The organism is Flavobacterium cupriresistens, assembly GCF_020911925.1.
Lineage (GTDB): Bacteria > Bacteroidota > Bacteroidia > Flavobacteriales > Flavobacteriaceae > Flavobacterium > Flavobacterium cupriresistens.
The window spans coordinates 1,152,275-1,382,960 of the sequence record NZ_CP087134.1 but is presented as its reverse complement, the minus strand read 5'-3'; the positions used below and the strand labels follow the sequence as shown (position 1 = coordinate 1,382,960).

Genomic DNA, 230,686 nt, shown 5'->3' with positions numbered 1-230,686 from the left:
CGGTTACTTAAAAATTAAACCTGTTCAAAAATACTTTTAAACTGATATAAAATTCTTTCCAGTAATCGCAAATCTTCCGTCACGATTTCGGCACTTCCTTTCATCTCTTGCTGAAACAGGATTTTCTTTTTATAAGACGTTACCAATCCGTTTGGCAAGGCAACATCCAGTAATAAATTTCCATCTTTATCGGGAACCAACGAAATGTTCTGAATTGTACCATATAAAACTCCAAATTCTCTGTCGGGAAAATTGGATAGTCTTATATTCACTCTTTGTCCCACTTTTATTTTCCCGGAATTTAAAGCGGGCGCTTTAACTTTTCCGACAAAACCATTTCTTGCATCCGGAATTATCGAAAAAACGTTATCTCCGGCATTAATCGTTTGATTTTCTGTCCAAACCTGTAAAAAAGTAACAACACCACTAACTGAGGATTTCAATGTATAATTAAGCTCCCAGTCTTTTATCACTTTTTTGAGCTGATAAAAAGATTGCGCCATATTGCGTCCCAGGTTAACTTCTTCTTTAGTGCTGTTTATGTGCGAACTTTGACTTGATTTTGTATTATCAATAAGTGAGGACCTCAATTGCGAAATCGACGATAATAAGCTCCTGTAATTCTTTTGTGCCTGAAGATAATTCAGCTTTTTAGCCTCCATTTCCTGAGTCGAAACTATTCCTTTATTAAACAAAGTTTCAAAACGAGCCACTTCGTTCTTCTGGAGTTGCAATTCGCTTTCATTGATTGCTTTTTGCTGCTGCAAAATATCCAATCGTTCTTTTATTTGAATGTTCTCTGATGTTTGCGCTCTGCTTTCTACTTCAAAAGGTTGCAAATCTTTGTTTAATTCCTGCGCCTGATAGTCTTTTTGAAAAACAGCATAAGCACTTTCAATTTCTCCTAATTGGGTATTTTTCAACAATGCAAAAGGAAAATCTTTTTTGGATTCATTGATATTGTAATGATCAACAATATCCTTCAATAAAAAAACATCTTCATAATTCGCGGTATTTTCAATAACTGCCAAAGTGGTGTTTTTTTGTATGACGGCTTTATCTTTAACCAATATCGCTTCTATTCGTCCGGAAGTTTTAGAAACTATTTTTTCGGGTGGAATATTCGTTGTGATCACAATTTCGGTATTGACAACATCCGGATATTTGATAAACCAGGACACAAAAAACAGCATCACAATTATGGTAAATATCAGTACTGTTCCCCAACGTATCATCCAATGAGGTACTTTGGTGAGTATGTCCTGAACTTCTTCACTTCTTAATTCGAATGTACTATTATCTTCTGCCATGATTAGTTTCCTAATTGTAATTGATTTCTAACCAATTCAAAATAATTCCCCTTTTGTTCTACTAAAGCCGAATGACTTCCTATTTCAATAATGCGCCCTTTGTCTAAAACCACGATCTGATCCGCATTCATTACCGTACTCAGACGATGTGCAATTACCACTACGGTTTTATCTTTGAAGAAAATATCCAATTTTCGCATAATTTCCTTTTCATTATTAGCATCTAAAGCCGAAGTGGCTTCATCAAAAAACAAGATTTCCGGGTTTTTGTATACTGCCCTGGCAATAAGCAATCGTTGTTTCTGACCTGTACTCATACCTAAACCTTCAGAGCCAATTTTAGTATTAAAACCCAGCGGCAAGCCACTAACATACTCTTTTATATTGGCAACATCGGCGGCATAAACCAATCGTTCTTTATTTACCTTGTCAACACCAATGGCAATATTGTTGGCGATGGTATCACTAAAAATAAAACCTTCCTGCATAACCGCACCAATATTGGCTCTCCATGCTTTTTGTGACACATTTTTTAACTGTGCAGAACCAATATGAATCTCACCTTTCTCCGGCTCATAAAATTTAAGCAGTAATTTCATCAGAGTCGTTTTCCCGCTTCCACTAACACCAACTATTGCCGTAACCTTATTTGCGGGAATTATCAGGCTTAAATCATCTAAAACAGGGATATCAGAGCCTAAGTAACGATAGGATAGGTTTTTTATCTCTATATCAGCGTCAAAAGGAACTTCACTGGTTTGGTGTACTTCTTGTTGTGTTTCGTCTTCTTTTTCATGAATTTCAGATAGTCTTGCTAATGAAATCTTGGCATCCTGAAGCTCTCGAACAAACTCTATAAGTTGTGTAATTGGTCCATTTAAACTCCCTACAATGGAGCTAATCGCCAACATCATACCGAGTGTAATGGAACCATCAATAACTAATTTGGCCGACAAAAAGATGATAAAAATATTTTTTAATTCATTGATCACTGAGGAACCGATCGTTTGTGTTTGCTCCAGGACCAGTCCTTTTATTGAAACTCTAAACAACCTTGCCTGCACATATTCCCAGCCCCAACGCTTCTGTTTTTCGGCATTGTGAAGCTTAATCTCCTGCATACCGTTGATCAGCTCCATCACTTTACTTTGCTCTTGGGAAACCTCTGCAAAACGCTTATAATCTAAAACTTCTCTTCGTTTTAAAAACAACGTGATCCACACAAAGTAAAGAACACTTCCTGCGAAGAACACAAAAAATATTTTGAGATTAAAATAAGCCAAAACGCCGCCCATCACAAACATATTGATTATGGAGAATAAAACGTTTAAGGAGGATGTAGTCAGGATACGCTCAATTCTTCTATGATCGTTTATACGCTGCATGATATCTCCCGTCATTCGCACATCAAAAAACGAAATAGGCAGATTCATTAATTTAATAAAGAAATCAGAGATGAGCGAAATGTTTATCCGCGTTGAAAGATGAAGTAATATCCAACTCCGAATAAGTTCTAAACCTGTTCTTCCGGCAAAAAGAAACAATTGCGCAAACAGAATCAGGTATATAAAATTAATATTCTGGTTTTGAATCCCGATATCAACGATACTCTGGGTTAAAAAAGGAAAAATCAACTGCAGCAAACTACTGGCTAATAACCCTATACTTAATTGAACTAGAAAGGTTTTGTATCTTAAAACATACTGGGACAACAATCCGAATCCGATGCCTTTATGATCTTCCTTGTCAAAATCGGTCTGAAAGAATTTTGGAGTAGCTTCGATCAACAAGGCAATTCCTTCCTGAGTTGATTCATCGGCATTGTTTCCGATCCAAAATTTAATAAAATCTTCTTTAGTGTATTCAATTAAACCAAAAGCCGGATCTGAGATATAGTAAGTGCCTCTTTTAATTTTATAAAGCACAACATAATGATTCTGATTCCAGTGTAAAACACAAGGTAATGGAGCTTCTTCTAAGCGCTCCGGACTTAACTTAACTCCTAAAGTTCTGAAACCAATTTTCTCTGCTGCATCGCTCAAAAAAAGCAAATTACTTCCTTCACGAGTTGTTTCACTATGCTCCCTCAACTCCTGAATATGGATTGTCTTGCCGTAGTGCTTTGCGATAATCTTTAAACATGTGGGGCCACAATCCTTAAAATCAGCTTGTTTATAATTGGTGAATTTTTTCAATTTACTTTTGATTTATACAAATCTACATTATTTAAAAAAAACAGAGAGGAAAAAATTTCCTCTCTGTTAAAATTATTCAAAACTGTTATATTTATATTACAATAAATGATTATTCTACAATTGTCATTTCGTAACATATTTGTCCCATATTTCTATTAAAGTAAAGCTCCGCACTTGTATCGTTTGTTACTTTCTTTTTTCAATATTTGAACTTCTTTCAGACCTTTTGGATCCTATATTTTTTCCATCTTTAAAATAATGTTGTCCATAGCAAAAAGTGCTTACACTTTAATTTAGAATCAACATCAATTTCTCTAGGAGATGGCACCGGTTAGCTCTAACCAAATAAAACCAACTCAGTGACCAATTTTCCTGAGAATCCCAACACCAATCATCAATGTGGGGATGTTTGCCCAATGTTCCACGATCGGGCGCCTACAAATTCAAAAAAAACATGACTAAATTTTAAATAAGGCTTTATATTCGATATTTTTAAAAACTTAGAAAACTTGCCAATAAAAACCAAGAGTATCTCACTGCTTGTTTTTAGTCTGCTATTCTAATTCTCCAAGTAACTTTATAACTTTAAAATTTTCTTTATCACTAAAGAGGTAATCGTATTCTATAATTCCGGTTTTGGATTAAGTGGAAACTTGCAGTTTCCTGTACTTCCTTCCGATATTCCGGGAATTGAACCGTTTGGACAATATGAAAAACAATAGGCATTTACCTGTTGTCCTCCAACATAACAAAAACATTTGCAATTTGCCGGTTGAACCGGTTGTCCACCCATAATATTTTTCAACTCATTAACTTGCAGTTTTTCTGCACCTTCAAGATTTAAAATTGCTTTTAACATAATTAAGTTTTATTGGGTTACTACTTTGTGGTTATTTATTAAAAGATTTTTCTTTTAACAACTAGATACGTTTGCAAAGAGACGAATCATAGTCACAATAAGATCCTTTTGGACACTTACCGTTCTGATCACAAGCTAATCCTCCTTTAATACCTTTTTTCTCATTTTTAGTAAGCTCTTGAGCTCCTTCTAATTGTAGAATGTTTTTTAACATGATTATTTGGTTTTTTTGTTATTGTTTCAATTCATTTAGAAATTTGTATCTCTCTTTCCTCAAATGATTTTTGTCTTAGGCTATTTTTTCTAAAACTTCAATCTCTTTCTCTTCCACAAAATCATTTAAAAAGTATTTCAGTTCATTTAATTCATACTCGTTAGGAAATATTTTCTCATTGACAATTTTAACCGGTGTATAATTAAAATTATTTTTAGAACACCAATCGTACTGTTTTTGTATCTCCTGATTTATTATTAATCCTACGGGCTCTGCATTCCATTTTTTCAACCACTTTTTGAGACCCATTTTTTTAATATGCCAATCTGAAATGGCTTCTACCGTTTTCCCGGGTGTTGATCTGTTTATAGTCAGCAATCTTTCTACAACAATCTTATACGGGTTATCTACATTATCAGGGTTAACATTAAATAATACATTTAAAAATATTTTCTCCGGAAATCTTAAAACCAGATCAAATGCATCCTGAAATGATTTATGGCAATGTCCACAACTTGGACTAATTATAATCGCTAATTTTATTGCTGCATTTCTATTTCCAAAATTCAATCCTCTTAAATCCTCAAAATCTGACGTGTAAGGTACTTTTTGCGATAAGAAATTTAATAATGAAAAATTTCTCTTAAATTTCTTCAACTCTTTTAAATCCGAATTAACATTCAACATGTTTTTAATGATTGGTTTTAAAGCCAACCAAAAGGCTCCTAAGAACCCCAATGAGAACACAAAAGGAAAAACACTGTCAATACTAAAACTTAGTGTGAAAAAATCTGACGCAAACCAAATAATACTTTGCACTAAAATCAGAAATGAAACTGACAGACACATTACACACCACTTTTGAATCTCAAATTTCTGTATCCAAATTGATGTTACCACCACCGGAATAGCCAATAAGCTTAAAAATCCGATAAAGATTGACGAATCTGAAGGCTCTATCAAAATCGCTAAAAAGCTTGCACCAAAAAACATCAAAGGCAAATCTGAGAAACTAACCCATTTTCTACCTGAACCGTCAAAATTAAGAACAGAGTTACAAGACGTATTTGGAGTCAGGTTACAAAACTTTGAAATGATACTGCTTTTCAAACCTAATTTCTCCTGTACTATAAAAACACTAACTATTAATCCTAAAAGCGATGTAATTAAAAACAGGCTACTGAATAAATTATAGGCGTTGTAAAAAAATGACAATCCAACTAAGAGAAATAATGGAACATAATACTTTAAAGTTTTATACTCATCTCTGAAACTATCTCTTCCAACTACATTATTTGGCTCAATTGCTACAATAACTCCATTCCAATCTAAAAGAAAGCTATCGTACGATATTTTTTGACTTCCTTTTTTAATTGTGTTGATGCGAACAAAGTCTTTTGCTCTTTCAACCAAAATAAGCTCCTCTTTAAAATAAGCTAAAAAATTAGAAGGCAAATTTTCAATCTGCTCTTTCGAAACTCTTACGGCAGCATTCTCTACTGACAACAAATCCAACGAATCTGTTATCGCAAACAAGCTTGGATAATTTGGATGAGAAAGAAACAAATCTTTGAACTCATTTTTCACTTCCGAGTACTTGTTAATTAGAAGAAATTTCTGAACCAGTTTTAACATCTTTTCGTGTCGTTTAAATCATAACTACGATGCAAATATTGTGGTTTTTATTTTAAAAAAATGCCTTTATGTATACTTTTTATTAATAATAGCACATACAATTTATAAATTATACCAGTACGAATGCACTATTCAATATGTTGATATATAAATAGTTACATAAAAACAAGTCTCTCAAAAACCTCAAAAAGGCTATTCTCGATTAAGGGTTTTGCTTTTTGCCTAGTTTTGAAAAAGTTAAACGCTAACACAATAAAACATGACAAAAAAAAAGGCAACAATCAAAGATTTTCAAGTAGAAAAATTACCTGAAAATCATCAAAAAAAAGTACTTGGAGGAGCATCTCTGGAGGAAGACAAAGACCCAATTCGGGGTGGTGGAGGTAACGCCGGAAACGGCTAAAAAATTCTTAAAAATAAAATTATACAAATTCTAAATACTCAAGTTATGAAAACTAAAATAGTAAAATTAGAAGATTTTGAAACAGCAAAATTATCCAAAAAACAACAAAAAATGATTCATGGCGGAGATGCGCCGATAGATGGAAAAGATCCGATAAAAGGTGGTGGTAATACAGGAGGAAATGGATAAAAAACTACAAAAAAAATTGACACTAAAAATATAAATCATTAATTTACAACATCATGAAAACTAAAAAGATAAAATTCGAAGATTTTAAAGCAGATAAATTATCTAAAAAACAACAAAAAGCGGTCCGTGGCGGGGATGGTCCAATAGATGTAAAAGATCCTATAAAAGGCGGTGGAAATACAGGTGGAAACGGATAACTAACTATAAAAAATTAACTCAAACAAACCAATAATTTAGAAAACCATGAAAATTAGAACATTTAACCTTGAAGACTTTGGAACAGAAAAATTACCTAAAAATCAACTAAAAACAGTTCGAGGCGGAGACGAGTGGGTCGACGGAAAAGATCCTATAAGAGGTACTGGTCACACCGGTAGCACAGGCGGTAACGGGTAACTCCCTAAAACTGTATTACTTAATACAAATTCTTCATTAAATATTATTCGCAAACTGAGCTGGAGACACTCCAGTTCTTTTGCGAAATGATTTCGCAAAGGATACTGCATTCTTAAATCCGACGCTTTCAGCAATGGCCTGAGTAGAATATTTCCGATACATGTGATTGGTAATCATTTGATTGATTACATAATTGATTTTTAACTCATTAGAATATTCTCCAAAAGATTTACCAAATCGCTTGTTTACGATATAGGACAGATAAGTGGTATTTGTTTTTATCTTTTTTGCAACATAAGACAACGTAAAATCGGCATTCAGATACTCTAATTTATTTTCTAAAGCCAGCAGTTTTTCGACAATTTTATTCTCTTTATCCTCGTCGATACTCAGATTGACGTTTTCTTTCTTAATAAGCGGATCCTCTTCCTGATCGATCAGTACGGTTTCGGTTTCGGAATTCTCTTTTTTCTCCAGATTGGCTTTAAATTCTTCAATCAGGGCATTCATTTTCTTATGGGCCTTGTTTTTATCTCTTATGTTTTTTATCAGTAAGAAAACAATTCCAACGACAAGTAAAACATAGAACACCTTTAATGCTTTATTAAAGAAAACTTCAAATTCGTATTTTTTCTGAATGGTAACCATCTCCTCACTCAAATCTCCGACTCCCAGTTTATAATTAACTTCCAGGGCTTCATTATTTAGTTTGGCTTCCGTTTTTTCATAATTATCCAAATAGTTTTTTGAATATTTAAAAGCCAATTCGGGTTCCTTAAATATATTATAGATTTTTGCCTGATAATAATTTGACTTTAAAAAACTTTCATCTTTTGAATTGTCTATTAAGGAGACTGAATCTACTTTTTTAAAGAAAACTAAGGCTTTGTCGTACTTTTTTACTTCATAATATAAATTACCCAAATTATAGTTGGCTACTTTAAATTCTGATTTGTAATTGTTCTGTTTCGCAAAAAATATAATATCATAGTAAGCTTTTTCTGCATTCTTAAAATCATTCTTCATGTAATAAACATTTCCCAGACTGATCTTAGCCCCAATATTATTAATTGGAAAGTCATGAGAAAAAGATACTGTTTTTTTGTAAAAGTATGCGGCAGAATCCAGCAGAAACAACTTTGTACGATTTTTCATGTACCAGCCTTCATACGATCCTGCTAAATGAAGATTGTTATTACTCTTTATAATATTGTATTGCTCTTTGGAATAATAACTTTCATTTTTGTCTATAAAGTCATTAAGATACCTTAAGTTTTTTATGGCCAACTGATAGTTACCAACTTCCTCATTAATAATAGCGATATTACTTTTAAACTTTATTATCTGGATAATATCACCTAATTGTATCGAAAGTTTTATTCCGGTCTGATAGTTTTCAAGAGCCTCTCCAAAATTACCTCTTTTCCATTCGATTAGTCCGCCGTAATTATAGAGGTACGATTTAAGTTGCGTTTTATCTCTTGAATCCGGCATTTTATTCAAATAATTAAATGCCAGTACATACTTTTCTTTTGATTTTACCGTTTCAGATTTTAATTGAAACAAATACGCCAATGCACCATTTGCAAAAGCCAAATGTTTGTCATTATTAGATTTGAGCATCTCATAGGCGTACGTAATCGCCAGGTCTCTGTCTGTATTCCCGCTTATTCGTATTTTATCCTGTAAAAGTAAATATTCCTGCTCCGATAATTCTTTCTTTTGCAGGGCAAAAGTAATATTCAGAACAAAAAGAAGTAAAAAAGAGATGATCAGCCTCATTTAAATTGAATTTGAAACTCAAAATTAGTTTATAAATAACCAATAAACTAGTATTAGTTTCTCTTATTCTTATTTTTTTTTATTCAACGATATAAAAATATAACAAATTAACTGTATTTTGTTATATTTTTATTGCGTAAATTTGTTTTGTAAAACTAACAAAAAATGAAACCAGACTTATTTCAGGCCCCGGATTATTACAATCTTGACGATTTATTGACAGACGAACACAAATTGGTTCGCGACTCAGCACGAGCATGGGTAAAAAGAGAAGTTTCTCCTATTATAGAAGAATACGCTCAAAAAGCAGAATTTCCAAAACAGATTATCAAAGGTCTTGGAGAAATTGGTGGTTTTGGTCCTTACATTCCGGTAGAATATGGCGGAGCAGGATTAGACCAGATTTCTTATGGCTTGATCATGCAAGAAATCGAACGCGGTGACTCCGGTGTACGATCGACTTCTTCTGTTCAATCCTCTTTGGTAATGTACCCAATCTGGAAATATGGTAATGAAGAGCAAAGAGTGAAATACCTTCCAAAATTAGCGACCGGTGAATTCATAGGTTGTTTTGGTCTAACAGAACCTGATCATGGTTCGGATCCGGGAAGTATGATTACCAATTTTAAGGATATGGGAGATCATTATCTTTTAAATGGTGCCAAAATGTGGATTTCAAACGCCCCTTTTGCAGATATTGCTGTAGTTTGGGCTAAAAATGAAGAGGGAAGAATTCACGGTTTAATTGTAGAGCGTGGAATGGAAGGTTTTTCTACTCCTGAAACCCATAATAAATGGTCACTTCGTGCGTCATCAACCGGAGAATTAATCTTTGATAATGTAAAAGTTCCAAAAGAAAACCTTCTACCAAATAAATCAGGTTTAGGTGCGCCTCTAGGATGTTTAGATTCAGCCAGATACGGAATTGCCTGGGGAGCTATCGGAGCTGCGATGGATTGTTACGATACGGCTTTACGTTATGCCAAAGAAAGAATTCAATTTGGAAAACCAATTGCAGGAACTCAATTACAGCAAAAGAAATTAGCCGAAATGATTACCGAAATCACAAAAGCGCAATTGTTAACCTGGCGTTTAGGTGTTTTGAGAAATGAAGGAAAGGCAACAACCTCTCAAATCTCGATGGCAAAAAGAAACAATGTAGACATGGCCATTCATATTGCACGTGAAGCCAGACAAATGTTAGGCGGAATGGGAATCACCGGCGAATATTCGATTATGCGCCATATGATGAACCTGGAAAGTGTCATTACTTACGAAGGAACGCATGATATTCATTTACTGATTACAGGAATGGATGTAACTGGAATTCCAGCGTTTAAATCGTAAATAACTATTAAAATATACACAAAATCAATATTAAAAGCTTCTTCTTACCAAGAAGCTTTTTATCTTTGTACCAAAATTTAATGAAATGAACATTGAAACTATAAACAATAGCATTCAACCTCAAAAAGACAAGCTTTTACAACATTCTTTGTACAATAAAATCCAGAATATTGATGATCTTCATAGCTTTCTGGAAAACCATGTTTTTGCTGTTTGGGATTTTATGTCATTGTTAAAAGCACTACAAACGAAACTTACCTGCACTACAACACCTTGGTTTGCAACAAAAAACCCTGAGACAAGATATTTAATCAACGAAATTGTTCTGGCAGAAGAAACTGATTTAACTCTTGACGGAAGAAGACAAAGCCATTACGAAATGTATCTGGAAGCTATGGAAGACTGTGGCGCTGATACAACCGGAATTAATGCTTTTTTATCTGAAGTACATTCACTTCATAACATCTTTGTTGCTATCAAACAAAGTTCTTTACCTATTGAAGTAAAAGCGTTTCTAGATTTTACTTTCAGGGTAATTGAACAAGGAAAACCACACGAAATCGCTGCTGCCTTTACCTTTGGAAGAGAAGATTTAATTCCGGGTATGTTTACCGAAATTCTGAAAAACTTTCAAAAGAACTTGCCTGAAATCAATTTAAGCAAACTGCTTTATTATTTTGAAAGACATATCGAACTTGATGCTGATGAACATGGACCAATGGCGATGCAAATGATTACTGATTTATGTGGTGACGATGCACAAAAATGGAAAGAAGTTGAAGAAGTTTCTATTTTAGCACTAGAAAAAAGAATCGGTCTTTGGAATGCAATCGAAGAAGAAATTGTCATGAAAGCAGAAATGGTGTAAAAACCAAAGCCCCCTATTTAACGTAACTATTTGTTTAGAATGACCTAAATTTAATTTAGCTAAATTATGACAACAGCGTTCAAACAAATAGTTATTGTTTTTCTTTCCATTTTCCTTATTAGTTGCAGTTCTGATGAAGGCGCTACAGAGAATACTATCGTGCCTCCCACAAAGCCTGTTCCAAATGCAATAAAGTATTTAGCTTTAGGAGATAGCTATACAATAGGTCAGAGTGTATGTGAAACCTGCAATTTTCCCACACAACTTCAGGCAACCTTGCGAGCCATTTATCCACAAAGCAGTACCGCATTAAAAATAATTGCCACAACAGGCTGGACAACCTCAAATTTACTTTCGGCAATAAACGTAGAGAATCCAGAGCCAAATTATGATTTTGTCACTTTACTAATTGGTGTAAACAACCAATATCAAGGAAAAAGTTTTTCGATCTATGAAAAAGAATTCCCCGAATTAGTTACCAAAGCAATCACTCTGGCGAAAGGTGATAAAAAAAATGTCATTGTAATTTCGATTCCCGATTATGCCTATACTCGTTTTGGGCAAATTCAAATGGGAGGTCAGGGTGAAATAATAAGCTCAGAAATAGACCAATACAATAACTTTGCAGAGAATTATTGCAAAAATAACGATATTGTCTTCGTATCCATAACAGATATTACAAGACAGGGACTCCAGAACACCTCCTTAGTCGCCTCAGACGGCCTACATCCATCGGAGAGCGCTTATAAGTTATTCAATGAAAGAATACTACCTAAAATAATAATAACGCTTCAGGATTGATATTTTAACATAACTATCTCTTTATCATCGCCATAACATACTCATCAGAAAAGAAAAAATGGCACCAAGCAAAAACCATAGTAATTTCGAAACCCGATTGTCGCGTATAATTTCGATTTTATTCACATCTTTCATAATACAATTTTAATTGACAAAGCTAAAATGCAATCAAAAAACAGAAAGTCTATAAAGGCCATTAATATACCAGATTAAGACAAATATCAATTCATAAAGAGAAACCCTCAAAAGAATATATTTTCTTCAAGAACTACTACAAAATCAGAAAAAACTCGAAAAATATATTTAATTTTACTTCATTCTGCTACCGTCAACACAGGTTAAAAGAACAATAAACGATGCAAGTTGTACCTCCAAAAGAATTATCACCTTATATAAAACATTATCTTTTTTTAGAAAGAAAAGGCAATGACATTCAAAAACTTCGCTTATTTTCTGATGGTAATACCGGTATCGTATTCTCGTTGAAAAGCAAACTTATATCGGGATTTGATAATTACAAAACACAAAGTTATCTACCCACTTCTTTTTTATATGGACAGCTAAACAATTTTAAAGATGTTTATTCCGGCAGTGAAATGTCGATTGTAATTGTAGTTTTTCAACCAAACGGCTTACATCAGCTTCTGGGAGTTGACAGCGGCGAATTTCGTGATTCCATTATCACGGTTGATGCTATATTTGGTCAAATGGGCAGGGATCTCGAGGAAAAATTAACCACATTATTAACAATTCCGGATCGCTTACAACTCCTGAATCATTTTTTTAAAACGCTTGAAGCGAAAAAACCACAGACAAACCAATTAATAGCGGATGCCTCTTTAGCTTTTATCATCAAAAATAAAGGACAGTTTTCTCTAAAACAATTAGTTGCTTACACCGGTTACACGGAAAGACATATTGAAAGAAAATTTACGGAAGGTGTTGGATTAAATCCAAAAAAGTTTGGCAATATTATAAAACTGCATCATTTTCTGAAACTTCTTAAAAACAAAACGGAAAACACCTCCCTTACATCAATTTCTTATGAAACAGGATTTTCCGATCAATCACATCTCATAAAAGAATTTAAGAAGCATACGGGTATGACACCCAGTGAGTATCTGCTTAATACGGGGAAACTGACGAACAATTTTATCGAAACTTTTCCAAAGAATGCGCTTTAAATGTCGGTTTTATACAATTTATCGATTCACGCTACTCTTACTTTTGGGCTATTCTTAAATAGTCCATCAAATGAAAAATCTAAAAATAGCCACTGTACAGTTTGAAAACAAGAGCGGTGACAAAAACTACAATTTAACTGTAATTGAACAACTTACAAAAAAAGCTTCAGCAGAAGGTTGCGATGTGATTGCATTTCACGAATGTTCTATTACCGGATATACTTTCGCCAGACATTTATCGAAAGAGCAATTGCTTGAAGTCGCAGAAATAATTCCAACCGGGGGTAGTATTTTAAAACTTATCGAAATAGCCAAAACGTATAACATTGTTATACTGGCAGGCCTTTTTGAAAAAGACGAAAATGACGCTTTATTTAAAGCTTATGTCTGCGTCGATAAAAATGGTTTAGTCGCCAAATACCGCAAACTTCACCCTTTTATAAACCCCTATCTCACTCCCGGAAACGAATATTGCATCTTTGAAATCAAGGGATGGAAATGTGGCATCTTAATTTGTTATGACAATAACATTATCGAAAATGTACGGGCAACAACGCTATTGGGGGCTCAAATTATTTTTATGCCTCATGTCACCATGTGCACCCCTTCTACCCGACCTGGCGCCGGTTTTGTCGCTCCCGAGCTCTGGAAAAATCGCGAAAACGACCCGACTTCTTTACGAATAGAATTTGACGGAATGAAAGGCCGAGACTGGTTAATGAAATGGCTGCCGGCAAGAGCCTACGATAATGCCATATACGCAGTTTTCTCCAACCCAATTGGTATGGATGATGATCAATTGAAGAATGGTTGTTCTATGATCATTGATCCTTTTGGGGATATCATCTCCGAATGCCGTTCTTTTGAAGACTCCTTTGCAACTGCACTCATTACCCCTGAAAAATGCATTCAAGCAGGAGGGAATCGCTACCTAAAAGCCCGAAGACCTGATTTATATCGAGATATTATTGGCCAGGACCACCAATCCGAACAAAATGTAGCATGGCTAACTACAGCAAATAAGAAAAGTTAAAACTAAAAATTTCAAAGTCTTTCACCTCCCAAAAATCTATCTTTGATAGAGATTAATTTACAGCATAAACACAATAATGGAATTTCTTAAAACTACAAACAAAGATATCGATGCCGTTTTCGATATCTATAATGAGGCAACCTCTTACCAAAAAACGGTCAACATAAAAAGCTGGAGAGGCTTTGAAAAATCACTAATAGAAACTGAAATTAAAGAAGACCGGCATTTTATAATAAAAGAAGATGATGAAATAGCTTGCACTTTTGTTCTTACTTTTAATGACTTAATCATATGGAAAGAAGCCGCTGCAGATCCTGCGGTATACATTCATCGTATTGCTACGAATCCAAAATTCCGAGGTCGTTCTTATGTTAAAAAAATCATAGAATGGGTAAAAATATATGCCGTTCAAAATGATAAAACCTATATCAGACTTGACACGCACAGCGGAAATGAAAGAATAAATAAGTATTACACAAGTTGTGGTTTTGACTACAAAGGCATCAGTACTATCGAATGGACATCAGAACTACCGGAACATTACAAGGAAGGCTCTTTTAGTTTGTTTGAAATTAAACTTTAAGAAATGCTTTAAAAGAATAGAAAGCCCCTTACGATAACTTCGCAGGGGTTTGTTCTGTTTATAAATCCTCTGCGGAGCTTTATTTTATGATTTTCAAAATCAAAGAAACTTTATAAAGATAAATTTACAACGCTCTTACCCTTTCTTAGATTTCCATATAAATCCATCGAGAATATAATGTGTAAATTGTGGAACGCTCAGCAATGGCACTGCCAAAAATTCCCACCCTGAAAAATTTATTACTTCAAAAGAAATATTTTCATTCCAAACAAAAACTTCCCAAAGAAATTCTTCTGCAAAAGCAATACATAATAAGATTATTGCATAAATAAAAATGCCTTTGTACTTTTTCAAATGACGTAGTTTCCCTAACTCCGAATCTGTTTTACCATCGATTTCTCTAAAATAAACCAGCGCCATATAAGGGATTCCATGAGAAATAACATTCAGCAATGTAAAAATCAAATCATCATTAAAATAAACAATTCCGAAGTACCAGGAAAGTGCTGTGCCTAAAATAATACTGTTTTTAGGGATATTAAAAAATCTCGTTTTTATACTACTACTGTGAAGTATATAAATTAGATAAATTGATAGAATTGCAATGTAAATCCAAAATGCAATTGTTAGAATCGTTTGGTTATGGAAACGAAAAAATTCGTTTTCGACGAACCAGTTGAACTTTCGCGGAGACGACAAAAACCAATACAACATCGGATATCCGGTTGAGGAATAAATCGTGAGATTGTCTATCCAAACCGACAATTTTGCTTTGTTTTCATTTCGCGCATACAATCTCATAAAACCATATTGCTGTCTGATAAAATGATAAACAGCCACATAAGCCAGAAAAGACCAAAACACAATTCCTCCAAAAGCAAAGAGAATAAATCCAATAGAAAAACAAATTACGGGTAAAATCGTCAGCAGTTTTTTTCTTTTTTCGAACTCGTCTTTTACAAAATAGGTTTTAAATAAAGTAGCATAAACATGCGCAACATCAATAAAGACAATTAAAAAAAGCCAGGTATAAAATGAATACTGTTCTTCGATCTTACTGATAAAATCCTGAAACAGAAAAATGATGGCCAACACAAAAAAGGACGGGCCAATTATAAAAAGAAAATCTGTTTTAGCTTTATGAATCCAGGGTTGTCTCATCTAAAATCTGATTTACGGTATTAATTCCGCAGTGAAAAGCTTCTTCAAAAATAGAAATTCCAGACAAATCGGTATGGGCAAAAAACACCCGATTCTCTATATTTTTTTTAGCTTGTTTTTTGGCCTCTCCAAATATAAAACCCGGAACCGGACTTATCATACCGTGTCCCAATACAAAAACCTCCATTTCTTCTGTAACATTTTCAATATCCGGATGTGCAATTTTCAGGTCATCAAACACCATTTGTTTCCAATGTTCCGTTTTCTTTTTATAAATTTCTTTTCTCGTCTTTTTAAGATCCGCACTTGAGAAACTATAATAATAGGTAATCACTTTTTTAGTCTGAACCTGATTTAAAGACTGATGTTGATCGTATACATATCCCAATCCTTTTGATCCGTAAATCACATTATCCCAAGATAGCGGAAAGCTGAAATTATCCTCCAAATCAGAAACTACAAGTGTTGCGAGAAGCCAGGGTGTATAATGAAAATGTTTTGTAAACTCCTTTCTGTCTTTTAGAATATATTGATTCACAAATTGAGGCGTTGCCATTATCACTTTATCAGCAACAATGGTAACAGTAGCTTTTTTATGGTCATCAAATGTTTTAACGATAACTTTATTATTCTCGATTTTAAGTTCGTAAACCAAATGATTTTTAAGTGCTTTATCTTTAGAATACTTCTTTAAATGACTTGCTAATCTGGCATTGCCCTCGGGCCAGGTTAATACACTATCTCTTTTATCTGATGTCACGTCTTGCTTTCTACCGGCAAAATAATGAATTCCTGCCCAGGCCGAAACGTATTCTATTCCCAATCCAAAATCGTCTTTACAACAATAATCGATATACTTAAATAAAGGTTCTGATTTGAAATTGTTTTTTTCAAACCACTCTTTCATCGTTATTTTATCTAAAGCTCTGGTATTTTCATCTGCAGAAGAAAGGTGAAGCGGAATATCAAACAAGTACTTCCCGTCTGCTCCTTTTTTTGTTCTAAAAGTATCCATCTGTTCAAAAAAAACTTTCAATTCTGCGTCTTCTGCCGGAGAATTTCCTTCTTTTGGAACTACACCTTCCTGCCAATTATTTTTATAAAACAATCTCTCATCTGGTGTAAAAGTAAGTTGCAACTCATCAAAAACAGGAAGTCCATTTGAATCGTAACCTTGGATTATTTTTTCTTCTTCCAGAAAATTCAATAGTTCTTTGTCCTTAAAGTTAGGCAAGGGCAGATAATGTGCCCCAAGTGGAAATTTAGAATGTTGATTCTCGCCATTTGAAGAATTTCCGCCTAAGTGCCCTTCCAATTCCACAAGAATAAAATCAGAAATGCCTCTTTTTGTCAATTGACGTGCCGCGCTTAAACCAGAAATCCCGCCTCCAACAATAAGATAAGGTGTTTGAATCTGAGAAGATGATTCAGGAAAATCTTTGATCCACAATCGATGTCCCAAAAGATGTTTGGTTCCTGACAAACGAATCATGAAAACGGCAATTTTATCCGTACAAAACTGCAAAAACGGAACAAGAAGCAGAGAAGCCGTAATTCCTTTTACAAAACTTCGTCTGGAACTACTATAATTTTCCCCATTCTTCATCAAAATAGCGCACTAAAATTTGGTTATCTAAACGATTGATCTCAATTTCATTTGAAATCATATCTTTAGTAAAGTAATTAAATCGGTCAAACTGATAATTATAAAACTTCAGTCCCGATGCTTTTCTGTTTACCGTATTAAAAGTGGTGTTAAAACCATTTATTGCAATGGTAAACCCCCATTCTCCAAACGACGGAACATACGCATGATAAGCATCTGTCTGAGGGAAAACAGCCATTACTGTTTTATTGATACACCAAAATGATTTTGGTGCAAAATAAGGCGAAGTTGTTTGTACCACTATCGCAGCATCCGGTTGGAGAATACTTTGAATGGTCTGATAAAAGTTTAATGAATATAACTTCCCCAGACTGTAATTAGACGGATCAGGAAAATCGATAATTGCAACATCATATTTTACTTTTGAACTTTTTGCCCAAATATAAGCATCCGTATTGATTACAGTAACTTTCGGATTGTTTAACGAATTCTGATTCAGATCTGTCAATACTTTATTGGTTTTAAACAATTTAGTCATTCCCTCATCTAAATCAACCAAAGTAATTGTTTTTACGTTTTTGTATTTCAGAATTTCACGCACTGCCAGACCGTCTCCCCCACCTAATACCAAAACATGATCTGCCTTTTTGGCAATTGACATTACGGGATGTACGAGTGCTTCGTGGTAACGATATTCATCAGCAGAACTAAACTGTAAGTTATTATTAAGATACAACCTGTAATCACTCTTATTGTGCGTCAGGACAATCCGTTGATAAGGAGTTGAATTGGTATAAATGATATTTTCTCCGTACAATTTCCCTTCTGAATACGACAGGATATTCTCTGAAAATATAAAAACAGTCAATAATACCAAGAACGAAAAAATAGCTTTTGCTTTTAAAAAATAGCTCTTTTTTAATTCCGATTCTAAAACAAAACACAGTGCGATTGCAATACTGACATTAATCATTCCAAAAAACAAGGAAGTCCCCATAATTCCTAACTTCGGAACTAAAATTAAAGGAAAAAGAATAGATGCTAATAAAGCTCCTATGTAATCAAAAGTAAAAACATTCGAGACCAAATCTTTAAACTCGACTTTATCTTTTAGTATGTTCATCAGTAACGGAATTTCCAGTCCGACTAAAAAACCGGTTACAAAAACAAGCAGGTATAAAATGAATTGAAAGGAAGCTACACTTTCAAACAGTAAAAACAAGACAACCGAACTCAATCCTCCAATTAACCCCACTAATATTTCGATTTCGACGAAAGTATTCAGTAGGTTTTTATTGAAAAACTTAGAAAAAAAAGAGCCTATACCCATCGAAAACAGATATACACCAATGATAAATGAAAATTGCTTTACAGAATCGCCTAATAAATAACTTGCTAGTGTTCCTGCAACAAGTTCGTAAACAAGTCCACAGGTTGCAATTATAAAAACGGCAAAAAGAAGCAAAAATTCAAACTTGATAAACTTTTTACCCATGTATTGCGGCACTAATAATCATTGAAATCCCAATGATAAATGATGCAAGCACAATTGCAACAGCAACATTGTTTTTTTCAACGACTTCTTTCCATGTATTTTCCGGAGTAATTTTCTCGATTATAAAATAGGCGGCTAACAAAATAATGATTCCTAAAAACGAAAAAAGAATCGAATTGATGATGGGTTGGTAGTGTATTAAATCCATAGTTTAAAGACTTATTTATGATAAAAACGGTTTATTGAACTTCTATTTCCTGACGAACTGTAACTTTCTGTTGATTCGCAATCACAGATTCGGTTTCCCGAATACGCAAAATGCAAATAGACCCCAAAGCAAAGCAATCCTATAGCTATTGCTACTAAATTATTTTTTATAAAATCAAATGTATTTTTCATATTGTTTATTCGCTATAAGGGGAATAACTACTGTCTGCCCATCTTCTTTTTTCAAAATTAAATCTGGCAAACCCGATAATAACAAGAATAACAATCATAAAGATAATAACCAGCCAGACATTTCGATTTGAAGGCTCGTTCCAGACTACTTTAAACTTCATCACATTATTACGAACATCCTCGGGTGCTTTCTGAGGTTTAATCAAAAGGTGGTATTTCCCTCCTTTTACCCCGCAGATATTAAATTCTTCGGATTGCTTACCTTCTGTCCAACTTGAACCGTCTTCATAACCGGAATAATATTCGATATCTTTATTGGCATGAGTTTCTTCATTTGTTTTTTCATCGACCAGAGCAATATCAACATTCGCCCAGGAATTATCAACCTCGGTGGAAACCCAAATAGTCAATGGAGCAGAACCTCCTTTTAACTCAAACGAGTCGCTTAGAAGTTCTTTGTTATTATAACGATCAAAAGTGATCTCTTTAGAAAATACGTTTTGTTCTATCTGATCTTTATAAATATACCAGTTTGAGGAAATAATCAATAAAGCAAAAAGACAAAATATAATAGCTGTATTACTCAAGTTAAAGTAAAAAGGCTGCACCACATTTACACCGGTCTGATATCTTAATAAACTGCTAGGAAATGCTTTCCTAATCTCATCTTTACTAATATACTCCCCTAAATAAGTGGTTTCAACGTTATCCATTTTTTCAATAGAAACCATAAATGGAGGTCTGATATACTCCACCATATGAATCCAGGTATTAGGCAATGAAAAATCGAAAAAACCCTGAGCTGTTTCAATTGCGGCATCACAATATTCGTACAGATTAAAATTATCTTCTTTATATTCCAACGAACGTGGATGCTTCTTTACATCATATTTATCCTCAATTTCCTTTAAAAATATCCAATGACCGTTTACTTCAGAGAGGTAAACAAATTCATTTGTTGCATTGGTTAGAATATACTCTCGCCATAAATGTACTCGACCTACTACTTTGACCATCATACCTGTAACAGTATATTCTTTTCCTTTCAGAAATCCTTTATTTCCGACAGCAAAAGCAAAACCATCTTTGTTAGGCTTATACTTAGATTTTCGTTTAAATTGTCCGTCATCCTGTTTTACATACAAACTACAGCATGCCGGGCAGACAAAATTAACCACTTCAAAACCAACCTCTAATTCGGTAACGGTATTACAATCGTAACAAGGAACTTTCATATATTAACGATTAATTTCAAAATCTTTTATAATTGTTCCTTCAAAATAGGCAACATAATCTGCCATAACATCTTTTACCTTTTGTGAATTATCCTGCAGGTAATTACACAAATAAACATCAAGGGTTAACTGATTGTACTCCGGCCAGGTATGTATACAAATATGAGATTCTTTTAAACAAAATGAAATCGTAAAACTGTCGTTTTCGAAATTGTGAACAACAACGCCTACTTTTTCCAAGGAATATTTTTCTAAAATCAAATGGGTAGCAGCAACAAAACCATTACTATCAGTAAGTTTATGAGTTTCATCAACATGTAAAGTAACCAGTTTATGCAATCCTGGCGAATAAGGAGGTAAATCCATTAAAGTTATTTAGGTAACAAAAGTGGGCAAATATATACTATTTTATCTAATAATTTTAACTTAAAAAAGACTAAAAATTATTCATCACCAGCTGTTTTCGGGCACAATCCTGATTACTGAAACTATCTGCTTATTTCAAAAAGTTGCTTCTATCCCATTAACCACTATATCTCTTGCGGCATTAGAACAAATAAGAATAGAAATTCATTAAACAAAAAGCCCTGAAACTGCAATCATTTAATTTCTTTTGAATAGGCACTCTTATAATTAACAAGCTGATCGCATAAAAAAAATTTTATTCTCAAATCATCCTTACTGTTTACAATTTCCTGAACCTCTTTCTGGTCCACAAGGAAATAACAAAACTTAGACAATTCCTCTTCCGGAATTTTTAAAGTTCTTAAAATATACTCTCGATGATTATCGTTAAAAAACTTAATGTTTGTTTCCTTACTTTCAATCAAAATCAAATTTTTCAATTTCTTAGTTCTACCATTAATTGCATTAAGTATAGGATCCACTTCCATTGACCCCGCCAAAAGCCCCAATAAGTGTATGGGTTTAAAATCACCGGCAGTATACAGTTGTCGTTCAACCTGAGTTTTTCTTTTTATCGCTTTGGGTATGATCCCTAACGAAACAGCATTGATTTCATTGTTTTTATCTATTGTGACCTCTTTTAGTTGATATGCTCTTTTGTTCATTTGAACCTTCACTTCCGACATTAAAATATCCTCAGCTTTAACTGAAAGCCTCAAAACCTCTAAATCAATTGAAGAGAATAAAAGGATATCCCCTTCTCTAACTTTGATTAAAAAAGCCCCAAATTTGTCTGTAACTCCTGAATTCACATCAAACTTATCCGACGAAGACTCATTTATAACATTGACATTACCATACGGAATACCATCTACAACGACAAACCCTTTTACTACTATTCTCTGCTGAGAAAAACCATATGATGAAAGCAATAAAAAAGCGATTACCAGTATTCTCATACGTGTTTGTTATCTAAATTTTAGGAACCTAATTTAAAATAGGCCGATTTGAGTACCCAAAACTAAAAACAAATCTTCACCCAAATTTAAATTTAACTTATTTTTCTGACAAGAAGCTTCCCTCTACTTTATTTTGGATCAAAAGTTCGTGGTATTCTATTGTTTTTGCAGTTCTATTTAGGAAAACAGATTTTTTTTGAAGCAAATATCTCATTTTAAAAACCCCCTTGGTTTACTAAATAAAAGCTAGGTTCAAAACTTCTAAAATTATTATCTGTAGAATTTTTTAAGCTGCCAACATTCCGCAAGGGATGCAAAGATAAGTTTAAAATGAACTTACATCACTTATATGGTTTAAAAAAGCTAACAACCAAAAAATTATATAAAACAAAAAACCCTATCCGATTTGGATAGGGTTTTTAAAAGAAAGGCGACGACATACTCTCCCACATAACTGCAGTACCATCTGCGCAGGCGGGCTTAACTACTCTGTTCGGGATGGGAAGAGGTGAGCCCCGCCGCAATAACCACCTTAAGGTCGTTGTTACTTGAGGTAACGTACAATTAATTAAAAATTTAATATTAATAATTAAATAATTGCAACAATATCTTAACATACTGAGATAAAGAAAGTATTTTATTTTAGAAAGTTTCTTCCCCACACCAAAGTGTGGGGAAAAGGGTGTACATAAGCTTACGGATTATTAGTACTACTCGACTATGACATTACTGCCTTTACATCTATAGCCTATCAACGTGGTCATCTTCCACGATCCTTAAAAGAAATCTCATCTTGTGGTGGGTTTCGCGCTTATATGCTTTCAGCGCTTATCCCTTCCAAACGTAGCTACTCTGCGGTGCCCCTGGCGGGACAACAGATACACTAGAGGTTTGTCCAATTCGGTCCTCTCGTACTAGAATCAGATCCACTCAAATTTCTAACGCCCACAGTAGATAGAGACCGAACTGTCTCACGACGTTCTGAACCCAGCTCGCGTGCCACTTTAATGGGCGAACAGCCCAACCCTTGGGACCTTCTCCAGCCCCAGGATGTGACGAGCCGACATCGAGGTGCCAAACCCCCCCGTCGATATGAGCTCTTGGGGGAGATCAGCCTGTTATCCCCGGCGTACCTTTTATCCTTTGAGCGATGGCCCTTCCATGCGGAACCACCGGATCACTATGCTCTACTTTCGTACCTGATCGACCTGTATGTCTCTCAGTCAAGCTCCCTTATGCCATTGCACTCTACGCACGGTTACCAAGCGTACTGAGGGAACCTTTAGAAGCCTCCGTTACTCTTTTGGAGGCGACCACCCCAGTCAAACTACCCACCAAGCAATGTCCCCCACAACGCGGGGTTAGGCCTCAGATAAACAAAGGGTTGTATTTCAACAATGACTCCACAACGCCTAGCGACGCCACTTCACAGTCTCCAACCTATCCTACACATCATTTATCCAAGGTCAATACTAAGCTATAGTAAAGGTGCACAGGGTCTTTTCGTCCCACTGCGGGTAAACGGCATCTTCACCGTTACTACAATTTCACCGAGCTCATGGCTGAGACAGTGTCCAGATCGTTACACCATTCGTGCAGGTCGGAACTTACCCGACAAGGAATTTCGCTACCTTAGGACCGTTATAGTTACGGCCGCCGTTTACTGGGGCTTCAATTCAATGCTTCTCCGAAGATAACATCTCCTCTTAACCTTCCAGCACCGGGCAGGTGTCAGGCCCTATACTTCATCTTACGATTTTGCAGAGCCCTGTGTTTTTGATAAACAGTCGCCTGGACCTCTTCACTGCGGCCAGCTTGCGCTGGCGACCTTTCTCCCGAAGTTACAGGTCTATTTTGCCTAATTCCTTAGCCATGAATCTCTCGAGCACCTTAGGATTCTCTCCTCAACTACCTGTGTCGGTTTACGGTACTGGTACTAATTACCTGAAGTTTAGAGGTTTTTCTTGGAAGCCCTTAGGCGCACTATCTCTTTGTCCGAAGACTCCGAGTACTATCGTATTTCCCCAAGCCGCGTGGATTTGCCTGCGCAGCTTATAGGTAGGTACTTCAACGAACTATTCCGTCAGTTCGCGGCGCTTTCATCACTCCGTCACCCCATCACAGTAATTAGTAGTACGGGAATATTAACCCGTTAGCCATCGACTGTCCCTTTCGGGTTCGCCTTAGGACCAGACTAACCCACAGCTGATTAGCATAGCTGTGGAAACCTTAGTTTTTCGGTGTGCGGGTTTCTCGCCCGCATTATCGTTACTTATGCCTACATTTTCTTTTCTAACCAGTCCAGCATACCTTACGATACACCTTCAACCCTGTTAGAATGCTCCCCTACCACTTACAGTAAACTGTAAATCCATAGCTTCGGTAATATGCTTATGCCCGATTATTATCCATGCTCGTCCGCTCGACTAGTGAGCTGTTACGCACTCTTTAAATGAATGGCTGCTTCCAAGCCAACATCCTAGCTGTCTGGGCAGACAAACCTCGTTCTTTCAACTTAGCATATATTTGGGGACCTTAGCTGATGGTCTGGGTTCTTTCCCTCTCGGACTTGGACCTTAGCACCCAAGCCCTCACTGTTATCAATCATTATATAGCATTCGGAGTTTGTCAGGAATTGGTAGGCGGTGAAGCCCCCGCATCCAATCAGTAGCTCTACCTCTATATAACTAAAATAACGCTGCACCTAAATGCATTTCGGGGAGTACGAGCTATTTCCGAGTTTGATTGGCCTTTCACCCCTACCCACAGGTCATCCGAAGACTTTTCAACGTCAACCGGTTCGGACCTCCACACTGTGTTACCAGCGCTTCATCCTGCCCATGGGTAGATCACACGGTTTCGCGTCTAACACTACTGACTAAAGCGCCCTATTCAGACTCGCTTTCGCTACGGATCCGTGGCTTAACCACTTATCCTTGCCAGCAACGTTAACTCGTAGGCTCATTATGCAAAAGGCACGCCGTCACCCCACGAAAGGGCTCCGACCGCTTGTAAGCGTATGGTTTCAGGATCTATTTCACTCCGTTATTCACGGTTCTTTTCACCTTTCCCTCACGGTACTGGTTCACTATCGGTCTCTCAGGAGTATTTAGCCTTAGCGGATGGTCCCGCCAAATTCAGACAGGGTTTCACGTGCCCCGCCCTACTCAGGATACCACTATCTATTACACTTGTTACCTATACGAGGCTATCACTCTCTATGGCATAACTTTCCAGTCACTTCTAGTTCCTTGTGCATAAAATGTCGTGGTCCTACAACCCCAATCTTGCCGTAACAACATTGGTTTGGGCTAATCCGCGTTCGCTCGCCACTACTTACGGAATCACTTTTGTTTTCTTCTCCTCCGCCTACTTAGATGTTTCAGTTCAGCGGGTTTGCCCACCTATCGGTGTACTATGTCTTCAACATAGTGGGTTGCCCCATTCAGGTATCTACGGATCAATCGGTGTGTGCCCGTCCCCGTAGCTTTTCGCAGCTTATCACGCCTTTCATCGCCTCTGAGAGCCAAGGCATCCCCCATACGCCCTTATTTTGCTTATTGTACCAATCATAAAATCAATTATGACCGTTTTTTTTTGTCTTTTATTATCCGTATTACTACCAATAACAAAAAACGCTTTCTACTTTTTATTATTTCTTATCTCAATATGTCAATGAACTTTTATTTACTACTTTTATAGTAAATCAGTGGAGAATAACGGAGTCGAACCGTTGACCTCCTGCGTGCAAGGCAGGCGCTCTAGCCAGCTGAGCTAATCCCCCATTTTGCAATCTTAGATTGTAGAATTCAGATTTTAGATTTCTTAATTCTTCTCTAATTTCTTTGGTGAATTCCAACTTCTAGAATTTCCTTTTTTTAAGCTTTTCAGTCTTTTTAAGTTACTTTTAATTATAAATTTTTGATTTTTAATTAATTCTCTTTAAAAAGTAGTCCCGGGCAGACTCGAACTGCCGACCCCTACATTATCAGTGTAGTACTCTAACCAGCTGAGCTACGAGACTCTGTTTTACTTAAATTTATTATTTGAACTAACAGCAAGAGTAATAAAATTTCATGATTCAGAAACATTTAGATCTGCATCTTTTTTCCTAACCGTGCAATTGCTTGCTAACACTTAGGCTCTAGAAAGGAGGTGTTCCAGCCGCACCTTCCGGTACGGCTACCTTGTTACGACTTAGCCCTAGTTACCAGTTTTACCCTAGGCAGCTCCTTGCGGTCACCGACTTCAGGCACCCCCAGCTTCCATGGCTTGACGGGCGGTGTGTACAAGGCCCGGGAACGTATTCACCGGATCATGGCTGATATCCGATTACTAGCGATTCCAGCTTCACGGAGTCGAGTTGCAGACTCCGATCCGAACTGTGACCGGTTTTGTAGATTCGCTCCTGGTCGCCCAGTGGCTGCTCTCTGTACCGGCCATTGTAGCACGTGTGTAGCCCAAGGCGTAAGGGCCGTGATGATTTGACGTCATCCCCACCTTCCTCACAGTTTGCACTGGCAGTCTTGTTAGAGTTCCCGACATGACTCGCTGGCAACTAACAACAGGGGTTGCGCTCGTTATAGGACTTAACCTGACACCTCACGGCACGAGCTGACGACAACCATGCAGCACCTTGTAAATTGTCTTGCGAAAAGTCTGTTTCCAAACCGGTCAATCTACATTTAAGCCTTGGTAAGGTTCCTCGCGTATCATCGAATTAAACCACATGCTCCACCGCTTGTGCGGGCCCCCGTCAATTCCTTTGAGTTTCATTCTTGCGAACGTACTCCCCAGGTGGGATACTTATCACTTTCGCTTAGCCACTGAACTTGCGCCCAACAGCTAGTATCCATCGTTTACGGCGTGGACTACCAGGGTATCTAATCCTGTTCGCTACCCACGCTTTCGTCCATCAGCGTCAATATATTAGTAGTAACCTGCCTTCGCAATTGGTATTCCATGTAATCTCTAAGCATTTCACCGCTACACTACATATTCTAGTTACTTCCTAATAATTCAAGTCTAGCAGTATCAATGGCCGTTCCACCGTTGAGCGATGGGCTTTCACCACTGACTTACCAAACCGCCTACGGACCCTTTAAACCCAATGATTCCGGATAACGCTTGGATCCTCCGTATTACCGCGGCTGCTGGCACGGAGTTAGCCGATCCTTATTCTTACAGTACCGTCAAGCTGGTTCACGAACCAGTGTTTCTTCCTGTACAAAAGCAGTTTACAATCCATAGGACCGTCATCCTGCACGCGGCATGGCTGGATCAGGCTTGCGCCCATTGTCCAATATTCCTCACTGCTGCCTCCCGTAGGAGTCTGGTCCGTGTCTCAGTACCAGTGTGGGGGATCTCCCTCTCAGGACCCCTACCCATCGTAGCCTTGGTAAGCCGTTACCTTACCAACTAGCTAATGGGACGCATGCTCATCTTTTACCGTTGTGACTTTAATAATTAAATGATGCCATTCAATTATACTATGAGGTATTAATCCAAATTTCTCTGGGCTATCCCTCTGTAAAAGGTAGATTGCATACGCGTTACGCACCCGTGCGCCGGTCTCAAGCTCCGAAGAACTCTACCCCTCGACTTGCATGTGTTAAGCCTGCCGCTAGCGTTCATCCTGAGCCAGGATCAAACTCTTCATCGTATATTTTTTATATTATATTGCGATGCGTTCTCTAGTGTTTCTTTTCGAATCTATCGATTCCATTACTCTTATTCTTTTGTTTTAACATCTCTGTTAAAACGGCTGTCAATTCAATATGTCTACGAACGTGTGTTTCTGTGTTTCGCTTGTTTCTCAAAGCGGCTGCAAAACTACATCTTTATTTTTAACTGGCAAGACTTTTTTGAAGTTTTTTTTTAGAAACTTTTCGTTTCCAATTTTCTTCTTTTCTCAACCAATCTCTCAATGAACTTGCGTGTTTTGCGGGGTGCAAAGGTAAGCAGCGTTTTCAAATCTCACAAGCTTTTTTGAATCTTTTTTTTATTTTGTTTTCTCAAACTTTTCTAAAAAATTAATCCTCTTTTCTTGTCAGTCTATCAGGGAACGTCTGCGTCGTTGCGGGTGCAAAAGTAGTCCCTTTATTCGCATTCACAAGCTTTTTACTTTGCTTTTTTTGCCTTTTTTTGAATCTTTTTCTTAACTTACTGGTAATGGTGTTTTTACAAAACTTAGGCTTTTATGGTTTTTAGGAATTTTCTTTCAAGTTGTGATTTTGTCTTGTTGCTGCTCTTTTGGAAGGGCTGATTTTACTGGGGTTTTGTTCTTTTGAGGGTTTAGATCCTCGGAGTTATTCTTGCTTCTCGGGCTCTCTCTTTACTCTGGATAGTCTCGCAAAGACGCAAAGGCGCCAAGTTTCTTCTTTTTTTGATGTTGGAGCTTGTGGGCTTAGAATAATAAACCCGACAGGTTTTGAAAACCTGTCGGGTTGGGGGTGTATTATTAAGGATATGATTGCTCCTATTATATTATAGTATCTGATTTAGGGAATCTATAACTTCTTTTGTACGCTGGGTGCTTTTTAATTTAATCTGATGGTTAAATATAGGAACACCAAGCTTGAATGTTTATCTTCTAAGCTGGAAGCTGATCTTATCAACTTTCTCCATATACATTATATAGAACAACTGTCATTCCTTACCTTATTATATATCGTTTCTAATAAACAAACCCGACAGGTTTTAAAAACCTGTCGGGTTGGGGTGTACTATATAAAGAAAATCGGTCGAAACGAATGGATTTCACCGAAGAAATCTTGACTACAATAATAAGAAGGAATCAACAACACCAAAAAAGATAGCATAATTACGGATCAAGACATATTGTTGTGGGGAAATATTAAAAATTAGATATTTGTATTTTGAAATTATATATAAATGCAAGATTCTTTTATCGACATCCTTAAGTTGTTATTACCTGAGATAATAGTAGACTATTTTGAACTTACTTCTTATAAAAAGGGAGATGAAATACTTCACTTGTATTTAAAAGAGATTAATTCGACCCCAAAAGAATACAGAGAGTCAAAATTAAGTTCAAAAGGATTCTTCGAAGAGATAACAGTTCAGGATTTCCCTATCCGTGGACATCAGGTATATCTTCATATAACCCGCAGAAGATGGCTAAATGAAGATAGTGGAAAGATCGTTTTCAGAGATTGGAATTTAGTAGCAGACGGAACTCGTGTAACACAGGAGTTTGCGTCTTTTTTAAAAGAGATCAATAGATTCCAGTCCAAATGATTGCAATACCATTGCTTCTTTTTATGGGGTTTCGGGTAGAAATTTACAATATCAATACAAAGATTTCTTAAGTGATTTCAAAGTTTGGGATCAAATATCACACGCTAAAAAGTGGCTTCTCTTTCCACAAAATATTGGAAAGCGTTTATCCATAGATGAAACCTCTCTCTCCAATGGTGAACTCTATACTATTTTAACCAACAAATCCGGTAAAGGTAGAAAAGGCACTATAATAGCAATGATTGCAGGAACTAAAGCAGAAACAGTTATTGGTGTTATTGAAAAAATCGCTCTTAAACAGCGAAATGTAGTCAAGGAAATCACTCGGGATATGGCTGGTAATATGGGATTAATTGCTAAAAGATGTTTTCCTAATGCTACTCGCGTTACAGACCGATTCCACGTTCAAAAATTAGCGTCAGAGGCTTTACAGGAAATCAGGATTAAGCATCGTTGGGAAGCCATCGATCAGGAAAATGATGCTATTGAGAAAGCCAAAAAGTTAAAAGTAAATTTCGAAGCTATAATACTTTCAAATGGAGATACCCTTAAGCAATTACTAGCTAGAAGCCGCTATTTCTTGTACAAAACCAAATCGAAATGGACTCAAAATCAAGCAGAACGTGCTGTATTACTATTTGAATTATATCCTCATATTCAAAAAGGATATAATCTAACTCAGGAGCTTCGAAATATCTTCGAGAACACAAAAGATAAAATCATAGGCTTTGCTAAACTAGCCAAATGGCACGAAAAAGTAAATCAATCCGGGTTTAAGTCTTTTGGCACAATCTCTCGCACAATCATGAGTCATTATCAAACCATATTGAACTATTTTGACAACAGAAGCACCAACGCTTCGGCAGAATCTTTCAATGCGAAAATAAAAGCATTTAGATCAAAATTCAGAGGTGTTAGAAATATAGAATACTTCCTTTTTAGACTCACTAATATTTATGCATAATTTTTACCACTCCACAGGTTTTAGTGTTGATCCATAAACACACTAACTAACAAAGCAGTATCATTTATTCTCTACCTTCAGAAAAAGTGGAATAAACGAAAAAACCGCAATCTCATCATAACATGAAATTGCGGTTTTAATTTTGCAGAGAGGATGGGATTCGAACCCACGATACAGTTACCCATATACTAGCTTTCCAGGCTAGCTCCTTCAACCACTCGGACACCTCTCTATTTTCGGTTTGCAAATAACATAAAAAAAAGTGACTTACAAAAGTAAAATCCAACATTCCTTTTAAATACTTTTTCTAAACTCCTCCATAAACAATTTTACGGCCTTTTTCTGGTATCCTCCCATCGTCAACATAAAGGAATCTCTTTTAGTCGGAACTCCGGTAATCACAATAGATTTCAGATTATCCCAGCCTTTCAGCGCTTTTTCAGCAACTATAGTCGCCCAATCGCTGTTTTCTACCATTTGCAACAAAGCATGAATAGAATTTAATTCGATCGCAATTTTGGGTTTCATATTGTGTTTGAGAAACAACCCTTCTACAAATTCTCTCGAATTTGAACCTTTTCCCGGCAAAATAAGTGGAATCTCTTCTATTTTCTTGAAAGCAATCTTTTCTAAAATCGCCAAAGGATGTGATTTTGAAACCACCATCACCATCTGAGAAGTAAACAAAGGCACTTTCTGAATTGGAAGTCCAATTTCATGAGACGAAATAACCAAAACCAAATCTAATTCATTCTTCATTAGTTTCTGCTCTAAAGCTTCGGTTGTTCCGTATTCTACCACAATTTTCAAATTCTGATATCTTTTTGCAAACGAATTGATCACCGGTAAAATCAAAAGCCCAAAGATATAGGTCACACCAAGTCGTAACTCCCCACCAATCATATCGTTTAAATCATCGATTGCCTGCTTACCATTTTGCACATTTTCTATAACCTGTTTGGCATGAATCAGAAAAACAGATCCGGCTTCGGTGAGTTGTACTTTTTTCCCAATTCTGACAAACAAAGGCATTCCGAGTTCTTCTTCGAGTTTTTTTATTTGCTGTGATAATCCGGATTGTGTTACATAACAAAGCTCCGCTGCTTTTGTAAAATGTAATACCTCAGCTGTTTTTATAAAATAGTGTAGTTGATAGATTTCCATATTGATAAGTTTTACTACTTATTATCAGTAAAATTATTAATTTTTCTAATGAAATCATAATTCCGAACTTTGTAAAAAAACAAAAGGCATCATGTTTAAGGCGTTAAAATCAAAAAACTTCAAATTATTCTTTTACGGTCAGTCGGTTTCGGTTATTGGTACCTGGATGCAAAAAACTGCCGTAAGCTGGATGGTTTATAGCATAACAGGATCTGTATTTTTACTTGGACTGGCGACTTTTTTAAGTATGATCCCATCTTTATTTTTAGCACCTCTGGTCGGAAGTATTATTGGCCGTTACGACAGACATCGTTGTATGATGGTATTACAATCTTTGGCAATGCTACAGGCAGGCGCATTGGCACTCCTTATTTATCTGAAAATATACAACATTAACTTTATACTAGCGCTGAGTCTTATACAAGGTATTATCAATGCTTTTGATATGACTTGTCGACAAACTATGATGATTGATATTGTAAACGACAAAGAGGATTTACCAAATGCAGTAGCGCTAAATTCAACTCTAAACAACTTCGCGAGAATTGCAGGCCCCGCTCTTGCCGGAATTATTTTGCATCAATATGGCGAAGACATTTGTTTTATGGGAAACTTTCTAAGTTATATTCCGGTTCTAATTTCTTTGATGTTGATGAAAATCACACCCCATATCAAAGCGGAGAACAAACTCAAAATGTTGGATGATTTCATGGAAGGCCTGGATTATGTGAAAAAAGAAACCGAAATGGCCCGAATGTTACTTATGCTTATGTGCAGTAGTTTGTTTGTAATTTCTTTTAATACGCTTATGCCTGTTTTTGCTAAAGATATTTTTAATGGAAATGCCCAAACCTTTAGCTGGTTTGAAAGTGCCGCCGGTATCGGTTCTGTTTTAGCTGCCATCTACCTTGCCAACTTAAAAACATCCAAAAACATGAATAAAATAATGATTGCATCGAGTTTACTGCTCGGTTTCAGTGTCATTATTCTAGCGATTTCGGGCAGTCTGACTGTTGCTCTTATTTGTATGACCTTGAGTGGTATTGGAATGATGGGACAAACCTCATCGATAAACATTTATATTCAGACACAAAGTGCTGTAAACATGCGTTCGAGAAGTATTAGTTATTATATGATGGCTTATCAGGGAATGATTCCTGTGGGAAGTTTGATTATTGGGTACATTTCTCATTCGCTAGGTGTACGAGCGACAGTGGCTATTCAGGGGGTAATCTGTCTTATCTCTGTGCTTGTTTATGTGTATTACAAAAATCACAAAACTGCAGAGGAATTGGAGACTTGCCCTGTTCAATACAGAAATACTGATAATTTAAAATCCAATAATTAAAATCCAAATTCCAAACTTGTGAGCTTTGAACCATATAAGTAATATAAGTTCATTTTAGACTTGGTTTCTTGGGAGCTGGTATTTTTTTTTAACATACTAGCAGCAACTTAAAAGTATACTAAGAGTTGTTCTCTTTAAGCCCAAAAATATATTTTATAATTATATGGAAAAGCTTGTATTCCATAAACCATCCAAATCAAACTGGAAAAATTTATGCCTGGAAGCAAAAGTAAAACTCTAATAATTAAAATTCTAAACTTGTGAGCTTTGAACCATATAAGTGATATAAGTTCATTTTAGATTTGGTTTCTTGATGGCTGGTATTTTTTAGCATCGTTAAAAGTATATTGAGAGTTGCTTCCCCTACATGCAAAAACATATTGCATAATTATATGGAAAAGTATGTCTTCAATGATACCTCTAAATCAACCTGGGAAAATTTACGTTTATCTGCTAAAAACAAAATTCCAAAATTAAGAAATCAATTTTCTCAATTTTGGAATTTGGAATTTTAAATATTGGAATTTAATTATTTACAGCGAAGTTTCTCCGCGCAAAGCGGTTTCGAATATTGTTTTGAAGTTTTCTGCTTTGATTTTATGACCTAACAGATACATTAGTTTTGTAATTGCGGCTTCGGTTGTAATGTCTTTTCCTGAAATTACGCCTAATTCTTTTAGAGCTGTACTGGTTTCGTATTGCCCCATGTTCACACTTCCTCCCGAACATTGTGTAACATTTACAATATGCAAGCCGGATTGAATTGCTTTTTTTATCAAACTCAAAAACCAATCTTCGGTTGGAGCATTTCCGGAACCGTATGTTTCCAAAACAATTCCCTTTAAACCGGGAGTTGCCAGAATCGAACCTAAAACGGCTTCGCTCATTCCGGGAAACATTTTTACAATTGCTACATGATTGTCCAGATTCTTATGGACAATTAAGTCTGCGGCCGTTTTTATAGGCAGAAATAAATGTTCGTTTAATTTCAAATGTACACCTGACTCTACTAATTCAGGATAATTAGGTGCGGTAAAGGCTTTAAAATGTTCTGCATTTACTTTTGAAGTTCGATTGCCACGGTATAATTTATATTCAAAATACAAACAAACCTCGTGAATCACGGGTTTGCCGTTTTCCTGAAGTGAAGCAATCTGAATAGCAGTAATCAGATTTTCTTTAGCATCGGTGCGCAAATCTCCAATTGGCAATTGTGATCCGGTAAACACTACAGGTTTAGCTAAATTCTCAAGCATAAAACTCAATGCTGAAGCAGAATACGACATTGTATCTGAACCATGTAACACTACAAACCCATCAAAAGGGATATAGTTCTCCTCGATAATTGTGGCAATTTTGGTCCACATTTCGGGATTCATATTGGAAGAGTCAATCGGGTTTTCAAATGAAACCGTTTCGATTTCACAATCCAATTGTTTTAACTCCGGAATTTTTTGTAATAATTTACTAAAGTTGAAAGCTTTGAGCGCTCCTGTCTCAAAATCTTTGCTCATACCGATAGTTCCTCCGGTATAAATTAAAAGTATTTTAGCTTTAGATGACATCCTGATATTTTAATTTACTAACCACCGGATTGGCGTACATAGCCAAAAATCCTTGTCTTGTAACCGGATTATCGCTACCAATTCTCATTTCTAAACGACGTTCAAAAAGGGATTTCTCGCTCTCTTTGTACTTGTGTGAGAATTTATCTGTCTCGTTCAAAATATCGTAAGCGATAAAATTGGTCGGCCATAATTGATAGTTTTTCAAAACAGAATCATCAATTACTTGTGCCAAAGCCTGAATTTGTTTGTTGGCATTATCATTCTCCGCTGCAATCTGATCAATTTCTGTATCTAAAACGTCTCCAACAGAAATATGTATTCTTTTCTTAGTTCCCATGATACCACTTAAAATGGTCATGAAATCTTCGTTTTTCTCTTTAATATAAACTTCGTTGTTTGCTTCTGCCATTAATTGTGGCATTTTCAAAACATCTGTCGGATCGTACTCGTATGAAATGGAAACCGGAACTATTTTTATCTTTTTGAAATAATCCATTAGATTAGCCTCATCAGAACCCATCCCAATCATTTTAAGTACTCCCGGATTGGTCTCGTCATTTCCGTCTTTGGTACGTCCTTCTCTTTGCGCAATCCAAACTGAACGATTTTCGCGAAGCAGTAATTGTCCCATATACTCAGACAATAACTTAGAACTCTGTAGCATTTCTCTTGGTGTTAAACCTCTCAGAACTAAAAAGTTTCTATTCAGTTTTGCCAATGTGCTTAAAAATGCTTTTTTAACTAAATTATCTCCAATAGCAGATGCCGTCATCACCAAACCGTGTTCGAATAAACAAACATTCAGCAAAGTGGTATCTAACAAAATATCACGGTGATTGGAGACAAATAAATAGGAAGTGTTTTTTTCTAATTTCTCAAAGCCTGAAGTTGTAAGTCCTTCTGAACTTCTTTCCAGTACTTTCTGAATCGTATGATAAATAAAATTACATTGAAAATCACGAATCGAATGTGTTTTTCTCAATTGATCTTTCCAAACTTCGTCTTCTAACTCCGGAAAAGTAAAATTCATCATGGCTTTCATCATCGGATGATTAGCAACACCATGAAGTGCTTCATTTATTTCTGAATCATAAAAAGGTCGAATGGCATCAAATCTCTGCATTATAAATATCTATTTTAATGCGCAAAAGAACAAAAAAAAAATCAAAGTATTGTAAGTTGTGGGTTAAATACCAAAAACGTCCTTTGAATTTTGTGTTGTAATTGCCGCTATTTCTGCTTCAGAAACGTTATAAATATCTGCTAATTTTGCTACTACATTAATAACATAACTACTTTCATTTCTCTTTCCACGGTACGGAATTGGCGCCAAATAGGGCGAATCGGTTTCGAGAACAATATGTCTTAAATCGATTTGATTTAAAAACTGATCAATTTTTCCGTTTTTAAAAGTTACTACACCCCCGATTCCGAGCTTCATATTGTAGGATATTGCCTGTAAAGCCTGTTCCTGTGTTCCGGTAAAACAGTGAAAAATTCCAAATAAATCGGCTGATTTCTCTTCTTCGAGAATTTCAAAGATCTCATCAAACGCTTCACGGCAATGAATTACGATTGGTAATTTATATTGTTTTGCTAACTGAATTTGCTTTCTAAAGGCGAATTGCTGCTCTTTAAGATGTGTTTTATCCCAATACAAATCGATTCCAATTTCACCAACGGCGTAGAACTGTCTCTTTGTCAATTCGGTTTCTACGTGTTTCAATTCGTCCAGATAATTGTCTTTCACGTAAGTGGGATGTAACCCCATCATCAAAAATACATTTTCGGGATAATTTTGCTCCAAGTCGTACATCGATTGTGTTGCTGCAGCATCAATTGCAGGAATAAAAAAACGTGTTACTCCGGCGTTTATGGCGCGTTGTATCATTTCGTCACGATCCTGATCGAACTCTTCTGAATATAAATGGGTGTGCGTATCGGTAATAATTACTGTTGAATTCAAATGTATCAATTTAAAAAAGCCAAAATTACGACAATATTGTGCACTTTCCCAATTTGATTGTACTCACAAGTATTACGTTAAAAATGGGACGCGGATTAAACGGGTTCACTGACGTGAAGACGCGGATTAAAACTGATTCTTTTTTTCTTTGTGCTAACGGATCTTTGTATCGTGAACTTTATTCTGTGTGTAACTTTTACATTATCTGCTACTCAAAAATTATTGGTTAAGCTTTCGGAAGGGTTATTAATATCGAAAAAAGGCACTGTTATTTACCTGATTCTGCAAATAGTAACGCACGGTCTAATACCTCATCTTTTCCTTCCTGGATTCCTTTTATGGTTGGTTTAACTTCTATATCCGGAACAATACCGATTCTTTGTGTTTCGCGTCTGTCCGGATAAAACACTCCAATTCCGGAAAATAGTGTATGAAATCCTTCGAAATCAAATTCAGAGACGTTGCCATCTGCGCCCGCGGTTTGGCTTCCGATGATGGTCGTATTTCCGGCGGTTTGAAAACACATTGCTGTCCATTCCGATTGGCTTACCGATTTCTCGTTGAGCAGTACAATTACCTTTCCTTTATAATGATCCTTATTTTCAAAACCAATTGAGGTTCCTCCACTCCATACAAACTTTCCCGGATAACTTAAATCGGGACGGGTGTAGATTGCAAATTCTTTTTCCTGAGAGTTTATAAACCTTCCTATTTCCTGATAAGTACCATTCGGATAGTTTCTCATGTCAAAAACGATCGCCTTAGTTCCTTTTAAAGCCTCTATCATGTCCGGAATATTTCTGTCTTTTAGCACTCCCATATTGACATAACCGATGTTATTCTCTAAAAGCTTAAACTTTTCTTTCTTTTTTTGGGCTCCTTTTTTGAACTCGTTTCGGTGAGAATCATGATAATTAAACCAGGTCATTGTTTTTGTACTGTACTGACCGTCTTTTAAAAACTCTACTTTGACTGTATCTGAATTACTTAACAAAATTATCTTGACCAGTTTATCCAGATACGAAGCTTCATTTGATGCGCAAATCATGTCTTTATTTTCTAAAATAAGTTCTTTTATTGTTTTATCATTTATTTTAGTAATTACATCACCGATTTTTATATCGTATGCCTGTGCCAGACTGTCGCCCAAAATTTCTGTAACCACCATTTTCTCCTCAATTATCTTCCCATCAGCAGGAAAATATCTCTTTATCTTAGTAGTTGATGCCGTAGTAGGATATATGAAAAACTCTACATGACTATCATCAAGTTTAGACACTAATTTCTTCATTGCGCCATAAAAAGCATCAGCATTTTCAGATTTAATAACAAGGGGGATTGTTTTTTCTAAAGTTGTATCCCACTTCTGATCCATTTGGTATTTATCGGGAAAAAAATATTCAATTAAATTCCAGTACATAAACAGCAGTCGAAGTTTTGAATTTTGATCCTTAAAGTCCGGATTTTTATAACTTTCATTTTTCAAAGCAACATTTCCAACATGCTCCTCACCTTCTATATAAAAGAGCGTTCCTTGAAATCTGTTTTCTTCTATAAATTTTAATTTCTTCGAAAGCCTTTTCGAGAAGTTTTTATTTTTGTTAATCCACGATAAATCAAAGTTTTTATCAAAGTAGTCTGTATCTTTTGATACTACAATTGGCGCAATTGCTTTTACCTCGCCTAAAGCATCAATCCAATTTTCCAACACCAATGAAAACTCTTCTTTTGTCTGTGCTTTATCAATTTTTGGCAAAATTTCCAACAACTGCTGATCCCAGTTGAAATCTCCGTTGGCTACCTTTGGATGATAGTATTTCAGAAATCCCCAGACTTTGCAAGTGGCGGTAAGTTTTTCGGTTTCGGTAATTTTGGAATTTCCCAACATGATTTGTGAAAACACAAGAAGAAGTAACAGGATAACCTTTTTCATTCGGTTTAAAATTTGGTTGTTTTTTGGTTGGCCGAATGTAAATAATAAATTTTAAAAAAGAGGAATTTTAGGACGAAATAAAGAGTCGCAGTTTTCAGTCTCAGTCCCAGTCTCGGCATGCCGAATAACTGAAAACTGAGACTGAAAACTGAGACTGAGACTGAAAACTACTATCTCAAATCCCTCAGTAGAATCTGGACTTCAACATAATCTTCATAATCCTGAGGAATGGTGCGCAGGATCTCTTTACAACCGATATAGTCTTTTTGTTTCAATTTAGACAAAGCGAGATTCCAGGTTGCTTTGTATTTGTATGCCGAGGTTCCGGATCTTAGCTCTTCGAAGGTGGTTTCCGCTTTTTTATATTGATTGTCTTCTAATAAGGAAATTCCATAAAAATATTGAACTTCGGGTGTTTTTGATTCCTTTAGAGCCGTTTCAAAATGTGGGATTGCAGCTTTATAGTTATGAGCATTAAAAGTTATTTCTGCTTGTTTTAAAGCTGTATTTACATCCCCTCTTTCCGTAAAATAAGCCTGTTCGTGCTCGCTATACTCTTCGTAAATCGGTTTTTGAGTATAATTAAAAAAGAACAATCCTACCAAAAGTACTACAGAGGCCGCAACTGCATAGTTCCAAGGTTTCAGGGCAATTACTTTTGATTTATTTTTATTGAAATGGTTGTCCGAAATCTTCATCAGATTTTCTTTAAACGCCTCTCTTGCTGCTGCAATTCCGAATTTATTTTCTAATTGCTGCTGCGCTATTTGGAAAGCCTCAAACTCCGCAGAAAATTCCTGATCTTCGGATAATTGTTTTTCAAAATTCGCTTTTTCATCAACAGTCAGTTCGCCTTGAAGGTATTGGTCAAATAATATGTAGCGTTCTTCGTTCATGACTAGTTATTTTTTAGAGATTTAAAGTTTTTATTTTCCTGAATCCACTGTGTTAACTGGCCAATGCATAATGATTTCTTTTTACGGACATACCCGTAAGTAACATTAAGCTTTTCGGCAACTTCTTCCATCGTTTTTAGGGTAAAACTCAACTTTAATACTTCCTGACACTTGTCTCCTAATTTTTGGAACATGGCATCAAAAAGTTGTTGTTTTTCATCAAATTCTTTGGTTTGCTCTACCAATTCATGAGCAGATTCACTTATAGATCCCGCATCTTCATTAATTGTTACCCCCTTATTGGCAGTTTTTTTTAATTCGTTTAGCCATTTTCTTTTACACAACAAGAAAAAGTAGGCATCAAACGGACAGGTTAGCTGTAGTGTATTGGCTTTGGCCTGATTAAAAAGCAGTATCATTATTTCCTGAACAATATCTTGTGCCTGATCCTGATTACCGGAATTGTTCCTAATATAGAAAACAACTTTCGGAACATACTTTTTATAAATCTCCTGAATTATAGTCGAATTATTAGCAGCAAGCCCTTCAATATATTTTTGGTCGGAATGAATTTTAGTTTTGGCCATAAAACAACTTTTTAATTCGCTAATGTAAAAAGAATCTTAAAATAAATTTCAAAAACAGGGGTAACAATTACAAAATCAAATTGATATAACAGCACAAGAATCTTTTTAAACAATTCAAAAAATGAAGTGACATGGAAAGTTATCAACTTATAAACGAAAAAAATCTGGATCAGTTTCACAAAATGCTTACCGCTAAAAAACGAAATGGTTTTGTCATTATCGAGCATAACGAAAAATTACCTTATGCTGTTTTATCCAAAGAAAAAAAAGAAATCAATCATCCTTTCCATCTGTTTCTTACGGTCCTTACTATGGGGCTTTGGTCAATAGTGTGGTTGTACTTTGTTATTTCATTTTCAAAAAAGAAAGACATACTGGTCGCATTGGATGAAGACGGGAATGTTTTTGAAGAAAAATGCCTTTCGAAATAATTTATTAAAAAGAGGGGTAACAAATTCTCCATGCCATTGATCTACTAGTATAAATCGAAATAAAGTAAAAACTGAGGGTAACAATTTCCCTTTCGTAAACATCTATTCACAAATAACTATTAAAACTAAACATCATGAAAACAAATTTTAAAACAATCGGACTTTTATTATTCGCTATAACGACATTAGTAAGCTGCGATAACAGCGACAACAACGATGGCGACAACAATGTGATTCTGCCTGCAACTCCTGCAGCCTTCAAAAGTATCAGAGAACAAGGAGTCAAAAAAAACACACAAAACTTCACCATCACAGCCGCAAGTGGTGTGGTAACCTTTACTTCTGCCAAAGGTGTGAAAGTAAGCATCAACGGAGATTGTTTAATGAAAAACGGAACTCCCGTGACCGGAACCGTTGACATTGAATACGTCGAACTTTTTGACAAAGGAAACATGCTCGTGACCAACAAACCTACCATGGGACTTACAACAGACGGAAAGAAAAACTTATTGATTTCGGGAGGTGAATTTTTCATTAAGGCTACACAAGGGGGTGTTGCACTTCAAACCTCTTGTTCTATGAGTATGATCATTCCGGCAGCTTTAACGGATGGCGTAGACAATGCAATGACCTTATGGACAGGAAGAATTGACGAAGCAGGAGAATTGGTTTGGAAACAAGCTAAAGATGGTGAAGGTCAAAATGGTGGCGGTGTAAAAGGAGAAGCATCAAACTACTATGTTACTTTTGGAAACTTTGGATGGACAAACGTGGACCGTTTTTACAGTGATCCTCGACCAAAAACAAGCCTTCTTGTAGATGCACCTGAAGGGTATGACAACAACAACAGTGCTGTTTATTTGTCTTATGACGGCGAAGGAACAAATGCATTGGCCAAACTGGATACCTATACAACAGCCGGATTGTTTAGTGAACACTACGGACAAATTCCAATTGGATTGGCTTGTCATGTGATTTTTGTAACGGAAGATAATGGTCAATGGCGCTACGCAATAAAAGGGGTAACCGTAGCTGCCGGCGATATTTATAGCTTCACACTTGCCGAAACAACAGTCGGCACCGAAGCGCAACTGGTAGCAGCAATTAATGCTATTCAGTAACTTACTAAATACTTTTTGAGAAAAAGTGGTGATTAGCTCATCACTTTTTTTTACATTTAATCTGTTTTACAATTATTTCTGATGTGCTACAGAAGCTAATCCTGTCCCCAACAGCTATCTGAACAGTGTCTTTCCGCCATCTGCAACGATGGACAGAAAAGGACGCTGCATACCTCAGAGATAAAAAACCTCCTCGATATGAAAAAGCTTTTATGTTATTTAATTTTTCTTTCCTCTGTAATGGCGTTGGCACAAACTAAGGTAAAAGACACCATAACCCGAAGAGCAACTATTATTTACAATCAGAACGGGAATCAGGTTACTTTCAAACCTGAGACGCCACCTTTAATTCCAATTGCAGGTGCTCCAAAACCAAGTTATTCCTATCTATGGGAACTGGGAGACGGACATTACAGCAAAGAGGCCGAGCCTAAACATGTCTATAAAAACAAGGGCAATTACACCACAAGACTAGCCGTAACCAACAATTACGACAACGGAAAACCTCCGGCAACACGTCCTAAAAAAGTTGCTGTAAATGACATTACAGATTCTAATTATAAAGACATTGCTTCTATTGCAGATCAGAACGGCTTTGCAATCTTAAAAAACTGTGATCCTATTCCGGAACAGGAAATGGTAGTTGTAGTGAGTTATCAAAATCTGGAAAATTATGTTTCGAGTGGAAAGCTTTATTTATTCTACAATGAAAAACAATTCAAAAACAACAATTTCGAATTAGTAGATTTCAGGACTCATGCCAACGAACGTGAAGTAAAAGAAAACGTGGTGGCTTCGGTGAATGATCTTGAGGATACCAAATCGTATTTGGCTTCTGCCGAAAGCATTTCAAGAATCAAAAAATATAAAAATACCACAACCGAAGAAGATCTTGACGCCTCCTTGTCAGACGCCCATAAAACCTATCATAATGTTTCGGTATTAGAATTTGATGATGCCAATCCGGGCGAAACCCGCAATCTTTTTTATACGTTCAAAACGACTCCCGAAATGATTAAAGATACCAGCGCAACTGTTACGATGCGTGGCATCTTTGTTCCTAACCGAAGTTATAAAAACCATAAAATAAAGAACCTTGAGATGGAAATTGTCACTTCTCACGACCCAAACAAAATGGGATCTAACGGAAGTTTTATGAACTATCGATTCGTGCGTTTTAAACGGGTAAATTTCAAAACCCGTTTTCAAAACAACGGAGAAGGTCCTGCCAGAATGATTCGCCTTGAAACTGATATTCCAGATATGTTTGACAAAAAGACTTTCAAAATCGAAAGCATGTATCCTGAATGTCCGATTTGCCCGAAAGACGAAGTTCCGACAGTAAGCTGTCTCGATACGATTATCAAACAAAAACAGATCTTTTTTACGTTCAAAAACATCTATCTACCGGGAAGTGAACAGAAAAATGTACACGAAAAAGACAGTACAAAAGGCTTTGTGAAATATTCTATGAAATTTAATAAAGACTTTCACAAAGTAAAAACCAGAACCCGTACTGCGATCATTTTCGACAAAAATGAACCTATCATTACCAACTACGCCACTACCCGATTTTTACCCGGAATCTCTATTGGCGCAAAAGCGGGTTACAATCTATATCCGGATTTAGACAACTCGACGAGTTATTTTGTTGGTGCCACTATTTCTCCTTTTAAGTCGTATCGCTTTTACTGGCAGGTGGAATGGCTCAATAGTATCAATAAATATGACAGTGCCGCAAATGTAATTGACGGTATTGTTATAAGTCCCAATGGTCTAAAACAGCGTCAACGAACTACTACAAGCACTGAAAATAAAAGTGTCAATTGGGAAGTCCCGATCCTGATTCGGTACAATATCAATAACTACATTGGTGTTGGTGCGGGTTTACAAGCCAATTTCAATATTTCTGACGAACGAAATCAGACTATAAAAATTGAAACTTTTGAAGGAGATTCCGAAAAATTTGTAATAAACACCAAAACAGATTCGAATTCGGTTAAAAATTCTTTTGCTGATTTTAAAACCGGTTTGTTATTCGACTTAACAATCGGAGCGGCCCGAATTGGTCCAAGTCTGGGGGCACGGTATGTAATCAACTTTGAGCAGAATTTTAATTATTTTCAGTTTTATGGAATTTGGAAGTTTTAGCGGTTTTTTTTTAAACCATATAAGTGATGTAAGTTCATATTATACTGGCTTGAATATTGTTGCGCTTAACTTTTTCGCAGCAAACTTTAAATGAACTCACATCACTTATATGGTTTAACTCCTCCACCAACAAACTTCAAATGACCTCACATAACTTATATGGTTTAATTATTCCCGCCAACAATATTTAAATGAACTTACATCACTTATATGGTTTAACTCCCCCACCAACAAACTTTAAATGAACTCATATCACTTATATGGTTTAACTCCTCCGCCAACAAACTTCAAATGAACTCACATCACTTATATGGTTTAACTCTTCCCACCAACAAACTTTAAATGAACTCACATCACTTATATGGTTTAATTTTCCTTTTCCTAAGTCTGACCGTTTCTGGGCAAAGTCAGGAAGATAAAATATACCATGTTGTGGATGCTTTCGTGGGTAATCCAAGTCCCGAGAGGCTGCAAAACCTTGATAAAGCAGAAGCTGATTTCTGGAAAAATTCAAGACCAAAATCTAAGGCAGAATTACTAGCCTTGGTGGTTTTAAACTGCAATAAAGCCTATTATGAAAATCAGTTTGGGCAGTCGGAAAAGGCGATCAAAAGTTATGAAAAGGCCTGGCAAATCTATCAGAAGAACAAACTCAAAAACTACGATATTGTGGAGTTTTGTTTAAAATCTTTGGGCAATTTGTACACGATTTTGGGCGACTATGACAATGCTGAAAACACCATTAAACAATATTATTTTATTGCCAATCTGGAGAAAAACGAGCCTCAGAAAATAGCAGCGATTCTTAATTTATCTAACGTTTATCAAAGTTCGGGTAAAATTTCTCTAGCCATTGAACTGTTACAAAACACTTTGAAAACAGAGAAATTATCCAATTCTCAAAAAGGGATTCTACTGAATAATCTGGGGAATAATTATTTGTTAAGTTCCACAACTAATTTAATGCGTCCTGAAATTCATCAGCATGCTAAAAAGGCATTTGAATTGGCTGTTAACTATTTAAAAAACGAAAAAGAGCAATCCGAAACTTTATCGAATTGTTATCGGAATCTGGCAACACTAAATCGGCAGCGAGGAGATTTTAAAATTGCGAATTCCTATTTAGAAAAAGCCGAAAAACTGTTTTTAGAAACCAAAAATCAACAACCCAGAAAACTTGCAAAACTATACTACGAGAAGGCTTTATTATTATTTGACGAACACAAATACGATGAAAGTACGAAACTGATTTCGGCTATTTTTAAAATTTTAGTTCCCAATTACAATTCAAAAAACAGTCTTCCGGATCAAAATCAAGTGTATGCGGAAACGGTTTTAATTGATGCGCTTGATCTACAGGCGGAAATTTTCCAATTCAAGCAACCAAAAGAAGCAATACGAGCTTTTGAAATTTCATTTTATATCGAAAATTTAGTCATGAATTCTTTGGTTTATGAAAACTCAAAAATCATTACACAACTACGATCCCGAAACCGGACTGAAAAATGTATTGCTATCTATAGCGATTTATATCAAAAAGAAGGCAAAATTGAATATATTGAAAACGCCTTTCAATTGTCTGAAAAAACCAAATCAGGCATTTTAAAAAGTTTTCGTTCTAACATTAAAAACGCTTCCGCAGCAGAAAAACATTATTTGTACAAACTTCAAAACTTAAACAATTCCATTTTAAAAGAACAGCAGAAAGGAAACTTGGCAACGCTTTCAGAGCTAAACCGTCTTATAAAAAAGCAAAACGAAATCATGCTTTTACTCAAAAAAACGGAGTCTAAAAACGGAAACTATATTCCTGAAACCTGCAATTTAAAAGCCTTATTTTCAAAACTGGAAAAGGATAAAGCCATGATGATTTGCTATTTTATGGGATTTGAAAATCAATATTATTTTACTTTACAAAACAATCAGATTCGTTTAGATCGGCTTAATACGACGCATGTATCAATTCCTAAAATTGTTCAGTTTATTGATTATTTCAATTCAGCCGATGCGATTACGAATGCTATTTCCGACTACAATACATACAGCAAACAGGTTTATGATATTTTAAAACTACCTAAAAAATCTGTTTATCCCAGCCTTATCATAGTGCCGGATGGGATTCTGAATTTTCTACCATTTGAAGCTTTAATTACAAAGGAATCCAAAACGACCAATTTTGCAAAAATGGATTTTTTCCTGAATGATTTTAATATTGGGTATACGAATTCGGCTTCCTTTTACCTCAACTCCATTCCCTATTCAAATGCTAAAAAAACGGTTTTGGGCATTTTTCCGATCTTCGAAAAAACCAATTTCGCTTTGACTTTTTCTAAAAACGAATTGCAGTCGATAAAGAAAAATTTTGGAGGTCAGTATTTTGAAAACAGCAACGCCACCTTTTCTAATTTCAAAAATAATGCGGCGAATTATGCTATTTTACATTTAAGTACACATGCTTCTTCGGGCGATTTGGAAACACCGGCAAGCATCAAATTTTATGATCAGGAAATCTTGTATTCAGAATTATACAACCTCAACATCAATCCGGATCTGGTAGTTCTCAGTGCTTGTGAAACCGGGATAGGAAAACTGTACAAAGCCGAAGGTGCTATGAGTATTGCAAGAGGATTTCAGTTTGCGGGGGCCAAAAACTTATTGTTTTCGTTGTGGAAGGTCAACGATTTTACGACTTCTGTTTTTATGGATGATTTTTATACCAACCTCAAAAACAAACAATCTTATGTTGAAGCAAATGCCAATGCAAAAAGAGATTTTTTAAAGGATCCCAACATCCCAAATGCCAAAAAATCACCTTATTATTGGAGCGCTTTTGTTTATTACGGAACTATTTCACAACCCGAAAAATCTTCCAATTATATCGTCTATAGCATTAGTTTATTGGCTGCAATTGGTTTATTTTTGATTTTCAATCCTTATCGAAAATGGAAGATCTTCAGAAAGTCCTTAAAAAAGCAAAGTATCGAAAAATAAAGTTCAAAATTACCAAAACACAGCATTTGTCTATTAAAGCCAAAATCAATGGAGTTTCGGGAAGTTTTATTCTGGACACCGGAGCTTCTAATTCCTGTATTGGATTTGAAAGCATCGAGTACTTCGAATTATCGGCAAAAAAATCCAAAACTAAAGCTTCAGGAGCTGGAGGAACGGGCATGGAAACGCAACTTTCTTCTCACAATCGTTTACAACTTGGGAGTTGGAAAGATACTGATTTCAGTTTGGTGATTTTTGATCTTTCGCATGTAAACGAAGCTTTACGCGCCTACAAAACAAAACCTGTTCATGGCATTATTGGCGCCGATGTTTTACTTAAAGGAAAAGCCATTATTGATTATTACAATCATTACGTATACCTGCAATAAAAAAGAGGCTAGTTTTACAACTGCCTCTTTTTCTTACCAATTAATCCTAATACTAAGAGTTTGCCGATGGATTAGGGACAATACATCCCGCCCAATTGAAGGCTCCGTTGGTGATATTAGCATAAGTCACATAGAAGAAACCACTACGGCCCCATCCTGCTCCCCAAGAGTTTTGTACTTTAAAAAGTCCCGTAGCGTCATCATATCCTACTATACATACACAGTGTCCACCTTGTCTGCTTCCGTATAGACTAGACCAAACGTGGTTGTTGTTACGAATGTCATAAAAACTTTGATTTACATCAAAACATACTGCAACAGCGTAATTTTGGTTTAGGTAATATTTGATATCTGCAACACTTTTTGGGTTCACACTAAACCATCCACCAGTTTTTCTACCTGCTGCCCAAGTTTTTTGTTGTGATGATGGTTGTGTATTACAACCTCCGGCAATGTAAGGCATTTGAGCTTCTGAACATTCTCCTTGATTTTTGATTAAGTTCATCGCATCATTTGGATAAGATCCTGCTCCACAATTCCCTAATTTTATCTGATTGTATACGTATGCGGCACTTCTTGAAGCTCCACTCCAATTACTTTGGTGTATAGTATTGTTAAGATATCTGGCAATACTGTGAGCAGCATAACCAACTCCCCAGCCTACGCAAGATCCTTCGCTTCCCTGATCTCCAACCGGAGGTGTTGGCAAGTTTTTTACTGCTGCCACTTTAGCCGTTAAAGACATTTTCTGAGCACTGGTTGTTAAGTCTGGTCTAAATTGGGCAATTTTGGAACGGTATTCTTCCGGAGAGGTAAACTGAATACTCTTTAAATAAGTGTCCGGCATTTGAGCCAATCCATATCTTCCTTTATCTAAAAGATTAACATGTCCGTCCATTAATTTTTCCTGAGTATCGATTTCTTGCTGATCATTTCCTTTTTCACAAGAATAAAAAGCAAGCAATGCTAAAAATAAGAGTGCAATTTTTCTAATTGAAAATTTAATTTGAGGTTTTTTCATAATTCTTTGTTTTTAATTGTTAATTATTAAGTCGGTTAAATTATTTAACAAATTTATCAGTAGTTTTGGCATAACATTAACAATAAGAATACCACAACTGTAACTTATCTTAAACATAACTATGTAACCGTGTATTCATTAATAAGAATTGTATTTAATTACCGTGAAAAAGAACGTCAATTATTAAAAAAATTCGCCCATGGAAATCATAATAGAAAAATTAATAAAAGGCATACAGTCGCATCCAGTTATACAGAACAGCACTTTGTCCGGGGTTAAAGAGTGGAAGAGAGCACATTATATTATACTGTCGGAAATTATTTCTGATGGTTTAGAAAAATCAGAGTTCATGCAAGGCTCTAAAAAAAATGAGCTGGGTTGTTCTATTTCGAGTATGACCTTGCAAAGGATTTTCAAAAATGACTCTTCAAAAACTAAAAGCTCTGATTTGCGTTTTTTAAAGAGTTTAGACAAACTGGCTATTTTTATTGGTTATCCTTCTTTAAACAGTTTTCTAAACGATGAAGCAATAGATGCCAACAAATTATTGGAGTTTGAAAATAAAACAGAATCGGCTTCTTTTTTTGAAAAATTGATTATCGATTATTGTCACGAAGAATTCAACTCTTTAAAAAAATTGCCACAAATCTGTCACGAAGGCTTATCTGATTTTGTGTTTCCGGAAGGCCCCTTCTCCAAACGAATTAAAGATCTTTTCGAAAATTATTCCCAATTAAACTACCACCTCAACTGCATAAACAACCGATCTAATTTTGAAATTTTTGATTTTAAAGTATCCAGCATAACCGACACCATTGCCATTATCACGGCAAAAGAGTTCTGGAATCTGGAATGGAAGGATGAAAACGACGCCATTTCAATTGTTTTAAATAAAGTAAACCGACAAACGTATTTTATAAAAAAGAGAGACGGGATTTGGAAAATCTGGGACAACTACAATCCTGATTACAATGAATTATCAACAAGGATAAACTCAGCGATAGAGATTCAACATCTTAAGAAAACGCTTATTCCTTAAAAGAGCTATGCGGTTCAGTCCGAAATTGGTTTCTTAAAAATTCTTTATTTTAAAAAAAATGGCTGTAGCATATTCTAACCCATATATATGATTAGAATAACGCTAAATCTATTTTTATACTATATTTGTTAAAGTTCTATTTAACAAACCGATACGTATGAAAAAAAAACTACTCTATTTTATTCTTTTATTAGTTACCAATCTGTTTTATGCTCAAGTCAACCCTATTGAGCACTGTTACGACGATACTTATTTCGATTTAACCGTCAACAATTCTCTTTTACTGGGCAATTTAAATCCAGCCGAAACTACCCTAACTTATCATGTTAGTCTGCAGGAGGCGAATATGAATGTAAATCCAATTTTGCAAGTAACCCAATTTAAAAGTACGGAGCCGTCTAGAACTATTTATGCGCGAATTGATAATAAGGGAACGGTCACGACAAATTATTTCAATCTGATCCTAAATCCAAGATTGAATACCGTTGGAGTAACCGCGCAATCCCGTTGTTACGGAGCAAATGACGGTTTTATCCTTATGCAATCTACAGGAGGAAAAGCTCCTTATGTTTACCGTTCTGTAAATAACGGTGCTAATAATGGGCCTTACCAGACCAGTCCTTATTTCTACAATCTTGTATCGGGAGTTTACACTATAGAAGCCCGCGATCAAATTGGATGTATTTCCACAACCTTTTTAGTCATTACCGAACCCAATCCATTAACAGCCGATGTGTTGGTTGATGCTAATAACATACGTATTACTGCAGCAGGAGGAACCGGATCTTATGAATATGCCGTCTCAACTATTGACAATGTATTGGTGGTGCCTTACCAGGCTAGCAATCTCTTTTCTGATCTGGCTACAGGGACGTATACCATATATGTTAAAGATACAAACGGCTGCATCGTTTCTAAAACAAATGTAAATGTAGCCCCAAGAAACACACTTTCTGCCATTGCTTCGGTAACTGCAATAACTTGTAATAATCCTACAGCAACAATAGCCGTAGAGGCAACAGGAGGTTCAGCTACTTATCGATATTCGATAAATAATGGCCCTTCTACGACTTCAAATTTATTTACAGATTTGACAGCCGGAACTTACACTATAATCGTGACAGACAGTCAAGGTGCTACAACCTCTCTAACCAAGGTAATAAGTGCCGTAAATCCTCCCGAAGCTACTTTGGTTGTTGGAAATGTAAGCTGTTTTGGAGTTCAAAATGGCTATATAAAGGTAGAGAAAGTAAAGCCCTCCGATTATTCTTATAGCTTAAATGGAGGTCCATATAGAGATGGCAATTCCGACAACAATTCTTATTTTAACAATTTAGGTCCCGGTAATTACACTATAAATGTTAGAGACAATGCTACCGGATGTATAAAAGCGCTAACGGCAGAAATTACGCAACCCAATCAATTAACGGCCGATGCAATGGTTGATGCCAATAACATACGTATTACTGCAGCAGGAGGAACCCCAACTTATGAATATGCGCTCTCAGGTATTAACAATTTATGGATCCCTTATCAGTCTGGTGATCTATTCCCTAATCTGGCTGAAGGGACATATACCGCATATGCTAAAGACGCAAACGGCTGTATCGTTTCTAAAACAGGTATAAATGTAGCCCCAAGAAATACACTTTCTGCCGTTGCTACCACAACCCTTGTAACTTGTAGTAATCCTACAGCAACAATTACGGTAACGGCTACAGGAGGTACAGGTTCGTATAAATATTTGCTAAACAACGAACCTCTTACTACCTCAAATGTATTTCCTGGTTTAGCTCCCGGCACTTATTATATAACCGTTCGGGATATACAAGATGCAACAGTAACTTTAATTGTAGAAGTAAAAAAAGCAGTTACTCCTAAAGCTGTTTTAGAGATTGTAACTAATGTAACTTGCTTTGGAGAACAAAATGGTGCTATAAAGGTACAAACAGCAGGAGATGGAGGTTATACGTATAGCGTAAATGGGGGTGTCAATATTATTGGAACTGGCAATAACCCAATTCTTTTGAAAAATTTAGCTGCCGGCACTTACAACATAACGGTTAAGGATAATATTACCGGATGTGTCTCATCGGTAGCTGCAATAATTACGCAACCCTCTTTATTAACCGCAACTGTAGAGGCAAATCCACAAATTTTGACTATTACTACTAGCGGAGGTTCGGGACAATATGTTTTTTCATTAGATGGGAGTGCATTTCAATCCAGTCCTTATTTTACAAATATATCTTATGGGTATCATTCTGTACATATAAAGGATAGCAACGGATGTTATTTTATTAAAGACATAGCCGTAAATCCACCGGCACCACTTGTAAATGGAAAAAACGCCATTGTTTTCGAATTTAAAGCCGGACAAACTTTGGCTGACATTGTTGTTGAGGGTCAAAACATTACCTGGTACAGCAACAAAAGTTCCTCAACAGGTAAAAAGGCCGAAACCAGTTTACCCCTAACAACCGTTTTAGTCAATGGTATAATCTATTATGCTTCACAAACTATAAACGGGATTGAAAGTACAGAACGTCTTGCAGTAACAGCAAAATCTGATGGAGCACTTTCTACTCCTGATTTTGAGTTAGGGTATTTCAAATTTTCGCCTAATCCGGTCAAACACATTCTGACCCTTGACAATAAGGAGAGCATCGATGAAATTGAAATTTTCTCTACTTCAGGTGCCTCTGTTTTATTCAAAAAAATAAATACAACTCACTCTGAAATTGATTTGTCAAGTCTTTCAACAGGCATTTATATTTTAAAAGTAAAAGCTAACGGAAAAGTAAAAGCCATAAAATTCGTAAAGGAATAATGGATCAAGGCTAAAAGTTGTGGAGCAGTAAATTTTGCCACGAATTTCACCAATTGGCACGAATTATTTTTTTGCCACTGATTAAAAGAATTTACACAGATTTTATAAATCATTTTAATCCTTTAATCTGTGGCTATTTTTAAAATTTCCCTTCAAGAACAATATACTTAAATACCCTAAAAATAAAGCTGACAGGTTTCAAAAACCTGTCAGCTTTACTTCATAATCTTCCGACAACAATAAAAAAAGAGCCTTCATTTTGAATAATGAAGGCTCTTTTTATTTCTAGTTTATTCTTTTATTGAAATCGTTTCAGTGGCGGGTATATTTTCTGTCGCCGGTCTAGTTTCTGCTTTTGAAACGGCATGTTTTTTTAATGAAAAATAGGCTACGATCGTACTCAGTAACATTAAAGCACCACCCAGAATAAAGGGAGCTCCCGCGAATTTAAAAGGAGCATCGTCATGTGTAAAAAAGTAAAAAGTGTTCGCCATCATTGGAGGTCCAATAATCGATGAAGCGCTCATCAAACTCGTTAACGTTCCTTGTATCTCTCCTTGTTCACTTGGTAATACTTTACTGGACACCACAGATTGTAATGCTGGTCCGGCAATTCCACCAAGGCAATACGGAATTAAAAACACAAACATCATCCAGCTTTCTGTAGCAAATGCAAACAATAACATCCCGACCGTGTATAAGGCTAAACCGATATAGATACTTTTTTCGTTTCCTATTTTTGGATTGATCCATCGTACCAATCCTCCTTGTACCACTCCTACGAGTAAACCAATTATTCCCAATGAAATTCCGATCATGCGCTCATCCCAATTAAATCGATAGATCGTAAAGAAACTCCAGTTACTTTGTACGGCATGAGAACCTACATACAACAAAAATATCGCGGAGATAAGTCCAATTAAGGTTGGATGTTTTCTTAAACCTAAAATAGCACCAACCGGATTCGCCCGTTTCCAGTCGAAAGCTCTGCGGTTTTCTTTCTTTAAAGATTCCGGCAAGATGAAAAAGCCGTATAAAAAGTTCACCATACACAAAACGGCAGCCGCATAAAAAGGAACTCTGGAACCATATTGTCCTAACAATCCTCCTATAACAGGACCAATGATGAATCCTAAACCAAAAGCAGCTCCGATCAGTCCGAAGTTTTTAGCTCTGTTTTCGGGAGTACTCACATCGGCAATATAAGCCGAAGCCGTTGTAATACTCGCTCCGGTGATTCCGGCAATGATACGTCCGACAAATAACCATATGATTGTAGGCGAAAAAGCCAGCAAAAGATAATCTAACGAGAATCCAAAAAGAGAAATTAAGAGAATCGGTCTACGTCCGTATTTATCACTCAAATTACCAATTACGGGAGCAAACACAAACTGGGTTATGGCATAGGCAAAAGTCAACCAGCCTCCCACTTTTGCGGCCTCACTAATATCACCATGTATCAATTCTTCAATCAATTTCGGAATTACCGGTATAATAATCCCCCATCCGGTAATATCAATTAACATGGTTATGAAAATAAAACCAATAGCCGCAGATTTATTTTTTTGTAACATAGCTGTTTTTTAGTAAGGTGATACAAATAAACAAAAAAAGGAAGGGCTTTTTTTGTAAAATTCCAACTTATTTGATGGTGATAAAAAATTCCAAATTCCAATTAAAGAAGTCCTGGATCATTTTGTTCCGAAACTCCTAACTTGGAATTTGAGATTTAAATATTGGAATTTAACCCTTAGTGTACTGGTTTTCATAAAAGCCTCTCCTCTTAGCCTCCGAATGTCTCTCGCAAAGTCGCAAAGCCGCAAAGTTTTTTTCTCCCCAAGTGTCAGGCTGAGCGAAGTCGAAGCCCCCCTTTTTTTCAAACTCCAACCTTATTTAATTCAATAAAAAATCCCAAATTCCAATTAAGGAACTTGGGATCTTTCTATTACGAAACTCCTAATTTGGAATTTGGAATTTAAAATATTGGAATTTAACCCTTAGTATGTGGTTTTCCATAAAAGTAGCCTCCGAATGTCTCTCGCAAAGTCGCAAAGCCGCCAAGTTTTCCCTCCCCAAATGTCAGGCTGAGCGAAGTCGAAGCCCCTTTTTCTCAAATTCCAACTTATTTAATTCAATAAAAAATCCCAAATTCCAATTAAGGAATTTGGGATCTTTCTATTACGAAACTCCTAATTTGGAATTTGGAATTTAAAATATTGGAATTTACCCCTTAATGTGTGGTTTCCCATAAAAGTCTCTCCTCTTGGCCTGAGAATGTCTCCCACAAAGTCACAGAATCGTCAAGTTTTTTTTCTCCCCAAGTGTCAGGCTGAGCGAAGTCGAAGCCCCCCTTTTTTATCAAATTCCAACTTATTTAATTCAATAAAAAATCCCAAATTCCAATTAAGGAACTTGGGATCTTTCTATTACGAAACTCCTAATTTGGAATTTGGAATTTAAAATATTGGAATTTAAATTCTTAGTGCGTGTGTTTCGGGTTAAAACCATCTTCACTTACTTCTGTTGGCACATAATCCGCTACCATTTCAGCTTCGTAGTCGATTTTTTCACCTTTAGAGAATTTATGAATGATTTTCTCCATGATGTTATAGATTACTGGAACTACAATCAAGGTTAAGAATAACGAAGAAATCAATCCTCCGATAATTACCCAAGCCAATCCGTTTTTCCACTCTGCTCCTGCTCCTGATGCTAATGCAATTGGGAACATACCAAATACCATCGCAATTGTCGTCATCAAAATCGGACGTAAACGAGCGTGGTTTGCTTGGATTAAAGCGGTTCTGATCGATTCTCCGGCAGCTCTTCGCTGATTCGTATAATCGACAAGCATGATCGCATTCTTACACACCAGACCAATCAACATGATGATACCTAAAATCGTAAAGATGTTTAATGAATTGTTGGTTAAAGCCAACGCTAACATCGCACCAATAAACGAAAGCGGGATCGCAAACAATACCACAAACGGGTGAACAAAACTATCATAAAGTGCCACCATTACCAGGTAAACTAATATAATAGCTGCTAGTAAAGCGATTCCTAAGGTACCAAAACCTTCACTTTGGTTTTCCTGATCACCTCCCCAGATGTAGTTTACACCGGTTGGTTTTTTAAGTTTATCCAGTTTGGCTTGCCATTGCGTAACAATTGTTCCGGAAGGAACTCCAACGTTTTGTCCTTTTACCGTTACAGAAGCAGATTTGTCTCTACGCTCTAACTGGCTAGGTCCTGAACCTTCTGTAATAGAAGCAAACTGAGATAATTTAATTTGCTGTCCGGCTGAATTAATAAAAATCAAGTTACTAACATCTTTAATACTTTTTCTGTCAAAAGCATTGTATCTGATGTTGATATCGTATTCGTATTCACCAGCTCTGTATTTACCATCTGTGTTTCCACTAAAAGCCGTTTGCATCGTTAGACCAACCGTTTGAAGTGTTAATCCTAAGGCAGCCATTTTATCACGATCCACCTTAACGTTGATTTCAGGATTTCCGTCCTCAACCGTTAATTTAATCTCTGTTGTTCCAGGAATAGTACGTAACTCAGCTTCCGCTAATTTAGCAAAGGCCATCGCACTTTCAGTTGATGGACCTGTTACGATCAATCCTAAAGTAGCATCCTCAGCAGTACCTAAGATACCAACCGGAACTGTTTTTACTTTTGCTCCAACTAATACTTTCTCCAGTTTACGCTTCATTTTAGCAGCATAAACGTTGGCATCGTCAGTTCGATCTTTTTGTTCGATCATCTTAACGTCAATCTCCGCTTTGTATGCTGTAGCTTGCGATGCTCCAAAACCTTCACTGGTTTGTCCTACCGTTGTAATCTGACTGTGTACGTATTCTTGTCCTTTTAAGTATGCTTCCGCTTTTTGAGTCATGAAGTTGGTTTGCTCTAACGAAGCGTCTTTCGGCATTTCGATTTGAACTAAGAACTCCCCACTATCAGAAGAAGCAAAGAACTCTCCACCGATGAATCCACCGCCCATTAATCCAACTGTTGAAGCAAAGAACAATACAATTACTACAGCAAAAGTTTTAATATAGTGATCCAAACACCAGGTCAATAATTCAGAAACCCAGTTGGTAAAACGTGTTAAATAGCTTTCGAAACCAAGAATAATTCTTCCAAATAAATTCTTTCCTTCAATATGTTCTAATTTACCATAACGAGATGATAACCAAGGAATAATTGTAAATGAAGCTAAAAGTGACAGTAAAGTTGAAATAATTACGGTAACACAAAATTGTGTAATAATATTAGATACTAAACCAGAACTCATCGCGATCGGCAAGAATACCACCACAATTACCAATGTAATCGAAGTTACTGTTCCACCGATTTCAGCAGTTCCATCGTACGAAGCACGAATTCTGCTTTTACCCATCTCCATATGCCTGTAAATATTCTCGAGGACCACAATCGCATCATCGACCAGAATACCAACAACAAGAGACAATCCTAATAAACTCATTAAGTTTAACGTATATCCCATTAAATAAATACCAATAAAAGTGGCAATCAAAGAGGCCGGAATAGACACCATTACAATCAACGAGTTTCTAATACTGTGCAAGAAGAACAACATTACAAACGCAACCAAAACAACCGCAATTAATAAATCGTGTACAACAGAATCTGCTGCTTCTAATGTAAAAATAGTACTGTCTTTTGCTACTTCCAATTTTAACTGATTGCTTTTGTAATCATTTTCAAGAGTTGCAATCGTTTTCAATAATTGCTCACTTACCGCTACCGCATTGGCATCTGACTGTTTTACAATTTGCAAAACAATCGCACTTTTTTGATCTACACGAGATATTTTCTCTGCAATTTTTTGAGTATCCTGTACATCTGCAATATCACTTAAACGAATTTGAATTCCGTTTTGAGAAGACACTACCAAGTTTCTTAATTCTTCAACACTTTTATATTTACCCGCTAAACGAATTAATATTTTCTGATCACGAGTTTGAATATTTCCTGTAGGGAAATCCAAATTCGAAGTCAAAATATTCTGTTGTACTTGTGGAATCGAAAGTCCGTAACCCTGCATTTTTAAGGCATCAAGGTTCACCTGAATCTCACGCTCAGAACCACCAATGATACTTACCTGCGCTACCCCTTGTACACGAGATAAAATAGGTGCAATTTTTTTATCAATTAAGTCGTAAAACTCTGCCTCATCCATTTTACCATTAGCTCCAAGCGTCATGATTGGTAAATCACTCAGCGAGAATTTGGTCAGCGCCGGTGTTTTAACATCTTCCGGTAAATCACTTATGATGGCATTAATTTTTCGCTGTGCATCATTCATCGAAAAATCGACTTTTGCATTAGAGGTCAGCGTAATCGACACGATGGACAAACTCTCGTAAGATTTCGAGTCAATCTTCTTGACATTTTCTAAGGATGCGATCGCATCTTCTATTTTCTTGGTTACGGTATTCTCTACCTCACTCGGAGAAGCTCCGGGATAAATAGTAGAAATCGTAATCACATTTTGTTCAAATTTCGGGATCAGTTCATAACCCAACTGGCTATAGCTGAACAATCCACCAAGTGTCAGAATCGTAAACAATACAATTACTAACGACGGACGTTTTATCGATATTTCGGCTAATTTCATTTGTTTTGTTTTTGGCTGTAGGCTTTAGGCTGTACGCTTTAGGCAATAAGCTTAATACTTACTGCTTATTGCCTAAAGCTTAAAAGCGTCCAATTATTTAATAATTTCTACTGTATTTCCGTCTTGTAAGTTAATTTGACCTGTAGTAATTACAGTTTCACCGTCAGACAATCCGTTGATAATTTCTACCTGATCACCCAAAATTCTTCCAGCCGTAACTTTTCTTAATTTTGCAATACCATTATGTGCTACAAAAATCTCATTACTGCTCACACTTCCAACAAATGCATTTCTAGGTACAACCATTAAGTGTTGTTTTTGTTGTTTGGATGCAAAATTTGCTGTTCCGTACATACCTGCTTTTAGATCGTTGTTCGAGTTGTTTGCGATTTCAATTTCAACAGGGAAGTTTAAAGAAGCATCTGCTTTTGCAGCAACAAAAGTAATTTTTCCTGAAAACGTTTTATCCGGATAAACACTGGCTGTTACGTTTACATTGTCTCCATTTTTCAAACTTGCTACTTGGTTTTCGTTTACCGTAACTGTTAATTTTAATTTAGAAACATTTACGATATCAAACAATGCTGTTGCCGGCATACCTGCTAAGATCGAACCCGGTTCAATATATTTTTTATTGATAAATCCGTTAATCGGAGCTTTTACTCTCGTATCACCCACATTAATTTTAGCTTCTGTATAATTAGAGTGTGCATTGGTTAAAGCCAATTTTGCCTGATCCAATTGTTGTTTTGTAACACCACCGGTTTTAAATGCATTTTCGTATCTGCTGTAATCTGATTTTGCATTTAAATAAGCTGCTTCAGCCGTTTGTGCATTTACATTGATTACATCTCCTCTTACCGTTAGTAAAGTTTGACCTACTCTTACGTAGTCTCCTTCTTTAGCCAAAACACTGATTACTTTTCCTGATTTTTCAGCAGAGAAAGTCAATTCCTGAGTTGGTTGGAAGTTTCCGTTTGCCACGAAATCCAACGAAACTTCTTCTGTTTTTACAGGAGTTACTTTTACTGAAACCGCTGCATTTTTCTCTGCAACAATGTCTGTTTTAGCTTTATTCTCCTTCTTATTATTATTTAAGACAAATCCAATCAGAGCTAATGCTGCAATTATGATTACGATAGTTATAATAGTTTTTTTCATTTGTGTATAGTTATTTAATAAGAGATTTAAGTTCGCCTTTTGATTTGATTAATGCTACTTCGGCAACTTTGTAATTTAAAACTGCTCTGGTATAATTGTTTTGTGCTTCCAGTGATGCATTTTCAGCATCTAACAAATCGGTCAATGATGCCAATCCCTGAAGGTAATTGTTTTTTGTATTGCTCAAGATCTCACTTGCCAATCGCATATTTTCTTTCTGATTTTCGATTGTTACAAGGTTATTCTCAATTTGAGTTTTTGCGTTTCTGTAATCTAAGTCAAGAGAAAGACGTGTGTCTTTAATATCTTCCTGAAGTGATCTGATGTCTACATCTGCCTTTCTTACTTTAGCACGGGTACCGAATCCTGTAAAAATCGGCACTTTTAAATTCACTCCGATTGCTGAGTAATCAGACCAGTATACTCCATCTCTAGGTTTTGCAAAAAGAGGCATTTCCGGACCCTGACCAATAAAATTATAGCCTGCAACTAAAGAAAGTGTCGGATAGTATTCTGCCATAACCGCTTTCTTTTGAAAGGTTAACAATTCTTCTTGTTTTTTCAAAAGCAAATATTCTGTTCTGTTGGCCATATTTGGCTCTTCTGTCAAAGCGTGAATCGTAACTTCGAATTGTTCTTGTGGAATTTCGATTTGAGTTTCGATAGGCATTCCCATATAAAACTTCAATGCGTTTTCCTGTAACTGAACCTGATTTAAGATTTGCTGACGTTCTGTACTAATGTTTGACATTTTTACAATAATCCTGTCTAAATCAATTTTTTTAGCAAGACCGTTATCAAACTGACCTTTAACAATGTCACGTACTTTAGTCGTATTTACATAGTTACTGTCCAGTAAAACCAATCTTTCACGTTGTACATAAACAGAATAATAATTGTTAGCTACTCTTTCAATTACCTGCTCTTCTGTCAATTGATCGTTGATCTGATAAAATTCACGAGTAGATTTTGCTGCTCTCAATCCTGTAAAAACAGATTGATCAAATAAAGCCTGAGTCAAAGAAATTCCGGCTCCTGAAGTCCATTTTTGACCAAAAGTCGCTTGAATAGTCGTTCCCGGCTGTCCAAATCCTGCTCCGTCGATCACACTTGTTTGTAAGACTGGGTTATAAGTTAAGTTTCCATTTCCTGTAATCTGAGGCAAGGCTCTGGAACGTACTTCCTGAATTTGATATTCACTTTTTTCAACCTCTAATTTAGACTTTTTAGCATCGGCTTTATTCTCAAGCGCGTAGGTAATAGCCTCTTTTAAGGTTAGTGTTTTGACTTGTGCGTTGACACTTAAGCCAATGGAACACAAAAATATAAGAATGATTCTTTTCATAGATTGATGATTAAGTAGTAAATTTTTTAAGTTGTTTTTCTAATTCGACAATGCCTTCTGCTGTTGCCATGGCTCTGGTGTGATATTCCAAAGCTTCTAATTCTATGCTTTGTGCCTCTTTTTCTGAGACTGTATTTTCGTTGATATGAAAAATCAAAATGTAATAGAATTTCACATATACCTCAACATTTAAATCTGCTCTGTATAAATTCTGCTCGATTCCTTTTGCAATATTATCTCTGAACCATTGACTGCACAAATCAATTTCCTGACTCATTATATTATGGTATATTTCCGGATAATGTTTTTTTAACTGATAAATAGGGGAAGAATCAATATTGTTCTTAAACATCTCACAAAACATTTCTCTGATTTCAAAATTCTCATGAATTGCATTGTGGTTTTTTGCTACTATAGAATCAATAATCTGATGTACTTGTGTATGAACCAATGAAGTACTCTCTTCTATTAAAACCTCTTTATTACAGAAATACTTGTAGATCGTTTTTTTAGAAATACACATTTCCCCTGCAATATCATCCATAGTAACGCTTTTAAAACCTAGTTTTAAAAATAATTCACTTGCTTTTGATATGATTTTCTCTTTCATTTTAATTTTCAAATTGTACTACAAATATAATTTGGAAACTTTTATTACGAAAATAGTTTCCAATAAATTTGTAATAATTTTACATTAATTTGTTCACTATATAACAGTTATATACTAAATTCTAAATTGGCAATAAGCTTCATATCTTTTCCCAATGCCAAACCTCCGTTATGGTTAAACGAATTATAATCTAACCCAAAATCCTGGCGTTTGATGTTTCCGGTAATTTCAAAAGCGACTTTTTGTTTACCATCATAAGAATTAACTCCAATAAACTCAGCATCAAGCTCTACCACTTTCGTTACATCTTTTATTGTCAGATCTCCTTTGAAAAAATTAATATTATTACTCACTCTCTGAAAAGAGGTCGATTTAAAACTAATAATTGGATGTTCGTTTACGTTAAACAAATCATTCAACTGTAAATGGGTGTCCATTTGCTGGAAACTATCATTTCGGTTGTTTATATCCAGAAAAAACTCAACAGAAGCATCTTCAATTTCATTGTTTTTAAAATCTACATAACCGTCAAATTTGTTTGTAGTTCCTCCTAAGTAAGCAATTATCGAATGTCTCATTTTTATTAAAACATCTGATTGACTAGAATCTATGGTCCATGTTGTTTTCATAAATACCTGATTTTACTGTGTTAACACATTACTCGAACTCTTACGTGGAAACTTTTATAGTTTCCTGAGTTTCCGTATCTGCGGTGCAAATATAAACAGGAAACTTTAAACACCAACAAAGTTTCCGAGTTTTTTTATATTTTTTTTTGATGTATTGTGCATTACCTGCTCCAAACGCTGTTTTTAATGCATAATTCCTTTTAAAATTTAAGAACTAATTATTCATAATTGAATTGTATCTTTGGACTTCGTAAATCAGAATTTCATTTTATGCACGATATTAGTCAGTACCAGGATTTCTTTATTAGTTATTTAAACAAACAAAGCATCAATAAAGAACCCAAAGATCTTTATGAACCCATTGAATATATTTTAGGTCTTGGCGGAAAACGTATGCGTCCTGTACTTACCTTAATGGCGGCAGAAGTTTTTGATGCCGATTACAAAACAGCACTTCCGGCTGCTATGGCTGTTGAAGTTTTTCATAACTTTTCACTGGTTCATGATGACATTATGGATGACGCTCCTTTGCGAAGAGGAAAAGAAACGGTACATGAAAAGTGGAATCTGAATACCGGAATTCTATCGGGAGATGCCATGTTAATTCTGGCGTATCAGTACTTTGAACAATACGAACCGACTATTTTCAGAGACCTGGCAAAATTGTTCAGCAAAACCGCTCTTGAAGTTTGCGAAGGACAACAATGGGATGTTGATTTTGAAAACAGAACCAATGTAACCATTCCGGAATACCTTAAAATGATTGAATATAAAACAGCTGTTTTGGTAGCCGCTGCCATGAAAATGGGGGCAATTGTAGCCAAAACTTCTGAACAAGAGGCAGATTTAATCTATGATTTCGGACTTAACTTAGGACTGGCCTTTCAACTTCAGGATGATTTTCTGGATGCTTTCGGAGACCCGGAAACTTTTGGAAAACAAGTTGGAGGTGATATCATAGAAAATAAAAAAACCTATTTATACTTAAAAGCAATAGAATTCTCCTCAAAGGAAAGGGCTTTGCAACTGCAAAATTTGTTCGGCTTACAACTTGACGACAATACGGCTAAAATTGAAACAGCAAAGGCCATTTTTAACGAATCGGGTGCTTCAAAAGCAACACAGGAAGCGATAGAAATGTATACTTTTAAAGCTTTTGAAACTTTAGAAAAAATAAATATCAGCGCAGAAAAGAAAAACATCTTAAAAACCTTTGGCGAAAATTTAATGGGCAGAAAAGTGTAGCTTTTAAACGTAAAAGCTGTTTTTTCAATACAACGATCTGATGGACAAAATAGAAGCGGTTATTATTAATTCCGAAAGAAATGATGCAAAACTGCAATTCCTTTTTGCAATAGGTTTTCCGTTTTTTACTGTTCTGGCATTAGGGATCGATTCTGTCTTTTTTACCGAGCATTATTTTGATGGCAGACAGCTGACCAACGTATTGTGTATCCTTTATTTTGCGGGTTTTTATTTTACATCAAACTCCTATTTAAGAAAATTGATGCTCGTAATGCTTGGGCTTTCTTATATCGGTGAGCTACTTTTCTGTAGCCTGTTAGGAATGTACTCGTACAGAACTCCGGCAATTCCTTTATACGTTCCTTTTGGACATGCTATTGTTTACGTTTCGGGTTATGTTTTTGCCAATACCGAATGGTCCATTTCTAAAGAACTTTATTTAAGAAAATATTTCCTCTCCTTTTTTGCTCTTTTATTTTTAAGTGTTGCTTTATTTTTAAAGGACTATTTTTCGTTGCTTCTCGGCATTCTGTTTTTTGTACTTTTGAAGAGAAAACGCTGGCAGAATCTTTACTGTTTTATAGCCTTTTGTGTTATATTTATAGAGCTGGTAGGCACTTATTTTAAATGTTGGACTTGGGTCCCGAATGTGTTTGGAGTTATCCCAACTTCAAATCCGCCAATGGGAGCCGTTTTTGTCTATGCGGGCGGAGATGTGCTGCTGGCGAAGATTGTAGGTGTTTGGGAAAATAAAAAGAAAACTGTATGAATTTCATCGCTCCAAAATCAACTGAGCTATTACTCCAGCAAGCCCAAACCGAGGCTTTGTACCTAAAATTAATTGAACAGATTAATAAGGATTTTAATTTAGCCAACGAAGGAATCGATTTTCCGTTAAGTATTTCTCCTGATGAAATAAAAATTCAGCTGCACGAAAAAATCTACCGTATGATTCAGTACAAATTTGCCGAATATTTGAATCTGCTGTATATTATCGATGTGTCTGAAACCGAAATAAAAAAACTTGACGGATCGGATTTGGTACTCCTGGCCGAACAAGTTTCTTTTCTAATTTTAAAAAGGGAATGGCAAAAGGTTTGGTTTAGAAACAACTATTAAACCTCCGCTTCTTCTTCGATTTCGTTGTATTCGTAGATTACCTTTCCAAATTTATCCGATTCCGTGTTAAACGACTTTAAAATAAAATCAGACAACGAATCTTCTTCTGTGAAAACGGAATCAACTAATAGTTTTTTTGTTTCATAAAATTCCAAACCGGAAACTAAATCCTGAGTTGTACCCAGACAATTGCCTATAAAACTGATATTTCGCATCATTAAATTGGCGATCAATAGGGTTAAATTGGTTGGTTTAACCTCTTTTAATTTACCTATCGATTGATTAAAAATACCGCAAGTCAAGTAACGGGCATTAATATTTAACTGAGGTAATAAAAGTTCTAAATACGTGTCTGAAAAAGAGTCCAGCACCACATCTATCAACAGTGTATTGGGAATGTTTTTTTCTTTTACTGCGAAAATATCTTTTATAAACGGAAAATGTTCACGTACTAACGCTATATTTTTTCCGGAATAGGATAAGCCGTAAACATTACAGTCCATATTCCAAAGCGCGTTTAATAAAAAATAAGAGGTGTTTGACGTTACCGAGGTTACGAGTACGTTATCTCCTTTTTTAATATTAGCTTTTCGAATCATGGCATTAGCCGTTTGTGTTCCGATTCCTAAAGCTCCGGCCTCAACGCCTGTGAGATAAGAAGGTACTTTTACCAATTTCCCATAGTGATAAATTTCATGTTCTTTACTTGAATGATTGGACGGAATTCCGGGCATTGCTCCGTTTTCTGCCTCCGGATAGAAGCAGTTTCCGATTACCAAATCTCCAACAGTCAAACTCGTAACATTTTTACCAATTGCGATTACATGCCCTGCAAAATCTGACCCGATCGGGTAAAAAGTATCGATAGTAGCCCCTTTTAATCGCTGCCAGGCATTTTCTACAATGCCTAAATCTCTGTAATTTAAGGAAAAACTAACTTTTTTCACCAATACAAAATTGGCATTTTGATCTGATTCGGCATCAAAATCGGGGAAATTTCCTTCGACAAACGCCAAAGGAATTTCCACATTATCAATACGAAGTAAGTGTTTGTTATGGTCTTCAATCTTATCAAATAAGGAAGAAGTTACTACTGCCAGTGCTCTCATATTTTTAAGATATTAATTCTGTTACTTCTTTCGTTTTCTCGTTTTTACCGGTATGAAGCTGTTTGCTGTAATATTTATATAAAAAGTCGTAAACAACCATTTCATGAATTCTGTGTTTTGTTAAAAAGATTCGGTTGCAAATCATATGAACATAACTTAACATTATATTATCCAGATGAGTTGGTAAACGGTGCTCTTTGTCTATCGCTTTTATTGCTTTTACAGGCGATACATTTTTCTCGGAACGCTCCTCCAGAATCTCAATCAAAGGCGCATACATTTCATCCATAACAGCCGGGTTTAAGAAAGATTCTATATCAAATTCATACTTTACAAACATTTCATTAATTTGTTTGTTAAGACGGCCTGAGCGGTTAAATTCTTTTCCAAAACCGGTTTTAGCTACATTAAACAATTTGATTTTCCCCTCCAGTTTTACATCAAAATCATTTAAAAAGTGGTCTATTGACAATAAAGCAAACATCCATCTTATTTTTTCTCCGGAATCTCCTTCAATCATATCGGTGAATTTTAACGTACAGGCGCTGTCATTAAAAAACAAAGATTCCGTTTCTTCGATAGCCTCATAACCGTAGCGTTGTAACTCTCTCAGATAATTATCGGTTTGTGTTTTCCAGATAATTCTTGTTTTTTCAAGAGGTTCAATATGTTGTCTTATCGTTTGAATGCAATCGGTAAATAAATTGCTGTTTTTTAATAAAACACGGAATCTGATGTGGTGTCCCTGTACATCGTAGTATCGGATAAAAAACCACTTCTCAATTAAATCTTTTGATTGTAATTCTTCAATAATAGGATTGATCGCTCTGTTTAAGAGTTCTTCACCGGCTCTTTCTCCACAATAAAATTTATAGTAAAGCCATTTTTCGCCTATCGAAAATGAAGTCGCTACACCCTCTTGATTTTCTTTTGAAACAAATTGGTTTGCAATAGAAGTTTCTTCTTTTTTGGCAATATTTTTATGAGCGGTAAAGATGATTTCATTGCAATAATTTCCTGTAATGGTATCTTCTGCAAATAAAAATTCTTTTAATTGAATGAAAGTCTCCCCTTTCAACATGTAGTAAAAAACATTACAGCTCAAATCATTATTGAAATTAATCAACACTTCATTGTCTCCCTGAGAAACATAGATCAAATCAGGAATGTTTCTTTTTTCTCTAAAATCGCGAATAAATTCAACCGTTTTAGACTCCCCAACTGCCAGTATACTTTCAATTTCACTTTTAGTAATATTCCAGGTTGCTCTGCTTAAAATGGTGTCTTTGTAATTTACTCTTGGCAGAAAATCAAACTCATTTTGTAAGGCTCCCCAGCCAAAACCAAAGCCGAAAGAGTTTTGATTCTGTAGATCACACAAGAAATGATAAATTGGTAAGGCATTCGAAGCAAAATTATGAGCATTACTCAATCTCGGAATTATTTCTTTATTCAGTCTTTTTGAACGCAAAACAATTTTTCCTCCTTTTACGGAAACATACAGGTCTTCAATCTTAATCTGGTGATCGCTGTCTACCGAAGCATTTCCTAAATACGGAATTTCATATGCTCTCTGAAAGTTTCGATACAGAATGTTTCCTGTTCTTGCTTGTGGTAAATGCACGATTTCTGCTACAATTTTATCAGAATACAACTCATTTTCTATAGTTGTAACTTCATTACATAAATCCAGAATCTTGGTATCTAAATGGCTGAATCTGCCAATTAACCCATTTGCAGACGGTCCACTTGCCGTTTTTAGATTGATTTTTTCAACTCCATTTTCATGAAATACATTTACAAATGCCGAAAAACTATCCGGGTATAAAGATTCATTTTCTTCAAATTTGTTGATTTCCTCATCTAACAAATCAATTGATTGCAAATTGTTTTTTGTCGCGTGGATTAGCTTTTTTAACAGAAATGTTTTTTTAGCATCCATCGAGATCTGATTGACACCCGATTGACCTGAATTGATTAATAAATCTTCCACTAAAGGCGATTTTGCTCCTGATATTTTTCCGTACCCAATCCCGATATCCGGATCCAGAACACTTACCAAAGGTTGCTCATACTCTTCAAATCGCTCCAGGAATTTTTTTCTGAATTCTTTTAAATGGCCGTTTTCTGAACTCGATTGCAGTTTGTTTAAAACACTTAACGCCGGGCGCAGATTCTTAAGGGTTTTAAAACTAATAGAACCATTCTCGATTTTTCTGAAACTGTCTACCTGAAATAATTTTGAAATATCTACATGTTCTAATTCTTCATTTACCAACTCATGAATCTCTGTATATAAAGCAGGATCGTTACTGCTATTGGTATCGAGGAAATTGATTTTGGCTTTTAAATTAGTAATCAGTTCTTTGATCACACCTGCTTCATAAAAGTCAAATCGCTCTTCAGAGAGTACACGTAACAATCGCTCAAAATAGTCTTCTCCGGTAATGGTGAATTCCAGTTCGGTTACGATAAACTGACTTTTAATAAGTGTGTCTATAAATTCATTGGCATCTTTCAAAGAAATCTCATCAGAAACAAGTAATTCGGCCAGTTCACTAACTAAAACTCCATTTTTTGCTTTTTCGAATATTAACTCTAAGTACTCGCTTATTTCAACTTCAGAAATTTTATGAAACCTTACATTGTCTTTAAAATAATACTCAACATAACGGTATTTATCAAAAACCGTATAAATCGAATTGTTACTGTAAAATTTTAAAACGGCTCTGATCGCATCATTGTTTACAATAACCGGCAGAAAGCTTCCCAAGAAATACATATCAAATTTGGTAAATCTTCCAAATGTACTTGCTGCAATATTAAGATTGGTTTCTGCACTCAAATCTACCGCTGCCACTGTAGAAAACATTCCAAAGGGCGTGCTTCTGTTCGACAATCGGGAAGCATATTTGTATAAAGATCCTTTTAAGCTTTTAAGTTCTTCTTCTGTTTGAAAAGCTTCGCCTTTTTCCCACAAAAGAAGTGCTTTGTAAATGTTTGGTGAACCTATAAATAAAGCTTCTCTATTTTCTTTTTTAGAAAAAATTGCTGTAATTTTTTCCCAGGTAAGATCCGTTTGTTTTTCCTCAATTGGAGTTCTTACAATAGCCGTTTTTGTAAAAGAGTAATTTTTCATTTTTGTTAAATTTCCTTATTAAACAATTATATTATTCCACATTTTATAATAGTATTCTTTTTTATTCAGAAGCTCTTCATGTGAGCCTGATTCAACGATTTCTCCTTTTTTAAAGGCATAAATAACGTCTGCTTTTTTAATCGACTGCAGTTTATGTGCGATCACAATAATGGTTTTGCCTTGTGCGCTCAATTCTTCGATTAAATTTTTAATCACCATTTCAGATTCAGAATCCAGTGCCGAAGTGGCTTCATCAAGAATAAGTACTTCCGGATCTTTGTAAAGCGCTCTTGCAAAAGCTATTCTTTGTCGCTCTCCTCCGGATAGATTTGCACCAAACTCTCCCAGATAAGTATTAAAACCGTTTGGTAAAGATTCAATGAAATCATAAGCACCAACCTTTTTACTTACTTCAATAATTTTCTCCATGTCCGGATTTGATTCTCCAATTGAAATATTAAAAGCAATCGTTCCGTCAAAAAGCTCCACATTTTGAGGCACAGTGGTAATGAGTGCGTTAATGCTTCGTTTGGAGATGTAATTTAAATCATATTCTCCAATTAATATTTTCCCTTCTTTTGGACTATAAATATTCTGAATCAGTGACGCAATAGTACTTTTCCCGCTTCCGCTTTCTCCAACCAATGCTGTAAACTGACCTTTTTTAATCGTAAGATTCAAATCTTTAAAGATATAACGTCCTAGTTCATAAGAGAAATCAAGATTCTTAAATTTTATATCATCAAAATTATTTTTTGTTAAATTCACCTTAGATTCCATTTCTTCACGATCAAGATCCATGATACCAAACAAGCGGTCTGAGGCAATCATGGCATTCTGAATGGCCTGATTGGTTCCGATTAACTGTGATGCAGGTCCCGTAAAATAACCTATTATAGAATAAAACGAGAACAACTCACCTGGAGTAATGTCTCCATCAATAGCGTAATATGTCCCTACCCATAAAAGGATAATTGTAAATAGTCGCGAGATAAAATCGGTAGAAGTTCTTGCGAAAATTCCATTCATTCCCGATTTGTAAATACTCTTTAGCAAATCAACAAACTTAAGTTCTGTTCTTGTTTTAGAAAAATCCTCTAAAGACAAACGTTTTACAGTACCGATGTTTTTTATTGACTCTACCAACTGCGATTCCAAAAGCGCATTTTTCTCCATTATTTCCCGCTCTGCTTTTTTATTTAACTTATTTGTGATTAAATAAATAACAATATAAAACGGAATGATTAACGAAATAATTAAAGCCAATTTCCAATAGAACGAAAACATAAAAATAAACGAAAAGAATACGATTAGTACATTTACCGAAATACTCAAAGCGGTTTCATTTATTAAAGCGCGTATTTTTACAGCATCCCCTATTCTTGACATGATTTCACCAATTCGCATGGTATCAAAAAACTTTTGAGGCATTGTAAAAAGGTGCTTGTAATACCCGAGAATAAGTCTGGAGTCGATTTGCTGACTTGTTTTTAAAATAAAGACATCTTTTAAAACGCTATATAAAATTTGAAGCAGCAAACAACCAATAACAATAATACTCATTAGATTCAGCAAGCTTTTATTGCCGCTCACAAGTACAAAATCGGTAATCTTACCAACATATATTGATACCGAAAAACCTAGCAAAGTATAGAGAACGGCACCGATAATAGCCTGCAATAAAATGTATTTATGAGGTTTCAGTAAAAATAATATTCTTCTGAAATTGGATACTTTTTCATTTTTTTCTTTAAAAATATCATCATCAGGAACTAATATCAAAGCATAACCTGTAAAGATCTTTTCAAAATCGGCAAATGGTTTCTTTTCCAGTTTCCCGCTAGACGGATCCATTACCTGGATATAATTTTTGGTTACTTTGTAGGCAACAACATAATGAGGAAACTCATGTCCGTCTTTTTTTATCAAAACATGCAAAATCGCCGGTAAAGGCACGTCTTTTAATCCTTCAAATTCCACTTTTACTCCTTTGGCTAGAAAGCCTAATTTTACCGCGGCCTCTCTTAAACCTAATAGTGTTGTCCCTTTTTGGGTTGTACTTGCATATTGTCTAATTCTTGAAATAGGCAAACTTAAATTATAGAATTCTGAAATTGAAGCTAAACAAGCTGCACCACAATCTGAAAAATCATGTTGTTTTATTTCTATTTTACTCATTTTTGCTATTGTAAGGATTAAACCAATCTTCTACTTTGTCAAATAATAATTGAAATGCTGTTCTTTTAGTCAAGAAAAAACGACTTGTTAAACTCATTCCTTTTTTTAGATTTCCCTGAGCCCCGTTTTTTAAGGTTAAACTATCGGTTTGCAGGTTGCTTTTTATTTTATAGTACGGTTCATTATTAACGATAAGTACATCTTTACTTATTTCGAAAATGCGTCCTCTGGCAAATCCCCATTGATTGGAATTAAAGGCATCTATTTGATAAATAGCATCACCGCCTTCTTTTAAATACCCAATTTCAGATGGGTTTACGTAGGTTTCTACAATAATACTTTTATCAGGAGAAATTTCTACAATTGGATTCCCGGCCGCAATTCCGCTTCCTTTATGAAAACCTTGCATATTGACCAATTCGCCGTCAATGGGAGCAATGATGATATAATTATTCTCTTCTTCTTTAAGCTGTTTCTGATTCGAATGAATACTTTTATTATCCTGGCTTAACTGCGTGTATTCTTTTTGCCAGGACAACTCTGTTTGTTTGATCAGATTAATTCGGTCATTCTTGATTTTATCCAGTTCTAATTGTGCTTTTTCGAATTCTGATTTTGATATGACTTCTTTTCTGTAAAGATGCTCTTTTCGGTCGAAGTCGGCTTGCGTATTTTTAACAATAACATCAAGGTTATACAATTCCTGCTGGTGTTTTAAAAGCTCTCTTTTATACTGATCCGATTGTACTTGGTTGTAATTTCGGTGAATTAAATTCTTTAGGTCATTCAGGTAAACAGAATTTTCTGAGCTCTGAATCGTATTTAAGTTTTCTCTTTCTTTTAATATGTTATGATCTATGATCAGTAACGTATCTCCTTTTTTGATTTTCTTGTTTTCCTCAACATTAAAAAACGATATTTTACCGCTTATAGGAGAATAAAGAGTCAGTTTCTTTTCCTGTGGAATTATAGTTCCTCTACTCGTCGTATAAATGTCTATATATATAAAAGGAAGCGAGATAAAAGCAATTAAAAGGGCCATAAACGTAATCACAAATAAACGTGATGTTTTCTTATTATGTTTAATAATATGACTTTCAACTGTGTTGTTTAAAATCTCTTCTGGGAAAATTTCTTTATCGTTCATCGGTATCGGTATTAATTACAGGACAAATGAACCTAATATTTAAGGAAGAAAAAAATGAAAAATACCCATTTTTATAAAAAATAGCATTCTTTTTTAATCACAAACACCTTATTATCAGTACTATATTACGAGATTAGAATGATTTAATGCCGAATCTGTTTGTGGTCTGTTTTTAGGATTAAAAAGCATAAAAAAAAGCATTATCAGTAAAACTGATAATGCTTTTTTAAGGGGAACATGTTCGAAATTATATTAAATGTATCGTTATAACAATACTACACGGAATACAAAAAGCTGAGCTTCCACCATCAACAGGATGTATTTTACCGACATTTAATTTCGTAACAGCTATTTTATTTAAATACAGCTTGTTTGTTCACGTTTTGTTTTTTCACCAATAATTAATCTAAGGCTTTGGCCAGTAAAAAGCTGATTACCAAAAGACAGGTTGGGCTTGTTCCGCCGTCAACGTCATACATTTGGTTGTCGTTTAATTCTGCAACAGCTACTTTATTGAAAGCTAACTTGTTGATTGTGTTTTTGTTTTTCATAAGAGGATTAGTCTAAGGCTTTAGCTAATAAAAAGCTGATTACTAAAAGACAGGTTGGGCTTGTTCCGCCGTCAACGTCATACATTTGGTTGTCGTTTAATTCTGCAACAGCTACTTTATTGAAAGCTAACTTGTTGATTGTGTTTTTGTTTTTCATAAGAGGATTAGTCTAGGGCTTTTGCCAATAAATAACTGATTACTAAAAGACAGGTTGGGCTTGTGCCACCGTCAACGTCATACATTTGGTTGTCGTTTAATTCTGCAACAGCTACTTTATTGAAAGCTAACTTGTTGATTGTGTTTTGTTTTTTCATAAGAGAATTAGTCTAGGGCTTTAGCCAATAAATAACTGATTACTAAAAGACAGGTTGGGCTTGTGCCACCGTCAACGTCATACATTTGATTGTCGTTTAATTCTGCAACAGCTACTTTATTGAAAGCTAACTTGTTGATTGTGTTTTTGTTTTTCATAAGAGAATTAGTCTAAGGCTTTTGCCAATAAAAAGCTGATTACTAAAAGACATGTTGGGCTTGTGCCACCGTCAACGTCATACATTTGGTTGTCGTTTAATTCTGCAACAGCTACTTTATTGAAAGCTAACTTGTTGATTGTGTTTTTGTTTTTCATAAGAGGATTAGTCTAGGGCTTTAGCCAATAAATAACTGATTACTAAAAGACATGTTGGGCTTGTGCCACCGTCAACGTCATACATTTGGTTGTCGTTTAATTCTGCAACAGCTACTTTATTGAAAGCTAACTTGTTGATTGTGTTTTGTTTTTTCATAAGAGAATTAGTCTAAGGCTTTTGCTAATAAAAAGCTGATTACTAAAAGACATGTTGGGCTTGTGCCACCGTCAACGTCATACATTTGGTTGTCGTTTAATTCTGCAACAGCTACTTTATTGAAAGCTAACTTGTTGATTGTGTTTTTGTTTTTCATAAGAGAATTAGTCTAGGGCTTTTGCCAATAAATAACTGATTACTAAAAGACATGTTGGGCTTGTGCCACCGTCAACGTCATACATTTGGTTGTCGTTTAATTCTGCAACAGCTACTTTATTGAAAGCTAACTTGTTGATTGTGTTTTTGTTTTTCATAAGAGGATTAGTCTAGGGCTTTGGCCAATAAATAACTGATTACTAAAAGACATGTTGGGCTTGTGCCACCGTCAACGTCATACATTTGGTTGTCGTTTAATTCTGCAACAGCTACTTTATTGAAAGCTAACTTGTTGATTGTGTTTTTGTTTTTCATAAGAGAATTAGTCTAGGGCTTTTGCTAATAAAAAGCTGATTACTAAAAGACATGTTGGGCTTGTTCCACCGTCAACGTCATACATTTGGTTGTCGTTTAATTCTGCAACAGCTACTTTATTGAAAGCTAACTTGTTGATTGTGTTTTGTTTTTTCATAAGAGAATTAGTCTAAGGCTTTGGCTAATAAATAACTGATTACTAAAAGACATGTTGGGCTTGTTCCACCGTCAACGTCATACATTTGGTTGTCGTTTAATTCTGCAACAGCTACTTTATTGAAAGCTAACTTGTTGATTGTGTTTTGGTTTTTCATAAGAGGATTAGTCTAGGGCTTTGGCCAATAGATAACTGATTACTAAAAGACATGTTGGGCTTGTGCCACCGTCAACGTCATACATTTGGTTGTCGTTTAATTCTGCAACAGCTACTTTATTGAAAGCTAACTTGTTGATTGTGTTTTGGTTTTTCATAAGAGGATTAGTCTAGGGCTTTGGCCAATAAATAACTGATTACTAAAAGACATGTTGGGCTTGTGCCACCGTCAACGTCATACATTTGGTTGTCGTTTAATTCTGCAACAGCTACTTTATTGAAAGCTAACTTGTTGATTGTGTTTTTGTTTTTCATAAGAGAATTAGTCTAGGGCTTTTGCTAATAAAAAGCTGATTACTAAAAGACATGTTGGGCTTGTTCCACCGTCAACGTCATACATTTGGTTGTCGTTTAATTCTGCAACAGCTACTTTATTGAAAGCTAACTTGTTGATTGTGTTTTTGTTTTTCATAAGAGAATTAATCTAAGGCTTTTGCCAATAAATAACTGATTACTAAAAGACATGTTGGGCTTGTTCCGCCGTCAACGTCATACATTTGGTTGTCGTTTAATTCTGCAACAGCTACTTTATTGAAAGCTAACTTGTTGATTGTGTTTTTGTTTTTCATAAGAGAATTAGTCTAAGGCTTTAGCCAATAAATAACTGATTACTAAAAGACAGGTTGGGCTTGTGCCACCGTCAACGTCATACATTTGGTTGTCGTTTAATTCTGCAACAGCTACTTTATTGAAAGCTAACTTGTTGATTGTGTTTTTGTTTTTCATAAGAGGATTAGTCTAGGGCTTTTGCCAATAAATAACTGATTACTAAAAGACAGGTTGGGCTTGTGCCACCGTCAACGTCATACATTTGGTTGTCGTTTAATTCTGCAACAGCAACTTTATTGAAAGCTAACTTGTTGATTGTGTTTTTGTTTTTCATAAGAGAATTAGTCTAGGGCTTTAGCTAATAAAAAGCTGATTACTAAAAGACAGGTTGGGCTTGTTCCACCGTCAACGTCATACATTTGGTTGTCGTTTAATTCTGCAACAGCTACTTTATTAAAAGCTAACTTGTTGATTGTGTTTTGTTTTTTCATAAGAGGATTAGTCTAGGGCTTTAGCCAATAAATAACTGATTACTAAAAGACAGGTTGGGCTTGTTCCACCGTCAACGTCATACATTTGGTTGTCGTTTAATTCTGCAACAGCTACTTTATTGAAAGCTAACTTGTTGATTGTGTTTTGTTTTTTCATAAGAGAATTAGTCTAGGGCTTTGGCCAATAAATAACTGATTACTAAAAGACATGTTGGGCTTGTTCCACCGTCAACGTCATACATTTGGTTGTCGTTTAATTCTGCAACAGCTACTTTATTAAAAGCTAACTTGTTGATTGTGTTTTTGTTTTTCATAAGAGGATTAGTCTAGGGCTTTGGCCAATAAATAACTGATTACTAAAAGACATGTTGGGCTTGTTCCACCGTCAACGTCATACATTTGGTTGTCGTTTAATTCTGCAACAGCTACTTTATTAAAAGCTAACTTGTTGATTGTGTTTTTGTTTTTCATAAGAGGATTAGTCTAGGGCTTTAGCCAATAAATAACTGATTACTAAAAGACATGTTGGGCTTGTGCCACCGTCAACGTCATACATTTGGTTGTCGTTTAATTCTGCAACAGCTACTTTATTGAAAGCTAACTTGTTGATTGTGTTTTTGTTTTTCATAAGAGAATTAGTCTAGGGCTTTTGCTAATAAAAAGCTGATTACTAAAAGACAGGTTGGGCTTGTGCCACCGTCAACGTCATACATTTGGTTGTCGTTTAATTCTGCAACAGCTACTTTATTGAAAGCTAACTTGTTGATTGTGTTTTTGTTTTTCATAAGAGAATTAGTCTAGGGCTTTAGCCAATAAATAACTGATTACTAAAAGACAGGTTGGGCTTGTTCCACCGTCAACGTCATACATTTGGTTGTCGTTTAATTCTGCAACAGCTACTTTATTGAAAGCTAACTTGTTGATTGTGTTTTTGTTTTTCATAAGAGAATTAGTCTAAGGCTTTAGCCAATAAATAACTGATTACTAAAAGACATGTTGGGCTTGTTCCACCGTCAACGTCATACATTTGGTTGTCGTTTAATTCTGCAACAGCAACTTTATTGAAAGCTAACTTGTTGATTGTGTTTTTGTTTTTCATAAGAGAATTAGTCTAGGGCTTTGGCCAATAAATAACTGATTACTAAAAGACATGTTGGGCTTGTTCCACCGTCAACGTCATACATTTGGTTGTCGTTTAATTCTGCAACAGCTACTTTATTGAAAGCTAACTTGTTGATTGTGTTTTTGTTTTTCATACTACACAAAAGTGATTACGATAGTTGGTAAAATTGAAACACGACTTCCGCCTCCGTCTACTTCTTGTAATTGATTGTCGTTTAATTCTGTAACAGCTACTTTATTGAAAGCAAGCTTGTTGGTTGTGTTTTGGTTTTTCATGTTTTTGATTAGATTAAGGTTGCGACGATAATAGTTGGATAGAAAATTGTAAAAGTGCTTGCACCTCCATTTACGTCTTGCAATTGGGTTTCATTTAATTCTGTAACAGCTGTTTTATTGAAAGCAAGCTTGTTCGTTGGATTCTGTTTTTTCATCTTTATAATAGTTTTAGGTTGTTAATTAATCTTGTACAAGTGTGATAAATACAAGGCTCGTGCCTCCTACAAATGTTATGGAGGTACCCCCATTGATCTCCGTTAATTGATTCTCATTCAATTCTGCAACAGCTACTTTATTGAAAGCAAGCTTGTTGGTTGGGTTTTGTTTTTTCATCTTTTTAAGAATTTTAGATTATTAATTAATTTTGCATAAGCGTTATAAATATGAGACTTGTACCACCTACAGTGAACACTGAAGTTCCCCCATTGATCGCTGTTAATTGTTTCTCATTCAATTCTGCAACAGCCACTTTATTGAAAGCAAGCTTGTTCGTTGGATTCTGCTTTTTCATTTTTATACTTTTTTAGATTGTTGATTAATTTTTACAAGCTTAGTTACCTGGTGACTTACACCAGTTACAGTCATCGTTGAATTTCCCCGTTAACCTCCGGAAATTCTCCAGTTTTCAGCTCTGTAACTACCTAACATTCAAAGCGAACTTGTTAGAAGCGTTTTGCTTCTTCATTCGAATTGTTATACGTTCTGTACATCTGGAGGAAGAATAAGTCCTGTCAGCGTTATACTGCCGTTTGTAGTACTCGTCCCGCCATTTACATTTGTTAATTGATTCTCATTCAATTCTGCAACAGCCACTTTGTTGAAAGCAAGCTTATTCGTTGGATTCTGCTTTTTCATTTTTATACTTTTTTAGAGTGTTGATTAATTTTTATAAGCTTAGTTACCTGGTGACTTGCACCCGTTATCGTGGGAGCTTCTCTGCCGATCTCTGCCGATCTCTGCCAATTGTCCGACAATCGATTCTGCAACACCTACTTTTTTAAAGACTAGCTTATTAGTAATTTCTGTTTTTTAGTCTATTTGAATTAGAGTCATCGTTACTAACATCATACTGTGAATAGACATTAAAGTACCTCCATTCACCTCTTGCAATTGAGTATCATTTAATTCTGCAACAGCTACTTTATTAAAAGCAAGCTTGTTCGTTGGGTTTTGTTTTTTCATTTTTATACTTTTTTAGATTGTTAATTTTTTTTTATAATCATAGTTATCAGGTGACTTACAGCCGCTTCAGATAGGGTTGAAGTTTCTCCTTTAACCTCCGGTAATTGTTCGGTTTTCAATTCTGTAACAGCCACTTTATTAAAGACTGGCTTATTATTCCATTACAGTCTGCGTTATTAGTATCGTAATGTTGAAAGAAATGTAAGTTCCTCCATTCACGTCCTGTAATTGATTCTCATTCAATTCTGCAACAGCCACTTTATTGAAAGCAAGCTTGTTCGTTGGATTCTGTTTTTTCATTTTACACCAAAGTCAACATTATCATTGTGTAAACGACGCTAGGAAGATGAGTACCACCATTTACTTCTTGTAATTGCTTTTCATTCAATTCTGCAACAGCTATTTTATTAAAAGCCAGCTTGTTGGTTGGGTTTTGTTTTTTCATCTTTAAATGTTTATTAAGATTGATTAGACTAAGTCATCAGGAAAAAAAGTTATTATTATTGTAGGTAGTGTTGTAACTCCGCCTTTCACGTCCAATAATTGAGTGTCATTCAGTTCTGCAACAGCCAGTTTGGTAAAAACAAGCTTGTTCGTTGGGTTTTGTTTTTTCATCTTTAAATGTTTATTAAGATTGATTAGACTAAGTCATCAGGAAAAAAAGTTATTATTATTGTAGGTAGTGGTGTAACTCCGCCTTTCACGTCCACTAATTGACTGTCATTCAGTTCTGCAACAGCCAGTTTGGTAAAGACAAGCTTGTTGGTTGGGTTTTGTTTTTTCATCTTTAAATATTTTGAGTTATTAATTACATTAAATCCTGGGTTACTTTAAGACAACAGCAGCCGGTACAAGAATCTCCTCCTCCAAATATGGATGTCCCTCCGTGTATTTCTATAAGTAAAAAATCATTCAATTCCGCAACAGCCATTTTACTAAAAATCAGCTTGTTGTTTGGGTTTTGCTTTTTCATAATTGAACTACAGTCTTAATTATTAATATGGTAGAGGTGAAAGAAATTAAAGTACCTCCATTTACCTCTTGTAAATGAGTATCATTCAGTTCTGCAACAGCTACTTTATTAAAAGCCAGCTTGTTCGTTGGATTTTGTTTTTTCATCTTTAATAGAAATTATATCTGTTAGTAAATTTTATTGAATAAGAAGTACTGTTTGAGCACAAACACAACCGGTACAATTACCTCCACCGCCATCTATTGAGGTTCCACCATTAATTTCCTGCAATTGGTTTTCATTTAATTCTATAACAACTACTTTATTAAAAGCCAGTTTGCTGTTTGGGTTTTGTTTTTTCATGTTGATTTATTTTGTTGTTGTTGTTGTTGTTGTTTTAAATTGATACTTACAATAAATGCTCAGCACTAAAACCGGTTGCCTTTTTTAAACAGATTCTGTTTGTTTTTGAGCATACCTGTGCCACATGTTAATAGCCGCCAAATGAATAGCCTGATACTAACGAGCCCTGGGTTATGACCATCCTTGTCAAAAAAATCAGCAATTGCTTAAGATCTCTTTAATCAAGGATGCCATAGTTTGAAAATGGAATACCATTAATCATTTGAGTTAGATGGATTATTCTAATCCATTAATCTCATTGTAGCCAAATAAGTGTTGGGTGTAAGAAGTACTTTAGAAAGTGTAAAAAACGAAGTAATAAGATGTTTTTTACTTTTGCAGAAGCAATTTACAGTTAACCTATAAGCCATTACGTTTTGTTAAATTTTATTATAAAATAGAGTCTCCACACCCTGTTTATTTTATAATATACTGATCCATTCTTTATACAACCATTAACCAGGTGCCATATCCGGTAACAATAATAAATGTTCTTATTAAAGTATCTGTGCCTCCGTTGATATCGTTCAACTGATCGTCGTTCAATTCTGTAATAACCACCTTATTGAAGGTCAGTTTATTGTTTAGTTTTTGCTTTTTCATTGGATCAATCAATTACATTTGTTGCAATACAGTAATACTAGTCTGACCACAGCAGCATCCGCTACAAGTCTCTCCTCCAAGGATTGTTGAACCACCATTGATTTCGATAAGGGAATTATCGTTTAATTCTGTAACATCTGCTCTTTTAAAATACAGTTTGTTGTTTAGGTTTATGTTTTTCATTAGAATTGATTTTTAATGATTGTTATTTTTGTTAAGATAGGATCACAAATACAGCCCGAATTTGGGTTCGTATCGGTATCTTGTCCCGTTATTACGCCACCGTTAACACTTCTTAATTGTTGAGCGTTTAATTCTGTAACATCTGATTTTTTAAAATACAGTTTGTTCGTTAGGTTTACGTTTTTCATTAGAATTGATAGGGTTTAATAACGGTTAGTTTTGTTAAGATAGGATCACAGATACAGCCCGAATTTGGGTTGGTATCGGTATCTTGTCCCGTTATTACACCGCCATTCACATTTCTTAATTGTTGAACGTTTAATTCTGTAACATCCGATTTTTTAAAATACAGTTTGTTCGTTAGGTTTGCGTTTTTCATTAGAATTGATTTTTAATAACCGTTAATTTTGTCAAAATAGGATCACAGATACAACCGGAACCAGGTTTGGTATCAAGATCAAGGTCATCTTTTACGCCACCGTTCACACTTCTTAATTGTTGAACGTTTAATTCTGTAACATTAGCTTTGTTGAAAGCCAATTTGGTTTGGTTTTGCTTTTTCATTTTTGTTAAGATTTAATAATTAATAGTCTTTTTAAAATCACTGATTAAAATAAAGGCACATCGAATTGTCCAAAAAATTACAGCTCGCTTTACGGAACAACAAGAATTTCGATATCAGTTATTGCAACCTGAATTCCTGATTGTATCCTAAATAGGCAATCGTAAATTAGTCCGGAAAAAATTCTGGCTTATTTAAAAAGTTTTGAAATTCGTTTTTTTAATTTAAAGAATAACGATTTGGATGGTTTACCATCATCATTATCTTCAATCTTGAAAATTGAATTTTTGCTGAGCCGTTTTTCGCTCGGTCGATTACTGTTAGTCATAATTTTTTTTTTAAGCTAACAAGTATGCAGTGTAGAAGTACTTTTAGAAATAGTGAAAAAAAGTTTTAATTAAAGACACTTTTTTTCTACTTTTGTAGAAGTAATTTCTGGCAACTTGTTAGGTATTACGTTTTTGTTAAAACACCTTATAAAACAGAGTCTCCACACTCTGTTTTATTTTTTTGGTTTGAAGTGGCTACTCATTTTCATTTTCGCCACCCTTCAAAACCAAAGTAGAAGTTAATCTGATATTCGGATTAATTCTGAGACAAAGTAAAATCTTTTTTTCCTGTAAAAAAAATCAAAAACCCCCATATTTATAAAATAAGGGGGTTCTTTTTTTGTTGTAATTTATTGCTTTTCAGGAACTTACAAGCGATCTACTTGTTTTCACTTTCTTTCATCTGATTTATCTTTTTTATATAAATAGAGGGGCTAATTCCGGTTGCAACCTTAAAATATTTAGTAAAAGACTCCGGACTTTTATACCCAATTTCTTCCGCAATTGCATTAATTGAATACGATCTTAGCTTAGCATTATTCTTTAATTCAATAATAATATAGTTAATCCTTAACTCATTTACATACGAACTGAAGTTTTTGTCCAATTCACTATTGACAATTTTAGACAAATAAGCGGTGTTTGTCTTTAATCGTTTCGCAACATTATGCAGAGTAAAGTCTTGTCTCAGGAACAATCTCTTCTCTTCGAGTTTAATTAGCTTATCTAAAATTTCTACTCTTGTTTCATCTTTGATAATAAAATTACTTCCCGTTGGTTCTTCTATGTCAGAGCCATTGTGGTCTGCGATGGATTCATCCTCTGCTATTAAATCATCATTAGAAGTAGTATTTATAGTAACAATGTTGCTTGGAATGAATTCTGTTTCAGATTCTTCTTCTAAAAGATCCGGCTCTGTGATTTCATCATCACCTGCCAAAGTGTGTTTTTGCTGGCTTTCATCAGCCGTTTTTGGATTTTGATGCTCGAAGTCTTTGATTTTGAGTAGTAACTCCTCAAATTTGACTTGATTTTGTATGCCCTCTTTTCTTCGTTTCATATAATAACCAATAAACAGAAGAATTAAAAAGGTTGTTGAACCAAGCAGTATCCATTTTTGATGCTCTTGTGTTTTCTCTCTCTCTTTACTTTCTGAGATGTCTATTTTATGCAAATGATCGACAGCTTCAATTCTTTTTTCCCCTATTTTCTTCGACTTTTCAATAAACTGACCATAATAATAATTGGATTCTGAAAAATTTTCGATGAATTTATAGTTCTCTGCCAATAAGTAATATATTTCAGACAGGTTTTCTGTGGGTATTTTTGATGTTTGCTCCGTACTAAGAATCGATTTTAAGAGCATTATCGCTTTATCGTAATCTTTCTGAAGCGAATACAATTTAGAGATCCTGATATTTGTTTCTGTAATCAAATTATTGCTCTCAATTTTCTGAGCAATATTTAGGGCCTTATCGAAGGTTAATTTAGCATTTACAAAGTCCTTTTTATCGATGTAAATTAAGCCCAATTGGGACAAAAAGTGGATTTCATGCTCTTTTAGATGGTTTTTTTGCGATTCCTGAATACCACTTTTTATAAAAACATAGGCGGAGTCCTGCTTATTTAAATTAATATACGTTTTTACTAAACCCAGTTTTATATCTAGTTTACTTACGTTACTAAAACCTTCCTTGTTTAAATTTTCTTTATATATTTTTAAAGCCTCCTGATACCTTTCTAATTCATACGCAATGCTGCCTCTTTTTATCGAAATGTAATTGTAAGCCCCGACATCATTGAGTTTTTTAGATAAAGTAACACATTCTTCATAAAGAGTTAAAGCTTCCTGGAAATCAAATTCATTAAATAAATAGTTCGCTTTATTGATTTTGAAAACCATTTCCAGCTTTTCGTTATCAATGGCACCAGCTTTCTGAATTGCTTTGTCAAAATAATAAAAAGCGCTGTCTTTTTGAGTTAAAGCGCCACTTAAGTCGGCCAGGAAACAATACGATTTTGCCTCTTCAACCACTAAATCATTGGTTTTAGCGTACTTTAATAACTTATGGCAGTAGTATTTTGCTTTACTCGGATTATTGTACAAAAGGCTTTTAACCGAATCTTTATAAGTTTCAATTTTATTTTGGGAAAAGGTAAAATTGACTATAAATAATAAAATTAAGACAAGCATCTTATTTAGTCTATTCATATTCATTTATTTTAAAGTAAAGCATTAATAATCAATCAATTACAGTTGTGTGATTATAGGCTATTTTTATAAATCTGGGGATTTATGACTTTTTTCAGTGGCTTTTTTGAGATAATTTCACAATCAATTCAAAAACCAATTTAAAAACCAAAGATTATGAAAAAATTTAACTTAAAAAAATTAGCATTAAAAAAAACTAGTATTATAGAACTAAGCTCAGAAGAGGCTAGATTAATTATAGGTGGTAACAGTACAGAAAATGTAGTGCCTGCTCCAAACCAAACAGATCCAAGAAGTATGTATTCCATGTTTTGTGGTTAAGATACAGCAACCAAACAAAAAGAGCGACTCGATGGAGTCGCTCTTTTTGTTTACAGTAATACTTATTCCTTTTCTAAGATTTCATTTCAGATTCCTCCTGTTTCTTACTTTCGATTGAATCAACCCTTTTACAGGCGTAATGCTGGATCAAATTCTTAAACAGCATACTTTGCACCTAAAACTAAGAATATCAGCGTTTAAAGACCTTAATTGCTTTAAATTAAAAATAAACTCGCACAAAGGGCATAAAGCCGGATCCATACAAACTTCTATCCGGATCGTACAAAACATCGTAGCGTGCACCAATGGTTACGCTTCCCGTTCTGTAACCTGCACCGAGATATAAAGCAGTATTCCAATAATTATCGGAATAAGATGGTCTGAAATTATTCGATTTATAATCTGTGTTTACTCTTACCTGTTCTAATTCTGCCGATAACTGAATTTCCGGAATCGGATTCACCAAACCCACAAGGCTTCCGCCATAAACAAAAGACTCATAATAGTTTTTTGAATACAAGTAGCCAAACTGCAGTCCTACACCCACAGAAACAATTGGATTAACATTATAAATGGCACTTGGCATAACCGAAATATCTGTATATCCGGAACCAATTCCAAGACCGACACCACCACCAAACTGAACTTTATCCCAAAAGACACTACTATTGTCTATAACATAATTTGGCCGCTGCTGCGCAATTGTAAGATTTGAAAATAAGAACATCAAAATCACAAAAATTGATTTGAAAACGATTGAAAAATGATTTTTCCTCATAGCTTGGTCCATTTTTAACAAATTTTTACGTAAAAGTACGCAAAAAAAGAATCTAAATAAATGCGATTGTTGTACTTTTGCCATTCTATTTAACAAAAAGTATATTCACTAATATTATGGATAGGTTTTCATTTTTAAATGCAGCGCATACAGAGTTTTTCGCACAACTATATGATCAATATTTAGTAAATCCAGACAGCGTTGAGCCAAGCTGGAGAAGCTTCTTTCAAGGTTTTGACTTTGGAATGACAACTTATAATGACGAAAATCCTGTTCAACAAATCGTTGAATTCGCTGCGAACAACACCGATTACAGTCAGATTTCTGAAAAATTACAAAAAGAATTTAACGTATTAAAATTAATTGACGGATACCGCACTCGTGGCCATTTGTTTACCAAAACAAATCCGGTTCGTGACCGTAGAGTTTCTTCTCCTTCTTTAGATATCGAAAATTTTGGATTATCAACTGCTGATTTATCTCTAGTTTTTGATGCTGCAAAAGTTATCGGAGTAGCTCCGTGTTCTTTACAAGACATTATTACACGTCTTCAGTCTATTTACTGCCAACACATTGGTATTGAATACATGTATATCAGAAATCCTAATGTTGTAAAATGGATTCAGGACAAATTGGCTGTAAATGTCAATCAGCCGAGTTTTTCAGGTGATGAAAAGAAAATCATATTAGAAAAATTAAACGAAGCCGTTTCTTTCGAGAACTTTTTACATACAAAATATGTAGGTCAAAAAAGATTCTCATTGGAAGGTGGAGAAACTATTATTCCTGCACTTGATGCTTTAATCGAAAAAGCAGCTGAAAAAGGAGTTGAACAATTCGTAATGGGAATGGCTCACCGTGGTCGTTTGAACGTTTTGGCCAACATCTTCGGAAAATCAACTCAGGATATCTTTGGTGAATTTGATGGTAAAGATTACGATCAGGAATATTTTGACGGTGACGTAAAATACCACTTAGGTCTTACTGCCGATAAGAAAACAAGATCTGGAAAAAACATCAACATCAATTTAGCACCAAACCCTTCTCACTTAGAGACTGTTGGAGCTGTAATTGAAGGAATTACCAGAGCAAAACAAGATAAATATTACGCAGACGATTTCTCAAAAGTACTTCCTATTGCCGTTCACGGTGATGCTGCAATTGCAGGTCAGGGAATTTTGTATGAAATTATTCAAATGGCACAACTTGACGGTTACAAAACCGGAGGAACAATCCATATCGTAATCAACAATCAGGTTGGATTTACAACCAACTATTTAGACGCGCGTTCTTCTACTTATTGTACAGATGTTGCTAAAGTAACTCTTTCACCTGTATTACACGTAAATGCTGACGATGCTGAAGCGGTTGTACATGCGGTATCTTTTGCTTTAGACTACAGAATGCAATTCGGACGTGACGTATTTATTGACTTATTAGGATATAGAAAATACGGACATAACGAAGGTGACGAACCTCGTTTTACACAACCGGTTTTATATAAAATCATCGCTAAACATAAAAATCCAAGAGATATTTATGCAGAAAAATTATTGTCTGACGGCGTAATTGATGCTACTTATGTGAATGGTTTAGAAAAAGAATACAAATCAGACATGGAGGAGAATTTAGAAGCTTCCCGTAAAAAAGATTTGACCATTATCACACCATTCATGAAAAACGAATGGGAAGGATTTGTTCAGGTAACTGACACACAAATGCTTCAAAAAGTTGATACTACTTTTGATAAAAAAGGATTGGATTCTATCATCAATACCATCTCGACCTTACCATCAGATAAAAAGTTTATCAATAAAATATCAAAAATTGTAGCCGACAGAAAAACCGGATACGATAACAATACCCTAGACTGGGGAACTGCAGAAGCATTAGCTTACGGTTCACTTCTAACAGAAGGTTTTGATGTTAGAATTTCAGGACAGGATGTGGAGCGTGGTACATTCTCTCACCGTCATGCCGTTGTTAAGGTAGAAGATTCAGAAGAAGAAGTAATTCTTTTGGATGCTATCGAAAACAAAAAAGGAAAATTCGGAGTATTCAATTCCCTTTTATCTGAATACGGAGTTCTAGGTTTTGATTACGGATATGCATTGGCAAATCCAAAAGCATTAACGATCTGGGAAGCACAATTTGGAGATTTCTCTAACGGTGCTCAAATCATGATCGACCAATACATCTCTTGTGGTGAAGACAAATGGAACAACCAAAACGGTATTGTTTTATTATTGCCACACGGATACGAAGGACAAGGTGCTGAGCACTCTTCTGCAAGAATGGAACGTTACTTACAATTATGTGCGAGACACAATATGTATGTAGCAGATTGTACAACACCAGCCAACTTCTTCCACTTGTTGAGAAGACAAATGAAAACGAATTTCCGTAAACCATTGGTGGTTTTCTCTCCAAAAAGTTTATTACGTGACCCAAGATGTGTGTCTACAGTAGAAGACTTAGCTAGCGGAAGTTTCCAGGAAACAATTGATGATACAACTGTAAACAAAAAAGAAGTGAAAACTTTGGTTTTCTGTACCGGTAAATTCTACTATGATATTGTTGCCGAAAGAGAAAACAACGGAAGAAATGACGTTGCAGTAGTTCGTATCGAGCAATTGTTCCCTTTCCCGGCAGATCAAATCAAAGAAATCATCGCACAATATCCAAATGCTGATGATTATGTTTGGGCACAGGAAGAGCCTAAAAACATGGGAGCTTACAGCTTTATGCTGATGAATTTTGATCTTGTAAAATGGAGATTGGCTTCGTTAAAAGCTTACGCTGCACCGGCATCAGGAAGTTACACACGTGCAAAACGTCGCCATGCAGATGCGATCAGAATGGTATTTGATAAAAATTTATTTAGATAATTAAAAATAATTGTTTCAAGTTTAAAGTTTCAGGTTCAGTAAGACATTTGAAACTTTAAACAAATTAAACTTTAAACAAAGAAATAAGATGATTTTAGAAATGAAAGTCCCATCACCAGGGGAATCAATTAAAGAAGTTGAAATTGCAACTTGGTTAGTAAAAGACGGTGATTATGTAGAGAAAGATCAGGCTATTGCCGAAGTTGATTCAGACAAAGCAACTCTTGAATTACCAGCTGAAGCAAGCGGAATAATTACGTTAAAAGCAGAAGAAGGTGATGCAGTAGCGGTAGGAGCTGTTGTTTGTTTAATTGATACAGGCGCAGCAAAACCGGCAGGTGACGCTCCGGCTGCACCGGCAGCTGAAGCTCCAAAAGCAGAGGCTCCTAAAACAGAAGTAAAAGCAGAAGTAAAAGCAGAAGCTCCAAAAGCAGCACCTGCTCCAACAACTTATGCTTCAGGAACTCCATCTCCGGCAGCAAGAAAAATATTAGACGAAAAAAATATCGCTCCGGCAGCAGTTTCAGGAACTGGTAAAGACGGAAGAATCACTAAAGAAGATGCTTTAAACGCAGTACCTTCTATGGGAACTCCAACAGGAGGAAGCCGTGGAACTGAGCGTACCAAATTATCAATGTTACGTCGTAAAGTAGCGGAGAGATTAGTAGCGGCTAAAAACGAAACAGCAATGTTAACTACTTTCAATGAAGTTAACATGACACCAATTAACTTAATCCGTAACGAGTACAAAGATGCTTTCAAAGCAAAACATGGTGGTCTTGGTTTAGGTTTCATGTCATTCTTTACAAAAGCAGTTACAAGAGCTTTACAATTGTATCCTGATGTAAACTCAATGATGGACGGTGATTATAAAATCGCTTACGATTTCTGTGATATCTCTATCGCAGTTTCAGGACCAAAAGGTTTAATGGTTCCTGTTGTTCGCAATGCTGAAAACTTAACTTTCCGTGGAATCGAAGCGGACATCAAAAGATTAGCACTTAGAGCTCGTGACGGTCAAATTACTGTTGACGATATGACTGGTGGTACTTTTACGATTACTAATGGTGGTGTTTTTGGAAGTATGTTGAGTACTCCAATTATCAACCCTCCTCAATCAGGAATCTTAGGAATGCACAATATTATTGAACGTCCGATTGCTGTAAACGGTAAAGTAGAGATTCACCCAATGATGTATGTTGCTCTTTCTTATGACCACAGAATTATCGACGGTCGTGAGTCTGTTGGTTTCTTGGTTGCTGTGAAAGAAGCTTTAGAAAATCCGGTAGAATTATTAATGAATGGCGATGCTAAACGTGCTTTAGAATTGTAATTCAATTAATTTCATAAATACAAAAAGAAGCTGTCTCAATACTAGAGGCAGCTTTTTTTGCAGTTTGTTTTTTTAGGAGCAATTTTGTAAATTTAATCAGTGATTAATAGCTGATTAAAGATGAGATTTAAACATTATGACCAACAGCAAACGATACTTTTACCTTATTCGTTTGACGATTTAATTCCAGAGAAACATCCTGTTCGAATAGTGGATCAGGTTGTGGAATCAATTAACATCCAGCCTCTTTTAAAAGCCTACAGCAAAGAAGGCAATCCAGGTTATCATCCAAAGATGCTTCTCAAAGTGATGTTGTATGCCTATATGACCAATGTATACTCTTCTCGAAAGATAGAACTGGCACTTCGCGAGAATATTAATTTTATGTGGCTAACTTCGATGACTATTGTAGATCACAATACTATTAACCGTTTTAGAAGTGATAAGCTTAAAGAGAATTTTAAAGAGATCTTCAAACAGGTCGTTTTGATGTTAGCATCAGAAGGACTCATCAATCTAAAACAAATCTATACAGACGGAACAAAGATAGAAGCTCAGGCCGGCAGGTACACTTTTGTCTGGGGCAACAGTATCAAAACCAACAAAGCCAAAATGCTGACTCAGCTGGAAGAATTATGGAACTATGCCCAAAGTATTGATAATGAAGACGGCCCCAACCCGGAACCAACTGAGTTCAAGGAAATCAGCAAAGAAGTAATCGAGAAAACTGTAGCTGAAATAGATGCCAAACTCTCTGGCAATGGAAAGGCTAGCTCCAAAGCAAAAGCCAAATTGCGTTATATTAAAAATAATTTTACTGCTAACTTAGAAAAATATGAAAAGCAGCAAGCTATTCTAGGAGAAAGAAACAGTTACAGCAAAACCGATACCCAGGCTACTTTTATGCGTATGAAAGAAGACCATATGTTAAACGGACAGCTCAAGCCAGCTTATAATACTCAGATATCTACACAAAACCAGATCATCGTTCACTATACCATCCATCAAAATCCAACCGATACCAAAACACTCAAGCCCCACTTGGAAAATTTGGAGCAGACCTTCGGCAAAAAAGTGTTTAAAAAGATACAAGAGATCACTACAGACGCAGGTTATGGAAGTGAAGAAAACTACGATTATCTGGAGAAAAAAAAGCTAACGGCTTTTGTGAAATATAATACTTTTGAAAAAGAACAGGATCAAAACTACCAAAAGAAACACAAGACTTTTAGCAAGGAGAATCTATATTACAATCAGGAAGAAGACTATTATATATGTCCAATGGGACAGAAAATGCATAAAACCCATGAGAATGAGAAAAAAACGGCAGCGGGATATACTCAGACCTTATCCCATTATCAAGCCAAAAACTGTGAAGGCTGTCTCTTGCGAGGACAATGTTTTAAAGCCAAAGGCAACAGAAGCATAGAGCGAAACCACAACCTTGAAAGGCATAAACAACAAGCAAGAGAATTACTGCTCAGCGAAATAGGGATACAAAGAAGAAAACAACGCTCTGCCGATGTAGAGCCTGTATTTGCTCAACTCAAACATAATAATGGATTTAGACGATTTTCTTTAAAAGGACTTCAAAAAGTTGAATTAGAGTTCGGATTAATGGCTTTAGGTCACAACTTAAGAAAGAAAATTGCAGCATAAGGGCAATTTTTTTCTGTACTCAGAATTAAGACAATAAATATCAAAATATTATCCAATAAAAAAACCGTCTCAAATTTGTATTGAGACGGCTTCTTTTTTTTTATTCCCCAGAAACAAACACCGATTAATCTGATATTTTTTTAATCAAACAGAAATTTTACACTTTAAAAAATAATTTATTTAGAATAAGTAAAAATAATTTGGCTTATTGGAATTCTGCACCTAAATTTGCGCTACTGAAAATAATTCCAAACAAAACATGAAAATTAAATTTATAAAATCATGATAACAATAGCCAGCCTTTTCGTTTTTATCTCTTTTTATATGTTTTATTATACCTCCAAGAGAGCGGCGCTGTCGTACAATTACAGCTTCGAAAAATGGATGAACAATAATCCGAAACAAACCAAAATTACCGGATTAGTTTTCCTTCTTTCCGCCTATACTTTATGGTTATTTACCAAAGCATTATGCTCCGGAACTTTATTATTTCTTATTCAGTTAATGACAATTGGAAGTTTAATAATTATACTGTCCCCTCTAAAAATTATAAACAGTAAAACGATTGCTGTCCTTTTTATTCTAACAGGAGTTATAGAATTTTATTACTATTAAATTATGCCCGCAAATCCTAAATACCTGACGCAGTCCAAGTGGCAGCGTTTCCTAAAAATAACAGCTGCTATACTTGGCGGCTATTTCGTTTCTGTAAGTTTCCATTTAGCCTTAGCTTCTTGGTTAGATCGTACCAATGTCGTCATAACAATGGCTTTTTCAGGATTTATCCTTTGGGTAGTCTTAATGATTTTGGCTTTTTTAGCAAAAAGCGCATGGAAAATATGGGGAATCTATATACTGCTGACTTTGCTGTTTCTCGGTATTATGTATCTCGGACAAACCTATAACCCTATTACCCAATAATTCATGAATAACAGGAACTATAACATTTATTTTCACACGCATACCGTAAGTGGTATTGTAATAAGCGTGGTGTTGTTTGTCATTTTCTTTGCAGGATCTTTTTCTTTCTTTAAAAGTGAAATCAACAACTGGGAACGCGGAGAAACTGTTGCAATCCATAAGAAAGAACAGATTAACTACGATACTACTTTCGACTCAATAAATAAAAACTACACTTTAGCTGGAAGAGACGTTTCACTTTCCGTATCTCCCCACGAAAGACGTGTTTTCATTCGCATGGAAGGCACTAAAGATACCGTAGCAGCCAATAAATTAAAAGACACTCTGGAAGTCGCTAAATTAAAATCCGGCCACTACTTTTACTTAAATACTAAAAACTTCAAAGCTCAGACTTACGATGAATCATATTCAATAGGAGAATTTTTGTATCGTCTTCATTTTCTGGCCCAGGTTCCTTATCCTGTTGGTTATTATCTTTCGGGTTTTGTAGCACTGTTTTTTTTATTTGCTATTATTACCGGAGTTTTATTACACTGGAACAAAATTGTTTCCAACTTCTACATTTTCCGTCCAAAAGAAAAATTAAAAACATTATGGACAGATGCGCACACCGCATTAGGAATGATTGGTTTGCCTTTTCAATTTGTATACGCAGTTACAGGAGCTTTTTTTATGATCAAACTACTAATTGTAGCACCAAGCGTAATGGCTTTATACAAGGGCGATCAGAACAAACTGTACAGTGATTTAGAATATAACAATCCGGAATTTAAATTTGAGAATAAGAAACTGGCAACGCCTTTTAGCATCAACGAGTTTGTAGAAAAAACCAAAAGCAGCTGGAAAGATTTTGAAATCACCGAGGTACAAATTCAAAACTATGGCGATACCAACATGCACATAATCGTTGATGGAAAAATACCTCATGACAAAAAATTCACCGCATTCGGAAAAATAATCTACAAAGTTGCTGACGGTAAAATCATAGCCAAAAAGAATCCTGAAACGGACAACAAATATCTAGATGGTGTAAAAAACGTTTTGTACAGAGTGCACTTTGGGGATTACGGCGGATATGCGCTTAAAATAATCAGTTTTGTACTCGGTATTATTACTTGTTTTGTTATTATATCGGGAGTTATGATTTGGCTGGTTGCCAGAGACAAAAAAAATATGCCCGAGAAAAAACGTCGTTTTAACAACTCGGTTGTACGCATTTATTTAGCAGTTTGCCTAAGCATGTATCCTGTTACTGCCTTCATTTTTATTGCTAATAAAGTATTTTATCCCCTAAGTCGAGCTAATATTTACAGCGTATATTTTATCACCTGGTTACTATTGACGATCTTTTTCCTGCTCAAAAAAGACATTAATTTCACCAACAAATGGTGTCTGATTTCCGGAAGTATTTTAGGCTTTTTAATTCCGATTGCTAATGGAATTTGCACCGGAAACTGGTTTTGGAAAACGTTTGTCAACGATCAGATTCAGATTTTCTTTATTGATATTTTCTGGATTGTTTTAGCAGCGATTACACTTTATGTTTCTTTTAAATTAAAAAAGGTAAAGAGCGAATAAATCGTCCAACGACTCTAAAAAAATAACCCGCTGGGCGCAATCATTTTTAACAAATAGAAACATAGTTCAGAAAAGATGTTTCACTTAAAACAAATTACAGAATACTATGTTTCTATGTATTAAATAACATTTTACCGAATTACCCCAACGGTCTAAAATAAACGCCTAAAATTTGTGAATTGCACATTAAGAATTACTTTTGCCTTTTGCAACTAATTCTTAAAGAGAAATCAAGTATTTCGCAATTCATCAAATGGGATTTACAAAACAAATACGTTTTATACACAAATGGCTCGGACTAATTTCCGGGCTTATTGTTTTTATTGTCAGTGTTACCGGTTGCATATTTTGTTTTCATGACGAAATCAAAGATATTACCCGAAAAGAATGGCGTATTGTTGAACCGCAGAACAAACCATTTCTTTTGCCATCTGTTTTACAGGAAAAAGCGAAGCTAATCGCCCCTAAAAACAAAGTATCCATGGTTTCTTATTACGGTAAAAACCGATCAGCAATTGCCTACACCTTTACCGATACCGAAAACGAATACCTGTATTTCAACCCTTACACCGGTAAATATTTAAAAACAGAAAATCCCAAAACAGACTTTTTTATAATCGTCGAATACATTCATTTGTATCTTCTTTTACCCGATTATATCGGAAAACATATTATTGGCGGTGCCACGATCATCTTTATACTGTTAGTCATTTCAGGGTTAATTCAATGGTGGCCCAAAAGAAAAAGTGATATCAAAAGAAGTTTTACCGTAAAGTGGTCTGCCAAATGGCGTCGTGTCAACTATGACTGGCACAATACTTCCGGATTTTATATTTCAATTATTGCAGTGATCATAGCTATTACCGGATTAACTTTTACCTATGAATGGGTTGGCGACGGTATTTACAAAACGTTCAATTTTGGTGGAGACAAAGCTTTAGAAACAAAAGCCCCGACAATTGACACCACAAAATTTAAGCAAAACAATCTACTCGCCGTAGACAACGCTTTTGTCGAAACGATGCGACTACAGCCAAAAGCCGAAATGTTTTATGTTATGTTTCCACAAAACAAAGGAGATATTATAAACACAGGAGCTTATCCACATACTTTGCGATTCGATCATCAGAGTAATTATTATTTTCATCCAAGTGACGGAAAACTAATTCAAAGCGATCCGTATGATAAAAAAAGTCTCGGTTTACAAGTGGTCGAAATGAATTACGGCATACACACCGGACAAATTTTAGATCTACCCGGAAAAATCATTGCTTTTACTGTTAGCTTAATTGCAGCGGCTTTGCCGGTTACCGGTTTTATAATTTGGTTTGGAAGAAGAAAAAAAGCTAAAAAAACTAAGATCTAATAAAGAGTTTGTGGTAAAAGGGAATAGCGTTTTTAAAACATATAAGTAATGTAAGTTCATTTAAGAAATGCGCTTAATTTTAAAGTTTTATCTTTTTAAATGACCTAAAAACTTTGCGACTTCGCGACTTTGCGAGAGATATTCCCAAGGTCCAGGTGACAAAGATTAACAAAAACACTTTGCGTCGATGTCAACCTAAGCGAAGTCGAGGGCTAGTTGAATTAAGAGGGGCTTCGACTTCGCTCAGCCTGACATTTAAAAATAAAAAAAAAAGCCGTCTCGAAATTGAAACGGCCTTTCTAAAATATTCGAAATCTTCTTAATTTCTATTTGCTAAAGCATTTTTTTGCAAGTTTTTAACGGAACTCACTTTGCTGTTTTCATACGCCACTTCACAAAGATTATTCTCATTGAAGAAAATCCATTTTCCGGTTTTTACTCCATCAGTATACTCTCCAACTGCTTTTTTATTACCTTTTTCGTCATAGGATACCCAAACTCCATCTAACTTACCATCCTTAAAGAAACCCTCTTGTTGTACATTACCATTTTCATAGTAATAAGTAGCTTTTACTTTGTTTCCAACAGCTTCTAATTCTGGTTTTACCTCTTGTGCAACTAAAATTCCAGAGAACAATATTGCAACTAAAATTACACACTTTTTCATATCTAGTAGGTATTAATGTTATCAAATCTTTACCAAATATAGTTAATTGTTTACATTAAAAAAACTTTTACTTAACAATTTGGTAACATTGGATAAAAACTTAACATTGGAAATCAGCGTGTAACAAAAAAACCAGCGCTCACGCACTGGTTTTACTGGTATTTCAGTCGAAGACTTGATTTACTATAACGTTATAAATTTTGCAAAGAAATTAGTTCAATAAAGCATCTAATTGCTTTTGAAGCTCTGGAGAAGAGGGTCTTTCTGCATTGGGCTCCAATATATTACCTTTTGGATCAATAAGAATAAACCTTGGAATTCCTGTTACATTATAACTCGTTACAAACGCAGAATTCCATTCATTATCAGAAAACAACTGAATACCTCCCAACTGTTTATCCGTTACAAATTTCTGCCATTTATCATGATCTTTTACAGCATCAACAGAAACACTCACAAACTCAATGTTCTTTCCATGATACTTCTCTTCAATCTTCTGCAAAAATGGAATCTCAGCCCTACATGGTCCACACCAGGTTGCCCAAAGATCTATATAAACATATTTTCCTTTCAAATCAGAGAGTTTTGTTTTACCTCCTTTGTGGTTTTCATAATCAAAATCGGCAGAAACAGCACCTTTTAACTTTTTCATATCAGCCTCACTTTTATACTGCTGAGCGGCATATTCATGAAATTTTTCAACTGATTTTTTCAAACCTGTTTTAAATTCAGGATCAAAATCTCCTTTCTCGATATTGTCTAAGTCTGTCTTTTTCTTTTCTTGCAATAAGGACGCAAATTCTGCAGCCTCTTTAGCGAAAGCTTCGTTTTCAAATTTCTCGTCTCTTAAAGCTTGTTGTGCCAGAAAATTACTTTCATTAGTTCCTTTTCCTTTATAAACAATAGTTTCATCAAATTCTTTGGCATTCATTGTCAGATTTACTTCAGAACCCGGTTTCAAAAACAAACTCGAAGATTCAACACCGTCAGAAAAACGATAAAATCCCTTTGGAGCAGTAAAAGAAGCAACAAAAATTTCTTTCTTGTTAATCGGAATAACTTGTTTGAAATTGTTCGCCCCTTTAATAACTAATGTATCACTATTTCTATTTGTAATTTTAGCCGTAAATTTAACTTGACTTTTGGTCTGACCTATACCATTCAAAGCGGTAAGAACCAATAAACCGGTAACAAAAAGTTTTTTCATAAATATTTAAAGTTAGTTTTTAGTATACCAAATCTAAAGAATTTACTTATCTAAAATTTATCAATTAACAAAATATTTCAAATTTATAAGCAGCAAGTTATCACTTTACTATATTAATTTGAATTTTGTGTTTACTTTTGCAATCTAAAATTTTGATCATGTATAGAAGTCATAATTGTGGCGAGTTAAACGCCTCAAATATTAATACGGAAGTTACACTAGCGGGTTGGGTTCAAAAATCACGCGATAAAGGGTTTATGAACTGGGTTGATTTACGCGACCGTTATGGAATTACACAACTTATTTTCGACGAAGTTCGTACCGACAAAACGGTTTTTGAACTGGCAAAAACACTTGGAAGAGAATTTGTAATTCAGGTAAAAGGAACTGTTATTGAGCGTGAAGCCAAAAACAAAAACATTCCAACCGGTGATATCGAAATTTTAGTTACTGAACTAACGATCTTAAACGCTGCTTTAACGCCTCCATTTACAATTGAAGATGAGACGGATGGTGGAGAAGACATCAGAATGAAATACCGTTACTTAGACATCAGAAGAAATCCTGTAAAAAACAGTTTATTATTCCGTCACAAAGTAGCGATGGAAGTTCGTAAATATTTATCTGATTTGGATTTCTGTGAAGTGGAGACACCTTACTTAATCAAATCAACTCCGGAAGGCGCGAGAGATTTCGTTGTACCAAGTCGTATGAACGAAGGACAATTTTATGCCTTACCACAATCTCCACAAACTTTCAAGCAATTGTTGATGGTTGGAGGAATGGACAAATACTTCCAAATCGTAAAATGTTTCCGTGACGAAGATTTACGTGCAGACCGTCAGCCTGAGTTTACTCAAATTGACTGCGAAATGGCATTTGTAGAACAAGAAGACATTTTGAATGTTTTTGAAGGATTGACAAGACATTTACTAAAAGAAATCAAAGGTGTTGAAGTAGCTAAATTCCCAAGAATTACCTACGACTATGCCATGAAAACATACGGAAATGACAAACCGGACATTCGTTTCGGAATGGAGTTTGGCGAATTGAACGAATTTGCACAGCACAAAGATTTCCCTGTATTTAATGCAGCCGAGTTGGTTGTAGGTATTGCAGTTCCGGGAGCAGGAAATTATACACGTAAAGAAATTGACGCCTTAATTGACTGGGTTAAACGTCCGCAAGTTGGAGCTTCAGGAATGGTGTACGCCAAATGCAATGACGATGGAACTTACAAATCATCTGTAGATAAATTTTACGATCAGGATGATTTAGGACAATGGGCAAAAATCACAGGCGCAAAACCTGGCGATATGATTTTTGTACTTTCAGGTCCGGCTAACAAAACACGCGCGCAGCTTTCTGCTCTTCGTATGGAATTAGCCACTCGTTTAGGATTGCGTAAACCGGAAGAATTTGCTCCGCTTTGGGTAGTAGATTTTCCTTTATTGGAATTAGACGAAGAAAGCGGTCGTTACCACGCGATGCACCATCCATTTACCTCTCCAAAACCGGAAGACATGCAATTGCTGGAAACCGAACCGGGAAAAGTTCGCGCAAACGCCTACGATATGGTTTTAAACGGAAACGAAATTGGAGGAGGTTCTATTCGTATACACGATAAGGCTACACAACAATTAATGTTTAAATATTTAGGTTTTACAGAAGAAGAAGCGAAAGCACAATTTGGTTTCTTAATGGACGCTTTCCAATTTGGAGCGCCACCTCATGGAGGATTAGCTTTTGGACTGGATCGTTTGGTTGCTATTTTAGGTGGTCAGGAAACCATTAGAGACTTTATTGCATTCCCTAAAAACAATTCCGGACGTGACGTAATGATCGATGCACCGGCTACAATTGATGATGCACAATTAAAAGAATTACACATTAAGGTCGATTTGGTATAAATTTTAGGTAAAACTGATAGAAGTAGCTGAACTGGGAAAAACACAGTTAAAAAGTAAAACAATACGTACATAAACTGTTTTTCGACGAAAATAAGATTTTTAATAAAGTAAAAAAGCTCCTACTTTTTAACATATCCTTAAGAATTTTAGTTTTAAGTTACGACATATCAAACAAGACACTAAATAAATAGCAAAAACACTGTAAATCAATAATTTTTACAAAAAATTAACAGCATACTGTCTTTTATATGAATATATATATTACATTTGCTTCATTATAAATTATTATTACAATTACAATGCGTACAGGTACAGTAAAATTTTTCAATGAATCTAAAGGTTATGGATTCATTACAGACGAAGAAACAGGAAAGGATATCTTCGTTCACGCTTCAGGAATTAACGCGGAAGAATTACGCGAAGGTGACCGTGTTAGCTACGAAGAAGAAGAAGGAAGAAAAGGGAAAGTTGCTGCTAAAGTAGCAGTAATCTAAGAAAAATATAGCAATTTATTTTTTTTGCCTCTGAATGGTTTAAAGAAACGTTTCGATTCATTTCGAGACGTTTTTTTTTGCTCAAATCTTAAAAAAATATTAAAATTTCGGAAAGTTATTTATAATGAATAAAAATTAGACGAAATCACTCGCTGCACCCCTACTTAAATCCTTTTTTAGCTTGTGATTTACAGAGTTCGGAACTATCTTTGTGGCTTATTTTTTAAGTAAAAATCCCTAAGTTTATGCAATCTGATCAATACAGCTATCTTCCTATTTTAATGCAGCTAATCCTTGCTGTTGGTTTTGTAGTAGGAACTATCATCGTTTCCGGAAAATTAGGCCCAAAAAGAACCTCTGACATAAAAGATAAAAATTTCGAATGTGGAGTTGAATCTGTTGGTAATGCCCGTATTCCATTCTCTGTAAAATATTTCTTAGTTGCCATCTTATTTGTTTTGTTCGACGTAGAGGTAATTTTCCTTTATCCTTGGGCAGTAAACTTCAAAGAACTTGGAATAGAAGGAATGTTAAAAATGATCATTTTCATGTCTTTGCTTTTAGTTGGTTTTTTCTACATCATCAAAAAGAAAGCGTTAGAATGGGAATAAGAGGAATTTTTGATTTCAGATCTTAGATTTTAGATTTGAAAAAAAATCCCAAAATAAAATATTGACTTTTTAAAATATTGATTTCGATTTTCACGATTCGAAAGAATCTAAAATCAGAAATCTAAAATCTAAAATCTAAAATAAAATGAGCGATTCAAAAGTAAATATGGTTGCACCGCCAGAAGGAGTTGTAGGAGAAGGTTTCTTCGCTACAAAACTAAATGATGTTGTAGGTTTGGCAAGAGCCAATTCTTTATGGCCACTTCCTTTCGCGACTTCTTGCTGTGGTATCGAATTTATGGCGACAATGGCTTCACATTACGATTTAGCACGATTTGGTTCTGAGCGTGTGAGTTTCTCTCCTCGTCAAGCAGATATGTTATTAGTAATGGGAACTATTTCTAAAAAAATGGGTCCTATTTTAAGACAGGTTTACGAACAAATGGCGGAACCTCGTTGGGTAATTGCTGTTGGAGCTTGTGCTTCATCCGGAGGAATCTTTGATACTTATTCTGTTTTACAAGGAATTGACAAAATAATTCCGGTTGACGTTTACGTACCGGGTTGTCCTCCAAGACCGGAACAAATTGTAGATGGAGTTATGAGACTTCAAGATTTGGTAAAATCAGAATCTGTAAGACGCAGAAGTTCTCCTGAATACCAAGAATTATTAGCTTCATATAACATTTCATAAGATGGCTTTAGACAATACCCTGATCCAAGATAAACTTACAGAAACATTTGATTCAAGTGTTTTTAACTTCCGAGAAGAAAGAGATGTTTTTACTTTAGAAACTTCAGCTGATAAAATTACAGCGTTGATTTTATTTCTTAAAAATGATCAAGATTTACGTTTTCATTTTTTAACTGACTTATGTGGTGTTCATTATCCGGATAACGAAGTTGAAAGTCAATTTGCAATCGTATATCATCTGCATAACTGGTACGAAAACAAACGTATCAGAATCAAAGTTTTCATCAACGGTGAAAAACCGGAGATCAAAACGATTTCAAACATCTTTTTAAGTTCAAACTGGATGGAAAGAGAAACATACGATTTCTACGGTGTTAACTTTATTGGTCATCCTCAATTGAAACGTATTTTGAATATGGATGAAATGATCTCTTTTCCAATGCGAAAAGAATTCCCAATGGAAGACAGCGGAAGAACTGATAAAGACGACAGATTCTTTGGAAGAACAACAACAAATTGCTAAAAAATAAATAATTCAACATTATAAAATGTCAGAACTATTATTACCACCAGAGCATCGATATGCTAAAATAATTAAAGAGAAACTAAACGAAGACGGAAGCGAGCTTTCTGTACTGAATTTAGGTCCAACTCACCCAGCTACACACGGTATTTTTCAAAATATCTTATTGATGGATGGTGAAAGAATTTTGGAGGCTGAACCTACAATTGGTTACATCCACAGAGCATTCGAAAAAATTGCCGAAAATCGTCCTTTTTATCAAATTACACCGCTTACAGACCGTATGAACTATTGCTCCTCTCCTATCAACAATATGGGATGGTGGATGACTTTAGAAAAATTATTAAATATTGAAGTTCCTAAAAGAGCACAATATTTAAGAGTTATCATTATGGAGTTGGCTCGTATTACAGATCACTTAATCTGTAACTCGATCTTAGGGGTTGACACTGGTGCTTATACCGGTTTCTTATATGTTTTCCAATTTAGAGAAAAAGTTTACGAAATCTACGAAGAAATTTGTGGGGCTCGTTTAACAACTAATATGGGAAGAATTGGTGGATTCGAAAGAGATTGGTCACCGGAAGCTTTCCGCAAACTTGACGTATTTTTAGAAGAATTCCCAGTTGCCTGGAAAGAATTCGAAAACTTATTCGAAAGAAACAGAATTTTTATTGACAGAACTGTAAACGTAGGTGCCATTAGCGCTGAACAAGCAATGGCTTACGGATTTACAGGTCCAAACTTACGTGCTGCCGGTATTGATTACGATGTTCGTGTAGCACACCCTTATTCTTCTTATGAAGATTTTGACTTCATTGTTCCTGTTGGAAAATCAGGTGACACTTACGATCGTTTCTGCGTTCGTAATGCCGAAGTTTGGGAAAGTTTAAGCATTATCCGTCAGGCTTTAGATAAAATGCCAGCCGGAAATGAATATCATGCCGAAGTTCCGGATTATTACCTTCCTCCAAAAGAAGATGTTTACACTTCTATGGAATCTTTAATTTATCACTTTAAGATTGTAATGGGAGAAGTTCCTGTACCGGTTGCAGAAATTTACCACCCGGTTGAAGGCGGAAACGGAGAACTAGGATTTTACTTAGTGACAGACGGAAGCAGAACACCATACAGATTGCATTTCAGAAGACCTTGTTTTATTTATTACCAAGCGTATCCGGAAATGATTAAAGGTGCTTTATTATCGGATGCGATTGTAATCTTATCCAGTTTAAATGTAATTGCCGGAGAATTAGACGCGTAAAGATATTGTAGATTTTAGAGGGTAGATTGCAGATTGAAAAATCTAAAATCAGAAATCTAGAATCAAAAATTTAAAAGATTGCAGAATATAGATAGTGGACAAAGATTTGAAAAAATCTAAAATCTAAAATCTAAAATCTAAAATAAAAAATGGAACGTAAACATTACAAACAAGAAATAAATATGACTGAGGCATTGATGAATCGCATCAATGAATTGATCAGTCATTATCCGGAAGACAAAAGAAAATCAGCTTTATTGCCTGTTTTGCACGAAGTACAAGATGCGCATGACAACTGGTTGAGTACTGAGTTGCAGGATAAAGTTGCTGAAATTTTGCACATAAAACCAATTGAGGTTTACGAAGTGGTTACTTTTTATACCATGTACAACCAAAAACCAATTGGAAAATATATGTTCGAGTTCTGCCAGACTTCTTGTTGTTGTTTGAATGGTGCCGAAAATTTAATGGACTATACGTCTGAGAAATTGGGTATCAAAATGGGAGAAACAACTCCAGACGGTATGTTTACCATTGCCGGTGTAGAATGTTTGGGTGCTTGCGGATACGCTCCGATGATGCAGTTAGGTGATTTCTACAAAGAAAAATTGACAGAAGAAAAAATCGATCAGTTAATCGCTGATTGTAGAGATGATAAAATAATATTACACGATAAATAAGATGTCACAGAAAATATTATTAGATAAAATCAACGTACCGGGAATTAAAACCTACGAAGTATACCGCCAAAACGGAGGTTATGCTTCTGTAGAAAAAGCATTAAAAACACTTACTCCGGACGAAGTTGTTGAAGAAGTAAAAAAATCTGGATTACGTGGTCGTGGTGGAGCTGGTTTCCCTGCGGGAATGAAATGGAGTTTTATTGATAAAAAATCAGGAAAACCAAGACATTTAGTTTGTAACGCCGACGAATCTGAGCCGGGAACTTTCAAAGATCGTTTTTTGATGGAATACATTCCTCACTTATTGATCGAAGGAATGATTACTTCAAGTTTTGCCTTAGGCGCTAACCTTTCGTATATCTACATTCGTGGAGAATATATGTGGGTTTACAAAATCTTAGAAAGAGCAATCGCCGAAGCAAAAGCTGCCGGTTGGTTAGGAAAAAATATATTAGGTACAGGTTACGATTTAGAGTTATACGTTCACTGTGGAGCCGGTGCTTACATCTGCGGAGAAGAAACTGCATTGATTGAATCATTGGAAGGTAAAAGAGGAAATCCTCGTATCAAACCACCGTTCCCGGCAGTTTCGGGACTTTGGGCTAATCCAACAGTAGTAAACAACGTAGAAACTATCGCAACTGTGCCATGGATCATCAACAACTCTGGAGATGATTATGCAAAAATTGGAATTGGTCGTTCTACCGGAACTAAATTAATTTCTGCTTCAGGTCACATCAAAAACCCTGGAGTTTACGAAATTGAATTGGGTTTAAGTGTTGACGAATTCATGAATTCTGACGAGTATTTAGGCGGAATGTCTTCGAGCAGACCTTTGAAAGCGTTTGTTCCCGGAGGTTCTTCTGTGCCTATTTTACCAGCTGAATTAATTTTCAAAACAGCAAATGGTGAAGACCGATTAATGACTTACGAATCTTTAAGTGATGGTGGTTTTGCTACCGGATCTATGTTAGGTTCAGGAGGATTTATCGTTTATAATGACACAGCCTGTGTGGTTAGAAACACTTGGAATTTTGCTCGTTTCTACCACCACGAATCTTGCGGACAATGTACCCCTTGTCGTGAAGGAACAGGATGGTTGGAAAAAATCTTATGGAGAATCGAAAACGGTCAAGGCCGTGAAGAGGATATCGAATTGTTATGGAGTATTCAAAGTAAAATCGAAGGAAATACTATTTGTCCATTAGGTGACGCCGCTTCTTGGCCTGTAGCAGCAGCGATTCGTCACTTTAGAGATGAATTTGAATACCACGTTCGTTTCCCCGAAAAAATAAAACACAGAGAGCATTTTGTTGCTGAACCTTTCTCGCAAGTGAAACATTTAGTAGGAAAACAAACAGTTTAAAAAAGTTTCAAGTTTCATGTTATTTCAGTTTCAACCACAACACCTGAAACTTTAAACCTGAAACTAAAAAAAACAAAAAAGAAATGAAAGTAACCATAGACGGTCAAAGTATAGACGTAGAACCAGGAACAACGATCCTGCAGGCTGCACGTATGATTGGTGGAGATTTAGTACCGCCAGCCATGTGCTATTACTCAAAATTAAAAGGCAGCGGCGGTAAATGTCGTTGTTGTTTAGTTGAAGTTGCCAAAGGAAGCGAGGCTGACCCAAGACCAATGCCAAAATTAATGGCTTCTTGTGTAACAGGATGTATGGACGGTATGGAAGTAAACAGTAAATCTTCTGACAGAGTAACGGAAGCCCGTAAATCTGTAACAGAATTTTTATTGATCAATCACCCATTAGACTGTCCGGTTTGTGATCAGGCTGGTGAGTGCGATTTACAAAATTTAAGTTTCGAACACGGAAATCCAAAATCCCGTTTTATCGAAGAAAAAAGAACATTTGAACCGGAAGATATCGGTCCAAATATTCAACTGCATATGAACCGTTGTATTTTATGTCAAAGATGTGTGCAAGTAGCAGATCAATTGACAGACAACAGAGTTCACGGAGTATTAGATCGTGGTGATCACGCTAATATTTCTACCGGAATCTCCAAAGCAATCGACAATGAATTCTCCGGAAACATGATCGACGTTTGTCCGGTTGGAGCTTTAACAGACAAAACTTTCCGTTTCAAATCAAGAGTTTGGTTCAACAAACCTTACAATGCACACAGAGAATGTACTACTCCGGGATGTTGTGGTAAGACAACTGTTTGGATGTTTGGAGGAGAGATTCAACGTGTTACAGGTCGTAAAGACGAGTACCATGAAGTAGAAGAATTTATCTGCAACAGCTGTCGTTTTGATCACAAAGATGTAAACGACTGGGTTATTGAAGGACCAAGAGAATTTGAAAAAGATTCTGTTATCAATCAAAATAACTATACTCAAAAATTAGAGAAAGTAGAAATCGCTACGGAGAAGAACATTCTTTTAGGAAGAGATGAAGACCGTAAAAAAATTAGTATGGCTGAAATTCCATTAACCACTAACAATAAAAATTCTTAAAATGGTGGATAGTGCATTTATAATAGAAAAAAGTGTTGTTATTGTGGTAGTTTTTGCCATAACAATGATTATGGCCATGTATTCTACCTGGGCAGAACGTAAAGTTGCTGCTTTCTTGCAAGACCGTGTAGGACCTAACCGTGCAGGTTGGGGAGGTTTATTACAACCACTTGCCGATGGTATGAAATTGTTCTCTAAAGAAGAATTTGAACCTAACACTCCAAACAAATTTTTATTCGTTGTAGGTCCGGCAATTGCCATGAGTACTGCTTTAATGACCAGTGCTGTAATTCCGTGGGGGGATCGATTACATGTTTTCGGACGTGATGTTCTCCTGCAAGCTACGGACATTAATATCGGTTTATTGTATTTCTTCGGAGTTGTTTCTGTTGGAGTTTACGGTATCATGATTGGTGGATGGGCTTCTAACAATAAATTCTCTTTGATGGGAGCTGTTCGTGCAGCCTCTCAAATGGTTTCTTATGAAGTTGCCATGGGATTATCCATGATTGCTTTGTTGATGATGACCGGAACTTTAAGCTTAAAAGAAATTTCTGAGCAACAAGCCGGAATGAACTGGAATGTTTTTTATCAGCCCTTATCTTTCTTAATTTTCTTAATCTGTGCTTTTGCTGAAACCAACAGAACTCCTTTTGACTTGGCAGAATGTGAATCTGAGTTAATTGGCGGTTACCACACTGAATATTCGTCTATGAAAATGGGATTCTACTTATTTGCTGAATATGCGAATATGTTTATCTCTGCTACGATTATATCCGTTTTATTCTTTGGAGGTTACAACTATCCGGGAATGCAATGGATGGTAGATAATGTAGGTATCAATACCGCAAACATTTTAGGAATCGCAGTATTGTTTGCTAAAATCTGTTTCTGGATCTTTTTCTATATGTGGGTTCGTTGGACAATACCAAGATTCAGATACGATCAGTTGATGAATTTAGGATGGAAGATTTTAATTCCGCTTTCCATTATCAACATCATGATTACGGGTGCTGTTATTTTAAGAAGTGAAATTGCAACCTTTTTAGGATTCTAATAAATAGTAAGACGCCACTTTTGTGGTAGCTTATCAGAAAAATAAAAAAATGAGTGATGAATTAATGATTACCGAAGAATTCATAATGAGTAAAATTTTACTCATAAGAGGTCAGAAAGTAATGCTTGATTCAGAGTTAGCGACACTTTACGGAGTAGAAACGAAACAGCTCAAAAGACAAGTCCGTAGAAATATGGAACGTTTTCCCGAAGATTTCATGTTTGAACTGACTGAAATTGAGAATGAAATTTTGAGGAGCCAATTTGGCACCTCAAATAGAGGAGGAAACCGATATATTCCTTTGGTATTTACAGAACAAGGTGTTGCCATGTTATCCAGTGTTCTAAATAGTGCGACTGCGATTAAAGTTAATATTCAGATTATACGTGTTTTTACAAAAATACGGCAATCAATTTCAGATACTTTAGACATGAAGTTAGAAATTGAAGAGATAAAAAAGAAATTATCCAATCAGAATAAAAATATCGAGTTAGTCTTTTCCTATTTAGATGAATTAATGGACAAACAGGAAAACAAAGTTGAACGAACTAAAATTGGTTATAAAAAATAAATTTCATTAACATACAAAATGATCTGGCCTGATAAAAGCAGCATACTTTTACTCATCACAACGAATAAAAGATAAAGTGAATAACAGGATTAGCTCTAAATAAAAATTAAAAATGTCAATAGAAACTATATCATTATCGGGTAGAAAAAAGATGGTCTCTAACAAAGAGATGACCTTTTGGGAACGATTGTATCTTGTAGCGATTGTAAAAGGATTATTCATTACGCTTAAACACTTATTCAGAAAAAAAGTGACGATTCACTATCCTGAACAAGTACGTGAAATGAGCCCGGTTTATCGTGGTCAGCATATGTTGAAACGCGACGAGCAAGGTCGTGAAAACTGTACTGCCTGTGGACTATGTGCTTTATCCTGCCCAGCAGAAGCGATCACAATGAAAGCTGCTGAGCGTAAAGCGGATGAAAAACACTTGTACAGAGAAGAAAAATATGCTTCGATTTACGAAATCAATATGCTTCGTTGTATTTTTTGCGGTTTGTGTGAAGAAGCTTGTCCAAAAGATGCTATTTACTTAACGACTTCTAAGGTTTTGGTTCCTGCAAGTTACGAAAGAGAAGATTTCATTTTTGGAAAAGACAAATTAGTAATGCCTTTAGAAATGGCGATGAAAAACACTCAACTTAAAAACGCCAACTAATGATACATATTCCTGATTTTGCCCACGCAACTACTATACAAGTTATATTTTGTTTCCTGGCGTTTATCACAGTAATTACTGCATTCTTAACTATTTTTAGCAGAAACCCGATTCACAGTGCCATTTATTTGGTTATTTGTTTCTTCTCGATTGCAGGTCACTATTTATTGCTTAACTCTCAATTTTTGGCTATCGTACATATTATAGTCTACTCGGGAGCGATTATGATTCTGTTCCTGTTTACCATCATGTTGATGAACCTGAACGAACAAAAAGAAGTCCACCGACCAAGAATTACACGTTTAGGTGCTATTGTTTCTTTTTGTTTGATTTGTATTGTTTTGATCGCAATCTTTATCAACTCGAAACCAATTATGGGGGATTACGACTCAACCGGTGAAGATTTTCAATCTATCAAAGTATTGGGTAAAATATTACTGAACGAATATATGGTTCCGTTTGAATTTGCATCGATTCTACTTTTAGTAGCGATGATTGGAACTGTATTATTGTCTAAAAAAGAAAAACTAAATAAATAATGGGTAATATATTAAATCAAATAGGTATTGAAAACTACATCTTTTTAAGTGTTGTACTTTTCTGTATTGGTATTTTTGGTGTATTGTACAGACGAAATGCTATTATCGTTTTCATGTCTATCGAAATCATGTTGAATGCAGTTAACCTTTTATTTGTTGCTTTTTCAACCTATCATCAAGATGCACAAGGACAAGTTTTTGTCTTCTTTTCGATGGCTGTTGCTGCAGCGGAAGTTGCAGTAGGATTGGCTATTTTAGTTTCGATCTTTAGAAATTTAGGTTCGATTAGTATCGATAATTTAAAAAATTTAAAAGGATAAATGGAAATGAATACCAATTTAGCTTTAGTTTTAGTATTAGCTCCTTTCTTAGGATTTTTAATCAATGTTTTCTTTGGAAAAAGCTTAGGCAAAACCGTTTCCGGTATTATCGGAACAGCTGCTGTTGTAGTTTCGTTTGCTGTGACCTTATTCTTTTTTAATCAGATTACCCAAAATCAACAACCCATTCAGGTCACTTTATTTGACTGGATTCAGATTAGTAATCTACACATCAATCTTGGATTTTTATTAGATCAATTATCATTGCTTTGGTTGCTTTTTGTAACCGGAATCGGGTCATTGATTCATTTATATTCGATCAGCTACATGCATGATGACGAAAACATACACAAGTTTTTCTCTTACTTAAACTTGTTCGTATTCTTCATGATAACGCTTGTAATTGGTAGTAACTTATTGGTTTTATTTATTGGTTGGGAAGGTGTTGGACTTTGTTCGTACTTATTAATTGGATTCTGGCATAAAAACCAGGATTACAATGATGCGGCAAAAAAAGCTTTCATTATGAACAGAATTGGAGATTTAGGTCTTTTGATCGGAATGTTCATTATTGGTTCTATGTTCTCTACTTTAGATTACGCTACTTTAAAAACAGCAATTGCCGGAGCTACTAACTTAAATATTCCATTGCTTTCATTAGCGGCTTTGTGTTTATTTATCGGTGCTTGTGGTAAATCTGCACAAATCCCGTTATACACTTGGTTACCGGATGCAATGGCAGGACCAACTCCTGTTTCTGCATTGATTCACGCTGCAACGATGGTTACAGCCGGTATCTTTATGGTAACAAGATTAAATTTTGTTTTTGATTTAGCACCGGACGTTCAAAGTATCATTGCGGTTATTGGAGCAATCACTTCCTTAGTTGCTGCAACAATTGGTTTGGTTCAGACTGATATCAAAAAAGTATTGGCTTACTCTACCGTTTCTCAATTAGGTTTAATGTTTTTAGCCTTAGGATTCGGTGCTTACGAAGTAGCTGTTTTTCACGTAATCACACACGCTTTCTTCAAAGCTTGTTTATTCTTAGGATCAGGTTCTGTAATTCACGGATTACACGGAGAGCAGGATATGCGTAAAATGGGTGGTTTGCGTAAAGCAATGCCAATTACATTCTGGACGATGTTGATTTCATCATTGGCCATTTCCGGTATACCTCCTCTTTCTGGTTTCTTCTCGAAAGACGAAATCTTACTAACGGCTTTCCATCACAACATTCCACTTTATGTTGTTGGATCTATAGCTTCTATAATGACTGCTTTTTATATGTTCAGATTAATGTTTTTAACTTTCTTCAAAGACTTTAGAGGAACTGAAGAACAAAAACATCATTTACATGAAAGTGACGGTTTAATTACTTTCCCTCTAATCATTTTAGCCATTTTAGCGACTTTTGGAGGATTAATCAGTTTACCGGGTCACAGTTGGTTGAACGAATATATGGCTCCTTTATTTACAAAAGTAGCGGGTGAAGAGCACCATTTAGGCACAACCGAATATATTTTGATGGGAGTTGCAGTTCTGGGAGGATTCCTTGGAATCTTAATTGCTTACATCAAATATTTCAAACAAGATAATGTTCCTGAAGCAGACGAAAACATTACAGGTTTAACTAAAGTATTATACAACAAATATTATGTAGACGAAATTTACGATGTTGTATTTGTTCGCACTATAAATGCATTATCAAGATTCTTTAGAGATTATATCGAAACCGGTTTAACAACAGTTGTTTTCGGATTTGGTAAAATCACCAACGAATTAGCTTTTCAAGGTAAAAAATTACAAAGTGGAAGTATCGGATTATATCTTTTTGCTTTTGTTTTGGGTCTTTGCGCCATTGTTTCGTATATATTTTTAGCTCAATAATTTAATAACTATGAACGTTTCTATTCTATTAATTATCCTTTTAATCGGTGCATTTGCCACTTATTTTGTTGGTGACAAACTAGCTTCAAAAGTAGCCTTGTTCTTTAGCTTAGCTGCTTTAGGATGTTCTTTAGTGTTGTTAAATCATTTTTGTGCAGGCGAAAATATTAGCTTAATCAACGCTTGGATCACAGAACCAAAAATTTCATTTGCCTTAAATGCGGATGGATTGGCTCTGGCAATGGTTTTACTGACTTTGTCTTTAACCCCAATCATTATATTCTCTTCTTTCGGGAATGACTATAAAAATGCAAAAGGTTTTTACGCTTTAATTTTATTTATGGCCTTTGCAATGACAGGAACTTTTCTTGCTGCAGATGGACTTTTATATTATATTTTTTGGGAATTATCTCTTATTCCAATTTACTTTATTGCTCTTATTTGGGGTAATGGTGACGCAGATGAGCGCAGAAAAGCAGTGGTGAAATTCTTTATTTACACCCTTGCCGGTTCGTTGTTTATGTTAGTTGCCTTTATTTATTTATCGCAAAAAGCAAATGGAAGTTTCCTTATCGAAGATTTCTACAAATTAAACTTATCTGCTACAGAGCAACTTTGGATCTTCTTGGCTTTCTTCTTAGCATACGCTATCAAGATTCCAATAATTCCATTCCACACTTGGCAGGCAAATGTGTACCAAAAAGCACCAACAGTTGGAACTATGCTTTTATCCGGTATCATGCTAAAAATGGGATTGTACAGTGTTATCCGTTGGCAATTGCCAATTGCACCACTTGCTGCAAAAGAATACATGAACATCTTTATCGTATTAGGAATTGCCGGTGTAATCTACGGATCTATTGTAGCTTTAAGACAAAAAGACTTAAAGAAATTATTAGCTTATTCTTCTTTGGCACACGTTGGATTAATTGCTGCAGGATCGTATACCTTAACTATTGATGGTTTACGCGGAGCTGTTTTGCAAATGATCGCTCACGGTTTTGTTGTGGTTGGATTATTCTACGCTGCTGAAATAATTTTCAGAAGATACGAAACAAGAAATATTGCAGAGATGGGCGGAATCCGTACACAATCTCCGAAATTTACCTCTATGTTTTTAATCTTACTATTGGCTTCGGTTGCGTTGCCGGGTACTTTTAACTTCGTTGGAGAGTTTACTGTTTTGTACAGTCTTTCTCAAGTAAATGTTTGGTTTGCCGTTTTAGGTGGAACAACCATTATATTGGGAGCGTATTATATGCTTAAAATGTTTCAGAATGTAATGTTGGGAGAAACCAATTCAAAAACATTCAAAGATGTTACTCTTAATGAAGGAATTTCATTAGTTGTAATCATAGCTGTATTATTGTTCTTCGGATTTTATCCAAAACCAATTACTGATTTGATTACACCAAGTTTAGAGACCATACTGAGCGTTATCAACAAGAACTAATATTTTAAATAAAAATAAATTAGGGTAGTATCAGCATTCGATATCCTAAATCAAAAAAGCAAAAATGAATACATTAATAGCAATTACAGGGTTGGGTATTTTCTGCCTATTATTTGAAATTCTTAATTTCAGAAAAGCCATTGTTCCATTTACCATTCTTGGACTTTTGGCTGTTTTGGCACTTAATTTTTCAGAATTCGGATCAACAGAAAGTTATTACAATAATATGATTACAGTGAGTAAATTCTCTACTTCGTTTTCATCATTGTTTATTGTTTTAACCATTTTCCTTGTCGCTTTAAGTCACAATTTTTACGAAAATCATCCAACAAAAATCTCTGATTTTATTGCTATAAAAATATTTTTATTGGCCGGTGGTGTAGCAATGGTTTCTTTTGGAAACTTAGCTATGTTCTTCCTTGGAATTGAAATCTTATCCATCGCTTTATACATCCTTGCTGCAAGCGAACGTTTGAATTTAAAAAGTAACGAAGCGGGAATGAAATACTTCTTAATGGGTTCATTCGCATCAGGAATTATTTTATTCGGAATCTGTTTGATTTACGGAGCAATGGGAAGTTTTGACGTTGCCGAAATACACGACAGCTCTTTATCTGCCGAATTACCAATCTGGTTCCCAATCGGAATGGTTTTGATGGTAATTGGAATGTTGTTTAAAATAGCAGCTGTACCTTTTCATTTCTGGGCTCCTGACGTTTACGAAGGTTCTCCGGCTTTAACAACCGCTTTAATGAGTACTTTGGCAAAGGTCATTGCTGTTGCTACTTTATACAAATTAATCAGCGCTTTAAACCTGATCCCATCACTTGACAATCAAGATCTTTTACCAACCTTTGAAACTATTGTAGTCGTTATATCAATGGCTTCTATGACTGTGGGTAATATCATGGCATTGCGTCAGGTAAATGTAAAACGTATGTTGGCTTTCTCTGGTATTTCGCATGCCGGATTTATGTTGATGACTTTATTAACGATTGCTACTTCTGCAGGCGTTTTATTATACTACACAGCAGCTTATGCTTTAGCAGGAATCGCTGCTTTCAGTGTTATTTTATACGTTTGTAAAAATCAGGATAATGAAGACATTACAAACTTCCACGGTTTAGGAAAAACAAATCCGTTATTGGCTGCTATCCTTACAGGTTCTTTATTATCAATGGCAGGGATTCCGATTTTCTCAGGATTTTTCGCTAAGCTATTTTTATTCAATCAAACTATTCAGTCAGGTCATATTGCTTTGGTAATTGTTGCCGTTATAAATTCAATTATCAGTGTTGGTTATTATTTCAAACTAATTTTAGCCATGTACTCAAAAGAACCAAATGAAGAGCGTACCGGAAAACCATTCCTTATTTATGCGGTTGCGATCGTTTCGATCACTTTAAACATCGTTTTAGGTTTATTCCCATCTTTAGTTTTAGATTTATTGAAATAAAAAAATCAGTCCAAATACAGACCAATCCATCAAGATTATTTTTTGATGGATTTTTTGTTTTAAGGCCACTTCTGCCACAGAAAAATTCATGTTAAAAATTTAACGGAAACAAGTTCTCCTCAAAAAAACTCCCTATATTTGAAGTCAATTAAATGCAATAAAACATGAACTTCAACTCAAATAATCCATTTTTAAGCAACAAGCGTTTTTCATCAAATGCTGTTTCAAAAGCTGAAGGAGTAAATCAGGCACAAATCATTGACTACAATCAGGATATGACTTTGTCAGGTACAATTAATAAGACAGCTATTTTATTTCTAATATTATGCGGAGCCGCTATGGTAACCTGGTGGATGGCTTTTAACGGAATGAACGCGATGTTACCTACTATTGGAGGTGCAATTGTTGCCCTTATTTTAGTAGTAGTTTCAGCATTCAAACCACAAGCCTCTCCTTATTTAGCCCCTGGTTATGCCCTTTTTGAAGGTCTTTTTATCGGAGGAATCTCTGCTATTTTTGAAGCAATGTATCCTGGAATTGTAATTAATGCTGTTGGTGCTACATTAGTCACCTTTTTAGTATGTCTGGGTTTATATAAATTTAAAATCGTCAAAGTAACAGAGCAATTTAAATCAGTAGTTATCGCTGCAACATTAGCCATTGCAACTTACTATTTAATTTCATGGGTGGTCTCTATGTTTACAAGCTTCACTCCTGTACACCAAGGAAATTCTATGATGAGCATCGGAATTAGTGTTTTTGTAATCATCATCGCTGCTTTAAATCTTTTCTTAGATTTTGACTTAATCGAAAAAGGAGTTGAGCAAAAAATGCCAAAATTTATGGAATGGTACGGCGCTATGGGATTAATGATCACATTGGTTTGGTTGTATGTTGAATTCTTAAGATTACTAACAAAAATGTCCAGTAAAAACTAATTTACTTACCTAACATATAAAAAGGCCTTTTTGAGTTTTCAAAAAGGCCTTTTTTTTGCTCCCTTCTCAATTTTATAAAATCCATTTGTACCGCATGTTTTCTTCTGTCTTTAAACCGATACCAGTACGAACATCCCACCCAAAACTATAAACCTGAGTTCGATTATTAAGTCCCAGATTTTTTAAATATTTTAGCTCTCTTGCAAGGACTTTTCAATTGGCATGCCTTCACAAGCGAGACATTTGTGACATCGATCATTTTAAGTCCGTTATCCACCCTCTTCTCCTTCAAAAACGAAAAATCACATTCGTAAAATTGAAAAAGACAGTCCTATATAACCTAAACGAAATCAATAGGCTAGCGATTGATCGGCATTTCATCACCTATTTCTTAGCCAAGATTTCATCAATTCGACTCAGATTATAGCTATTTAGTCCATTTCAGATTTACAATTAGTACGTTTTTTCTTATTTTTAAAAATACCTAGCTGTCTAGTAGAAATGACACAAAATCGTGCCGTTTTTTTCAAAAAGCATTTTCACTAAAGAATAAAAAAGTAGTAAAAATAATACTTCAGCGTACATTCAAACCAACATGTAATAAATTACAATTAATGCAATTTATTACATATTACTCATTTAAAACAGTAATTCTTTTAATTATTTTCTTTTTTTAAGCAAAATTATTTTGAATATCAAAATTTTATATATTTTTGTGTAATCGATTACAATTAAAATTCTAACCGATACTAGAAACCACATTTTACTATTTACTAACTATTAAATAAACCATTATGAAAAAAAACCTACTATTTCTGGCCGTCTTTTTTGCAACAATTCAGACTTGGGCTCAACAAGTTCAAATTATCGAATCATCCGGATGGCTCGAATCTGCTTTTGTAAAATGGCAACCTGTTAGCAATGCCCAAAGCTACAATGTCTACTACAGCGGTCAAGGAATCACCGATCAGAAAATCGACGATCAGCTTATTAGAAGTTATGGCAGTTATTTCCGTGCTGACGTTCCCGGACTTAAAGCAGGATCATACACCTTGAAAGTAAAACCTGTAATTTCCGGAGTTGAAGGAACTGGTAGTACAACAGCCAGTTTAACAGTACTTGCTCAAGACCGAAATGGATTTGCTTTCGACAGCGGAAGAGTTCCCGGAGGCTATAAAATTGATGGAACTCCAAAAGATAATGCTGTCATCGTTTATATCACACAGAACACAAAAAATACCGTTTCTATGAACATCACGGGAGCCAGTACCAATCCTTGTGTTGGGTTGCAAAATATATTGTACGCCATAAAAAAAGGACAAGATACACGTCCCTTTATCTTTCGACTGATCGGAAACATTACCGATATGACTGTAATGGAAGGAGGCGATGTGGTAATCGAAAACGCTAATAATGCCTCTAGTTATCTAACTTTTGAAGGTGTTGGAACAGATGCTGTTGCTAATGGATGGGGAGTTCGTCTAAAAGCGGCTTCGAACATTGAAGTCAACAATCTGGGCTTTATGAATTGCAACAGCACAGCCGGAGACAACGTTGGAATGCAGCAAGATAATGACCACATTTGGGTGCACAATTGTGACTTGTTTTACGGAAATGCGGGCAGCGATGCTGATCAGATAAAAGGCGATGGAGCTTTAGACAATAAAACATCAACCTATATTACGCTATCCTACAATCACTTTTGGGACAATGGAAAAGCAAGTTTATTAGGATTAAGCGAAGGAACCACAGCTGGTCTGTACATCACTTACCATCACAACTGGTTTGACCACTCTGATTCCCGTCATCCACGTGTTCGCTATTATTCAGCCCACATTTACAACAATTATTTTGATGGGGTTGCCAAGTATGGATCGGGCTCTACTTTAGGCTCTTCTTTATTTGTAGAAGGCAATTATTTCAGAAACAGTAAACATCCCATGTTAACTTCCCTTCAAGGTACCGATATTTGGGACGAAGCCAATCAGGTCAACAATGCCGGAACAATGGGAACGTTCTCTGGTGAAGCCGGGGGTTCTATTAAAGCATTCAACAATACTTTTGATGCGGATAATGCCACTAACAATATGCGTTTTGTTGCTTATGGCGATACAAATCCATTATACAATATTTCAGGAAAAATCAGTTCTACAACAGATTTTGATGCTTTTGTTGCGACAACAAGAGCACAAACAGTAAGCAGTAGCGTAGTTTCTAAGTCAGGCGGAAATACGTACAACAACTTTGATACTAATGCTGCTTTTTATGTGAAGAACCTGGCAATAGACCAACCAGCAACCGCAAGAACAAAAACGGTTCAGTACGCAGGTCGTATTTCCGGTGGAGATTTAAAATGGACATTCAACAATGCAACTGATGATACCTCTTCTCTAGTCATCACAGCATTAAAATCTGCTCTTACAAATTACACCGGTTCTTTAGTTGCTGTGCAGGGAGAAGGAACTCCACCAGCCGGATCACAAACACTAACCTCAACTGCAAATAACAATCAAACAGTAACAACTGGTGCAGCAATTGCATCAATTGTATTCACTTGGGGCGGAACTGCAACAGACGCCACTGTGACTGGTTTACCGGCTTCCGGAATTAGTTTTGTGAAAAACACCGCCGCAAAAACCATAACGATTACAGGAACTCCAACTGCGACACTATCCTACTCTATTGCAACAACGGGGACTTCAGGTTCTCCGGTAACGGGATCCGGAACAATTACGGTAAGTACGGGTGGAAGTACCGGAAATGAAATCCATAATTTTACAACCTCCGGAAAAACAAGTTCATTTTATACCATCATCGGAAACATGAATTCAACTTCCGGATCTGTAATTTATAATGGACTAACGCTAACAGGACGCTTAAAAATTGAATCCAGCACTTCAATAGCCTATACCACAACAAGTCCTTCTACTCTGACTTTAGTATTTGATTCGAATTTCACAGGAACAGTGAAGATAAACAATGTATCCTACACTGCAACTGCAGGAATCGTTACTACTACAATTCCAGCAGGGGCTATAACCATAAGCAAAGGATCAGTAGCTAATTTATATTATATCAGCACCACTTATAACGGTGGTACACTAAAAATGGTGAAAAACACTAAAACTTCTACTGAAGAACAGAACTTAAACATAGAGCACACAAAAGTAGTTTTATATCCAAACCCTGTATCCTCTACGTTGTACTTATCAAATGAAAACGTAGAAAAAGTTTTGATTTATAATATGGCAGGAGTTCTAATAAGCACCACCGGAAAAGAGACCGAAAGTATTGACATGAGCCATCTCGTGCCCGGAACTTATCTGGCCAAAATACATACGTCGACTGGTATATTTAATCAAACGATTCTAAAAAAATAAATACTAAACGTATATTTTTCAGAACAAACAAGAAGCTGTCTCACCATTGAGACGGCTTTTTTTTGACTGAAGAAAAACTCAAAATTATCTAACACAAAGTTTTAGTGAATCCGCTGCGTACTTAAACCATATGAGTACTATAAGATCATATAAGGATATCGCTTAAATATACCCTTTTGTAATATGATCAAGCGTATTACAAACCTTGAACATTTTTAAAAAACTTACTACAAACCAATAGCACACCTTAGCTTTACTATCACAAATAAAACATATCGGCAAAACCTGAAACTTGAAACCTGAAACAAAAGAAATAAAAGAAACAAAAAAACCGTCTCAACTTAACGAGACGGTTTTTCTAACACTATATGAGATAAATGATCTTACAAATCAAATTTTATTCCCTGAGCTAATGGAAGGCTCGTTGTATAATTGATTGTATTGGTTTGACGTCTCATGTAAATTTTCCAGGCATCAGATCCTGATTCACGTCCGCCTCCGGTTTCTTTTTCTCCACCAAAAGCACCTCCGATTTCAGCTCCTGAAGTTCCGATGTTTACATTGGCAATACCACAGTCAGAACCTACTACAGATAAAAATCTTTCGGCTTCACGTAAATTATTAGTCATAATGGCTGAGGACAATCCTTGAGCTACTCCGTTTTGAAGATCAATTGCATTGTCTACTTCTCCCGAGTATTTTACCAGATATAAAACCGGAGCAAATGTTTCGTGTTGTACTATTTCAAATGAATTTTGTGCCTCGGCAATAGCAGGTTTTACATAACAACCGCTTTCGTAACCTTCTCCCGAAAGTACACCACCTTCTACCAAAACAGTACCGCCTTCGGCAACTACTTTATTCAAAGCCTTTGCATACATTTCAACAGCATGTGTGTCGATTAGTGGACCAACGTGATTGTTTTCGTCAAGTGGATTCCCGATACGTAATTGTTTGTAAGCAGCAACTAACGCATCTCTAACTTTATCGTAAATACTTTCGTGAATAATCAATCTTCTGGTTGATGTACAACGTTGTCCTGCTGTACCAACTGCACCAAAAACGGCACCTATAACAGTCATCTTGATATCAGCATCCGGAGTTACAATAATTGCATTGTTTCCTCCTAATTCCAATAATGATTTTCCTAAACGTCCGGCAACGGTTTGTGCTACGATTTTTCCCATTCTGGTTGAACCTGTAGCAGAAATTAAAGGAATACGTGTATCAGAAGTTAGTAATTCTCCAATTTTATAATCACCGTTGATCAGGCATGAAATTCCTTCCGGTAAATTATTTTCTTTGATAACCTGTGCCATAATGTTTTGACAAGCGATACCACAAAGAGGTGTTTTTTCTGAAGGTTTCCAAACGCAAACATCACCGGAGATCCAAGCCAGAGCTGTATTCCATGCCCAAACGGCAACCGGAAAGTTAAAGGCTGAAATAATACCGACAACTCCTAACGAATGATATTGTTCGTACATACGGTGTCCCGGTCTTTCAGAATGCATAGTCAATCCGTGAAGCTGACGTGATAATCCCACTGCAAAATCACAGATGTCGATCATTTCCTGTACCTCCCCATAACCTTCTTGAAGTGATTTACCCATCTCATAAGAAACCAATTTACCAAGAGCTTCCTTATTCGCACGCAATTTTTCTCCAAACTGACGCACAATCTCGCCACGTTGTGGAGCCGGAATTAATTTAAAAGTCTTGAAGGCTGTTGTTGCAGCTTGCATTACTTTTTCGTAATCTGCAGGCGTTGACATTTTTACTGAAGCAATTAACTTTCCGTCCACCGGAGAATAACTTTCTAAAATCTCTCCTGATGAAAAGTTTTGTAAACCTGTCGATGTTCCTTCATTTATCGCTTTGATGCCCAATTTTTCCAGAGCTTCATTCATTCCAAATTGTGATGCTATTGTTGTCATTGTAACTTTTTTAGTTAAAATTGTTATATTTTTATGTAAAGATATTATTTCGAGTTGAATTTTTATTCAATTCAATTGTTAAAATGAAAGTAAATTTAGGGTTAATTACGATCAATAACAGAAATACAAAGCAATTTATTCCTTATAATTCATGAAATTTGCAACAATAAAATTATTCTACTTATGAGATTTCTTCATCCGCTTTATATTTTCCTCATTTTAATTTCTACCAGTGCATTTTCTCAGAAGGAGCAAAAACCTTCTTTTCAAATTGTGCCTTTAGGAGTAAAAGGTGGTATTGACGAAAAAAACCTTTCTGCCTATTTATTGGCGCCAGCAAGCACAAACGATTTTATCTGTCTGGATGCCGGAACGATAAATGCCGGAATTGAGAAGGCAATTGAAAAGAAAACGTTTAAAATTTCGACTAGCGAAGTATTGCGAAAATACATCAAAGGATATCTTATTTCTCATGCACATTTGGATCATGTCTCGGGTTTAATCATCAATTCACCTGCGGATTCCTCTAAAACGGTTTACGCAACAAAAAAATGCATGGAAATGATGGAAAATCATTATTTCAACGACCAGACCTGGGCAAATTTTGGGGATGAAGGTCCCGGATTTCCTTTAAAAAAATACCACTTTCAAACTTTATCAATTGGCGAGGAAACACCACTTACCAATACCTCAATGACGGTAAAAACTTTTCCGTTAAGTCATGTTAATCCTTTTGAAAGCACTGCCTTTTTAATCAAAAATGAAGACCACTATGCTTTATATTTAGGAGATACCGGACCGGATGCTGTCGAAAAAAGCAATAATTTACATGATTTATGGACAGCTATAGCGCCATTAGTCAAAAACAAACAACTAAAAGGTATTCTCATTGAAGTTTCTTTTCCGAATGAACAACCGGACCAATTTTTATTTGGACATCTGACCCCGAATCATTTGATGAAAGAACTTCATCTACTAGAAGAATTATCCGGAAAAGGTACCTTGAAAGGTTTTAAAATTATCATTACCCATTTAAAACCACCGACAAAGAATATTACTAAAATTAAAGAACAACTTAAAATTCAGAATGATTTAGGTCTTCAACTTATTTATCCGGAGCAAGGGAAAAAGATTATTTTGTAAGTTTATTTTTATAAATTAGCCAAATAAATTATTCTCAATGAAAATTATTTGGTCTGAAAAAGCAAAATACAGCTTTCATAGTATTCGAAATTATATTGAGATATGCTGGTCTCCTTTGATTGCAAAAAAATTCACCAATGATGTTTTGCGTGTAAACAACTTACTAGAAAAAAATCCTCACTTAGGAAAGTACAGAGCAGATTTAGAATGTCGCGAAATAGTAATTTCCAAACAAGTTACTTTGTATTATGAAATACAAGAAGGTTATATTCAATTAATTACCTTTTGGAATAATCGTCAACAGCCGATAGAAATTCTGGATTTGTAGGTTTAAATTAATTTTTTACTTCTCAATTCTTCCAACATTTCTTCATGTGTTATAAAGTTTCCATTCTTTAAATCACGCTTCCCTTGTTCTATGTCAGCTATTAATTCTAACCTAAAATTTTCCTCTGGCGAAAGAATCTTTGCTATCGATAACATTTCATCCGGGGTAAACGTCTGCGTTTTTAATTTTCGATAAAATGTTGGGCTAGGAATACCAATCTGTTCAATAACATAATTCTTTTTGAAGGGAGAATTATTCAATACATCTTCCAGATTAGCAACGATGCTTTTATATGTGATAATTTCTTGTATCATTTTTGATTGTTTAGTATCTCATTTTATAATGTAAATATACTCAAAAATAATACACTGTATCATAAACCCAACAGGTTTTTTAAACCTGTTAGGTTAAAGTAAATTTATTTTTTAGCTATAAATCTGGGATCGGACTCCATTACAGTCCCACATTTATCGCAGGTTCTTAATGATTCTGAATTATAAAAATGCTCAAAATGAGGCAGGAAATCTTTCTCTATATTATGCAATTCAAAATGTACTTCATACAATTTATGATTGCAGTTATCACAATGCCAAAGCAAACCGTCTGTATACCCTTTTCCGGCACGTTTGCGCTCGATCACCAGACCTATAGAACCTTCTGAACGAACAGGAGAATGCGGAATCTTTGCGGGATGCAGATACATATCACCGGCATTCAAAACCATTTCTTTGCGCTCGCCATCTTCCTGAATCACCACTTTTATACTGCCTTCCAGCTGGTAAAAAAGTTCTTCCGTTTCATTGTAATGATAATCTTTTCGGGCATTTGGCCCTGCAACAACCATAACGATATAATCACCGGAATCAACATAAAGATTTTTGTTTCCAACTGGTGGTTTCAATAATTGACGATTTTCTTCAATCCATTTTGTGAGGTTGAAAGGTTTTGCTATTGCCATTTTTTTGAGGTACTAAGTTTCTAAGATGCTAAGTTAGGGAAAAGTTTTCAGTTCGCGGTGCCGGTAGAGATGGACAGCAGTCCATCTCTACTGTCCATCTCTACTGTCCACCACTACCTCGAATTTATCTCTTTAATCAAATAAATATAAACCGGAAAATGATCACTAAAACCTACCTCTCTCAAGGAATGCCGCAATGGATATCCTTTATATTTTCCCGAGCTTTGAACGATATACGACCTTCTAAAAATACCTGCTTTCCAGAATTTAAAAGAGGAGAAATCAGGCCGTATCAAAGGTTCTGAAATTATAATCTGATCGAAAATATCCCAAGAGTCTCTGAAGGCAAGTGTGCCCATCCCTTTATTAAACATTTCTTCAAATGGGTTAAAGACTCCAAATTCAGGAACCTCCCCTTTTTTTGCCTTTGCACCCAAGGCAACTTTTATGCTTTTGTTGTATGGCCCATCGTTAAAATCCCCCATTGTTATAATCTTGGCATTTGGGTTTATTTGCTGTAGTGAATCGATAATTTTCCGATTAAGTCTTCCGGCTGCTTCCCTATATTTACCGGAAACTTCTTCTCCACCCCAACGGGATGGCCAATGATTGACAATAATACTTACTTCTTCCTGTTCTAAAAATCCTGTAACTAAAAGCTGGTCTCTTGTAAAAACACGATTGTTGCCGACTGTTGTGTTTATTTCTTCTTCTGACTCCTTATTCTCTTCTTTTTTCTCAGCAGTACTATCCCCATAGATATACAACGGAATACTGGAAAATGAAGTTGGTCTGAAATACTTCTTCTGAAACAATAAAGCAACATCGATTCCGCGTCTGTCCGGCGAATCAAAATGAATGATTCCGTAATCATACTGTTGTAATTTTGATTCCTTTATTAAATCCTCCAGAACTCCCCTGTTTTCAATTTCAGCCGCTCCTATTAAGGTTGGCGCATTTGTATTCTCCGGTGTTCCGATTTCAGATAAAACCCTCGCCAGATTTTTTAGCTTTTGGCGGTACTTTTCATTTGTCCAATTTTGAATTCCGTTTGGAGTCCACTCATCATCATTTCTTTCCAAATCATTTATCGTATCGAAAAGATTTTCCAAATTATAAAAAGCTACCGTATGGATCCTATACTTTTTAGATTGACCGAATAACGTAAGGATACAGAAAAAAAGAATCAAAAAAGATTTACCCATTATTATTTATATACTTTTTCAGAACTTCAAAACTACAAAATAAAATCATTATTTGTGAGTAATTTCTTGTATTTATGTTTTCTAAAATACTTATATTTGTCAATCGCATTAATACACCAAGCAAAGTAAACTATGAACTTAAAGAGCTTTCAATACACAAAGAGGCGTTTTGTTATTTGTAAAATCGTAATTCTTACTTTTGCTTTACAATCATTCACCTGTCAATCCCAACAAAACATGATCACACCACCTTATCTACAAAAAGGAGATACCATAGCTATTCTGGCAACTGCCCGAAAAAACATAGATGACAATCTTAAACCTACTATAGATTTATTACATAGTTGGGGTTTAGAGGCTGTAATAGGAAGTACCATTGGTCTTGATGTCAATCAATTGGCCGGAACTGATGAGCAACGTGCTGCCGATTTTCAAAAACAATTGGACAATCCTAACATTAAGGCAATCTGGTGCGTTCGTGGTGGATATGGAACTGTCAGAATGATTGATCTTTTAGATTTTACCAAATTCAAACAACACCCCAAATGGATTGTTGGTTTTAGCGACGTTACGGTCTTACACAATCATTTGAATACAATGGGATATAAATCGATTCACGGCGTGATGCCTGTAACTATTCCGCGTGCTACTCCTGATGCGATTAGTTCAATGAAATCAGCTTTGTTTGGTGAACCTCTTTCCTATACTGTTGCTCCTGATGTAATGAATCGTTTCGGAAAAGCAACAGGAGAATTAGTAGGCGGCAATCTCTCTATTCTATACAGTTTATTAGGTTCACAATCTGCTATAGACTGCAAAGACAAAATTTTGTTTATTGAAGACTTAGACGAATATCTTTATCATATCGATCGCATGATGATGAACCTAAGACGCAACGGTTGTATTGAAAACCTGAAAGGAATTATTGTTGGAGCCATGACCAAAATGAAAGACAATGAAGTTCCATGGGGGAAAAATGCCTTAGAAATAGTAGATGATGTTACTAAAAAATACAATATCCCGGTAATTTTTAATTTCCCGGCCGGTCATATTCGCGACAATAGGGCTTTGATTATGGGAAGTACCATAACAATTGATGTCAATGCGTCCGGAAGTACTGTTGTTTTTGACAAATAAGTTAGACAAACACGTATCGGTGTCAAACCAGCAAAGTTTAAACCATATAAGTGATGTAAGTTCATTTAACTAAACTTATATTTTCTCACCTTACTTACATGGTTTAAAAAACAAGAGATAGAATGATGTCAATGCGTCCGGAAGTACTGTGGTTTTTAACAAATAAGTTTCATAAACATAGCACTGTGTAAAACTAGCAAAGTTTAAAACATATAAGTAATGTAAGTGCATTTAAGCTAAACTTATATTTTCTTACATTACTTATATGGTTTAAAAAAAACAAGAGATTCAAAAATGGCAAAACACAACGAACTTGGAAAAAAAGGGGAAGAACTTGCCGTAGCGTTTCTCTTGGAAAACGGCTATGAAATCCTCGACCGAAATTGGACATTTCAAAAGGCCGAAATAGATATAATTGCTCAAAAAGAAAACATTTTAGCCATAATTGAAGTCAAAACAAGATCGAGTATAGATTTTGGTTTACCGCAAGAATTTGTCAAACCAAAAAAAGTTCAGCTGCTCGTAAAAGCAGTAAATGCCTACATAAACGATAGGGAAATAGATTTTGAAGTTCGTTTTGACATCATCGCAATCCATAAAAAAGGGGAATCATTTGCAATTGAACATCTTACAGACGCTTTTTATCATTTTTAACATAATTTTTACTTGTTATAATTGTAACAAATTGTTTTTTTATTTATATTTGCGCAGATTTATAACACCACAATTAACTAAACCAACCCAATTAAGTTACCCAAAAACAATTAAAAAATTATGAAAACCGTTTCTTCAATTGTCGAAAATTACATTAAAACAAAACCTTTTTTATTGAACGCTTTATCGCTGGGAATTATTAATCTTACTTCGCTTTCACGGAATATCATGACCGAGTTGGAGAGTGAGTTTGGCAAGGAAGTAAAACAAGGCGCTGTTGTAATGTCACTTAAACGACTTACCGAAGAATTAGATTTTAAACTGAATCATAAAATCAACAAAGTCATCAAGAATATTGGCGAAATTACAGTTCGTTCCGAATTAACGGACTATACTTTTGCAGCCTCAGAAACTGTTTTAAACAAACAAGCGGATCTGATTTCTGATATTAATGTGTTGTCTGATATTTTTTATACTTCATCTCGTGGTGTAAACGAAACTAATATTGTAGTAAGCAGCAGTGTTAATCATTTGGTTGAAAAACACTTCATACGTGAAAAGCTGATTCAGAAATTAGATAATTTAGCTTCAATTACAGTAAAGCTTCCTAAAGAAAATATTGTTGTTCCAGGTATTTATTACTTTATTTTTCAACGCTTGGCTTGGGAAGGAATCATCATTAATGAGGTAATCTCAACTTCAAATGAATTTACTATTTTAGTTGGAGAAGATCAGGTTGATGTTGCTTTTAAAGTAATTAAAGATCTTAAAAATTAATCCCATAGAATCTCCGATTCTTTTTATACATCCTTTTATCTTTCCATCTAAACGAAAGATAAAAGGATTTTTTTATTCCCAAACAGTACTACAAAGCCCGTATTTTAAAGAACTCTAATAAGAATATTCTCAAAAACCTACTTTGTAATTGTTAATTTTTAGAAACACAATTCCTAAACTCATCGATCAAAAAACGGGTTTGCCCTTAGTTTTAGCGACACTCCATACAAAAACATTAAAAAAAAGAAGAATTATATTTTTTTACGCACAATTTTTTAAGAATAATATTTTTATATATTTGTTAATGCGTTAACAGAATTAATTATTCAAAAACTACAACGAAAAAAAATGTTCGTTTTTGAATAGCAGTATAAAGAAGATTTTTTTAAGAACCGGAAATCGTACGAATATCAGGATTACCCTATTCAGAAACCCGGTATCGCTATAAATACAATCAGAAGTCAAACAGACAAAGTAGTATACTTCAGGCTTCTGATCAAACTGTCTAGACCAAAAAACCACTTTTAACCAATCAAATCACTCTTTTCGGGGTGATTTTTTTTCGCTACTGATAACTTGGTGCTTTGAATAAAATTTGTGCCAATTCGTGGAATTCGTGGCAAAATTTTTCTCACCACGAATCTCACAAATTAGCACGAATTAACTTGATGCTTTGAATAAAATTTGTGGCAACTCGTGGAATTCGTGGCAAACTTTACTCTTCAAGCAATTCCATTAATTCCAAAGCCCTTTTGGTGGATTTTACATTTTCAAAAGTCAATAAAAGTCTTAAGCCGTTGGGAGTTTGCTTTTCTTTCATTTGGCAAAGATTACTATGTGTTTGCACAAATTTTATAACCTTATGAAAACGTTTGGATTGATAATAATCGGACTGTTGGTCTGAAACAAAATAACCAATCATTTTGCCTTTTTTCATGACCAGTTTCTCTATACCTACACTTGTGGCGATCCATTTAATGCGAATACTATTCATCAATGCATTGGCACGCGGAGGCATAGGTCCGAAACGGTCAATTAATTTATTTTGAAAGACAACCAGTTCTGCTTCATTTTTCACAGCACCAAGCTCGTTATACAAACTCAAGCGCTCTGTAACATTATTAATATATTCATCCGAGAACAACAACTCAAAATCGGTATCAATCTGTAAATCTTTTACATATTCCTTAGTTTCGATATCATTTTCTTCCGGATACAAATCTTTGAATTCGTTTTCTTTTAATTCTTCAATGGCTTCGTTCATGATTTTCTGATAAGTATCGAAACCAATTTCATTGATAAAACCACTTTGTTCCCCACCTAATAAATCTCCCGCACCTCGAATTTCAAGATCTTTCATGGCAATATTAAATCCACTTCCAAGTTCACTAAACTGCTCTAGCGCCTGAATACGTTTACGGGCATCATCCGTCATTGACGAATAAGGCGGACAGATGAAATAACAAAATGCTTTTTTATTGCTTCGTCCTACTCTACCGCGCATTTGATGCAAATCCGACAATCCGAAGTTGTTGGCATTATTGATGAAGATTGTATTGGCATTTGGTACATCTAAACCGCTTTCAATGATTGTAGTTGCTACCAAAACATCAAAATCTCCATTCATAAAACCTAACATCAATTCTTCGAGTTTTGCCCCTTCCATTTGTCCGTGACCGATTCCGACTCTGGCATTTGGAACCAAACGCTGAATCATTCCGGCAACTTCTTTAATGTTTTCGATTCTGTTGTTGATGAAGAAAACCTGTCCGTTTCGCTGAATTTCATACGAAATTGCATCACGAATAATTTCTTCATTAAAACCAACCACATTAGTTTCAATCGGATAACGATTGGGCGGCGGTGTTGTGATTACTGACAAATCACGTGCTGCCATTAACGAAAACTGCAATGTTCTCGGAATTGGCGTTGCTGTTAATGTCAATGTATCTACGTTTGCCGCTATCGTTTTGAGCTTGTCTTTTACGTTAACTCCAAATTTCTGTTCCTCATCTACAATCAATAAACCGAGATCTTTAAATACCACATTTTTGTTGACCAGCTGATGTGTTCCGATTACAATATCCAATTTCCCTTCGGCTAATTGTTTTAAGGTTTCTGCCTTTTGTTTGGCAGTTCTGAATCGGTTTAAATAACCAACAGAAACCGGCATGTCTTTTAGTCGCTCTGTAAAAGTACGATAATGCTGGTACGCCAAAATAGTGGTCGGAACCAGTATAGCGACTTGTTTACTATTGTCAACGGCTTTAAAAGCAGCACGAATCGCTACCTCCGTTTTACCGAAACCAACGTCACCACAAACCAATCGGTCCATCGGTCTGTCGCTTTCCATATCGGCTTTTACCTCTGCTGTTGATTTGGTTTGATCGGGTGTGTCTTCGTAGATAAAAGAACTCTCTAATTCGTTTTGCAGATAACTGTCGGGCGCAAACTGAAATCCTTTTTCCAAACGTCGTTTTGCATACAACTGGATTAAGTTGAATGCTATATGTTTGACGCGCGCCTTGGTTTTTTGTTTTAAAATCTTCCAGGCGTTCGATCCTAATTTATAAATCTTAGGTGGCGTCCCGTCTTTTCCGTTGTATTTTGAAATTTTGTGAAGTGAATGTATGCTGACATACACTATATCATTATCGGCGTAAACCAACTTTATGGCTTCCTGCGTTTTGCCTTCTACCTGAATTTTCTGTAAACCACCAAACTTTCCAATTCCGTGATCGATATGTGTAACGTAATCTCCAACAGAAAGTGCTGTAAGTTCCTTTAGCGTGATATTCTGCTTCTTAGAATAGCCGTTTTTGATATTGAATTTATGATAACGCTCAAAAATCTGATGGTCTGTATAGGCCGTAATCTGATTCTCTTCGTCAATAAATCCTTGATATAATGGCAGTACAATGGTATGATATTGTTTTCTGATGTTCTCCGAATTAGCCTCATCTAAGGTTTCAAAAATATCATGGAAACGTTTGGCCTGCGTTTCATTTGAACAGAATAAATAATTTTTATATCCGTTAAAATGATTGTCGCTCAGATTATTCAACAACAAATCAAACTGTTTGTTGAAAGAAGGCTGCGGCTGTATATGAAATTCGAAACTCTTTGTGGTTTTGAAAACAGGTTTTGAAGCCAATTCTACAATTGAGAAATCTAAAGCTCTTTTTATAAATGCAGACTGGTTTAAGAACAGTTGTTCGGGAGTCGCATGTTTTATTTCTCCGGACAGTTTTTCGAAAGCTTCTTCTGCCCTGGCAAATTGTTTGTCTAACTGAGAAAAAAGTCCTTCTGTATTCTGAATAAAAAGTACCGTTTTTTCTGCAATATAATCCAGGAAACTTTCTCGATTCTCCTGAAAAATCTTGTTTTCCACATTCGGAATAATCGTGATTTTTTTATGGGTTTCAACCGACAACTGTGTTTCCACATCGAAACTTCGAATACTGTCTACTTCATTCCCGAAAAACTCAATGCGATAGGGGTGATCGTTCGAAAAGGAGAATACATCAACAATTCCTCCACGAACCGAAAATTCACCGGGCTCGGTAATAAAATCGACTCTTTTAAATTCGTATTCAAACAAAACTTCGTTAATAAAATCTATAGAAATTTTATCATTCAAAGCGACTTTGAGTGTGTTTTTATCCAGTTCTCTTCTGGTTACTACTTTTTCAAAAAGAGCTTCGGGATAAGTCACAATTACCGCCGGTTTTTTACGCGAATTAATTCGGTTTAAAACCTCAGCACGCAATAAAACATTGGCATTATCGGTCTCTTCAATCTGATAGGGACGACGAAACGAACCGGGATAGAACAAAACATCCTGTTCGCCAATCATTTGTTCTAAATCGTTCAGATAATATGCCGCTTCTTCTTTGTTGTCTAAAACAATCAAAAAAGGCAATTCTGTTTTCTTAAAAACACTTCGGACTACAAATGAAACTGCCGATCCCAGCAATCCGCTCAGATGCATTTTTACTTGATTTTGCTCTAGTAATTGTGTGGCAATCTGCTGACTTTTAGGCAAATTGTCATACGTAGTATATAAGGCGTTTTTACTCAACTTTAGGTAAATTTGGATCTATAATTGCGTTCGGGATAGCACGTGTTGTGTCTAACATTTTCAGAAAATCGGCTTCTCCTTCTTCTTTTGGAATCTTAGCTTTTTCAACAACTTTATCCATTTGTCGCTCTAACGAGACCAACTCTTTATTGATATCCCCAATTAGAAACGTCACTTTATCATCCGGAATCGTGCTCAGGTGAATGTACAAATCCATCATTTTGATTTTAGTGATCAAAATTGAAATTCTGCTTTTTATCTGAGGTTGATTAAATTGTGCGGGAATATTATTGTTTAAAAGCATTGCTTTCTTAGCTATCGCTTCTGATTTTTTCTGAAACGCTCCAATTGTCTTCCTTGGTTTTTCTCCGATTTCCTTTAAAAAGTCACGCCACTCAGTCCACACAACTCTATTTTGTTCAGAGACTTCGTTGATGGGTTCATCTATAAAAGTCCAGCCTTTATTGATGTTATTGAATATGGCTTCCTTTTTTTTAGCTTCTTTTTCATAGGCTGCACGACGTTTTTCATCTTCACCCTGACATGAATTCAGTACAAAAATCAAAAGTAGAAAAAGAGATATTTTATATTTCATTTGGTAAAACATTAAGCTACAAAGTTACAAAGTAAATTTACAATTACGAACTCTGTTTTTCGTCTCAAATCATATAAAATTGCGCGCTTTTTTTGCCACGAATTTCACGAATTGGCACGAATTATTTTTTTTTGCCACAGATTTCACTGATTAAATGGATTATTTCTGAATCGAAATGAAAAACGCAAGTGAAAAATCATTCTAATCCTTTTAATCTGTGGCTAACCAAATCCCAATCTATATAGGTCACTGAGCTTTTTTGCCACAGATTTCACTGATTAAACGGATTACTTTAAAGAAAAACACACAAGTAAAAATCATTCTAATCCTTTTAATCTGCGGCTAACCTGGTCCCAACCAATATAGGGCACTGGGCTTTTTTGCCACAGATTTCACTGATTAAACGGATTTCTTTAAAGAAAAATACACAAGTAAAAAATCATTCTAGGCTTTTTAATCTGTGGCGATTTTCTTCTCGTCAATACCTTTTTTACGGAGAATAACCCAACAAAGAAACTTCGTTATTGTTAAATTTATAATTTGCATTGTCAAAAAACATATTTATTTGCGAAAACGTTATATTTGTATCTCTAAAAAAATCAACACATGAATCCAAAAATCTTGATCATTGGCGCTTGCGGTCAAATTGGGACTGAACTGACTCAAAAATTACGTAAATTGTATGGAACAGAAAATGTAATTGCTTCTGACATCCGGAAATTAAATACTGATGTTGTTAATTCAGGGCCTTTTGAAGTGGTCAATGCTTTAGATTTTAATCAAATTGAACATTTGGTTGAGTTGCATAAAATTACCGATGTTTATTTAATGGCGGCACTTTTATCGGCTACAGCTGAGAAGAATCCGGCATTTGCATGGGATTTGAATATGAACTCTTTATTTCATGTTTTAAATTTAGCTAAGGCAAAAAAAATTCAAAAAGTTTTCTGGCCATCAAGTATTGCTGTTTTTGGACCAACAACTCCAAAAGAAAACACCCCTCAATATACCGTAATGGAACCTTCTACGGTTTACGGAATTAGCAAACAAGCAGGAGAAAGATGGTGCGAATATTACCATAACATTTATGGTGTTGATGTTCGTAGTATTCGTTATCCGGGTTTAATCAGTTGGTCTACGCCTCCGGGTGGTGGTACTACCGATTATGCAGTGGATATTTTTTACAAAGCGATTTCAGATAAAAAATACGAGTGCTTTTTATCTTCAGAAACAAAAATGCCAATGATGTATATGGATGATGCAATTGATGCTACTATAAACATTATGAAAGCACCGGTTGAAAAAATCAAAATTCATTCGTCTTATAATTTAGCTGCGATGAGTTTCACACCAACCGAAATCGCTGCTGAAATTAAAAAACATATTCCGGAATTTGAGATTACTTACAATCCTGATTTCCGTCAAAAAATTGCAGACAGTTGGCCTGCGAGTATTGATGACAGCTCTGCCAGAGAAGACTGGGATTGGAAACATACTTTTGACTTAGAGTCAATGACAAAAGATATGCTGGAGCATTTGGGATAAACCCAAGCGCTTTTTTACCTCTATAAGCATGTTATTTTAAAAGAAAATCCTTTTAGAATAACATGCTTATTTTTTTTTACAAAATGTTTCTTAATTAAAAAATACGAATTGTAGAATTTCTTACATTTGATCTGTTTTTAACAAACTAATTAACCAAACCCTTACACAAAGGAAAAAAAACCGTTAGATTTATGACAAATTCGTTAAATCCTATTCAGGAAGACAAAAGAACCGCTATTGTTGATATTTTAAGAGGATGGGCTTTACTAGGTGTTGCCATAGGAAACTATGTCGATTTTCGCTACATCGGGCTAGACCGTTTTATTCAAAAAAAAGGCGCTTTTTCTGAAGTAATAAGCTTTTTTAATTTAACCTTTTTTTCTGCCAAATCCTGGACTTTATTGAGTATTTTATTTGGATACGGTTTTGCAATACTCATAAATAATGTTGCAGAAAAAGGCAAAAATCCTGTTTCTTTTTTCTGCTGGCGAATGTTTATTCTTTTTGCTTTTGCTTTTGTAAATTCTGCTTTCTGGCTTGGCGATATTTTAAAAGACTATGCTTTTTTAGGTTTATTTCTTTTGCTCTTTTATAGAAGCTCCCCTAGAACAATTCTTATAAGCAGCATTGTTCTTTTAGTATTCATTCCGTTTCTTACAGCCTACATTAATAGTATCAAACAGACATTACCCGATGTACAGTCTACTGCCAAATATTTAAAATTATTTTATTCTGATAATTGGCTCGATGTATTCCAATTCAATTTACTCGGAACGTATTATCAGGAAATGATTAATCTCCCTTATGCAATTACCGTCCATGTTGTGATGTTTGCCCTGATGCTTTTGGGGTTTTATGCCCAAAAAATCAACTTTTTTAATCGTTTACCTGAATTAAAGAAATCTTTAAAAAGAACCCTTATCATCACGTTCTTTTTAGCAATTGCTTCCGGTATTCTTTTCCAAATCTTCCTTAAACAAACAGTAGTTTTTACTTATTTTAATCCTGTTTTTTGGACCATAATAAGTACAATGTTGTTTATAGCATCCGGAATTTGTTTGCTCTATGCAAACGGAAAACTAAAAACGGTCTTCAACTATTTCAGGGTTAGCGGCAAAATGACTTTAACCAATTATCTGATGCAAAATATCATTGCCTTTTTCCTATTTTCCGGAGCTGGCTTCAAAATTTACAACACTTTACCGTACTGGTTTTACTTTTTCTTAGCGATTTTTGTGTTTACAATTCAGTTATTCATAAGCAAATGGTGGCTTGACAGATACAATTATGGCCCTGTTGAATGGCTGTGGAGAGTGTTGAGCTATAGAAAGATGTTTCCGCTAAAAAAGACAGTACAAAGTGATATCGTAACAGATGTAAAACCTATTTTATAGATTTACTCTTAAAAGAAAAAGCCCTTAAAAAAATTATTTTTTAAGGGCTTTCTTTATTCAATTCAGTAAATTATTTTACTTCATAAACATTATTTGCTGCTTTTACATCGGCCATTAATCCGCTTGGATCAATTGTGATTTTTTTAATTGCAGCTTTGTTTTTGTCTATTGTAAAACTATAGTTTGACATTGCCCAAGCCCAATCTTCCAAAACAGTTCTTTTTACGTTTGGATTCGGATTTGGTTTAATGTAATTCATCATTCTTAGCGGAATATAGAAACTCTCTGTTGTACCATCAGTATATTCAACTGTTAAGTCAAGAGGCATTGGCATTCTTCCGATTCTTTCTAAAGAAACGGTTGTTTTACCAGCATTATCAGCTACGTCTTTTATTCCGTAGTCAATTGTATTTGTTGTTTCTGCCCAGTCAATCAAATACCAGTCCAGCTCAGCACCGGAAACTCGCTCTGCTGTTCTTTTGATATCATTTGGCGTTGGGTGTTTGAATTTAAAATCATTGTAATATCTCTTTAAAGTCGCATCTAAATTCTCCTGACCAATTACATAAGCCAACTGAGAAAGAAAGATACTTCCTTTTACATAAGAAGAAATACTGTAAGGTCTGTTCTCATCATAACGATCACCATGAGTGGTTTGTGGCTGCTCTTTTCCTGATGAAACTAAGCTGTAATACGCATTATAGTTTCCTTTAAACGGATTTACTTCTTTTTTATCTCCAGCCAATTCATTCAAAGCACTGTCTTCAATGTAAGTTGTAAAACCTTCATCCATCCATGGGTGTTTTGATTCGTTTGAAGCTAAAATATGTTGGAACCAAGAATGTCCTAATTCGTGTGTTGCCGTTCCCAGAATTCCTTCAAGAGTTCCGTTTCCTAACATTAAAGTACACATAGCATACTCCATTCCACCATCACCTCCTTGAATAAAGGAATATTGTTTGTACGGATAAGCTCCAACTCTCTGATTATAGTAATCCATTACTTTAACCATTAACGGCTCCAGTTTCTTCCAGTTCTCTGCTACTTTCGGATTGTTTTTGTAGAAGAAATGCAAATCAACATCATTTGGTCCTTTTACGATATCATGAATATAGTTTTTATCAGCTGCCCAGGTAAAATCATGCACATTTGGTGCAATAAAATGCCAGGTTAACGTTTTTGCTTTTTTAGGGTATACTACTGTTACACCTGCATCTTCGTAACCGTGTCCGATTTGGTTTTTGTCCTGAAGATATCCGGAACCTCCAACTGTATACTCTTTATCAATTGTAATTTTCACATCAAAATTACCCCACACACCGTGAAACTCTCTCGCGATATAAGGATCTGCATGCCAGCCTTCGAAATCAAATTCGGCTAATTTAGGATACCATTGTGACATTGACAATTCGATTCCCTCCGTGTTATTTCTTCCTGTACGACGCACCTGAACCGGAACTTGTCCGTCAAAATCTAACGTAAAAGTTGATTTAGAATTCGGCAAAATTGGCTTCGCCAGTGTTACTTCCAAAATAGTTCCGGAAGTTCTGGTTTGAGCGGTAACACCATCTTGTTTAAAATTAGTAACTTTTAAATACCCTACTTCGTTTGGTTTTAAAGTTTCAATTCGGCTTTGCTTTGTTTCTTTACCATCGGCACTTTTTACTTTATTCACCATTCTTCCGTCCGGATCTTTAATAAAATGCAAACGAGCATCCATTTCACTTCCGGGTTGAAATGCATTCAGAAATAAATGATAGAATACTTTTTTTAATGTATCGGAAGAATTATTGGTATAAACCAATTCTTGCTTCCCTTTGTACTGATAGTTTTTTACATCCATCGAAACCTCCATTTTATAATCGGCATGTTGTTGCCAGTATGGAGCGCTTTGTGCAAAAGCTGAGTTTAAACCCAAACTCAAAAAAGATAATAGAATAATTTTATGCATATTCAATAAAATAGAAAATGGAAGAGTCTTCACTCTTCCATCGGATTAGTAATTTATGTTTTTATTTTTTTGACATTTTTTCAGCCATTAATAAAGCGTTATAAGCGTTTACCATTTTGGCTGTTTTAGAAGATTCAGCAGACGAAACCGGCACCGGTTTTTGGCTCGGATCCGGGTTTTCACCTAAAACTACCATTGATGGGAGAGCAACTCCTGATTCCATCAAAATATGTTTTACTTGTGAAGCTTTTAATTTTGGATAATAAGAACGGATCAAAGCAGCAACTCCCGCAGCATTTGGCGAAGCCATTGAAGTCCCTTGCAGATACTTGTATTTGTTATTAGGAACCGTTGCGTAGATTTCTTCACCCGGAGCAAAAACGTCAACGTTTATTTTTCCGAAATTAGAGAATCCTGCGATTACATTTTGTCCGTATTCTTTATTGATCGCACCAATTGTAATAACATTGTCCGCAAATTCTTTTATATTGTCTTGCGAGTCATTCGGGTAATTGATGTTTTTTGTTTCATCAATATTGTAACCGTCATTACCTGCAGCATGAACAATTAATACATCTTTTTTAGCGGCATATTTTATAGCCTCGTACACCCATTCTTTATGAGGAGAGAAACTTTTCCCGAAACTTCCGTTAATTACTTTTGCACCATTGTCAACAGCATAACGAATTGCCAAGGCAATATCTTTATCATACTCATCTCCATCAGGAACGGCTCTAACGGTTAAGATTTCAACATTGTTGGCAACACCGTCTCCACCTAAATTATTACCTCGAACTTGCGCGATAATACCCGCAACGTGTGTTCCGTGAAGGGCTTTTTCTTTATCAGGACCAAAAACTACGTTATTACCATATTTTGTGTTTTTGATGTCTTCCGGATTATCTCCTACCACTTTTCTTCCGTCAAAATCTTTATTCAGATTGTAATTGAATTGATCGTAAACCTGCTCTCTGTAAGCTTCCAACTCTTCTTCCGGATCAAAAGTTGGTCCTGCATTGGTAAAAATCTGTGTCATGATATTTTTACTCAACACTATTTTTTCGTCTGTTGAAGTAATTGTGCTTAAATCTTCCAACTTGTAAGTCGTCTTATTTAAAGCTTTTTTTATCGTATTATGAACATCCAACAAATAATCAACCTGTTGTTTGTCCTGCAAAAGTTTTTTAGATTTTTCTTCGTATTGCGCCAATGCATTTTTGTATTCCGCAGATCCGTCATCTCCTTTTTTAACAACACGAGTCATTTCAAGATTTTCATGTACGGCATCCCCAAGGAAATTCCATCCATTAATATCATCAATAAAACCGTTTTTGTCATCATCAATTCCATTACCCGGAATTTCTTTAGGATTGGTCCACACCATTCCTTTCAGGTCTTCATGTTCGATGTCTACACCGGAATCCACAATACCTACAATTACTTTTTTACCAGTTTTTCCTTGTAGCAACTCCGCATAAGCTCTGTCGACACTCATTCCTGCAATAGTATCTTTTACTAAATCAAGATGGCTCCATCTTTTTAAATCATTCTCAGAAACCGGAGCTTTTTTTACAATAACCAAAGGTGTTGTAATGGCTGCTTTAGGAGTAGAAACTTGTGCTTGTAAAGTTGCACTACAACCTGCTAAAACAAGTAATGCAAAAGCAGATAACGTATTTGATTTTATAGGACTCATGTAATCTATTTTAATATAAAAGTTAAAAGTTGCGACTAAATTATGCTTTTTTGTTGCAAAAAACTAACCATTAACACTGCCTTATGATTTTTTAGTGGTTATCTGTTTATAAATGTGTACTTTTCGTGTGTTTTAATATTGTTTTTTGAAAAAAAATTAATACGGGTTTCCGTAATAAAACCCAATCTAATTTGTATACTTGCATTTCCAAAATACTAAAACCTATCTATGAAAACAAAACTACTTTTATTCTTGGTATTAGCCCATTTTTCTATTTATGCACAAATAAATTTAGTCTCCAATGGGGAATTTGAAAACTGGACAAATAACAAAACATTGCCGGGCTGGACGATCGAAAACAATGTTAGTCAGAACACTTCCGACTTCTGGAGGGGCGCTAACAGTATAAAACTATCCTTTCTAAACAACACTTTAATTCCGAAAATTACAACTCAAGTTCCCATGAGTGCCGGAATTACCTATACAATAAAGTTTAAATACAAATATTTAAGCAGTAACTACAATAATGCGCACCCTATTGTCCTGAATATTAGCAAAAATGGAAGTTCGACAACACTTTCGAATACTACTTTTGCCACAGACAATAATTGGGGAACCAATGAAATCACTTTTACACCGGACCAAAACCTGTCTTACGATTTAAGTATTTCCTTGCTTACAAATGATGCTATCGGATTTAATGTGGCGATTGATAATCTGCAAGTTTATGTTCAGGGAACCGAGCAATATACCCTTATTCCGGATGTGATTTTCGAAACGAAACTAATCCGACTTGGCATTGACTTGGGGGTAACTGACGGAAGAGTGCTGACCTCTAGCATAGCCACACTAAATTCTTTAGATGTAAGTAATAATCAAAGCAATCTTCCAAGTCAATCTATTATAAATATGACCGGGATTCAGGATTTTAAAGCCTTAACTTCTTTGTCCTGTTTTGGCAACTTGATCACGAGCTTGGATCTTACTAAAAATAGTGCTCTGACAACTTTATACTGCCAACGCAATCGACTAACGAATCTGGATATTTCTAAAAATACAGCTTTAACTTACATCAATTGCAATGATAATCAATTGACAAATATTGATGTTTCTGAAAAAAAAGCGCTGACTTATTTAAATTGCTCAAACAATAAACTAACAAATCTTACGGTTTCAAAAAGTGTTCCTTTGGAATATTTATATTGTGAAATCAACGCATTAACAAGTCTTGATGTTTCAAAAAATGTTAGCCTAAAAGCTTTATCCTGCCGAACTAACTCCTTAACGAGTTTAAACTTAAAAAACGGAAAGAATACGCTCTTTTATTGGAATTCTCTCTATAATATAGAGGTTTATGACAATCCTGGATTGAGCTGCATCTTAGTAGATGATGTAATTTATTCAAATAAAAACTGGTCCAATAAGAAAGATTATCAAGCCAGATATACCTTGCTCTGCGATCAACAATACACCGCGATCCCAGACTTAAATTTTGAAAAAAAATTAATTGCCCTTTTGATAGACGCGGGGCCAACCGATGGGAAAGTGTTAACGGCAAGTATTTCGTCACAGACCACATTAGACGTTTCAAATAGTGCTATTGCAGATTTAACAGGAATTCAGGATTTTACCAAATTAAGCACTCTAAATTGTTCCGGAAATACTTTAAGAAATCCGGATTTTTCAAAAAATCTAAATCTGACCAATTTAGATTGCAGCAAAAATCAATTAAGTTCACTCGATTTTACTAAAAATAGTGCTTTGACAACTCTACGCTGTTCAAATAACATTGAACTGGCTACCTTAGAGGTTTCTAAAAATAGTGCTTTGACGGTTTTAGAATGTAAGTCAGCTAACCTAAGGGCTTTAAACGTGACCCAAAATTTGAAGTTAGAAGAACTAAATTGCAGTTATAATATTTTGGCTCGTTTAGATGTTTCAAAAAATATTCATTTGACTTCTCTGGACTGTTCTTATAATCGAGTGCCGGAGCTGAATATTTCTAATCATCAAAGTTTGATTACTTTAAATTGTTCAAATAATGAATTAACAAGTCTTGATGTTTCAAGTACAATGTCTCTGAATAATTTTGATTGCAGCACCAATAAACTAGTTAATCTGAATGTGAAAAATGGCAATAATCTAAACATGCCAAAACCTAAGTTTCTGAGCAACCCAAATTTAACCTGTATCAGCGTTGACAAAGTCGCTTATTCGAATTCGACTTGGAGTTCCTCAAAAGACAAAGCAGCTTCTTACAATACCAGTTGTGGCACTTCTATTGCCTACACGTTGATTCCCGACCCTGCTTTTGAAGACAAATTGATCGCAATAGGAATTGATACCGATGGCAAAAATGGAAAGATCATGACCACCAGTATAATTTCGGTAACTTCTTTAGATGCTTCTTCTGCCAATATTTCAAATTTAGGCGGAATTCAGGATTTTCTGTCTTTGACGTATCTGGATTGCGGCTTGAATAAAATATCGTATTTAAATCTATCCAAAAATATATTTTTAGCTACTTTATATGCTCCCGAAAATGCCCTGGAGACTTTAGATGTTTCTAAAAACACTGATTTGACCTATTTGGATTGTAGCAAAAACCGATTAAAAACCCTCGATGTTTCTAAAAATAAAGCGCTGACTTATTTGAATTTGAGTATGAATTCCCTTTACTCTAATTTTACAACCTTAGACGTTTCTAATAATACAGCTTTAACAACTTTAAATTTTTCAAATAATAAAATAACAACTATAGATCTAACCAAAAATCCAGCCTTAACTGCTTTCAATTGCAATACGAACAGTATAGAATATTTGGATGCTTCTAAAAATACAGCTCTTGTAAAACTGGACTGTTATGGGAATCGATTATGGTATTTAAATTTGAAAAACGGAAATAACAAAAACCTGGATATTGCCAATTCTAATTTTACGAATAATCTAAATCTAAGCTGCATTGAAGTAGATGATCCTGCTTATTCAAATGCAAACTGGTCGGGTAAAAAAGATGCAGCTGCGAGTTTCAATGAAGCGTGTAATTTGCAAAACACTTTAATTCCTGATATTAATTTTGAAGAAAAGTTAATTGCGTTAAAAATTGATTCCGGCGTTCCCGATGGAAAAGTTTCAACCGCAAGAATTTCTTTTGTAACGGAACTAAACCTAAATGGAGCCTCTATTTCTGATTTAACCGGAATTCAGGATTTTACAGCATTGACCAGTTTATTCTGTACAAATAATCTATTGACTACAATCAATATTTCTCAAAACTTAGATTTAACCTATTTAAATGTTAATGATAATAAACTAACTACTATAGAGACTTCAAATAATCCTGTTTTAGAAGAATTATATATCTCTGATAATAAATTGACAAGTCTTAATCTTGCAAAGAATCTTAAGCTACACGATTTGTTTTGCATGGACAATCAATTAACTACTCTTGATGTTTCGAGCAATAAAGAATTATACGATTTGCGCTGCTCTTCCAATCAATTAAAAATTTTGGATCTTTCTAAAAATCGCCTTCTGGATTTAATATACTGTAGCAACAATGATCTTTCGGCTTTAAATTTAAAAAGTGGAGGAAACAAATACATCAGACAAATAAACCTTATAGAAAATCCTTCATTAAGCTGTATTTTGGTCGATGATGTTTCCTATTCTAATACAAATTGGGCCAATTTCAAAGACGCCACAGCAAACTTTAAAACGGTTTGTGATGCCTTAGGCCTCGAAGATTCTGTTTTTAAAAACACTGTTGTGTATCCAAATCCAACTAAAAACATTTTAAACATCCAAAATGTAAGTTTAGAAAAAGCAACGGTTTACAACGCACTGGGGCAACTAGTAAAAACGTTTACTTTAGATGCAACAAACACCGACAATACCATCAATTTGTCCGGTCTGCCAAAAGGAATTTATTATGTCTATTTAATCAATCAGGATGCGGCTTCGGCTAAGAAGATAATTCTTGAATAAGTTGATCTAATCTAAAACTAAAAAATCCCATTTTCATCGATTTGAAAATGGGATTTTTTTTATGCCTTTAGTTTTTCTCTAAAGAATGTCTTCACAAGTAAAAACGTCTTTCAATCGAACTCCTTTTTCGGTGTGTTCTACTGTTATAATCTGATTATGTGCATCATGTTCCAGAAATAAATAATGATTGTGATCTGCAGCTGCATTCAAAAATTTTGATTTCTCAGGCATCGTCAATAAAGGTCTGGTATCGTACCCCATAACATACGGCAATGGAATGTGTCCTGCTGTCGCCAACAAATCGGCACAAAAAACAATCGTTTTATCTTTGTATTGAATATGTGGAATCATCTGTTTTTCGGTATGACCATCAACGTAAAAAATTCCGAAACCTAATTCTTCAGCAACTCCAAAATCACCATTTGGTCTTTGAATAAAATTCAACTGACCACTTTCCTGCATCGGCAAAATATTCTCCGATAAAAAGGAAGCTTTTTCGCGAGCATTAGGCTTTGTTGCCCATTCCCAATGACTTTCGTTTGTCCAATATCTGGCATTTTTAAAAGCGGGTTCGTAGCCCGTTTTACCTGAGTTCCATTGGACACTTCCTCCACAATGATCAAAATGAAGATGCGTCATAAAAACGTCCGTAATCGCATCCCGGTGAAAACCATATTTTGCCAAAGAAGCATCTAAAGAATGTGATCCCCACAGCGAATAGTAACCAAAAAACTTTTCTGATTGTTTGTTTCCCATTCCGGTATCAATCAAAATAAGTCGGTTTCCGTCTTCTATTAGCAGGCAACGTGCCGCAATGTCAATCAGGTTATTGTTGTCGGCAGGATTGGTTTTATTCCAGATTGTTTTAGGCACAACACCAAACATGGCGCCACCATCTAGTTTAAAATTTCCGGATTCTATTGGATATAGTTTCATGAAAGTAAGTTTCTATTAGAAAAACAAAGCTAGGAAATCCAATTTCCATATGCTAAAAAATCTATTTAAAAACATATAATGTCATTAGCAGAAATGGGAAAAAGTGGCCACGAATTACACGAATTGACACTAATTCTTTCATTATTTAGTGAAATTTTTATTTGTTACAGATTTTGAGAAAATGCCTTTAGAACTTTGACAAATAGTTCCCAACCTCGCACATCTATTAGTAAAAAAAGCCACAGATTAAAGGATTAAAATGATTAAATAATCTGTGCAAATCTTTTTAATCTGTGGCAAAAAATAATTCGTGCCAATTCGCGAAATTCGTGGCAAAAAAATCATCCCCTAAATCAAAATAAAAGTCTGGTCTCAAAATCCCAAAGCAAAGGCTTCCTCTATTAAAATAACTTCTGTCTATTTTAACATTTGTTATAATAATGTGAACCATTATGGAAAAAGGTTTTTAAGTCGTATCTTTGCAAATAATTTCATTTTCACATTGAAATACAGTACTTTAAAATATAATGATTTCATTACTATTTCGGAGCTCGTTTAAAATGAAATAAAAAAACAAATACTATAAACACAATGATAAAAGTTTCTGATACAGCCAAAAAGAAAATCATCGATTTGATGAAAGACGATGGTTTTGATGCCGCTCATGACTACGTACGCGTAGGTGTAAAAAGTGGCGGATGCTCCGGTTTGTCCTATGATTTAAAATTCGACAAAACCAAAGGCGACGACGATAAAATATTTGTAGACAACGACATAACAATTGCAGTTGAAAAAAAATCATTTCTATATTTAGCCGGAACCATATTGGAGTTCTCAGGCGGATTAAACGGAAAAGGGTTTGTATTCAACAATCCAAATGCAAGCAGAACTTGTGGTTGTGGAGAATCTTTTTCACTATAAATCAAAAGAATTTATAACAGCAAAAATTTAAACCTTTTGAGAATAAATCATTTTCAAAAAGTTTTAAAAAACTAAAAAATGTCAAAATACACTGAAGACGATTTAAAAATCGAACTCGAAACCAAAGAATACGAATACGGATTTTACACTGATATTGAATCGGAAACGTTTCCTATTGGCCTAAACGAAGACATCGTTCGCGCTATTTCTCTTAAAAAAGAAGAACCGGAATGGATGACCGATTGGCGCATCGAGGCTTTTCGTGCGTGGAAAGAAATGATTGAACCGGAATGGGCAAATGTTCATTATGCAAAACCGGATTTTCAAGCTATTTCTTACTACTCCGCTCCAAAACAAGTAGATCCAAACAAAACATTAGACGACGTAGATCCGGAACTTTTGGAAATGTACAAAAAGTTAGGAATCTCTGTTGACGAACAAAAAATGATGAACAATGTCGCTATGGATATTGTAGTCGATTCTGTTTCTGTTGCTACTACTTTCAAAAAAACATTGGCTGAAAAAGGAATTATTTTCTGTCCAATTTCAGAAGCGATCAAAGAACACCCTGAATTAGTTCGTAAATATTTAGGAACAGTTGTACCTCAAAAAGACAACTTCTATGCGGCATTAAACTCAGCTGTTTTCTCTGACGGAAGTTTCTGTTATATTCCAAAAGGTGTTCGTTGCCCAATGGAACTTTCAACGTATTTCAGAATCAATCAGGCAGGAACAGGACAATTCGAAAGAACTCTTGTAATTGCCGACGCCGGAAGTTATGTTTCTTACCTGGAAGGCTGTACTGCTCCAAGTCGTGATGAAAATCAATTACACGCTGCTGTTGTTGAATTAATCGCCATGGACGATGCAGAAATTAAATACTCTACCGTTCAAAACTGGTTCCCTGGAAACAAAGAAGGAAAAGGTGGTGTTTATAATTTCGTAACCAAAAGAGGTTTATGCGAAACGAATGCTAAAATTTCATGGACACAGGTAGAAACAGGTTCTGCTGTAACCTGGAAATATCCTTCTTGTGTATTAAAAGGAGATAATTCGGTTGGAGAATTTTATTCTATCGCCGTTACCAATAATTACCAGCAAGCCGATACCGGAACTAAAATGATCCATTTAGGTAAAAACACTAAATCGACTATTATTTCTAAAGGTATCTCTGCCGGAAAATCACAAAACAGTTATAGAGGATTAGTGCAAATTAGCCCAAGAGCTGAAAATGCAAGAAACTTTTCGCAATGTGACTCTTTGTTAATGGGTAATAATTGCGGAGCTCATACTTTCCCTTATATCGAAAGTAAAAATCCTTCTGCAAAAATTGAGCACGAAGCAACTACCAGTAAAATTGGAGAAGATCAGGTTTTTTATTGCAACCAAAGAGGTATCCCGACAGAAAAAGCGATTGCCTTAATTGTAAACGGTTTCAGTAAAGATGTCTTGAACAAATTACCAATGGAATTTGCTGTTGAAGCTCAAAAATTATTAGAAATTTCTTTGGAAGGATCTGTAGGATAATCAAAACAAAGCAATATGGATATCATCTTAAAAAATGTAAAGAAAAAAGATTTTCCGGTTTTAAAATCACTGGCAAAATCTCTTGGTTTTGAAATTATTGAAGAAAAAGAAAAGCCATATAATCCAGAATTTGTACAAGAAATTTTGGACGCAAGAGAAGAATTAAGACAAGGCAAAGGCACTAAAATGTCGATCGAAGATATAGACAAGCTATGGAAATAGTTTTCTCCAGCAAAGCAAAAAATGATCTTGCTTTTTGGACTAAATCGGGAAATAAAAAAGTTTTAAAGAAAATTTCTGAATTATTGAGGGCTATTCAAGAAAGCCCTTTTGAAGGAATTGGAAAGCCTGAACCTTTAAAATATAGTTTGTCAGGAGTTTGGTCTAGAAGAATTGATCAAGAACATCGATTAATTTATGAAATTATAGACGAGAATACGATAGAAATATTAAATATAATTTCATTAAAAGGACATTACGAATAAGTATTAATGGAAAATAAAAAAGTCATCATTTTAGGTTCTTCCAGAAAAAACGGAAACACAACAAAAATTGTGGATCAAATTGCTAAAGAGTCCGCGGCAGATATTATTAATCTAAGTGATTATAGTATCTCTTATTATGATTACGAAAGCAAAAACATAGACGATGATTTTCTGCCTTTGATAAGAGAAATAATCGAAAAGTATGATACTTTGATTTTTGCGACTCCTATATATTGGTATAATATGAGTGGAATTATGAAGGTTTTCTTTGATCGCATTTCAGATTTAATTCGAATTGAGAAAGAAACCGGACGAAAACTCAGAGGAAAGAAAATTGGAGTAATATCTAATTCGCACGATAATGAAATTGAAGATAGTTTTTACATCCCATTCAAAAAATCAGCCGATTATTTAGGCATGGAATATTTAGGACACGCGCATTTTAATGCTAACATCCTAAACCAAACAACAAAAATAGAATTGACATTTATATAAAATAAAAAAAAACAATGTTATCAATAAAAAACCTTCACGCCTCAATTGGTGATAAAGAAATCCTTAAGGGAATTAATATAGAAGTTAAAGCTGGTGAAGTACACGCCATCATGGGACCAAACGGTTCTGGAAAAAGTACCCTTTCGGCTGTAATTGCCGGAAATGAAAACTACGAAGTTACTGACGGAGCAGTTTTCCTTGACGGAGAAGATCTTGCTGATCTTGCTCCTGAAGAAAGAGCACACAAAGGAGTTTTCCTTTCGTTTCAATATCCTGTAGAAATTCCGGGAGTAAGTGTCACCAACTTCATGAAAACAGCAATCAACGAAACTCGTAAAGCAAATGGTCAGGAAGAAATGCCGGCTAACGAAATGCTAAAAGTAATTCGTGAGAAATCGGAGTTGTTAGAAATCGATCGTAAATTTTTATCTCGTTCTTTAAACGAAGGTTTTTCAGGTGGAGAGAAAAAAAGAAACGAAATTTTCCAAATGGCAATGTTAGAACCAAAATTAGCCATCCTTGACGAAACCGATTCTGGTCTTGATATTGATGCCCTAAGAATTGTTGCTAACGGTGTGAACAAGTTAAAAAGCGAGAAAAACGCCATTATCGTAATCACACACTACCAACGTTTATTGGATTATATCGTTCCGGATTTCGTTCACGTTTTATACAACGGAAGAATCGTAAAATCAGGTGGAAAAGAATTGGCTTACGAGTTAGAGGAAAAAGGATACGACTGGATTAAAGCGGAAAATTAGTTTACAGTTACAGTTTACAGTTTACAAAACTCATAACTCATAACTCATAACTTACAACTATAGAAATGGATTTAAAAGAAAAATTAGTATCGTCTTTTATGGCTTTTGAAGAGCGTGTTGATGTACATTCAGATTTACATGACATTCGCACGAACGCCTTAAAAAACTTCGAGAATAAAGGTTTCCCAACCAAAAAAGAAGAAGCTTGGAAATACACATCGCTAAACGCCATCTTAAAAAATGACTTTACGGTTTTTCCTAAGCAGGAAAGTGCAATTGAATTTAATCAGGTAAAAAAATACTTTTTACATGAAATCGATACTTATAAATTGGTATTTATCGATGGGGTTTTCAGTTCACACCTGTCTTCTACTACACACGACGGAATTGATGTTTGCCTAATGTCATCGGCATTGACCAAACCAAAATATAAAATGATTATTGATACCTACTTTAATCAAATTGCAAGTAAAGATGATAGTTTGACTTCATTGAATACAGCTTTTGCAATGGAAGGTGCCTTTATTAATATTCCAAAAAAGAAAGTAGCTGACAAGCCTATTGAAATCATGTATTTCTCAACAGGGAACGAAGCTGCACTAATGGTTCAACCTCGAAATTTGATTATTGTTGGAGAAAATTCACATGTTCAAATCATCGAGCGTCACCAAAGTTTGAATGAAAACCCGGTTTTAACGAATTCCGTTACGGAGATTTTCGCTCAAAAACGTGCTATTGTTGATTATTACAAAATTCAAAACGACAACAGCGAAGCCAATTTGGTTGACAACACTTACGTTTCTCAACAACAGGAAAGCCACGCTTACGTACACACTTTTTCGTTTGGAGGAAATCTAACGCGTAACAACTTAAACTTTTATCACTTTGGTGAAAGATTGACAAGTACGTTAAACGGAATTTCAATTCTTAACGACAAACAACACGTAGATCATTATACTTTGGTAAACCACGCAACACCAAATTGCGAGAGTTTCCAGGATTATAAAGGAATATTCTCTGATCGCTCTACAGGAGTTTTCAACGGAAAAGTTTTGGTAGAAAAAGAAGCTCAAAAAACAAATGCTTTCCAAAAAAGTAATAACATTCTATTGAGTGATAAAGCAACTATCAATGCAAAACCGCAATTAGAAATTTTTGCTGATGATGTAAAATGTTCTCATGGATGTACCGTTGGGCAATTAGACGAAACAGCTATGTTCTACATGCAATCACGTGGAATTCCTAAGAAAGAAGCAAAAGCATTGTTGATGTATGCCTTCTCAAATGCTGTTATCGAAAGTATCAAAATACCGGAATTGAAACAACGTATTACTAAAATTATTGCTACGAAATTAGGAGTGAGTTTAGGATTCGATTTATAATAGAGCGTTTAACCGCAAGGGGCGCTAGGATTTACGCAAAGTTCGCAAGGTTTAATTTAAACTTTGCGGACTTTGTGTTTTTTATTTTGCGGTGTCTAACATTACGGACTTGTAATCTAATTCAGCTTGGTATTGATTACAGTAGGCTTTTAACCGCAAGGCACAAAAAGTTTAATTATGGCTCCTTTTTAATTTATAACTAATTTTTTTGCACGCAGATTTAGCAGATTGCACAGATTTTTTTAAGAGGTAAATAAGATCGGCCTAATCTGCAAAATCTGCGTGCTAAAGAAAATCTTTGCGAGCCTTGCGGTTAAACTTTACGATTTCTTCACACTATCAATTATACCTTTCAAAAATCCATTGAAATCAAATGCAGGATCTTCTTTAAGCCCCATTCTTACAATCACCAAATCAAGCGATGGAATAATAGCAACGGTCTGCCCTTGGTACCCATTGCAATAAAACATATCTTTTGGAGCTGCGGGAAATTTACCCCCTGCATTCAACCAGAATTGAGCTCCATATTTTCCGTCTGATGTGTTTGTTGGTGTTACCGTATATTTTACCCAACTTTCATCTAAAACCTGTTCTCCATTCCAGTTTCCTTTATGCAGGTACAACAAACCAAATTTAGACCAGTCGCGCGGTGTTGCCCAACCATAAGATGACCCTACAAATGTTCCCGACATGTCCTGTTCCACTACCATAGAGTTCATTCCTATTTTATCGATTACGGCACTGTACCAAAAATCAAGGTATTCTTGTTGTGACTTGAACTGATGTTTTAATATTCTGGACAATAAATTAGTCGTTCCGGAAGAATAATACCAATGTGTATTGGGCTTGAATTGTGCCGGTTTATCCATTTGTACCTTTCCCATATCTTCTGACTGAAAAAGCATCTTGGTCGCGTCGCAAATCGTACTGTAATTCTCTTCCCATTCTAAACCGGAATTCATGTGCAGTAAATCGTTAACCGTTATGTTTTTACGGTCATCATTTTTCCATTCTGCAATTGGGGCAGGTTTATAAATATCGATTTTTCCTTGTTTTACCAATACGCCAAAAGCAGCGCTTGTAAGGCTTTTGGTCATCGACCAGCCTAATATTCTACTGTCTTTTGTAAAACCTGTATCGTATTTTTCGGCAATTAATTTGTCCTTATATAAAACCACAACCGCTCGGGTTCTTTTTAATTTGCCTCCCGTTTTATCAAAAGCATTGGCTACTGCATTTTTCAATTTCGCATAATCTACATTTGCAAAAACAGTATCTTTTGGTTCGTTATTTCCATAAGGAAAAGACAAATCGTTCACTAGTTTTATTCTTTTTGGTAATAAATAGGGTTTCGAAACATCAAAATCTTCATTAATTAAAGTAGCTCCTAAACCTTCTCTGTAAATTGCTTTTCGTTCTTTTAATCCATAAACCGCCGATGTAGCAAATTTACCAGCTTCATCAATTTTGTTAGTAGCAAGATCAAGCAACGGGATATCATTATCTCCTTTTTCAATCAATTCTAAAGACCTGTTATCCAAAAAATGTCCGGATGCAACACTCTTAGCCGAAAAGCCCGAAATCAGATCCAGCTTCGGATAAGTAGTAAATCCATAATATAAAAGAGCAACAACTAAAACAAGCACAAGCAGTTTGACGATTTTCTTCATGATTTTCTTAATATTTTAATGCAATATAATCAATTTATTTTCACGATTTTACAACACAATTTAGAAATACAATTCGAATAACTCATGAAAATGAAATAAAATTTACAGAATCAACATTTCATTCCACAACCAATAGCACCATAAAAGGAAATTATAGAATAGCCGTATAAAACAATTTAGTTTTAGTACTTTTGTAAATAGACTTTTTCTAAATAAGACATGCTAGATATTCAAAAAATAAGAGCTGATTTCCCGATACTTTCACAAACTGTAAACGGAAAACCTTTAGTATACTTTGACAACGGTGCTACTTCACAAAAACCACAAATTGTGATTGATGCTATCGAAAAATACTATCAGGAAATAAATGCAAACATCCACCGTGGTGTTCATACTTTAAGTCAATTAGCCACTGATGCCTACGAAATTTCTCGTGGTAAAGTGCAACAACATATTAACGCTAAGTTCACTCACGAGGTACTTTTTACTCCGGGAACGACACACGGAATCAACTTGGTTACAAATGGATTTGCGTCTATTTTAAAACCGGGTGACGAGGTTTTGGTTTCTGCTTTAGAGCACCACAGTAACATTGTGCCTTGGCAAATGTTATGCGAGAAAACTGGTGCCGTACTGAAAGTTATTCCGATGAATGAAGATGGCGAACTGATCATGGATGCTTTTGATGCCTTGCTTTCTGAGAAAACAAAAGTCGTGACTGTCAATCATATTTCAAATGCATTAGGAATCATCAATCCGATAAAATACATAATCGAAAAAGCACATGCGGTTGGCGCTGCTGTTTTAATTGATGGTGCACAAGCGGTTCCACATTTAAAACCGGACGTTCAGGATTTAGATTGTGATTTTTATGTTTTTTCGGGACACAAAATGTGCGGTCCGACAGGAACAGGGATTTTATACGGAAAAGAAGCGTGGTTGAATAAACTTCCTCCTTACCAAGGTGGTGGCGAAATGATTAAAGAGGTTACTTTCGAGAAAACAACTTACGCCGATTTACCACATAAATTTGAAGCTGGAACTCCAAATATCGCAGGTGGTATCGTTCTTGGTACTGCTATTGATTATTTGAATAACATTGGTTTTGACAACATACAAGAGCACGAAGAAGAACTATTAGAATATGCTACAAAACGTTTGCTGGAAATTGAAGGTTTACGAATTTACGGAACCGGAAAAAATAAAGCTTCTGTAGTTTCGTTTAATATTGATGGCATTCATCCTTACGACATTGGTTCGATAATTGATAAATTAGGAATTGCCGTTAGAACCGGACATCATTGTGCACAACCTATTATGAATTTCTTTTGTATTCCCGGAACGATCCGTGCTTCGTTTTCTTTTTACAATACCAAAGAAGAAATTGATTTGATGGTTGATGCGGTTAAAAAGGCAAAAACAATGTTAAGCTAAAAAAACAAACCTATGCGTATCGTATCCATATTGCTTTTAACTTTTTTTATTACGTCAAGTTGTTCAAGTCAAAAAAAAACAGACATGAAGTCAACACAAATTGAGTATTCAGCCCTTTCCAGAGGTCTTTATAAAAAAATACTTGTCCAGAATAAATCTGTTTCTGTTACAAACGGTAGAGATACAGAGGCAGTTGAAAGCAAAATAGATGCCGCAAAATGGAATAAGATTGTTACTGAGTTTGAGAAGATTAATTTAGATAATATTCCAAATTTAAAAGCACCAACAGAAAAGCGCTTTTACGATGGTGCAGCCATTGCAAACTTAAAAGTAACAACAAATGGAAAAACCTATGAAACAAAAGGTTTTGACAATGGTTTTCCTCCAAAGGAAATAGAGAAATTAGTAAATTTGCTGGTCGATTTTACGAAAGAATAATTATGACAATAAAAGAAATACAAAACGAAATAGTAGACGAGTTCTCCATGTTTGATGACTGGATGCAACGCTACGAATACATCATCGAATTAGGAAAAACTCTTCCATTAATAAAAGAAGAATATAAAACCGAAGAAAATCTAATCAAAGGATGTCAATCTAAAGTTTGGTTGCAAGGAGAGCAATCCGATGATAAAATTGCTTTCACAGCAGATAGTGATGCCATTTTAACGAAAGGAATTATTGCTATTTTAATTCGTGCTTTTTCGAATCAGAAAGCAAAAGATATTTTAGATGCTGATGTTGATTTTATAGATGAAATCGGATTGAAAGAACATTTATCTGCTACACGTGCAAACGGATTAGTTTCGATGATCAAAAACATCAAAATGTACGCTTTGGCTTTTGATGCTAAGAACAAAAACTAAACTTATTATTTAAACCATATAAGTGATGTAAGTTCATTTTAGCAAGCCTATATTTACGTATATAATTTATTTGGTTTTAGAAATATTTTTAAGTCTGCGCCTCCTCTTTCTTTTTTTACTATTACACTAAAAACAATAATGGTAACTAAGAAATATTTGAGTGATTTAATTTATCAGGTTAATGGAGCAGCAATTGAAGTTCATAAAAATATTGGACCCGGTCTTTTAGAAAGTATATATCATCAATGTATGATTAAAGAACTTTCTTTAAGAGGAATTAATTTTCAATCCGAATTAATAATTCCGATTGAGTATAAAGGCTTAAATCTTGAGTCAGATCTAAGATGTGATTTATTCATTGAAAATTGTTTGGTTTTAGAATTGAAAGCAGTTGACAGAATCATACCTATTCACATTGCAAAATTGATGTCCTACATGAAACTTTTGCAAGTATCTATTGGACTCATGATTAATTTTAATGTAACTAATATTTATCACGAAGGTCAAAAAACATATGTCAACGAATTATATCGCTGGCTTGAAGATTAAAAATAAAAAACAACCCAAGAAATGTAAGCCCAGATTTTAAATGAACTTACATCACTTATATGGTTAAAAAAACAAAAGAACAAACCCAAGAATGTAAGCCCCAATTTTAAATAAACTTACATCACTTATATGGTTTAAAAAAAAATAAAAAAACAAAATGGAACAAGAAATAGACACTAACGACTTAGGAGAATCAATCGTAAAAGTTTTAAAAGGCATTTATGATCCGGAGATTCCTGTAGATATTTATGAATTAGGATTGATTTACGATGTAATGGTGAACACCGATTACGAAGTAAAAATCCTAATGACACTAACCTCTCCAAACTGTCCTGTAGCGGAAAGTTTACCAAGAGAAGTCGAAGAAAAAGTAAAAACAATCGACAACATAAAAGATGTTGAAGTAGAAATTACTTTCGATCCGCCTTGGAGCAAGGATTTAATGAGTGAAGAAGCAAAATTAGAATTAGGAATGCTTTAATATTTGTTTCAAGTTTAAAGTTTCAGGTTGTTCAACTTGAAACTTTAAACCTGAAACTAAACTTTTCGTATGGAAGAAATAATCAATAAAGTTGCCAATAGCGCCTTAGAAGTTTTTGATCTTGAGGATTATTATCCGAAAGGAATGCGAGTGCAGATTGACATTTCACAATGGCTTTTAGAAGGCTTTTTGTTAAAAGAAAAAGATTTCAGAGAGCATTTAAAAAATCATGACTGGGCACAATATCAGGATCAGTATGTTGCAATTAATTGCAGTACAGATGCTATTATTCCGGCTTGGGCTTTAATACTTGTCGCAGTACAATTAGCTCCTTATGCCAAAAAAGTAGTCAACGGAACTATCGAAGATTTAGATGGAAGTCTGTACGAAGAAATTCTAAGCAAGCTAGATTTTTCGGAATATAAAAACAAACCTGTTATCGTTAAAGGCTGCTCCAAAAAGCCCGTTCCAATGCGTGCATATATTTTAGCGACTTCTTATTTACAGCCATTCGCAAGAAGTATAATGTACGGAGAAGCTTGTTCTGCAGTGCCTTTATACAAAGAATCTAAGAAATAACATCCTTTCGCAATGAACTACCTCTAAGTGTTTTAACATTTTTTTAGTATATTTGTTACTACTTAAACTAAATACTATGAGAAAGATATCCTTGTTACTTTTCGTTTTAGTGAACTTCACTTGTGTTCAAGCCCAAAATTCAGAAAAAGAATTAATTCAAAACACCGAAAAAGCCGTAAAAAAAATCAATGACACTATTGAAGATGAAGGCTGGAAAGCAAAGGGAACCGTATCTCTTTTATTAAATCAGTCCAGTTTCAATAACTGGGTTGCGGGAGGAGAAGACAGTTTCTCCGGAACTTTAGGAATCAATTACGATTTCAATTACAAAAAAGACGATATAACCTGGGATAATAAAATCCTTGCTTCCTACGGGCTTTTACAGACTAAAAATGCTGATTTCGAAAAGAAGACTGATGACCGTCTGGAATTCAATTCAATCGTCGGTAAAAAGGCTTTTGGCGACTGGTACTACTCTTTCTTTTTAAATTTCAGAACCCAATTCACGACGGGTTACTTGTATGGCCAGGATGTCAATGGTAAAGAAATCCGAACAGAAAATACCAAATTTATGTCTCCGGGTTACTTAACAACTGGTCCCGGTATTTATTGGTCTAAAGCAGAAGATTTAAAAATAAACTTTGCACCCCTAACCTCAAAATTCACTTTTGTTGACGGTGCTTATACTTCGGGAATTGATCAGGCAACCGGATTACCTTATGTAGATGGGGCTTATTTTGGTGTTGATGCTAATAAAACGATGTTGTATGAACTGGGGTTTTATGCTTCGGTTTACTATAAACTTGCCATCATGACCAACGTAACTGCCGAGAATACGTTGAATTTATATTCTAACTATTTAAGAGATCCACAAAACGTAGATATCAATTACTCGTTGAACATCATCATGAAGGTAAACAAATTTTTATCTGCTAATCTGGCCTTCCAGGCAATTTACGACGACAATGCCTTTAGTGGATTTCAAACCCGAGAAGTTTTCGGTTTAGGAGTTAACTTTGGATTTTAGACCGTATTTTTTATCAGCTGGTTTAGCTGATTTATTTGCTTGCCACAGATTAGAGGATTAAAAAGATTAATTCTTTATGTTAAAAGCGGTCACGAATTTCACTAATTGGCACTAATTAATTCGAATGGATAGTTCTCTTATCTCTAAAATTAAACAAGTTATGCTCATTTTCTGAATTAGAACAATGCCGTTTCTTGCAAAAATTACAAGATTTGTAAACATCTCATTTTGAATAACGTTCTGCTTTAGTTCAATATCATTAAGTCAAGATATTTTTTCACGCAGATTCTGCAGATTCTGCAGATTTTTTTATTTCAATCCGCTAAAATCTGCGTGAGACTTTTTTTGACGATCTTTAACTTAATTACATGGCGCTTTAACTGAAGGAATATAGTTTTAAGATTAAATATTAAATGATTCTTTCGGCTAAAGCCAGTTCTACGCCGATCAATCATTTACCTCCAGCTAAAGCAGGAGGCTATTCAAACAGCAATAAATTTGTGATAACTTGCGAAATCAACACCGAATCTAAATGTCAATTTCATCAAGTCTTTATTTCTCCAACAATAAAAAGAGATCTGAAATAAATCCGCTCAATCTGCGTGAAAAAATTAAGCATAAAAAAAACGGCTTTTGAAAATATTCAAAAGCCGTTTTTTTATTCCTCTTCTTTTTCGATGGCATCCTTGTAATCCGGATACAAAAATTTATTATATGGGAATCTGGTGATATGAATCTGGCGTACAGCTTCGTATACCGTCTCTCTAAATTCCTCAAAATTTTCTTTTTGAGTAGCCGAAATAAACAATGCTTTATTCTCTCCAACATTACTCATCCAGGTTTGTTTCCATTCCTCAAGCGTGTAATGTTTTCTCGTTTTTTCAGTAATCAAATCATCGTGATCAATTGTCAAATGTTTGTAGGCATCAATTTTATTAAAAACCATAATAGTTGGCTTATCATTACTTTTGATTTCTAACAAGGTCTGATTTACAGATTCGATATGATCTTCAAAGTCCGGGTGTGAAATGTCTACTACATGCAGCAACAAATCTGCCTCACGAACCTCATCTAATGTACTTTTAAAAGAGTCTACTAATTGCGTTGGTAACTTTCTAATAAAACCTACGGTGTCTGAAAGTAGAAAAGGTAAGTTTTTAATCACTACTTTACGAACCGTTGTGTCCAGCGTTGCAAATAATTTATTTTCTACAAAAACATCGCTCTTACCAACTGCATTCATCAAAGTTGATTTTCCAACATTGGTGTAACCAACCAGTGCCACGCGTACCATCGCACCACGATTACTGCGCTGAATACCCATTTGTTTATCGATTGTTTTGATTTTATCTTTCAACAACGAAATTCTGTCACGCACAATACGTCTGTCTGTTTCAATCTCCGTTTCACCGGGACCACGCATACCAATACCACCTTTCTGACGCTCAAGGTGCGTCCATAAACCGGAAAGTCTTGGTAATAAATAGATACATTGTGCCAACTCTACCTGTGTTCTTGCATAAGACGTTTCAGCTCTTTGTGCAAAAATATCCAGAATCAAATTGGTTCTGTCCAAGATTTTACAATCAATTATTCTTGAAATATTTTTCTGTTGTGATGGTGATAATTCATCATCAAAAATCAACGTCGATATATTGTTTTCTTTTACAAAAAGATTGATTTCATCTATTTTTCCTGTCCCAACAAAAGTCTTCGGATTTGGGCGTTCCATTTTTTGCGAAAAACGTTTTATCACTTCACCACCTGCGGTAAAAGTCAAAAACTCTAATTCGTCTAAATATTCGTTTAGTTTTTCTTCACTTTGATTTTGAGTTATAATACCTACTACGGCTGTTCTCTCAAAATTTATAACTTCTTTTTCTAACATAGCTTTGAATAAGTTGCAAATTTAATGATTTGTAAGCTACTACACTTATACAATTTTATTTTTAAGTTCTATTTGGCAAATTAACCTCTTTATTTAAAAGAGTAAACCCTTTAGCCATTAAGATTATTAATCGCTAAAGGGTTTAAAAAAGAAACGACAACGTCTTTATTCGTAAATAAAAGTCTTCTCTGTCTTTACAATTCCGTTTTCCTCTATTTGAGAACAGGATATTGGAAAATTCAATTTATTGTATTTATACTTTCGGCTTACTGCGACTAAGGCTGTAGATGAAGGACTAAAATTTACTTCATTATTATATGAAATAGTCTCAAAACTAAATTCGTCTTCATGATACGAAATCATCGGTACAATTATTTTGTAATTATCTCCAAAAAGATTCTGAACGATTAGTAATTCTACCGACTTTTTATCGTCATAAGTATAGGTTTTAGAAATTTTATCTCCAACCAAACCTTTGTGTTTTGCTACATTATCATTTACATAAACATATTCGATTTTACCGATAATCTGTTTATTTCGGTCGCGTGAAGTACGTCTTACAATTATACCGTTCTCTACAATATATTCAATATCATCCAGTATATTCTGGTGATTGGTACTTTTTTTAGTGATCGCTTTTACTCTCGCTCCCTCGTAGGTAAAAGTTACGGTTTTTGTAATGTAATCGTTGCCTTCATGGTATTTGTCAACGAATTTTATAATGTTGTTATCTGCATTATAAGTGTAGTTAACAACTTCTTTCCAGTCGCTGCCGACTTTTTCCTTTACGGTCATGTCCAACAATCCATTCTTATTGTAAAAGAATTTCTGAATAACATCTGAGGTCGTGATCGATTGAATTTTACCTTCATTAAAAACCACTGTTTTATTTACAATTTCACCATCTTTATCATTTTGGTAATTTGTTTTTACAATGTTTATTTGTTTTAATTTGACAGGAGCATCCTGACTGTGCAGCACGGATGGAACAACCATCAGCATGATGGCAATAAAGTAGATTTTTTTCATCGTATTATATAGATTTGGGATGACCAAAATACGAAATCCAATTAAATTTTAACAATTTCCGATTCAAAAATTGCTTATTTTTAAACAACTCACTAAAAACCAACCGCTTATCATTAATACAAAACTATTCTCCCCTATTTTTCAGCAAAAATCTTAATGTCGTCCACCATAAAAGCGCCATTTAACGTTTTGTCTTTCCCGGATCCGACATATCTGAACGCAATATTAATATTTCCGGAATAGGATGGTAAATCGATTCTGCCGGAGGATATAAACTCACGTGCCGGAGTTGATAAATTAGGTAGTTTTGCAACCAATTTTGTCCATTTTGCTTTGGCAATATTCAATCCGTCAAAATCATCGGATACGTAAATTTCTAATGCGTTTAATGGTGAATCGACCTTCAAATTGTATTGCGCACTTCTAAAAGAAAACACGGCATTTTTATATCCCTCTAAATTGATTTTAGGAGAAACCAGCCAGGCGACATTTTCTGCTGCTGTTGTACTTGTCGTATTAAACTCTGCATAACCATTTCCGCCGTAAAACATACTTCTCCAAGATTTACTGGCTTTTTCAACAATATTACTCCAACCTAGAAGACTAAAAGCCACATTGTTTTTCACCGACTGAAAATCTTCTGAAAATAATGGACTGGCCCTCTTTCCATCCATTACGACATCACTTTCAGATCTCGCCATCAGTTGGTAGTCAGAACCAAATTTTGTTAATATCCCTCGTACTTTCCCACTTCCTTCCGGCACCGCACTAGCTGCAAAATTTGCAAAATTACTCGTTCTGAAAATAATCTGATTTCCTGTTTTATCACTCAGGTTCCAATTGGTTGCACCCCCGACATTATTGGATTCTTCAAAATAATGGCGCCCAATTGCGGCTTCTGTGAATTGGACCTCCTTAAGTTCAATTAACGTATTGAGATTTTTATCGTTTAACGCTTCTTCAATAGAAAAAGACCGAACCAATTGATTTTCATCGACTACAACGCAAGACGCATTCATTATATTTTTATAGTCATTTTGCGAAATTCTGCCTATTGTTGGATCCCCGGCATTACTCACATAAAGACTCCCAATTCGCAATCCTCCGTAATATAAATCTGTAAATTGATTTTTAAGCTTTAGATACACTTTATTGCCCACACCAAAATCAGCATACGTATTTGTTACATCGACGGCCACACTAAAACCTACTACCTCTTTACTGTCCTTTAATGTCTGAAGATAAATCGTTTTAAAAAAATTACCCCCTTCATCTGTCGACACGACGTAGGCTTCAATAACATCATCATAACCATATTGCTTTGGCACAAGTTCTGAAACGTCTTTTAGTTTTTCTACGGTTTGATTTACGATTAAATTGGGCTGTGTACAACTAAACTCAGGACTTTCCAGTTCTGCATCACAGGAACATAAAAGCAATAATTGTAGTGCAAAAAAATATTTTAAGATGCTATCCATCATATTCTGACCTGTTTTAATTTTTAGAAATTAACACTTAGGTTTACGAAATAGGTTCTTCCGTAACCGTAGAAATATTTAGCCCCAAACGAAGGAGTTCCGCTCGAAACATCTTGATTGAGTGCTCTAAAATTGGCATTTCTGGCCTGCTCAAAACCACCGGTTTTATACGATACATCCAGAACATTATTTACACTCACAAAAAGCCCTATATTGTTTCCAAAAACGCTCCAGGATTTACCTCCTGTAATATTCACTAACGATATTGGATCCAATTTTTCCTGCTTTAATAAACGGAGAGCCCGCTCCTTGGTCGCTTCAGGAAAAAACAACCCGTTCTTAGCGTTGATATAAAAACGATCTGTTCTGGCAATTGGAGCAACATCAATATAATTTTCAGCCAAATAGTTAAGAGCCACTCCCAGCCACCAAAATTTAGGCGCTCTGTATTCCAGTCCAACTGCACAGGCCTGTTGTGGCATACCGGATTGTTTGTAATCTTTAAGCCGGGATCTTCCAAAATCAAAAGTTGACTGTGTATTTTCTTTCACCACATTTGCATCATTTGTAATCGATACCTTTGGATTGCTACTGTAGGTATAGTTACCGTATGCCAAACAGGCTATAGCTTTTAATGCCGCTGAAATTTGATACTCAAAACTCAATTCAACTCCAATGTTTTTCTTGTCTAACTGTGTCAAATTCTGACTTACAAATGCATCTGTATTATTATTAGCTTTTCCTTTGTCAAAAATTCCTTCTGCATAAAAAAAAGACGTTTTAGCCGAATTTCTTATCAAAGTATAATACACTGTTGCTCTCATTTTGAACTTGGGCATTCGAAAGACATAACTTCCTTCGGCACCGCTGATTTTCTCATTTCCAAGATCGTCAACAATAGTATTATTAAGCCTCGAATTAGAGAACGTATTTTGAAGTGACGGCGCTCTTGTATAATGCATTCCATTAAAAAACAACCATTGTTTGCCTGAAATCTTGCAGGTGAATCCACCTTTAAAACCAAAATTTTCAAAATTTACTTTTTTACTTTTACCAAGAGACGTTGTTGGATAAATTCCATTTTGATATAATCCTTCTCTTTGGTATTCTGAAACAGAATAGGATTGGGATAAAAAGAAATCGAATTTATTATAGTTGAACTTGAACTGTGTAAAAGCATCAATTATCGTTGCCAGCAACTTATAATTGTAGCCATAAACATCCCCTTCTTTGACCTGACGATTTGGATTCTGCAGATCAGATTGCGCCTGAGCACCGGTATAAAATGCATCAACATCTTCAAAATATAAACCTCCGAGCAAATCTACTAGAGATTGAAAATGATGTGATTTCAAGCTTCTAAAAACGATGCCGCCATCAAAAGCACTATTCTCAGTAAGTTGCAAGTTTAAATTGGAGTTTACCGCCAGTGTTTTATCATCGGTCCGGTCTTCATATAAAACATAATGGCTTTGCGCGGGTTCAAAACCTGTAATTATATTGTTCAAATTTAATATTGGCTTCTGATTCGTCCGATACAAGTCTTCCCAGTTTAGTTGGGCATGGTCTAAAAACAATGTTTTACTTTTTTCCGCATTTATATGATCAGGCATAAAATCCCCCGAAAATGCTCCCTTGTCTTTTGCATAAAGTGACGTAAAATAACTGGGCAATTTTCTGTAATAGACAGGATCCGGACTATCTGCATTCTGGTAGTCAATTGTACTGTTTCCCACTTTACCAAATTGATACATAACGCTTGAATTCAGATTTGCCTTTTCATTTATTCTAAAATAATGATTCAACATTAACAGTGGTTCTTCGATGTTTTTTACGCGTGCATTCCGTTTTTTTCCGTTTTGCCATCCCCAGTACGAATTGTATTTTTCGTTGGTCAATCCGGTAACTTCGTTTGTGTTTGGTGAATTCTTTCCACGCGAATTTGGTGTATAAAATCCGGTAAAATTAAGCGCGTTTCTATCGTTCCATTTCTTTTCAATACTTATAAAAAAAGACTCTCCTTTGAAATTTGTTCCTTCAAAAAAGCCTTCGTTTCCTATTCGTTTTCCAGCCGAAATTACATACGCCCAACCCGAGGCATTTGTACCGGAAGCATCGGTTCCGATTGCCCGCCAATTGTAAGTGGTGTTGCTTGCTGAAAATAAAAGACGACTTCCTTTTTTATAAATGGAAGCTCGTGTATAAATCTGTTGTGTACCTAATATACCTCCAAAAGTATGGTCTGAAGAAGCTGCTCCAACTGAAAATTCCTGATTTCGAAGTACGTCATTCAATCCGCCCCAGTTTCCCCATTGTGGTCTTCCGTCATAAACTTTGTTCATTGGTATTCCGTTGAGCATCATGGTTCCGTTTTCACTGTCTAATCCCCGAACCCTAAATCTTGCCTGACCCCAACTAAAAGCGGAGACCTGAAAAAACGCATCTTTTGAAGATTGCAAAAGACCTGATGTCATCTCCGACGTACTGGTATCATCCGTTAAGTCACTTTCTGAAAGTGTAATTAAAGTAGCAGAAGCATCATCGGAAAAATTATCTTCCAGTTGTATTATTCCGAGATTATGATTGGAATCTAAATTTACTTTTAGAAGTACCTCTTTATAACCCTGACTGTGCAGCAAAAGCAATTGTTCCCCTTTTAGAGCGGAATGCAGTTCAAATTTTCCGTTTGCTTTCGTTAATTGTGTAGCAGAAGAGTTCTGAATACTTACGACGATATTCTCTAACGGTTGTTGTGTTTTTATATCAATTACCACTCCTGAAAGAATCACATCCTGTTGCGCAAAAACAAAACCGAAAGGCAGTAAAACAAAAAAGACCAAGTACATTTTTTCCATAAAAGATCCCTATTAACTTTGACAAATTGTTTTGGATTAAAATGTCTTTACTAAAAAACACTTTAATCCTTACATCAAAAGATAAAATTGATCTTTGGAAAAGAATAGGAGTACATGCACAGAATTATACATCAGCTATCATTCTTAATTCAAAGATAGCTAATATTTATTATTGTAATACTTTTATTACTAATTGCAACTGTTTTTATATTGTTTTGCCTTCGTAGATTTTACAGATGAAGCGAATGAGTTTAACACCGTACCTTCGATCAATCTCCGTCATGCAGATAAATAAAGAGAGAAACTAGGGAGTTGTTCGAATTTTAGAGACCATAAAAGCAATCAGGACACCAAAGATTCCGATAAAAGCAAAAGAAAATTGTAGTCCAAAAGTTTCAGCAATATGTCCGATCACGGGAGGTCCCATTAAAAAACCCAGAAAACTAACACTCGAAACAATCGTTAAAGCTTCTCCGGGTGGAACAGTCGGGTTTTTACCTGCCATACTGTAAACTGTTGGAACAATCGTTGCCACTCCTAGTCCAACCAGCATAAAAGCAATAGTACAAGGAATAATATAAGGAAGAAAAACAGCTGTAAAAAGTCCGGCTGAAATCATCACGCCACTGATTTGCATAACACGTTCACGACCAAATTTGTTGATTAATCCGTCTCCTAAAAATCGTCCGCTGGCCATCATAATCATAAATGAAGTGTACCCTAAAATCACCAAAGGACCCGGTGCCTGAACAACATCTTTAAAATAAACACCACTCCAATCAAACATTACTCCTTCGCTTGCCATACTGCAAAAACCAATTACACCTAGCCAGATTAAAGCACTATCGGGTTTAACAAATAGTTTCTTTTTCTCTGTTTTGTCTTTGATTTTTTCTTTGGCTTTGACCAAAAATTTAAAATTAAAAACAATCATCAGTAGTACAATTCCGGCGATAATTAAAAAATGATGAAGCGGACTCAGGTTTAAAGCCAACATTCCTAAGCCAACCAAGGCTCCTGTAAATCCGGCAAAACTCCACATCCCATGAAAAGAGGACATGATTGTTTTTTTGAAAAGAACCTCTGTATAAACGCCTTGAGTATTAACCGCTATGTTGGCTAAGTTTCCAAATAAACCGAATAAAAATAAACCCAATGACAATTGTAAAGCTGTAGTTGCCAAGCCTAAATTGGCAAGACATAAAACATACATTATTAGAGAAAAAATTAAAATGCGATGGCTTCCAAACTTCGTTACCATTTTTCCCGAAAAAGGCATAATCAACAATTGCCCCATTGGTAATGCAAAAAGGATAGAACCTAAGTCTCCTTCGGTCAGATGCAAAGCGGTTTTAATATCCGGAATTCGGCTCGCCCAGGTAGCGAAACTTAAACCCATTCCAAAATAAAACATTCCGACAGCAAAACGAATTCGGTTTAGATATGACGCCTTGGCCTCTCTAAAGACTTTCTTAATTTTCCCTTTGGTTTGAAATAGTGCTAATGGATTGAAATCGATCAAAATAATGGTGTTTAAAGTTTGGTCGTATAAAAGTACTAAAAAGCTCCGTTATGCACGACCAAACCCTATTAGTTCCTCGATTTATAACGTTATTGTTTATAAATTAATCACTTTTTGCTGGGTATTACTTGCAATTGCAGCTTCTATAATCTGCATTACTTTTACACCGTCTTGTGCTGTAACCGGTTCTGTTTTATGGTTTGAAATCGCGTCGTAAACGCCATCAAAAAAACTGAAATAATTCCCCTGTAGTGTTGGTATTTTTTCTCGAATTTCTTTTCCGTCAATTTCAGTATGCAGTAGCCCTTGTAAGCTTTCGGACTCTGTTCCCCATAATTCTAAATTTGGTTTCTTTCCTGCTTTTAAATCATCTTCCTGTACATCGCCACGAGGTTTTAGGAAAGATCCTTTTTTACCGTGAATCGTATAGGCCGGATTTGCTTCCTTCACAAAAAAGCCTGCCTTTAGTCGCACTCTAAGATCCGCATAAATCAACAACAAATCGATCCAATCGTCTACGACAGAACCTTCTCTTGTCGTTCTGATATCGGCAAAAACAGCTTTGGGAGAACCAAATAAAGCAACAGCCTGATCGATTAAATGTGGTCCTAAATCTTTTAAAATTCCGGCGCCATCGTTCGCTGTTTCCTTGTGTGCTTTTGCACTCAACAACGGATTATAACGATCAAAATGAAACTCTGCTTCAACCAACTCTCCTAAAACGCCTTCGTTAATTATTTTCTGAACGGTCTTAAAATCACTATCCCAGCGTCTGTTCTGAAAAACAGCTAATTTTAATCCTTTTTCTTTAGCAATTCCGGCTAATTCTTCTGCTTCGGCTACAGTTGTCGTAAATGCTTTTTCTACAACGGCATGTTTTCCTGCCAAGAGTACCTTTTTTGCATATTCGAAATGAGTCCCAACCGGGGTATTTACAATGACCAAATCAACATCAGCCGCCAATAATTCCTCAATGGAAGCATAACTTTTTGCAGACGGATAATCTTCTTGAATCACTTTTTTACTTCTTTCCCAAGAACCCAACAATTCAAACCCCGGATGAATCGATAAAAAAGGAGCATGAAAAACTTTCCCCGACATTCCGTATGATAATAGTGCTGTTTTTATTTTTTCCATTTTATGTGTTTTTTTTGCCACAGATTGTTTTGATTGGCACAGATTACTGTTAGTTTGTGTTGCCGCGAATTACACTAATTTACACAAATCGATGCGCTTAAAAAATCCTTTTAATCTGTGAAATCTGTGGCCTATAAATTTATCTCCCTTTAGCTCTCTCGTACTGTTTTGGCCATGAAATATCATCATTTAAATCTGCCGCAAAATCTAAAGGTAAATTCGGATTACGAAGCGACTCCCTGCCAAACAAAATCAAATCAGCTTGGCCTTCTTTTAAAATAGCTTCCGCCTGTTCTGCCTCGGTGATCATACCAACTGCTCCAGTCAAAATAGCCGTTTCTTCCTTGATTTTTTCCGCAAAAGAAACCTGATAATTTGGCTCTAGCGGGATTTGCTGATGCGATACTAATCCACCTGACGAAACATCGATCAGATCAACTCCCTTTTCTTTTAAAATTCTGGAAAGTTCTACTGACTCTTCAGGATTCCATCCTCCCTCAGCCCAATCTGTTGCCGAAATTCTAACCAACAATGGTAAATCCGACGGCCATTCTGACTGAACTGCTTCCACAACTTCGAGTGTAAAGCGAATACGATTTTCAAAACTTCCTCCATATTCATCCGTTCGCTTATTCGTTAAAGGAGATAAAAACTGGTGGAGTAAGTAACCATGGGCGCCATGAATTTCCACTAGCTGATAACCGGCTTTAACCGCTCTTTTAGTTGCCGTTTTAAAATCCGAAAGCACTTTTTCAATTCCGATTTTATCTAAGGCAGTTGGAAGAAACGGTTCCGTTTCATGATACGCAATTGCACTCGGGGCAACAGTCTGCCAGCCCTCATGACCAATATCTAATTTTTTGTTGCCCTCCCACGGCACAGAAACACTTGCTTTTCGTCCGGCATGTGCCAATTGAATACCGGGAACGGCATTTTGTGATCTGATAAATTCGTTGATTGTTTTAAGTTTTTCAATGTGCTCGTCTTTCCATATTCCTAGATCACAAGGAGAGATTCTAGCCTCAGGAGAAACTGCTGTTGCCTCCTGAATAATCAAACCGGCACCTCCGCTGGCACGGCTTCCCAAATGAACCAAGTGCCAATCGTTAGCGAATCCGTCGATTGCAGAGTACTGACACATAGGCGAAATAACAATTCTATTTTTTAAAGTAATTTTTTTAAGGGTAAGCGGAGCGAATAATATTGAAGCCATAATAGTGTAACTTTTAATCGTTTTAAGCTACCTATTAAGTAGGATAGCGCACAAAAAAGTAAAGTTACAGCATCTGCCTAAAAGTAGAAATCAAAATGTTTATTAATTAACAAACATTTAAAACCTTATATATTATATTGCACTACCAAATTAAAATAGAAACGTTACTTTTGTGCGTTAAAAATTACGAACTAAAAATTAAAAATGGACATAGTTATCAAGCTCTCTCAATTTCTATTGAGTTTATCATTACTTATTATTCTTCACGAATTAGGACATTTTATTCCTGCAAAATTATTTAAAACCAGAGTTGAGAAATTTTACTTATTTTTTGATGTGAAATTTTCTCTTTTGAAAAAGAAAATCGGAGAAACTGAATACGGAATCGGTTGGTTACCTTTAGGAGGTTATGTGAAAATCTCAGGAATGATCGACGAAAGTATGGATAAAGAACAAATGGCTTTACCTCCAGAACCTTGGGAGTTTCGCTCTAAGCCGGCTTGGCAACGTTTAATTATTATGCTTGGGGGTGTAACTGTAAATTTCATCCTTGCTTTCGTTATCTACATCGGAATGGCTTACGCTTATGGTGAAATGTTTATTGCCAACAAAGACTTAAAAGACGGTCTTTTGATCGAAAACAAAGCAATGTTAAATGCCGGTTTTAAAACAGGTGATATCATTGTTGGTATAGATGGAGAAAAAGTGATCCGATATGACAGCGATGTTAATAGAAAATTAGCTACCTCTAAGGAAGTAGTAATTGACAGAAACGGAACAGAACAAACAATTGCAATCCCAAATGATTTTGTTGATCAGTATTCTAAAGCAGGAAAAGATGCTTTGGCTACTTTTCGTGTTCCATTTGTAATTGGAAAAATAGCTGATGATTCTAAAAATACAGTTTTGAAACCAAAAGATATTCTTTTATCACTTAACGGACAAAAGGTAAAATATCTTGATGAAGCAAAAACAATATTGGAAAACAATAAAGGTAAAACCGTTGAGGCTACTTTACTTCGCAATCAAAAAGAAGAAAAAGTAAAACTAATGGTTGCTAATGACGGAAAATTAGGCATACAATTGGCTGGCTTAGATTTAGATTCTTTGGAAAAATTAGGCTACTATAAAATCAGTAAAAGAGAATTCTCCTTTTTAGAATCTATTCCGGTAGGAATCGAAAGAGGAAAAGATCAATTGGTAGGATATGGTAAACAACTTAAATTAATCTTTAATCCGGAAACCAAAGCATACAAACAAGTAGGTGGTTTTGCGGCTATTTTTAATGTTTTTCCTAAAACTTGGAGCTGGGAAGCTTTTTGGTCTATCACGGCTTTATTGTCAATTATGCTTGGAGTAATGAACTTATTGCCGATTCCTGCTCTTGATGGTGGACATGTAATGTTTTTATTGTACGAAATAATTAGTGGCAGAAAACCGAGTGATAAATTCCTTGAAAATGCACAAATGGTTGGTTTCGTTTTACTTATCTCATTGCTTTTATTTGCTAATGGAAATGATATCTACAAAGCAATTGTTGGCAAATAATTTTTTTGAAAAAAAAGAGCAAAAATGTTTTTTAGAAACCAAAAATTGATATATATTTGCACTCGCTAAAAAGAACAACATCTTCCTCCTTAGCTCAGTTGGTTAGAGCATCTGACTGTTAATCAGAGGGTCCTTGGTTCGAGCCCAAGAGGGGGAGCAACTTTTTTTTAGCAAACATATTTACCTTTAAGGTGATTCCTCCTTAGCTCAGTTGGTTAGAGCATCTGACTGTTAATCAGAGGGTCCTTGGTTCGAGCCCAAGAGGGGGAGCTTAAAAAAAAAGACTATCATCACGATAGTCTTTTTTTTTGCTTATAACCGAAATATTGGATTGAAATTCCAAACTTTTTAAATTCCAAATTCCAATCTTGTGGGAATCTGTTTTTGAATAAATTGTTTTTTATATAATTAAACCTGACAGGTTTTTGAAACCTGTCAGGTTTAATTTTTTACGATATATTAGAACATCGTTTTCCTAAAAACTAAATTCGGATCTTTTTGATGTTCTTTTATTTTATATATTCGTTCCGAAGGGAAAACCCTACTAATTAAACTACATTAAACAATCAGACCAAAAAACATGAAAAAACCAAAATTCGCATTAACCATTTTAACCACTTTCTTATTACTTACCACCAGTAATATCTTTGCTCAACTCTCTTCAAAAGAAGTTGATGCCCTTGTAGAAAAATCAATCGAAAAATTTAATGTTGCCGGAGTTGCAGTCGCCATTATAAAAGATGGAAAAGTGATCCACAAGAAAGGATATGGCGTTAAGTCTATCAACACAAAACAAGCTGTCGACGAGCACACCAATTTTCAAATTGCTTCTAACAGCAAAGCTTTTACTACTGCCGCGTTAGCTATTCTAGTCGATGAAGGAAAGATTTCCTGGAAAGACAAAGTGAAGACCTATATTCCCGAATTTAAAATGTACAATGAGTACGTAACAGAACATTTTCTTATCGAAGATTTATTATGTCATCGTAGCGGACTTGGTTTAGGCGCCGGAGATTTAATGTTTTTTCCTAACGGTACTGACTTTACCATAAAAGATGTTTTAAGCAATTTTCAGCATTTTAAACCTGTTTCGGAATTCAGAACACAGTTTGATTATGACAATCTGCTTTATTTTGTAGCAGGCGAGCTGACCGCAAGAGTAAGCGGAATGAGCTGGGAGGCATTTATCGAAACCAAAATCATGAATCCTTTACAGATGAACAACTCACATGCTTCTCTTAAAGACATAAAAGACAAATCTAATCTAGCTACACCCCACTCGACAAACGGTACCGAGAACAACAAAATAAAAACCATTCAAGGGTTTGAAGAAATGGTAAACGGTGCTCCCGGTGGCATTGTATCTAATGCAGATGATATGTCAAAATGGGTTCTGGTACAATTAAACAAAGGGAAATACGGAGACCAATTAGACAAACAACTTTTCTCTCCGGAAAGACAAAATGAAATGTGGAAATTGTACTCAGTCCTTCCAGCGGATCCGGACCCGAGATACAAACAACATTTTAACGGTTATGGATTAGGTTGGTTTTTAGCTGATGTAAAAGGAAATCTAAGCGTTTCCCACACAGGTGGATTACCGGGAATGCTTTCTATAGTTACAATGATTCCGGATTTAAATTTAGGGGTCGTAGTTTTAACCAATACCGAAAATGGTGGCGCCGGTGTTTTCTCTGCCGTAAGTCAAACCATTCTCGACAGTTACTTAGGTCTGGACGATTACGGGTGGATTGACAAACATGCCTCTTTTTTAGAGTCACAAAAGAACGTAGACAATGAAGCCGTTAAAAAAGTTTGGGAAACCGTAAACAAAGCCAAAAATATCAAAATCAAAAACGAAGACTTTATCGGGCAATACGAAGATAAATGGTTCGGAAAAATGGAAATATTTCTGAAAGGAAATCAATTATGGTTCAAATCTCTTCGTTCACCAAAACTAAACGGACCAATGCAACTTTACAAAGCAAATACTTTTGCTATAAAATGGGAATATCAGGATATGAATTGCGATGCGTTTGCCTCCTTTAGTTTAGATGAAGAAGGAAAAGCACAAAGCATAAAAATGAAAGGGATATCTCCAACGATTGATTTTAGTTTTGATTTTCAGGATTTAGATCTTAAGAGAGTTAAATAGCAAATAAAAATTAAGCAGCTCAAGACATCAAATCAATCACGACCCCAAATCGTTACAATTAAGTTTTTAAATCAAAAAGAGCATCGTTTATACCGATGCTCTTTTTTTATTGGTGAAAAAGAAATAGTTGTTTTCGTGTCCTATCGACGCAGGAGAAATCACATTCAACTATTCCACAAATCATTCTTACTTAACTAGTGTAATTTTTTCTGTTCCAAAACAACAAGATTGAAAAGAATTTACATTTTACTTACTACCATTTTTACTTTTAAACAGCTGCATCATTTCTTCCGATTTTTCCATTTCATTAATACCTTTCAATGCTTGCGCATATCTGAAATAATAAGACGCTTCTAAGTTGGTACTCATCTCAAACAATTGAGCATAATGTTTTGCAGCATTAATCATATCATTTTCAAAATAAGATCGGTCTGCTACTTTTTTGAGCATCTCTATTGATTTGTATCCACGGTCTAAGACTTTTTCGTACGTGTTGACCACATTTATAGTGATATACTTTTCTTTTTTCGCAGGAGGAAGAACATTTACTTTAACCGGTTTTACAGCAACTTTCAAAGTATCAACAATGGCTTTTGTCTCTATTGTGGTTCCTAATGTCTTTTCTTTTGGTTTTGCATATTGTGGGATCACCTTTCGGGTATTATTTGGTCCTAAATCATAGGTATTAACCATATCCAGCTTAGAAACTTCATAAGTAGTGGTTCGGTTTCCAAATGCCATATTGATGGTTTCTTCAACGCGATAAGATTCTACAACAAGATCTGTATTGGGTATCTTGTCAGATTTCGATTTTGCATTTTTCATTTTCACGTTAGCAAGAACAATATCGTTGTTCTGTCCAAAACAGTTTAAAGAAAAAATACATGCAATCGCTGTAAAAATAAGTAGATATTTTTTCATACAAACTAAAATTAAGAGCATTACCAGTATTCTAAAACTCATCTAAGGTACTCAATTCTTACATATTACTCCTAATTTGCCCCGTAAACAACCGCAAAAAACGTTGAAGTACATCTATTTATATAAAAGTCATTCTCTATTTTCGCAACGCTGTTTTGTACATTTGTATCACATCAAACTAAAATGGAAAAGATCCCGGTTCGAAATCTTACTACACCTCCTGAAAAAACAAATTTTTCCCTAAATTTCAGCATCCGTACTGTTCAGGATTTGCTTTTGGGAGAAAACCTCATTCAGCAATTACATCGACATGATTTCTGCCATATTTTGGTTTTACAAAAAGGAGCCGGTTTTCATGAAATTGATTTCAAAGGCTACGAAATAAAAGACAATACTGTTTTCTTCTTGCGTCCGGGGCAGGCACATCGGTTGGAGTTAAATGCCAAAAGCACCGGTTATATGATTCAGTTTACTACTGGTTTTTATTCTTCTGATGATAAAACAAGTCAGACTTCTTTAACTAAAATAAGCCAGCAGAATTACTATGGACTTAAAGAGGCTACTTTTCAAAAAGTACTTTTCGTTTTGACTTATATTTTTCAGGAATACCATGACCAACACGAAAATTATATTGAAATCATAAAAGCCAATCTCCGTATTTTCTTTTTGGAACTTATGCGGGAACAAAACAATAATCCAACCGACAATACTAACTTATACGCACAGGAACGTCTGGATGAATTCAGAACACTTTTAGAAACTCATATTCGCACGCACAAATCCATTGCTGCTTATGGCGAAATGCTACATCTTACTTCCTATCAGCTAAACAATATCACCAAAACGTTAGTAAACAAAAAGGCTTCTGAACTTATCACCGAAGCGATCATTCTGGAGTCTAAAAGATATCTTTTGGCAACCTCCAATCAGGTAAATCAAATTGCAGATTATATGGGCTATGAAGATGTCTCTTATTTTATTAGATTCTTCAGGAAACATACCGGATTTTCTCCCGAGACATTTCGCAAAAACTTCAAATAAGTCATAGTAAACTGCATTATTGTCCTAACTGTCGAAACGTTTTCCGGCTAATTTTGAAATATTAATTTAAACCGAATCAAAATGAATCAAAAATGGGATGAAAGATACAAGAACACTGAATTTGCTTACGGAACAGCACCTAATCTGTTTTTTAAAGAATGGCTGCCTAAATTCAAACCCGGATCTATATTGATGCCTGCCGATGGCGAAGGTCGTAACGGCGTTTTTGCAGCACAACTGAACTGGACTGTCACTTCGTTTGATTTAAGCACAGAAGGGCAGTTAAAAGCATTAAAACTGGCCAAAGAAAACAATGTGACTTTAGAATATAATGTAGGCGATCTGGAAGAACTCGAATTCGAAAAAGAATCTTTCGATGCAATTGGATTGATTTACGCTCATTTCTCTGCAGAAACAAAATCAAAACTCCACAAAAAACTAAATGAATATCTAAAACCCGGAGGACTTATTATTTTTGAAGCTTTCAGTAAAAGTCATTTGCATTTTAAAAAAGCAAACCCAAAAGTTGGCGGACCGGATGCGATTGCTGATTTATTTTCGAAAGAAGAAATACAGGCTGATTTTGAAAATTATGAAATCTTACTTTTAGAGGAAGAAGAAATCATTCTCAATGAAGGGCAATTTCATATTGGGAAAGGTGCTGTAATACGATTTGTTGGGAGGAAAGACATGAGTTTATAATTACAATTAAGTCCAGTTTGTCCTTTCGACGAAGGAGAAATCACACAAGCTGAGCAAGCACCGTATGGAATATTGGATGTGATTTCTCGTACCTCGAAAGGACAAAAAAATGCGGTAAAAGGAGATTTTTCCCGCATCGAAAATAGCAAGATTCAGTTCAAAATCCTAACCTCTGATCTCAGCACAGGCTTTTTCTATTTCATCATCTGAAAATGGCTCAAGAACTTTTACCAACATTTTGCTGGTTTTAATACAGCTCATCATTTTGGTTCGTAAATCGAAATTGTCTCCCATTTTGGTCTCGAGGATGTACTCGAAAATTTCAGTTAAATATTCGGGCTGTTTTCTAAATTCTCCCTCGAAACAAATATCTGAAAGAAATTTAGATAATGACCTCATCACGTTATCCTGATCTGCTGTGGTTTTGTTTTCTGTTTGCATGGCGTTTAAAATTTAATTTTTTTGGTTTTTAAATAGTATTTGTCAGAAAAATTGTATTTTTGTTTCTGAGTTGCAATTAAGCAATTAATTACCATTATATTGAAACACATTAAATTGTATCTCACAAGCAGAAGTTTGTATTCTACTTGAGCACAATTTTTTAAGGAATTTTAAATATCTTTGAGCTATGAGCACAGCAACAAAACCAAAACATATCGGCAGAAACATTAGCCGAATCAGAGAGCTTAGAGGAATGAAACAAGAAGCACTTGCCATTTCTATTGGCGTAAGTCAACAAGCTGTTTCTAATATTGAAGGAAGCGAAACTGTTGATGAGGAAAGACTGAATACAATTGCGGAAGCTTTAGGTGTTTCTGTGGACGCAATTAAAAACTTTTCGGATGAAGCGGTTTTGAATATTATTGGGAATACTTATCACGATAATGGTATTGTTAATGCTGGAGTTAATCATAGCTGTACTTTCAACCCACTTGATAAAGTTGTGGAACTTTATGAACGTTTGGTTCAGGCTGAAAAAGATAAGGTTGCGTATTTGGAGAAGTTTTTGGAAGGGAAGTAGGCTCTTTTATATAAAATCTGAAATAACTGCAAAATCAGAACCGACAAATTAGACTCTTTGGAATTTCATGATAGATTTATAAACAAAATTGGTCTTATTTGTAATTAGTAATATTACAAGATACATTTTAATTATGTTAAAAAAGACCTTCATTTATGGTGCAATACAACTATTTATTTCTTTTGTTATTGCTCTATATCTTCAATCAATTAGTGACAAAAACCTAATTTTTACAGAAGGAATCCTTGATACAGGACTAAGGAATTCTTTAATCAAACATTATTTCATAGTCTTAAGCTTTTTGGGATTACTAAATTTACTCTTTTATTATCTTTCACACAGAAATAACGATACAAAAAAAGACGAAAAACTATATAACAATATTTGCCAGATTATTTTTGAAGAATTTATTTCATCCGAACCAAATTTTCAAAATCATGAGTTTAGAGTATCTCTCTTTATTAAAAAAGAAGGACTACTATTTTTACATAAAAAATTCTGGTTCAGTTACACAACTTTTTTATTGAATGTTGGAAGGTATCAAACTAGACAGGAAAAGAAACTAAGTAAAATTAAATTTTTACCAAATGAAGGTTGCGCAGGAATATGTTATAATCTGGGAATTTACTTTTTCAACAACACTTGTGAATTTAATAATTTAAATCCAAATTTGTATTATCAAGAACAATTAACTAAATTTAATATCCCTAAATTTAAAGCAAAAAAAGTAACCAGTAAATCTCGAAGTTTTGTAAGTTGCCCTATTAAATTTTTTAACTCTCACGATTTATTTGGCGTCATTGTTGTAGATTCTACAATGGATATTGATTTCAACAATACGAACTTTAGAATAATAGAGGAGGTCTTAAAACATAATAGTGTCCTATTTAATAACCCAAATTAATAATTCTATGGAAAAAGATAATCTTATAATACAGAAATTTCGGGAACTTATTAAAAACGAATTTAAAAAAACATTTAAAATTAATGTTGACAACAATAGTTACAGAGTAGCATTAAGTAACGATGAAATACCCATCATGAAATCATACAAAAAACAGATAGATAAGTTTGTAGTATATTTTGTTGATGAGCAATATCCAAATGAAATACAACCCAATAAAATATTTAATATAGATGAAGATTTAAACGGTAGTATTAAATCTGCATCTATAAATTATAGTGGTCTAAAAGACAATACCTTTGTTAATATCCGAAATGAGCTAAAACCAATTTATGAGTTACAAAAAATTTCAAATTCAGCATCGGAACAAATTAATGTAGAAAAAAGAATTAAATTACTACATGCTATACACGAGATTATAAAAACAGACAATGAATATGATAAGAAAGAAATGGCTGTTTTGTAACTATTTAAATTAAATCATAAAAAAAGCGCCGCAATTTTCATTGCAGCGCTTTTCTATTTTCTTTAAAACCTAAGGTAATTAAACCCCTAACTTCTTAGCGATATCAGCAGGAATTCCTCCTTTGTTTACCATTAAGGCAGTCGTTTTGTATTTCACGAAGTTTTTAGTTACAAACAAGAAACCTTTGTAGTCGTTTGTTTCTCCCCATGAGTTTTTTACGATATAATATTCTCTTCCGGTTTGATCTTTTGCAAGACCAATAATGTGCATTCCGTGATCGTCTGTAGTGGTGTAGTTATCAAACGCAGTCTGACGCATTTCAGGAGTGATTTCCGGTTCCGGTTTTGGTCCGTTGAACATGTCTGCTTTTTCTTCAGCAGTCATATCATCGAATTTTTTTGTTGGAACATAGGCTACTCCATTTTTCCAGCTAAAGCTTTTCTCACTTACGTCAGTTGCCCAAGCTACTGTGTATCCTTTTTTCAAAGCATTGTCAATAACGTCTGTCATATCGTTTACTTTTACATTGTAAACCTGATCAAAAGACCAGTTATCCGGTACAGCCATCATTGTTTTTTGGTAGTATGGAGCTGTTGTAAAAGAGGACATTTCGATATAATCATCCGGGTTGATTCCTACTACTTCTTTAGCAAAAGATTGTGGTGTGTAATTTTTTCCTTTGTAAGTAAAATTATCCGGCACTTTTCCTAAATAAGAATCGATAACAGCAGCATACGCTTTTTGCCAGTTTGGAGTTAATTCTCCGTTTGGATTTTTTACAACCGCAGCTAAAACTCCTTCGATAAGAGAAGACATTTCAGCAAATTTATTTTTATCAGTTCCGTAGTTTAATCCTGTATAAACTTCTCTCGGAACTGTTCCGTATTTTTTGTACATGTTAATTACATCGTGTAATGCACCACCGTCACCTAAAGTAACAGCACCATGCATACGAACGTAATTGACTCCTTTTTCAACATAAACATTTCTTGCAGAGAAAATCTGAGACAATTCTACCGGTTGCTTTCCTAAACGAATCATTTCTGATTCTAAAAAAGAGTTTGTAGAATAACTCCAGCATGTTCCCGAAGAACCTTGTGTTTTTACTGAAGTGGTTCCTAAATTAATTTGTTCTGTGAATTTAAAGTTTTCTTTACTTTTATCACTCGCGTTTAGTTTTAATGAATTTACTAAAACGTCCTGTGCAAAACAGCTGGTTGCCCCAACAAAAAAGACCGAAGCCGCAAGTACTGATTTGAATGAAAATGTATTCATAATGTATGTTTAAGGTATTTACAAATTAGTCTTCAATGTTTCTAATTTGTTACAAAACAATTAAATTTTCTGTAATTTTTTAGCATTCTCCGGTTAATATTTTCACAATCTTTTTATTAAGCGGTAAAAGATTACAAATACATTAAAAAAAAAACTCTTCCTATTACAATCACAACGATTTGATCATTTGTTTTTTCTAAATAAATAGTACTTTGCTTTGCGAAATTGCAGCTAATAAAATGCGAAATGTTCGAACTGGAAAAAGAGAAATACTTGGGCAATACTAAAAACGTTTTTAACAATTCGCAGGGAATTGCAGTTGTAGAAACGGAGTATCAGAAAAAGGTTTTTGAAGGATGGCATTCGCATAATAATGCACATCTGACCCTTTTCTTGAAAGGCGGGACATCAGAAAAGCGTAAAAATTCGAGTACAGTTGTAGGCCCAGGGTCTTTGTTGTTCTACCATAGTGATGAATTACATCTGAATCACAACACTCTTTTTCCCTCAAAAAACATCAACCTCGAAATTGACGAAAATCTGCTAAAAGAACTCCAAATAAGCGAAGCCTTAATTGAAAAATCAATTCAGCATACCACGCTTGCCAAATTTCTGATTCTGAAGATTTTTAGAGAATGTATGATTGCCGATACTTTTTCGGGAGATGCGATTACGATGTTGTTTGCGCAATTGTCCAATACTCATACTCATTTGGAGAAATTTGAAAAGAGTCCGTTTTGGGTGAAGAGTTTAAGCGAACTACTAAACGATTGTTGGAACGAGAATCCGAATTTACATGATTTGTCGACAGTTTTAAACGTAAATCCGATTACGATTTCAAAACATTTTCCCAGGTATTTTGGTTGTACACTAAGCGAATATTTGCGACGAATGAAGATAAACCGTTCGCTTTCCCTCATCAAATCAAATGAAAGTAACCTTACTGAAATTGGTTTTCAATGTGGGTTTGCCGATCAGAGTCATTTCATCCGAACCTTCAAAAGTCAAACGGGATTTTTACCCAAGCAATTTCAAAAATTATAAAAGCAGGCAAATTTCATTCTATTTTTTGGTTTTGAGGCAACTTACTTTTGTCTCCACTTAATACTTAAACCAAATTAAAAATGGAAACCCTGACCACAAAACAAAAAATATTTAATTTCCCAATTACAAAAATTGTTCTTGCCTTAATTGCATGTCTTCTTGTTGTTAATATTGGACAGCAAATTGCTGGAAAGTTGTTGATTTCTCTTGACAAAGATTACAGGAACCTTATTAAAGGCCTTATTGTTTCTGCTCTTGCGATAACGACTTATGTTCTTTTCTTTAGCCAATATGAAAAAAGAAAAATAACCGAGTTATCGACCAACAATCTGGCAAAGAATTTACTCCTCGGAACTTTAATTGGGGTTCTCCTGCAATCCCTGACCATCCTGGTTATTTATGTAAATGGTGGTTTTAGTATTATTTCTGTAAATCCTGTTTCTTTTATTATCATTCCGCTTACAATAGCCTTTACTGTTGCAATTTTGGAGGAGATTTTAATTCGTGGCATTATTTTTAGAATTTTGGAAGAGAAACTGGGAAGTTATATTGCATTACTTCTTTCAGCCGTTCTTTTTGGTGCTTTGCATTTGCCAAATGAAAACAGCACTTTTCTTTCTGCGTTATGTATAGCTGTTGAAGCTGGTTTGTTGCTTGGTACTGCTTTTATGTACAGCCGAAATTTATGGTTTCCGATCGCGATACACTTTGCATGGAATTTTATGCAATCGGGTATTTTTGGCGCGGTTACTTCCGGAAATAAAAAAACCAATAGTTTACTGGTTTCTAAAATTCAAGGTTCCGAATGGACTACCGGAGGTGAATTTGGTCCAGAAGGCACTATTCAGGCCATGCTCTTTTGTGTTATTGCCACTTTAATATTATTGTATTTATCTCGAAAAGAGAACAAAATAATTATGCCTTATTGGAAAAAACACTAATTCGGGCTTCTTTATAAAACAAAACCCCCGACACGGAAATCTGTGTCAGGGATTTTGCAATCATTTAACAACCTCTTATTTAATCCTCTTTTTTAACTTTTATCTCTTTATCAACAAAATCAGCAATTATTCTATTTTTCACTATTTCTATGAAACATACTCAACACTTTACAAGACTATGCAATGGCTTTTTTACAACCTTCAATAAATGAATTCAATTGACTCCAAGAAACGTATTCTTCTAGTAAGGCAAGAAGTTTTGTAAAACCCAACACCTCTGCAGTAGGCTCTGCATTTTTACAAAAAGCCTGTCAAATACAGCTGATTTTTATGCATAACTGTCCGTTACCGGATGATTTACATTTACTCTGTTTTTTGAAAAATTTGACATAATTTTATTCCTTTTAAATCTTATTTCAAATGTAAGAAAAAATACCGTTTTTAGTTTGCTCGAAAATATATCCTTTTGCTACGAAAATATATTGGTCAGCTAAACAAGTCCATTCTGTTCGAAGCAAACTATACTATTGATACTTGTTAGACAAAATATTACACCTCTGGTCCATCTCTGCAATTCTTGATAAACACATTTAATTTGTCTAAATCTCTTAGTCTGTGGCTCAAATGAATAGCCACTAATTTCACGAATGGGCGCGAATTATTTTTTGCCACTGATTAAAAAGATTGAAAGGATTTAATCTGTAGGGATCTGGTTAATTCTATTTGACACTTTTTAAGTTACGGATAAAGAGTGGTTTTAATTTGTTGTTTTTGGATTATTTTGATCTTTTTTTTTACGCAGATACAGCAGATTTCAGCTATAGAACTGATAAAAAAATCTGCTAAAATCTGCTGGATCTGCGTGCCATTTTATTTTAGCATTTCCTGTCTGAATGACATTCGTGAAATTCGTGGCAGAATAATCTAAAAGCAAGAACTACAAAAAACCTTTATATCAACAACTCAAAAAAATAGCCAGATAAAATTTAAACCGTTTTTTTATCGTTAAAAAGGAATTACCTCATCCAATTACTTCCAAAAACAATGTAATAAGCCCAATCTTCAGGGCCTTTTGCTACATCAACGCCCATTCTGAGTTTGAATTTTCGGGCAAGTAAATATCGGAATCCGGTTCCGTAATTGTAGACCACCGGTTTATCAAAGACTTTGTCCCAATCGTTAAAGGCACTAGCTACACCTGCGTACCCCATAAGACTCCATCTTCGGTATAAATCCCATCGCAGTTCGACTTCAGAGACCAAACTGGTTTTTCCCTGATACCTTCCCATTGGGACACCGCGTAAATTAATGCCGGGTAAAAGGTAGAATGGCGGACTTCCAAATGCTTGTTCGCCTTCGATGCGTAAGCCTCCGATTAACTTTTTTGTTATAGGATGATATCCAATCGCGGAAAGATTCACACGCCAGGCATCGTAATCGCTTCCGAGTATATCATCAGACCAGAAAAAATCCGATTGCAGTCTAATTCCTTTATCAGGGGTAAAAATATTATCACGGCCATCAAACTGAATGGCACCACCAAACTGACTCACTGTACTTTTAAAATCCTTTGGCTTTAAAAAAGAAGGAAGATTGTCCCCCGGTAATTTTATTTTTGAGTCCAACAAAAGGTATTGCGGACCGGCACTCCATTTTGGATTTCTGAATTGTTTTAAAACCTGCGTATAAAAAACAAAAGATTTAAAATTAAACTTAAATTCCAAATCTTTTCCGGTTGGTAAATTTTCATAAAAAGACATATTAATATCACCATAACCCGCCATCACTTTGTAGGTCATTCTGGCCTTTATAAAACTGCCCGAACGAAAAGCACCAGCCATCCAGCTTTTGTTTCCGGTATACATTCCGATGCCTCCTGTAATATCAGGATTTACGATTCTTTTCTTTCCATTTTCATCAATAACGGGGGCATGTTTTTTTAGAAAGACAGGAACAATGGCTCCTCCAATTCCACCCAAAGCCGGTTCGGTTATTATTGTTGGGACTACAATAAAACCATGTGCGTAGATAATATAATCGCTTAAATCTATTGCTCCGTCTATAGAATCTCGCACACTAATATGCTGTTTTTGTCCCGTCATTGTGGTAACTGAAAACAGAAGAAAAACGGTCGTAAGAAAAATTTTCTGAAAGAGTTTTACGTTTTTAATAGAAAAATCTGAAACTGTATTTTTCATATAGGTAAAATTTATCATATTCATTAAAAACAGAAACACAGACTCCAAAAGGTTAAGAATACTTTGTGCTATCCTTTTTTGGTACCGGTGCTAAAAATATGAGCCAGTGTCAGGAAAAAAGTATTTCCCTGAAATCTGTTTACAGCGCCAATTTCTCCCAGCCAACGCAAACCAATTGTAGATTTAGAGCTTAAGTGCAGAAAATTTACCTCTGCTCCTAAAGCAGCAACACGATCCTTGTCACCTTCCCAAACAAGCCCTCCTATTGGCAATGGAATTTTATCTGAGGTAACTTTATATTGTAAATAGTAAATTAATCCTGCATTGATAATTGATTTTGGAGCTGTTTTTTCGGCATTAAACACATAAAATGTTTTTCCTAAACCACCTTCAAAACTTAAGATGTCTCCTGTTTTAATATCGGTGTCTTTCTTTTTTCCATTAATTTCATAGGATGCTAATGTGGAGAAGTGAAACGTTTTTTTATCATTAAAAAACAGTGTTGTTCCGGCTGAAAATTCATTCATGAACATTCCCAGTCCGCTATTGTCTGTGGCTCCGGCTTCGTATTTCCCTGTTGGCAGGTACATTTGATAGCTAAAAACAAAATCGGCTCTTTTTTGATGCCATCCTAGTTGTAACGGCACGATATAAGTGTCTGTAAATGCTAAAGATCCGTCGATATTTACATTGTTTCCTTCAATTTTATTGGAGGCAAAGGCAAACAAAGCCGAAGCTCCGTAAGTAGCGCCTAAAATTTTAAAATCACTGACCCAGGATACGCCAACGCCGGTAATAAACATATCTAAATTTGGGTTGGCAACGGAAATATTTCCATCACTATCTCGCAGCGATGATGCGCTGTAAAAATAGCCCGGAACATATACTGCCAATGTATTCTCGGGACTCTGGGTTCCGGATTGCAAGCCCATTCCTCCAAGGATATGACCTCCTTTAAGTTGTGCATTACCCAAAAAGGAAACGAGCAGAAGTAATAAAATACTAATAGATTTAATTATTTGCTTATGCTGATAGAATTTTGCTTTCATAATAATGTGTTTAAAATTAATATAGCGTAACAATTCTTCTAGCCTGTTTTTTACTTTTAAGATTGTTTCAGATAAAAGACATTTGTTTTATCTGAATCCTCTCTGATTGCTTTGAAATATTCGGAAGGCGATTTTCCGGTATGTTTTATAAAAGCCCTAAAACAGGTTGTTCGGGATTTAAATCCGGACCCCCAGGCCATCCCTTCGAGGGATAAATCTTTCCATTCCGGGTCGTTGATTTTGTCTTTAAAAAACTCTATCCTTTTCAGGTTTACATAATCCTGAAAATGAAGGTTAAATTCCGAGTTTATTAAATTGGAGAGTTGATGTACGGATATCCCTGTTTCTTCGGCGAGATCCCGAATTACAAAATCTTTTTTGAGGAAGAGTTTTTTTGCAGAAAAAATAGAATCCAGTTTTAGCAGGTCCTCCTTCCTTCTGTCTGTAGTTAATTCTTTAATTAAAGGCGATGTGTCTTTGACTTCGTTTGCTTCAATTGGTACCGATTTATTCTCTTCAAAATGATACGTTTCATTGGTATCTGCAAAAAGATGGGGTTTAAAATAAAGTCCTCCGACGGTGAAAAAAAGCACTGACGAAATCAAAATATAACAAGCGGTGTCTATGTTTTTAATCCCGTCTTTTAGAAAAAAATGTACAAAAAGTGTAGAAAACAAAAACAAGATGACCAGATTATAGACTCTTAACCATTGTATGATTTTTATTTTTTTAGCTTGTTTTCCTTCCAGTTTTTCCAAATCACAGTTTAAGATCATCATGGTCTGCCAAAAGGCATACACCAACCAAAAGGTGAGGCTTAATGTGGTGAAAGGATTTTTTATTCGGGAAGAAACATATGCAATAATTGGAATATTTGCATCGGCAGCAATCCATACTATAAAAGTTAAACCAAAGTATAGGACAAAGGGCAAAAAGTGAAGCCAATCGTATTTTTTAAACATTTTAGTCGAGAACAATACATTTCTGACATATAAAAAAGAGCAGGGTGCTACTAAAAAGATAAATGCTTTTGTGATACCGAATAAATTAGGGACATTTTTAAAGGCACTTACTGATAAGTAAAAATTATAGACACTTACGGTCGCCAGACTAAACATAAATAGTCCCAGAAAAAAACTTTTAGCATAATTTTTCCGCGAAAAAAGTATCCTAAAAGAAGTGGCAAAACCAACAATTGTCGCTATAAAAAAGAAAAGTGAAAGTAGTATATCCATCATAATATATTAAGCTTAAATTAATTAATATATTCCTTTGTTAACAATTTCAGAGGTGGAGTCTGTTATCATCTTATAAAGCCATACTTACCACGCTTATGGTAAGTACAGCTTTACTATAACATTTTTGTAAGTTATTTTTTTGCTAAACCGGGAGGGAAACCTTCCAGTATTTTTTTGATCGAAGCAGCAATAAATTCTTCAGGATTATCCGGTCTGCTGTCGATTTGAGAATTACCGATTCCCTGCCAAACCAATTTTTGAGTTTTTGTAGATACGATATCAATTACAAGGGAACCATCAACATAATCATAGGTGTTGAAAGTTGTAGTAGCGCCGCCCATCATTGCACCACCGCCCCAATATCCGTAAGGACGATACATACCGCCATAGCCGTAAAAATTAGAATCGGCTGTAACGGATTGTTTATTTTTTAAGATAGAGACTGCATTTACTTTTAAATCAGGATTGCTGCTGGTTTCTGAGAAACCTTTGGCAATCATTTCTGCACGAATCGCTTTTGTAACACGATCAACATTGAGTTGGCTGACCTGTCCTTCCTGAGCTTTTAAATCATAGACTGCAAACGTTTTAAATTCACTAAAATTAGCAGCATGATCATAATCTGTTGTAACTTTTACAGTCGGGGAGCAACTGTACAATAAAACCAATAGCAATACTGGAATTAAACGAAGATTTGTTCTAATATTCATCTTGTGGTATTTAAATTAATTATTAATTTAATCTGAGTTGAAATCTTAAAATCTTAATCGAATTTGGGACGAGTTGAGGAATTTGGTTGAAAAAGCTTGTCAGTTATATACGGAGTATAGTAAACCAAATTATTGCAACACTCTCAAAGATAAATTATTTTTCTCTAATTAACACATATGTAGATATAATTTTCTTACATATGGTTAAATGTTTTTACTTTTAACCTTATCATTACATTCTGTTTTCATTCATAACCATTACAATTCTTCCGAAACAGGTAATCTTCCTTCTTTTATGGCTTGCAGCATTTTATCGTAATCCGCTTCATTTTGATCGGCATATAAAATAGAAAATTTAGCAATTGCATCTGCAAACTCATCGTTTTGTCCTAAGTATCCTGATAGTAATGAAGGGTCTCCTGTGCGGGCGTGAGCTCTTGCTAATGCCCATCCGCAGGCCTTTGCGTAATCGTTCATATTATCTGATTTCATAATCTCCAGAACGGGTTTGACTTTAGCATCTCTAAGCTGTCGGATATAAAAAAATCGGTTTTTATCATCATTCGTCCATCCTAAAAACATATCTGAGGCAGATTGCATTATCTTTTGCCCCATCACAATACGTTCACCCTGATGACTGTATTTACCTTTAACCTTTACATTGTTTTCCAGTACACTTTTTCTTGCTTCTTTAAATTGCAAAAAGATAGGCTCCGCTGTTGCCGACATCAATAAGCTGATTCCGCAGAGGGTTCCCACACTTCCTACACCAACCACTTTTATGGCTATATCGTGTAAGGTATATCTGTTCAGAAGTACCTTTTTATCATCCGACAAGGATTCGATATAGCGTTTATGCACGATTTCTGCGTCTTTCAGAATCTGTTCGCCTTCTTTTCCTCCGGGATGATAAATTAATGGAGGATCATCTTTTATCCTTGCTCTTGGGCCTTCCTGATAGGTCATTTTGGCAAACTCCTTTTCGTGGGCGGTATATTCTGCGGCTTTTTTTATTCGTTTTTGCTGAAAGGATTTGATCTCTTCATCGTCGCCTTTTTCGATAAGTTCTGCCAGATCAATATCGGCATACCATATTTGTAGCGCCGATAATTTACTGTAGTCAAACAGATGTCTTTTGTAACTGTCGGCAACATTCCAGGCAAATTCTTTACACATTTTATCCGAGAACTTTTTCCATCTTCCTGCTATGGCAAAACTTGCTGCGAGTCTTTTTACATCCCATTCCCATGGGCCCGGAAAAGTTTCGTCGAAATCATTTATATCAAAAACCAATTTGCGTTCGGGAGTTGCAAATCCGCCAAAATTCATCAAATGACAATCACCACAAAGCTGAAGATAAATTCCGGTGTCTTTCGTTTGTGCCAAATCAGAAGCCATAATGGCTGCTGCTCCTCTGTAAAAAGAAAACGGAGATTGCATCATTCGGCTGTACCGAATTGGGATTAAACTTTCAACCCTTCCAACACTGGTACCGATTAAAATTTCAACAGGGTCTTTGCGCTCTTTATCCGGTTTCCATTCTTCATGACAAGATCGCGGAATCGTTTTGCGTAGTTCTTTTCCTTTCGCATAACGTTCTTCTTTTGACACTGCGGAGTCAAATACATTTTCGCTTTTTTCTTCGGATGATTTTGACATTTTTTTATTTTTTATTTCAACCGTAACGACGCTTTTCCCTGAAAGACAAAATCTTTCTTTAACGATTAATTTGTTTTAAGCTCAATCGGACTTGGAAACCATGTTCCATCAAGTACCGGTTTTTTAGAGACGTACATGCGCATCGTTAAAGCAAAACCTTTTCCGGCAGGAGTTGGCAGCCAATTCTCCTGAGGTGCATTTTTTGGTAAGGATGAACCCAGCCAAATGCTCATGGAGCCATCTGCATTTTTCTTTAAACCCGAAATATTATTAAGATTGTATCGCTTTAATTTGTTGTCAACTACTCTGTAATCCGGTACACTATAAAGCGTTACCGACCAGAATGCGTTGACCATGGTATCCGGAAGTGCTTCTTTTGGAAACTTGATTTCATAAACTTTATCACCACTTAATAACTGTTTATTGCTATCAGTAAGTCCGACAAAATAGATGGCTTCTTTTACTTCATTTGCCCACAAGCCTCCATAATTAATGATGTCTCTGGCCATGATATCATCGCCAAATTTTCCGGCAACATACGATACAGACCAGCCTCCTTTTTGTGTCCCGAAACCTTTTGCTCCTGCCAAGAATCCAGGAATTGCTTTTGTTTTTACAATATCTTCGGTGTGTCCTTTTGTGATATCGTCTTTTTTATAGAATTCGCCAACTGTGATTGCTTTTGCCTGATATTCTTTTGCTTTTGGCATTACATCAGGATACGAATCAATAACTTCTTTTACTTTATCAAAGATCTCAGCGCCAATTGGTTTTGCCGGAGTAAAATCAGGAATTGTCAGTGGTGGTGCAATCTTAATTCCACTTGGGACTTCAAACGTAAATTGTTCTTGTAATTTTTTTGCTACTGCGGGAGTGCCTTTTAATTCCACTCTTGCCAGCATTTTTACTTTTTCTGATGGAAGTTCAATTTTTACTGCATTTGCCGGAATTACCGGATTAGTGCCTTTTAGAACCAAAGCAAATTTCCCATATGGTGTTTTAGGATAATTACGTTCATTTATATTGGTAATTACCTCACCCCAGCCGTCCAGCAATTGTGCGGTATAATAACGGCCTTCCACTTTCGGAATATTCAGAATAACAGCATGTTCTTTATCAACCGCAATCCAGGCTTCCAGATAAGCGACATCGAGATTTGGATTGACAAATTGTGCAGAACCCAACGGATTGTATTTTATTTTATTGTAGCCTACTTTTTCGACGTTTATATCGTGGTTTTCCTGCTGAATTACGAGATATCTCCCATACAAATAGGTATAGGCAGCTGCAATATCCTGATCGGAAGGCGTTGCTTTATTTTCGGTTGTTGCCGTTGAATCTGTATGAGTTGCAGCTTCTTTTTTACAACTGAAAAAAGCAAAGACAAATATCAATATCAAAATTATTTTTTTCATTTTCTTTAAATGGATTAGTTACTCAAAAACCTTTCATTCTATTTCTTTGCCATCATTCATTTTCCAACTTTTATTAAAATAGGAGTTCTTGAACGATTCGTAATCGTTTCTTTTTTCTTCTGTATCTAAACAATAATCAACCTTTTACTTCTCCTAATTTTAGTTTTAATAAAACGTTGTCAAATGATTTTATTTTCCCGGAAATACAAAAGACAATATGACTCTTAAGCCCCAATCTGGTCTTGATTCTCTAGGCCCAACAATGGGTATCAATGGAGATAAAGAGAACTGAATAACCTGACTTCCTAATTTTGATACCGCTCCGATAGACGGATTTAAAGAGATTGCAGTTGTATTACCTTCCCAATTTTGAGTTATTTCGGCATTTATTCCTAAGTTGGCTCCGCTTTTATAACTATGAGAAAAGAATATTTGGGTATAAAACTGATTGACATCGGCACGGTTATCATTTCCGGCCACGGACCAAATCTGATTGGCAATAAAACCTACCGAAAGCCCTTTGCCCTGATGCATTAATAATACACTTGGGCCAATTCCGAATTTTTCTGTTCCCAGTACTTTATCTGTGGCAATGGGTACTAAAAATGCGGGGCCTATCCCGTAAATAATTCCTTTGGCTTTTGGGGCAAAAAAGGCGGTAATGGTAGCGTCACTTAAACCAAACTGATGTGTATTTTCTCCGGTAATATCTCTCTGATCTACAATCGGGATTATATATCGTGTAATTAAATTTAGATTATCACTTATCTTAAATGGAATTACAGGTTGAAAATTAACCGTATATTTTGATCCGTTAAAAGGACCAATACCATAATTTAAATTATTCTGAAAAGGCACACTTATCAGACTTGCAACGGGATTAGCGAGTTTATCTGCGAGTTCCTGAGCACTTGCTCCGGGCTTATCCGGTTTCTCTTGTGCTACAGCGTTTAAACTCAAAAGAAAACAAACGGTACTAAACAACACTTTGATAGTACCATAAAATCTTGCCTTTTTCATAATTATTATTTAAAAAAAATTAAACTAAGCTTTCGATTGTTAATCGTTATTGCAGCTGAATTACCCAATCAGATTATTTATCTGCAAAAACTTTTTTCCAGTCTTCTTTCATATTTACAACATGCCATTTGTTTTTGGCGGCTGCATTTAAGGAAGCATTGTCTTTTTCTGAATAACTGTATTCTCTTATGGAATCGTTATGATTGACCAACAATTGAAAAGAAGGATACTTATTACTCTGGCAATATTCGAGCATGGCGATATCTCCTGCCCCACCCTCATTTCCACAGGCAAAAACGGGACGCTGACCAATATGCAATTGTATCCCCACCGGTTTAGCTGTTTTATCGTTAAACTGATTTAAGGCTGGTTCTCTAATGATGGTGCGATTGGCCTCATCAAATTTGTATTTGAAAGAAGTACCCACGACCTGTTCTTTTGGAATTCCGTAAAAATCTGATGAAATTCCTCGTACCAATTCAATAGTTCCTCCGGTAACAATAAAAGTCTTAAAACCGTTTGCCCGTAAATAAGCAAGCAATTCCAACTGTGGCTGATATCGTATTTGTGTTAGCGGAACATTTTTTCCGGGAAATTTTGCTGTTGCAAAAAAATCTTTAACATCTGCTTCAAAAGCATCTTCTGTCATTCCGGTATGTGTAGCGGCAATAAGTTCTATGAGTGCTTTTTGGCCTCCTTTTTCAAAATAGGTTTTGTCTTTTTCAATAACCGCTTTAAAGGGTTGTTTCTTTGTTAATTCGGGATTGGCATCTGTCATTTTCTTTACCCGATAAAAAGCAAATAATTCCTGCACATACGGTTTTTCTGCCCACAGTGTTCCGTCATTATCAAAAGTGGCAATCCTGTTTTCTATTGGAATAAAATCCGGACTTCCTTCTTTGGTAACCTTTTCTACATAAGCAATAATATCATTTTTTAAAGTTCCATCTGTCCAACTTGGCAATGGATCTCCTGCTACTGTATTTTCTGTTTGTTTGCCGTCTGTTATTGGAACAGTTATAGTATCTGATTTTTTACAGGAGACCAATAATAAGACTCCTAACTGTACTAAAAGTATCTTTCTAAGCATAATATTTCTGTTTTATTATATCAAAAAGATTCAGGCCATACGACCTGAATCTTTTCATTGGTTCTGTTTATTTCTTCTTTTTATCGGTCGGCTCGTCTTGTCCTTTTTCTTTAGCTAATATATTTTTTTCTATATATTGTTTTGCTTTTATGTCTTTCATCGTCTCCTCCATAATGGTGTAGGCAGAGAAACTTGGCGGAATAGAACGTGGTGGATATTCTTTAAATGTCCCTGCAAATGCAACTACATCCTGAATGGCACCATACATTAATTGAACGTGATTTAATTGCCAGTCCCAAAATGTATTTGAAGTAATATCGGCTCTCTCAAAAGGGTCTTGATACAGGTTGAATATTTTTTGTAAACGCAGCTTTGTAAAAGGTTCTGCCCAAACTCCCATAGTTCCTTCGAGACGTTGCTCTGCAAATACATATTTGTAATCGCCTTCTCTAAGACCTACCAAAAGCCCGTCATCGTCTGTATAAAAGAATTTATCTCTGGCGCTTTTTGGAGATTTGCCTTTTAAAAAGTTACTTTGATCATAACCATCTAAGTGTACTTTATAGTTTTTACCATTGGCAGTATACCCGGTTAAAAGTTTTTTAGCCAAATCCGGTTCTCCGGCTATTGATGCCAAAGTCGGCATCCAATCATTGTGACTCATTATTTCGGTAGTAACAGTTCCCGGTTTAATTACACCCGGCCAACGTACGATACAAGGAACTCTGTATGCTCCTTCCCAGTTGGTGTTTTTTTCTGAACGGAATGGTGTCATGGCAGCATCCGGCCAGGTATTCATATGAGGGCCATTATCAGTAGAATATACTACTATGGTATTATCGGCAATTCCTAAATCATCTAATGCTTTTAATAAATCGCCTACTGTAATATCATGTTCGATCATACCGTCAATATATTCACTGTCACCATGTGTATATTTTCCTCGATGTTCTGCTCTCACGTGTGTACGAAGGTGCATACGGGTACCATTCCACCAGCAGAAAAAGGGTTTCCCTGCTGCATGTTGTCTTTTAATAAAATCAATAGCAGCTGCAGACGTTTCATCGTCTACGGTCTCCATTCTTTTTTTGGTAAGTGCTCCCGTATCTTCTATTTTTTGTTTTCCAACTCTTCCAAAACGATCATCTGTAGTAGCATCATCTGAATTGGTAGCGGTACATTTTAAAACCCCTCTTGGTCCATATTTTTTCAGATATTCAGGATCTTTAGGATAATCCGGTAATTCCGGTTCTTCTTCTGCATTAAGGTGATACAGATTTCCGAAGAACTCATCAAATCCGTTTACGGTTGGTAAACTTTCATTACGATCCCCAACGTGATTTTTACCAAACTGTCCTGTTACATATCCCAATTGTTTCATAATCCCTCCTATAGAAGGATCTAACTGACTCATACCCATTGGCGCTCCCGGAAATCCTACCTTGGTAAGACCTGTTCTAAGACCGTGTTGACCTGTTAAGAAGGCGGCGCGTCCTGCTGTACAACTTTGTTCTCCGTAATAATGCAAAAAACGTTCTCCTTCATTTGCAATACGGTCGATGTTTGGTGTTGTAAATCCCATTAAACCATCGCTGTAGGCACTGATATTAGTGGTACCAATATCGTCTCCCCAAATGATCAGAATGTTGGGCTTTTTGTTATTCTGAGCATGTAATCCGGTAAAGCAGATCAATGCAACTAATTGTATCGCATTTCGAAATCTGCATTTAAAATTGATTTGTTTCATGATGATAAATTTTGTTATTAATTCTTGTTCTAGGGGTGTTGGCAAAAAATGTTTTAACAAAATCAAATACAGTAAAACCTGTTCCGGTTGAAGTAAAATTTTCAGATCATTTTTGAAAGGAGTTTATAAGTAGGATTTTTTAACATTTTTTTTGCAAGTGGCTCAAAATTAGACAATAAAGTACAGACCAAAGTCATTTATGAGTAATGACCTTGTTTCATTTTATAAAATGAAACATAAAAAACAGAGTGGCAATAAAAAAAGCTTATGAAGATTTCATAAGCTTTTTTCTACAAAACAAAAACCACCAGAATAATTCTGATGGTTTTTTATACTAATTCGTTCTTGTAAATAGAAATTATTCTATTTCAGAAACTCTCATGGTGTTTACCATTCCTTTATCTTTAATTGGCATTGCCGCAAGGTTGATCAAGTAATCTCCTTTTACCGCATATCCTTTTTCTACTGCTATTTTGTTAACGTCTGTTACAGTATCATCTGTACTTTCGTCTTTATCATAGAAATACGATTTTACTCCCCATAATAAATTCAATTGGGTCAGGATTCTTCTGTTTGAAGTAAATACCAAAATATGCGCTGATGATGGTCTCCAAGCCGAAATTTGGAAAGCTGTATAACCACTATTAGTTAAGGTACAAATTGCTTTTGCATCAATTTCATTAGCTAACAAAGCAGCCTGGTGACAAACTGTTTTAGTAATAAAACGTTTCGTTTTAATTTGAGGTGTATTCTGTGGAACATTGATTAGCGGAGAATCTTCAACCGCTTCACAAATTTGAGTCATTTTCTGAATCACCTGTACCGGATAATTTCCAGTCGCAGTTTCTCCAGATAACATTACAGCATCAGCACCATCCATTACCGAGTTGGCAACGTCATTTACTTCTGCTCTGGTTGGCGTTAAACTCGTAATCATCGTTTCCATCATCTGAGTAGCAACAATAACCGGAATCCTTGCTGTTTTAGCTCTTCTGATCAAATCTTTTTGTACTAATGGTACTTCATGTGCAGGAAGTTCAACTCCTAAATCTCCACGCGCAACCATCAAGGCATCACAATACGCTACAATTTTATCGATGTTCTCAAGCGCTTCCGGCATTTCGATTTTAGCCACAATCGGAATTTTATATTCTGAATGTTGAGCGATCAATTCTTGTAAGTCTTGTAAATCGCGAGGTGTTTTTACAAACGAAAGTGCGATCCAGTCTACTTTTTGTCCGATGGCGAAAATCGCATCAGCAATATCTTTTTCAGTTAATGCCGGTAAAGAAATTTTAGTGTTTGGAAGGTTAACCCCTTTTTTAGATTTTAACTCTCCACCCTGAATTACTTTAGCAACAACTTCTGATTTTTTATCTGTTGAAATAATTTCAAAAATCAACTTACCATCATCCAATAAAATACGTTCTCCCGGATTCACATCATTTGGAAAGTTTTGATACTTCATGAATACTTTTGAAGCAGTTCCGATAATATCTTCAGCAGTTGTAAACGTGATCAAATCACCATCGTGTACTACTGTTCCTTCTTCCATTACTCCAACTCTAAGTTTTGGTCCTTGCAAATCCCCAAGGATTGCTGTAGTGTAACCAAACTCTTCGTTTAATCCTCTGATAATCTCGATTTTTTCTTTTACTCCTTCGTAATCTGCATGCGAAAAATTGATTCTAAATACATTTACACCTGCCTCGATCATATCCTTGATAATCTCTCTCGTACTACATGCAGGCCCAAGTGTAGCTACAATTTTAGTTTTTTTGTTTGTAAGCATTTTTTTTAAAAAATTAAATTGTTTTTTGACTTTATTTTGTTTGTATCCACAACATATATAGCTGCGATACTCTCTATTGCATTTAGCTGTTGTTGGATTTCTGAAAAATCAATAGCCTCGTCGCTATTCTCAATTTTCAGGAAAAAATCTACTTTTTTGAATTCAGGAAGTAAATGAATTGTTGTAGAAACCTCACTCGTTTCATCGGAAAACAAATTCTGGAAATCATTTGTACTCACTGAAATGATTTCATGTTTATTCTGAATCAAATTCCATGAAACGGCTTTCTCGGAATCATAATAGTAAAATCTGGAGAAATTTGCCTCACCTTCTTTAGTTTGAGCATGGATCTCGTTCTTACTCTTACTTAAGTTAATAGGAAGTTTTTTATTGATAAAATAGGCCAATCTATAATCTTCTAATGAAGTATGAATTGCCATTAAATAATAATCAATTTCGTCAAATTCGTCTAAATCCAATCTATGAATTGCCATATCATGAAAAATCAAGTTGTAAATATACTATTTCTAACGGAGCATCAATAGTTAAGATTAGCTTGTTTTTGTTAATTTATAAACGAAAACGTTGTAGCTTTAACAAAGCTGAGCTAATTTTGTAGTTATTTCTTATCTATTTTTTCTTGAAATGCAAAATAAGCTCTTTGTGATGCTTTTTCTTCTGCTTTCTTTTTTGAAGTTGCTCTTGCTCTCGCAATTACTTTATCGTCTATACTTAATTTTACGCCAAACAAACGTTGACCATCAATTCCGTTGTCCTCGAAAATATCATAGTGAAAGATCTTTTTTTCTTTCTGACACCATTCGATAACCAGACTTTTATAACTAATTACTTTCCCTTCAAGTCGGGCAATGTCTACATAAGGTGTAATGACTCTTTTTTGAATAAACTTTTCACAAAAAGGATATCCTTTATCGAGATAAATAGCGCCAATAAGAGATTCAAAAATATTACCATGAATATTTTCTCCAAAATGATGAATGGGTACTTTGCTCTCTACAAAGCGAACTAAATTCAAATCTTTCCCCAATTCATTCAAATGCTCACGGCTCACGATTTTCGAACGCATTTTTGTCAAATAACCTTCATCTCCATTGGGTGCTTTGTTAAACAGATGCGCTGCAATTACAGCACTTAACATGGCATCACCCAGAAATTCCAGACGTTCGTAATTAATCGGATTTCCCTTTTCGTCTTGCTTATTAGAAGATCGGTGCGTAAACGCTTTCTTATAAAAATCAATTGAACCGGGCTGAAAACCCAGTATTTTCTGAATACTGCCAAAAAAAATCCCGTCTTCTTGAGAACGGGATTTCGAAAATATTTTTTTGATAATATTCATAGACAAAACTAAAACTAGTCAACTAATTTTTTAAACAATACACAAGCATTATGTCCTCCAAAACCAAAAGTGTTACTCATAGCAACATTTACTTCTCTTTTCTGAGGTTTGTTTAAGGTAAGGTTTAATGATGGATCAATCTTTTCGTCAACAACCGTATGATTGATTGTTGGTGGCACAATACCGTGTTTCATTGCCAAAATAGAAGCAATTGCTTCAATAGCTCCGGCAGCACCAAGCAAGTGACCTGTCATCGATTTAGTAGAGTTGATATTGATGTTTTTTGCATGTTCGCCAAAAACAGCACTAATCGCTTTTAATTCTGCTACATCACCAAGAGGAGTAGAAGTTCCGTGTGTGTTGATGTGATCAACATCTTCAGGATTCATTCCGGCATCTCTCAATGTATTTTTCATTACTGCAATAACCCCGATTCCTTCCGGATGTGGTGCTGTTAAGTGGTACGCATCAGATGACATTCCGCCTCCGCCAATTTCGCAATAAATTTTTGCGCCACGAGCTTTAGCATGTTCGTAATCTTCAAGAACCAAAGCTCCTGCTCCTTCTCCTAAAACAAAACCGTCTCTGGTTCCGTCAAAAGGTCTTGAAGCGGTTTGTGGACTTTCGTTTCTTGTTGATAAAGCGTGCATAGAATTAAAACCTCCCATACCGGCAATCGTAATTGCTGCTTCTGAACCACCTGAAACAATAACATCACACATTCCTAAACGAATGTAGTTGAAAGCATCAATTAATGCATTTGCAGAAGATGCACATGCAGAAACAGTAGTATAATTTGGTCCCATATAACCATTACGCATCGAAATATGCGCAGGAGCTATATCGGCAATCATTTTAGGTATAAAAAACGGATTAAACTTTGGAGTTCCGTCCCCTTTTGCATAATAAATTACCTCTTCCTGAAAAGTTTCTAAACCTCCAATTCCTGCTCCCCAAATAACACCAACTCTTTGTTTGTCGATATTATCATCTGTAAGTCCAGCATCTTTAATAGCTTCATCACTGGCAGCAACTGCATATTGTGCAAATTTGTCTAATCTTCGAGATTCTTTGCGATCCATAAAATCTTCAATATTGAAGTTTTTTACTTCACAGGCAAATTTCGTCTTATGCTTCTCTGTATCATAATATGTGATAGGAGCGGCTCCGCTAACTCCATTCACAAGTGCGTCCCAATATTCCTGGATATTATTCCCGATAGGAGTAAGAGCACCTAATCCTGTTACAACAACTCGCCTTAATGCCATAAATATGTATTTTGTACTTTAAACAAATAAAACCCACGCTTTCTTAACTGTAGTGTTACTTAAGAGCTATGGGCATTACAATATAAATATATCTTTTTGATTGAAAATCAACCGAAATTTAAATTTTAAAAAAAATAATAACACCCGAATTTTTAAAATTCCAATTCTTTAAAAAACAAATTCCAATTTTGGAATCTGGACATTCAATTTTGGAATTTTAAAAAATTCGGGTGTGTATTTATTATTTTTTAGCTTCTTCGATATAAGAAATAGCTTGACCAACAGTAGCAATGTTTTCTGCTTGATCGTCTGGAATTTGGATATCAAATTCTTTTTCGAATTCCATAATAAGCTCAACAGTGTCTAATGAGTCAGCTCCTAAATCATTAGTGAAGCTTGCTTCTGTTACAACTTCGTTTTCGTCAACACCTAATTTGTCTACGATAATCGCTTTTACTCTTGATGCAATGTCTGACATAATCTTTAATTTTAGAATTTAATTTGTTGGCAAAAATAAAAAACTTTATTTTAAAACAACTATTTAGTTTATAAATGTGACACTAATTTATAAAATTAATTTCAAGAAAGCCCTTTTAATACTATTTATTTTGGATTATTATTCCGTTTTTTGCATTCTCAAAATAAAACGGATTATGAAAAAAATTATTGTTTTTGCCTCAGGATCAGGAAGTAATGCAGAAAACATTATAAAGCACTTCGCAAAAACCAAAATTGCAAAAGTCGTTTCTGTCTTTACCAATAATGCTTCGGCAAAAGTTATTGAAAGAGCCAAAAATCATCAAATTCCTATCGAAATCTTTTCGAAAACCGAACTTCTGGAAAGAAAAATAGTGCAAAAAATAGAAGAAATCGATCCGGATTTGATTGTACTCGCCGGTTTTTTGCTGAAATTCCCGGAAAGCATAATCGAGAAATATCCTAATAAAATAATCAACATCCATCCTGCCCTTTTACCTAATTATGGAGGAAAAGGAATGTACGGCATGCACATACACAGGGCGGTAGTAGAAAACAAAGAAAAAGAAACCGGAATCTCCATTCATTTTGTAAACGAACATTATGATGAAGGTGCTATAATTTTCCAGAAAAGTGTAGCCCTGACAGATGAAGATACACCGGAAACAGTAGCCGAAAAGATCCATGGACTGGAACAAAAGTATTTTCCGGAAATCATTTCCCGTTTACTGGAAGATTAAAGGCTAATAAAAAATTCCAAAAATTAAATTCCAAATTCCAACCTTTTGACTCCTTTTAGGAAGACGAGGTGAATTAAATTTAAATTCCAAAAATCAAATTCCAAATTCCAACCTTTTGAATCCTCTTAGGAAGATAAGGAGAATTAAATCTAAAATCTGAATTCTAAAATCTAAAACCCCACAATGACCCAACACCAAGTACACATATACACAGACGGAGCAGCAAAGGGAAACCCCGGAAACGGAGGGTACGGCGTAGTGATGGAACTGGTTGGAACACCACATAAAAAAGAATTCTACGAAGGTTTTCGACTTACAACCAATAACAGAATGGAGCTTTTGGCTGTAATTGTGGGTCTTGAAAAACTTAAAAACCCAAACATGACGGCTTTAGTCATTTCAGATTCCAAATATGTTGTAGATTCTGTTCTGAAAAAATGGGTTTTCGGTTGGGAGAAAAAAGGTTATACCGGCAAAAAAAACCCGGACCTATGGAAACGTTTTTTAATCGTTTACCGAAAACACCAAGTCGATTTCAAATGGATCAAAGGTCATAACAATCATCCTCAAAATGAGCGCTGTGATCAATTGGCGGTTATGGCAGCAACGCAAACTAAATTATCTGTTGACGTTTATTACGAAACCGTCGCTTCTAAAGAATAAAAAAATAACGCATCAGAACCCCCAGTTTCCGATGCGTTATTCAACTTACTAACTTAATTTTTACTTACGCCTTGTCTAAATCTTTAGCCTTGCTGAATCCAACAAGCAAACCGACTCCCGACATGGTAATGATAGTCGCCGGATAAACAACATCCGGATTCATTTGTGTATAAGTGGTAAGGAACAAAGCGATAAAAAGACCAACACCGATTCCAATTAAAAGAAAAGCGGTATTTAAAATAAAGATTTTCCACATTGGAGCTCCTTTTCCTCTGCCTTCAAAAAAAATACTGGCATCAACGCCTTTCTCGATTAATGCTAAGCGTTCTCTATTTCTTGTGGAATAAATCAGATAAACTATTCCGAAGATCATAAAGAAAAAACTGATTGGGATTAAAATTTTCACATCCATATTATTATTTTTTTAATTGATTGATACTTCATAGGACGAGGGGAGTTTTGTTTAGGTTACAAGTTTCTTTGAAAAAATTTCATTTTTTTTTAATTCCAAATTCCAAACTGGGTGGAGCCTCAAAATATTTTGAACCATATAAGGTTGTTTTTAATGGGTCTACCTATTAAATATAATGCAGTTTTTTTGCCTAACAGTATTAATTTAAGGAAACATAAAAAAATGCCGAACTAGGTGGAACCTCAAAATATTTTAAACCATATAAGTAAAGTAAGAGAATATAAGTTTATTTTTAATGGTCATACCTATTAAATATAATGTAGTTTTTTTGCCTAACAGTATTAATTTAAGGAAACATAAAAAATACCAAACTAGGTGGAACCTCAAAATATTTTAAACCATATAAGTAAAGTAAGAGAATATAAGTTTATTTTTAATGGGCGTACCTATTAAATATAATGTAGTTTTTTGCTCAACAGTATTAATTTCAAAAAGATACTCTCCCTTGGAATTTGGGATTTAAAAAAATTGGAATTTATTTTAATTTATCTGTAACCTAAACAGCCAACCTGTCGTCCTATATAATATGAGTACTTTAGATGATCAGCATTATATCCGTTTAATTATACAGGGCGATAGTAATTCTTTTGCCGTGTTGGTCAATCGCTATAAGGACATGATATTTAGTTTAGCACTCAAAATGGTTAAAAACAGAGAGGAAGCGGAAGAAGTGGCGCAGGACACTTTTATAAAAATTTACACTTCTCTGAGCAAGTTTAAAGGAGATTCGAAATTTTCGACCTGGATTTATAAGATTGCCTATAACACTTGTTTGGATCGTTTGAAGAAGAATAAGAAAGAAGAAAACAATATTTCGATCGATGAATTTTCGGCACATTTAATCAAAACAATGGACAATGCTTTGAGTGTTTTGGAAGAGAAAGAACGCAAACAAACGATTCAGAAATGCTTAAATTTGTTACCCGGAGACGAAAATTTCCTGCTGACTTTGTTTTATTTTGACGATCAGAGTTTAGAAGAAATAGGAAAAATAATGAATATCTCGGCCAATAATGCCAAAGTAAAATTATTCAGAAGCCGACAGAAGTTAGCCGTAATTTTGAAGAAACAGTTAGAACCAGAAATAGTAGCGTATTATGAAAGAGAGCGATAAAAACATAGAAAATCTTATTGACAAAATGATGGCCGAAACTACTTTGGAATCACCATCTATTGATTTTACTTCGAAACTAATGGTTCAGATCTTAGCTACCGAGAAGAGCAAAGTCAAAGCGTATGCCCCTTTAATTTCAAAACAAATCTGGTTTGCCATAGCTGCTGCGTTAATCACAATGACGATCTATGTCGTTATGACCGGTGGAGAAAAGAATACAAAAATAGACGCTTTATATGCGGTTAATTTTGCTGATTTGCTACCCGCGATAACTATTTCAAACAATATCTTATATGCTTTTCTGGTGATTCCTTTTATGATATTGATTCAAATACCGCTATTGAAAAACTATTACGAAAGAAAGTATCCTTTGTAGATTTTGATTTTTTCCTTTTTTTTAACCCAAACTTTCAAACTCTTTATTCGATGAAATAATTGTTTTTCAAAGAAAAAAAACGTATCCTGATCCATCTAAAGTTTCAAACATAATTTACTCATTTACAAGGCTTTTAATCCTAAATACAGCCTTGTTTTTTTATGAAAATTTTGAGAGTGTAAACCGTTGCAATATTGCAACTTATGAAGTATCTTTGCACCCTAATTCGAAATTCATAAAATGAATAAACTATTGATTGTTGGAACGGTTGCTTTCGACGCGATTGAAACTCCTTTCGGAAAAACAGATAAAATATTAGGTGGTGCTGCAACTTACATTGGTTTATCAGCGTCTTTTTTCAACCTGCAATCGGCTATTGTTTCTGTAGTTGGAGACGATTTCCCTCAAGAACACTTAGATTTATTAACTTCAAAAAATATTGATATTTCAGGTATCGAAATTGTAAAAGGAGGAAAAACCTTTTTCTGGAGCGGTTTGTATCACAATGATTTAAACTCAAGAGACACGCTTGTTACGGAACTAAACGTTTTAGCTGACTTTCAACCAAAGGTTCCTCAGAACTTTAAAGATGCAGATATCGTGATGTTAGGAAACTTACATCCTTTAGTACAAAGCAGTGTTTTAGATCAGTTAGAGAAAAAACCAAAATTAGTAGTTTTAGACACTATGAATTTCTGGATGGATTGTGCTTTACCGGAATTACTTGAAGTAATCAAACGTGTTGACGTGATTACAATCAATGATGAAGAGGCCAGACAACTTTCAGGAGAATATTCATTAGTAAAAGCGGCAGCTAAAATCCAGGAATTGGGACCAAAATATGTGGTGATCAAAAAAGGAGAACACGGCGCACTTTTATTCCACAACAGAGAAGTATTCTTTGCACCGGCATTACCATTAGAAGATGTTTTTGATCCGACAGGAGCAGGAGATACTTTTGCAGGTGGTTTTTCAGGATTCATTGCACAAAGCGAAAACATTTCGTTTAACAACATGAAAAATGCAATTATTTACGGTTCAAATTTAGCTTCATTCTGTGTAGAGAAATTTGGAACCGAAAGGATGGAAACATTAAGCAAAGCTGAAGTAGCGATTCGATTACAACAATTTAAATCGTTAACTCAGTTTGACATAGAAATATAATGCCTAAGAGCCTCGATAAAACGGGGCTTTTTTATTTGGTTAACATACACAACTTACAACAACACAAAATACAAAAAAAATGAGCGACGCTTTAAAACACGAATGTGGTATAGCCCTAGTTAGACTACTTAAACCGCTTGAATATTACAAAGAAAAATACGGTACTGCTTTTTACGGGATACAAAAAATGTATCTGATGATGGAAAAACAGCACAACCGTGGTCAGGATGGTGCAGGTTTTGCCAGTATCAAACTTGATGTTGAACCTGGACAACGTTATATCAGCAGAGTCCGTTCGAATCACGCATCACCTATACAAGACGTTTTTAAGCAAATCAACGAACGCATCAACGAAGAGATGACTGCGCGTCCTGAACTTGCTGACAACATCGAAAAACTAAAAGCCGAAATACCTTATATAGGAGAATTATTCTTAGGACACGTTCGTTACGGAACTTTCGGTAAAAACAGTATCGAAAGCGTTCATCCATTTTTACGTCAAAGTAACTGGATGCACCGTAACCTGATTTTGGCAGGTAACTTTAATATGACTAATGTTAAAGAACTTTTCGAAAACTTAGTTGAACTTGGACAACATCCAAAAGAAATGGCCGATACCGTTACAGTAATGGAAAAAATTGGTCACTTTCTGGACAAAGAAGTAATGCAATTGTACCAAGACTGCAAACAAGAAGGTTATTCTAAAAGAGAAGCTTCTCCTGTTATCGCAGAACGTTTGGATATCGCAAAAATATTAACCCGCTCTGCCAAGAACTTAGATGGTGGTTACGCAATGGCCGGATTATTGGGTCATGGTGACGCTTTTGTTTTTAGAGACCCAGCTGGAATTCGCCCTGCTTACTTTTATCAAGATGATGAAGTGGTAGTTGTGGCTTCTGAGCGTCCGGTTATTCAGACTGTATTTAATGTACCGTTTGAAAGTGTTCAGGAAATTGAACCGGGAAGCGCTTTGATTATCAAGAAAAGCGGAAAAGTTTCGATGGAGCAAATTTTGGAACCAACGGTAAAAAAAGCTTGTTCATTTGAAAGAATCTATTTCTCAAGAGGAAGTGATGCTGAAATTTACCAAGAGCGTAAAAATTTAGGAAAACTAATTTTACCTGCCGTTCTTAAATCAATTGACAGCGATACAGACAATACTGTTTTCTCTTATATTCCGAATACAGCTGAAACTTCTTTTTACGGTTTAGTTGAAGCGGCTCAGGATTTCCTGAATCAGCGTAAAAACAATTACATCTTAGAAAATCGCAATACCCTTACGACTGAAACTTTACAGGAATTATTAGCTGTAAAAATTCGTACGGAGAAAGTGGCAATTAAAGACGCTAAACTTAGAACCTTCATCACAGAAGACAGCAGTCGTGATGACTTGGTTGCACACGTTTATGACGTTACTTACGGAGTAATTAAACCAACAGACAACTTAGTTATTATTGACGACAGTATCGTTCGTGGAACTACCCTTAAAATGAGTATCATCAAAATGATGGATCGTTTAAATCCTAAACGTATCGTAATCGTTTCATCAGCACCACAAATTCGTTACCCGGATTGTTACGGAATTGATATGGCAAAACTGGAAGGTCTTGTTGCCTTTAGAGCAGCATTGGCTTTATTAAAAGAAAGAAACTTATACCATATAGTAGACGAGGTTTACACTAAATGTAAAGCACAGGAAAACTTCGCAGACACTGATGTTGTAAACTACGTAACCGCTATTTACGATCCGTTTACTCCAGAAGAGGTTTCAGACAAAATCGCAGAGATGTTGAGCTCTCCGGAAATCAATGCTGAAGTAAAAATTATATTCCAAAAAGTAGAAGACTTACATATTGCCTGTCCAAAAAATCTTGGAGATTGGTACTTCACCGGAGACTACCCTACACCGGGTGGAAATCGTGTTGTAAACCGAGCTTTCATGAATTTTTATGAAGGAAAAGACGCAAGAGCTTATTAGAAAAATATTAACAAAAGGTTAATTTGTGCATTTCATCGGTTTTTTTTGCCTTTAATCCTAAATGTTTGGCAAAATCGATCTGCTACGATACTTTTGAACTACCATAACATTAGTAGGTTAAGTTTATGGTAGATTTGGGGCAAAAAGGGTGGAAGTAATTCCACCTTTTTTATTGGAATAAAGTCAAGGAATTAACTGAGGTAAGAAATTACGTATTTCATCGAATATATTTGCACTTCGTCTAAAATATTTGGCGGTACCGCATCACTATCCTACTTTTACTATACCATAACATTAGTAGGTTAAGTATATGGTAGATTTGGGGCAAAAAAGGTGGAAGCAATTCCACCTTTTTTATTGAAACAAAGGCACTTGATTTAAAATTCCAAATTTTTTAAATTCCAAATTCCAAAAATGATTGGGAGTCAAACTGGAATGATTACTCTCTACTTCATCTTCTATCTTGCTTTATTATCAACAAAAGAAGGCTCTTACTTAATCAATCTGTTTCACACCTCTTAACTCACTTATGCTCTTGTTTTTTACAGTAGGACAACTCTAAGACACACAAAAAATATCACATTCAAGAACAATTGAATTATACGTTTTTCAAACCAAATTTCCCGCAATCTTGTCCTTTCGAGGCACGAGAAATGGCATCCAATATTCCATACAGTGCGTGCTCAGCTTGTGTGATTTCTCGACTTCGCTCGAAAGGACGCAAAAGAGCAAGTGACACAAAAAAAAGAAACAGATCTACACAGGAAGACCTTACTGCTTCGGTATACGATCCGAAAAAAAGATCATAAAAAAAACCCGATTAACTCTTTACGAATTAATCGGGTTTTATATCCTGCGAAAAAAGACTATTTGTCTAATGCAAATCTTCTTGCTACTTCTGTCCAGTTAATTACACTGAAGAAAGCTTCAATATAATCCGGTCTTCTGTTTTGGTAGTGTAAGTAATAAGCGTGCTCCCAAACATCCATTCCTAAGATTGGTGTTCCACCGCAACCAACTTCCGGCATTAACGGGTTGTCTTGGTTTGGAGTTCCGCAAACATCTAATTTTCCACCTTTGTGTACACATAACCAAGCCCATCCTGAACCAAATTGTGTTGCACCTGCTTTAGCGAATTTTGCTTTGAATTCTTCAAAAGTTCCAAAAGAAGATTCGATTGCAGCTAATAAATCACCTGTTGGCAATCCACCACCGTTTGGAGTCATTACAGTCCAGAATAAATTGTGATTATAGAAACCACCACCATTATTACGAACAGCAGCGTTTGATTTATCTAAATTAATTAAGATATTTTCGATTGTTTTCCCTTCTAAATCTGTTCCCGCGATTGCTGCATTAAGATTTGTTGTGTAAGCATTATGATGTTTTGAATGGTGAATTTCCATTGTACGAGCATCAATATGTGGTTCTAATGCATCATATGCATAAGGTAATTGTGGTAATTCAAAAGCCATGGTATTGCGATTTTATGGTTTATAATAATTTATCCCAAAATTAAACATTTAACTTTGGAATAGAAAATACTATTTCGTTATAATTCAATTTAATTAATTGATAATTCGGCATTTAAGAACATAAACACCTGTAAATCTTTACTTTCCGTTAAAAGAAGTCATTGTATTCTCTAAACCGGCAGTTCCAAATGATTTAATAATTTCTGAAGACATTTCCAGACGCTCCTGTAATTTTGCCTTTTCCTCTTCGTCCCAATCTCCTAAAACATAATCTACTTGTTGTCCTTTTTTAAATTGGTCACTGATACCAAATCTAAAACGGGTATAATTTTGAGTATTCAGAACCAGATTGATATTTTTTAGTCCGTTATGTCCACCGTCACTGCCTTTTGGCTTGATCCGAATCGTTCCAAAAGAAAGGTTTAAATCATCTGTAATAACCAAAATATTCTCTAATGGAATATTTTCTTTATCCATCCAATGTTTCACAGCCTTCCCGCTTAGATTCATGTAAGTGTTAGGCTTTAAAAGAAAAAAAGTTCTTCCTTTAAATTTGTATTCGGCAAGAGCGCCAAGTTTTACTGTTTCAAAAGAAAGTCCTTCTTTTTTAGCTAAAAAATCTAAAACTTTAAATCCGATATTATGTCTTGTGTTTACGTATTCAGCCCCTATGTTGCCTAATCCCACGATTAAATATTTCTTCATATAATCTATATTCTCTTCTGTTTTTGCTGATGAAAACAGGTTTTGTATCCATTTTATCATGATACAAAAATAGGGTTAATTTGGGAATGTGGCAATTGGAGAATGTGGTAATTAGATAATGTGACAATTAGATAATTTCTCTACTTTGGGTTTAATTGCAAACGATGTTAGTTTTTTTTTGCAAAGCCTCTTGAAAATTCCCCACTGTCAGGCTGAGCGAAGTCGAAGCCCTTTTTACCTAACAAGCCCTTCGACTTCGCTCAGGGGGACAATAGCATAGAAGAGAGAGTGTGTGTTATTAGAAAGATAATTGATCTGCAAGAAAAGCCTTTAACCGTAATGAACGTAAGGATTTAAAATCAAATCATTTCAATAACTTACTCACTAAAAAGCTTAGTAACTCAGAAACTTTAGAACAAAAAAAAAGCACCAGTTTTGCAACTGATGCTTTTGTATTTGAATTGAAAAAAAATTATTTTTTCTTTCCTTTTGCAGGTGCTTTTGCAGCTTTTGCAGCTTCTTGAGCAGCTTTCATAGCAGCACGAGAAATTCTTACCTGAGCAACAACAGTGTTGTCTGGGTGCATAACTTTGTATTCTGGTGAACCAACTTTAGTAACGTATAATTTGTTACCCATTTCAAGTGGAGTAATGTCAGCTTCAACAAAATCAGGAAGATCTTTAGGTAAAGCTTTAACTTTTAATTTACGAGTGTTTAAACGTAAAACACCACCTGCAAGAACACCTTTAGATGTACCAACGATTTTCACAGGAACTTCCATAGTGATTTCTTTGTCATCAAATAATTGAAAGAAGTCAATGTGTAAAATTTTGTCTGATACTGGGTGAACTTGGATATCTTGCAAAATTGCATTGAATGATTTTCCTTTTCCAAGCTCAATCACAACTGTGTGTGCATTTGGAGTGTAAACCAAGTTTTTGAACGCTGCAGCGTCTGCTGAGAAGTGTACTGCTTGATTTCCTCCGTATAACACGCAAGGAACCGCTCCAGCATTACGTAAGGCTTTAGTTGACACTTTGCCCACGCTTTCTCTTTCTGATCCTTTAATTGTAATCGATTTCATTGTAAAAAAAATATAGTTATTAATAAATATTTATTGTTATAAGCTTTAAGCAATACGCTTTAGGCTTTTTGTCATGATATTATTTTGAGTTTGCTTAAAGCCTACTGCCAATAATTACATAATGAATTTTCCACTAATGGAATTGTTGTGGTGCACCATGTGCATAACTTCAGCAAAAAGAGGCGCACAACTCACTACTCTGATTTTCTTTGATTCTCTCTTTAACGGAATAGAATCGGTAACTATTAATTCGCTTAATTTCGAATTTTCAATTTTATCGTAAGCGTCACCTGATAATATAGCGTGTGTACAAATTGCTCTAACGCTTAATGCTCCTTTTTCGATCATTAAGTCTGCTGCTTTCGCTAATGTTCCACCCGTATCGATCATGTCGTCTACTAGTATTACGTTACGTCCTTTTACTTCACCAATCAGTTCCATAGTGTCGATAACGTTAGCTGCTTTTCTTTGTTTGTAACAGATTACTACATCTGATTCCAGAAACTTAGAGTAAGCATATGCTCTTTTTGAACCTCCCATATCCGGAGATGCAATAGTTAGATTTTCTAACTTTAAACTTTCTACGTATGGTAAAAAGATGGTAGAGGCAAATAAATGGTCTACCGGTTTTTCGAAAAACCCCTGGATTTGATCTGCGTGTAAATCCATTGTCATTACTCTTGTCGCTCCGGCAGCATCTAATAAATTAGCTACTAATTTTGCTCCAATCGGAACTCTTGGTTTGTCTTTTCTATCCTGTCTTGCCCAACCAAAATAAGGCATAACAGCTGTAATGTGTCTTGCTGATGCACGCTTTGCTGCATCAATCATTAGTAACAATTCCATCAAATTATCGGCTGTTGGAAATGTCGAACAAACGATAAAAACACGTAATCCTCTAATTGATTCTTCATACGATGGTTGAAATTCTCCATCACTGTATGTTGACATCGTTACTTTCCCTAACGGAATTCCGTATTGTTCTGCAATTTTTTCTGCAAGATAAACACTTTGTGAACAAGCAAAAATTTTAGCTTCTGGTTCTAGGTGCGACATTATAATTTTTTTTTTTGCTCCGCTGCACTCTGCACGATTCGGCTTTATCATTTTCGGTAAAGCAAGACCTGCATAAATGCCTCGGGTGTAGTTAGTTGTGTGTGCGTCGTTTTAACGAGGTGCAAATTTAGAAAATTTATTGGACACTGAAAGGAAAAATTTAAGTATTTTTAGTAGTTCATTTAAAATTATTTTTTACATTTGCACCGTGTTAAAGGAATAGGCACAGTTATGACATCATAATTACTTATTCTATTGCGTTAAAATAATCACTTTTTTGATTGTTTTTTCGTCTGCTAAGCCCGGATGGCGGAATTGGTAGACGCGCTGGTCTCAAACACCTGTGGGAAACCGTGCCGGTTCGACTCCGGCTCCGGGTACTTTAAAAACTCCTAAACCCTTTATGTGAAGGGATTTAGGGGTTTTTTGTTTTAAATTTTGCCGAATTTTTGCCGAAAAATCCTTTTATTCCAATTGATTTATTAAGCTATATAAAATCCTCCCTATCTTTTAAACAAAAAAATCCCCAACTACAATTGTATTCGGGGATTTTTGTTATTCCTAATTTTTATTGTTTTATCATCGTATACTTACCAGCCATAACAACTCCATCCTTTGGCAGTGGAGCACCTTCTTTCACCGCAATAGGACCCGTATACCAAATCTTTACTATTATAGCCTCTTTTCCGTTAACGGTTGTTTTTCTAATGTCAATTTCTCCTATATGAGGAGATGTCGCCTCTTTAAAACCAAGTCTAAGTCTCTTTTCAGTTGGGCTGCAATCTTTACAACCATATACATTTCCTATCAAAACTCTTTTGCCTCTTATATTGTTTAAATTACTGGTGGACGTTAATTGGTTTAAAGTATTCACCTTCTCAACCCCATTTTCAATCCATTGGTATTCTCCTACAACCAAGTCCTCGTAATAAGCACCATTCATAGAAGTCATAACATTTTTTTGCAGTTTTATTTTAAATAATATGTTGCCATTATTGTACAAGTAAGTGCCATCATATCCGTTTAATACATTTTTAGTGTCTTTGTAATATGCGCCTCTTACGCTCTCAAAACCTGAATTATCCATAATATCTAGCACAGGACTTTGCGCCACACAGCTGTTTAAAAGAATAAAAAATATGGCGAAATTAATATAGTTTTTCATAATTATTTGTTATTTAAGTACATGGTACTGCGGTTGCTTCATCTTTTGTTTTGTCAAGTTCTATTTTATTCCATTGAGTAACCAAATCATCTGCTTCGTAAAGGGTAATTCCAAAAGCGGCAAATTGCTTTAGAAAACTCTCCACCAATTTAGCTCCACTTTTGTCATACTCAAGAGCTTGCTTATCGTGAATAAACTCAATTTTTGTTTCTTCATCTATTCCCGTATATTCACTTTTATTCCAGACTTCGTTCACTTTGGTGCTCAATGAATTAAAATTATTCACTTTTATAGCATAAACGTGTGTTTTGTTTGAGTTGTCTTTAGCAGCAAGTATTAACAGAACATCTTCTCTTCTATTAGGATCTGCTTGTTCATAAGCATCTCTCAAAAATTTTACGTCTGCATAAGAAAACATTGCAATTCCATCTTCCGGATGTGAATGCCCCCCGCCGACATGATAAAAACCTGTTGTCAATGGAACTGAAAATTTTTTATCAGACGTTTTCTTATTATACTCATATCTAAATGTCCCATCCTCGTTCTTAACTTTTTTTATTTCTACTCCGTGCTCGACTTCATTTTCAGCTGCCATCGCTTTTCCTTTTAGCCAAGCGATATAAAGCGCCATATTTCCCGCTTTTTTAGTATCTATAAGCGTTTTTAAATTATCACAGGGATTTGCAGCAGGATTAGGATTAGATGTACCGCCACCGCCTCCGCCACCCGGCGAAGTATAACCACCCGGAGTTGTGCCACCGCCTGTTATAGGAGGACGGGGAGTATATACCACTGGAGCCGAGGGGTCAGTTTTGGGGTCATGCTTAGGCCCTGTTACAATAACAGGTCTTAATGGGAATGGGTCGTTATTAATTCCATCACCAGCTCCTGATTGACAGTAACCATCACCAAAATCAACAAAATTACATGGTGCGTCTGGCGGAGCTTTACCTGTCATATTTCTGTTAATTGAAAAAGTAGCAACCCCATCCTCAACGACTAGATTGTCTACAAATTTAGCCGCTCTCACAGCTCCTTTTTTAAAATCCCAAACAGTCATGTAACCTGTAAAATCTCCACCATCGACCGATTGGCTCTCTGGTTTAATATTCTGATTGGAATAAGCTTCAAACAATAGGGCACTGTATTTATCTTTATCTGTGTTATAAATATACAATTTTTGTTCCCAAAATTCCCGTTCATCTTTTTTGAGCTCGATAATAGGCACAACAATGGTCGGTGTCCCGTCTTCCGATTTTATAAGACTTGCCCCTGCCCAATCATATTGTAAATTCTGAACTAATTCAAAATTTTTGCCATTGGATTCATATTCTTTAAACCATGTTTTGGCTGCTAAAATAGTTTTAGTCTGATGTGCCTGTTCATCCATTGCTAACTTTTCTGTTTCGCAATTAACCGTCAGCATAGCAATACTAAAAATAAAAGCAGCTTTAATCGCATTTTTAATTTTCATTCTCATACTTTTTTTACCATTTCATTTCGCATTTTGCTGGGCAGAATTGGATTTGGTTAGTCCCATCTATAATCTAGGTTTGTTAATAGATTCAAATCTTAATTATTAAATAATAATTCTTTACTACTGGTTTTTGAAACCTTGTAGTATTAATTACTATTTTCTGTAATAGACGGGGGCGGTATGTTACAGTTTTTTCTTAGAAAAAACGAAAGTATACATTTTATGCATTCAAAACAATTGTAGGAAGATTTTTATTTTATATGCTTTTTAAAAAGTAGATTTTTTCAAAGGAATTTTGCTCCGGGAACTTTTCCAGGAATGCATTAAAATCTACTTTTTTAAACAGAAAAAAATAAAACTCTAAAAATCCTAAATAGGCAAAATCGCAAACCTACAAACCTACACAACCTACACGTTCTGTAAATCAATCAGTTAGACACAAAAACAGGGTAAAATGTGTAGGTTTGTGTAGGTTTGCGATTTTTTGAAAATACACCGACCTACACAAACCTACACAAATACTACACATTTTTTTATAAATAAATATTCTAACACATTGATTATAAGCTAAATAAAAACAGATATAGTACGTGTAGGTTGTGTAGGTCGAGAAAAACGAAGTTTTCAAAAAAGTATCTAAAAAAGGCCTAAAAACCTTTTATTTTTACTGTTTTCAATTTTATGGCATTGTATTCATGAAATGAACAGCCTCATTTATTTCCTGAAAATTGCTTAATTTGCTAAAATCTATAACAAAAGCCGAAGTTACCGAGCCGTCTCTTCCTGTTCGGAAACGGAAACTACTTTTGATCTCAATAAATGCATTTTCTTTTTTTACTGTATCCTGCATTGTTGCTTTACTTGGTATCATTTCCTTATATTGATTGTACCATTGCCTTTGTATTTTATCGTAAGTATTGGAAAAATTGAAATATAAGACACTTCCTTCCACTTTTATATCCCTATCGTAATCCAGCTTATTGTCTCCGTTGGTTTTAATACAAACCAAAAAGCAATCCCACCATTTATTGGAAGTACTTGCCGAATTAATTTTATTCATTTGGAATTCACTAATTTTTGTAAAATGCTCCATCATCTGAGCATAAGTGAAGGGAAAACGTATAGTATCTTTAAAAATCTCATAAGTAGCCCCTAGAATTGCAAAATTTGTGGAGAATCGACTTGGAGATCCTATAGGCATCTTTGCGGATATAGTCGTTTTGTAAAGTCTGAATTTTGTTTTGAAATCGCTTAAAAATCGGCTTCTTTCTTTTAGCAAATCGTCCGTAAATGAACTGATTCCTTTTTCAGTCATATCTGCCAGTTCATCATATTTTTTTACTTCATCATCGGTAAAAGTATTTTTACTCATATCCAACCAAAGTAAACGAGTTATCAAGGCTTCATCATCTGGCGAATGATTCCCCGTTAAGATTAATGATGATAGTATGGGTACAGTTTCTGTACTTACATGACTATCTAATGTCCCTCTTTTGTATCCATTTCTATCCCAAATACCTTTTAATATTCCATCGAGTTGCTTATCTCCATTTTTATACTCGGAAAACTGACAAATTATATTAACGAATTGCGCAAATTCCCTAATGTGAGCCTTTAAAGTAGATGCCCCACCCTCGATATTAATTGCCGATTGTGGTTTACCAAAAAAGCTCTGACAACAATTCGCTAATTGGTCTTTTCCTGATGAAGCTTTACCGTGAAAAAATAGTATCGGAAACGCTTTTAATTCATCAACGACAATATCTTGAAATATGCTCGCAATAGTAAAGAGAATTGCAGATATAGAATTATTTCTATGCACCTCAAACATCTTAGATAAATAGCCCTCAATAGCCACATTTGAAGCCCTTACACAGACTCTTTTTTGAGGTTCATATTTAAATGCATTTTCTTTGTAAACTTTGTTTGCTGAGGGAACGTAATAAGAAATCTCTTTGTGTTTAAAAATACCGTTTTCGTCTATTTCAATTTTACTCCCATCACAGAGATTTACTTTGTTGTTCCATAGCCAAAAACTATCCTCTTTTTGCCATCCTAAGCAATCAATTTTCTTTCCGTTACCCATTTTGTCAAATAGGTAAGTTCTTAAAATATGGAAATCCTTTGGAGTTCCTGACCAAAGATAATTCCCATGCGAGGTAACAATATCATCAAATTTTTGTGGGGTGTTTAGCTTATCCGAAAGAACATCGAAAATTTTCTCCTGTTTATGTACATTTCTAATTTTAATAAGTTTCATTGGAAGCTTTTCATCTTGCATGTGCTGAATGATTCTTACAACGAAATTAGAAACCGATTTGAAGTATTTTTTTGTGTCTCCTTGCATCATCCAAATTTGATTGTTTGCCATAAACATTCTGTACTTTTCTATGTCGTTAATTAGCTCTGCGATGGGAGTTTTTACCTCTTTTGGTAATTCATATTGAGCGTATTCTTCTTTATTTTCCTGTAAATCAACAACATCACTTTTGCTCTTTATAGCCAAATCAATGATTCCTTGAAAGTGTTCAGGAGTGTGTTCTTGGAAATAATCAGTAAGGTCATATCCTTTAATAGTCTCATTTTTTGGCAGTTGCAAAGGTATGATCTTCGGGAATTTGTCTGTAATGGCATTACGTCCAGTTTCCCCGCCTTTATCGTTGTCATAACAGATAAAAAGGTTTTTGCAAAGGCTTTGTAAAGACTTTATTTGTAAAGCAGTAGGATTGTGGGTTTCACTTCTAAAGGTGATCGCTTTAAAACCTCGGGAAACCGCAACAACGGTATCTTTTTTTCCTGCACAAATGATTAAATTTTCTGTTTTTTCGGTTCCTAATTGATCTAATCCGAAGATGTCCCCATTCTGCAAACCATTACTAAATATTTTAGGTTGCTTTTTATTGGGTTGCGCAGGTGCATAAACTTCAAAATTTCCGTTTACTTCATAGCTAAAAACTAAGACATTTTCTTTTATATTAAAGTTGAAATCTTTATTTTTTGCAGTACTAAAAAAACTATATTTTTCAACGGCTCTAATATTGTACTTTTCTAAAAGCTCTTTTTGTACACCTAAATTGTTCCAGAAAGCAAAATGATGTTCTTTCATTTGAGTATTAACAACATTAAGTACAAAAGGGGTCTCTTCTATCTCAGGGTTTTGCAACGGCTTTGCAATGGTTTGGCTTTTCTTTGCAACGGCTTTCTTATCACCTTGGGTAGGTACAAATAAATTCATTTCCTTTGCAACTACCTTTAAGACTTCATTGAATTGCGCTTTGCAATCCAATTGTTTTAAATTGGCCACAAACTCGAATGCATCCCCTTGTTTACCTGAACTATTACACTTAAAAGTTCCATTTTTGTAAAACCTAAACGATGCTTTTTTATCGTCTGAAAAAGGACTAGAAATATTTCCTTTTGGACATTCTACAAGATTTAAAAATTTTAGGTAAATATTCTCAGCCGTGGTATGGCTAAAAATTATATCTTTGGTCAAAATATTTGAAATCATATTATTATATATTTTACAACCCATTGCAACGGGAATTGCAATGGGTTTTTCTTTTTATGAATTATTTTCTTTGTAGTGATTTATGGCATTTTTTAATCGATCAGATAGTATATGCCCGTCGGGTGTCCCGTGTTTATCTATGAAAATTATTGCTTCTAAAGAAGATATTCGTTTGGCATGAATTATCGCCCCTATAGTAATGGACTTCCTTGTTTCTGTGATTATTGCGTTTATTTCCTTCCGAATATATTCGCAGGACATTTGACTTATATATAAACTCTGTAATTCTGCCTTATTGTTTATAGCGTGTAATACTTTTAGATTCATATTGTTATAAGTATTAGAATCCATCGCAGAAAAACTGCAATGGATTTGTGGGTGAGTTGCAAAGCCTTTGCAAAGCTTTTACTTTGATTTAACCTTGTCCGGATATAATTGGATTAATTTCTTTTTTGTAACCGTATAAGTTTTTGGAAGTTCTATTATGCTCTCGAGATATTCTATTCTCCTTCTCATTACCGTAACAAGTTCCCTCTTCGAGTCTAAAGATTTTTGTAATAAAGCGATTCTTTGTGCAGCCTTCATCTTAATTAAGCATTTGTAGTTCAAAAAAGTTTGGTTTCATTAACACTTCAGCTTTTTTAAAATCTATAAATGCAATTGCAGGCTCGGATCTTACTCCTTTTTTTAGCAATTCAATTTCAATGATTTGAATTTTCGTTTTTTGCTCGTAAACGCTTTTTAACCAGCGTACTGTTTCGTAGCTCTTTGTTAAAAAATCGTAGTTCTCCTGTAGTAACTGGTGTGGTGTTTTTTCTGTTTGCATAAGAAAAAAGTTTTTTATAGGCGAAGCACCCCTTAGAGTTGCAAACATATTCCGAGGAATAGATTAACAACGCTTTCGCAGTTGAGACCCATAGGGCACTTCGTTATTGTCGATAAGATTTTTTGGAGATTGCTCCCCGAGATATGTTTGCGCAACAAACGTACAAATAAATTTCAATTAAAAGAGATTAAGCTTGAAATTTATTCATTTTCTGTAACGCTTCAAAAACTTCACTTTTTTTGTAGCGAACTTTGTTGCCGATGCGGTAAGCGGGAATAAGGTCTTTTCGAGTCCAGTCCCACAAGGTTACAAGCGAAACAGATAACATTTTAGCTGTTTCCTCTCTAGTTAAGAGTTTTTCGTTATCTGGATTTTGTAAATTACTGGAAAATCTATTTAGTACGTTTTCCATAAGTGCTAAAATTTCGTTTTTGAAATCTTGTGCATTTGTGTTCTCTAATTGAAGGACATTTGTCATAACTTAATCGTTTTTTTGATTGTTATGACAAACTTAAGTTAGATTAAGTTAAGCGTATAAGGATTGCAGAGGATCGCATAGGTTAAGATAGGATAGCTTAGCTTAAGGAAGTCTACGAGTAAATTTTAACATTTAAAGACGGGAAACTCCTGTTTTTTCACATTTTGCTTTTAATTGCATTGAAGCTTGATAGCCATTCGGGATACCAAAAATCTTTATAAAGGAAATAAAAACCGTATCTGAAACTATTCTCTTTCTAATATTACCCCCTAACAGCTTAATAAAATAGTTGATTGTCTCTCTAATTACTTTCTCAGGCAATTGGTCGCTGTACGCTTCAAACAGGAACGCTTTTGTTACTTTATCAGGAATTGTTTTCATTTTCCCAATGCTCTTTTAATTTTTCGGCGTTTTCTCTCGGAGTAATTTTTATGTATTTTAAAAATTGTGTCTCTGTCTTATGTCCAGTTATAGCCATGATTGTCATATTTGGCAGTTTTCCGTACAAATTAGACGCAAAAGAACGACGGCAAGTATGCGAGGTTATAAGTTCGTATTTGGGATATCTCCCGGTCTCTTTACGATTCTTGTTTTTTGATAGAATAGCCTCATCAGGAAAAAAGCCCTTTTCCTCTTTTTTATTGACCATTTTTGCACCTTCAATCATTTCAGTGAAACCAACAACTTTACAAACTTCCTTTACATATTCGTTAAATTTTTGGTCAGAAATTTGGGCTGGTAAATTACCCTTTCGCTTTTCTAAAATGGCTTTAATTTGCTGGTGCATTGGTATAACAACAGGGTGAGCAGTTTTTTGGGTAATAATCTCTATGAAATCCCCTATAAAATTGAATTTTTCTAATTTTAAAAAATCTGAAATTCTTAATCCTGTACGCAACCCAAAAATAAAATTATCCCTCACATTATCCAATCGTTCAGAGTAACTAAAGTCATAACAACAGACTGCATTTATTTCCTTTTCTGTGAGATAAACATCTTTTGTCAGACTTGTAAGTACTCTAAATTCTGAGTGTTTGTACTCTTGGCTTATTGATAATCCCTCAATTTCTATGTTCTTGCACCATGTTTTTAAAATTGCAATTTGTGTTCCAAAAGTATTATCGTTTAATTTTTCAAAATTTCGGCAGTAAAATAAAAAATCCCTATAAAACTCTAAATTTATATCTTGAAAACGAAGTCTTTTTCTAGAATGCCTTTCGTAATTGATAAGTTTATTTTTTGCAGTTGTATGATGTTGGATTGTTCTTGGAGAAATAGGATTGCCCTTATAAAGCCTTTGTGGTGAATCGTCAATGAACTTTTTTACCCAATCCGTAAAATAGATTTTGTAAAGTTCATCTTTATCAGCTCGTCCAAAGAATTTTTTTATTTTCTCTTTTAGCCAAACACTATTTATATTCTGCTGGGTATTGTAGTCGATATTGTACTCTTCTAAAAGATAATTTTCTAAATTACGAAGTTTGCTGTTAATGAAATCTTTTTGAGGAGTTGAAACACTAATTTTTACTTGTTCTTTAGTTTCGCTCCACTCGCTAAATTTTACAGTTAGTCCCGTACGTGATTTTTGGTCTATTCTATTGCTATCCCAAAACCTAACATAAATGCTGGATAACTCAGATTTACCTTTTATAACAAAATATCGAATTTTCATAGTATAAATAATATCACACGAAGATAGTGTTTTGCCGAAATATTGCCGAAAACATATTACTTTATCTTAATTTTATTTAATTCAATCTAATTAATTATATAAGACAAAACCATATTAAGCCTTAACTACAATGACTTTAAACCCTTTTTATTGATTTTAACAATTCTTACAAATTAAGAGGGTTGCAAAACGGCTCCGGGTACTTAAAACCTCTGAAATCAATTGATTTTCAGAGGTTTTTTATTTTTAGGGTAATTAAATGGGTGGCTAACTTTTATTTAATGATTTATTAATCTTAAATTTGTTTAAACTGTTCTTTTTAGTAAAATAACTCTCATTGATTTTACTTTTAAAGCTTCACTAATTTATTATAAAAAAAAGTAACCGAATATCAATAACTTAACTAAACCGTATGATATCACTATTATTAGAAGATTTTGAAAACAAGCTCTTTCAGAAAATACAACATTTGAGTGAAGAAAGAGAATTACACATAAGAAACAACATTATTGCATTAAATAAAATAAAGCATCAATATACAGTTTATTTTTCAGAGGTAAACAATTCAATTACTCATTTTAAAACGAAAGGATATCAAGAAGACCCAGCCTTATACGATAGAATTATTATTGAATATAATATCAACACGGAAAACAATTTAAAAGCATGGATAAGCTAATTTAAAATCCCTAATTAAGAATTTAAATTACTAAATAAATAAAGAGTAAGCTACCTGTTCTCAGCATGTGCTTACTCTTTATTCATTTCCATTAATAAATTATTAATCTCAATATTTTTAAAATCACATGTTTTTTATCAGGAATTATGTGGTTACTTTCAATATACTTATTTAAACATTCCTCTATCTTAACAAAGTTAAACGGGTTTCTTTGTCTTAACTCGCTATTCAATCGTTATTAAATGAATTAAATTCCAATCTAAGAGAAACGGATTAGATGCAAAAGTTGTGGAGAAATAAAAATTGTTCATTCATTTTTGCGAATTAAAGCTGACAGGTTTTTGAAACCTGTCAGCTTTGGTTTTAGGATTTGTATTTGAAATCAACTTAAAACATTCTGCATCAGTTGATTATTTATTAATTATTATTGTATTACTTCCTGATTTTACTGTTTTTTTCTAAATTTACAAGCAACTCAAGTTAGGAATGATCGCTTCTATCTTTCCTTCCTTTATAGTAACCCTTTTAATTGAAATCCTCCTAAACCAATAAAACATGAAGAATAAAAAATCACTAAACTTTATTTTTTTAATTGTAGCAATTATTCTGGGAAGTACTTTGTATAAGCAGTTCGACTTTGAAAAATTAAAATTTGAACACAATGGTCTGGCCATTCTTTATAGTATTGTCTTTGTTTTTTCTATTTACATTTTGATAAAAGACTACAGGGATAAAATTTAAAAAATTCCAAATTTTGAAATTCCAAATTCCAAAATTTTAGAAACACGAATCTCTTTATTTTGATGGTCAAGAGTGGGAAAAGAGACATTGCGGCACATCTGAAGTACACGAACTCCTTTAAAAAATAAAAAGCTCCCGGGTGGGAGCTTTTAAGTGTTTTATTATTTAGTTGGGTGGGGCGCTATTAATTGAACATTAACAGAACCTCCTCCGTCTAGAGAAAGACCTTTTTTGAATGTTCCCGTTGCAGGGTCTACTTCGTAGATGGCAGCTGCAGCCGGAGCGTCAACAGGAGTAATTGCTGTGTAATACTTTCCATTAAGTACCAATGGTGAGCGCACCATAGCAACCGGACTTAACGGGGTGTTGATCAGCGAAACTGTTTTATTTTTCAAATCAATCTTTACTAACTGACCTACATTTTTTAAACGGTCTCTTACCGAAGTCATTAATTCTTCGTATTGTATCGTACCAATTGCAATACCATTACCTACATAGTTTATACCCATCAAGCAGGCTTGTTTTCCTAGTGGTGTCGTTACATCTATAAAAAAGTCTTTATCAAATTCTGCTGTACCTTTTTTAATTCGTACAACACCTGATTTTCCCCCTATTCCTGTCCAGAATTTACCGGCACTGGCTACGAAATAATGATTTCCTTCTTCATCTTTATCTAAGGAGTGCAAGTAATCGTAACCAACTCCACCTTCTGTAGCGGTACTTTTAATCACTTTCATATTGGTCATCGCCGGATAATCGTAAACCAAAGCTCTTACACCGTCAACTGCGTATGTTTTTCCTATATTATCGTAGAAATAACCTCCCAGAACAAGTTTACCATTGTCTACAAACGCTTTTCCAACAGAAAACTGAACGCCTGAGTTTGCTGCATCATAAGGTACTGCAATAGTTCCTTTTGCCTCGATTACAAACTCGTTTAGTTTGATTCTTGCCCAGCCTACTGTACCATTATTAACATCTAATCCTCCGAAAACCAACATGGTATTATCATCAACAATATTTAGCGATTGAAAATAATTTGGCACTACACCATCTGTAAGTATAGCGGCTTTTTCTTTTAAACTACCGTCTTTACCCATTTCATATTGAATGAATTTCTTTAACGGAAGATTCATCAAATAGACATATTGTTTGTGCCAAATATATCGGGAGCCGTTAGCTTCCAGTCCTTTTCCTTTAAAAGTCAGAGATCCTTCTGTTAGTGTAGGCACAGAAGCCAAATATTGTAATTCCTGAGTCCAGCTTGCCACCGTGAAATGCTGAGCACTTTGTACTTCAACCTCATCTGATTTTGAACTGCAAGAGGTGACTGCCGATAGTAAAAGAGCAGAAAAGAAAAGAAGGGATGATTTTTTAATGAGCGTTTTCATTTTCATATAGTTTAAATTTATTTAATTGATTATTGTAAAAGATATCTTAGTTTCAGACTGAAAAATCTACCTGGTTTTTGCAGTAAGTAATTATCATAAACCTGTTTGTCAAAGAGGTTACGACAGACTGCATTTAGGCTATAACGGCCCTCTCCAAAAGTATACCCCAGACCTGCATCCTGTACAAATTGTGTAGGAACGTACAGCTTATCAGGAGGAGCTCCCAAACTTGGCCAACCCAAATAATATTGATGTACATAATGGGTACTGGCAAAAAATGAAATTTTGTGTTTCATTTGAAATAAATGATCCAGGAACAATCTAACCTCAGCATTTCCCATTAAATAAGGTGTATTACGCAATCTGTCCTGATAAACATAATTTCGCGCACCATTTGTTTCAAAACGCTGCATGTTTCTAATATCCTGATAGGTAAAATTGAATGCCAACTCAAACCATTGCTGACGGGCATAGTTTGCTTCGAATTCAACTCCAAGTGTTTGTATTTTTCCTAAATTTTCATAACGGGCTGTTCCAAACAAATCACCTTCAGCCAGCCAAATCAAATTTTTTGTATTTCGGAAAAACAGGTTAAAACCCAAGTTCAAATGCTGTGTATCACTATCTATCGTTTTTTGAAGGGAGGCATTGGCATTAAAACTTCTTTCAGGCTGTAAATCAGGTGCGTTTAAAATAGTGTTTCCATTACCCAAAAGTTCAGCCGCTTCCGGTAGCCTTGCTGCATTCTCTACAGAAACCTTTACAGTATATTCGTTTGGAAGCAATAATTTAGACGCATAACCAAAAGTGGATACATTATCTTTGGTGTTGAGATAAATCAATTCCTGAGAAGCACCGTTCTTGTAGTCATAATCAACTGTATTGGCATTGTAGGCAAAATACTTCGCAAAGAAAACATTTGACCATCGGTCATTAAAAGAAGTAATTTCATAAGACAAACCTGCAATATGTTTGTTCAGGTCCTGAGGATTTCTAAACGGTATTGTCCATTCTGCTGTAGCAATTGCATCGCTGCCTTTTCTTGAAATACCGCTGAAAACATAATTAAAATTAACCTGTTGATTGGACTTAATTTGGTACGCAAAATTTACTCTCGCCAACCTGGTATTATCCTGAAAAGAATATATTGATTTTGATGCTTTATGTCCACCCAGTTCTCCATTTGCTACCGTTCCTGTTGGCTCTCCTCTCCAATTGTATTTGTACGAGCTTGTATCTGTTGTAGTACCTCTTAATTTATTTATAGAAGCATATAAATCAACATTCAAATTGGAGAACAAAAATCCTTTCTTAGAATATCTTACAGAAGGCATCACAAATTTCTCCTTATATCGTACATCTCCATACACATAGGCCATCGTTCTCCCGGTCTGTATGCCCCGATCCTGATCTGACAAAGTCAATCCAAATAAAAAAACATCTGCCCACTTGACGTTGGTAAATCCAACATCTGTTTTTATGGTATATGATTTATAATCGTCATTAAACCTTCTAAATCTTGGATAACCGGGAACTACTCTACCGTCTGCCTCTGCAACCTCAACTGTTGGTCCCCATACTTGGTAGTTATTATCGGAGTAATTATAAAAAGAATTGGTTTGTACCGTAAAACCGGATTTAGCTCTCCATTTTCCTGATAATGCGGTGCGATACGTATTAAAAGTGCCTATTGTCTGCGAGAGATCCAGATAATTTTTAAGACGGGTACGGCTCACAAGATTTATAGAACCGCCAAGTGCATCGGCACCAAGAGCAACGGGTGTAACTCCTTTGTAAACTTCGATTCTGTCGATCGTATTAATTGCAAAATTGTTGATACTAAAGGATGATCCAAAGCTTTCCATAGGAATTCCATCTATAAAAATCTTTACTGCCTTGCCCGACAATCCGTTAATCGAATAGTTAAATTCAGAACCCATACCTCCTGTTTCCTGTACACGAATCCCGGACGTTCCGTCCATCAGACGGTTTAAATCTACATCGCGTTCTGCCAGTTTCTTTGTATTAATAACAGAGACAGCAAACGGTTGTTCCCTGACTTTGGTTTCGACTGTTTTAGTAAAGAGATCAACCGAATTTAGTGCAACCGAATTGGAACTTAATGTAACAACAATTTTCTCTTTTAAATTCTTCTTAACAACAACAGCGATTTCCTGAGATTGATATTCGTTCATCGATACAATCAACCCATATTTTCCGGGTGCCATATTCTCAAAAACGAATTTCCCTGAATGATTACTATGCACTATGGTAGCCGTTTTTTGCAGTTGTATTGCAGCGCCCACCAGAGGCTGACTATCGTCACCCAGTACATACCCCGTAAGACTGGTATTACTGTCATTTTGAGCATAAACTGTAGAATATACGACCGCAAAAAGGATCGTTAAAAAAAATCTTTTAAATTGCATTGTTCATTATTTGTTCGCTAAACCCATAACTTTCAGATCTTACTCCCTTTAGTTATGTCGTTTCTCGTATGTACTCTATTTACTAATCATTCTTTATAAATCAAACCGCTCCGACAACCTAGCACTAAAGACTCTTGGCAGCCCTTCTGCAATCTCTTCTTTGGTTGCGGTTATTACATTATATTCATCATCCGTCATGGCCAGATAAGTTTGTCCTTTACGTAATTTTACCCTGTCCTGATAAATATCGGTACAATCTGAAGTCCCTGTTCCAATATTAAACTCTCTTACCGCTGCTGAATCACTGGTAACCGAAACGGCGCCACAGAACTTGATATCATTAGCCTGACCCAAAAAATCTGTTGAAATGTTACACTGACTTCCCGGTTCAACCAAAAAAGATAAATTACCTATGTTGATTCTTTTGATTTGCTGTCCGTGGATATTGTTAACCAAAATCTGAGAACCAAATGTGGATGAATTGTAATAGTGTAAACTTATAATTCCGAATACCACACATGCGGCAGTAGTCAATGCCGTATAAAGAAATCTGTTTGGCATTTTTGGTTTTACATTAATCGTTTTTGCAGCGATTGAGTTCCAGATTTCTTCTTTTACTCCCAATCTTTGTGGAGATACTATGATCTCATTCTCTAAATCTATAACACGTAACCAATGCTCAACACTCGCCTTTTCGGCAGCATTGCATTCATTCTTCGCATATTTTTCTAATAAATCTGATGTAATAAACACGATATTGGCTTTGTTATATAATTATGTAGTTGCACAAGTCTTCACTAACCCTACATAGAGTTGTAAAAAAAATAAGCGAACTGCGAAAAATTTTTAAATGGTCACGAATATGTCTGAGCGCTCTTGTAATGTTTCCTTCAACGGCTTTTTCTGTAATGACAAGCGAAGCGGCTATAGAACGATTGTCCATTCCCTCTTCTCTGCTCATTAGATATACCTGTCGACAGCGTTCCGGAAGCCCATTTATAGCAGCCTGTAATTCCCGAAGCAAATCCTTATGCAGCATATGTTCTTCGGTATTGTTAGAAACGGTGTTGTTCTCTGTAAGATGAGCACTCTCGTATTCTTTTTTGGTAGCCTGCTTCCGGTGATACTCTAATATCTTGAGCTTTGTTGCCCCATAGAGGTAGGCTCTAATTGAAGTTTGAATTTGCAGTTTTTCGCGCCTTTCCCAAATACTGATAAAAATCTGCTGAACGATTTCTTTTGCTGCTTCTTCGTCACCTGTATGATGTCGGGAAAAACAAAATAGCTCATTCCAATACTGATCATATAATTCCGGAAAGTTTTTAGCATTGATGTTTAGATATTCCTCTTTCATAAAATTAAAAATATCTACAAACATATCTTATTTAGACTAAATAAGTATAATGACAATAAAAAATATGCCTCTTTGTTTTTGATACTTTAAACGTAGTAAGAATAATTTGACGTCTTGACGGAATCAATTCCTGTATTTTAAAAAAAATAACCTGTGAGTATTTTTTATTTCTGAATACTGTGAAAGTCTTTTTAGGCAATAAACCGCTATAAAACAAAACAATCGCCTGAGTAGCGATTGGTTTGTTTTATTTTTCAAAGCAGTACGAACAGCAAAAACCGGGACCTTATTTTTTACAATAATTCCGTTTTTAATTGTTTTCTAAAATATTTTTTAGAGAAGTGTTCGCTCTTTTTAAATTACCTCACAACTTGCATGATGCACAACCGGAAAATTGCAGGAATTGGCAATAAAACACAATTGGTTGGCTTTTTTGTGCAATGCAACCGCTACTTCAACTTTATCTGAATTGGCAATCGTTACTTTTGGATTTAAACGAACTTCTGTAAAACGACCACTGCCATCAGGATTTACTTCTAGCGTTGCTTCGGCATTGTCGGAATATGCTAAAACTTCAATTCCGTTTTGGGAGCAGACATACAGGTAAGACATCATATGGCAGGAAACCAAACTACTCAACAGTAAATCTTCGGGATTGTATAAGGACGGATCACCCTTGAAAGCTTTTGCTGCCGACACCTCTAAAATCGGTTTTCCTTCCAATGAAATTGTATGGCTTTTGCTGTAAAATCGGGAAGTTAATTCCGGATTTTGTTTTGATGTCCATTTTGCCGTTGCTTTGAAAAGATGTTTGAATGCCATATTTTTATTTCAAATGTAATTGTTTTTTTCTACTACGAATAGCACTACTTTACGCTAATATAGTAGACCGATACTTTTTCATTTCACCATCCTTAGTAAATTCTGCAAAAAATTGGTCAGATTGTGGGAGATAACGGGTAGTAAGATACTTTTACTTTCAACTGTTATCCAACTCCAAATATAACCGGACAAAAAGGTACAGATGAAAACATATATATCGAATTCAATAGTACTTTTAAAATGAAGTGCATGTACAAGTCCAAACAAAATTCCGATAATTAAAACACCCGGATTTCCCAAACTCCATTTGCCAATTTTAATTTTGTCTTTTAATGAAATTAATAACAGACCCAACAAAATAGCTCTGAACATTATCTCTTCATCCAGACCCGGCATTGATAATTGATAGAATAAGGTCTCCCAATCCAATTCTTTCGGACTATCGAAATACGAGAAAAAAGAAGTGCAAACCATCAAAACCGCAGCCCACATTGTTTTCAAAAAAGCCTTTGAATCCTGCTTAAATCGTAAAAAATCAAATGGTTTTAATTTGTTTTTTAATACCGTATATACCAAAAGTCCAAAAAGTATCCCCAGCAGCTTTCCCGTCCAATTCCATTGTCCTTTTATTACCTGAAGCGCAACAAATTCCTTTGGAGCCTTAAGAATTAACTGATATAAAATAAAAATAACCGTAAAAAGTATGATCGTTTTAATTTGAGATTTGTCTTTGAGCAGAAGAAGCATCAGAGGCAGTATAAGTAATACCGGCAAAACACTTTCCATTATAAAATTTATTCTCATTCGGTTTTTATCAAAATTAGTTCTGCCTGTTGCAAGATCCGCAGTTAGTTTAAAATCAAAAAAATAGCGGTTTCTTTTGTTTTATTGCTTCATCAGATCATCTTACTTGCCGATTTCAAAAATAAAACATAAAAGTACTTAAAAGTGCTTCGCAAGAAATTTTATGCAAATAGATAACTTTATATTAAATTTGAAACTTATTAGGGAAACTGAAATCAGATTTCGGACCAAAAAACAAAATAGTAAAGACCTATTTTCAGAACTATAGCTATTAAATGTAAAAACAACATTATAAAGCATGAAACCCATTAGGAAGTTTATATCTTTACCAGCAAAAATTAGACTATGCTAAACAACTATAGCACTGCCGATAAGGTTTTATTAGCAGTAGATTGTATTATTTTTGGATTTGACCACGAGGGGTTGAAAATACTCTTAATAAAAAGGGATATTGAGCCGGAAAAAGGAAAATGGTCTTTGATTGGCGGTTTCTTAAGACGAGATGAATCGCTGGATAGTGCTGCTGTCAGAATCTTAAACACTTCTACAGGTCTAAACGACATTTATATGGAGCAATTGTATGCTTACAGCGAAATTGATCGTGATCCTGTTGATCGAACTATTTCCGTTTCTTATTATGCTTTGATCAATATCGAAAATCATAACGCGGAACTAATTCAGAACTATCATGCCAAATGGTTTAGTATCAATGATATTCCGAAACTAATTTTTGACCATGACGACATGTTACAGCATGCTATTGGCAGATTGCAATACAAAACCTCTATAAAACCAATTGGATTTGAATTGCTGCCTGAAAAATTCACCATGCGTCAATTACAGGAATTATACGAAGCTATTTTGAGTAAAGAATTAGACAAACGAAACTTTATCAGTAAGATTAATTCTTTAGAGATTCTAAACAAATTAGACGAAAAAGACATGCAGTCTTCCCGAAAAGGTTCTTATCTCTATACTTTCAACAAAGAAAAATACGAAGAAAAATTATTGAATAATTTTGCACTGAACTTGTAAAAAAGTAGACGATCACATACAACACCCCTGACAAAATAACTTTTTCAGGGGTGTTTTTTTTTACCTTAAAAAATAAAGCTTTACAGCGAATTTCGCATAATTAGAGAAGACTTGTTTTCTATCTGTGCTTTACTTCCCTTTAAAACCATTTCGGCCAAAATTTCTCCCATAGCCTCAAAATGGGTTGAAATTGTGGTAATTCCATTGGCTACAATTTTCTTTAAAGGGGTTTCATTATACGAAATAATACCAAAATCGCTTCCTAATTTTAGATTCTGATTTCCTGCATCCTCAATTACCTTTACAAGATCACGATCATTCGGAATGATATAAAGATCGCCAATTGTGATTTCTCTGTCTGTAAATTCTCTTATAATTTCGTATTCAAAATGATACTGCGTACAAAAATCTTCAAAGCCTAATTTCATTCCCAATGGTTCTTTGGATCCCGGAAAAATCAAAATCAATTTCTTGTATTTACTTAATCGTGTTTTCCCTTTTAACAACCCTTCAAAAATATCCTTTTTATGATTTTGATAAATGGCAGGATAAACTTTTAAGTCCGGATTGGTCTGATCCAGTATAATTACCTCGTTTACTGGTAGGGTTTTTATAGCATCAACCAAATCGTTTAAGTCGGTTGGCATAATAATGTATTTGGTGTAATTCCCGTTGCTGTCGTTTATGAGTTTTTGAAATACCTGCAGATTAAAATGATGAAAGAAAATATCTACCTGAACATTCTTCCCGATATTTTTCAGAAACGAATTATAAATGTCTTCCTTAAAAATATTCAATTCATCAAAAAGTAAAAAAACTTTATGTTTTATGGTTGTTTCAACACTTTTCACATAATATCCTTTGCCCGGTATGGCATAAATAATCCCTCTTTTTTTGAGTTCATCATACCCTTGTAAAACGGTATCCCGCGACAACGAAAAAGCCAGACAAACTTTATTTACCGATGGCAGTCTATCTCCTTTTACTAATTTCTCCTCTTCAATTGCCTTCTCAATTGAAAGAATTATTTGCTTGTATTTTGGAAGACCAAGATTGTTTTGGACAGAAATTACGTTCATAGAAAATATTTTTTTGCGCAATATACAAAAAACTGGTAGGTACTGGTATGTAAGTTTTTCAAATGTTTTTACTTTTGAATTCCATTTTTGATAAAAAATTATATGAAAACAAAACATATAGCCGCTCCTCAGAATCTATCCGGTTCCAAATTATTTGGTTTAATGCCAAATAACGAAGAAATTTATTCTTTTGAGTTGGCCAACAAAAACGGAATGAAAGTTCAGATTATCAATTATGGAGCGACGGTTACCTCGTTACAAATTCCGCTTTCGAACGGGAAATTGACCGACGTTGTTTTGGGATTTGATACGCTGGAATCTTATTTAGAATCTTATGCTTTGCCGACCCCGCCCTATTTCGGAACCACAGTTGGTCGATATGCAGGAAGAATCAACAAGGCTTCTTTTACGCTAAACGATAAAATTTTTGAACTTCCGGACAACAATAATGGTACTACTTTACATGGCGGAAATTTTGGTTTTGGAAGAAAAGTGTGGGAGGTCACCAATACAACTTCGGGTAAGGATTCTGCGATAACGTTTAGTCTTTTAAGCGAAGATTCAGACGAGAATTTCCCAGGAGAGCTGCAGGTTTACCTGACTTATACCTTGACAGAAGAAAACGAATTAAAATTAGAATACAAAGCAACAACGACTGACGATACAATTATAAACTTGACAAACCACAGTTATTTTAACCTCAACGGTGCCGATTCTTCTGTTTTAGATCAGGAATTGTATATCGAATCGGTTCAAATAGTAGAAACAAACGATCACAATATCCCAACGGGACAATTAATTACACTTGAGGATCATGAATTTGACTTCAGAACACCAAAAAGATGTCCATTCCCGATTGATACCTCTTTTGTGGTGCATTCTGAAACGGACGTTATTGCAAAATTAATCAGTTCAAAAAACAATTTGCAAATGAGCGTTTACACCGATCAGCCGATTGTTCATGTTTATATTGGAGGAAATTGTTTTAACCAACTAAAAGGAAAAGATAACGTAGCTTATCATTCGTCAAGCGGAATTTGTTTTGAAACACAAAATTTTCCGGATGCGCCAAATCACAAACACTTTCCGAATTCGGTTTTAAGAAAAGGGGAAGAATACCGACAGCGAACGGTTTATCGATTTGAAAATTTAAATTAAAAGTTTCTGCAAAAACGACCGGACATTCCTTTTATAATTACAAAATAATGAGTGACACTTTAATACAAAATACCACCGCTTTTTTTGAGAAGTCTTTTGGCAACTCTCCACAGAAAACAGTACTTTCCCCGGGAAGGATCAACATTATTGGGGAACATATTGACTACAACGATGGTTATGTTTTACCGGCTGCAATTGACAAAGTAATTTGTTTCACTTTTGCAAAAAACAACAGCACTACATCTAAAATAATTGCTCTCGATTTAAATGAAGAATTCGAAGTTGATTTAACACAGGAGATTCAATTAAGTGAAGTTACCTGGACCAATTACATCCTCGGAGTACTAAAACAACTACAGGATAATGGATTTTCTTTTGAAGGTTTCAACTGTGTTTTCAGCAGTACTATTCCCGTGGGTTCAGGATTGTCTTCTTCAGCGGCTCTAGAGTGTGGAATGATTTTCGGAGTTGCAGCACTTTTTGACCTTACCATCAAAAAAGTTGATATTGCACTAATGGGCCAGAAAGCAGAACATTGGGTAGGGATCAATTGCGGAATCATGGATCAGTTTTCGAGTGTTCATGGAATTGAAAATAAAGTAATCAAATTAGACTGTAACACTTTAGAATTTGAATATCATGACGCCAATTTCAAAGATTATTCTCTGATGCTGATGGACAGCAATGTAAAACATTCTCTCTTTACTTCTGAATATAATACCAGAAGAATGGAGTGTGAAGAAGGGTTGTCTTTTATTAAAAGTCATTTTCCCGAAATAAAAAATTTTAAAGATTGTAGTGAGCAACAACTTTTGAGCCTTCAGGATAAAATGAATCCCCTTATATTTAAAAGAGTTCATTTTGTTGTAAAAGAAATAAATCGGGTACAAAAAGCTTGCGAGGCATTAGACAATGGAAATATCGAACTTTTAGGAGCGCTACTTTTCGAAACTCATAACGGTTTATCTCAAGAGTATGAAGTTAGTTGTGCTGAGTTAGACATGCTTGTAGCTACAGCAAAAGCAGATGATACGATAATTGGTTCCCGATTAATGGGTGGCGGCTTTGGTGGTTGCACTCTAAATTTAATTAAAAAAGGTAGCGAAAATGAGGTCAAAAACAAGTTTTCGAATCTTTATTTAAATACATTTGGGATTGAATTAAAATTTTATGATGTAAAAATTTCAAACGGAACAATTCTCATTTAATCCCACTACAATCACAATGAAAAACTTTGACATTACCGAAGATCCGCACAGACGTTTCAATCCACTAATTAACGAATGGGTTTTGGTCTCACCCCATCGTGCAAAACGTCCCTGGCAAGGCCAAAACGAAACTATTTCTACTGAAGTCTTGCCCAAACATGACCCAACTTGTTACCTCTGTCCTGGTAATGCCCGGGCCAACGGAATGCACAATCCGAAATACGACAACAGTTTTGTTTTTGAAAATGATTTCGCCGCAATGAAACAGGATGAAATTATGTTTGAAGAAGACATTAAACACACTTTTTTTAAGGCACAGCCGGAACGTGGAATTTCACGAGTAGTTTGCTTTTCTCCAAGACATGATCTTACCTTACCGGAAATGGATATTGACGAAATTGAAAATATCATTACCACCTGGAAAAAAGAGTATACGGAGTTAGGAAATATTAAGTATATCAACTACGTTCAAATTTTCGAAAACAAAGGAGCTGTAATGGGCTGTAGTAATCCGCATCCGCATGGTCAGATTTGGGCGCAATCCTCCTTACCTACTCAGGTTGAAAAAACACAAAACAATCAAAAAGCTTATTTTGATAAAAACGGAACAACGTTACTGGCCGATTATCTTAAAGCAGAATTAAGATCCGGAGAACGTATTGTAATCGAGAATGATCATTTTGTGGCACTGGTTCCTTTTTGGGCCATCTGGCCTTATGAAACTATGATTATCAGTAAACGCTCTTTTGGAAAAATCACGGATTTAACCACAGACGAAACGGGTTCTTTTGCTAAAATATTAAAGCAACTAACCGCTAAGTACGATAATTTATTCAATACTTCTTTTCCTTATTCTTCGGGAATTCACCAATCTCCAACAGATGGATTAGAACATTCGGAATGGCATTTTCATATGCATTTTTATCCGCCTTTATTACGATCTGCTTCGGTCAAAAAATTTATGGTCGGCTATGAAATGTTAGGAGAATCACAAAGAGATAGTACTCCTGAAAAAAGTGCAGAAGTCTTAAGACAATTATCAGATGTACATTATAAAACTGCTAAAGTAAAAGCAAATTAAATATCAAGTTCCAATTGCCCCTACATAAATCAAAAAAACAAACACATTAAATGAGCAAGATTTAATTTTTATTCCACCTTTAAATCTTGCTCGTCTTTTAACCAAAAAAAAACATTAAAAACACCTTTTTACCCCAAACCAAAAAAACCACAAGCATACCCTTTACTAACCATTTTAAATACCAAAACCAATGAACCAAAACCTTGCTATCGCTGATTATGCGGTTTTTATTATCTACTTTATCGTAGTGGCTTCCTACGGTTATACGATTTACCGCAAACGCAAAAAAGACGAACAAGATGCTAAGGCTTACTTTCTGGCAGAGGGTAATTTAACCTGGTGGGCAATTGGTGCTTCTTTAATTGCTTCCAATATTTCTGCAGAGCAATTTATCGGAATGAGCGGTGAAGGTTTCTTTTTAGGAATCGCCGTTGCGGCTTACGAATGGATTGCTGCTATTGCCTTAATTATTGTAGCTGTTTGGTTTATTCCTGTATATCTTAAAAATAAGATTTACACCATGCCTCAATTCTTAAAAACACGTTATAATGAATCGACTGCCTTAATCATGGCTGTCTTTTGGTTGTTTCTGTATGTTTTTGTGAACTTAACCTCTATTTTATATCTCGGCGCCGTTGCCATCAACGGTCTTGCGGGTGGAGAATATTTACACGTAATTATGATTGGCCTGGCCTTGTTTGCTTTGGTTATTTCATTAGGAGGAATGAAAGTGGTCGCGTATACCGATGTTATTCAGGTTGCTGTTTTAATTATTGGTGGTTTAGTGACCTCTTATATTGCTTTGACAACGGTTGGACATTATTTTGGCTTTGGAGAAAATGCAATTGAAGGTTTTAAAGTCCTAATGAGAGAAGCTCCGGAGCATTTCAAAATGATCATCCCTAAACCACATGACACCTCCGTAACGGCCGTAACCTCTCAACATGATATCGATAAATACTTAACCTTTCCGGGTTTAATGTCGTACATAGCCGGAATCTGGATTATCAATTTAAATTATTGGGGTTGCAACCAATACATCACGCAAAGGGCTTTGGGTGCTGATTTACAAACTGCCCGTACTGGAATTTTATTTGCCGGTATCTTAAAATTATTAATGCCACTAATCGTAATGTTACCCGGAATTGCTGCCTACGTTTTATATCAAAACGGACACTTACCTCAACTAGTAGGCGGGAAAGACGGTGCTTATTCTGCTGTATTAACTTTCCTTCCAACAGGACTCAGAGGACTTTCTGTTGCTGCGCTGACTGCTGCTATTGTAGCTTCACTGGCCGGAAAAGTAAACAGTATCTCTACGATCTATACTTTAGACATTCATAAAAAATACATCCAAAAAGAGGCTGGTGAGAAACAGCAGGTAAATATTGGCCGAATTGCCGTTTTTGCCGCAATGCTTCTGGCGGTCCTGTTTACATGGAATGATCTTTTGGGAATTGGTGGTGTAGGCGGTTTTACTTACATTCAAAAATACACCGGATTTATTAGCCCCGGCGTATTTGCAATGTTCATTCTTGGTATGTTCTGGAAAAGAACTACCGGTACAGCAGCTGTGATAGGCGTAATTTTAGGATTTTTATTGTCAGTACTATTCAATGAATATGCTCCAATGTTATTCGGTAATGAAACCTTGTTATACACTGCTTACAAGAACGGAAAGGGAGCTTATGAAATTCCGTTTCATATTTGTATGGGATTGTCTTTCTTCTTTACAACATTGGCCATGATTCTAATCAGTTTTGCAGGACCAAAAGTAAATCCTAAGGCTTTTGAATTAGACTCGGAAATGTTTAAAGTTAAACCACAAACAACGGTTTTAATCATTATAACACTATTGACCATTATTGCTTTATATGTGAAATTCTGGTAGTTATATTATTTCCTTTTCGAAAAAAAAAAATTAAACCCGACGGCCTTTAAAAACCTGTCGGGTTCGTTTTTAAAAAATGTTTGAATAAAATCACAATTTTATAACATTATGTTATTTATTTAGGATAAAACCTCTTTTTTTTGCTTTATTGGCTATGCCTCAATGTGTTAAAATTAATTAAACCCGACAAGTTTTAAGAAGCTGTCGGGTTTTTAATTATGTAGGCCACAGCCTTATTTTACACTATTTCTCACAAAATATTCAGTGCTAAATTCTTTGCTTTTTTTTCGAAGCAAAAAACAAAACTCTTGTAATTCAAATATTTCACTTACATTATTCAATAGTTAGATAAAGTAATTTCTTACTATATTTGATATTCGTATCGTTTCCTTTTAAGCTTTACAATATTGATTTTATAAGTGAGCGATACATATCTCTAAGAAATTAGAATTAACGGAATGTATAACGAAATAAATATTTTTACTATGCTGAAAAATTTAAAACTTTTATTCTTCTCTTTTTTTATCTGCTTTATTCCAACTTTAGCAAAAGCACAGTTGGGCAACTCTTGTGGAATTCCGACTTGGTATTCCGCCACGCAATACTCCAGTAATTCTTATGTCCGATACAATAATGTTGTGTATAAAAACAACTCTTGGTCTCAAGGACCCGGAACAACTCCCGGGTCAAGCACTACTTGGTCTGCAATAGGAAGCTGTGATGAACAATTAATCATTAATAATCCATCTCTGGCTTATACCGCATGCAGCACTATTTCTGACTGGAACAGTGCTACACCGAACTACAACGTAAACAACATGGTACGATACAGCAATGGTATCTATAAAGCTAAATATTGGGTCGCAGGGACAGAAGTTCCGGATCAGTCTTCTGCCTATACCTTTATTGGCGTGTGTATCATACCCATAGCGATTTCTCCAACTTACGCAGATGGACAAATTATTATAAAAAGCACCTTGTCTGCCATCAATCTTACGGCAACCCTTAATTTGTATGGCTTTTCAGCAACACAAAATAAGGTTGAAATAAAAAAGACAACAGAATCTACCTATACGTCTTACAATATGGGTGTATCCGGAAACACGATATCCTACAACTGGACTCCAACCGCGTATGGAGATTACAACATAAGATATACTTCTATAAATTCAATTGGAGTAAGCACTGTAGTAAACACAATTGTTAAAATTGCGATTACTGCTCCTGCTGTTGTAACTATTACCAGTCCAGCGAACACTACTTCGTATTCACAACTAAATTTTTCTCCTATAAGCATTAACTTTACTATTCAGCCTTCGTCCGGAAGCTCCATTAGCAGCATTCAGTTTAAGGATCTCACTGCCGGAACTAATTCTAATGTGACTACCAATCCACAAAACACTTATACCTTTAATTGGACACCTCAGAATTATGGAAATAATTCACTACAAATAGCGGCTACAGACAACAATGGTACCATTGCAACAACCAATTTACAGCTTAACATTGTAAATCCTGCCACACAAAATGTTTCCTTTGCCTCACTTCCCAATCAAATAAAAGCAATTAATGGAACACCTAAAACATTCGTGTTTGATAAGAATATCACTTCTTTAAAAAGGAGAGACATTACAATATTTGATTACACTATTACCGGAAATACTTTAAAAATTACGCCTAAAAAAGCAGGCAGATCCGGCCTTCAAATCACAACTTCAGATGGGACTATCTATCATCTTGGTTTAAGAATAGATAATACAAATGGAACCCCGCTAAGATATCCTGACTATGTTTCTGTAGGATCTGTATCTGAAGACACTACCGATGATGTCGCTTTTTACAACAACGGGATGGATAACAGTAATCTACTAAAAAACAATAGAATGGATGTGAGATACATCTATATCAATGGTGGACCGATATCGGGATGGAATACCTGGCAGCCGGACAGAGCAATAAAATTTGCAAGGAATTCTTTAAAAATGGGACTTATTCCTTTCTTTATTTTCTATAACATTCCCGACGGAAGCGAGTCTTACTCGTTAGATTTAGCACACGTAAAAGATGCTTCTTATATGACCGCTTATTTCAATAATCTTAACCTTTTTCTGAATCAGGTTAAAGCGGAACTGGGAGACGAATTTTTTGGAGTAGTATTAGAGCCTGATTTTCTAGGGTACATGCAGCAGAATAACGAACCTGTCACTACTTCGACAGCTGTGAATGCAACAAGCATATCTCAAAATGCAGGTACTTTAAAAACCTTAGTCGAAAGAATAAATTACGAACTCAACAAAAAAAGAACAGACGAAAACCTGAACATGGAATTTGGATGGCAGCTCAATCTTTGGGCAAAATCCGGGGTGGCAGGTCCAAAAGGAATTATCAGAGAAACCGATACCGGCACCTTTACTCCCCAATTGAACAAAATTAAACAAACCGCTGTAGATATTTTTCAATACACCAATAGTATGGGAATTATGTCTAATAACGCAGACTTTATTTCTATTGATAAATATGGTCTTGATGCCATGGGCGCCGGAAACACAGGTGATCCCTCTGACCCCTTCTCTTATACCTGGTTCTGGAATAATGACCACTGGATGAATTACCTGAATTTTGTTCAAAAACTTTACGAAGCCTCCGGCAAACATG

General features: G+C 35.2%; 226 protein-coding genes, 6 tRNA genes and 3 rRNA genes (1 of these 235 only partly in view). 97 read left to right on the top strand and 138 right to left on the bottom strand.

Annotated features, from left to right (window positions below; translation table 11 throughout):
• Positions 1–14 precede the first annotated feature (14 nt).
• From LNP23_RS06290 to LNP23_RS06270, 5 genes are all read right to left on the bottom strand, one after another.
• Positions 15–1,310, bottom strand: a complete 1,296-nt coding sequence (locus LNP23_RS06290; protein ID WP_047777634.1) for an HlyD family secretion protein — start codon at positions 1,308–1,310, stop codon at positions 15–17.
• A 2-nt stretch (positions 1,311–1,312) separates the two neighbouring features.
• On the bottom strand, positions 1,313–3,505 hold the full coding sequence (locus LNP23_RS06285; protein ID WP_047777631.1) for a peptidase domain-containing ABC transporter: 2,193 nt from the start codon (positions 3,503–3,505) through the stop codon (positions 1,313–1,315).
• A 622-nt stretch (positions 3,506–4,127) separates the two neighbouring features.
• A complete protein-coding gene (locus LNP23_RS06280; protein ID WP_047777629.1) occupies positions 4,128–4,364 on the bottom strand; it encodes a hypothetical protein in 237 nt (78 codons plus the stop codon).
• 61 nt (positions 4,365–4,425) lie between these two features.
• The gene (locus LNP23_RS06275) at positions 4,426–4,578 is read right to left on the bottom strand and encodes a hypothetical protein (RefSeq protein ID WP_230004297.1); all 153 of its coding nucleotides are present in this window, start codon (positions 4,576–4,578) and stop codon (positions 4,426–4,428) included.
• Positions 4,579–4,653: 75 nt separating this feature from the next.
• Positions 4,654–6,213, bottom strand: a complete 1,560-nt coding sequence (locus LNP23_RS06270) for a vitamin K epoxide reductase family protein (protein ID WP_230004296.1) — start codon at positions 6,211–6,213, stop codon at positions 4,654–4,656.
• Positions 6,214–6,472: 259 nt separating this feature from the next.
• Here LNP23_RS06270 and LNP23_RS06265 point away from each other — a divergent pair, with 259 nt between their 5' ends.
• From LNP23_RS06265 to LNP23_RS06250, 4 genes are read left to right on the top strand one after another with little or no spacing between them, the layout of a single operon-like run.
• Positions 6,473–6,616: a hypothetical protein gene (locus LNP23_RS06265; RefSeq protein ID WP_165579380.1), complete on the top strand. Its 144-nt coding sequence runs from the start codon at positions 6,473–6,475 to the stop codon at positions 6,614–6,616.
• A 45-nt stretch (positions 6,617–6,661) separates the two neighbouring features.
• Positions 6,662–6,805, top strand: a complete 144-nt coding sequence (locus tag LNP23_RS06260; protein WP_117610342.1) for an rSAM-modified peptide — start codon at positions 6,662–6,664, stop codon at positions 6,803–6,805.
• 53 nt (positions 6,806–6,858) lie between these two features.
• Positions 6,859–7,002, top strand: a complete 144-nt coding sequence (locus LNP23_RS06255; RefSeq protein WP_117610340.1) for an rSAM-modified peptide — start codon at positions 6,859–6,861, stop codon at positions 7,000–7,002.
• Positions 7,003–7,048: 46 nt separating this feature from the next.
• The gene (locus LNP23_RS06250; protein WP_117610338.1) at positions 7,049–7,201 is read left to right on the top strand and encodes an rSAM-modified peptide; all 153 of its coding nucleotides are present in this window, start codon (positions 7,049–7,051) and stop codon (positions 7,199–7,201) included.
• A gap of 36 nt (positions 7,202–7,237) precedes the next feature.
• Here LNP23_RS06250 and LNP23_RS06245 read toward each other — a convergent pair whose 3' ends face one another.
• Positions 7,238–8,983 carry a helix-turn-helix domain-containing protein gene (locus tag LNP23_RS06245; protein WP_230004295.1) on the bottom strand — a complete coding sequence of 582 codons (1,746 nt, stop codon included), beginning with the start codon at positions 8,981–8,983 and terminating at the stop codon, positions 7,238–7,240.
• A gap of 165 nt (positions 8,984–9,148) precedes the next feature.
• On the opposite strand from LNP23_RS06245, the gene LNP23_RS06240 reads away from it, so the two are divergent.
• The 6 genes from LNP23_RS06240 (at position 9,149) to LNP23_RS06215 (ending at position 14,799) form a co-directional block, all read left to right on the top strand.
• Positions 9,149–10,330, top strand: a complete 1,182-nt coding sequence (locus tag LNP23_RS06240; RefSeq protein ID WP_047777624.1) for an acyl-CoA dehydrogenase family protein — start codon at positions 9,149–9,151, stop codon at positions 10,328–10,330.
• 85 nt (positions 10,331–10,415) lie between these two features.
• Positions 10,416–11,198: a DUF3050 domain-containing protein gene (locus tag LNP23_RS06235; protein WP_047777622.1), complete on the top strand. Its 783-nt coding sequence runs from the start codon at positions 10,416–10,418 to the stop codon at positions 11,196–11,198.
• Between the two features lie 66 nt (positions 11,199–11,264).
• Entirely contained in the window at positions 11,265–11,999 is a 735-nt protein-coding gene (locus LNP23_RS06230) for an SGNH/GDSL hydrolase family protein (RefSeq protein ID WP_230004294.1), read from the top strand.
• 356 nt (positions 12,000–12,355) lie between these two features.
• Positions 12,356–13,183 (top strand): helix-turn-helix domain-containing protein, encoded by an 828-nt coding sequence (locus tag LNP23_RS06225; protein WP_230004293.1) that lies wholly within the window; start codon positions 12,356–12,358, stop codon positions 13,181–13,183.
• 70 nt (positions 13,184–13,253) lie between these two features.
• On the top strand, positions 13,254–14,216 hold the full coding sequence (locus tag LNP23_RS06220) for a nitrilase family protein (protein WP_230004292.1): 963 nt from the start codon (positions 13,254–13,256) through the stop codon (positions 14,214–14,216).
• 76 nt (positions 14,217–14,292) lie between these two features.
• Positions 14,293–14,799: a GNAT family N-acetyltransferase gene (locus LNP23_RS06215; protein ID WP_230004291.1), complete on the top strand. Its 507-nt coding sequence runs from the start codon at positions 14,293–14,295 to the stop codon at positions 14,797–14,799.
• Between the two features lie 135 nt (positions 14,800–14,934).
• Here LNP23_RS06215 and LNP23_RS06210 read toward each other — a convergent pair whose 3' ends face one another.
• The 12 genes from LNP23_RS06210 to LNP23_RS06155 all read right to left on the bottom strand — a co-directional run bounded on the left by LNP23_RS06210 (position 14,935) and on the right by LNP23_RS06155 (position 27,721).
• Positions 14,935–15,960, bottom strand: coding sequence for a hypothetical protein (locus tag LNP23_RS06210; protein WP_230004290.1), 1,026 nt, complete (start codon positions 15,958–15,960; stop codon positions 14,935–14,937).
• Positions 15,938–17,566: an FAD-dependent oxidoreductase gene (locus LNP23_RS06205; RefSeq protein ID WP_230005141.1), complete on the bottom strand. Its 1,629-nt coding sequence runs from the start codon at positions 17,564–17,566 to the stop codon at positions 15,938–15,940. Before LNP23_RS06205 ends, LNP23_RS06210 begins: the two co-directional genes overlap by 23 nt.
• The gene (locus LNP23_RS06200; protein WP_230004289.1) at positions 17,544–19,061 is read right to left on the bottom strand and encodes a polyamine aminopropyltransferase; all 1,518 of its coding nucleotides are present in this window, start codon (positions 19,059–19,061) and stop codon (positions 17,544–17,546) included. The genes LNP23_RS06205 and LNP23_RS06200 overlap by 23 nt, the downstream gene beginning before the upstream one ends.
• Positions 19,054–19,269, bottom strand: a complete 216-nt coding sequence (locus tag LNP23_RS06195) for a DUF350 domain-containing protein (protein WP_230004288.1) — start codon at positions 19,267–19,269, stop codon at positions 19,054–19,056. Before LNP23_RS06195 ends, LNP23_RS06200 begins: the two co-directional genes overlap by 8 nt.
• Positions 19,270–19,465: 196 nt before the next feature.
• On the bottom strand, positions 19,466–20,695 hold the full coding sequence (locus tag LNP23_RS06190) for a DUF4178 domain-containing protein (RefSeq protein WP_230004287.1): 1,230 nt from the start codon (positions 20,693–20,695) through the stop codon (positions 19,466–19,468).
• Positions 20,696–20,698: 3 nt separating this feature from the next.
• On the bottom strand, positions 20,699–21,061 hold the full coding sequence (locus tag LNP23_RS06185; protein WP_230004286.1) for an S-adenosylmethionine decarboxylase family protein: 363 nt from the start codon (positions 21,059–21,061) through the stop codon (positions 20,699–20,701).
• A 233-nt stretch (positions 21,062–21,294) separates the two neighbouring features.
• The gene (locus tag LNP23_RS06180) at positions 21,295–22,059 is read right to left on the bottom strand and encodes a hypothetical protein (RefSeq protein WP_230004285.1); all 765 of its coding nucleotides are present in this window, start codon (positions 22,057–22,059) and stop codon (positions 21,295–21,297) included.
• 425 nt (positions 22,060–22,484) lie between these two features.
• Positions 22,485–22,594: ribosomal RNA gene (gene rrf, locus LNP23_RS06175) — 5S ribosomal RNA — on the bottom strand.
• Between the two features lie 149 nt (positions 22,595–22,743).
• Positions 22,744–25,622: ribosomal RNA gene (locus LNP23_RS06170) — 23S ribosomal RNA — on the bottom strand.
• A gap of 147 nt (positions 25,623–25,769) precedes the next feature.
• Positions 25,770–25,843, bottom strand: a tRNA-Ala gene (locus tag LNP23_RS06165).
• Positions 25,844–26,009: 166 nt separating this feature from the next.
• Positions 26,010–26,083, bottom strand: a tRNA-Ile gene (locus LNP23_RS06160).
• 124 nt (positions 26,084–26,207) lie between these two features.
• Positions 26,208–27,721, bottom strand: a 16S ribosomal RNA gene (locus LNP23_RS06155).
• Together the 16S, 23S and 5S rRNA genes with 2 tRNA genes alongside form the textbook arrangement of a ribosomal RNA operon.
• 1,232 nt (positions 27,722–28,953) lie before the next feature.
• Here LNP23_RS06155 and LNP23_RS06150 point away from each other — a divergent pair.
• Both LNP23_RS06150 and LNP23_RS06145 read left to right on the top strand, forming a co-directional pair.
• Positions 28,954–29,319: an ISAon1 family transposase N-terminal region protein gene (locus LNP23_RS06150; protein ID WP_230003532.1), complete on the top strand. Its 366-nt coding sequence runs from the start codon at positions 28,954–28,956 to the stop codon at positions 29,317–29,319.
• Positions 29,300–30,283 carry an ISAon1 family transposase gene (locus LNP23_RS06145; RefSeq protein WP_428979176.1) on the top strand — a complete coding sequence of 328 codons (984 nt, stop codon included), beginning with the start codon at positions 29,300–29,302 and terminating at the stop codon, positions 30,281–30,283. The genes LNP23_RS06150 and LNP23_RS06145 overlap by 20 nt, the downstream gene beginning before the upstream one ends.
• A gap of 145 nt (positions 30,284–30,428) precedes the next feature.
• Here LNP23_RS06145 and LNP23_RS06140 read toward each other — a convergent pair.
• Both LNP23_RS06140 and LNP23_RS06135 read right to left on the bottom strand, forming a co-directional pair.
• Positions 30,429–30,515, bottom strand: a tRNA-Ser gene (locus LNP23_RS06140).
• A gap of 62 nt (positions 30,516–30,577) precedes the next feature.
• Entirely contained in the window at positions 30,578–31,447 is an 870-nt protein-coding gene (locus LNP23_RS06135) for a LysR substrate-binding domain-containing protein (protein ID WP_230004284.1), read from the bottom strand.
• A gap of 91 nt (positions 31,448–31,538) precedes the next feature.
• Between LNP23_RS06135 and LNP23_RS06130 the strand changes: the two genes are divergently transcribed.
• Positions 31,539–32,795, top strand: a complete 1,257-nt coding sequence (locus LNP23_RS06130) for an MFS transporter (RefSeq protein WP_047779089.1) — start codon at positions 31,539–31,541, stop codon at positions 32,793–32,795.
• A gap of 533 nt (positions 32,796–33,328) precedes the next feature.
• Here LNP23_RS06130 and LNP23_RS06125 read toward each other — a convergent pair.
• The 6 genes from LNP23_RS06125 to LNP23_RS06100 form a co-directional block, all read right to left on the bottom strand.
• The gene (locus LNP23_RS06125) at positions 33,329–34,360 is read right to left on the bottom strand and encodes an asparaginase (protein ID WP_230004283.1); all 1,032 of its coding nucleotides are present in this window, start codon (positions 34,358–34,360) and stop codon (positions 33,329–33,331) included.
• On the bottom strand, positions 34,350–35,486 hold the full coding sequence (locus LNP23_RS06120) for a 1-acyl-sn-glycerol-3-phosphate acyltransferase (RefSeq protein ID WP_047779091.1): 1,137 nt from the start codon (positions 35,484–35,486) through the stop codon (positions 34,350–34,352). The genes LNP23_RS06125 and LNP23_RS06120 overlap by 11 nt, the downstream gene beginning before the upstream one ends.
• A 63-nt stretch (positions 35,487–35,549) precedes the next feature.
• A complete protein-coding gene (locus LNP23_RS06115; protein WP_230004282.1) occupies positions 35,550–36,329 on the bottom strand; it encodes a TatD family hydrolase in 780 nt (259 codons plus the stop codon).
• A gap of 268 nt (positions 36,330–36,597) precedes the next feature.
• Positions 36,598–38,262 (bottom strand): S41 family peptidase, encoded by a 1,665-nt coding sequence (locus LNP23_RS06110; protein WP_230004281.1) that lies wholly within the window; start codon positions 38,260–38,262, stop codon positions 36,598–36,600.
• A 170-nt stretch (positions 38,263–38,432) separates the two neighbouring features.
• A complete protein-coding gene (locus LNP23_RS06105) occupies positions 38,433–39,158 on the bottom strand; it encodes a tetratricopeptide repeat protein (protein WP_230004280.1) in 726 nt (241 codons plus the stop codon).
• Positions 39,159–39,160: 2 nt separating this feature from the next.
• Positions 39,161–39,745: an RNA polymerase sigma factor gene (locus tag LNP23_RS06100; RefSeq protein WP_230004279.1), complete on the bottom strand. Its 585-nt coding sequence runs from the start codon at positions 39,743–39,745 to the stop codon at positions 39,161–39,163.
• Between the two features lie 131 nt (positions 39,746–39,876).
• Here LNP23_RS06100 and LNP23_RS06095 point away from each other — a divergent pair, with 131 nt between their 5' ends.
• From LNP23_RS06095 to LNP23_RS06075, 5 genes are all read left to right on the top strand, one after another.
• Complete coding sequence (locus LNP23_RS06095) at positions 39,877–40,176, top strand: hypothetical protein (protein ID WP_047779096.1); 300 nt, start codon at positions 39,877–39,879, stop codon at positions 40,174–40,176.
• Between the two features lie 134 nt (positions 40,177–40,310).
• A complete protein-coding gene (locus LNP23_RS06090) occupies positions 40,311–41,297 on the top strand; it encodes a hypothetical protein (protein WP_230004278.1) in 987 nt (328 codons plus the stop codon).
• Between the two features lie 198 nt (positions 41,298–41,495).
• The gene (locus LNP23_RS06085; protein WP_230004277.1) at positions 41,496–43,448 is read left to right on the top strand and encodes a DUF7849 domain-containing protein; all 1,953 of its coding nucleotides are present in this window, start codon (positions 41,496–41,498) and stop codon (positions 43,446–43,448) included.
• 342 nt (positions 43,449–43,790) lie between these two features.
• The gene (locus LNP23_RS06080) at positions 43,791–46,439 is read left to right on the top strand and encodes a CHAT domain-containing protein (RefSeq protein WP_230004276.1); all 2,649 of its coding nucleotides are present in this window, start codon (positions 43,791–43,793) and stop codon (positions 46,437–46,439) included.
• The gene (locus tag LNP23_RS06075; protein ID WP_047779100.1) at positions 46,391–46,828 is read left to right on the top strand and encodes a retropepsin-like aspartic protease; all 438 of its coding nucleotides are present in this window, start codon (positions 46,391–46,393) and stop codon (positions 46,826–46,828) included. Before LNP23_RS06080 ends, LNP23_RS06075 begins: the two co-directional genes overlap by 49 nt.
• A gap of 52 nt (positions 46,829–46,880) precedes the next feature.
• On the opposite strand, the gene LNP23_RS06070 is transcribed toward LNP23_RS06075, so the two are convergent.
• A complete protein-coding gene (locus LNP23_RS06070; RefSeq protein WP_047779101.1) occupies positions 46,881–47,849 on the bottom strand; it encodes a C1 family peptidase in 969 nt (322 codons plus the stop codon).
• Between the two features lie 199 nt (positions 47,850–48,048).
• Here LNP23_RS06070 and LNP23_RS06065 point away from each other — a divergent pair, with 199 nt between their 5' ends.
• Positions 48,049–48,888, top strand: coding sequence for a hypothetical protein (locus LNP23_RS06065; RefSeq protein WP_047779102.1), 840 nt, complete (start codon positions 48,049–48,051; stop codon positions 48,886–48,888).
• A 157-nt stretch (positions 48,889–49,045) separates the two neighbouring features.
• Complete coding sequence (locus LNP23_RS06060) at positions 49,046–51,718, top strand: T9SS type A sorting domain-containing protein (RefSeq protein ID WP_230004275.1); 2,673 nt, start codon at positions 49,046–49,048, stop codon at positions 51,716–51,718.
• A gap of 290 nt (positions 51,719–52,008) precedes the next feature.
• On the opposite strand, the gene LNP23_RS06055 is transcribed toward LNP23_RS06060, so the two are convergent.
• From LNP23_RS06055 to LNP23_RS06030, 6 genes are all read right to left on the bottom strand, one after another.
• Positions 52,009–53,292, bottom strand: a complete 1,284-nt coding sequence (locus LNP23_RS06055) for a TCR/Tet family MFS transporter (RefSeq protein WP_230004274.1) — start codon at positions 53,290–53,292, stop codon at positions 52,009–52,011.
• A gap of 905 nt (positions 53,293–54,197) precedes the next feature.
• Positions 54,198–57,374, bottom strand: a complete 3,177-nt coding sequence (locus tag LNP23_RS06050) for an efflux RND transporter permease subunit (RefSeq protein ID WP_047779104.1) — start codon at positions 57,372–57,374, stop codon at positions 54,198–54,200.
• 93 nt (positions 57,375–57,467) lie between these two features.
• On the bottom strand, positions 57,468–58,535 hold the full coding sequence (locus LNP23_RS06045) for an efflux RND transporter periplasmic adaptor subunit (protein ID WP_047779105.1): 1,068 nt from the start codon (positions 58,533–58,535) through the stop codon (positions 57,468–57,470).
• A 10-nt stretch (positions 58,536–58,545) separates the two neighbouring features.
• Positions 58,546–59,880, bottom strand: coding sequence for a TolC family protein (locus LNP23_RS06040; protein ID WP_230004273.1), 1,335 nt, complete (start codon positions 59,878–59,880; stop codon positions 58,546–58,548).
• 10 nt (positions 59,881–59,890) lie between these two features.
• A complete protein-coding gene (locus tag LNP23_RS06035; protein WP_047779107.1) occupies positions 59,891–60,490 on the bottom strand; it encodes a TetR/AcrR family transcriptional regulator in 600 nt (199 codons plus the stop codon).
• 107 nt (positions 60,491–60,597) lie between these two features.
• Positions 60,598–61,119 (bottom strand): YceI family protein, encoded by a 522-nt coding sequence (locus LNP23_RS06030; protein ID WP_047779108.1) that lies wholly within the window; start codon positions 61,117–61,119, stop codon positions 60,598–60,600.
• A gap of 270 nt (positions 61,120–61,389) precedes the next feature.
• On the opposite strand from LNP23_RS06030, the gene LNP23_RS06025 reads away from it, so the two are divergent.
• The 3 genes from LNP23_RS06025 to LNP23_RS06015 are packed head-to-tail and all read left to right on the top strand — an operon-like array spanning position 61,390 to position 63,483.
• Positions 61,390–62,364 carry a polyprenyl synthetase family protein gene (locus LNP23_RS06025; protein ID WP_047779109.1) on the top strand — a complete coding sequence of 325 codons (975 nt, stop codon included), beginning with the start codon at positions 61,390–61,392 and terminating at the stop codon, positions 62,362–62,364.
• Positions 62,365–62,404: 40 nt separating this feature from the next.
• On the top strand, positions 62,405–63,133 hold the full coding sequence (locus LNP23_RS06020; RefSeq protein ID WP_230004272.1) for a hypothetical protein: 729 nt from the start codon (positions 62,405–62,407) through the stop codon (positions 63,131–63,133).
• The gene (locus LNP23_RS06015; RefSeq protein WP_047779111.1) at positions 63,130–63,483 is read left to right on the top strand and encodes a hypothetical protein; all 354 of its coding nucleotides are present in this window, start codon (positions 63,130–63,132) and stop codon (positions 63,481–63,483) included. The genes LNP23_RS06020 and LNP23_RS06015 overlap by 4 nt, the downstream gene beginning before the upstream one ends.
• Here LNP23_RS06015 and LNP23_RS06010 read toward each other — a convergent pair.
• The 49 genes from LNP23_RS06010 to LNP23_RS05775 all read right to left on the bottom strand — a co-directional run bounded on the left by LNP23_RS06010 (position 63,480) and on the right by LNP23_RS05775 (position 82,099).
• Positions 63,480–64,592: a quinone oxidoreductase family protein gene (locus LNP23_RS06010; protein WP_230004271.1), complete on the bottom strand. Its 1,113-nt coding sequence runs from the start codon at positions 64,590–64,592 to the stop codon at positions 63,480–63,482. The two genes, LNP23_RS06015 and LNP23_RS06010, sit on opposite strands and share 4 nt — an antisense overlap.
• 4 nt (positions 64,593–64,596) lie before the next feature.
• Positions 64,597–67,731, bottom strand: a complete 3,135-nt coding sequence (locus tag LNP23_RS06005) for a lantibiotic dehydratase (RefSeq protein ID WP_230004270.1) — start codon at positions 67,729–67,731, stop codon at positions 64,597–64,599.
• A gap of 18 nt (positions 67,732–67,749) precedes the next feature.
• Entirely contained in the window at positions 67,750–69,909 is a 2,160-nt protein-coding gene (locus tag LNP23_RS06000; protein WP_230004269.1) for a peptidase domain-containing ABC transporter, read from the bottom strand.
• Positions 69,902–71,056: an HlyD family secretion protein gene (locus LNP23_RS05995; RefSeq protein WP_230004268.1), complete on the bottom strand. Its 1,155-nt coding sequence runs from the start codon at positions 71,054–71,056 to the stop codon at positions 69,902–69,904. The genes LNP23_RS06000 and LNP23_RS05995 overlap by 8 nt, the downstream gene beginning before the upstream one ends.
• A 401-nt stretch (positions 71,057–71,457) precedes the next feature.
• Positions 71,458–71,607 carry a class I lanthipeptide gene (locus LNP23_RS05990; protein WP_230004264.1) on the bottom strand — a complete coding sequence of 50 codons (150 nt, stop codon included), beginning with the start codon at positions 71,605–71,607 and terminating at the stop codon, positions 71,458–71,460.
• Positions 71,608–71,614: 7 nt separating this feature from the next.
• Positions 71,615–71,764, bottom strand: coding sequence for a class I lanthipeptide (locus tag LNP23_RS05985; RefSeq protein WP_230004264.1), 150 nt, complete (start codon positions 71,762–71,764; stop codon positions 71,615–71,617).
• 7 nt (positions 71,765–71,771) lie between these two features.
• Positions 71,772–71,921, bottom strand: coding sequence for a class I lanthipeptide (locus LNP23_RS05980; protein ID WP_230004265.1), 150 nt, complete (start codon positions 71,919–71,921; stop codon positions 71,772–71,774).
• Between the two features lie 7 nt (positions 71,922–71,928).
• Positions 71,929–72,078: a class I lanthipeptide gene (locus LNP23_RS05975; RefSeq protein ID WP_230004263.1), complete on the bottom strand. Its 150-nt coding sequence runs from the start codon at positions 72,076–72,078 to the stop codon at positions 71,929–71,931.
• 7 nt (positions 72,079–72,085) lie between these two features.
• Entirely contained in the window at positions 72,086–72,235 is a 150-nt protein-coding gene (locus tag LNP23_RS05970) for a class I lanthipeptide (RefSeq protein WP_230004264.1), read from the bottom strand.
• Between the two features lie 7 nt (positions 72,236–72,242).
• A complete protein-coding gene (locus LNP23_RS05965; protein ID WP_230004265.1) occupies positions 72,243–72,392 on the bottom strand; it encodes a class I lanthipeptide in 150 nt (49 codons plus the stop codon).
• Between the two features lie 7 nt (positions 72,393–72,399).
• Complete coding sequence (locus LNP23_RS05960; RefSeq protein ID WP_230004264.1) at positions 72,400–72,549, bottom strand: class I lanthipeptide; 150 nt, start codon at positions 72,547–72,549, stop codon at positions 72,400–72,402.
• A 7-nt stretch (positions 72,550–72,556) separates the two neighbouring features.
• Positions 72,557–72,706, bottom strand: coding sequence for a class I lanthipeptide (locus tag LNP23_RS05955; RefSeq protein ID WP_230004263.1), 150 nt, complete (start codon positions 72,704–72,706; stop codon positions 72,557–72,559).
• Between the two features lie 7 nt (positions 72,707–72,713).
• Entirely contained in the window at positions 72,714–72,863 is a 150-nt protein-coding gene (locus LNP23_RS05950) for a class I lanthipeptide (protein WP_230004263.1), read from the bottom strand.
• A 7-nt stretch (positions 72,864–72,870) separates the two neighbouring features.
• Positions 72,871–73,020: a class I lanthipeptide gene (locus LNP23_RS05945; RefSeq protein WP_230004266.1), complete on the bottom strand. Its 150-nt coding sequence runs from the start codon at positions 73,018–73,020 to the stop codon at positions 72,871–72,873.
• A gap of 7 nt (positions 73,021–73,027) precedes the next feature.
• Positions 73,028–73,177, bottom strand: coding sequence for a class I lanthipeptide (locus LNP23_RS05940; RefSeq protein WP_230004267.1), 150 nt, complete (start codon positions 73,175–73,177; stop codon positions 73,028–73,030).
• A gap of 7 nt (positions 73,178–73,184) precedes the next feature.
• Positions 73,185–73,334: a class I lanthipeptide gene (locus LNP23_RS05935; RefSeq protein ID WP_230004267.1), complete on the bottom strand. Its 150-nt coding sequence runs from the start codon at positions 73,332–73,334 to the stop codon at positions 73,185–73,187.
• A 7-nt stretch (positions 73,335–73,341) separates the two neighbouring features.
• Positions 73,342–73,491, bottom strand: a complete 150-nt coding sequence (locus LNP23_RS05930; protein ID WP_230004263.1) for a class I lanthipeptide — start codon at positions 73,489–73,491, stop codon at positions 73,342–73,344.
• A 7-nt stretch (positions 73,492–73,498) separates the two neighbouring features.
• Positions 73,499–73,648 carry a class I lanthipeptide gene (locus tag LNP23_RS05925; protein WP_230004264.1) on the bottom strand — a complete coding sequence of 50 codons (150 nt, stop codon included), beginning with the start codon at positions 73,646–73,648 and terminating at the stop codon, positions 73,499–73,501.
• Positions 73,649–73,655: 7 nt separating this feature from the next.
• Complete coding sequence (locus LNP23_RS05920; RefSeq protein WP_230004263.1) at positions 73,656–73,805, bottom strand: class I lanthipeptide; 150 nt, start codon at positions 73,803–73,805, stop codon at positions 73,656–73,658.
• A 7-nt stretch (positions 73,806–73,812) separates the two neighbouring features.
• A complete protein-coding gene (locus tag LNP23_RS05915; protein WP_230004263.1) occupies positions 73,813–73,962 on the bottom strand; it encodes a class I lanthipeptide in 150 nt (49 codons plus the stop codon).
• Between the two features lie 7 nt (positions 73,963–73,969).
• Positions 73,970–74,119 carry a class I lanthipeptide gene (locus LNP23_RS05910; protein WP_230004263.1) on the bottom strand — a complete coding sequence of 50 codons (150 nt, stop codon included), beginning with the start codon at positions 74,117–74,119 and terminating at the stop codon, positions 73,970–73,972.
• Positions 74,120–74,126: 7 nt separating this feature from the next.
• Positions 74,127–74,276: a class I lanthipeptide gene (locus LNP23_RS05905; protein WP_230004266.1), complete on the bottom strand. Its 150-nt coding sequence runs from the start codon at positions 74,274–74,276 to the stop codon at positions 74,127–74,129.
• A gap of 7 nt (positions 74,277–74,283) precedes the next feature.
• Positions 74,284–74,433: a class I lanthipeptide gene (locus LNP23_RS05900; protein WP_230004265.1), complete on the bottom strand. Its 150-nt coding sequence runs from the start codon at positions 74,431–74,433 to the stop codon at positions 74,284–74,286.
• A gap of 7 nt (positions 74,434–74,440) precedes the next feature.
• Positions 74,441–74,590, bottom strand: coding sequence for a class I lanthipeptide (locus LNP23_RS05895; RefSeq protein WP_230004263.1), 150 nt, complete (start codon positions 74,588–74,590; stop codon positions 74,441–74,443).
• A 7-nt stretch (positions 74,591–74,597) separates the two neighbouring features.
• The gene (locus tag LNP23_RS05890; RefSeq protein WP_230004263.1) at positions 74,598–74,747 is read right to left on the bottom strand and encodes a class I lanthipeptide; all 150 of its coding nucleotides are present in this window, start codon (positions 74,745–74,747) and stop codon (positions 74,598–74,600) included.
• Positions 74,748–74,754: 7 nt separating this feature from the next.
• Entirely contained in the window at positions 74,755–74,904 is a 150-nt protein-coding gene (locus LNP23_RS05885; protein ID WP_230004263.1) for a class I lanthipeptide, read from the bottom strand.
• Positions 74,905–74,911: 7 nt separating this feature from the next.
• On the bottom strand, positions 74,912–75,061 hold the full coding sequence (locus LNP23_RS05880; protein WP_230004264.1) for a class I lanthipeptide: 150 nt from the start codon (positions 75,059–75,061) through the stop codon (positions 74,912–74,914).
• Positions 75,062–75,068: 7 nt separating this feature from the next.
• The gene (locus tag LNP23_RS05875; RefSeq protein ID WP_230004263.1) at positions 75,069–75,218 is read right to left on the bottom strand and encodes a class I lanthipeptide; all 150 of its coding nucleotides are present in this window, start codon (positions 75,216–75,218) and stop codon (positions 75,069–75,071) included.
• Positions 75,219–75,225: 7 nt separating this feature from the next.
• Positions 75,226–75,375, bottom strand: coding sequence for a class I lanthipeptide (locus tag LNP23_RS05870; RefSeq protein WP_230004263.1), 150 nt, complete (start codon positions 75,373–75,375; stop codon positions 75,226–75,228).
• Positions 75,376–75,382: 7 nt separating this feature from the next.
• Positions 75,383–75,532, bottom strand: coding sequence for a class I lanthipeptide (locus LNP23_RS05865; RefSeq protein WP_230004263.1), 150 nt, complete (start codon positions 75,530–75,532; stop codon positions 75,383–75,385).
• Position 75,533: 1 nt separating this feature from the next.
• Entirely contained in the window at positions 75,534–75,674 is a 141-nt protein-coding gene (locus tag LNP23_RS05860; RefSeq protein ID WP_230004262.1) for a class I lanthipeptide, read from the bottom strand.
• Between the two features lie 8 nt (positions 75,675–75,682).
• On the bottom strand, positions 75,683–75,829 hold the full coding sequence (locus LNP23_RS05855; protein ID WP_165579359.1) for a class I lanthipeptide: 147 nt from the start codon (positions 75,827–75,829) through the stop codon (positions 75,683–75,685).
• A 25-nt stretch (positions 75,830–75,854) separates the two neighbouring features.
• Positions 75,855–76,007 (bottom strand): class I lanthipeptide, encoded by a 153-nt coding sequence (locus LNP23_RS05850; RefSeq protein WP_230004261.1) that lies wholly within the window; start codon positions 76,005–76,007, stop codon positions 75,855–75,857.
• A gap of 25 nt (positions 76,008–76,032) precedes the next feature.
• Positions 76,033–76,185 carry a class I lanthipeptide gene (locus LNP23_RS05845; RefSeq protein ID WP_230004260.1) on the bottom strand — a complete coding sequence of 51 codons (153 nt, stop codon included), beginning with the start codon at positions 76,183–76,185 and terminating at the stop codon, positions 76,033–76,035.
• A gap of 182 nt (positions 76,186–76,367) precedes the next feature.
• Complete coding sequence (locus LNP23_RS05840) at positions 76,368–76,529, bottom strand: class I lanthipeptide (protein ID WP_230004259.1); 162 nt, start codon at positions 76,527–76,529, stop codon at positions 76,368–76,370.
• A gap of 174 nt (positions 76,530–76,703) precedes the next feature.
• The gene (locus tag LNP23_RS05835) at positions 76,704–76,856 is read right to left on the bottom strand and encodes a class I lanthipeptide (RefSeq protein WP_165579357.1); all 153 of its coding nucleotides are present in this window, start codon (positions 76,854–76,856) and stop codon (positions 76,704–76,706) included.
• A 153-nt stretch (positions 76,857–77,009) separates the two neighbouring features.
• Entirely contained in the window at positions 77,010–77,156 is a 147-nt protein-coding gene (locus LNP23_RS05830; protein WP_165579356.1) for a class I lanthipeptide, read from the bottom strand.
• A 1-nt stretch (position 77,157) separates the two neighbouring features.
• Complete coding sequence (locus LNP23_RS05825) at positions 77,158–77,301, bottom strand: class I lanthipeptide (RefSeq protein ID WP_230004258.1); 144 nt, start codon at positions 77,299–77,301, stop codon at positions 77,158–77,160.
• 23 nt (positions 77,302–77,324) lie between these two features.
• Positions 77,325–77,471: a class I lanthipeptide gene (locus LNP23_RS05820; RefSeq protein ID WP_230004257.1), complete on the bottom strand. Its 147-nt coding sequence runs from the start codon at positions 77,469–77,471 to the stop codon at positions 77,325–77,327.
• 23 nt (positions 77,472–77,494) lie between these two features.
• Positions 77,495–77,641, bottom strand: a complete 147-nt coding sequence (locus tag LNP23_RS05815) for a class I lanthipeptide (protein WP_230004256.1) — start codon at positions 77,639–77,641, stop codon at positions 77,495–77,497.
• 23 nt (positions 77,642–77,664) lie between these two features.
• Positions 77,665–77,829, bottom strand: coding sequence for a class I lanthipeptide (locus tag LNP23_RS05810; RefSeq protein WP_165579354.1), 165 nt, complete (start codon positions 77,827–77,829; stop codon positions 77,665–77,667).
• On the bottom strand, positions 77,826–77,975 hold the full coding sequence (locus LNP23_RS22925; protein ID WP_205625352.1) for a class I lanthipeptide: 150 nt from the start codon (positions 77,973–77,975) through the stop codon (positions 77,826–77,828). Before LNP23_RS22925 ends, LNP23_RS05810 begins: the two co-directional genes overlap by 4 nt.
• Before the next feature lie 31 nt (positions 77,976–78,006).
• Entirely contained in the window at positions 78,007–78,171 is a 165-nt protein-coding gene (locus LNP23_RS05805) for a class I lanthipeptide (RefSeq protein WP_230004255.1), read from the bottom strand.
• 483 nt (positions 78,172–78,654) lie between these two features.
• Positions 78,655–78,813 carry a class I lanthipeptide gene (locus LNP23_RS05800; RefSeq protein ID WP_230004254.1) on the bottom strand — a complete coding sequence of 53 codons (159 nt, stop codon included), beginning with the start codon at positions 78,811–78,813 and terminating at the stop codon, positions 78,655–78,657.
• 12 nt (positions 78,814–78,825) lie between these two features.
• Positions 78,826–78,996 carry a class I lanthipeptide gene (locus LNP23_RS05795; protein ID WP_165579352.1) on the bottom strand — a complete coding sequence of 57 codons (171 nt, stop codon included), beginning with the start codon at positions 78,994–78,996 and terminating at the stop codon, positions 78,826–78,828.
• Positions 78,996–79,184, bottom strand: a complete 189-nt coding sequence (locus tag LNP23_RS05790; protein ID WP_230004253.1) for a class I lanthipeptide — start codon at positions 79,182–79,184, stop codon at positions 78,996–78,998. The genes LNP23_RS05795 and LNP23_RS05790 overlap by 1 nt, the downstream gene beginning before the upstream one ends.
• Positions 79,184–79,375, bottom strand: coding sequence for a class I lanthipeptide (locus tag LNP23_RS05785; RefSeq protein WP_230004252.1), 192 nt, complete (start codon positions 79,373–79,375; stop codon positions 79,184–79,186). Before LNP23_RS05785 ends, LNP23_RS05790 begins: the two co-directional genes overlap by 1 nt.
• Positions 79,375–79,560: a class I lanthipeptide gene (locus LNP23_RS05780; protein ID WP_047774947.1), complete on the bottom strand. Its 186-nt coding sequence runs from the start codon at positions 79,558–79,560 to the stop codon at positions 79,375–79,377. Before LNP23_RS05780 ends, LNP23_RS05785 begins: the two co-directional genes overlap by 1 nt.
• Before the next feature lie 706 nt (positions 79,561–80,266).
• A complete protein-coding gene (locus tag LNP23_RS05775; protein WP_230004251.1) occupies positions 80,267–82,099 on the bottom strand; it encodes a helix-turn-helix domain-containing protein in 1,833 nt (610 codons plus the stop codon).
• A gap of 156 nt (positions 82,100–82,255) precedes the next feature.
• On the opposite strand from LNP23_RS05775, the gene LNP23_RS05770 reads away from it, so the two are divergent.
• Positions 82,256–82,420 carry a hypothetical protein gene (locus LNP23_RS05770; RefSeq protein ID WP_165579350.1) on the top strand — a complete coding sequence of 55 codons (165 nt, stop codon included), beginning with the start codon at positions 82,256–82,258 and terminating at the stop codon, positions 82,418–82,420.
• Positions 82,421–82,640: 220 nt separating this feature from the next.
• Here the strand turns inward: LNP23_RS05770 and LNP23_RS05765 are convergent, their stop codons facing one another.
• Positions 82,641–83,198: a hypothetical protein gene (locus LNP23_RS05765; protein ID WP_047774994.1), complete on the bottom strand. Its 558-nt coding sequence runs from the start codon at positions 83,196–83,198 to the stop codon at positions 82,641–82,643.
• Positions 83,199–83,314: 116 nt separating this feature from the next.
• Here LNP23_RS05765 and LNP23_RS05760 point away from each other — a divergent pair, with 116 nt between their 5' ends.
• From LNP23_RS05760 to LNP23_RS05730, 7 genes are all read left to right on the top strand, one after another.
• Entirely contained in the window at positions 83,315–86,086 is a 2,772-nt protein-coding gene (locus tag LNP23_RS05760; protein ID WP_047774943.1) for a 2-oxoglutarate dehydrogenase E1 component, read from the top strand.
• An 88-nt stretch (positions 86,087–86,174) separates the two neighbouring features.
• Positions 86,175–87,419 (top strand): 2-oxoglutarate dehydrogenase complex dihydrolipoyllysine-residue succinyltransferase, encoded by a 1,245-nt coding sequence (gene odhB, locus LNP23_RS05755; RefSeq protein ID WP_230004250.1) that lies wholly within the window; start codon positions 86,175–86,177, stop codon positions 87,417–87,419.
• Between the two features lie 120 nt (positions 87,420–87,539).
• Positions 87,540–89,078: an IS1182 family transposase gene (locus tag LNP23_RS05750; protein ID WP_230004249.1), complete on the top strand. Its 1,539-nt coding sequence runs from the start codon at positions 87,540–87,542 to the stop codon at positions 89,076–89,078.
• A gap of 282 nt (positions 89,079–89,360) precedes the next feature.
• Positions 89,361–89,693, top strand: a complete 333-nt coding sequence (locus LNP23_RS05745; RefSeq protein ID WP_230004248.1) for a hypothetical protein — start codon at positions 89,361–89,363, stop codon at positions 89,691–89,693.
• A gap of 3 nt (positions 89,694–89,696) precedes the next feature.
• On the top strand, positions 89,697–89,999 hold the full coding sequence (locus LNP23_RS05740) for a hypothetical protein (RefSeq protein WP_047774938.1): 303 nt from the start codon (positions 89,697–89,699) through the stop codon (positions 89,997–89,999).
• Positions 90,000–90,002: 3 nt separating this feature from the next.
• Complete coding sequence (locus LNP23_RS05735; RefSeq protein WP_230004247.1) at positions 90,003–91,577, top strand: PepSY-associated TM helix domain-containing protein; 1,575 nt, start codon at positions 90,003–90,005, stop codon at positions 91,575–91,577.
• A 253-nt stretch (positions 91,578–91,830) separates the two neighbouring features.
• A complete protein-coding gene (locus LNP23_RS05730) occupies positions 91,831–92,943 on the top strand; it encodes a PepSY-associated TM helix domain-containing protein (RefSeq protein WP_230004246.1) in 1,113 nt (370 codons plus the stop codon).
• Positions 92,944–93,262: 319 nt separating this feature from the next.
• Here LNP23_RS05730 and LNP23_RS05725 read toward each other — a convergent pair whose 3' ends face one another.
• Together LNP23_RS05725 and LNP23_RS05720 are read right to left on the bottom strand one after the other, a co-directional pair.
• Complete coding sequence (locus tag LNP23_RS05725) at positions 93,263–93,610, bottom strand: toxin-antitoxin system YwqK family antitoxin (protein WP_047774932.1); 348 nt, start codon at positions 93,608–93,610, stop codon at positions 93,263–93,265.
• Between the two features lie 211 nt (positions 93,611–93,821).
• A complete protein-coding gene (locus LNP23_RS05720; protein ID WP_047774930.1) occupies positions 93,822–94,817 on the bottom strand; it encodes a TlpA family protein disulfide reductase in 996 nt (331 codons plus the stop codon).
• Between the two features lie 158 nt (positions 94,818–94,975).
• Here LNP23_RS05720 and aspS point away from each other — a divergent pair, with 158 nt between their 5' ends.
• From aspS to LNP23_RS05625, 19 genes are all read left to right on the top strand, one after another.
• On the top strand, positions 94,976–96,727 hold the full coding sequence (aspS, locus tag LNP23_RS05715; protein WP_230004245.1) for an aspartate--tRNA ligase: 1,752 nt from the start codon (positions 94,976–94,978) through the stop codon (positions 96,725–96,727).
• 299 nt (positions 96,728–97,026) lie between these two features.
• Positions 97,027–97,221, top strand: coding sequence for a cold-shock protein (locus LNP23_RS05710; protein ID WP_007137066.1), 195 nt, complete (start codon positions 97,027–97,029; stop codon positions 97,219–97,221).
• A gap of 245 nt (positions 97,222–97,466) precedes the next feature.
• Positions 97,467–97,832, top strand: a complete 366-nt coding sequence (locus tag LNP23_RS05705) for an NADH-quinone oxidoreductase subunit A (protein WP_047774924.1) — start codon at positions 97,467–97,469, stop codon at positions 97,830–97,832.
• A gap of 145 nt (positions 97,833–97,977) precedes the next feature.
• Entirely contained in the window at positions 97,978–98,526 is a 549-nt protein-coding gene (locus LNP23_RS05700) for an NADH-quinone oxidoreductase subunit B (protein ID WP_047774923.1), read from the top strand.
• A gap of 1 nt (position 98,527) precedes the next feature.
• Entirely contained in the window at positions 98,528–99,049 is a 522-nt protein-coding gene (locus tag LNP23_RS05695; protein ID WP_047774921.1) for an NADH-quinone oxidoreductase subunit C, read from the top strand.
• A gap of 25 nt (positions 99,050–99,074) precedes the next feature.
• The gene (locus LNP23_RS05690) at positions 99,075–100,313 is read left to right on the top strand and encodes an NADH-quinone oxidoreductase subunit D (protein WP_047774919.1); all 1,239 of its coding nucleotides are present in this window, start codon (positions 99,075–99,077) and stop codon (positions 100,311–100,313) included.
• 149 nt (positions 100,314–100,462) lie between these two features.
• Positions 100,463–100,993, top strand: coding sequence for a complex I 24 kDa subunit family protein (locus tag LNP23_RS05685; RefSeq protein ID WP_047774917.1), 531 nt, complete (start codon positions 100,463–100,465; stop codon positions 100,991–100,993).
• Between the two features lies 1 nt (position 100,994).
• On the top strand, positions 100,995–102,362 hold the full coding sequence (gene nuoF / locus LNP23_RS05680) for an NADH-quinone oxidoreductase subunit NuoF (RefSeq protein WP_047774914.1): 1,368 nt from the start codon (positions 100,995–100,997) through the stop codon (positions 102,360–102,362).
• An 83-nt stretch (positions 102,363–102,445) separates the two neighbouring features.
• Entirely contained in the window at positions 102,446–103,477 is a 1,032-nt protein-coding gene (locus LNP23_RS05675; RefSeq protein ID WP_047774913.1) for an NADH-quinone oxidoreductase subunit G, read from the top strand.
• 4 nt (positions 103,478–103,481) lie between these two features.
• Complete coding sequence (gene nuoH, locus LNP23_RS05670; protein WP_230005139.1) at positions 103,482–104,534, top strand: NADH-quinone oxidoreductase subunit NuoH; 1,053 nt, start codon at positions 103,482–103,484, stop codon at positions 104,532–104,534.
• A gap of 49 nt (positions 104,535–104,583) precedes the next feature.
• Complete coding sequence (locus tag LNP23_RS05665) at positions 104,584–105,105, top strand: ORF6N domain-containing protein (protein WP_047774911.1); 522 nt, start codon at positions 104,584–104,586, stop codon at positions 105,103–105,105.
• Between the two features lie 112 nt (positions 105,106–105,217).
• Positions 105,218–105,763: a NuoI/complex I 23 kDa subunit family protein gene (locus LNP23_RS05660; protein ID WP_047774909.1), complete on the top strand. Its 546-nt coding sequence runs from the start codon at positions 105,218–105,220 to the stop codon at positions 105,761–105,763.
• Complete coding sequence (locus LNP23_RS05655) at positions 105,763–106,302, top strand: NADH-quinone oxidoreductase subunit J family protein (protein ID WP_230004244.1); 540 nt, start codon at positions 105,763–105,765, stop codon at positions 106,300–106,302. Before LNP23_RS05660 ends, LNP23_RS05655 begins: the two co-directional genes overlap by 1 nt.
• Positions 106,302–106,622 carry an NADH-quinone oxidoreductase subunit NuoK gene (gene nuoK / locus LNP23_RS05650; protein ID WP_017494599.1) on the top strand — a complete coding sequence of 107 codons (321 nt, stop codon included), beginning with the start codon at positions 106,302–106,304 and terminating at the stop codon, positions 106,620–106,622. Before LNP23_RS05655 ends, nuoK begins: the two co-directional genes overlap by 1 nt.
• A 6-nt stretch (positions 106,623–106,628) precedes the next feature.
• A complete protein-coding gene (gene nuoL, locus LNP23_RS05645; RefSeq protein WP_230004243.1) occupies positions 106,629–108,512 on the top strand; it encodes an NADH-quinone oxidoreductase subunit L in 1,884 nt (627 codons plus the stop codon).
• Between the two features lie 10 nt (positions 108,513–108,522).
• Positions 108,523–109,965, top strand: coding sequence for a complex I subunit 4 family protein (locus tag LNP23_RS05640; RefSeq protein WP_230004242.1), 1,443 nt, complete (start codon positions 108,523–108,525; stop codon positions 109,963–109,965).
• A gap of 64 nt (positions 109,966–110,029) precedes the next feature.
• Complete coding sequence (locus LNP23_RS05635; RefSeq protein ID WP_047774903.1) at positions 110,030–111,421, top strand: NADH-quinone oxidoreductase subunit N; 1,392 nt, start codon at positions 110,030–110,032, stop codon at positions 111,419–111,421.
• A gap of 164 nt (positions 111,422–111,585) precedes the next feature.
• The gene (locus LNP23_RS05630) at positions 111,586–112,359 is read left to right on the top strand and encodes a Bax inhibitor-1/YccA family protein (protein ID WP_047774901.1); all 774 of its coding nucleotides are present in this window, start codon (positions 111,586–111,588) and stop codon (positions 112,357–112,359) included.
• Between the two features lie 794 nt (positions 112,360–113,153).
• Entirely contained in the window at positions 113,154–115,739 is a 2,586-nt protein-coding gene (locus LNP23_RS05625) for a pectate lyase family protein (protein ID WP_230004241.1), read from the top strand.
• A 383-nt stretch (positions 115,740–116,122) separates the two neighbouring features.
• On the opposite strand, the gene amaB is transcribed toward LNP23_RS05625, so the two are convergent.
• On the bottom strand, positions 116,123–117,676 hold the full coding sequence (amaB, locus tag LNP23_RS05620) for an L-piperidine-6-carboxylate dehydrogenase (RefSeq protein WP_047774896.1): 1,554 nt from the start codon (positions 117,674–117,676) through the stop codon (positions 116,123–116,125).
• A gap of 183 nt (positions 117,677–117,859) precedes the next feature.
• Between amaB and LNP23_RS05615 the strand changes: the two genes are divergently transcribed.
• Positions 117,860–118,819 (top strand): MBL fold metallo-hydrolase, encoded by a 960-nt coding sequence (locus LNP23_RS05615; protein WP_230004240.1) that lies wholly within the window; start codon positions 117,860–117,862, stop codon positions 118,817–118,819.
• Positions 118,820–118,856: 37 nt separating this feature from the next.
• Positions 118,857–119,147 carry a type II toxin-antitoxin system RelE/ParE family toxin gene (locus LNP23_RS05610; protein WP_047774892.1) on the top strand — a complete coding sequence of 97 codons (291 nt, stop codon included), beginning with the start codon at positions 118,857–118,859 and terminating at the stop codon, positions 119,145–119,147.
• Positions 119,148–119,149: 2 nt separating this feature from the next.
• Here LNP23_RS05610 and LNP23_RS05605 read toward each other — a convergent pair whose 3' ends face one another.
• The 3 genes from LNP23_RS05605 to LNP23_RS05595 all read right to left on the bottom strand — a co-directional run bounded on the left by LNP23_RS05605 (position 119,150) and on the right by LNP23_RS05595 (position 121,310).
• On the bottom strand, positions 119,150–119,461 hold the full coding sequence (locus tag LNP23_RS05605; protein WP_047774890.1) for a hypothetical protein: 312 nt from the start codon (positions 119,459–119,461) through the stop codon (positions 119,150–119,152).
• A 104-nt stretch (positions 119,462–119,565) separates the two neighbouring features.
• Positions 119,566–120,105 carry a 3-hydroxyanthranilate 3,4-dioxygenase gene (locus LNP23_RS05600; RefSeq protein ID WP_047774888.1) on the bottom strand — a complete coding sequence of 180 codons (540 nt, stop codon included), beginning with the start codon at positions 120,103–120,105 and terminating at the stop codon, positions 119,566–119,568.
• Between the two features lie 113 nt (positions 120,106–120,218).
• Positions 120,219–121,310, bottom strand: a complete 1,092-nt coding sequence (locus tag LNP23_RS05595; RefSeq protein WP_230004239.1) for an endonuclease/exonuclease/phosphatase family protein — start codon at positions 121,308–121,310, stop codon at positions 120,219–120,221.
• 237 nt (positions 121,311–121,547) lie between these two features.
• Here LNP23_RS05595 and LNP23_RS05590 point away from each other — a divergent pair, with 237 nt between their 5' ends.
• From LNP23_RS05590 to LNP23_RS05580, 3 genes are all read left to right on the top strand, one after another.
• On the top strand, positions 121,548–122,447 hold the full coding sequence (locus LNP23_RS05590) for a S66 peptidase family protein (RefSeq protein WP_230004238.1): 900 nt from the start codon (positions 121,548–121,550) through the stop codon (positions 122,445–122,447).
• A gap of 294 nt (positions 122,448–122,741) precedes the next feature.
• A complete protein-coding gene (locus tag LNP23_RS05585) occupies positions 122,742–123,101 on the top strand; it encodes a YraN family protein (RefSeq protein ID WP_230004237.1) in 360 nt (119 codons plus the stop codon).
• 120 nt (positions 123,102–123,221) lie between these two features.
• Positions 123,222–123,878 carry an aspartate kinase gene (locus LNP23_RS05580; RefSeq protein WP_047774884.1) on the top strand — a complete coding sequence of 219 codons (657 nt, stop codon included), beginning with the start codon at positions 123,222–123,224 and terminating at the stop codon, positions 123,876–123,878.
• A gap of 715 nt (positions 123,879–124,593) precedes the next feature.
• Here LNP23_RS05580 and mfd read toward each other — a convergent pair.
• On the bottom strand, positions 124,594–127,959 hold the full coding sequence (gene mfd, locus LNP23_RS05575) for a transcription-repair coupling factor (RefSeq protein ID WP_047774881.1): 3,366 nt from the start codon (positions 127,957–127,959) through the stop codon (positions 124,594–124,596).
• Complete coding sequence (locus tag LNP23_RS05570; RefSeq protein WP_230004236.1) at positions 127,952–128,554, bottom strand: hypothetical protein; 603 nt, start codon at positions 128,552–128,554, stop codon at positions 127,952–127,954. The genes mfd and LNP23_RS05570 overlap by 8 nt, the downstream gene beginning before the upstream one ends.
• Positions 128,555–129,160: 606 nt before the next feature.
• Between LNP23_RS05570 and LNP23_RS05565 the strand changes: the two genes are divergently transcribed.
• The gene (locus tag LNP23_RS05565; protein WP_047774879.1) at positions 129,161–130,099 is read left to right on the top strand and encodes an L-threonine 3-dehydrogenase; all 939 of its coding nucleotides are present in this window, start codon (positions 129,161–129,163) and stop codon (positions 130,097–130,099) included.
• Positions 130,100–130,290: 191 nt separating this feature from the next.
• On the top strand, positions 130,291–131,493 hold the full coding sequence (locus tag LNP23_RS05560; protein ID WP_230004235.1) for a DUF418 domain-containing protein: 1,203 nt from the start codon (positions 130,291–130,293) through the stop codon (positions 131,491–131,493).
• Positions 131,494–131,563: 70 nt separating this feature from the next.
• On the opposite strand, the gene LNP23_RS05555 is transcribed toward LNP23_RS05560, so the two are convergent.
• Positions 131,564–133,444: a M1 family metallopeptidase gene (locus tag LNP23_RS05555; protein WP_230004234.1), complete on the bottom strand. Its 1,881-nt coding sequence runs from the start codon at positions 133,442–133,444 to the stop codon at positions 131,564–131,566.
• Positions 133,445–133,505: 61 nt separating this feature from the next.
• The gene (locus LNP23_RS05550) at positions 133,506–135,140 is read right to left on the bottom strand and encodes a S8 family peptidase (RefSeq protein WP_047774872.1); all 1,635 of its coding nucleotides are present in this window, start codon (positions 135,138–135,140) and stop codon (positions 133,506–133,508) included.
• Between the two features lie 228 nt (positions 135,141–135,368).
• Between LNP23_RS05550 and LNP23_RS05545 the strand changes: the two genes are divergently transcribed.
• Positions 135,369–139,127, top strand: a complete 3,759-nt coding sequence (locus tag LNP23_RS05545; protein ID WP_230004233.1) for a T9SS type A sorting domain-containing protein — start codon at positions 135,369–135,371, stop codon at positions 139,125–139,127.
• Between the two features lie 78 nt (positions 139,128–139,205).
• On the opposite strand, the gene LNP23_RS05540 is transcribed toward LNP23_RS05545, so the two are convergent.
• A complete protein-coding gene (locus tag LNP23_RS05540; protein WP_230004232.1) occupies positions 139,206–140,063 on the bottom strand; it encodes an MBL fold metallo-hydrolase in 858 nt (285 codons plus the stop codon).
• Positions 140,064–140,654: 591 nt separating this feature from the next.
• On the opposite strand from LNP23_RS05540, the gene LNP23_RS05535 reads away from it, so the two are divergent.
• The 7 genes from LNP23_RS05535 to sufD all read left to right on the top strand — a co-directional run bounded on the left by LNP23_RS05535 (position 140,655) and on the right by sufD (position 145,634).
• Positions 140,655–140,984, top strand: coding sequence for a HesB/IscA family protein (locus tag LNP23_RS05535; protein WP_047774868.1), 330 nt, complete (start codon positions 140,655–140,657; stop codon positions 140,982–140,984).
• Positions 140,985–141,062: 78 nt separating this feature from the next.
• Positions 141,063–142,511 (top strand): Fe-S cluster assembly protein SufB, encoded by a 1,449-nt coding sequence (sufB, locus tag LNP23_RS05530; protein ID WP_047774867.1) that lies wholly within the window; start codon positions 141,063–141,065, stop codon positions 142,509–142,511.
• A 15-nt stretch (positions 142,512–142,526) separates the two neighbouring features.
• The gene (locus LNP23_RS05525; RefSeq protein ID WP_230004231.1) at positions 142,527–142,733 is read left to right on the top strand and encodes a DUF2683 family protein; all 207 of its coding nucleotides are present in this window, start codon (positions 142,527–142,529) and stop codon (positions 142,731–142,733) included.
• Complete coding sequence (locus LNP23_RS05520; protein ID WP_230004230.1) at positions 142,724–142,996, top strand: Txe/YoeB family addiction module toxin; 273 nt, start codon at positions 142,724–142,726, stop codon at positions 142,994–142,996. Before LNP23_RS05525 ends, LNP23_RS05520 begins: the two co-directional genes overlap by 10 nt.
• A 6-nt stretch (positions 142,997–143,002) precedes the next feature.
• The gene (locus LNP23_RS05515; RefSeq protein ID WP_047774863.1) at positions 143,003–143,491 is read left to right on the top strand and encodes a flavodoxin family protein; all 489 of its coding nucleotides are present in this window, start codon (positions 143,003–143,005) and stop codon (positions 143,489–143,491) included.
• Between the two features lie 14 nt (positions 143,492–143,505).
• Complete coding sequence (gene sufC / locus LNP23_RS05510) at positions 143,506–144,252, top strand: Fe-S cluster assembly ATPase SufC (protein WP_083691963.1); 747 nt, start codon at positions 143,506–143,508, stop codon at positions 144,250–144,252.
• Positions 144,253–144,317: 65 nt separating this feature from the next.
• On the top strand, positions 144,318–145,634 hold the full coding sequence (sufD, locus tag LNP23_RS05505; protein ID WP_047774858.1) for a Fe-S cluster assembly protein SufD: 1,317 nt from the start codon (positions 144,318–144,320) through the stop codon (positions 145,632–145,634).
• Positions 145,635–145,954: 320 nt separating this feature from the next.
• Here the strand turns inward: sufD and LNP23_RS05500 are convergent, their stop codons facing one another.
• Complete coding sequence (locus tag LNP23_RS05500) at positions 145,955–147,304, bottom strand: serine hydrolase domain-containing protein (protein WP_230004229.1); 1,350 nt, start codon at positions 147,302–147,304, stop codon at positions 145,955–145,957.
• A gap of 219 nt (positions 147,305–147,523) precedes the next feature.
• Here LNP23_RS05500 and LNP23_RS05495 point away from each other — a divergent pair, with 219 nt between their 5' ends.
• From LNP23_RS05495 to LNP23_RS05465, 7 genes are all read left to right on the top strand, one after another.
• The gene (locus LNP23_RS05495) at positions 147,524–148,738 is read left to right on the top strand and encodes an aminotransferase class V-fold PLP-dependent enzyme (protein WP_230004228.1); all 1,215 of its coding nucleotides are present in this window, start codon (positions 147,524–147,526) and stop codon (positions 148,736–148,738) included.
• An 84-nt stretch (positions 148,739–148,822) separates the two neighbouring features.
• Positions 148,823–149,176 carry a hypothetical protein gene (locus tag LNP23_RS05490; protein ID WP_230004227.1) on the top strand — a complete coding sequence of 118 codons (354 nt, stop codon included), beginning with the start codon at positions 148,823–148,825 and terminating at the stop codon, positions 149,174–149,176.
• Positions 149,177–149,178: 2 nt separating this feature from the next.
• Positions 149,179–149,604 carry a SufE family protein gene (locus tag LNP23_RS05485; RefSeq protein ID WP_230004226.1) on the top strand — a complete coding sequence of 142 codons (426 nt, stop codon included), beginning with the start codon at positions 149,179–149,181 and terminating at the stop codon, positions 149,602–149,604.
• 138 nt (positions 149,605–149,742) lie between these two features.
• Positions 149,743–150,153, top strand: coding sequence for a GxxExxY protein (locus LNP23_RS05480; RefSeq protein ID WP_230004225.1), 411 nt, complete (start codon positions 149,743–149,745; stop codon positions 150,151–150,153).
• Positions 150,154–150,310: 157 nt separating this feature from the next.
• Positions 150,311–150,634: an SUF system Fe-S cluster assembly protein gene (locus tag LNP23_RS05475; protein ID WP_047774847.1), complete on the top strand. Its 324-nt coding sequence runs from the start codon at positions 150,311–150,313 to the stop codon at positions 150,632–150,634.
• A gap of 69 nt (positions 150,635–150,703) precedes the next feature.
• Complete coding sequence (locus LNP23_RS05470; RefSeq protein WP_047774845.1) at positions 150,704–151,213, top strand: DUF2480 family protein; 510 nt, start codon at positions 150,704–150,706, stop codon at positions 151,211–151,213.
• A 76-nt stretch (positions 151,214–151,289) separates the two neighbouring features.
• Entirely contained in the window at positions 151,290–152,240 is a 951-nt protein-coding gene (locus LNP23_RS05465; RefSeq protein WP_230004224.1) for a DUF3078 domain-containing protein, read from the top strand.
• 658 nt (positions 152,241–152,898) lie between these two features.
• Here LNP23_RS05465 and hflX read toward each other — a convergent pair.
• From hflX to LNP23_RS05430, 7 genes are all read right to left on the bottom strand, one after another.
• On the bottom strand, positions 152,899–154,128 hold the full coding sequence (gene hflX, locus LNP23_RS05460; protein WP_047774841.1) for a GTPase HflX: 1,230 nt from the start codon (positions 154,126–154,128) through the stop codon (positions 152,899–152,901).
• A gap of 165 nt (positions 154,129–154,293) precedes the next feature.
• Positions 154,294–155,157: a hypothetical protein gene (locus LNP23_RS05455; protein WP_230004223.1), complete on the bottom strand. Its 864-nt coding sequence runs from the start codon at positions 155,155–155,157 to the stop codon at positions 154,294–154,296.
• 134 nt (positions 155,158–155,291) lie between these two features.
• Positions 155,292–156,638 carry a DUF5689 domain-containing protein gene (locus LNP23_RS05450; protein WP_230004222.1) on the bottom strand — a complete coding sequence of 449 codons (1,347 nt, stop codon included), beginning with the start codon at positions 156,636–156,638 and terminating at the stop codon, positions 155,292–155,294.
• A gap of 20 nt (positions 156,639–156,658) precedes the next feature.
• A complete protein-coding gene (locus LNP23_RS05445) occupies positions 156,659–159,490 on the bottom strand; it encodes a carboxypeptidase-like regulatory domain-containing protein (protein WP_230004221.1) in 2,832 nt (943 codons plus the stop codon).
• A gap of 304 nt (positions 159,491–159,794) precedes the next feature.
• A complete protein-coding gene (locus LNP23_RS05440) occupies positions 159,795–161,012 on the bottom strand; it encodes an MFS transporter (protein WP_230004220.1) in 1,218 nt (405 codons plus the stop codon).
• 96 nt (positions 161,013–161,108) lie between these two features.
• Positions 161,109–162,149 carry a Gfo/Idh/MocA family oxidoreductase gene (locus tag LNP23_RS05435; RefSeq protein ID WP_230004219.1) on the bottom strand — a complete coding sequence of 347 codons (1,041 nt, stop codon included), beginning with the start codon at positions 162,147–162,149 and terminating at the stop codon, positions 161,109–161,111.
• A gap of 139 nt (positions 162,150–162,288) precedes the next feature.
• Positions 162,289–163,362 carry an NADH:flavin oxidoreductase/NADH oxidase gene (locus LNP23_RS05430; protein WP_230004218.1) on the bottom strand — a complete coding sequence of 358 codons (1,074 nt, stop codon included), beginning with the start codon at positions 163,360–163,362 and terminating at the stop codon, positions 162,289–162,291.
• 204 nt (positions 163,363–163,566) lie between these two features.
• On the opposite strand from LNP23_RS05430, the gene rseP reads away from it, so the two are divergent.
• The 4 genes from rseP (at position 163,567) to LNP23_RS05410 (ending at position 167,065) form a co-directional block, all read left to right on the top strand.
• The gene (gene rseP, locus LNP23_RS05425; protein ID WP_230004217.1) at positions 163,567–164,910 is read left to right on the top strand and encodes an RIP metalloprotease RseP; all 1,344 of its coding nucleotides are present in this window, start codon (positions 163,567–163,569) and stop codon (positions 164,908–164,910) included.
• A gap of 83 nt (positions 164,911–164,993) precedes the next feature.
• A tRNA-Asn gene (locus tag LNP23_RS05420) sits at positions 164,994–165,067 on the top strand.
• 39 nt (positions 165,068–165,106) lie between these two features.
• Positions 165,107–165,180 (top strand) — tRNA-Asn (locus LNP23_RS05415).
• Positions 165,181–165,490: 310 nt separating this feature from the next.
• The gene (locus LNP23_RS05410) at positions 165,491–167,065 is read left to right on the top strand and encodes a serine hydrolase (protein ID WP_230004216.1); all 1,575 of its coding nucleotides are present in this window, start codon (positions 165,491–165,493) and stop codon (positions 167,063–167,065) included.
• Between the two features lie 246 nt (positions 167,066–167,311).
• Here the strand turns inward: LNP23_RS05410 and LNP23_RS05405 are convergent, their stop codons facing one another.
• Complete coding sequence (locus LNP23_RS05405; protein WP_230004215.1) at positions 167,312–167,986, bottom strand: hypothetical protein; 675 nt, start codon at positions 167,984–167,986, stop codon at positions 167,312–167,314.
• 183 nt (positions 167,987–168,169) lie between these two features.
• On the opposite strand from LNP23_RS05405, the gene LNP23_RS05400 reads away from it, so the two are divergent.
• Positions 168,170–169,027: an AraC family transcriptional regulator gene (locus LNP23_RS05400; protein ID WP_230004214.1), complete on the top strand. Its 858-nt coding sequence runs from the start codon at positions 168,170–168,172 to the stop codon at positions 169,025–169,027.
• An 81-nt stretch (positions 169,028–169,108) separates the two neighbouring features.
• Complete coding sequence (locus LNP23_RS05395) at positions 169,109–169,729, top strand: class I SAM-dependent methyltransferase (RefSeq protein WP_230004213.1); 621 nt, start codon at positions 169,109–169,111, stop codon at positions 169,727–169,729.
• A 165-nt stretch (positions 169,730–169,894) separates the two neighbouring features.
• On the opposite strand, the gene LNP23_RS05390 is transcribed toward LNP23_RS05395, so the two are convergent.
• On the bottom strand, positions 169,895–170,170 hold the full coding sequence (locus LNP23_RS05390) for a hypothetical protein (protein ID WP_230004212.1): 276 nt from the start codon (positions 170,168–170,170) through the stop codon (positions 169,895–169,897).
• Between the two features lie 187 nt (positions 170,171–170,357).
• Here LNP23_RS05390 and LNP23_RS05385 point away from each other — a divergent pair, with 187 nt between their 5' ends.
• From LNP23_RS05385 to LNP23_RS05375, 3 genes are all read left to right on the top strand, one after another.
• On the top strand, positions 170,358–170,750 hold the full coding sequence (locus LNP23_RS05385; protein ID WP_230004211.1) for a helix-turn-helix domain-containing protein: 393 nt from the start codon (positions 170,358–170,360) through the stop codon (positions 170,748–170,750).
• Between the two features lie 133 nt (positions 170,751–170,883).
• Positions 170,884–171,654 carry a hypothetical protein gene (locus LNP23_RS05380; protein ID WP_230004210.1) on the top strand — a complete coding sequence of 257 codons (771 nt, stop codon included), beginning with the start codon at positions 170,884–170,886 and terminating at the stop codon, positions 171,652–171,654.
• Between the two features lie 7 nt (positions 171,655–171,661).
• The gene (locus LNP23_RS05375) at positions 171,662–172,120 is read left to right on the top strand and encodes a hypothetical protein (RefSeq protein ID WP_230004209.1); all 459 of its coding nucleotides are present in this window, start codon (positions 171,662–171,664) and stop codon (positions 172,118–172,120) included.
• A gap of 78 nt (positions 172,121–172,198) precedes the next feature.
• On the opposite strand, the gene LNP23_RS05370 is transcribed toward LNP23_RS05375, so the two are convergent.
• A complete protein-coding gene (locus tag LNP23_RS05370; RefSeq protein WP_047774819.1) occupies positions 172,199–173,395 on the bottom strand; it encodes a C1 family peptidase in 1,197 nt (398 codons plus the stop codon).
• 246 nt (positions 173,396–173,641) lie between these two features.
• On the opposite strand from LNP23_RS05370, the gene LNP23_RS05365 reads away from it, so the two are divergent.
• Positions 173,642–174,439, top strand: a complete 798-nt coding sequence (locus LNP23_RS05365; RefSeq protein WP_230004208.1) for an AraC family transcriptional regulator — start codon at positions 173,642–173,644, stop codon at positions 174,437–174,439.
• 80 nt (positions 174,440–174,519) lie between these two features.
• Positions 174,520–175,380 (top strand): CPBP family intramembrane glutamic endopeptidase, encoded by an 861-nt coding sequence (locus tag LNP23_RS05360; RefSeq protein WP_230004207.1) that lies wholly within the window; start codon positions 174,520–174,522, stop codon positions 175,378–175,380.
• Between the two features lie 1,016 nt (positions 175,381–176,396).
• Here the strand turns inward: LNP23_RS05360 and LNP23_RS05355 are convergent.
• The 14 genes from LNP23_RS05355 to LNP23_RS05290 all read right to left on the bottom strand — a co-directional run bounded on the left by LNP23_RS05355 (position 176,397) and on the right by LNP23_RS05290 (position 192,404).
• Positions 176,397–177,578 (bottom strand): BamA/TamA family outer membrane protein, encoded by a 1,182-nt coding sequence (locus LNP23_RS05355; RefSeq protein ID WP_230004206.1) that lies wholly within the window; start codon positions 177,576–177,578, stop codon positions 176,397–176,399.
• A 68-nt stretch (positions 177,579–177,646) separates the two neighbouring features.
• Positions 177,647–178,627, bottom strand: coding sequence for a SphA family protein (locus LNP23_RS05350; protein ID WP_230004205.1), 981 nt, complete (start codon positions 178,625–178,627; stop codon positions 177,647–177,649).
• Between the two features lie 56 nt (positions 178,628–178,683).
• The gene (locus LNP23_RS05345) at positions 178,684–179,865 is read right to left on the bottom strand and encodes a helix-turn-helix domain-containing protein (protein ID WP_230004204.1); all 1,182 of its coding nucleotides are present in this window, start codon (positions 179,863–179,865) and stop codon (positions 178,684–178,686) included.
• Between the two features lie 131 nt (positions 179,866–179,996).
• Positions 179,997–180,575, bottom strand: a complete 579-nt coding sequence (locus tag LNP23_RS05340; protein ID WP_047774812.1) for a DUF4136 domain-containing protein — start codon at positions 180,573–180,575, stop codon at positions 179,997–179,999.
• Between the two features lie 258 nt (positions 180,576–180,833).
• Positions 180,834–182,234: a DUF2252 domain-containing protein gene (locus LNP23_RS05335; RefSeq protein WP_230004203.1), complete on the bottom strand. Its 1,401-nt coding sequence runs from the start codon at positions 182,232–182,234 to the stop codon at positions 180,834–180,836.
• A 65-nt stretch (positions 182,235–182,299) separates the two neighbouring features.
• Positions 182,300–183,649 (bottom strand): DUF1214 domain-containing protein, encoded by a 1,350-nt coding sequence (locus LNP23_RS05330; RefSeq protein WP_230004202.1) that lies wholly within the window; start codon positions 183,647–183,649, stop codon positions 182,300–182,302.
• Positions 183,650–183,838: 189 nt separating this feature from the next.
• Positions 183,839–184,669 (bottom strand): hypothetical protein, encoded by an 831-nt coding sequence (locus LNP23_RS05325; RefSeq protein WP_230004201.1) that lies wholly within the window; start codon positions 184,667–184,669, stop codon positions 183,839–183,841.
• A 73-nt stretch (positions 184,670–184,742) separates the two neighbouring features.
• Positions 184,743–185,759: an HAD family hydrolase gene (locus tag LNP23_RS05320; RefSeq protein ID WP_230004200.1), complete on the bottom strand. Its 1,017-nt coding sequence runs from the start codon at positions 185,757–185,759 to the stop codon at positions 184,743–184,745.
• A gap of 67 nt (positions 185,760–185,826) precedes the next feature.
• Positions 185,827–187,506 (bottom strand): arylsulfatase, encoded by a 1,680-nt coding sequence (locus LNP23_RS05315; RefSeq protein ID WP_230004199.1) that lies wholly within the window; start codon positions 187,504–187,506, stop codon positions 185,827–185,829.
• Positions 187,507–187,864: 358 nt separating this feature from the next.
• Entirely contained in the window at positions 187,865–189,298 is a 1,434-nt protein-coding gene (gene pyk / locus LNP23_RS05310; protein WP_047774806.1) for a pyruvate kinase, read from the bottom strand.
• Positions 189,299–189,303: 5 nt separating this feature from the next.
• Positions 189,304–189,792 carry an IPExxxVDY family protein gene (locus tag LNP23_RS05305; RefSeq protein ID WP_047774799.1) on the bottom strand — a complete coding sequence of 163 codons (489 nt, stop codon included), beginning with the start codon at positions 189,790–189,792 and terminating at the stop codon, positions 189,304–189,306.
• Positions 189,793–189,917: 125 nt separating this feature from the next.
• On the bottom strand, positions 189,918–190,658 hold the full coding sequence (gene rnc, locus LNP23_RS05300) for a ribonuclease III (RefSeq protein ID WP_230004198.1): 741 nt from the start codon (positions 190,656–190,658) through the stop codon (positions 189,918–189,920).
• 14 nt (positions 190,659–190,672) lie between these two features.
• The gene (fabF, locus tag LNP23_RS05295; protein WP_047774795.1) at positions 190,673–191,926 is read right to left on the bottom strand and encodes a beta-ketoacyl-ACP synthase II; all 1,254 of its coding nucleotides are present in this window, start codon (positions 191,924–191,926) and stop codon (positions 190,673–190,675) included.
• Positions 191,927–192,167: 241 nt separating this feature from the next.
• Entirely contained in the window at positions 192,168–192,404 is a 237-nt protein-coding gene (locus LNP23_RS05290; RefSeq protein ID WP_007137004.1) for an acyl carrier protein, read from the bottom strand.
• A 175-nt stretch (positions 192,405–192,579) separates the two neighbouring features.
• Between LNP23_RS05290 and purN the strand changes: the two genes are divergently transcribed.
• Positions 192,580–193,143, top strand: a complete 564-nt coding sequence (gene purN, locus LNP23_RS05285) for a phosphoribosylglycinamide formyltransferase (protein ID WP_230004197.1) — start codon at positions 192,580–192,582, stop codon at positions 193,141–193,143.
• Positions 193,144–193,326: 183 nt separating this feature from the next.
• Positions 193,327–193,806: a ribonuclease HI gene (gene rnhA / locus LNP23_RS05280; protein ID WP_047774791.1), complete on the top strand. Its 480-nt coding sequence runs from the start codon at positions 193,327–193,329 to the stop codon at positions 193,804–193,806.
• Positions 193,807–193,870: 64 nt separating this feature from the next.
• Here the strand turns inward: rnhA and LNP23_RS05275 are convergent, their stop codons facing one another.
• The gene (locus LNP23_RS05275) at positions 193,871–194,218 is read right to left on the bottom strand and encodes a DUF6249 domain-containing protein (protein ID WP_230004196.1); all 348 of its coding nucleotides are present in this window, start codon (positions 194,216–194,218) and stop codon (positions 193,871–193,873) included.
• A gap of 586 nt (positions 194,219–194,804) precedes the next feature.
• Between LNP23_RS05275 and LNP23_RS05270 the strand changes: the two genes are divergently transcribed.
• The 4 genes from LNP23_RS05270 (at position 194,805) to LNP23_RS05255 (ending at position 198,910) form a co-directional block, all read left to right on the top strand.
• Entirely contained in the window at positions 194,805–195,392 is a 588-nt protein-coding gene (locus tag LNP23_RS05270; protein ID WP_230004195.1) for an RNA polymerase sigma factor, read from the top strand.
• Complete coding sequence (locus tag LNP23_RS05265; RefSeq protein WP_230004194.1) at positions 195,376–195,768, top strand: hypothetical protein; 393 nt, start codon at positions 195,376–195,378, stop codon at positions 195,766–195,768. The genes LNP23_RS05270 and LNP23_RS05265 overlap by 17 nt, the downstream gene beginning before the upstream one ends.
• A 240-nt stretch (positions 195,769–196,008) precedes the next feature.
• Positions 196,009–196,932: a PfkB family carbohydrate kinase gene (locus tag LNP23_RS05260; RefSeq protein WP_047774784.1), complete on the top strand. Its 924-nt coding sequence runs from the start codon at positions 196,009–196,011 to the stop codon at positions 196,930–196,932.
• A gap of 79 nt (positions 196,933–197,011) precedes the next feature.
• The gene (locus LNP23_RS05255; RefSeq protein ID WP_230004193.1) at positions 197,012–198,910 is read left to right on the top strand and encodes an amidophosphoribosyltransferase; all 1,899 of its coding nucleotides are present in this window, start codon (positions 197,012–197,014) and stop codon (positions 198,908–198,910) included.
• Positions 198,911–199,776: 866 nt separating this feature from the next.
• Here LNP23_RS05255 and LNP23_RS05250 read toward each other — a convergent pair.
• The 4 genes from LNP23_RS05250 to LNP23_RS05235 form a co-directional block, all read right to left on the bottom strand.
• Entirely contained in the window at positions 199,777–200,385 is a 609-nt protein-coding gene (locus LNP23_RS05250) for a superoxide dismutase (RefSeq protein WP_047774775.1), read from the bottom strand.
• 138 nt (positions 200,386–200,523) lie between these two features.
• Positions 200,524–201,150 carry an aminoacyl-tRNA hydrolase gene (gene pth, locus LNP23_RS05245; RefSeq protein WP_047774773.1) on the bottom strand — a complete coding sequence of 209 codons (627 nt, stop codon included), beginning with the start codon at positions 201,148–201,150 and terminating at the stop codon, positions 200,524–200,526.
• Between the two features lie 412 nt (positions 201,151–201,562).
• On the bottom strand, positions 201,563–202,174 hold the full coding sequence (locus LNP23_RS05240) for a 50S ribosomal protein L25/general stress protein Ctc (protein WP_047774772.1): 612 nt from the start codon (positions 202,172–202,174) through the stop codon (positions 201,563–201,565).
• Between the two features lie 114 nt (positions 202,175–202,288).
• Positions 202,289–203,230: a ribose-phosphate pyrophosphokinase gene (locus LNP23_RS05235; protein WP_047774973.1), complete on the bottom strand. Its 942-nt coding sequence runs from the start codon at positions 203,228–203,230 to the stop codon at positions 202,289–202,291.
• A gap of 300 nt (positions 203,231–203,530) precedes the next feature.
• Between LNP23_RS05235 and LNP23_RS05230 the strand changes: the two genes are divergently transcribed.
• Positions 203,531–203,610: transfer RNA gene (locus LNP23_RS05230), tRNA-Leu, on the top strand.
• A 188-nt stretch (positions 203,611–203,798) separates the two neighbouring features.
• Here LNP23_RS05230 and LNP23_RS05225 read toward each other — a convergent pair.
• The 7 genes from LNP23_RS05225 to LNP23_RS05195 all read right to left on the bottom strand — a co-directional run bounded on the left by LNP23_RS05225 (position 203,799) and on the right by LNP23_RS05195 (position 212,359).
• Complete coding sequence (locus LNP23_RS05225) at positions 203,799–204,395, bottom strand: DUF6705 family protein (RefSeq protein WP_230004192.1); 597 nt, start codon at positions 204,393–204,395, stop codon at positions 203,799–203,801.
• Between the two features lie 13 nt (positions 204,396–204,408).
• Positions 204,409–205,869: a hypothetical protein gene (locus LNP23_RS05220; RefSeq protein ID WP_230004191.1), complete on the bottom strand. Its 1,461-nt coding sequence runs from the start codon at positions 205,867–205,869 to the stop codon at positions 204,409–204,411.
• A gap of 682 nt (positions 205,870–206,551) precedes the next feature.
• On the bottom strand, positions 206,552–209,383 hold the full coding sequence (locus LNP23_RS05215; RefSeq protein WP_230004190.1) for a CHC2 zinc finger domain-containing protein: 2,832 nt from the start codon (positions 209,381–209,383) through the stop codon (positions 206,552–206,554).
• Positions 209,384–209,969: 586 nt separating this feature from the next.
• Positions 209,970–210,209 carry a hypothetical protein gene (locus tag LNP23_RS05210; RefSeq protein WP_230004189.1) on the bottom strand — a complete coding sequence of 80 codons (240 nt, stop codon included), beginning with the start codon at positions 210,207–210,209 and terminating at the stop codon, positions 209,970–209,972.
• 187 nt (positions 210,210–210,396) lie between these two features.
• Positions 210,397–210,621, bottom strand: a complete 225-nt coding sequence (locus LNP23_RS05205) for a helix-turn-helix domain-containing protein (RefSeq protein ID WP_230004188.1) — start codon at positions 210,619–210,621, stop codon at positions 210,397–210,399.
• A 198-nt stretch (positions 210,622–210,819) separates the two neighbouring features.
• The gene (locus LNP23_RS05200; RefSeq protein WP_230004187.1) at positions 210,820–211,068 is read right to left on the bottom strand and encodes a hypothetical protein; all 249 of its coding nucleotides are present in this window, start codon (positions 211,066–211,068) and stop codon (positions 210,820–210,822) included.
• Positions 211,052–212,359, bottom strand: coding sequence for a phage integrase SAM-like domain-containing protein (locus LNP23_RS05195; RefSeq protein WP_230004186.1), 1,308 nt, complete (start codon positions 212,357–212,359; stop codon positions 211,052–211,054). The genes LNP23_RS05200 and LNP23_RS05195 overlap by 17 nt, the downstream gene beginning before the upstream one ends.
• A 412-nt stretch (positions 212,360–212,771) precedes the next feature.
• On the opposite strand from LNP23_RS05195, the gene LNP23_RS05190 reads away from it, so the two are divergent.
• Positions 212,772–213,038 carry a hypothetical protein gene (locus tag LNP23_RS05190; protein ID WP_230004185.1) on the top strand — a complete coding sequence of 89 codons (267 nt, stop codon included), beginning with the start codon at positions 212,772–212,774 and terminating at the stop codon, positions 213,036–213,038.
• 902 nt (positions 213,039–213,940) lie between these two features.
• Here LNP23_RS05190 and LNP23_RS05185 read toward each other — a convergent pair.
• The 6 genes from LNP23_RS05185 to LNP23_RS05160 form a co-directional block, all read right to left on the bottom strand.
• On the bottom strand, positions 213,941–215,170 hold the full coding sequence (locus tag LNP23_RS05185) for a DUF4374 domain-containing protein (RefSeq protein ID WP_230004184.1): 1,230 nt from the start codon (positions 215,168–215,170) through the stop codon (positions 213,941–213,943).
• Between the two features lie 29 nt (positions 215,171–215,199).
• Entirely contained in the window at positions 215,200–217,599 is a 2,400-nt protein-coding gene (locus LNP23_RS05180) for a TonB-dependent receptor (protein ID WP_230004183.1), read from the bottom strand.
• A 93-nt stretch (positions 217,600–217,692) separates the two neighbouring features.
• The gene (locus tag LNP23_RS05175; RefSeq protein WP_230004182.1) at positions 217,693–218,352 is read right to left on the bottom strand and encodes a hypothetical protein; all 660 of its coding nucleotides are present in this window, start codon (positions 218,350–218,352) and stop codon (positions 217,693–217,695) included.
• A gap of 13 nt (positions 218,353–218,365) precedes the next feature.
• Positions 218,366–218,977 (bottom strand): RNA polymerase sigma-70 factor, encoded by a 612-nt coding sequence (locus tag LNP23_RS05170; protein ID WP_082210593.1) that lies wholly within the window; start codon positions 218,975–218,977, stop codon positions 218,366–218,368.
• A 330-nt stretch (positions 218,978–219,307) separates the two neighbouring features.
• On the bottom strand, positions 219,308–219,775 hold the full coding sequence (locus LNP23_RS05165; RefSeq protein ID WP_230004181.1) for an OsmC family protein: 468 nt from the start codon (positions 219,773–219,775) through the stop codon (positions 219,308–219,310).
• Positions 219,776–219,853: 78 nt separating this feature from the next.
• On the bottom strand, positions 219,854–220,579 hold the full coding sequence (locus LNP23_RS05160; RefSeq protein WP_230004180.1) for a CPBP family intramembrane glutamic endopeptidase: 726 nt from the start codon (positions 220,577–220,579) through the stop codon (positions 219,854–219,856).
• 345 nt (positions 220,580–220,924) lie between these two features.
• Here LNP23_RS05160 and LNP23_RS05155 point away from each other — a divergent pair, with 345 nt between their 5' ends.
• On the top strand, positions 220,925–221,614 hold the full coding sequence (locus tag LNP23_RS05155) for an NUDIX hydrolase (RefSeq protein ID WP_047774761.1): 690 nt from the start codon (positions 220,925–220,927) through the stop codon (positions 221,612–221,614).
• 80 nt (positions 221,615–221,694) lie between these two features.
• Here LNP23_RS05155 and LNP23_RS05150 read toward each other — a convergent pair whose 3' ends face one another.
• Complete coding sequence (locus tag LNP23_RS05150; RefSeq protein ID WP_230004179.1) at positions 221,695–222,693, bottom strand: GntR family transcriptional regulator; 999 nt, start codon at positions 222,691–222,693, stop codon at positions 221,695–221,697.
• Between the two features lie 102 nt (positions 222,694–222,795).
• Here LNP23_RS05150 and LNP23_RS05145 point away from each other — a divergent pair, with 102 nt between their 5' ends.
• The 5 genes from LNP23_RS05145 to LNP23_RS05125 form a co-directional block, all read left to right on the top strand.
• Entirely contained in the window at positions 222,796–223,851 is a 1,056-nt protein-coding gene (locus LNP23_RS05145; protein ID WP_230004178.1) for an aldose epimerase family protein, read from the top strand.
• 47 nt (positions 223,852–223,898) lie between these two features.
• Positions 223,899–225,059, top strand: a complete 1,161-nt coding sequence (galK, locus tag LNP23_RS05140; RefSeq protein ID WP_230004177.1) for a galactokinase — start codon at positions 223,899–223,901, stop codon at positions 225,057–225,059.
• A 16-nt stretch (positions 225,060–225,075) separates the two neighbouring features.
• The gene (locus LNP23_RS05135; protein WP_230004176.1) at positions 225,076–226,140 is read left to right on the top strand and encodes a UDP-glucose--hexose-1-phosphate uridylyltransferase; all 1,065 of its coding nucleotides are present in this window, start codon (positions 225,076–225,078) and stop codon (positions 226,138–226,140) included.
• 190 nt (positions 226,141–226,330) lie between these two features.
• Positions 226,331–228,031: a sodium/sugar symporter gene (locus tag LNP23_RS05130; protein ID WP_230004175.1), complete on the top strand. Its 1,701-nt coding sequence runs from the start codon at positions 226,331–226,333 to the stop codon at positions 228,029–228,031.
• 485 nt (positions 228,032–228,516) lie between these two features.
• Positions 228,517–230,686 carry the 5' portion of a T9SS type A sorting domain-containing protein gene (locus LNP23_RS05125; RefSeq protein ID WP_230004174.1) on the top strand. Its footprint extends 677 nt past the window's final position, so the window shows 2,170 of its 2,847 coding nt (coding positions 1–2,170); it begins with the start codon at positions 228,517–228,519; its stop codon lies off the right edge, out of view.

Bases quoted from the DNA above. Each gene is read 5' to 3' on its own strand.
- LNP23_RS06290 (WP_047777634.1), bottom strand. From the start codon at position 1,310: ATGGCAGAAGATAATAGTACATTCGAATTAAGAAGTGAAGAAGTTCAG.
- LNP23_RS06280 (WP_047777629.1), bottom strand. From the start codon at position 4,364: ATGTTAAAAGCAATTTTAAATCTTGAAGGTGCAGAAAAACTGCAAGTT.
- LNP23_RS06275 (WP_230004297.1), bottom strand. From the start codon at position 4,578: ATGTTAAAAAACATTCTACAATTAGAAGGAGCTCAAGAGCTTACTAAA.
- LNP23_RS06270 (WP_230004296.1), bottom strand. From the start codon at position 6,213: ATGTTAAAACTGGTTCAGAAATTTCTTCTAATTAACAAGTACTCGGAA.
- LNP23_RS06265 (WP_165579380.1), top strand. From the start codon at position 6,473: ATGACAAAAAAAAAGGCAACAATCAAAGATTTTCAAGTAGAAAAATTA.
- LNP23_RS06260 (WP_117610342.1), top strand. From the start codon at position 6,662: ATGAAAACTAAAATAGTAAAATTAGAAGATTTTGAAACAGCAAAATTA.
- LNP23_RS06255 (WP_117610340.1), top strand. From the start codon at position 6,859: ATGAAAACTAAAAAGATAAAATTCGAAGATTTTAAAGCAGATAAATTA.
- LNP23_RS06250 (WP_117610338.1), top strand. From the start codon at position 7,049: ATGAAAATTAGAACATTTAACCTTGAAGACTTTGGAACAGAAAAATTA.
- LNP23_RS06245 (WP_230004295.1), bottom strand. From the start codon at position 8,983: ATGAGGCTGATCATCTCTTTTTTACTTCTTTTTGTTCTGAATATTACT.
- LNP23_RS06240 (WP_047777624.1), top strand. From the start codon at position 9,149: ATGAAACCAGACTTATTTCAGGCCCCGGATTATTACAATCTTGACGAT.
- LNP23_RS06235 (WP_047777622.1), top strand. From the start codon at position 10,416: ATGAACATTGAAACTATAAACAATAGCATTCAACCTCAAAAAGACAAG.
- LNP23_RS06230 (WP_230004294.1), top strand. From the start codon at position 11,265: ATGACAACAGCGTTCAAACAAATAGTTATTGTTTTTCTTTCCATTTTC.
- LNP23_RS06225 (WP_230004293.1), top strand. From the start codon at position 12,356: ATGCAAGTTGTACCTCCAAAAGAATTATCACCTTATATAAAACATTAT.
- LNP23_RS06220 (WP_230004292.1), top strand. From the start codon at position 13,254: ATGAAAAATCTAAAAATAGCCACTGTACAGTTTGAAAACAAGAGCGGT.
- LNP23_RS06215 (WP_230004291.1), top strand. From the start codon at position 14,293: ATGGAATTTCTTAAAACTACAAACAAAGATATCGATGCCGTTTTCGAT.
- LNP23_RS06210 (WP_230004290.1), bottom strand. From the start codon at position 15,960: ATGAGACAACCCTGGATTCATAAAGCTAAAACAGATTTTCTTTTTATA.
- LNP23_RS06205 (WP_230005141.1), bottom strand. From the start codon at position 17,566: ATGAAGAATGGGGAAAATTATAGTAGTTCCAGACGAAGTTTTGTAAAA.
- LNP23_RS06200 (WP_230004289.1), bottom strand. From the start codon at position 19,061: ATGGGTAAAAAGTTTATCAAGTTTGAATTTTTGCTTCTTTTTGCCGTT.
- LNP23_RS06195 (WP_230004288.1), bottom strand. From the start codon at position 19,269: ATGGATTTAATACACTACCAACCCATCATCAATTCGATTCTTTTTTCG.
- LNP23_RS06190 (WP_230004287.1), bottom strand. From the start codon at position 20,695: ATGAAAGTTCCTTGTTACGATTGTAATACCGTTACCGAATTAGAGGTT.
- LNP23_RS06185 (WP_230004286.1), bottom strand. From the start codon at position 21,061: ATGGATTTACCTCCTTATTCGCCAGGATTGCATAAACTGGTTACTTTA.
- LNP23_RS06180 (WP_230004285.1), bottom strand. From the start codon at position 22,059: ATGAGAATACTGGTAATCGCTTTTTTATTGCTTTCATCATATGGTTTT.
- LNP23_RS06150 (WP_230003532.1), top strand. From the start codon at position 28,954: ATGCAAGATTCTTTTATCGACATCCTTAAGTTGTTATTACCTGAGATA.
- LNP23_RS06135 (WP_230004284.1), bottom strand. From the start codon at position 31,447: ATGGAAATCTATCAACTACACTATTTTATAAAAACAGCTGAGGTATTA.
- LNP23_RS06130 (WP_047779089.1), top strand. From the start codon at position 31,539: ATGTTTAAGGCGTTAAAATCAAAAAACTTCAAATTATTCTTTTACGGT.
- LNP23_RS06125 (WP_230004283.1), bottom strand. From the start codon at position 34,360: ATGTCATCTAAAGCTAAAATACTTTTAATTTATACCGGAGGAACTATC.
- LNP23_RS06120 (WP_047779091.1), bottom strand. From the start codon at position 35,486: ATGCAGAGATTTGATGCCATTCGACCTTTTTATGATTCAGAAATAAAT.
- LNP23_RS06110 (WP_230004281.1), bottom strand. From the start codon at position 38,262: ATGAAAAAGGTTATCCTGTTACTTCTTCTTGTGTTTTCACAAATCATG.
- LNP23_RS06105 (WP_230004280.1), bottom strand. From the start codon at position 39,158: ATGAACGAAGAACGCTACATATTATTTGACCAATACCTTCAAGGCGAA.
- LNP23_RS06100 (WP_230004279.1), bottom strand. From the start codon at position 39,745: ATGGCCAAAACTAAAATTCATTCCGACCAAAAATATATTGAAGGGCTT.
- LNP23_RS06095 (WP_047779096.1), top strand. From the start codon at position 39,877: ATGGAAAGTTATCAACTTATAAACGAAAAAAATCTGGATCAGTTTCAC.
- LNP23_RS06090 (WP_230004278.1), top strand. From the start codon at position 40,311: ATGAAAACAAATTTTAAAACAATCGGACTTTTATTATTCGCTATAACG.
- LNP23_RS06085 (WP_230004277.1), top strand. From the start codon at position 41,496: ATGAAAAAGCTTTTATGTTATTTAATTTTTCTTTCCTCTGTAATGGCG.
- LNP23_RS06080 (WP_230004276.1), top strand. From the start codon at position 43,791: ATGAACTCACATCACTTATATGGTTTAATTTTCCTTTTCCTAAGTCTG.
- LNP23_RS06075 (WP_047779100.1), top strand. From the start codon at position 46,391: ATGGAAGATCTTCAGAAAGTCCTTAAAAAAGCAAAGTATCGAAAAATA.
- LNP23_RS06070 (WP_047779101.1), bottom strand. From the start codon at position 47,849: ATGAAAAAACCTCAAATTAAATTTTCAATTAGAAAAATTGCACTCTTA.
- LNP23_RS06065 (WP_047779102.1), top strand. From the start codon at position 48,049: ATGGAAATCATAATAGAAAAATTAATAAAAGGCATACAGTCGCATCCA.
- LNP23_RS06060 (WP_230004275.1), top strand. From the start codon at position 49,046: ATGAAAAAAAAACTACTCTATTTTATTCTTTTATTAGTTACCAATCTG.
- LNP23_RS06055 (WP_230004274.1), bottom strand. From the start codon at position 53,292: ATGTTACAAAAAAATAAATCTGCGGCTATTGGTTTTATTTTCATAACC.
- LNP23_RS06050 (WP_047779104.1), bottom strand. From the start codon at position 57,374: ATGAAATTAGCCGAAATATCGATAAAACGTCCGTCGTTAGTAATTGTA.
- LNP23_RS06045 (WP_047779105.1), bottom strand. From the start codon at position 58,535: ATGAAAAAAACTATTATAACTATCGTAATCATAATTGCAGCATTAGCT.
- LNP23_RS06040 (WP_230004273.1), bottom strand. From the start codon at position 59,880: ATGAAAAGAATCATTCTTATATTTTTGTGTTCCATTGGCTTAAGTGTC.
- LNP23_RS06035 (WP_047779107.1), bottom strand. From the start codon at position 60,490: ATGAAAGAGAAAATCATATCAAAAGCAAGTGAATTATTTTTAAAACTA.
- LNP23_RS06030 (WP_047779108.1), bottom strand. From the start codon at position 61,119: ATGAAAACAACATGGACCATAGATTCTAGTCAATCAGATGTTTTAATA.
- LNP23_RS06025 (WP_047779109.1), top strand. From the start codon at position 61,390: ATGCACGATATTAGTCAGTACCAGGATTTCTTTATTAGTTATTTAAAC.
- LNP23_RS06020 (WP_230004272.1), top strand. From the start codon at position 62,405: ATGGACAAAATAGAAGCGGTTATTATTAATTCCGAAAGAAATGATGCA.
- LNP23_RS06015 (WP_047779111.1), top strand. From the start codon at position 63,130: ATGAATTTCATCGCTCCAAAATCAACTGAGCTATTACTCCAGCAAGCC.
- LNP23_RS06010 (WP_230004271.1), bottom strand. From the start codon at position 64,592: ATGAGAGCACTGGCAGTAGTAACTTCTTCCTTATTTGATAAGATTGAA.
- LNP23_RS06005 (WP_230004270.1), bottom strand. From the start codon at position 67,731: ATGAAAAATTACTCTTTTACAAAAACGGCTATTGTAAGAACTCCAATT.
- LNP23_RS06000 (WP_230004269.1), bottom strand. From the start codon at position 69,909: ATGAGTAAAATAGAAATAAAACAACATGATTTTTCAGATTGTGGTGCA.
- LNP23_RS05995 (WP_230004268.1), bottom strand. From the start codon at position 71,056: ATGAACGATAAAGAAATTTTCCCAGAAGAGATTTTAAACAACACAGTT.
- LNP23_RS05990 (WP_230004264.1), bottom strand. From the start codon at position 71,607: ATGAAAAACAAAAACACAATCAACAAGTTAGCTTTCAATAAAGTAGCT.
- LNP23_RS05985 (WP_230004264.1), bottom strand. From the start codon at position 71,764: ATGAAAAACAAAAACACAATCAACAAGTTAGCTTTCAATAAAGTAGCT.
- LNP23_RS05980 (WP_230004265.1), bottom strand. From the start codon at position 71,921: ATGAAAAAACAAAACACAATCAACAAGTTAGCTTTCAATAAAGTAGCT.
- LNP23_RS05975 (WP_230004263.1), bottom strand. From the start codon at position 72,078: ATGAAAAACAAAAACACAATCAACAAGTTAGCTTTCAATAAAGTAGCT.
- LNP23_RS05970 (WP_230004264.1), bottom strand. From the start codon at position 72,235: ATGAAAAACAAAAACACAATCAACAAGTTAGCTTTCAATAAAGTAGCT.
- LNP23_RS05965 (WP_230004265.1), bottom strand. From the start codon at position 72,392: ATGAAAAAACAAAACACAATCAACAAGTTAGCTTTCAATAAAGTAGCT.
- LNP23_RS05960 (WP_230004264.1), bottom strand. From the start codon at position 72,549: ATGAAAAACAAAAACACAATCAACAAGTTAGCTTTCAATAAAGTAGCT.
- LNP23_RS05955 (WP_230004263.1), bottom strand. From the start codon at position 72,706: ATGAAAAACAAAAACACAATCAACAAGTTAGCTTTCAATAAAGTAGCT.
- LNP23_RS05950 (WP_230004263.1), bottom strand. From the start codon at position 72,863: ATGAAAAACAAAAACACAATCAACAAGTTAGCTTTCAATAAAGTAGCT.
- LNP23_RS05945 (WP_230004266.1), bottom strand. From the start codon at position 73,020: ATGAAAAAACAAAACACAATCAACAAGTTAGCTTTCAATAAAGTAGCT.
- LNP23_RS05940 (WP_230004267.1), bottom strand. From the start codon at position 73,177: ATGAAAAACCAAAACACAATCAACAAGTTAGCTTTCAATAAAGTAGCT.
- LNP23_RS05935 (WP_230004267.1), bottom strand. From the start codon at position 73,334: ATGAAAAACCAAAACACAATCAACAAGTTAGCTTTCAATAAAGTAGCT.
- LNP23_RS05930 (WP_230004263.1), bottom strand. From the start codon at position 73,491: ATGAAAAACAAAAACACAATCAACAAGTTAGCTTTCAATAAAGTAGCT.
- LNP23_RS05925 (WP_230004264.1), bottom strand. From the start codon at position 73,648: ATGAAAAACAAAAACACAATCAACAAGTTAGCTTTCAATAAAGTAGCT.
- LNP23_RS05920 (WP_230004263.1), bottom strand. From the start codon at position 73,805: ATGAAAAACAAAAACACAATCAACAAGTTAGCTTTCAATAAAGTAGCT.
- LNP23_RS05915 (WP_230004263.1), bottom strand. From the start codon at position 73,962: ATGAAAAACAAAAACACAATCAACAAGTTAGCTTTCAATAAAGTAGCT.
- LNP23_RS05910 (WP_230004263.1), bottom strand. From the start codon at position 74,119: ATGAAAAACAAAAACACAATCAACAAGTTAGCTTTCAATAAAGTTGCT.
- LNP23_RS05905 (WP_230004266.1), bottom strand. From the start codon at position 74,276: ATGAAAAAACAAAACACAATCAACAAGTTAGCTTTTAATAAAGTAGCT.
- LNP23_RS05900 (WP_230004265.1), bottom strand. From the start codon at position 74,433: ATGAAAAAACAAAACACAATCAACAAGTTAGCTTTCAATAAAGTAGCT.
- LNP23_RS05895 (WP_230004263.1), bottom strand. From the start codon at position 74,590: ATGAAAAACAAAAACACAATCAACAAGTTAGCTTTTAATAAAGTAGCT.
- LNP23_RS05890 (WP_230004263.1), bottom strand. From the start codon at position 74,747: ATGAAAAACAAAAACACAATCAACAAGTTAGCTTTTAATAAAGTAGCT.
- LNP23_RS05885 (WP_230004263.1), bottom strand. From the start codon at position 74,904: ATGAAAAACAAAAACACAATCAACAAGTTAGCTTTCAATAAAGTAGCT.
- LNP23_RS05880 (WP_230004264.1), bottom strand. From the start codon at position 75,061: ATGAAAAACAAAAACACAATCAACAAGTTAGCTTTCAATAAAGTAGCT.
- LNP23_RS05875 (WP_230004263.1), bottom strand. From the start codon at position 75,218: ATGAAAAACAAAAACACAATCAACAAGTTAGCTTTCAATAAAGTAGCT.
- LNP23_RS05870 (WP_230004263.1), bottom strand. From the start codon at position 75,375: ATGAAAAACAAAAACACAATCAACAAGTTAGCTTTCAATAAAGTTGCT.
- LNP23_RS05865 (WP_230004263.1), bottom strand. From the start codon at position 75,532: ATGAAAAACAAAAACACAATCAACAAGTTAGCTTTCAATAAAGTAGCT.
- LNP23_RS05860 (WP_230004262.1), bottom strand. From the start codon at position 75,674: ATGAAAAACCAAAACACAACCAACAAGCTTGCTTTCAATAAAGTAGCT.
- LNP23_RS05855 (WP_165579359.1), bottom strand. From the start codon at position 75,829: ATGAAAAAACAGAATCCAACGAACAAGCTTGCTTTCAATAAAACAGCT.
- LNP23_RS05850 (WP_230004261.1), bottom strand. From the start codon at position 76,007: ATGAAAAAACAAAACCCAACCAACAAGCTTGCTTTCAATAAAGTAGCT.
- LNP23_RS05845 (WP_230004260.1), bottom strand. From the start codon at position 76,185: ATGAAAAAGCAGAATCCAACGAACAAGCTTGCTTTCAATAAAGTGGCT.
- LNP23_RS05840 (WP_230004259.1), bottom strand. From the start codon at position 76,529: ATGAAAAAGCAGAATCCAACGAATAAGCTTGCTTTCAACAAAGTGGCT.
- LNP23_RS05835 (WP_165579357.1), bottom strand. From the start codon at position 76,856: ATGAAAAAACAAAACCCAACGAACAAGCTTGCTTTTAATAAAGTAGCT.
- LNP23_RS05830 (WP_165579356.1), bottom strand. From the start codon at position 77,156: ATGAAAAAACAGAATCCAACGAACAAGCTTGCTTTCAATAAAGTGGCT.
- LNP23_RS05825 (WP_230004258.1), bottom strand. From the start codon at position 77,301: ATGAAAAAACAAAACCCAACCAACAAGCTGGCTTTTAATAAAATAGCT.
- LNP23_RS05820 (WP_230004257.1), bottom strand. From the start codon at position 77,471: ATGAAAAAACAAAACCCAACGAACAAGCTTGTTTTTACCAAACTGGCT.
- LNP23_RS05815 (WP_230004256.1), bottom strand. From the start codon at position 77,641: ATGAAAAAACAAAACCCAACCAACAAGCTTGTCTTTACCAAACTGGCT.
- LNP23_RS05810 (WP_165579354.1), bottom strand. From the start codon at position 77,829: ATGAAAAAGCAAAACCCAAACAACAAGCTGATTTTTAGTAAAATGGCT.
- LNP23_RS22925 (WP_205625352.1), bottom strand. From the start codon at position 77,975: ATGAAAAAACAAAATCCAACGAACAAGCTGGCTTTTAATAAAGTAGCT.
- LNP23_RS05805 (WP_230004255.1), bottom strand. From the start codon at position 78,171: ATGAAAAAACAAAACCCAAACAGCAAACTGGCTTTTAATAAAGTAGTT.
- LNP23_RS05800 (WP_230004254.1), bottom strand. From the start codon at position 78,813: ATGAAAAAGCAAAAACTAAACAATAAACTGACCTTCAATAAGGTGGTT.
- LNP23_RS05795 (WP_165579352.1), bottom strand. From the start codon at position 78,996: ATGAAAAACATAAACCTAAACAACAAACTGTATTTTAAAAGAGCAGAT.
- LNP23_RS05790 (WP_230004253.1), bottom strand. From the start codon at position 79,184: ATGAAAAACGTAAACCTAACGAACAAACTGTATTTTAAAAAATCAGAT.
- LNP23_RS05785 (WP_230004252.1), bottom strand. From the start codon at position 79,375: ATGAAAAACGCAAACCTAACGAACAAACTGTATTTTAAAAAATCGGAT.
- LNP23_RS05780 (WP_047774947.1), bottom strand. From the start codon at position 79,560: ATGAAAAAGCAAAACCAAACCAAATTGGCTTTCAACAAAGCTAATGTT.
- LNP23_RS05775 (WP_230004251.1), bottom strand. From the start codon at position 82,099: ATGAATAGACTAAATAAGATGCTTGTCTTAATTTTATTATTTATAGTC.
- LNP23_RS05770 (WP_165579350.1), top strand. From the start codon at position 82,256: ATGAAAAAATTTAACTTAAAAAAATTAGCATTAAAAAAAACTAGTATT.
- LNP23_RS05765 (WP_047774994.1), bottom strand. From the start codon at position 83,198: ATGAGGAAAAATCATTTTTCAATCGTTTTCAAATCAATTTTTGTGATT.
- LNP23_RS05760 (WP_047774943.1), top strand. From the start codon at position 83,315: ATGGATAGGTTTTCATTTTTAAATGCAGCGCATACAGAGTTTTTCGCA.
- odhB (WP_230004250.1), top strand. From the start codon at position 86,175: ATGATTTTAGAAATGAAAGTCCCATCACCAGGGGAATCAATTAAAGAA.
- LNP23_RS05750 (WP_230004249.1), top strand. From the start codon at position 87,540: ATGAGATTTAAACATTATGACCAACAGCAAACGATACTTTTACCTTAT.
- LNP23_RS05745 (WP_230004248.1), top strand. From the start codon at position 89,361: ATGATAACAATAGCCAGCCTTTTCGTTTTTATCTCTTTTTATATGTTT.
- LNP23_RS05740 (WP_047774938.1), top strand. From the start codon at position 89,697: ATGCCCGCAAATCCTAAATACCTGACGCAGTCCAAGTGGCAGCGTTTC.
- LNP23_RS05735 (WP_230004247.1), top strand. From the start codon at position 90,003: ATGAATAACAGGAACTATAACATTTATTTTCACACGCATACCGTAAGT.
- LNP23_RS05730 (WP_230004246.1), top strand. From the start codon at position 91,831: ATGGGATTTACAAAACAAATACGTTTTATACACAAATGGCTCGGACTA.
- LNP23_RS05725 (WP_047774932.1), bottom strand. From the start codon at position 93,610: ATGAAAAAGTGTGTAATTTTAGTTGCAATATTGTTCTCTGGAATTTTA.
- LNP23_RS05720 (WP_047774930.1), bottom strand. From the start codon at position 94,817: ATGAAAAAACTTTTTGTTACCGGTTTATTGGTTCTTACCGCTTTGAAT.
- aspS (WP_230004245.1), top strand. From the start codon at position 94,976: ATGTATAGAAGTCATAATTGTGGCGAGTTAAACGCCTCAAATATTAAT.
- LNP23_RS05710 (WP_007137066.1), top strand. From the start codon at position 97,027: ATGCGTACAGGTACAGTAAAATTTTTCAATGAATCTAAAGGTTATGGA.
- LNP23_RS05705 (WP_047774924.1), top strand. From the start codon at position 97,467: ATGCAATCTGATCAATACAGCTATCTTCCTATTTTAATGCAGCTAATC.
- LNP23_RS05700 (WP_047774923.1), top strand. From the start codon at position 97,978: ATGAGCGATTCAAAAGTAAATATGGTTGCACCGCCAGAAGGAGTTGTA.
- LNP23_RS05695 (WP_047774921.1), top strand. From the start codon at position 98,528: ATGGCTTTAGACAATACCCTGATCCAAGATAAACTTACAGAAACATTT.
- LNP23_RS05690 (WP_047774919.1), top strand. From the start codon at position 99,075: ATGTCAGAACTATTATTACCACCAGAGCATCGATATGCTAAAATAATT.
- LNP23_RS05685 (WP_047774917.1), top strand. From the start codon at position 100,463: ATGGAACGTAAACATTACAAACAAGAAATAAATATGACTGAGGCATTG.
- nuoF (WP_047774914.1), top strand. From the start codon at position 100,995: ATGTCACAGAAAATATTATTAGATAAAATCAACGTACCGGGAATTAAA.
- LNP23_RS05675 (WP_047774913.1), top strand. From the start codon at position 102,446: ATGAAAGTAACCATAGACGGTCAAAGTATAGACGTAGAACCAGGAACA.
- LNP23_RS05665 (WP_047774911.1), top strand. From the start codon at position 104,584: ATGAGTGATGAATTAATGATTACCGAAGAATTCATAATGAGTAAAATT.
- LNP23_RS05660 (WP_047774909.1), top strand. From the start codon at position 105,218: ATGTCAATAGAAACTATATCATTATCGGGTAGAAAAAAGATGGTCTCT.
- LNP23_RS05655 (WP_230004244.1), top strand. From the start codon at position 105,763: ATGATACATATTCCTGATTTTGCCCACGCAACTACTATACAAGTTATA.
- nuoK (WP_017494599.1), top strand. From the start codon at position 106,302: ATGGGTAATATATTAAATCAAATAGGTATTGAAAACTACATCTTTTTA.
- nuoL (WP_230004243.1), top strand. From the start codon at position 106,629: ATGAATACCAATTTAGCTTTAGTTTTAGTATTAGCTCCTTTCTTAGGA.
- LNP23_RS05640 (WP_230004242.1), top strand. From the start codon at position 108,523: ATGAACGTTTCTATTCTATTAATTATCCTTTTAATCGGTGCATTTGCC.
- LNP23_RS05635 (WP_047774903.1), top strand. From the start codon at position 110,030: ATGAATACATTAATAGCAATTACAGGGTTGGGTATTTTCTGCCTATTA.
- LNP23_RS05630 (WP_047774901.1), top strand. From the start codon at position 111,586: ATGAACTTCAACTCAAATAATCCATTTTTAAGCAACAAGCGTTTTTCA.
- LNP23_RS05625 (WP_230004241.1), top strand. From the start codon at position 113,154: ATGAAAAAAAACCTACTATTTCTGGCCGTCTTTTTTGCAACAATTCAG.
- amaB (WP_047774896.1), bottom strand. From the start codon at position 117,676: ATGACAACAATAGCATCACAATTTGGAATGAATGAAGCTCTGGAAAAA.
- LNP23_RS05615 (WP_230004240.1), top strand. From the start codon at position 117,860: ATGAGATTTCTTCATCCGCTTTATATTTTCCTCATTTTAATTTCTACC.
- LNP23_RS05610 (WP_047774892.1), top strand. From the start codon at position 118,857: ATGAAAATTATTTGGTCTGAAAAAGCAAAATACAGCTTTCATAGTATT.
- LNP23_RS05605 (WP_047774890.1), bottom strand. From the start codon at position 119,461: ATGATACAAGAAATTATCACATATAAAAGCATCGTTGCTAATCTGGAA.
- LNP23_RS05600 (WP_047774888.1), bottom strand. From the start codon at position 120,105: ATGGCAATAGCAAAACCTTTCAACCTCACAAAATGGATTGAAGAAAAT.
- LNP23_RS05595 (WP_230004239.1), bottom strand. From the start codon at position 121,310: ATGGGTAAATCTTTTTTGATTCTTTTTTTCTGTATCCTTACGTTATTC.
- LNP23_RS05590 (WP_230004238.1), top strand. From the start codon at position 121,548: ATGATCACACCACCTTATCTACAAAAAGGAGATACCATAGCTATTCTG.
- LNP23_RS05585 (WP_230004237.1), top strand. From the start codon at position 122,742: ATGGCAAAACACAACGAACTTGGAAAAAAAGGGGAAGAACTTGCCGTA.
- LNP23_RS05580 (WP_047774884.1), top strand. From the start codon at position 123,222: ATGAAAACCGTTTCTTCAATTGTCGAAAATTACATTAAAACAAAACCT.
- LNP23_RS05570 (WP_230004236.1), bottom strand. From the start codon at position 128,554: ATGAAATATAAAATATCTCTTTTTCTACTTTTGATTTTTGTACTGAAT.
- LNP23_RS05565 (WP_047774879.1), top strand. From the start codon at position 129,161: ATGAATCCAAAAATCTTGATCATTGGCGCTTGCGGTCAAATTGGGACT.
- LNP23_RS05560 (WP_230004235.1), top strand. From the start codon at position 130,291: ATGACAAATTCGTTAAATCCTATTCAGGAAGACAAAAGAACCGCTATT.
- LNP23_RS05555 (WP_230004234.1), bottom strand. From the start codon at position 133,444: ATGCATAAAATTATTCTATTATCTTTTTTGAGTTTGGGTTTAAACTCA.
- LNP23_RS05550 (WP_047774872.1), bottom strand. From the start codon at position 135,140: ATGAGTCCTATAAAATCAAATACGTTATCTGCTTTTGCATTACTTGTT.
- LNP23_RS05545 (WP_230004233.1), top strand. From the start codon at position 135,369: ATGAAAACAAAACTACTTTTATTCTTGGTATTAGCCCATTTTTCTATT.
- LNP23_RS05540 (WP_230004232.1), bottom strand. From the start codon at position 140,063: ATGAAACTATATCCAATAGAATCCGGAAATTTTAAACTAGATGGTGGC.
- LNP23_RS05535 (WP_047774868.1), top strand. From the start codon at position 140,655: ATGATAAAAGTTTCTGATACAGCCAAAAAGAAAATCATCGATTTGATG.
- sufB (WP_047774867.1), top strand. From the start codon at position 141,063: ATGTCAAAATACACTGAAGACGATTTAAAAATCGAACTCGAAACCAAA.
- LNP23_RS05525 (WP_230004231.1), top strand. From the start codon at position 142,527: ATGGATATCATCTTAAAAAATGTAAAGAAAAAAGATTTTCCGGTTTTA.
- LNP23_RS05520 (WP_230004230.1), top strand. From the start codon at position 142,724: ATGGAAATAGTTTTCTCCAGCAAAGCAAAAAATGATCTTGCTTTTTGG.
- LNP23_RS05515 (WP_047774863.1), top strand. From the start codon at position 143,003: ATGGAAAATAAAAAAGTCATCATTTTAGGTTCTTCCAGAAAAAACGGA.
- sufC (WP_083691963.1), top strand. From the start codon at position 143,506: ATGTTATCAATAAAAAACCTTCACGCCTCAATTGGTGATAAAGAAATC.
- sufD (WP_047774858.1), top strand. From the start codon at position 144,318: ATGGATTTAAAAGAAAAATTAGTATCGTCTTTTATGGCTTTTGAAGAG.
- LNP23_RS05500 (WP_230004229.1), bottom strand. From the start codon at position 147,304: ATGAAGAAAATCGTCAAACTGCTTGTGCTTGTTTTAGTTGTTGCTCTT.
- LNP23_RS05495 (WP_230004228.1), top strand. From the start codon at position 147,524: ATGCTAGATATTCAAAAAATAAGAGCTGATTTCCCGATACTTTCACAA.
- LNP23_RS05490 (WP_230004227.1), top strand. From the start codon at position 148,823: ATGAAGTCAACACAAATTGAGTATTCAGCCCTTTCCAGAGGTCTTTAT.
- LNP23_RS05485 (WP_230004226.1), top strand. From the start codon at position 149,179: ATGACAATAAAAGAAATACAAAACGAAATAGTAGACGAGTTCTCCATG.
- LNP23_RS05480 (WP_230004225.1), top strand. From the start codon at position 149,743: ATGGTAACTAAGAAATATTTGAGTGATTTAATTTATCAGGTTAATGGA.
- LNP23_RS05475 (WP_047774847.1), top strand. From the start codon at position 150,311: ATGGAACAAGAAATAGACACTAACGACTTAGGAGAATCAATCGTAAAA.
- LNP23_RS05470 (WP_047774845.1), top strand. From the start codon at position 150,704: ATGGAAGAAATAATCAATAAAGTTGCCAATAGCGCCTTAGAAGTTTTT.
- LNP23_RS05465 (WP_230004224.1), top strand. From the start codon at position 151,290: ATGAGAAAGATATCCTTGTTACTTTTCGTTTTAGTGAACTTCACTTGT.
- hflX (WP_047774841.1), bottom strand. From the start codon at position 154,128: ATGTTAGAAAAAGAAGTTATAAATTTTGAGAGAACAGCCGTAGTAGGT.
- LNP23_RS05455 (WP_230004223.1), bottom strand. From the start codon at position 155,157: ATGAAAAAAATCTACTTTATTGCCATCATGCTGATGGTTGTTCCATCC.
- LNP23_RS05450 (WP_230004222.1), bottom strand. From the start codon at position 156,638: ATGATGGATAGCATCTTAAAATATTTTTTTGCACTACAATTATTGCTT.
- LNP23_RS05445 (WP_230004221.1), bottom strand. From the start codon at position 159,490: ATGGAAAAAATGTACTTGGTCTTTTTTGTTTTACTGCCTTTCGGTTTT.
- LNP23_RS05435 (WP_230004219.1), bottom strand. From the start codon at position 162,149: ATGGAAAAAATAAAAACAGCACTATTATCATACGGAATGTCGGGGAAA.
- LNP23_RS05430 (WP_230004218.1), bottom strand. From the start codon at position 163,362: ATGGCTTCAATATTATTCGCTCCGCTTACCCTTAAAAAAATTACTTTA.
- rseP (WP_230004217.1), top strand. From the start codon at position 163,567: ATGGACATAGTTATCAAGCTCTCTCAATTTCTATTGAGTTTATCATTA.
- LNP23_RS05410 (WP_230004216.1), top strand. From the start codon at position 165,491: ATGAAAAAACCAAAATTCGCATTAACCATTTTAACCACTTTCTTATTA.
- LNP23_RS05405 (WP_230004215.1), bottom strand. From the start codon at position 167,986: ATGAAAAAATATCTACTTATTTTTACAGCGATTGCATGTATTTTTTCT.
- LNP23_RS05400 (WP_230004214.1), top strand. From the start codon at position 168,170: ATGGAAAAGATCCCGGTTCGAAATCTTACTACACCTCCTGAAAAAACA.
- LNP23_RS05395 (WP_230004213.1), top strand. From the start codon at position 169,109: ATGAATCAAAAATGGGATGAAAGATACAAGAACACTGAATTTGCTTAC.
- LNP23_RS05390 (WP_230004212.1), bottom strand. From the start codon at position 170,170: ATGCAAACAGAAAACAAAACCACAGCAGATCAGGATAACGTGATGAGG.
- LNP23_RS05385 (WP_230004211.1), top strand. From the start codon at position 170,358: ATGAGCACAGCAACAAAACCAAAACATATCGGCAGAAACATTAGCCGA.
- LNP23_RS05380 (WP_230004210.1), top strand. From the start codon at position 170,884: ATGTTAAAAAAGACCTTCATTTATGGTGCAATACAACTATTTATTTCT.
- LNP23_RS05375 (WP_230004209.1), top strand. From the start codon at position 171,662: ATGGAAAAAGATAATCTTATAATACAGAAATTTCGGGAACTTATTAAA.
- LNP23_RS05370 (WP_047774819.1), bottom strand. From the start codon at position 173,395: ATGAATACATTTTCATTCAAATCAGTACTTGCGGCTTCGGTCTTTTTT.
- LNP23_RS05365 (WP_230004208.1), top strand. From the start codon at position 173,642: ATGTTCGAACTGGAAAAAGAGAAATACTTGGGCAATACTAAAAACGTT.
- LNP23_RS05360 (WP_230004207.1), top strand. From the start codon at position 174,520: ATGGAAACCCTGACCACAAAACAAAAAATATTTAATTTCCCAATTACA.
- LNP23_RS05355 (WP_230004206.1), bottom strand. From the start codon at position 177,578: ATGAAAAATACAGTTTCAGATTTTTCTATTAAAAACGTAAAACTCTTT.
- LNP23_RS05350 (WP_230004205.1), bottom strand. From the start codon at position 178,627: ATGAAAGCAAAATTCTATCAGCATAAGCAAATAATTAAATCTATTAGT.
- LNP23_RS05345 (WP_230004204.1), bottom strand. From the start codon at position 179,865: ATGATGGATATACTACTTTCACTTTTCTTTTTTATAGCGACAATTGTT.
- LNP23_RS05340 (WP_047774812.1), bottom strand. From the start codon at position 180,575: ATGAATATTAGAACAAATCTTCGTTTAATTCCAGTATTGCTATTGGTT.
- LNP23_RS05335 (WP_230004203.1), bottom strand. From the start codon at position 182,234: ATGTCAAAATCATCCGAAGAAAAAAGCGAAAATGTATTTGACTCCGCA.
- LNP23_RS05330 (WP_230004202.1), bottom strand. From the start codon at position 183,649: ATGAAAAAAATAATTTTGATATTGATATTTGTCTTTGCTTTTTTCAGT.
- LNP23_RS05325 (WP_230004201.1), bottom strand. From the start codon at position 184,669: ATGAAAAAGGCAAGATTTTATGGTACTATCAAAGTGTTGTTTAGTACC.
- LNP23_RS05320 (WP_230004200.1), bottom strand. From the start codon at position 185,759: ATGCTTAGAAAGATACTTTTAGTACAGTTAGGAGTCTTATTATTGGTC.
- LNP23_RS05315 (WP_230004199.1), bottom strand. From the start codon at position 187,506: ATGAAACAAATCAATTTTAAATGCAGATTTCGAAATGCGATACAATTA.
- pyk (WP_047774806.1), bottom strand. From the start codon at position 189,298: ATGCTTACAAACAAAAAAACTAAAATTGTAGCTACACTTGGGCCTGCA.
- LNP23_RS05305 (WP_047774799.1), bottom strand. From the start codon at position 189,792: ATGGCAATTCATAGATTGGATTTAGACGAATTTGACGAAATTGATTAT.
- rnc (WP_230004198.1), bottom strand. From the start codon at position 190,658: ATGAATATTATCAAAAAAATATTTTCGAAATCCCGTTCTCAAGAAGAC.
- fabF (WP_047774795.1), bottom strand. From the start codon at position 191,926: ATGGCATTAAGGCGAGTTGTTGTAACAGGATTAGGTGCTCTTACTCCT.
- LNP23_RS05290 (WP_007137004.1), bottom strand. From the start codon at position 192,404: ATGTCAGACATTGCATCAAGAGTAAAAGCGATTATCGTAGACAAATTA.
- purN (WP_230004197.1), top strand. From the start codon at position 192,580: ATGAAAAAAATTATTGTTTTTGCCTCAGGATCAGGAAGTAATGCAGAA.
- rnhA (WP_047774791.1), top strand. From the start codon at position 193,327: ATGACCCAACACCAAGTACACATATACACAGACGGAGCAGCAAAGGGA.
- LNP23_RS05275 (WP_230004196.1), bottom strand. From the start codon at position 194,218: ATGGATGTGAAAATTTTAATCCCAATCAGTTTTTTCTTTATGATCTTC.
- LNP23_RS05270 (WP_230004195.1), top strand. From the start codon at position 194,805: ATGAGTACTTTAGATGATCAGCATTATATCCGTTTAATTATACAGGGC.
- LNP23_RS05265 (WP_230004194.1), top strand. From the start codon at position 195,376: ATGAAAGAGAGCGATAAAAACATAGAAAATCTTATTGACAAAATGATG.
- LNP23_RS05260 (WP_047774784.1), top strand. From the start codon at position 196,009: ATGAATAAACTATTGATTGTTGGAACGGTTGCTTTCGACGCGATTGAA.
- LNP23_RS05255 (WP_230004193.1), top strand. From the start codon at position 197,012: ATGAGCGACGCTTTAAAACACGAATGTGGTATAGCCCTAGTTAGACTA.
- LNP23_RS05250 (WP_047774775.1), bottom strand. From the start codon at position 200,385: ATGGCTTTTGAATTACCACAATTACCTTATGCATATGATGCATTAGAA.
- pth (WP_047774773.1), bottom strand. From the start codon at position 201,150: ATGATAAAATGGATACAAAACCTGTTTTCATCAGCAAAAACAGAAGAG.
- LNP23_RS05240 (WP_047774772.1), bottom strand. From the start codon at position 202,174: ATGAAATCGATTACAATTAAAGGATCAGAAAGAGAAAGCGTGGGCAAA.
- LNP23_RS05235 (WP_047774973.1), bottom strand. From the start codon at position 203,230: ATGTCGCACCTAGAACCAGAAGCTAAAATTTTTGCTTGTTCACAAAGT.
- LNP23_RS05225 (WP_230004192.1), bottom strand. From the start codon at position 204,395: ATGAAAAACTATATTAATTTCGCCATATTTTTTATTCTTTTAAACAGC.
- LNP23_RS05220 (WP_230004191.1), bottom strand. From the start codon at position 205,869: ATGAAAATTAAAAATGCGATTAAAGCTGCTTTTATTTTTAGTATTGCT.
- LNP23_RS05215 (WP_230004190.1), bottom strand. From the start codon at position 209,383: ATGATTTCAAATATTTTGACCAAAGATATAATTTTTAGCCATACCACG.
- LNP23_RS05210 (WP_230004189.1), bottom strand. From the start codon at position 210,209: ATGCAAACAGAAAAAACACCACACCAGTTACTACAGGAGAACTACGAT.
- LNP23_RS05205 (WP_230004188.1), bottom strand. From the start codon at position 210,621: ATGGAAAACGTACTAAATAGATTTTCCAGTAATTTACAAAATCCAGAT.
- LNP23_RS05200 (WP_230004187.1), bottom strand. From the start codon at position 211,068: ATGAAAACAATTCCTGATAAAGTAACAAAAGCGTTCCTGTTTGAAGCG.
- LNP23_RS05195 (WP_230004186.1), bottom strand. From the start codon at position 212,359: ATGAAAATTCGATATTTTGTTATAAAAGGTAAATCTGAGTTATCCAGC.
- LNP23_RS05190 (WP_230004185.1), top strand. From the start codon at position 212,772: ATGATATCACTATTATTAGAAGATTTTGAAAACAAGCTCTTTCAGAAA.
- LNP23_RS05185 (WP_230004184.1), bottom strand. From the start codon at position 215,170: ATGAAAACGCTCATTAAAAAATCATCCCTTCTTTTCTTTTCTGCTCTT.
- LNP23_RS05180 (WP_230004183.1), bottom strand. From the start codon at position 217,599: ATGCAATTTAAAAGATTTTTTTTAACGATCCTTTTTGCGGTCGTATAT.
- LNP23_RS05170 (WP_082210593.1), bottom strand. From the start codon at position 218,977: ATGTTTGTAGATATTTTTAATTTTATGAAAGAGGAATATCTAAACATC.
- LNP23_RS05165 (WP_230004181.1), bottom strand. From the start codon at position 219,775: ATGGCATTCAAACATCTTTTCAAAGCAACGGCAAAATGGACATCAAAA.
- LNP23_RS05160 (WP_230004180.1), bottom strand. From the start codon at position 220,579: ATGAGAATAAATTTTATAATGGAAAGTGTTTTGCCGGTATTACTTATA.
- LNP23_RS05155 (WP_047774761.1), top strand. From the start codon at position 220,925: ATGCTAAACAACTATAGCACTGCCGATAAGGTTTTATTAGCAGTAGAT.
- LNP23_RS05150 (WP_230004179.1), bottom strand. From the start codon at position 222,693: ATGAACGTAATTTCTGTCCAAAACAATCTTGGTCTTCCAAAATACAAG.
- LNP23_RS05145 (WP_230004178.1), top strand. From the start codon at position 222,796: ATGAAAACAAAACATATAGCCGCTCCTCAGAATCTATCCGGTTCCAAA.
- galK (WP_230004177.1), top strand. From the start codon at position 223,899: ATGAGTGACACTTTAATACAAAATACCACCGCTTTTTTTGAGAAGTCT.
- LNP23_RS05135 (WP_230004176.1), top strand. From the start codon at position 225,076: ATGAAAAACTTTGACATTACCGAAGATCCGCACAGACGTTTCAATCCA.
- LNP23_RS05130 (WP_230004175.1), top strand. From the start codon at position 226,331: ATGAACCAAAACCTTGCTATCGCTGATTATGCGGTTTTTATTATCTAC.